The 223,714-nt window shown below is 66.9% G+C and carries 213 protein-coding genes, 4 tRNA genes and 1 pseudogene (1 of these 218 running past the window's edge); 95 read left to right on the plus strand and 123 right to left on the minus strand.

The genetic code is table 11. From position 1 onward, the window contains the following. Nucleotides 1–36 precede the first annotated feature (36 nt). The 3 genes from AC1GI4_RS08275 to AC1GI4_RS08285 are packed head-to-tail and all read right to left on the minus strand — an operon-like array spanning nucleotide 37 to nucleotide 3,673. On the minus strand, nucleotides 37–1,287 hold the full coding sequence (locus AC1GI4_RS08275) for an arsenic transporter (protein ID WP_479630377.1): 1,251 nt from the start codon (nucleotides 1,285–1,287) through the stop codon (nucleotides 37–39). After that, on the minus strand, nucleotides 1,284–2,390 hold the full coding sequence (locus AC1GI4_RS08280; protein ID WP_479629195.1) for a metallophosphoesterase family protein: 1,107 nt from the start codon (nucleotides 2,388–2,390) through the stop codon (nucleotides 1,284–1,286). The genes AC1GI4_RS08275 and AC1GI4_RS08280 overlap by 4 nt, the downstream gene beginning before the upstream one ends. Next, nucleotides 2,387–3,673, minus strand: a complete 1,287-nt coding sequence (locus tag AC1GI4_RS08285) for an MFS transporter (RefSeq protein ID WP_479629196.1) — start codon at nucleotides 3,671–3,673, stop codon at nucleotides 2,387–2,389. Before AC1GI4_RS08285 ends, AC1GI4_RS08280 begins: the two co-directional genes overlap by 4 nt. A gap of 270 nt (nucleotides 3,674–3,943) precedes the next feature. Here AC1GI4_RS08285 and AC1GI4_RS08290 point away from each other — a divergent pair, with 270 nt between their 5' ends. Together AC1GI4_RS08290 and AC1GI4_RS08295 are read left to right on the plus strand one after the other, a co-directional pair. Next, nucleotides 3,944–4,294, plus strand: coding sequence for a VOC family protein (locus AC1GI4_RS08290; protein WP_479629197.1), 351 nt, complete (start codon nucleotides 3,944–3,946; stop codon nucleotides 4,292–4,294). Between the two features lie 83 nt (nucleotides 4,295–4,377). Beyond that, the gene (locus AC1GI4_RS08295) at nucleotides 4,378–4,944 is read left to right on the plus strand and encodes a phosphoribosyltransferase (protein WP_479630378.1); all 567 of its coding nucleotides are present in this window, start codon (nucleotides 4,378–4,380) and stop codon (nucleotides 4,942–4,944) included. Nucleotides 4,945–4,995: 51 nt separating this feature from the next. On the opposite strand, the gene AC1GI4_RS08300 is transcribed toward AC1GI4_RS08295, so the two are convergent. Further along, on the minus strand, nucleotides 4,996–5,175 hold the full coding sequence (locus AC1GI4_RS08300; RefSeq protein WP_042490606.1) for a hypothetical protein: 180 nt from the start codon (nucleotides 5,173–5,175) through the stop codon (nucleotides 4,996–4,998). A gap of 179 nt (nucleotides 5,176–5,354) precedes the next feature. On the opposite strand from AC1GI4_RS08300, the gene AC1GI4_RS08305 reads away from it, so the two are divergent. After that, a complete protein-coding gene (locus tag AC1GI4_RS08305) occupies nucleotides 5,355–7,499 on the plus strand; it encodes a TonB-dependent receptor (protein WP_479629198.1) in 2,145 nt (714 codons plus the stop codon). Between the two features lie 134 nt (nucleotides 7,500–7,633). Here the strand turns inward: AC1GI4_RS08305 and AC1GI4_RS08310 are convergent, their stop codons facing one another. The 4 genes from AC1GI4_RS08310 to pncB all read right to left on the minus strand — a co-directional run bounded on the left by AC1GI4_RS08310 (nucleotide 7,634) and on the right by pncB (nucleotide 12,610). Then, nucleotides 7,634–9,397, minus strand: a complete 1,764-nt coding sequence (locus AC1GI4_RS08310) for an aspartyl protease family protein (RefSeq protein ID WP_479629199.1) — start codon at nucleotides 9,395–9,397, stop codon at nucleotides 7,634–7,636. Between the two features lie 117 nt (nucleotides 9,398–9,514). Next, nucleotides 9,515–10,609: a Gfo/Idh/MocA family protein gene (locus AC1GI4_RS08315; protein WP_479629200.1), complete on the minus strand. Its 1,095-nt coding sequence runs from the start codon at nucleotides 10,607–10,609 to the stop codon at nucleotides 9,515–9,517. Between the two features lie 94 nt (nucleotides 10,610–10,703). Beyond that, entirely contained in the window at nucleotides 10,704–11,210 is a 507-nt protein-coding gene (locus tag AC1GI4_RS08320; protein WP_479629201.1) for a hypothetical protein, read from the minus strand. A 95-nt stretch (nucleotides 11,211–11,305) separates the two neighbouring features. Next, the gene (gene pncB, locus AC1GI4_RS08325) at nucleotides 11,306–12,610 is read right to left on the minus strand and encodes a nicotinate phosphoribosyltransferase (protein ID WP_479629202.1); all 1,305 of its coding nucleotides are present in this window, start codon (nucleotides 12,608–12,610) and stop codon (nucleotides 11,306–11,308) included. Nucleotides 12,611–12,945: 335 nt separating this feature from the next. On the opposite strand from pncB, the gene AC1GI4_RS08330 reads away from it, so the two are divergent. Together AC1GI4_RS08330 and AC1GI4_RS08335 are read left to right on the plus strand one after the other, a co-directional pair. Further along, a complete protein-coding gene (locus tag AC1GI4_RS08330) occupies nucleotides 12,946–14,826 on the plus strand; it encodes a DUF3857 domain-containing protein (RefSeq protein WP_479630379.1) in 1,881 nt (626 codons plus the stop codon). Nucleotides 14,827–14,905: 79 nt separating this feature from the next. After that, nucleotides 14,906–15,496, plus strand: a complete 591-nt coding sequence (locus AC1GI4_RS08335) for an NADPH-dependent FMN reductase (protein WP_433909727.1) — start codon at nucleotides 14,906–14,908, stop codon at nucleotides 15,494–15,496. Between the two features lie 276 nt (nucleotides 15,497–15,772). Here the strand turns inward: AC1GI4_RS08335 and AC1GI4_RS08340 are convergent, their stop codons facing one another. Continuing rightward, nucleotides 15,773–16,159 (minus strand): VIT1/CCC1 transporter family protein, encoded by a 387-nt coding sequence (locus AC1GI4_RS08340; protein WP_479629203.1) that lies wholly within the window; start codon nucleotides 16,157–16,159, stop codon nucleotides 15,773–15,775. 264 nt (nucleotides 16,160–16,423) lie between these two features. Here AC1GI4_RS08340 and AC1GI4_RS08345 point away from each other — a divergent pair, with 264 nt between their 5' ends. The 9 genes and pseudogenes from AC1GI4_RS08345 (at nucleotide 16,424) to AC1GI4_RS08385 (ending at nucleotide 29,120) form a co-directional block, all read left to right on the plus strand. Beyond that, complete coding sequence (locus AC1GI4_RS08345; RefSeq protein ID WP_479629204.1) at nucleotides 16,424–16,843, plus strand: hypothetical protein; 420 nt, start codon at nucleotides 16,424–16,426, stop codon at nucleotides 16,841–16,843. A 32-nt stretch (nucleotides 16,844–16,875) separates the two neighbouring features. Continuing rightward, nucleotides 16,876–16,932: pseudogene (locus tag AC1GI4_RS08350) on the plus strand (hypothetical protein); the annotation flags it as partial. Between the two features lie 219 nt (nucleotides 16,933–17,151). Further along, complete coding sequence (locus AC1GI4_RS08355; protein WP_479629205.1) at nucleotides 17,152–19,422, plus strand: TonB-dependent receptor domain-containing protein; 2,271 nt, start codon at nucleotides 17,152–17,154, stop codon at nucleotides 19,420–19,422. A 142-nt stretch (nucleotides 19,423–19,564) separates the two neighbouring features. Continuing rightward, complete coding sequence (locus AC1GI4_RS08360) at nucleotides 19,565–22,009, plus strand: alpha/beta hydrolase family protein (protein WP_479629206.1); 2,445 nt, start codon at nucleotides 19,565–19,567, stop codon at nucleotides 22,007–22,009. A 75-nt stretch (nucleotides 22,010–22,084) separates the two neighbouring features. Then, nucleotides 22,085–22,873, plus strand: a complete 789-nt coding sequence (locus AC1GI4_RS08365; protein WP_479629207.1) for a DUF1206 domain-containing protein — start codon at nucleotides 22,085–22,087, stop codon at nucleotides 22,871–22,873. Between the two features lie 46 nt (nucleotides 22,874–22,919). Further along, on the plus strand, nucleotides 22,920–23,279 hold the full coding sequence (locus AC1GI4_RS08370; RefSeq protein WP_479629208.1) for a hypothetical protein: 360 nt from the start codon (nucleotides 22,920–22,922) through the stop codon (nucleotides 23,277–23,279). 691 nt (nucleotides 23,280–23,970) lie between these two features. Continuing rightward, nucleotides 23,971–26,829 (plus strand): TonB-dependent receptor, encoded by a 2,859-nt coding sequence (locus AC1GI4_RS08375; protein ID WP_479629209.1) that lies wholly within the window; start codon nucleotides 23,971–23,973, stop codon nucleotides 26,827–26,829. 69 nt (nucleotides 26,830–26,898) lie between these two features. After that, on the plus strand, nucleotides 26,899–27,615 hold the full coding sequence (locus AC1GI4_RS08380) for a DUF6445 family protein (protein WP_479629210.1): 717 nt from the start codon (nucleotides 26,899–26,901) through the stop codon (nucleotides 27,613–27,615). Beyond that, nucleotides 27,612–29,120 carry a tryptophan halogenase family protein gene (locus tag AC1GI4_RS08385; RefSeq protein WP_479629211.1) on the plus strand — a complete coding sequence of 503 codons (1,509 nt, stop codon included), beginning with the start codon at nucleotides 27,612–27,614 and terminating at the stop codon, nucleotides 29,118–29,120. The genes AC1GI4_RS08380 and AC1GI4_RS08385 overlap by 4 nt, the downstream gene beginning before the upstream one ends. A 24-nt stretch (nucleotides 29,121–29,144) precedes the next feature. On the opposite strand, the gene AC1GI4_RS08390 is transcribed toward AC1GI4_RS08385, so the two are convergent. Beyond that, the gene (locus AC1GI4_RS08390; protein WP_479629212.1) at nucleotides 29,145–29,696 is read right to left on the minus strand and encodes a hypothetical protein; all 552 of its coding nucleotides are present in this window, start codon (nucleotides 29,694–29,696) and stop codon (nucleotides 29,145–29,147) included. Between the two features lie 23 nt (nucleotides 29,697–29,719). Further along, nucleotides 29,720–31,105: a family 43 glycosylhydrolase gene (locus AC1GI4_RS08395; protein ID WP_479629213.1), complete on the minus strand. Its 1,386-nt coding sequence runs from the start codon at nucleotides 31,103–31,105 to the stop codon at nucleotides 29,720–29,722. Nucleotides 31,106–31,607: 502 nt separating this feature from the next. Here AC1GI4_RS08395 and AC1GI4_RS08400 point away from each other — a divergent pair. Further along, the gene (locus AC1GI4_RS08400) at nucleotides 31,608–35,189 is read left to right on the plus strand and encodes a family 43 glycosylhydrolase (RefSeq protein ID WP_479629214.1); all 3,582 of its coding nucleotides are present in this window, start codon (nucleotides 31,608–31,610) and stop codon (nucleotides 35,187–35,189) included. A 69-nt stretch (nucleotides 35,190–35,258) separates the two neighbouring features. After that, the gene (locus AC1GI4_RS08405; RefSeq protein ID WP_294275109.1) at nucleotides 35,259–35,570 is read left to right on the plus strand and encodes a hypothetical protein; all 312 of its coding nucleotides are present in this window, start codon (nucleotides 35,259–35,261) and stop codon (nucleotides 35,568–35,570) included. A gap of 86 nt (nucleotides 35,571–35,656) precedes the next feature. On the opposite strand, the gene AC1GI4_RS08410 is transcribed toward AC1GI4_RS08405, so the two are convergent. Together AC1GI4_RS08410 and AC1GI4_RS08415 are read right to left on the minus strand one after the other, a co-directional pair. After that, nucleotides 35,657–36,949 (minus strand): sigma-54-dependent transcriptional regulator, encoded by a 1,293-nt coding sequence (locus tag AC1GI4_RS08410; RefSeq protein WP_479629215.1) that lies wholly within the window; start codon nucleotides 36,947–36,949, stop codon nucleotides 35,657–35,659. Continuing rightward, nucleotides 36,946–38,712: a sensor histidine kinase gene (locus AC1GI4_RS08415; RefSeq protein ID WP_479629216.1), complete on the minus strand. Its 1,767-nt coding sequence runs from the start codon at nucleotides 38,710–38,712 to the stop codon at nucleotides 36,946–36,948. Before AC1GI4_RS08415 ends, AC1GI4_RS08410 begins: the two co-directional genes overlap by 4 nt. Before the next feature lie 408 nt (nucleotides 38,713–39,120). On the opposite strand from AC1GI4_RS08415, the gene AC1GI4_RS08420 reads away from it, so the two are divergent. Then, on the plus strand, nucleotides 39,121–40,425 hold the full coding sequence (locus AC1GI4_RS08420) for an MFS transporter (protein WP_479630380.1): 1,305 nt from the start codon (nucleotides 39,121–39,123) through the stop codon (nucleotides 40,423–40,425). A 180-nt stretch (nucleotides 40,426–40,605) separates the two neighbouring features. After that, a complete protein-coding gene (locus AC1GI4_RS08425) occupies nucleotides 40,606–42,027 on the plus strand; it encodes an NAD-dependent epimerase/dehydratase family protein (RefSeq protein ID WP_479629217.1) in 1,422 nt (473 codons plus the stop codon). Nucleotides 42,028–42,169: 142 nt separating this feature from the next. On the opposite strand, the gene AC1GI4_RS08430 is transcribed toward AC1GI4_RS08425, so the two are convergent. The 9 genes from AC1GI4_RS08430 to rhmD all read right to left on the minus strand — a co-directional run bounded on the left by AC1GI4_RS08430 (nucleotide 42,170) and on the right by rhmD (nucleotide 57,235). Then, nucleotides 42,170–44,593, minus strand: a complete 2,424-nt coding sequence (locus AC1GI4_RS08430; protein WP_479629218.1) for an alpha-L-rhamnosidase-related protein — start codon at nucleotides 44,591–44,593, stop codon at nucleotides 42,170–42,172. After that, complete coding sequence (locus AC1GI4_RS08435) at nucleotides 44,590–47,466, minus strand: glycosyl hydrolase (protein WP_479629219.1); 2,877 nt, start codon at nucleotides 47,464–47,466, stop codon at nucleotides 44,590–44,592. The genes AC1GI4_RS08430 and AC1GI4_RS08435 overlap by 4 nt, the downstream gene beginning before the upstream one ends. Nucleotides 47,467–47,523: 57 nt before the next feature. Next, a complete protein-coding gene (locus AC1GI4_RS08440; protein ID WP_479629220.1) occupies nucleotides 47,524–49,734 on the minus strand; it encodes a glycoside hydrolase family 3 C-terminal domain-containing protein in 2,211 nt (736 codons plus the stop codon). After that, entirely contained in the window at nucleotides 49,734–52,079 is a 2,346-nt protein-coding gene (locus AC1GI4_RS08445; protein ID WP_479629221.1) for a TonB-dependent receptor, read from the minus strand. Before AC1GI4_RS08445 ends, AC1GI4_RS08440 begins: the two co-directional genes overlap by 1 nt. 178 nt (nucleotides 52,080–52,257) lie before the next feature. Beyond that, the gene (locus AC1GI4_RS08450) at nucleotides 52,258–53,472 is read right to left on the minus strand and encodes a sugar MFS transporter (RefSeq protein WP_479629222.1); all 1,215 of its coding nucleotides are present in this window, start codon (nucleotides 53,470–53,472) and stop codon (nucleotides 52,258–52,260) included. Further along, nucleotides 53,469–54,392, minus strand: a complete 924-nt coding sequence (locus tag AC1GI4_RS08455; RefSeq protein WP_479629223.1) for an amidohydrolase family protein — start codon at nucleotides 54,390–54,392, stop codon at nucleotides 53,469–53,471. The genes AC1GI4_RS08450 and AC1GI4_RS08455 overlap by 4 nt, the downstream gene beginning before the upstream one ends. A 46-nt stretch (nucleotides 54,393–54,438) precedes the next feature. Further along, on the minus strand, nucleotides 54,439–55,188 hold the full coding sequence (locus AC1GI4_RS08460) for an SDR family NAD(P)-dependent oxidoreductase (RefSeq protein WP_294275098.1): 750 nt from the start codon (nucleotides 55,186–55,188) through the stop codon (nucleotides 54,439–54,441). Continuing rightward, nucleotides 55,185–56,042, minus strand: coding sequence for a 2,4-didehydro-3-deoxy-L-rhamnonate hydrolase (locus AC1GI4_RS08465; RefSeq protein ID WP_479629224.1), 858 nt, complete (start codon nucleotides 56,040–56,042; stop codon nucleotides 55,185–55,187). Before AC1GI4_RS08465 ends, AC1GI4_RS08460 begins: the two co-directional genes overlap by 4 nt. Nucleotides 56,043–56,053: 11 nt before the next feature. Then, nucleotides 56,054–57,235, minus strand: a complete 1,182-nt coding sequence (gene rhmD / locus AC1GI4_RS08470; protein WP_294275096.1) for an L-rhamnonate dehydratase — start codon at nucleotides 57,233–57,235, stop codon at nucleotides 56,054–56,056. Nucleotides 57,236–57,331: 96 nt separating this feature from the next. Between rhmD and AC1GI4_RS08475 the strand changes: the two genes are divergently transcribed. The 5 genes from AC1GI4_RS08475 (at nucleotide 57,332) to AC1GI4_RS08495 (ending at nucleotide 61,133) form a co-directional block, all read left to right on the plus strand. Next, nucleotides 57,332–58,117 carry an IclR family transcriptional regulator gene (locus tag AC1GI4_RS08475; RefSeq protein WP_433909713.1) on the plus strand — a complete coding sequence of 262 codons (786 nt, stop codon included), beginning with the start codon at nucleotides 57,332–57,334 and terminating at the stop codon, nucleotides 58,115–58,117. Next, nucleotides 58,118–58,879, plus strand: coding sequence for an SDR family NAD(P)-dependent oxidoreductase (locus AC1GI4_RS08480; protein WP_479629225.1), 762 nt, complete (start codon nucleotides 58,118–58,120; stop codon nucleotides 58,877–58,879). Between the two features lie 31 nt (nucleotides 58,880–58,910). Next, nucleotides 58,911–60,056, plus strand: coding sequence for an FMN-dependent L-lactate dehydrogenase LldD (lldD, locus tag AC1GI4_RS08485; RefSeq protein WP_479629226.1), 1,146 nt, complete (start codon nucleotides 58,911–58,913; stop codon nucleotides 60,054–60,056). 41 nt (nucleotides 60,057–60,097) lie between these two features. Continuing rightward, a complete protein-coding gene (locus tag AC1GI4_RS08490) occupies nucleotides 60,098–60,745 on the plus strand; it encodes a TetR/AcrR family transcriptional regulator (RefSeq protein WP_479629227.1) in 648 nt (215 codons plus the stop codon). A 64-nt stretch (nucleotides 60,746–60,809) separates the two neighbouring features. Continuing rightward, complete coding sequence (locus AC1GI4_RS08495) at nucleotides 60,810–61,133, plus strand: hypothetical protein (RefSeq protein WP_294275091.1); 324 nt, start codon at nucleotides 60,810–60,812, stop codon at nucleotides 61,131–61,133. 947 nt (nucleotides 61,134–62,080) lie between these two features. Here the strand turns inward: AC1GI4_RS08495 and AC1GI4_RS08500 are convergent. Then, nucleotides 62,081–62,170 (minus strand) — tRNA-Ser (locus AC1GI4_RS08500). A gap of 165 nt (nucleotides 62,171–62,335) precedes the next feature. On the opposite strand from AC1GI4_RS08500, the gene AC1GI4_RS08505 reads away from it, so the two are divergent. Continuing rightward, entirely contained in the window at nucleotides 62,336–63,088 is a 753-nt protein-coding gene (locus tag AC1GI4_RS08505) for a DUF1134 domain-containing protein (RefSeq protein ID WP_433909710.1), read from the plus strand. 149 nt (nucleotides 63,089–63,237) lie between these two features. Here the strand turns inward: AC1GI4_RS08505 and AC1GI4_RS08510 are convergent, their stop codons facing one another. Both AC1GI4_RS08510 and AC1GI4_RS08515 read right to left on the minus strand, forming a co-directional pair. Next, nucleotides 63,238–63,639, minus strand: a complete 402-nt coding sequence (locus AC1GI4_RS08510) for a hypothetical protein (protein ID WP_479629228.1) — start codon at nucleotides 63,637–63,639, stop codon at nucleotides 63,238–63,240. Beyond that, nucleotides 63,636–64,955 carry a dihydroorotase gene (locus tag AC1GI4_RS08515; protein WP_479629229.1) on the minus strand — a complete coding sequence of 440 codons (1,320 nt, stop codon included), beginning with the start codon at nucleotides 64,953–64,955 and terminating at the stop codon, nucleotides 63,636–63,638. Before AC1GI4_RS08515 ends, AC1GI4_RS08510 begins: the two co-directional genes overlap by 4 nt. A 47-nt stretch (nucleotides 64,956–65,002) precedes the next feature. Here AC1GI4_RS08515 and ygfZ point away from each other — a divergent pair, with 47 nt between their 5' ends. Next, the gene (gene ygfZ / locus AC1GI4_RS08520; RefSeq protein WP_479629230.1) at nucleotides 65,003–65,764 is read left to right on the plus strand and encodes a CAF17-like 4Fe-4S cluster assembly/insertion protein YgfZ; all 762 of its coding nucleotides are present in this window, start codon (nucleotides 65,003–65,005) and stop codon (nucleotides 65,762–65,764) included. Nucleotides 65,765–65,777: 13 nt separating this feature from the next. Here the strand turns inward: ygfZ and AC1GI4_RS08525 are convergent, their stop codons facing one another. The 19 genes from AC1GI4_RS08525 to AC1GI4_RS08615 form a co-directional block, all read right to left on the minus strand. After that, nucleotides 65,778–66,299, minus strand: a complete 522-nt coding sequence (locus AC1GI4_RS08525) for a PilZ domain-containing protein (RefSeq protein ID WP_294275393.1) — start codon at nucleotides 66,297–66,299, stop codon at nucleotides 65,778–65,780. A 390-nt stretch (nucleotides 66,300–66,689) separates the two neighbouring features. After that, nucleotides 66,690–67,817, minus strand: a complete 1,128-nt coding sequence (locus AC1GI4_RS08530) for an OmpA family protein (protein WP_479629231.1) — start codon at nucleotides 67,815–67,817, stop codon at nucleotides 66,690–66,692. A 116-nt stretch (nucleotides 67,818–67,933) separates the two neighbouring features. Next, a complete protein-coding gene (locus AC1GI4_RS08535; protein ID WP_294274541.1) occupies nucleotides 67,934–68,437 on the minus strand; it encodes a DUF2793 domain-containing protein in 504 nt (167 codons plus the stop codon). Continuing rightward, on the minus strand, nucleotides 68,434–70,563 hold the full coding sequence (locus AC1GI4_RS08540; protein ID WP_479629232.1) for a phage tail protein: 2,130 nt from the start codon (nucleotides 70,561–70,563) through the stop codon (nucleotides 68,434–68,436). The genes AC1GI4_RS08535 and AC1GI4_RS08540 overlap by 4 nt, the downstream gene beginning before the upstream one ends. After that, nucleotides 70,563–70,931 carry a peptidoglycan endopeptidase gene (locus tag AC1GI4_RS08545; RefSeq protein ID WP_479629233.1) on the minus strand — a complete coding sequence of 123 codons (369 nt, stop codon included), beginning with the start codon at nucleotides 70,929–70,931 and terminating at the stop codon, nucleotides 70,563–70,565. The genes AC1GI4_RS08540 and AC1GI4_RS08545 overlap by 1 nt, the downstream gene beginning before the upstream one ends. Continuing rightward, entirely contained in the window at nucleotides 70,928–71,734 is an 807-nt protein-coding gene (locus AC1GI4_RS08550) for a DUF2163 domain-containing protein (RefSeq protein ID WP_479629234.1), read from the minus strand. The genes AC1GI4_RS08545 and AC1GI4_RS08550 overlap by 4 nt, the downstream gene beginning before the upstream one ends. Further along, nucleotides 71,731–74,004: a DUF2460 domain-containing protein gene (locus tag AC1GI4_RS08555; RefSeq protein WP_479629235.1), complete on the minus strand. Its 2,274-nt coding sequence runs from the start codon at nucleotides 74,002–74,004 to the stop codon at nucleotides 71,731–71,733. Before AC1GI4_RS08555 ends, AC1GI4_RS08550 begins: the two co-directional genes overlap by 4 nt. Before the next feature lie 157 nt (nucleotides 74,005–74,161). Next, a complete protein-coding gene (locus AC1GI4_RS08560; protein ID WP_479629236.1) occupies nucleotides 74,162–74,698 on the minus strand; it encodes a tail tape measure protein in 537 nt (178 codons plus the stop codon). Further along, entirely contained in the window at nucleotides 74,691–74,888 is a 198-nt protein-coding gene (locus AC1GI4_RS08565) for a phage tail assembly chaperone (RefSeq protein ID WP_479629237.1), read from the minus strand. The genes AC1GI4_RS08560 and AC1GI4_RS08565 overlap by 8 nt, the downstream gene beginning before the upstream one ends. Then, entirely contained in the window at nucleotides 74,885–75,193 is a 309-nt protein-coding gene (locus AC1GI4_RS08570) for a gene transfer agent family protein (RefSeq protein WP_479629238.1), read from the minus strand. Before AC1GI4_RS08570 ends, AC1GI4_RS08565 begins: the two co-directional genes overlap by 4 nt. Next, on the minus strand, nucleotides 75,190–75,597 hold the full coding sequence (locus AC1GI4_RS08575; protein ID WP_294274557.1) for a phage major tail protein, TP901-1 family: 408 nt from the start codon (nucleotides 75,595–75,597) through the stop codon (nucleotides 75,190–75,192). Before AC1GI4_RS08575 ends, AC1GI4_RS08570 begins: the two co-directional genes overlap by 4 nt. Before the next feature lie 11 nt (nucleotides 75,598–75,608). Beyond that, on the minus strand, nucleotides 75,609–75,998 hold the full coding sequence (gp17, locus tag AC1GI4_RS08580) for a tail completion protein gp17 (RefSeq protein WP_479629239.1): 390 nt from the start codon (nucleotides 75,996–75,998) through the stop codon (nucleotides 75,609–75,611). Next, nucleotides 75,995–76,489 (minus strand): head-tail connector protein, encoded by a 495-nt coding sequence (locus AC1GI4_RS08585; RefSeq protein WP_479629240.1) that lies wholly within the window; start codon nucleotides 76,487–76,489, stop codon nucleotides 75,995–75,997. The genes gp17 and AC1GI4_RS08585 overlap by 4 nt, the downstream gene beginning before the upstream one ends. Nucleotides 76,490–76,684: 195 nt before the next feature. Beyond that, entirely contained in the window at nucleotides 76,685–77,680 is a 996-nt protein-coding gene (locus tag AC1GI4_RS08590) for a phage major capsid protein (RefSeq protein WP_479629241.1), read from the minus strand. A gap of 1 nt (nucleotide 77,681) precedes the next feature. Beyond that, a complete protein-coding gene (locus AC1GI4_RS08595; RefSeq protein WP_479629242.1) occupies nucleotides 77,682–78,062 on the minus strand; it encodes an HK97 family phage prohead protease in 381 nt (126 codons plus the stop codon). Next, the gene (locus tag AC1GI4_RS08600; protein WP_294274566.1) at nucleotides 78,059–78,379 is read right to left on the minus strand and encodes a DUF6127 family protein; all 321 of its coding nucleotides are present in this window, start codon (nucleotides 78,377–78,379) and stop codon (nucleotides 78,059–78,061) included. Before AC1GI4_RS08600 ends, AC1GI4_RS08595 begins: the two co-directional genes overlap by 4 nt. After that, complete coding sequence (locus AC1GI4_RS08605) at nucleotides 78,376–79,479, minus strand: phage portal protein (protein WP_479629243.1); 1,104 nt, start codon at nucleotides 79,477–79,479, stop codon at nucleotides 78,376–78,378. Before AC1GI4_RS08605 ends, AC1GI4_RS08600 begins: the two co-directional genes overlap by 4 nt. 167 nt (nucleotides 79,480–79,646) lie before the next feature. After that, the gene (locus tag AC1GI4_RS08610; protein ID WP_479629244.1) at nucleotides 79,647–80,957 is read right to left on the minus strand and encodes a DNA-packaging protein; all 1,311 of its coding nucleotides are present in this window, start codon (nucleotides 80,955–80,957) and stop codon (nucleotides 79,647–79,649) included. Further along, nucleotides 80,957–81,430: a hypothetical protein gene (locus tag AC1GI4_RS08615; RefSeq protein WP_294274573.1), complete on the minus strand. Its 474-nt coding sequence runs from the start codon at nucleotides 81,428–81,430 to the stop codon at nucleotides 80,957–80,959. The genes AC1GI4_RS08610 and AC1GI4_RS08615 overlap by 1 nt, the downstream gene beginning before the upstream one ends. Nucleotides 81,431–81,619: 189 nt before the next feature. On the opposite strand from AC1GI4_RS08615, the gene AC1GI4_RS08620 reads away from it, so the two are divergent. Further along, nucleotides 81,620–81,695: transfer RNA gene (locus tag AC1GI4_RS08620), tRNA-Val, on the plus strand. A 450-nt stretch (nucleotides 81,696–82,145) separates the two neighbouring features. Here the strand turns inward: AC1GI4_RS08620 and AC1GI4_RS08625 are convergent. The 16 genes from AC1GI4_RS08625 to AC1GI4_RS08700 form a co-directional block, all read right to left on the minus strand. Further along, on the minus strand, nucleotides 82,146–84,011 hold the full coding sequence (locus tag AC1GI4_RS08625; protein WP_479630381.1) for a glycoside hydrolase family 127 protein: 1,866 nt from the start codon (nucleotides 84,009–84,011) through the stop codon (nucleotides 82,146–82,148). A gap of 218 nt (nucleotides 84,012–84,229) precedes the next feature. After that, a complete protein-coding gene (locus AC1GI4_RS08630; RefSeq protein WP_479629245.1) occupies nucleotides 84,230–84,748 on the minus strand; it encodes an FUSC family protein in 519 nt (172 codons plus the stop codon). Next, entirely contained in the window at nucleotides 84,745–86,469 is a 1,725-nt protein-coding gene (gene poxB / locus AC1GI4_RS08635; RefSeq protein WP_479629246.1) for a ubiquinone-dependent pyruvate dehydrogenase, read from the minus strand. Before poxB ends, AC1GI4_RS08630 begins: the two co-directional genes overlap by 4 nt. A 134-nt stretch (nucleotides 86,470–86,603) precedes the next feature. Beyond that, complete coding sequence (locus AC1GI4_RS08640) at nucleotides 86,604–88,346, minus strand: hypothetical protein (RefSeq protein WP_479629247.1); 1,743 nt, start codon at nucleotides 88,344–88,346, stop codon at nucleotides 86,604–86,606. A 13-nt stretch (nucleotides 88,347–88,359) separates the two neighbouring features. Further along, nucleotides 88,360–89,433 carry a protein-glutamate methylesterase/protein-glutamine glutaminase gene (locus AC1GI4_RS08645; protein WP_433909685.1) on the minus strand — a complete coding sequence of 358 codons (1,074 nt, stop codon included), beginning with the start codon at nucleotides 89,431–89,433 and terminating at the stop codon, nucleotides 88,360–88,362. Between the two features lie 5 nt (nucleotides 89,434–89,438). Then, on the minus strand, nucleotides 89,439–90,293 hold the full coding sequence (locus AC1GI4_RS08650) for a CheR family methyltransferase (protein WP_294275048.1): 855 nt from the start codon (nucleotides 90,291–90,293) through the stop codon (nucleotides 89,439–89,441). 70 nt (nucleotides 90,294–90,363) lie between these two features. Further along, nucleotides 90,364–90,852, minus strand: coding sequence for a chemotaxis protein CheW (locus AC1GI4_RS08655; protein WP_479629248.1), 489 nt, complete (start codon nucleotides 90,850–90,852; stop codon nucleotides 90,364–90,366). Further along, entirely contained in the window at nucleotides 90,849–92,525 is a 1,677-nt protein-coding gene (locus AC1GI4_RS08660; RefSeq protein WP_479629249.1) for a methyl-accepting chemotaxis protein, read from the minus strand. The genes AC1GI4_RS08655 and AC1GI4_RS08660 overlap by 4 nt, the downstream gene beginning before the upstream one ends. 168 nt (nucleotides 92,526–92,693) lie before the next feature. Further along, nucleotides 92,694–94,613 (minus strand): methyl-accepting chemotaxis protein, encoded by a 1,920-nt coding sequence (locus AC1GI4_RS08665; protein WP_479629250.1) that lies wholly within the window; start codon nucleotides 94,611–94,613, stop codon nucleotides 92,694–92,696. Between the two features lie 36 nt (nucleotides 94,614–94,649). Next, nucleotides 94,650–95,135, minus strand: a complete 486-nt coding sequence (locus AC1GI4_RS08670; protein WP_479629251.1) for a chemotaxis protein CheW — start codon at nucleotides 95,133–95,135, stop codon at nucleotides 94,650–94,652. Next, nucleotides 95,132–96,931, minus strand: a complete 1,800-nt coding sequence (locus AC1GI4_RS08675; RefSeq protein WP_294275043.1) for a methyl-accepting chemotaxis protein — start codon at nucleotides 96,929–96,931, stop codon at nucleotides 95,132–95,134. The genes AC1GI4_RS08670 and AC1GI4_RS08675 overlap by 4 nt, the downstream gene beginning before the upstream one ends. A 288-nt stretch (nucleotides 96,932–97,219) precedes the next feature. Further along, a complete protein-coding gene (locus AC1GI4_RS08680) occupies nucleotides 97,220–97,723 on the minus strand; it encodes a chemotaxis protein CheW (RefSeq protein ID WP_294275042.1) in 504 nt (167 codons plus the stop codon). A 4-nt stretch (nucleotides 97,724–97,727) separates the two neighbouring features. Beyond that, entirely contained in the window at nucleotides 97,728–99,695 is a 1,968-nt protein-coding gene (locus tag AC1GI4_RS08685) for a chemotaxis protein CheA (RefSeq protein WP_433909679.1), read from the minus strand. Continuing rightward, the gene (locus tag AC1GI4_RS08690) at nucleotides 99,692–100,060 is read right to left on the minus strand and encodes a response regulator (protein WP_433909678.1); all 369 of its coding nucleotides are present in this window, start codon (nucleotides 100,058–100,060) and stop codon (nucleotides 99,692–99,694) included. Before AC1GI4_RS08690 ends, AC1GI4_RS08685 begins: the two co-directional genes overlap by 4 nt. Next, nucleotides 100,057–100,368 (minus strand): STAS domain-containing protein, encoded by a 312-nt coding sequence (locus AC1GI4_RS08695; protein ID WP_479629252.1) that lies wholly within the window; start codon nucleotides 100,366–100,368, stop codon nucleotides 100,057–100,059. The genes AC1GI4_RS08690 and AC1GI4_RS08695 overlap by 4 nt, the downstream gene beginning before the upstream one ends. Before the next feature lie 411 nt (nucleotides 100,369–100,779). Beyond that, entirely contained in the window at nucleotides 100,780–101,598 is an 819-nt protein-coding gene (locus AC1GI4_RS08700; protein WP_294269471.1) for an arylamine N-acetyltransferase family protein, read from the minus strand. A 104-nt stretch (nucleotides 101,599–101,702) separates the two neighbouring features. On the opposite strand from AC1GI4_RS08700, the gene AC1GI4_RS08705 reads away from it, so the two are divergent. Next, nucleotides 101,703–102,638: an L-threonylcarbamoyladenylate synthase gene (locus tag AC1GI4_RS08705; RefSeq protein ID WP_479629253.1), complete on the plus strand. Its 936-nt coding sequence runs from the start codon at nucleotides 101,703–101,705 to the stop codon at nucleotides 102,636–102,638. Nucleotides 102,639–102,870: 232 nt separating this feature from the next. Here AC1GI4_RS08705 and msrA read toward each other — a convergent pair whose 3' ends face one another. Then, a complete protein-coding gene (gene msrA, locus AC1GI4_RS08710) occupies nucleotides 102,871–103,410 on the minus strand; it encodes a peptide-methionine (S)-S-oxide reductase MsrA (protein WP_294269479.1) in 540 nt (179 codons plus the stop codon). 80 nt (nucleotides 103,411–103,490) lie between these two features. On the opposite strand from msrA, the gene galE reads away from it, so the two are divergent. Both galE and AC1GI4_RS08720 read left to right on the plus strand, forming a co-directional pair. Further along, the gene (gene galE, locus AC1GI4_RS08715; RefSeq protein WP_479629254.1) at nucleotides 103,491–104,495 is read left to right on the plus strand and encodes a UDP-glucose 4-epimerase GalE; all 1,005 of its coding nucleotides are present in this window, start codon (nucleotides 103,491–103,493) and stop codon (nucleotides 104,493–104,495) included. 4 nt (nucleotides 104,496–104,499) lie between these two features. Further along, nucleotides 104,500–105,339, plus strand: a complete 840-nt coding sequence (locus tag AC1GI4_RS08720) for an HpcH/HpaI aldolase/citrate lyase family protein (RefSeq protein ID WP_479629255.1) — start codon at nucleotides 104,500–104,502, stop codon at nucleotides 105,337–105,339. On the opposite strand, the gene AC1GI4_RS08725 is transcribed toward AC1GI4_RS08720, so the two are convergent. Then, the gene (locus tag AC1GI4_RS08725) at nucleotides 105,316–106,047 is read right to left on the minus strand and encodes a phosphatase PAP2 family protein (RefSeq protein ID WP_479629256.1); all 732 of its coding nucleotides are present in this window, start codon (nucleotides 106,045–106,047) and stop codon (nucleotides 105,316–105,318) included. The genes AC1GI4_RS08720 and AC1GI4_RS08725 overlap by 24 nt on opposite strands. A gap of 242 nt (nucleotides 106,048–106,289) precedes the next feature. Here AC1GI4_RS08725 and AC1GI4_RS08730 point away from each other — a divergent pair, with 242 nt between their 5' ends. Further along, entirely contained in the window at nucleotides 106,290–106,415 is a 126-nt protein-coding gene (locus tag AC1GI4_RS08730) for a hypothetical protein (RefSeq protein ID WP_294269493.1), read from the plus strand. A gap of 53 nt (nucleotides 106,416–106,468) precedes the next feature. On the opposite strand, the gene AC1GI4_RS08735 is transcribed toward AC1GI4_RS08730, so the two are convergent. After that, nucleotides 106,469–107,551, minus strand: coding sequence for a glycosyltransferase family 2 protein (locus tag AC1GI4_RS08735; protein ID WP_433909672.1), 1,083 nt, complete (start codon nucleotides 107,549–107,551; stop codon nucleotides 106,469–106,471). Further along, entirely contained in the window at nucleotides 107,548–110,034 is a 2,487-nt protein-coding gene (locus AC1GI4_RS08740) for a DegT/DnrJ/EryC1/StrS family aminotransferase (RefSeq protein WP_479629257.1), read from the minus strand. The genes AC1GI4_RS08735 and AC1GI4_RS08740 overlap by 4 nt, the downstream gene beginning before the upstream one ends. Before the next feature lie 73 nt (nucleotides 110,035–110,107). Between AC1GI4_RS08740 and AC1GI4_RS08745 the strand changes: the two genes are divergently transcribed. Then, a complete protein-coding gene (locus AC1GI4_RS08745; RefSeq protein WP_479629258.1) occupies nucleotides 110,108–110,665 on the plus strand; it encodes a DUF2721 domain-containing protein in 558 nt (185 codons plus the stop codon). 17 nt (nucleotides 110,666–110,682) lie between these two features. On the opposite strand, the gene AC1GI4_RS08750 is transcribed toward AC1GI4_RS08745, so the two are convergent. Continuing rightward, a tRNA-Lys gene (locus AC1GI4_RS08750) sits at nucleotides 110,683–110,758 on the minus strand. A 20-nt stretch (nucleotides 110,759–110,778) separates the two neighbouring features. After that, nucleotides 110,779–111,255, minus strand: coding sequence for a 2-amino-4-hydroxy-6-hydroxymethyldihydropteridine diphosphokinase (gene folK, locus AC1GI4_RS08755; RefSeq protein ID WP_479629259.1), 477 nt, complete (start codon nucleotides 111,253–111,255; stop codon nucleotides 110,779–110,781). Nucleotides 111,256–111,277: 22 nt separating this feature from the next. Here folK and AC1GI4_RS08760 point away from each other — a divergent pair, with 22 nt between their 5' ends. Then, on the plus strand, nucleotides 111,278–111,952 hold the full coding sequence (locus AC1GI4_RS08760) for a uracil-DNA glycosylase (RefSeq protein ID WP_479629260.1): 675 nt from the start codon (nucleotides 111,278–111,280) through the stop codon (nucleotides 111,950–111,952). Between the two features lie 188 nt (nucleotides 111,953–112,140). On the opposite strand, the gene aguB is transcribed toward AC1GI4_RS08760, so the two are convergent. From aguB to AC1GI4_RS08785, 5 genes are all read right to left on the minus strand, one after another. Next, nucleotides 112,141–112,989 (minus strand): N-carbamoylputrescine amidase, encoded by an 849-nt coding sequence (gene aguB, locus AC1GI4_RS08765; protein ID WP_479629261.1) that lies wholly within the window; start codon nucleotides 112,987–112,989, stop codon nucleotides 112,141–112,143. A 33-nt stretch (nucleotides 112,990–113,022) separates the two neighbouring features. Continuing rightward, on the minus strand, nucleotides 113,023–114,063 hold the full coding sequence (locus AC1GI4_RS08770) for a hypothetical protein (protein ID WP_479629262.1): 1,041 nt from the start codon (nucleotides 114,061–114,063) through the stop codon (nucleotides 113,023–113,025). Nucleotides 114,064–114,086: 23 nt separating this feature from the next. Beyond that, nucleotides 114,087–114,539 carry a hypothetical protein gene (locus AC1GI4_RS08775; RefSeq protein ID WP_294269512.1) on the minus strand — a complete coding sequence of 151 codons (453 nt, stop codon included), beginning with the start codon at nucleotides 114,537–114,539 and terminating at the stop codon, nucleotides 114,087–114,089. Between the two features lie 116 nt (nucleotides 114,540–114,655). Beyond that, nucleotides 114,656–115,630 carry an agmatine deiminase family protein gene (locus tag AC1GI4_RS08780; protein WP_479630382.1) on the minus strand — a complete coding sequence of 325 codons (975 nt, stop codon included), beginning with the start codon at nucleotides 115,628–115,630 and terminating at the stop codon, nucleotides 114,656–114,658. An 11-nt stretch (nucleotides 115,631–115,641) separates the two neighbouring features. Continuing rightward, nucleotides 115,642–117,273 carry a M28 family peptidase gene (locus tag AC1GI4_RS08785; protein WP_479629263.1) on the minus strand — a complete coding sequence of 544 codons (1,632 nt, stop codon included), beginning with the start codon at nucleotides 117,271–117,273 and terminating at the stop codon, nucleotides 115,642–115,644. On the opposite strand from AC1GI4_RS08785, the gene AC1GI4_RS08790 reads away from it, so the two are divergent. Continuing rightward, nucleotides 117,272–117,508, plus strand: coding sequence for a hypothetical protein (locus AC1GI4_RS08790; RefSeq protein WP_479629264.1), 237 nt, complete (start codon nucleotides 117,272–117,274; stop codon nucleotides 117,506–117,508). The two genes, AC1GI4_RS08785 and AC1GI4_RS08790, sit on opposite strands and share 2 nt — an antisense overlap. Nucleotides 117,509–117,616: 108 nt before the next feature. After that, the gene (locus AC1GI4_RS08795; RefSeq protein ID WP_294269521.1) at nucleotides 117,617–117,994 is read left to right on the plus strand and encodes a lysozyme inhibitor LprI family protein; all 378 of its coding nucleotides are present in this window, start codon (nucleotides 117,617–117,619) and stop codon (nucleotides 117,992–117,994) included. A gap of 39 nt (nucleotides 117,995–118,033) precedes the next feature. On the opposite strand, the gene AC1GI4_RS08800 is transcribed toward AC1GI4_RS08795, so the two are convergent. The 3 genes from AC1GI4_RS08800 to AC1GI4_RS08810 form a co-directional block, all read right to left on the minus strand. Beyond that, nucleotides 118,034–118,402, minus strand: coding sequence for a hypothetical protein (locus tag AC1GI4_RS08800; RefSeq protein WP_294269525.1), 369 nt, complete (start codon nucleotides 118,400–118,402; stop codon nucleotides 118,034–118,036). 125 nt (nucleotides 118,403–118,527) lie between these two features. After that, on the minus strand, nucleotides 118,528–119,142 hold the full coding sequence (rpsD, locus tag AC1GI4_RS08805) for a 30S ribosomal protein S4 (protein ID WP_042490485.1): 615 nt from the start codon (nucleotides 119,140–119,142) through the stop codon (nucleotides 118,528–118,530). A 160-nt stretch (nucleotides 119,143–119,302) separates the two neighbouring features. Next, nucleotides 119,303–119,527, minus strand: coding sequence for a hypothetical protein (locus AC1GI4_RS08810; RefSeq protein ID WP_479629265.1), 225 nt, complete (start codon nucleotides 119,525–119,527; stop codon nucleotides 119,303–119,305). A gap of 105 nt (nucleotides 119,528–119,632) precedes the next feature. Between AC1GI4_RS08810 and AC1GI4_RS08815 the strand changes: the two genes are divergently transcribed. Continuing rightward, nucleotides 119,633–119,941 carry a chorismate mutase gene (locus tag AC1GI4_RS08815; protein ID WP_479629266.1) on the plus strand — a complete coding sequence of 103 codons (309 nt, stop codon included), beginning with the start codon at nucleotides 119,633–119,635 and terminating at the stop codon, nucleotides 119,939–119,941. 149 nt (nucleotides 119,942–120,090) lie between these two features. Here AC1GI4_RS08815 and AC1GI4_RS08820 read toward each other — a convergent pair whose 3' ends face one another. From AC1GI4_RS08820 to rpiB, 6 genes are all read right to left on the minus strand, one after another. Continuing rightward, the gene (locus AC1GI4_RS08820) at nucleotides 120,091–120,816 is read right to left on the minus strand and encodes an RNA methyltransferase (protein ID WP_479629267.1); all 726 of its coding nucleotides are present in this window, start codon (nucleotides 120,814–120,816) and stop codon (nucleotides 120,091–120,093) included. 2 nt (nucleotides 120,817–120,818) lie between these two features. Further along, nucleotides 120,819–121,139, minus strand: coding sequence for a GIY-YIG nuclease family protein (locus AC1GI4_RS08825; protein WP_479629268.1), 321 nt, complete (start codon nucleotides 121,137–121,139; stop codon nucleotides 120,819–120,821). 150 nt (nucleotides 121,140–121,289) lie between these two features. Next, a complete protein-coding gene (gene nrdR, locus AC1GI4_RS08830) occupies nucleotides 121,290–121,757 on the minus strand; it encodes a transcriptional regulator NrdR (protein ID WP_479629269.1) in 468 nt (155 codons plus the stop codon). Continuing rightward, nucleotides 121,758–121,949 (minus strand): hypothetical protein, encoded by a 192-nt coding sequence (locus AC1GI4_RS08835; protein ID WP_479629270.1) that lies wholly within the window; start codon nucleotides 121,947–121,949, stop codon nucleotides 121,758–121,760. Nucleotides 121,950–121,961: 12 nt separating this feature from the next. Then, nucleotides 121,962–123,257, minus strand: a complete 1,296-nt coding sequence (gene glyA / locus AC1GI4_RS08840; RefSeq protein WP_294269541.1) for a serine hydroxymethyltransferase — start codon at nucleotides 123,255–123,257, stop codon at nucleotides 121,962–121,964. Between the two features lie 21 nt (nucleotides 123,258–123,278). Further along, a complete protein-coding gene (gene rpiB, locus AC1GI4_RS08845; protein WP_479629271.1) occupies nucleotides 123,279–123,722 on the minus strand; it encodes a ribose 5-phosphate isomerase B in 444 nt (147 codons plus the stop codon). A 116-nt stretch (nucleotides 123,723–123,838) separates the two neighbouring features. Between rpiB and AC1GI4_RS08850 the strand changes: the two genes are divergently transcribed. Both AC1GI4_RS08850 and AC1GI4_RS08855 read left to right on the plus strand, forming a co-directional pair. Further along, a complete protein-coding gene (locus AC1GI4_RS08850) occupies nucleotides 123,839–124,285 on the plus strand; it encodes a hypothetical protein (RefSeq protein WP_479629272.1) in 447 nt (148 codons plus the stop codon). A gap of 44 nt (nucleotides 124,286–124,329) precedes the next feature. Further along, entirely contained in the window at nucleotides 124,330–124,878 is a 549-nt protein-coding gene (locus tag AC1GI4_RS08855; protein WP_479629273.1) for a Uma2 family endonuclease, read from the plus strand. A gap of 314 nt (nucleotides 124,879–125,192) precedes the next feature. Here the strand turns inward: AC1GI4_RS08855 and hemA are convergent, their stop codons facing one another. Continuing rightward, nucleotides 125,193–126,434: a 5-aminolevulinate synthase gene (gene hemA / locus AC1GI4_RS08860; protein ID WP_479629274.1), complete on the minus strand. Its 1,242-nt coding sequence runs from the start codon at nucleotides 126,432–126,434 to the stop codon at nucleotides 125,193–125,195. Nucleotides 126,435–126,669: 235 nt separating this feature from the next. Next, nucleotides 126,670–127,467: a glutamate racemase gene (gene murI / locus AC1GI4_RS08865; RefSeq protein ID WP_479629275.1), complete on the minus strand. Its 798-nt coding sequence runs from the start codon at nucleotides 127,465–127,467 to the stop codon at nucleotides 126,670–126,672. 102 nt (nucleotides 127,468–127,569) lie between these two features. Here murI and plsY point away from each other — a divergent pair, with 102 nt between their 5' ends. The 3 genes from plsY (at nucleotide 127,570) to topA (ending at nucleotide 132,050) form a co-directional block, all read left to right on the plus strand. Further along, nucleotides 127,570–128,175 (plus strand): glycerol-3-phosphate 1-O-acyltransferase PlsY, encoded by a 606-nt coding sequence (gene plsY / locus AC1GI4_RS08870; protein WP_479629276.1) that lies wholly within the window; start codon nucleotides 127,570–127,572, stop codon nucleotides 128,173–128,175. Continuing rightward, the gene (dprA, locus tag AC1GI4_RS08875) at nucleotides 128,168–129,247 is read left to right on the plus strand and encodes a DNA-processing protein DprA (protein ID WP_479629277.1); all 1,080 of its coding nucleotides are present in this window, start codon (nucleotides 128,168–128,170) and stop codon (nucleotides 129,245–129,247) included. The genes plsY and dprA overlap by 8 nt, the downstream gene beginning before the upstream one ends. 190 nt (nucleotides 129,248–129,437) lie before the next feature. Then, nucleotides 129,438–132,050, plus strand: a complete 2,613-nt coding sequence (topA, locus tag AC1GI4_RS08880) for a type I DNA topoisomerase (protein WP_479629278.1) — start codon at nucleotides 129,438–129,440, stop codon at nucleotides 132,048–132,050. A 161-nt stretch (nucleotides 132,051–132,211) separates the two neighbouring features. Here the strand turns inward: topA and AC1GI4_RS08885 are convergent, their stop codons facing one another. The 3 genes from AC1GI4_RS08885 to panC all read right to left on the minus strand — a co-directional run bounded on the left by AC1GI4_RS08885 (nucleotide 132,212) and on the right by panC (nucleotide 133,748). Further along, nucleotides 132,212–132,505: a hypothetical protein gene (locus tag AC1GI4_RS08885; RefSeq protein WP_294270971.1), complete on the minus strand. Its 294-nt coding sequence runs from the start codon at nucleotides 132,503–132,505 to the stop codon at nucleotides 132,212–132,214. Between the two features lie 17 nt (nucleotides 132,506–132,522). After that, nucleotides 132,523–132,828: a hypothetical protein gene (locus AC1GI4_RS08890; protein ID WP_433909649.1), complete on the minus strand. Its 306-nt coding sequence runs from the start codon at nucleotides 132,826–132,828 to the stop codon at nucleotides 132,523–132,525. 74 nt (nucleotides 132,829–132,902) lie between these two features. Beyond that, nucleotides 132,903–133,748, minus strand: coding sequence for a pantoate--beta-alanine ligase (gene panC / locus AC1GI4_RS08895; RefSeq protein WP_479629279.1), 846 nt, complete (start codon nucleotides 133,746–133,748; stop codon nucleotides 132,903–132,905). Between the two features lie 75 nt (nucleotides 133,749–133,823). On the opposite strand from panC, the gene AC1GI4_RS08900 reads away from it, so the two are divergent. The 3 genes from AC1GI4_RS08900 to pgmG are packed head-to-tail and all read left to right on the plus strand — an operon-like array spanning nucleotide 133,824 to nucleotide 136,285. Then, the gene (locus AC1GI4_RS08900) at nucleotides 133,824–134,639 is read left to right on the plus strand and encodes a division plane positioning ATPase MipZ (protein ID WP_294270965.1); all 816 of its coding nucleotides are present in this window, start codon (nucleotides 133,824–133,826) and stop codon (nucleotides 134,637–134,639) included. 10 nt (nucleotides 134,640–134,649) lie between these two features. After that, the gene (locus AC1GI4_RS08905) at nucleotides 134,650–134,919 is read left to right on the plus strand and encodes a J domain-containing protein (protein ID WP_433909647.1); all 270 of its coding nucleotides are present in this window, start codon (nucleotides 134,650–134,652) and stop codon (nucleotides 134,917–134,919) included. Then, the gene (gene pgmG / locus AC1GI4_RS08910; protein ID WP_479629280.1) at nucleotides 134,879–136,285 is read left to right on the plus strand and encodes a phosphoglucomutase/phosphomannomutase PgmG; all 1,407 of its coding nucleotides are present in this window, start codon (nucleotides 134,879–134,881) and stop codon (nucleotides 136,283–136,285) included. Before AC1GI4_RS08905 ends, pgmG begins: the two co-directional genes overlap by 41 nt. 137 nt (nucleotides 136,286–136,422) lie before the next feature. Here pgmG and AC1GI4_RS08915 read toward each other — a convergent pair whose 3' ends face one another. Together AC1GI4_RS08915 and AC1GI4_RS08920 are read right to left on the minus strand one after the other, a co-directional pair. Next, a complete protein-coding gene (locus tag AC1GI4_RS08915) occupies nucleotides 136,423–137,529 on the minus strand; it encodes a M14 family metallopeptidase (RefSeq protein ID WP_479629281.1) in 1,107 nt (368 codons plus the stop codon). Between the two features lie 4 nt (nucleotides 137,530–137,533). Further along, nucleotides 137,534–138,151: a DUF4136 domain-containing protein gene (locus tag AC1GI4_RS08920; protein WP_294270955.1), complete on the minus strand. Its 618-nt coding sequence runs from the start codon at nucleotides 138,149–138,151 to the stop codon at nucleotides 137,534–137,536. A gap of 186 nt (nucleotides 138,152–138,337) precedes the next feature. Here AC1GI4_RS08920 and ykgO point away from each other — a divergent pair, with 186 nt between their 5' ends. Continuing rightward, a complete protein-coding gene (ykgO, locus tag AC1GI4_RS08925) occupies nucleotides 138,338–138,463 on the plus strand; it encodes a type B 50S ribosomal protein L36 (RefSeq protein WP_003046794.1) in 126 nt (41 codons plus the stop codon). 9 nt (nucleotides 138,464–138,472) lie between these two features. Further along, a complete protein-coding gene (locus AC1GI4_RS08930) occupies nucleotides 138,473–139,132 on the plus strand; it encodes an HAD family hydrolase (protein ID WP_479629282.1) in 660 nt (219 codons plus the stop codon). Nucleotides 139,133–139,225: 93 nt separating this feature from the next. On the opposite strand, the gene AC1GI4_RS08935 is transcribed toward AC1GI4_RS08930, so the two are convergent. After that, the gene (locus tag AC1GI4_RS08935; protein WP_479629283.1) at nucleotides 139,226–139,828 is read right to left on the minus strand and encodes a L,D-transpeptidase family protein; all 603 of its coding nucleotides are present in this window, start codon (nucleotides 139,826–139,828) and stop codon (nucleotides 139,226–139,228) included. Between the two features lie 197 nt (nucleotides 139,829–140,025). Here AC1GI4_RS08935 and AC1GI4_RS08940 point away from each other — a divergent pair, with 197 nt between their 5' ends. The 13 genes from AC1GI4_RS08940 to AC1GI4_RS09000 all read left to right on the plus strand — a co-directional run bounded on the left by AC1GI4_RS08940 (nucleotide 140,026) and on the right by AC1GI4_RS09000 (nucleotide 150,219). Next, a complete protein-coding gene (locus tag AC1GI4_RS08940) occupies nucleotides 140,026–140,739 on the plus strand; it encodes a murein L,D-transpeptidase catalytic domain family protein (protein ID WP_479629284.1) in 714 nt (237 codons plus the stop codon). Nucleotides 140,740–140,841: 102 nt separating this feature from the next. Continuing rightward, the gene (locus AC1GI4_RS08945) at nucleotides 140,842–141,918 is read left to right on the plus strand and encodes an ISAs1 family transposase (protein WP_479629285.1); all 1,077 of its coding nucleotides are present in this window, start codon (nucleotides 140,842–140,844) and stop codon (nucleotides 141,916–141,918) included. A 166-nt stretch (nucleotides 141,919–142,084) separates the two neighbouring features. Continuing rightward, nucleotides 142,085–142,747 (plus strand): ATP phosphoribosyltransferase, encoded by a 663-nt coding sequence (hisG, locus tag AC1GI4_RS08950; RefSeq protein ID WP_294270943.1) that lies wholly within the window; start codon nucleotides 142,085–142,087, stop codon nucleotides 142,745–142,747. Next, nucleotides 142,744–144,039, plus strand: coding sequence for a histidinol dehydrogenase (gene hisD / locus AC1GI4_RS08955; protein WP_479629286.1), 1,296 nt, complete (start codon nucleotides 142,744–142,746; stop codon nucleotides 144,037–144,039). Before hisG ends, hisD begins: the two co-directional genes overlap by 4 nt. Continuing rightward, entirely contained in the window at nucleotides 144,036–144,452 is a 417-nt protein-coding gene (aac(6'), locus tag AC1GI4_RS08960; protein ID WP_294270939.1) for an aminoglycoside 6'-N-acetyltransferase, read from the plus strand. The genes hisD and aac(6') overlap by 4 nt, the downstream gene beginning before the upstream one ends. A 164-nt stretch (nucleotides 144,453–144,616) precedes the next feature. After that, nucleotides 144,617–145,072 carry a transcription antitermination factor NusB gene (nusB, locus tag AC1GI4_RS08965; protein WP_294270937.1) on the plus strand — a complete coding sequence of 152 codons (456 nt, stop codon included), beginning with the start codon at nucleotides 144,617–144,619 and terminating at the stop codon, nucleotides 145,070–145,072. 15 nt (nucleotides 145,073–145,087) lie between these two features. Continuing rightward, nucleotides 145,088–145,993 (plus strand): thiamine-phosphate kinase, encoded by a 906-nt coding sequence (gene thiL / locus AC1GI4_RS08970; protein ID WP_479629287.1) that lies wholly within the window; start codon nucleotides 145,088–145,090, stop codon nucleotides 145,991–145,993. Nucleotides 145,994–146,075: 82 nt separating this feature from the next. Further along, nucleotides 146,076–148,055, plus strand: coding sequence for an alpha/beta hydrolase family protein (locus AC1GI4_RS08975; protein ID WP_479629288.1), 1,980 nt, complete (start codon nucleotides 146,076–146,078; stop codon nucleotides 148,053–148,055). A 147-nt stretch (nucleotides 148,056–148,202) separates the two neighbouring features. Next, nucleotides 148,203–148,421 carry a translation initiation factor IF-1 gene (infA, locus tag AC1GI4_RS08980; RefSeq protein WP_007403889.1) on the plus strand — a complete coding sequence of 73 codons (219 nt, stop codon included), beginning with the start codon at nucleotides 148,203–148,205 and terminating at the stop codon, nucleotides 148,419–148,421. A gap of 14 nt (nucleotides 148,422–148,435) precedes the next feature. Beyond that, nucleotides 148,436–149,005 (plus strand): Maf family protein, encoded by a 570-nt coding sequence (locus tag AC1GI4_RS08985; RefSeq protein WP_479630383.1) that lies wholly within the window; start codon nucleotides 148,436–148,438, stop codon nucleotides 149,003–149,005. After that, nucleotides 148,998–149,948, plus strand: a complete 951-nt coding sequence (locus tag AC1GI4_RS08990) for a ribonuclease (RefSeq protein WP_479629289.1) — start codon at nucleotides 148,998–149,000, stop codon at nucleotides 149,946–149,948. Before AC1GI4_RS08985 ends, AC1GI4_RS08990 begins: the two co-directional genes overlap by 8 nt. Beyond that, nucleotides 149,945–150,112 carry a DNA gyrase inhibitor YacG gene (locus AC1GI4_RS08995; RefSeq protein WP_076709552.1) on the plus strand — a complete coding sequence of 56 codons (168 nt, stop codon included), beginning with the start codon at nucleotides 149,945–149,947 and terminating at the stop codon, nucleotides 150,110–150,112. The genes AC1GI4_RS08990 and AC1GI4_RS08995 overlap by 4 nt, the downstream gene beginning before the upstream one ends. Nucleotides 150,113–150,143: 31 nt before the next feature. Then, nucleotides 150,144–150,219: transfer RNA gene (locus AC1GI4_RS09000), tRNA-Phe, on the plus strand. A gap of 345 nt (nucleotides 150,220–150,564) precedes the next feature. Here AC1GI4_RS09000 and AC1GI4_RS09005 read toward each other — a convergent pair. From AC1GI4_RS09005 to AC1GI4_RS09020, 4 genes are read right to left on the minus strand one after another with little or no spacing between them, the layout of a single operon-like run. Then, nucleotides 150,565–151,464: a pirin family protein gene (locus AC1GI4_RS09005; RefSeq protein ID WP_479629290.1), complete on the minus strand. Its 900-nt coding sequence runs from the start codon at nucleotides 151,462–151,464 to the stop codon at nucleotides 150,565–150,567. After that, the gene (locus tag AC1GI4_RS09010) at nucleotides 151,457–151,903 is read right to left on the minus strand and encodes an NUDIX hydrolase (protein ID WP_479629291.1); all 447 of its coding nucleotides are present in this window, start codon (nucleotides 151,901–151,903) and stop codon (nucleotides 151,457–151,459) included. Before AC1GI4_RS09010 ends, AC1GI4_RS09005 begins: the two co-directional genes overlap by 8 nt. Then, nucleotides 151,900–152,592 carry a glutathione S-transferase gene (locus AC1GI4_RS09015; protein WP_479629292.1) on the minus strand — a complete coding sequence of 231 codons (693 nt, stop codon included), beginning with the start codon at nucleotides 152,590–152,592 and terminating at the stop codon, nucleotides 151,900–151,902. The genes AC1GI4_RS09010 and AC1GI4_RS09015 overlap by 4 nt, the downstream gene beginning before the upstream one ends. A 4-nt stretch (nucleotides 152,593–152,596) precedes the next feature. Next, nucleotides 152,597–152,881, minus strand: a complete 285-nt coding sequence (locus AC1GI4_RS09020; RefSeq protein ID WP_479629293.1) for a BolA family protein — start codon at nucleotides 152,879–152,881, stop codon at nucleotides 152,597–152,599. Between the two features lie 103 nt (nucleotides 152,882–152,984). Between AC1GI4_RS09020 and AC1GI4_RS09025 the strand changes: the two genes are divergently transcribed. Then, nucleotides 152,985–153,536: a J domain-containing protein gene (locus AC1GI4_RS09025; RefSeq protein WP_479629294.1), complete on the plus strand. Its 552-nt coding sequence runs from the start codon at nucleotides 152,985–152,987 to the stop codon at nucleotides 153,534–153,536. A gap of 123 nt (nucleotides 153,537–153,659) precedes the next feature. Here the strand turns inward: AC1GI4_RS09025 and AC1GI4_RS09030 are convergent, their stop codons facing one another. Next, entirely contained in the window at nucleotides 153,660–154,424 is a 765-nt protein-coding gene (locus AC1GI4_RS09030) for a VOC family protein (protein WP_479629295.1), read from the minus strand. Between the two features lie 203 nt (nucleotides 154,425–154,627). Here AC1GI4_RS09030 and cobS point away from each other — a divergent pair, with 203 nt between their 5' ends. The 4 genes from cobS (at nucleotide 154,628) to AC1GI4_RS09050 (ending at nucleotide 159,140) form a co-directional block, all read left to right on the plus strand. Then, complete coding sequence (cobS, locus tag AC1GI4_RS09035; RefSeq protein WP_479629296.1) at nucleotides 154,628–155,632, plus strand: cobaltochelatase subunit CobS; 1,005 nt, start codon at nucleotides 154,628–154,630, stop codon at nucleotides 155,630–155,632. 5 nt (nucleotides 155,633–155,637) lie between these two features. Continuing rightward, nucleotides 155,638–157,461 carry a cobaltochelatase subunit CobT gene (gene cobT, locus AC1GI4_RS09040; RefSeq protein WP_479629297.1) on the plus strand — a complete coding sequence of 608 codons (1,824 nt, stop codon included), beginning with the start codon at nucleotides 155,638–155,640 and terminating at the stop codon, nucleotides 157,459–157,461. Continuing rightward, nucleotides 157,458–157,703, plus strand: coding sequence for a ribbon-helix-helix domain-containing protein (locus AC1GI4_RS09045; protein ID WP_433909629.1), 246 nt, complete (start codon nucleotides 157,458–157,460; stop codon nucleotides 157,701–157,703). Before cobT ends, AC1GI4_RS09045 begins: the two co-directional genes overlap by 4 nt. 420 nt (nucleotides 157,704–158,123) lie before the next feature. Then, nucleotides 158,124–159,140 (plus strand): PepSY-associated TM helix domain-containing protein, encoded by a 1,017-nt coding sequence (locus tag AC1GI4_RS09050; protein WP_479629298.1) that lies wholly within the window; start codon nucleotides 158,124–158,126, stop codon nucleotides 159,138–159,140. Here AC1GI4_RS09050 and AC1GI4_RS09055 read toward each other — a convergent pair. Both AC1GI4_RS09055 and AC1GI4_RS09060 read right to left on the minus strand, forming a co-directional pair. Further along, nucleotides 159,121–159,477 (minus strand): GntR family transcriptional regulator, encoded by a 357-nt coding sequence (locus AC1GI4_RS09055; protein WP_294269939.1) that lies wholly within the window; start codon nucleotides 159,475–159,477, stop codon nucleotides 159,121–159,123. The genes AC1GI4_RS09050 and AC1GI4_RS09055 overlap by 20 nt on opposite strands. 83 nt (nucleotides 159,478–159,560) lie before the next feature. Beyond that, nucleotides 159,561–160,151, minus strand: coding sequence for a nitroreductase family protein (locus AC1GI4_RS09060; RefSeq protein ID WP_479629299.1), 591 nt, complete (start codon nucleotides 160,149–160,151; stop codon nucleotides 159,561–159,563). Nucleotides 160,152–160,278: 127 nt separating this feature from the next. On the opposite strand from AC1GI4_RS09060, the gene AC1GI4_RS09065 reads away from it, so the two are divergent. Then, nucleotides 160,279–161,865 carry a peptide MFS transporter gene (locus tag AC1GI4_RS09065; protein ID WP_479629300.1) on the plus strand — a complete coding sequence of 529 codons (1,587 nt, stop codon included), beginning with the start codon at nucleotides 160,279–160,281 and terminating at the stop codon, nucleotides 161,863–161,865. Nucleotides 161,866–162,022: 157 nt separating this feature from the next. Here the strand turns inward: AC1GI4_RS09065 and AC1GI4_RS09070 are convergent, their stop codons facing one another. Together AC1GI4_RS09070 and AC1GI4_RS09075 are read right to left on the minus strand one after the other, a co-directional pair. Continuing rightward, nucleotides 162,023–163,015: an aldo/keto reductase gene (locus AC1GI4_RS09070; RefSeq protein WP_479629301.1), complete on the minus strand. Its 993-nt coding sequence runs from the start codon at nucleotides 163,013–163,015 to the stop codon at nucleotides 162,023–162,025. After that, complete coding sequence (locus AC1GI4_RS09075; RefSeq protein ID WP_479629302.1) at nucleotides 163,012–164,256, minus strand: dicarboxylate/amino acid:cation symporter; 1,245 nt, start codon at nucleotides 164,254–164,256, stop codon at nucleotides 163,012–163,014. Before AC1GI4_RS09075 ends, AC1GI4_RS09070 begins: the two co-directional genes overlap by 4 nt. Before the next feature lie 102 nt (nucleotides 164,257–164,358). Between AC1GI4_RS09075 and glmM the strand changes: the two genes are divergently transcribed. The 5 genes from glmM (at nucleotide 164,359) to AC1GI4_RS09100 (ending at nucleotide 168,518) form a co-directional block, all read left to right on the plus strand. Continuing rightward, the gene (gene glmM, locus AC1GI4_RS09080) at nucleotides 164,359–165,699 is read left to right on the plus strand and encodes a phosphoglucosamine mutase (RefSeq protein WP_433909622.1); all 1,341 of its coding nucleotides are present in this window, start codon (nucleotides 164,359–164,361) and stop codon (nucleotides 165,697–165,699) included. Further along, nucleotides 165,699–165,923, plus strand: a complete 225-nt coding sequence (locus AC1GI4_RS09085; RefSeq protein ID WP_294274831.1) for a DUF1272 domain-containing protein — start codon at nucleotides 165,699–165,701, stop codon at nucleotides 165,921–165,923. The genes glmM and AC1GI4_RS09085 overlap by 1 nt, the downstream gene beginning before the upstream one ends. Nucleotides 165,924–165,980: 57 nt before the next feature. Next, nucleotides 165,981–166,667, plus strand: coding sequence for a 2,3-diphosphoglycerate-dependent phosphoglycerate mutase (gpmA, locus tag AC1GI4_RS09090; protein WP_058731958.1), 687 nt, complete (start codon nucleotides 165,981–165,983; stop codon nucleotides 166,665–166,667). A 330-nt stretch (nucleotides 166,668–166,997) separates the two neighbouring features. Beyond that, entirely contained in the window at nucleotides 166,998–167,456 is a 459-nt protein-coding gene (gene purE / locus AC1GI4_RS09095) for a 5-(carboxyamino)imidazole ribonucleotide mutase (protein WP_433909620.1), read from the plus strand. A gap of 6 nt (nucleotides 167,457–167,462) precedes the next feature. After that, entirely contained in the window at nucleotides 167,463–168,518 is a 1,056-nt protein-coding gene (locus AC1GI4_RS09100; RefSeq protein ID WP_479629303.1) for a 5-(carboxyamino)imidazole ribonucleotide synthase, read from the plus strand. Nucleotides 168,519–168,525: 7 nt separating this feature from the next. Here the strand turns inward: AC1GI4_RS09100 and AC1GI4_RS09105 are convergent, their stop codons facing one another. The 4 genes from AC1GI4_RS09105 to AC1GI4_RS09120 form a co-directional block, all read right to left on the minus strand. Next, complete coding sequence (locus AC1GI4_RS09105) at nucleotides 168,526–169,329, minus strand: energy transducer TonB (protein WP_479629304.1); 804 nt, start codon at nucleotides 169,327–169,329, stop codon at nucleotides 168,526–168,528. A gap of 46 nt (nucleotides 169,330–169,375) precedes the next feature. Next, nucleotides 169,376–171,181, minus strand: a complete 1,806-nt coding sequence (locus tag AC1GI4_RS09110) for a DUF885 domain-containing protein (protein ID WP_479629305.1) — start codon at nucleotides 171,179–171,181, stop codon at nucleotides 169,376–169,378. Between the two features lie 192 nt (nucleotides 171,182–171,373). Continuing rightward, nucleotides 171,374–171,673, minus strand: coding sequence for a hypothetical protein (locus tag AC1GI4_RS09115; RefSeq protein WP_058716715.1), 300 nt, complete (start codon nucleotides 171,671–171,673; stop codon nucleotides 171,374–171,376). 12 nt (nucleotides 171,674–171,685) lie between these two features. Beyond that, complete coding sequence (locus AC1GI4_RS09120) at nucleotides 171,686–174,538, minus strand: M16 family metallopeptidase (protein ID WP_479629306.1); 2,853 nt, start codon at nucleotides 174,536–174,538, stop codon at nucleotides 171,686–171,688. Between the two features lie 212 nt (nucleotides 174,539–174,750). Between AC1GI4_RS09120 and clpB the strand changes: the two genes are divergently transcribed. Further along, a complete protein-coding gene (gene clpB / locus AC1GI4_RS09125; RefSeq protein WP_479629307.1) occupies nucleotides 174,751–177,330 on the plus strand; it encodes an ATP-dependent chaperone ClpB in 2,580 nt (859 codons plus the stop codon). Between the two features lie 183 nt (nucleotides 177,331–177,513). Here clpB and AC1GI4_RS09130 read toward each other — a convergent pair whose 3' ends face one another. Together AC1GI4_RS09130 and AC1GI4_RS09135 are read right to left on the minus strand one after the other, a co-directional pair. Then, nucleotides 177,514–180,585, minus strand: a complete 3,072-nt coding sequence (locus AC1GI4_RS09130; RefSeq protein ID WP_294274815.1) for a TonB-dependent receptor domain-containing protein — start codon at nucleotides 180,583–180,585, stop codon at nucleotides 177,514–177,516. A gap of 433 nt (nucleotides 180,586–181,018) precedes the next feature. Further along, on the minus strand, nucleotides 181,019–184,009 hold the full coding sequence (locus AC1GI4_RS09135; RefSeq protein ID WP_294274813.1) for a TonB-dependent receptor domain-containing protein: 2,991 nt from the start codon (nucleotides 184,007–184,009) through the stop codon (nucleotides 181,019–181,021). A 289-nt stretch (nucleotides 184,010–184,298) separates the two neighbouring features. On the opposite strand from AC1GI4_RS09135, the gene AC1GI4_RS09140 reads away from it, so the two are divergent. Beyond that, nucleotides 184,299–184,544 (plus strand): hypothetical protein, encoded by a 246-nt coding sequence (locus tag AC1GI4_RS09140; RefSeq protein ID WP_479629308.1) that lies wholly within the window; start codon nucleotides 184,299–184,301, stop codon nucleotides 184,542–184,544. A gap of 38 nt (nucleotides 184,545–184,582) precedes the next feature. Next, complete coding sequence (locus AC1GI4_RS09145) at nucleotides 184,583–185,074, plus strand: hypothetical protein (protein ID WP_479629309.1); 492 nt, start codon at nucleotides 184,583–184,585, stop codon at nucleotides 185,072–185,074. 10 nt (nucleotides 185,075–185,084) lie between these two features. Here AC1GI4_RS09145 and AC1GI4_RS09150 read toward each other — a convergent pair whose 3' ends face one another. From AC1GI4_RS09150 to xseA, 3 genes are read right to left on the minus strand one after another with little or no spacing between them, the layout of a single operon-like run. Further along, nucleotides 185,085–185,966 (minus strand): peptidoglycan DD-metalloendopeptidase family protein, encoded by an 882-nt coding sequence (locus AC1GI4_RS09150; RefSeq protein ID WP_479629310.1) that lies wholly within the window; start codon nucleotides 185,964–185,966, stop codon nucleotides 185,085–185,087. Continuing rightward, on the minus strand, nucleotides 185,963–186,163 hold the full coding sequence (locus tag AC1GI4_RS09155) for a DUF2093 domain-containing protein (protein WP_294274837.1): 201 nt from the start codon (nucleotides 186,161–186,163) through the stop codon (nucleotides 185,963–185,965). Before AC1GI4_RS09155 ends, AC1GI4_RS09150 begins: the two co-directional genes overlap by 4 nt. A 16-nt stretch (nucleotides 186,164–186,179) precedes the next feature. Continuing rightward, the gene (gene xseA / locus AC1GI4_RS09160; RefSeq protein WP_479629311.1) at nucleotides 186,180–187,616 is read right to left on the minus strand and encodes an exodeoxyribonuclease VII large subunit; all 1,437 of its coding nucleotides are present in this window, start codon (nucleotides 187,614–187,616) and stop codon (nucleotides 186,180–186,182) included. Here xseA and purD point away from each other — a divergent pair. From purD to AC1GI4_RS09180, 4 genes are all read left to right on the plus strand, one after another. Further along, entirely contained in the window at nucleotides 187,615–188,892 is a 1,278-nt protein-coding gene (purD, locus tag AC1GI4_RS09165) for a phosphoribosylamine--glycine ligase (protein WP_479629312.1), read from the plus strand. The two genes, xseA and purD, sit on opposite strands and share 2 nt — an antisense overlap. Nucleotides 188,893–188,948: 56 nt before the next feature. After that, nucleotides 188,949–189,668 (plus strand): hypothetical protein, encoded by a 720-nt coding sequence (locus AC1GI4_RS09170; RefSeq protein WP_479629313.1) that lies wholly within the window; start codon nucleotides 188,949–188,951, stop codon nucleotides 189,666–189,668. Between the two features lie 34 nt (nucleotides 189,669–189,702). Further along, a complete protein-coding gene (locus AC1GI4_RS09175; RefSeq protein WP_479630384.1) occupies nucleotides 189,703–190,263 on the plus strand; it encodes a hydrolase in 561 nt (186 codons plus the stop codon). Between the two features lie 214 nt (nucleotides 190,264–190,477). After that, a complete protein-coding gene (locus AC1GI4_RS09180) occupies nucleotides 190,478–190,927 on the plus strand; it encodes a hypothetical protein (protein ID WP_479629314.1) in 450 nt (149 codons plus the stop codon). Here AC1GI4_RS09180 and AC1GI4_RS09185 read toward each other — a convergent pair. Beyond that, nucleotides 190,888–191,838: a hypothetical protein gene (locus AC1GI4_RS09185; RefSeq protein WP_479629315.1), complete on the minus strand. Its 951-nt coding sequence runs from the start codon at nucleotides 191,836–191,838 to the stop codon at nucleotides 190,888–190,890. The genes AC1GI4_RS09180 and AC1GI4_RS09185 overlap by 40 nt on opposite strands. A 102-nt stretch (nucleotides 191,839–191,940) precedes the next feature. Here AC1GI4_RS09185 and AC1GI4_RS09190 point away from each other — a divergent pair, with 102 nt between their 5' ends. Next, nucleotides 191,941–192,306: a hypothetical protein gene (locus tag AC1GI4_RS09190; protein WP_479629316.1), complete on the plus strand. Its 366-nt coding sequence runs from the start codon at nucleotides 191,941–191,943 to the stop codon at nucleotides 192,304–192,306. Here the strand turns inward: AC1GI4_RS09190 and AC1GI4_RS09195 are convergent. Continuing rightward, on the minus strand, nucleotides 192,293–193,594 hold the full coding sequence (locus AC1GI4_RS09195) for a hemolysin family protein (RefSeq protein WP_294274792.1): 1,302 nt from the start codon (nucleotides 193,592–193,594) through the stop codon (nucleotides 192,293–192,295). The genes AC1GI4_RS09190 and AC1GI4_RS09195 overlap by 14 nt on opposite strands. Nucleotides 193,595–193,738: 144 nt before the next feature. Here AC1GI4_RS09195 and AC1GI4_RS09200 point away from each other — a divergent pair, with 144 nt between their 5' ends. Together AC1GI4_RS09200 and AC1GI4_RS09205 are read left to right on the plus strand one after the other, a co-directional pair. Beyond that, on the plus strand, nucleotides 193,739–194,416 hold the full coding sequence (locus AC1GI4_RS09200) for a YiaD family glycine zipper/OmpA-like lipoprotein (RefSeq protein WP_294279775.1): 678 nt from the start codon (nucleotides 193,739–193,741) through the stop codon (nucleotides 194,414–194,416). A 151-nt stretch (nucleotides 194,417–194,567) separates the two neighbouring features. Then, a complete protein-coding gene (locus AC1GI4_RS09205) occupies nucleotides 194,568–194,774 on the plus strand; it encodes a hypothetical protein (RefSeq protein ID WP_479629317.1) in 207 nt (68 codons plus the stop codon). A gap of 7 nt (nucleotides 194,775–194,781) precedes the next feature. Here AC1GI4_RS09205 and AC1GI4_RS09210 read toward each other — a convergent pair whose 3' ends face one another. After that, nucleotides 194,782–195,210, minus strand: a complete 429-nt coding sequence (locus tag AC1GI4_RS09210; RefSeq protein ID WP_294274833.1) for a nucleoside deaminase — start codon at nucleotides 195,208–195,210, stop codon at nucleotides 194,782–194,784. Between the two features lie 72 nt (nucleotides 195,211–195,282). Further along, a complete protein-coding gene (locus AC1GI4_RS09215) occupies nucleotides 195,283–195,495 on the minus strand; it encodes a hypothetical protein (RefSeq protein ID WP_479629318.1) in 213 nt (70 codons plus the stop codon). A gap of 184 nt (nucleotides 195,496–195,679) precedes the next feature. On the opposite strand from AC1GI4_RS09215, the gene rpmB reads away from it, so the two are divergent. Next, nucleotides 195,680–195,988, plus strand: a complete 309-nt coding sequence (rpmB, locus tag AC1GI4_RS09220; protein ID WP_042487226.1) for a 50S ribosomal protein L28 — start codon at nucleotides 195,680–195,682, stop codon at nucleotides 195,986–195,988. Nucleotides 195,989–196,162: 174 nt separating this feature from the next. On the opposite strand, the gene AC1GI4_RS09225 is transcribed toward rpmB, so the two are convergent. Then, a complete protein-coding gene (locus AC1GI4_RS09225; protein ID WP_479629319.1) occupies nucleotides 196,163–197,173 on the minus strand; it encodes an esterase-like activity of phytase family protein in 1,011 nt (336 codons plus the stop codon). A 178-nt stretch (nucleotides 197,174–197,351) separates the two neighbouring features. On the opposite strand from AC1GI4_RS09225, the gene AC1GI4_RS09230 reads away from it, so the two are divergent. Further along, nucleotides 197,352–197,690 carry a glycine zipper 2TM domain-containing protein gene (locus AC1GI4_RS09230; RefSeq protein WP_433909599.1) on the plus strand — a complete coding sequence of 113 codons (339 nt, stop codon included), beginning with the start codon at nucleotides 197,352–197,354 and terminating at the stop codon, nucleotides 197,688–197,690. Nucleotides 197,691–198,007: 317 nt separating this feature from the next. Here AC1GI4_RS09230 and phbB read toward each other — a convergent pair whose 3' ends face one another. The 3 genes from phbB to AC1GI4_RS09245 all read right to left on the minus strand — a co-directional run bounded on the left by phbB (nucleotide 198,008) and on the right by AC1GI4_RS09245 (nucleotide 202,041). Beyond that, nucleotides 198,008–198,730, minus strand: a complete 723-nt coding sequence (gene phbB / locus AC1GI4_RS09235) for an acetoacetyl-CoA reductase (protein WP_058751053.1) — start codon at nucleotides 198,728–198,730, stop codon at nucleotides 198,008–198,010. Nucleotides 198,731–198,814: 84 nt separating this feature from the next. Further along, entirely contained in the window at nucleotides 198,815–199,828 is a 1,014-nt protein-coding gene (gene hemH / locus AC1GI4_RS09240; protein ID WP_479629320.1) for a ferrochelatase, read from the minus strand. Beyond that, nucleotides 199,828–202,041: a xanthine dehydrogenase family protein molybdopterin-binding subunit gene (locus AC1GI4_RS09245; RefSeq protein ID WP_479629321.1), complete on the minus strand. Its 2,214-nt coding sequence runs from the start codon at nucleotides 202,039–202,041 to the stop codon at nucleotides 199,828–199,830. Before AC1GI4_RS09245 ends, hemH begins: the two co-directional genes overlap by 1 nt. A gap of 491 nt (nucleotides 202,042–202,532) precedes the next feature. Between AC1GI4_RS09245 and lgt the strand changes: the two genes are divergently transcribed. The 5 genes from lgt to AC1GI4_RS09270 all read left to right on the plus strand — a co-directional run bounded on the left by lgt (nucleotide 202,533) and on the right by AC1GI4_RS09270 (nucleotide 207,241). Next, the gene (lgt, locus tag AC1GI4_RS09250; protein WP_294269452.1) at nucleotides 202,533–203,402 is read left to right on the plus strand and encodes a prolipoprotein diacylglyceryl transferase; all 870 of its coding nucleotides are present in this window, start codon (nucleotides 202,533–202,535) and stop codon (nucleotides 203,400–203,402) included. Between the two features lie 40 nt (nucleotides 203,403–203,442). Then, complete coding sequence (locus AC1GI4_RS09255; RefSeq protein ID WP_479629322.1) at nucleotides 203,443–204,525, plus strand: class I SAM-dependent methyltransferase; 1,083 nt, start codon at nucleotides 203,443–203,445, stop codon at nucleotides 204,523–204,525. Then, a complete protein-coding gene (locus AC1GI4_RS09260; RefSeq protein ID WP_479629323.1) occupies nucleotides 204,522–205,031 on the plus strand; it encodes an N-acetyltransferase family protein in 510 nt (169 codons plus the stop codon). The genes AC1GI4_RS09255 and AC1GI4_RS09260 overlap by 4 nt, the downstream gene beginning before the upstream one ends. Beyond that, on the plus strand, nucleotides 205,028–205,795 hold the full coding sequence (pgeF, locus tag AC1GI4_RS09265; RefSeq protein ID WP_479629324.1) for a peptidoglycan editing factor PgeF: 768 nt from the start codon (nucleotides 205,028–205,030) through the stop codon (nucleotides 205,793–205,795). The genes AC1GI4_RS09260 and pgeF overlap by 4 nt, the downstream gene beginning before the upstream one ends. A 114-nt stretch (nucleotides 205,796–205,909) precedes the next feature. After that, entirely contained in the window at nucleotides 205,910–207,241 is a 1,332-nt protein-coding gene (locus AC1GI4_RS09270) for a cystathionine gamma-synthase family protein (RefSeq protein ID WP_479629325.1), read from the plus strand. A 5-nt stretch (nucleotides 207,242–207,246) separates the two neighbouring features. Here the strand turns inward: AC1GI4_RS09270 and AC1GI4_RS09275 are convergent, their stop codons facing one another. Continuing rightward, a complete protein-coding gene (locus tag AC1GI4_RS09275) occupies nucleotides 207,247–207,819 on the minus strand; it encodes a TetR/AcrR family transcriptional regulator (RefSeq protein WP_479629326.1) in 573 nt (190 codons plus the stop codon). A 2-nt stretch (nucleotides 207,820–207,821) separates the two neighbouring features. After that, nucleotides 207,822–208,283 (minus strand): nuclear transport factor 2 family protein, encoded by a 462-nt coding sequence (locus AC1GI4_RS09280; protein WP_479629327.1) that lies wholly within the window; start codon nucleotides 208,281–208,283, stop codon nucleotides 207,822–207,824. Nucleotides 208,284–208,535: 252 nt separating this feature from the next. Between AC1GI4_RS09280 and AC1GI4_RS09285 the strand changes: the two genes are divergently transcribed. Beyond that, nucleotides 208,536–209,726, plus strand: coding sequence for a GGDEF domain-containing protein (locus tag AC1GI4_RS09285; RefSeq protein WP_479629328.1), 1,191 nt, complete (start codon nucleotides 208,536–208,538; stop codon nucleotides 209,724–209,726). Nucleotides 209,727–210,106: 380 nt separating this feature from the next. On the opposite strand, the gene AC1GI4_RS09290 is transcribed toward AC1GI4_RS09285, so the two are convergent. Beyond that, nucleotides 210,107–210,958, minus strand: coding sequence for a cold-shock protein (locus AC1GI4_RS09290; RefSeq protein WP_294275251.1), 852 nt, complete (start codon nucleotides 210,956–210,958; stop codon nucleotides 210,107–210,109). Nucleotides 210,959–211,282: 324 nt separating this feature from the next. Between AC1GI4_RS09290 and AC1GI4_RS09295 the strand changes: the two genes are divergently transcribed. From AC1GI4_RS09295 to AC1GI4_RS09330, 8 genes are all read left to right on the plus strand, one after another. Continuing rightward, nucleotides 211,283–211,903, plus strand: a complete 621-nt coding sequence (locus AC1GI4_RS09295) for a ribonuclease D (protein ID WP_433909589.1) — start codon at nucleotides 211,283–211,285, stop codon at nucleotides 211,901–211,903. A 38-nt stretch (nucleotides 211,904–211,941) separates the two neighbouring features. After that, complete coding sequence (lptC, locus tag AC1GI4_RS09300; RefSeq protein ID WP_294275249.1) at nucleotides 211,942–212,568, plus strand: LPS export ABC transporter periplasmic protein LptC; 627 nt, start codon at nucleotides 211,942–211,944, stop codon at nucleotides 212,566–212,568. A gap of 18 nt (nucleotides 212,569–212,586) precedes the next feature. Continuing rightward, nucleotides 212,587–213,129 (plus strand): LptA/OstA family protein, encoded by a 543-nt coding sequence (locus tag AC1GI4_RS09305; protein ID WP_479629329.1) that lies wholly within the window; start codon nucleotides 212,587–212,589, stop codon nucleotides 213,127–213,129. A gap of 61 nt (nucleotides 213,130–213,190) precedes the next feature. Then, complete coding sequence (lptB, locus tag AC1GI4_RS09310; RefSeq protein ID WP_479629330.1) at nucleotides 213,191–213,991, plus strand: LPS export ABC transporter ATP-binding protein; 801 nt, start codon at nucleotides 213,191–213,193, stop codon at nucleotides 213,989–213,991. A 171-nt stretch (nucleotides 213,992–214,162) separates the two neighbouring features. Beyond that, on the plus strand, nucleotides 214,163–215,644 hold the full coding sequence (gene rpoN, locus AC1GI4_RS09315) for an RNA polymerase factor sigma-54 (RefSeq protein ID WP_479629331.1): 1,482 nt from the start codon (nucleotides 214,163–214,165) through the stop codon (nucleotides 215,642–215,644). Between the two features lie 71 nt (nucleotides 215,645–215,715). Continuing rightward, nucleotides 215,716–216,084 carry a hypothetical protein gene (locus AC1GI4_RS09320; RefSeq protein WP_479629332.1) on the plus strand — a complete coding sequence of 123 codons (369 nt, stop codon included), beginning with the start codon at nucleotides 215,716–215,718 and terminating at the stop codon, nucleotides 216,082–216,084. Nucleotides 216,085–216,841: 757 nt separating this feature from the next. Next, complete coding sequence (locus AC1GI4_RS09325; protein ID WP_294275244.1) at nucleotides 216,842–217,330, plus strand: Ros/MucR family transcriptional regulator; 489 nt, start codon at nucleotides 216,842–216,844, stop codon at nucleotides 217,328–217,330. A gap of 248 nt (nucleotides 217,331–217,578) precedes the next feature. Then, on the plus strand, nucleotides 217,579–218,604 hold the full coding sequence (locus AC1GI4_RS09330; RefSeq protein ID WP_479629333.1) for an Abi family protein: 1,026 nt from the start codon (nucleotides 217,579–217,581) through the stop codon (nucleotides 218,602–218,604). Nucleotides 218,605–218,639: 35 nt separating this feature from the next. Here the strand turns inward: AC1GI4_RS09330 and AC1GI4_RS09335 are convergent, their stop codons facing one another. From AC1GI4_RS09335 to AC1GI4_RS09360, 6 genes are all read right to left on the minus strand, one after another. After that, on the minus strand, nucleotides 218,640–219,530 hold the full coding sequence (locus AC1GI4_RS09335) for a flagellar motor protein MotB (protein WP_294275242.1): 891 nt from the start codon (nucleotides 219,528–219,530) through the stop codon (nucleotides 218,640–218,642). A 3-nt stretch (nucleotides 219,531–219,533) separates the two neighbouring features. Continuing rightward, entirely contained in the window at nucleotides 219,534–220,397 is an 864-nt protein-coding gene (gene motA / locus AC1GI4_RS09340) for a flagellar motor stator protein MotA (RefSeq protein WP_219018840.1), read from the minus strand. A gap of 101 nt (nucleotides 220,398–220,498) precedes the next feature. Further along, nucleotides 220,499–221,392: a flagellar hook-associated protein FlgL gene (gene flgL / locus AC1GI4_RS09345; protein WP_294275241.1), complete on the minus strand. Its 894-nt coding sequence runs from the start codon at nucleotides 221,390–221,392 to the stop codon at nucleotides 220,499–220,501. Nucleotides 221,393–221,397: 5 nt separating this feature from the next. Further along, nucleotides 221,398–222,741, minus strand: coding sequence for a flagellar hook-associated protein FlgK (gene flgK, locus AC1GI4_RS09350; RefSeq protein ID WP_294275240.1), 1,344 nt, complete (start codon nucleotides 222,739–222,741; stop codon nucleotides 221,398–221,400). Between the two features lie 15 nt (nucleotides 222,742–222,756). After that, complete coding sequence (locus tag AC1GI4_RS09355; RefSeq protein WP_433909583.1) at nucleotides 222,757–223,086, minus strand: rod-binding protein; 330 nt, start codon at nucleotides 223,084–223,086, stop codon at nucleotides 222,757–222,759. After that, a protein-coding gene (locus AC1GI4_RS09360; protein ID WP_433909582.1) for a flagellar basal body P-ring protein FlgI crosses the window boundary here: on the minus strand, nucleotides 223,083–223,714 show its 3' portion. Its footprint extends 466 nt past the window's final position; only the last 632 of its 1,098 coding nucleotides appear in the window; its start codon lies beyond the right edge, outside the window; its stop codon occupies nucleotides 223,083–223,085. Before AC1GI4_RS09360 ends, AC1GI4_RS09355 begins: the two co-directional genes overlap by 4 nt.

Consider the following 223,714-nt stretch of genomic DNA (forward strand, 5'->3'; position numbering starts at 1 on the left):
ACTTCGACTTCGCTCAGTGCGAACGGAGTTTGGGGCTCACCCGATCAGCAACCGAATCCCCAAGGCCGCCAGCAAGGCCAGCGGCATCGCCACCGCGCCGACTTTCAGAAAGGCGAGGAAGCTCACATCCTCGCCCTCGCGCCGGATCGCCTGAAGCCACAATATCGTCGCGAGCGAGCCCGTCACCGACAGGTTCGGGCCCAGGTCGACGCCGATCAGCAGCGCATCGGTGACGATCTGCGGCGGATGCGCCTGGGCGATGGCGCTGCTGGCGACGAGGCCGGCGGGCAGGTTGTTCATCGCGTTGCTGACGAACGCCAGCACCGTGCCCGACACCGCCGCCGCCCGCGTCGGATCGGTCAGCATGTCGCGAAGCCCCTGCGCGACCCAGGCGATCACGCCCGTCCGGTCGAGCGCCTCGACCAGCACGAACAGCCCGGCGACCAGCGGCAGCACGCCCCAGCTGACCGACTTGGCCAGCGTCAGCGGGGAGCGTCCCGCCAGCAGCGACACGATCACTGCCGTCGCGATCCCTGCCAATGCGGTGGGCAGGCCAAGCTCGACATCCAGCGCCGATACGACGAGCAGCAGCAGCGCGGTCAGCCCGATTCCCGCCATGGCCAGCTTGCCGCCGGTCGACAGCGGGTCGCGCGTCACATCGCTTTCGCAGTCCCCCGCGATCCTTGCCCGCTGGGTGAAGCGCAGTGCGGCGAAGGTGACGAGGATCGACGCCAGCGAGGGCAGCGCGAACGCCGCCATCCATGCGCCCAACGGCGGCATGTGTCCGCCATAGAGGACGAGGTTTGCCGGATTGGAGATAGGCAGCACGAAGCTGGCCGCATTGGCGATCAGCGCACAGGCGAACAGCAAAGGCAACGGATCGGCCTTGGCCTTCTTCGCCGCGACGAACACGGCGGGCGTCAGCACTACGGCGGTCGCGTCGTTGGACATGAAGGTCGTGACGACCACGCCCGTCGCATAGACGAGCGCGAACAGCTTCGCCCGCGACCGCCCCGCCATGTTGACGGCGGTCGCGGCGATCCAGTCGAATGCGCCATGTTCGCGCGCGGTTTCGCTGAGCAGCATCATGCCGATCAGGAAGAGATAGACATCGGTGCCCTTGGCGACCGCCTGCCCCGCCTCACCGAGCGGCATCAAACCGAGCACGATCAGCAACACCGCGCCCGCCACTGCCCAGATCCATTCGGGCCAGCGCATCGGCCGCGCGATCACGCCCGCCGTCGACAGCCCCGCAATCGCCCAGGTGGCTCCATAGGCCAGGCTCACCATCCGCACCCATTCTTGTTCGGCCCGAGCCGGGCCCCGTCGATCCCGGCGATAGGCCAGGCGCCGATCGCGTGGCAATCCTCGCCGGGGGCGACGGGCAGGCGACGCTTCGGGATCGAATGCCCGTCGCGGACCAGGCAATCGATCCGGTCATGGCCCTCGCCGCAGCGAACCTCGATCGCGGTCAGCCCGGCGTCGAGCTGCACGGTCGCGCGCCACAGCCCGTCGTCGCCAAGCGCCATCGGCGTGTCGGTGCCGCCCACCCGCGCCACGGGCTGTCCTTCCGCGCCGAACAGCCGCGCCACGACCTCGACCGCGCCGGGCCGGGGCACCTGATGCGGATCGGTCGGGCGGGTGATGAGCCGGACATCGCCCGGCGATACGACCTGGACATGCGGCCAAGCGGCATCCAGCCGCCGGAAGCGCCAGCTGACCACCCGGTCCTGCACGCAGACGATGGTGAAGCCCGGCGCGCCGCCATCCTCTTCGATCTGCGCGGTGGAGCGGGTTGCGCCGTAAAGTACGCGGCCATCGTTCAGCAGCTCGTTATAATGGGTATGGCCGGTGTCGACGAACGCGACCTCGCCGTCGATGAACTGGCGCGCGATCGTGTCGCCGTCCGCCGCCAGATCGCCGGGATAGGCGTGCATGAAGACCAGAGGCACCTGTCCCTCCGCCTTGGCCCGCGTCAATTCCTCGGCCAGCCGGTTGCGATGATGCATGGTCAGCCGGAAGTCGGGCCCGCCCGCCCCCGCCGACACGATGTCGAGGAACAGGCAGCGATGCCCGGCGATCACCTCCGTCTCGCGCCGGTTGCCCTTCGGGATGGCAGCCTCGTACCTGGCGAGGTCGCCCGGCTCGAAATCATGGTCGCCGGGAATGATCCGCCAGGGCAGCGACAGCGGCACGAGGGCGTCCGTCATCCGGGCATATTGCTCGGGCGTGCCGTGATTGGCGTTGTCGCCGGGCACGAAGACGAAGTCCGCCTCGCCCATGTGGCGGTTCACCTGTGCGACGATGGTCGCCAGCCGGTCGAGGCCCTGCCAGTCATCGGCCTCGTCGAGATGCAGGTCGCCGATATGGACCCAGGCGATGCCGCTCATGCCTGCGCCTCCTCGGGCTTGGCGCCACCGGAACACGCGGGGCGCAACGTCCCCGCAAAGCCGATCCACAGCCCCAGGCTCGCCACCGCGAAGCCGCCGAGAATGTAGAAGGCGATGTGATAGCCCAGTTCCTGCGCCAGCCAGCCGCCGATGGCAGGCGACAGCGACGCGCCGACGCCCTGGATCGTCATCACCGCACCCTGCCCGACATTCACCCGGCCCGTGCCATTCAGCAGGCACGCGACGAGGCCGGGGACCGCGACGCTCTGCAACCCCGCACCAATGCCGTCGAGCGCCTGGACCGGCCACACGCCCCAATGCTCGATGAAGCTTCCCGCCAGGAAGCCGCGCAAAGGCAGCGCGGCAAAGGAGATCAGCAGCACCAGCCAGTAGCCGCGCCCAGCGGCGACCTTCATCGCCACAAGACTGGCGATAATCATCACCGCCTGCGCCACCATGACGGTGGTCGCGGTGAACATCGCCGCATCGCCCTTGCCGGCACCCACCACCGCCATGCCGTAGAGCGGCAGCATCGCGCCGTTGCCCAGATGGAAACAGGCCAGCGCGCCCGCCAGGATCAGCATCGGCTTGTTCGAAAACAACGCCTTGAACCCCTCGGCCTGACCGCCCTCCTGATCGTCGCCGTCTTCATCCTCCAGCCCGCGCGCGGCGCGGTGGTCGATCGCGCGTTCGGGGATCGACAGGACCGAGATGATCGCCAGCACGCCGAAGGCGGCGGCGAGGAAGAAGATGGCGGCCATGCCGAACTTCCAGCCGAGAAAGCCGGAAAGCCCCGCGCCGACCATATTGCCCGCATGGTTCCACGCCTGGTTGCGGCCGTTCTGCGCGTTGAAGCCCTTTTGCCGGACGACGCCCAGCGTCATGCCGGTTACCGCCGGGCCGATCGCCGCGCCCGCAATGGCCGTCGCCACCTGGCTGACGCCGACGACGATCCCGGATTGCGACCAGAGGATCAGGAAGGACGCCAGCACCGTGCAGATGCCGGTGATGACGACGACCCAGCGCTTCTTGTCGGTATGGTCGATGAACGCGCCCGCCGGCACCGTCATCACCATGCCCGCCACGCCGCCCAGCGTCATGACCGAGCCGATCGGCCCGGTCTGCCACCCGCGTTGTTGCAGGAACACGCCCAGGAACGGGCCGATGCCCGCCTGCATGTCGGCCATGAAGAAGTTGAGTGCCTGTAACCAACGTGTCGCGCGGCGGCGGTCGCCATCGGACGCGCGGGAAGATCGGGATTCGGGCAATGCCGCCGTGGCCATGATAGGGTCTCCGCGAGATGCGGGGGGCCAACCCAGCAATGGTTTGAAATATCCGCGCATCGTATGATTTATGTTTGGCCGCTCGCCGACCTTCCGGCCATCCCTTTGCAACAAAAGGACAAACGCGTTCCTACCCCACAAGAACATTGATGCGAACATGACGTCAACTTCATGAAACGACGTCGGAACTTTTTCACCGCAGGGGAGAATTGGGGCTCGCCACGCCTGGTCCGGACAAGGCATCCTGCCTGCCACCATGGAGGGACAATCATGAGCCGTCATTGCGTCGCCATCGTCCCCGCCGACGATTTGGACGCCAGCACCGCCTTCTACCGCCTGCTCGGCTTCGAGGTTGCGACCGATTTCGGCGGCTATCGCATCCTGGAGGACGGGCGCGGCTGGCATCTCCACCTCAACCACATGCCCGGCTGGCCCAAGCAGGTGGAGGACAATCCGTTCGGCCTCTACCTCTATGTCGAGGATGTCGACGCAGTGGCCGATCGGGTACGCGACCGCATCATCGAACGGGGCGCGCCGCACGCCAAGCCCTGGGGCACCTATGAGTTCGCGGTCAGCGATCCGACGGGCGTGCTGGTGCGGATCGGGCGGATCATCGCATGACGCGGTTGCCCTGGCGGCCCGACGACGCCAGATAGCGCGTCTATCCAAACGCTTCCGGCTTCGCGCCGCGCGCCGCAACGATGATGGACCATTCCCCCGTGACCACCAAGATCTACCTGTCCGCCGACCGCCTGCTGGAGGATTCCTTCCGCCTGGCCAATCTGGTGTTCGACTCCGGGTTTCGCCCGACCCACATCGTCGGCATCTGGCGCGGCGGTGCGCCGGTCGGCATCGCGGTGCAGGAACTGCTCGAATATCGCGGGGTGCAGAGCGATCATATCGCGATCCGCACCGCCTCCTATACCGGCATCGACCAGCAGGAGCCGCAGGTGCGCATCTATGGCCTGGGCCATCTGGTCGACGTGCTCAACCCCGAGGATCGCCTGCTGCTGATCGACGATGTCTTCGATTCCGGGCGTTCGATCCGTGCCCTGCTGAAGGAACTGAAGCAGCGGTGCCGGAACAACATCCCGGACGAGGTGAAGGTCGCCACCATCTATTACAAGCCGTCGCGCAACGTGACCGACCTCAAGCCCGACTTCTTCGTCCATGAGACGAATGACTGGCTGATCTTCCCGCACGAGATCAACGGCCTGACCGAAGAGGAAATCCGCGCGCACAAGCACGGGGCCGATATCATCCTGCGCTGACGATCGACGCACCGGCCGGGCGCGCATGTCACGCGCCCGCCACCCCGAACCTCAATGCAGCTTGGCGATCGACAGCCCGTCTTCCTTCGCGCGCGCCTTCACCGACTCCTCGCTGCGGGTCAGCGCCTTGGCAATGGCCTTCAGCGCCATGCCCTTCTTGGCCAGCGTGTGGAGCTTTTGGATCTCGTCCTGGCGCCAGGGCTGGCGGTGTCTTTCGAAGCGTTCGGCCATTTCCGTATCTTAGCCGCTCGGATGGCCACTGGCCATCGTCTTCCCGCCCCGTCGCCCCGATGGAGGGCAGATGAGGCTCTGCTTACAAATGAGTCACAAAGGTCGTGACCGCTTGCCATTCCTCCGGTGGGCGGCAATTCCACGCGCATCAAGAGACTATGTATCATGGGAGTCTGCTTATGCGTGTCTGTGCCCTTTTGTGCTGCGTGGCCTCGTCCGCTCTTGCCGTTCCGGCCGTGGCGCAGGTCAGAGGGGTGCCGACGCCCAGTGCCGACCCATCGACCGCCGATAGCAGCAGCGGCGCGTCGTCCGACATCGTCGTGACCGCCAAGCGACTCGACACGGCCCGCGCGCATATCCAGCCAAGCCTGGGCGCCTCCAATTATGAAATCACGAGCGACACGATCAAGGCGTTGCCCGGCGGTGAGAACCAGCAGTTCAACCAGATCCTGCTCCAGGCGCCCGGCATCGTGCAGGACGGCTTCGGCCAGTTCCACGTTCGCGACGACCATAACGGCCTGCAGTACCGCATCAACGGCACCATCCTGCCCGAAGGTCTGGCGGTGTTCGGCCAGACCCTGTCGCCGCGCCTGGTCGACAAGGTCAACATCCTGACCGGCGCGCTGCCCGCCCAGTACGGCCTGCGCACGGCGGGCGTTATCGACATCACGACCAAGAGCGGGCTGTTCGACAATGGCGGCACCGCGTCGATCTATGGCGGCAGCCACAACACCATCCAGCCCAGCCTGACCTATGGCGGCTCTTCGGGGAGCACCAACTACTTCGTGTCGGGCGATTACCGGCACAGCGGCCTTGGCATCGAGAGCGTCGACGGCCGCTCCAACCCCGTGCACGACGATACCGACCAGTATCAGGGCTTTGCCTATGTCGACCATATCCTGGACGACCAGAACCGCGTGTCCTTCGTCGGCGGCTATTCCAACCAGTGGTTCCAGATCCCCAACCCCGTCGGCCAGCAGCCGAGCGCCGGGTGGAGTGTCGGCGGCCAGACCACCTTCCCCAGCGAGAAGCTGAACGAAACGCAGTTGGAAAAGACTGGCTTCGGCCAGCTCGCCTTCCTCCACGATGCCGAACCGCTGACGGTGCAGGCCTCGCTCTTCGCGCGCTATTCGTCGCTGCGCTATCGCCCCGATATCCTGGGCGAGCTGCTCTATAACGGGCAGGCGCAGCAGGCCTATAAGCAGGACTTCGCGATCGGCGGGCAGGTCGATGCCGTCTATCATGTCGGCGATGCGCACACGCTGCGCGGCGGCCTGCTGGTGACGCGCGACCGTTCGACCAGCGCGACCACGACCAATGTCTTCCCCGTCGACGCCAACGGTGCCCAGACGGGCGAGCCGCTCGCGATTGTCGACAACAGCGGGAAGACCGCGACCAGCTTCAGCGCCTATCTTCAGGACGAATGGAAGCTGCTGCCCAAGCTGACGCTCAACTATGGCGCGCGCTATGACCTGTATAATGGCTATCGGCGGGAGGGGCAGCTGTCGCCGCGCGTCAACCTGGTCTGGCAGCCGGATGACATCTACACGCTGCACGCGGGCTATTCGCGCTACTTCGTGCCGCCGCCCTTCGAGCTGGTCGGCAATACCAGCATCGCCAAGTTCGTCGGGACCAGCGCCTATCCCGCCGTTACCGTCAACGACGTGCCCTATGCCGAGCGGCAGGATTATTTCGATGTCGGCTTCCAGGCCAAACTCAGCCGCTACTTCACCTATGGCATCGACGCCTATTACCGCATCTCGAAGAACCTGATCGACGAAGGGCAGTTCGGCGCGCCGATCATCCTCACCCCGTTCAACTACCGCCAGGGCCGCATCGGCGGGATCGAGGCGAATATGAGCTACCAGCGTGGCCCGTTGCTCGCCTATGCCAATTTCGCCGCCGCCAAGGCCAAGGGGCGCGATATCCTGTCCAGCCAGTTCAGCTTCGGCCAGGACGATCTCGACTATATTGCGCGGCATTACATCTATCTGGATCACGACCAGACGTTCACCGGGTCGGCGGGCGTGTCCTATGCCTTTCATGGCGGCACGAAGCTGGGCGGCAGCATGATCTATGGCTCGGGGCTTCGTCGCGACGACGACGTCAATTCGATTCCCAACGGCGCCAAGCTGGCCCCCTATGCGCAGTTCAACCTGACCGCGAGCCAGCATCTGGCCGGGCCGAACCTGGACATCCGGTTCGACGTCATCAACGCGCTCGACCACAAGTACGAAATCCGCGACGGGACCGGCGTGGGTGTCGGCGCCCCGCAATACGGCCCGCGTCGCGGCTTCTTCGTCGGCGTGTCAAAGGCGTTTTGATATTTCAACTTCCTCCCCTGCAAGGGGAGGGGGACCGCCGCGAAGCGGTGGTGGAGGGGTGTCACCGCCAATGGTGACACCCCTCCGTCAGTCCTGCGGACTGCCACCTCCCCTTGCAGGGGAGGAAACGGACATCAGCCGATCGCGTATTTCTTGATCCGCTCGGACATGCGCTTGTCCAGCCCCACCGCCAGCGCCCGGTCGCGGGCGGCCTCGGTGGTCATGCCCAGATGCGTCTCGGCGAGCGAGCGCCCGTATAGCGCCCAGGGCCGCTTCGGATCGATCGCCAGCGCCGCGTCGAAATCGGCGAGCGCGGCCCGGTCGTCCTTCTGGCGGAGATGGATGAAGGCCCGGCTGTCGAGGAAGCTCGCATTGCCGGGGATTGCGCGGACGGCGGCGTTGCAGTCGCCCAGCGCCTTGTCGAGATCCTTGTTGGCCAGCATCCGCGACCAGCATCGGCCGTTCTGCGCGGTGCTGCGATGCGAATCCTCGCGGTGCGCGGCCATCCACAGATCATATTGGGTGATCGCCGCGTCGAAGGCATCCGCCCCCGAATACAGCTGCGCCATCTGCATCCGCGCATCGTCCTCGCGCGCCAACTGGCCGTTCAGCAGGTCGAGGTCGGCGATCGTCCCCGCCGGATTGCCCGCCCGCAACCGCAGCTCGGCGCGGATCATCCGCGCCCGGCTATCGCTGGCATCGAGGTTCAACGTGGTGTTCAGGTCGTCGATCGCCAGCACCGGGCGACGCTGTTGCAGATAGGCGAGCGCGCGCTGGCGGGGAAAGCGCGGGTCCTTCGGCGCCAGCGCCATTGCCTTGGTGAAATCGTCGATCGCGCGCGGCAGGTCATGCTGGGTCACGAACATCGCCCCGCGACGGCCATAGCCCTCGGCATCGGTCGGCGTGGTCGTCATGTCACCATTCTGCGCGACGACCGCCGCCGCACCCGGATCGATATGCGCGACCGCATCGAACAGCCGCCCGCCGGTATAGGTGAAATACAGCCGTCGCTGCGCATTGGACACATAGACGCGGTGCGACACGAAAAAGTCCGCGCCCAGCAGCATATCGGTGTCGATCGGTCCCAGATCGGCGATGTGGAGGCGGACATTGTGCAGTTCCTCATTGCCGATCTTCAACAGCTTGAACCGGGCGATCCAGTCGCGCACGGCATGGCTGCCCACGCCATAGCCCGCCCCCGCCGACTCCACGCCCGGATCACCCGGATGGACGCCCGCCCGGGCCGCCGCGCGCAACGAGACGACGGTGCGCGCCGCCCCGGTGTCGAAGGTCGCGTTCAGCTTCGCGCCGTCCAGCTCGACCGTCCCGACCGTATGGTGATGCCCCGCCTCGATCGATTCGATCGGCAGCTCGAAGAACGGCTTCCCCTCGGTCCAATAGGCCATCGCCGTCTTGCCGCAGTTGCTCGGGCGGAACAGTCGGACCATGCCGCCGGGCAGGTCATATTCGACATCGCCCAGTTCCAGCACATTCTGGCCGAGCAAGCCGGTCTGCCCCACCTCGCTGCCGCTGACGATGAACTGGACGCGGGGGATGTCGACGCCCGCCAGGGTGAAATGCCGAACCGTCGTCGCGCTCGCGTCCGAACTGCCGCCGATGCCGTTGACGTGGAAGCCGAACGGCAGGGCCTCTTGCGGCAGGCCGAACTCCCGTGCCCGCGCGGGCGGGATCGTGCTGTAAAAGGCGCCGCTGTCCAGGACGAACGGCGCAGGCTTGCCGTTGATCTGCGTCTCGACCACCGGGCGCAGGCCCTGCATCGTGACCGGAATCGCGGCGATCAGCCCGACCTTGCAGCCCTCCGCCATCGCCGGGCTCGCCGCCGCCCCGGCCAGCAGCATCGCGATCGCGATCCGCCCGGCCCCTGCCCCCTTCACCATGCCACCATCCCCATGCCAGCTTCAGGGGGCGAGCATATCAGCGCCGCACACGGGCCAAGATGACGTGCGCCTGAAATCCCTGAAATGCGAAGGGCTTCGACGACGTAAGACGGGACGTCAGGCCAAGGTGATCCGCCGCCCCTCGCGCGCGGAGCGATAGATCGCCTCGATCACCCGCATATCGGCCAGCCCCTCCTCGCCGGGCACCAGCGGATCAGTGCCGTTCGCGATGCATTCGGCGAAATGGTCGAGCTGTCCGGCGTGCTGGCCCTTGCCTACCGGGACCTGCTGCGCCTCGGTTCGGCCGTTGCGGCGGACCCACATCTTCTGCCCCTCATAGGAGGTGGCAGGTTCCAGTTCGATCCAGCCATCGGTGCCCGACACGCGGTACATATTGTGGTTGGAGCTATAGCTCGACACGCAGGTCGCCTCGATCCCCGACGGAAAGCGCAGCAGGAAGCTGATCCGGTCCTCGACGGTGCGGAAGCGCGGGTCGCGGCGGTCGGTGGATTCGATCGCGCTGACCTCGACCGGCTCCTCGCCGGTCAGATAGCGGGTGGCGTTCAGGCTGTAGATGCCGATGTCCATCAGCGACCCGCCGCCCGACAGCGTGCGGTCGAGCCGCCACTGATTGGGCTGTGCGTTGAAGCCATGGTCGGCGGTGATGATCCGCGTCGGCCCGACAAAACCTTTGCGCGCCAGGTCGATCGCCAGCCGGTTGTGCGGTTCGAACCGGGATCGATATCCGATCATCAGCTTGCGCCCCGCCGCCCGGCACGCCGCAATCATCGTGCGGCATTCCGCGACCGATACCGCCATCGGCTTTTCGCACATGACATGCTTGCCCGCCTTGGCCGCGCGCACGGTATATTGGGCGTGCATCGCATTGGGCAGGATCACATAGACGATATCGACGTCCGGATTGTCGCGGATGCGGTCGAAATCGGCGTAGGAATAGCGGTGACTCTCGGGCACGCCGTACTTCTCGCCGAAGCGGGCCAGCTTCTCGGGCGTACCGCTGACCAGTGCGGCGAGGCGCGACTGGTCGCACTCGGCGAATTTCGACATGATGAGCTCGGCATAGCGGCCCAGCCCGACGATCGCGTAACCGGCCTTGCGCCCGCGCGGTGCGGCGCAGGCTCCGCTCCCCGCCGCCAGCGCGAGCCCGGCCCCCAGCCCTGCGATGATGGTCCGACGATCGGTGTCGTGCATGATCCTCTCCCGTGTTCGCCAGGCATATCTGCCTGTTCGATCAACCGCTTATCACGAACGACGGCCGCCAAGCCAGGCACGGACACCGCAAAGGTCAGTCGGCGACTTTCTGCGCCTCGACGATCCGGGCGTCGCTGCCCAGCGTGTAGAGATAGGCTCGCCGCTGCTCGGTGCCGGGGCGATAGCGTTTGAGCATCCGCGCCTGATCGCGGGTCAAGGCGAAGCGGACATAGCCCGCCTGTCGAAGGCACTGATCCACTTCGCCTTGCAGCGTGGCCTGCAGGGCATCGACCTGCTTGTCGGGATTGTACATCCGGCGAAGCAGCACCTGCCTTTCGCTTTGCGTGAAGATATCGTCGGTCGGGACGGTCGGGGGCGTGTTGACTTCGCGGTCCAACACCTGCGCGCCGCGCACATAGCGCTTGGTTTCGTCATCTCCGGCCACGTCGCGCCTGGCGGCCTGCAACATGCAGGCCCGGCTGCCGCCGTCGAACGCCTCGCGCGAGGCGCCGGGCTTGCCCCAGCTATAGGTGTCGACAGCCCCGGCATGGGCGGACGTCGCGGCACATAACAGGGCAAGCACAAGACCGATCTTCGGCATGACCTCTCCTCGGGTTCTTTCTACCGAGGCTATCGGAAAAGGCGGGTTACGTCATGCCCCTCTGTTTCCCTGCCCTCGCAGGGGAGGAACAGGGATCACACACTCACCGCCTTGGCCCGACGTCCGTCCTGGCCGAAGATGCGCAGATAACGCGCGATCTCTGCCGGATCGCCGGTCGCCTTGGCCGGATTGTCGGAGAGCTTGACCGCCGGATGCCCGTCCGCGCTGATGACCTTGGCGACCAGCGAGATCGGCTCCAGCCCCGCCGCGCCCGCCGGATCGCAGTCGCGAAAGTCGTTGGTCAGGTTGGTGCCCCAGCCGAAGCTCATCCGCACCCGGCCGTGAAAATGGCGATAGGTCGCCTCGATGCTGTCGACATCCATCCCGTCGGAAAAGATCAGCAGCTTGGCGCGCGGATCGCGGCCATGCGCCTGCCACCAGGCGATGATCTGCTCGCCCCCCTCGACCGGCGGCATGGAGTCGGGGCGAAAGCCGGTCCAGTCGGCCAGCCAGTCGGGCGCGTTGCGCAGGAAGGCGGTGGTCCCGAACGCATCGGGCAGCGCGATCCGCAGATTGCCGTCATAGAGCGCCTGCCACTCCTCCAGCACGCGGTAGGGTGCGGCCGCCACGCCCGCATCGTCGGGGGCGAGTGCCGCCATCACCATCGGCAATTCATGCGCGTTGGTGCCGATCGCCTCCAGGTCGTTGTCCATCGCCAGCAGCACGTTGGAGGAACCGATGAAGCGGTCCCCCAGCCCTTCCTTCAGCGCCTCGACACACCAGCGCTGCCACAGGAAACCGTGCCGCCGCCGCGTGCCGAAGTCCGAAATCACGAGGTCGGGCAGTTCGCGCAACCGCTCAACCTTGTTCCACAGCTTGGCCTTGGCGCGGGCATAGAGGATGTCGAGCTCGAAGCGCCCCTTGCCCTTCAGCGCGGCGCGCGAGCGCAGTTCGTTGACGATGGCGAGCGCGGGGATTTCCCACATCGTCGTCTCGGCCCAGGGGCCGTCGAAATGCAGCTCGAACTGCCCGTCAACGGTGCGCAGTTCGTAATCGGGCAGCTGGAAGCGGGCGAGCCAGTCGAGAAACTCGGGGCTGAACATCCGCTGCTTGCCGTAGAAGCTGTTGCCTGCCAGCCAGATCAGCTCCTTCTTGCCGAACTTCAGCGTGCGCGCATGGTCGAGCTGTTCGCGCAGCTCGGCCTCGTCGATCACCTCGGCCAGCCGGATATGGGTGCTGCGGTTGATGAGCGAGAAGGTCGCCGTCACATCCGGATGAAGCCGCCCGATCATCTGCAACATCAGCAGCTTGTAGAAATCGGTATCCAGCAGGCTGCGCACGACCGGGTCGAGCCGCCAGCCGTGATTATAGACGCGGGTGGCGATGTCGGTGACGGGCATGGATACTCCCTGGGCCGTGGACGGCAGGCGATGCACCATCACCCGCGCAGGGGCAAGCGCAGCCCGCTTTGCACCGCCGCTCCTTTTTGCCACTATGGCCGCCTTCCGGGGCGGAAGGGGGGAGGATCATGACGGTGCGTGGAGTGATGGCATTCGCCTTGATATCGGCGCTCGCCGCCGGGGGTGTCGAGGCGCAGACGGGGCGCACGCAGGCCGCAAAGCCGACGGGCCAGGCCGCGGGGGCGGAGCGCGGCCCGACAACCGGGCCGACGCCCGCCTGGGTCACGCGCTCGGCACCGCTGGCGGTGCCCGACAATGTCGGCGGGCCGGTCTTCATGCGGCGTCAGGACGTCGTGGCGCACATCACCGACCAGGGGCAGGCCCAATATATGGGCTATCAGGTCAGGATCCTGCAATCCAACGCGCTTCAGATCGGCAACATCGCCATCGCCTGGGACCCGGCGGCGGGGCCACCGATCGTGCACGGCATCCACGTCCTGCGCGACGGCCAGACGATCGACGTGATGAAGGCCGCCTCGTTCGAGGTGCTTCGCCGCGAGGACAAGCTAGAGGAGGCGATGCTCGACGGCACGCTGACCGCCGTCCTGCGGGTGCCCGATCTGCGCGTGGGCGACGAGCTGGACGTCGAATGGACCAGCTTTTCCAAGGACCCGACGATGGGCGGCAAGGCATCCGGGCTGCTGGTGCTGGCCGCCAGCCCGGCGCCGGGGCGCTATCATCTGGGGCTAAACTGGGATGCCGGGCACAAGCCGCAGCTGAAGGTCAGCCCGGACATGGTGCCTGCGCTCAAGCCCCAGCCCAATGGCGTGGCTTTCGACTTCGACAATCCCGCGACGCTCACCCCGCCCAAGGACGCGCCGCCGCGTTACCAGTGGCAGCGGGTCGCCGAATATAGCGATTTCGGCGACTGGCCCTCGGTATCCCGCCACTTCGCCCCGCTTTATGCCAAGGCGTCGATGCTGCCCCCGACTTCCCCGCTGCGCCAGGAAGCGGCGCGGATCGCTGCCGCCCATGCCAAGCCGCTCGACCGCGCCGCCGCCGCGCTGAAGCTGGTCCAGCAGGACATACGTTACATCTATGTCGGGCTGAACGGCGGCAACCTGACCCCCGCCTCCGCCGACGAGACGTGGCAGCGCCGCTATGGCGACTGCAAGGGCAAGACCGCGCTGCTCCTCGCCTTGCTGCACGAATTGGGGATCGAGGCGGAGCCGGTTCTCGTCAATTCCAACGGCGCCGATGACGGGTTCGACCAGCGGCTGGCGGGGCCGCAGCTGTTCGACCATGTGCTGGTCCGTGCGCATATCGACGGCGCGACCTATTGGCTGGACGGGACGATGCCCGCCGTGGTGCCGCCCGCCGCGCGGCCGGTCTTTCCGGTGCAATGGGTGCTGCCGCTGACGGCAAGGGGTGACACGCTGGAGCGGCTGGACCGGCAGCTTGCCAGCGCCCCCGACGATACGACGCTCTACGACATCGACGCGCGCGCCGGGTTCGACAAGCCCGCCAAGATCACCACCACGACGATCGTACGCGGCGTGACCGGGCTCCAGCAGCAGATGCAGTTCTCGGCGGTGACGCCGGGACAGATGCTCGACGCCTTCCGCCAGCAGATGACCGGCGATTTCTGGCAGACGATCGAGAGCGTCCAGTGGCGCTACGACCAGAAGGCGCAGGCAAGCATCCTGACGATCGCGGGCACCGGCACCGTCGACTGGGACAAGGATGACGATGGCGGCCGATCCTTCGCGCTGCCCGGCGGCGGCTTCAGCCCGCCCGAACGCCGCCTGCGCAGCGCAGACCAGCGGCGCGACGTGCCCTTTTATTCCAAGCCCGAATATAGCTGCTTCGCCACGACCGTCCGCCTGCCCGCGGGGACCGCGCCCGGGCAATGGTCGTCCAAGCCGAGTTTCGACACGATGATGTTCGGCCGCCATTACCACCGCGCCTGGGAAATGCGCGACGGCACCATCCGCATGGTCCGGGGGTCCCGCGTCGAACAGCCCGAGATCGATGCCGCCGCCGCCGAGCGCGACAATGGCCGCATCGGGGCGTTCGACAACAGCATGGCCTATATCTTCTACGCGCCCAAGGGAAAGAAGCCCGGTGTCGGCCGGGGCGAGACGGTGCCCGCGACCGACGGGCATGACTGGATCGCCGATCCCTCGCCCTGCATGCCCGCCACCGGCGGCGCATGATCGAGCGGCGACGCGACCGGGTTCGGATCGCCCCCGCGCGCTTCGCGTTGACCGGAGACCAGCTGAAGGAGTGGATGCGATGGCCGACCGGATATTGATCTTCTACGGCTCGTACCGATCCGATCGGCAGGGAATCCGGCTGGCCGACTATCTGGTGCGGTCCTTTCGCGACCGGGGTGCCGAACCCGAACTGATCGATGCCAAGGCGGTCGGGCTGCCCATGCTAGACCGGATGTACAAGGAGTACCCCGCCGGGGAAGCGCCCGAGGCGATGGAGGCGCTGGCCGCCAAGATTCGCACCGCCGACGCTTTCGTCTTCGTGACCGGCGAATATAATTGGGGCCAGCAGCCGGGGCTGAAGAACCTGACCGACCATTTCCTGGAGGAATGGTATTGGCGCCCCGCCGCCATCGCCAGTTACTCGGCCGGGCGGCTGGCGGGAGCGCATGCCAGCGTCGCCTGGCACGGGACGCTTAGCGAAATGGGCATGGTCGTGGTGTCGAGCACGCTGACCGTCGGCGGCATCGGCCGGACGCTCGATGCCGAGGGACGCCCGACCGGCGATGACGGCGCGGCCCTGTCGCGCAGCTTCCCGCGCTTCGCCGACGACCTCGCCTGGTGGACCCAGGCCGCACGCGAGCAGCGCGCGCGGGTTGCCCCGCCCTATTAGGGCCAATTGCCATTCAGGCGGAATGCCACACATTCCTCCCCTGCAAGGGGAGGGGGACCATCCGAAGAATGGTGGAGGGGTGTTGCCGCTGCTGAGGAAGGTCCAGCCTCTCCGACCGGGACACCCCTCCGTCAGGCCTTCGGCCTGCCACCTCCCCTTGCAGGGGGAGGAATGACGTGAATGGCGATCCGACCGAGACCGTGATGACGTTGCGTTGAGCCAAGGCGAGCCCCTCCCCTTCAGGGGAGGGGTGAGTTCATCTCATGTCATCATGCTCTATACGACGGTGCCGGTCAGCGTTCCGATCAACGCCGTCACGCCCATCGCCAGCGCGCCCAGCAGGACGACGCGCATCATTCCGCGCCCGACCAGGGCTCCACCCGCCCGTGCACCGAGCGCCCCAAGTACCGCCAGCAGCACCAGCGCGGTCGCAGGCGTCAGATACAGCACCCAGGCGCGCGGCGACAGCGCGCCGCCGACCAGCTTCGCGATCCCCGCCACCAAAACCGCCCCCGCCGGCGCACCCGGCGCCGCCGCCACCCCGACGATCGGGCTGGAAACCGAGATGATGCCGTCATTGGCCCCCAGCACGGCGGCACGCAGCCAGCCGGTGCGATGGACCAGATGCTGCTCGCCCATGGCGTGATTGGTGATCAGGCTCATGGCGCGTCCTCCCGCGCGATGAATGGCTGGCGTGGTTACTCGATCCGGGCACGGCGTTTGGCAAGCCACCGGAGCGGGGGCCGAACAACCTGATTCAGGGCCGGGTCTGCCCCATGCGTCACCGCCCGGCACATGGAGAAATTGTGACCAAAAGGACACGCTACATGACCTTTCTTCCTGTCCGGATGATGACACTGTTGCCATCTCCGCTTCAAAAGCATTTTGGTCCGCGCAGAATCCAAAGATCTTCAGGGAGTTAACGTGATGCGGATGTCCTTCGCCCATGGCGTGGCCGCAATGGCCATTGCGGTTTCCAGCCTTTCCGGCGCGGCTCAGGCGCAGGAAGCGGCCCCGGCGTCGACGCAGACCGACAGCAATCTGCCAGGCCAGGACGCGACGCCCGGCTCGGTTCAGGACAGCAGCAATGCCGGACAGACGAGCGACGTGGTCGTCACCGGCTCGCGCATTCGCCGCCAGGATTTCTCCACGCCCAGCCCGATCGTAACACTCGATTCCAAGACTTTCGAGGCGCAAGGCACGACCAACGTCACCGACTTCCTTCGCGCCTACCCCGCGCTGGTCGGTTCGGGCGGGTCGGCCAACAACTCGGGCGATCGCGCCGGGATCGGCGAGACCGGCCTGAACACGCTCGACCTGCGCAATCTGGGGCGCAGCGTACGCTGACCCTGGTCGACGGACGTCGTCACGTCGCGGGCATTCCGGGCGAACAGTCGGTCGACATCAACACCATTCCGACCGACCTGATCGAAGGCGTCGACATCCTGACCGGCGGCGCATCGGCGATCTACGGCGCGGACGGCGTTTCCGGCGTCGTCAACTTCCGCCTGCGGCAGAATTTTGACGGGCTGACCGTTCGTGGCCAGGCCGGGATTTCGGATCGCGGGGACTCTGGCCAGCGCCTGATCGCGGTTACCGGCGGGCGGAATTTCTCCGACGGCCGTGGCAATGTCGCGCTCGCCTATCAATATTCCATGGACGACCGGCTGCAGGCCAAGCAGCGTCCGCAATTTGGACAGTATAACTTCCCGGTCTTCACCCGGAATCCCAATGGAACCGTGCCCGCTCGCATCCCGATCACCGATGCCCGCTATTATGGCACTTCGCCGGAGGGCGCGGTCGACGTCGATGGCGACGGCGTGCCCGATTTCACCGGAACCGGCGCGGTGTACAACAATGGCGTGGCCTATCCCGGCGGCTATGCCGTGGGCGGCTCGAGCACGCCCGTGTCACGCTATCTGAACGACCTGCAGCCACGGATCGAACGGCATATCGCCGATTTCATCGGTCACTACGACGTCAGCGATACCATTACCCTGTTCGGTGAAGCCAAATATGCGACCACCCGGTCGTTCTCGCTTGCCCAGCCGACGTTCGACTACAACCTGCTGATCCAGGCCGACAATCCCTACCTGCCCGCCAATATCCGGTCGGCGATCGACCCGACGATCGGCGGCGCCCTGGTCAGCCGCGACAATTTCGATCTCGGCATGAACGGCAACGGTCAGCGCGGTGAGAACATCAAGCGCGATACCTATCGCACCGTCATCGGCCTGCGCGGCGACCTGGAAGACAAGACGCATTATGAAGTGTCCTATGTCTTTGGGCGTACCGATGTGCGCAGCCGGTACACGAACGACATCTACTCGGATCGGTTCTTCGCCGCGCTGGACGCCGTACGGGATCCGGCGACCGGGCAGATCACCTGCCGGGCCAATCTCGATCCCAACTGGGCACCGAACCAGCCCTATTCGAGCGGGCGCAATGTGCTGCCGCGCACGACGTTCCAGCCGGGTCAGTGCCGTCCGATCAACATTCTGGGCGAAGGTCTGTCCGATCCGTCGGGTATCGCCTTCATCCTGGCGCCGACCACGGATCGGTCGAGCGTCGAGCAGCACGTCGTATCCGCTTCGGTCAGCGGCGATTTCGCAAAGTTCTTCGAGCTTCCCGGCGGCCCGCTGGCCTATGCCTTCGGCGCCGAATACCGCAAGGAGATCAGCCGCTTCACGCCCGATCCCCTCGAACAGCAGGGCCTGACCTTCACCAATGCGCTCAGCCCGACGCGCGGATCGTTCGACGTGAAGGAAGTCTTTGCGGAATTGAACGCCCCGATCGCCAAGAATATGCGTTTCGCGCATAATCTGGAGGTTGGCGCCGCCATCCGCGTTTCGGATTATTCGACGATCGGCCGCGCAACGACGTGGAAGGTCGATGGCATGTACGCCCCGATCCGCGACATCACCTTCCGTGGGACCTATTCGGTCGCAATCCGCGCGCCCAATATCGGCGAACTGTTCGGCGGCCGGTCGCAGACCTTCTCGTTCTTCACCGAAGATCCCTGCATTCCGGCCAACACGGGCAACGGTACGCAGTATCGCGCCGCCAACTGCCGCACGCTGCTGCAAAATCTGGGCGCGGATCCGGCGACCTATAACGACAATCGCTCGATCAACATCTCCGGTACGGCGGGCGGCAATCCCCTGCTCCGTCAGGAGGAGGCCAACACCTGGACGGCGGGCCTGGTTCTCTCGCCGCGCTTCCTGCCGGGTCTGACGCTGTCGGCCGACTGGTATGATATCCGGCTGAAGAACGCGATCAACACCGTCTCGCCGATCCAGCTTGCCCAATTGTGCGTCGACTCCCCGACGCTCAACAACCAGTTCTGCGGCGCCATCACGCGTCAGAACGGCCCCGGTAGCGGCGTCGTGCAGGCGGGCAATGTCATCGGCTTCAACGTGGCGCCCCAGAATGTCGCCTCGTTCCAGACCGCGGGCCTGGACTTCAACCTGAACTGGCGCCTGCCGACCGCCAATCTGGGTCTGTTCAATCTGCAGGTGAACGGCAACTATCTCGACAAACTGCTGTTCATCGGCGTGCCGGGCGCGCCCGCGACCAACTATCGCGGCACCATCGCTTCCGTCGCTCCGAAGTATCAGGTGACCTCGAACCTGTCCTGGACCAAAGGCATGCTGACGCTGAACTATGGCCTGCAATGGTTCGACAAGACGCTGCGCTACACCCGCGAAACTTCGGGCAGCAATCCCGATTTCGTCGCGGCGGAATATTATTTCATCAAGCCGCGCTGGGTCCACAACATCTACGCCAGCGTCGATGCGACCGACCATTTCCAATTCTATGGCGGTGTGAGCAACCTGTTCGATCAGATGCCCGACATCGGCCAGACCATCCAGCCGACGACGGCCGTGGGCCGCTTCCTGTTCGTCGGGGCACGGGTCAAGATGTAAGAACGCCTCGGATCGGGTCCCGTCGTCAGCGACGGGGCCCGTTTTCTTTTCCAGGCTTCCTTCTGCCCATCCTCGCCGAAAGGGCTGGCAGGTCCTTCCCGCCCGTGGCACACAATCAGGCCTTCATTATAAGGGGTTATGAATGCGCACTGGTGTCTGCCTGATCGCTCTCCTGCTGGCCACCACTGCGACGGCGCAGACGCCCGGCGCCACCTATCACCGCGCGCCCGATGCTATTGCCAAGGCGCTGGAGAACCCACCCACCCCGGCCGTCGCCGTCAGTCCCGACCATCGCACGCTTGCGATCCTGGGGCGGGAGAATCTGCCGACGATCGCCAATCTGTCGAAGCCGATCCTGCGGCTGGGCGGGTATCGCATCGATCCCGCGACCAACGGCCAGGCCGAGGTGCGTGTCCAGTGGCTGAACGCGCTGAGCTTCAAGGACATGGCCAGCGGTCGGACGATCGCGGTGCCGCTGCCCGCCGGTACGCGCTTCGCCTCGCCCGACTGGTCGCCCGACGGCAGCCGCCTCGCCTTTTACGTGCAGGATGCGGATGGCCTGTCGCTCTGGATCGCCGAGCGCGACGGCCGGGCGCGCGCGGTCGCCCATGGACTGAACGGCACGTTCGGCACGCCGTTCGCCTGGATGCCCGACAGCCGGTCGCTGGTCGCCTATACTGTGCCCGCCGGTCGTGGTGCGCCACCCGCCGCCGCGACGACGCCGACCGGCCCGATCGTGCAGGAAAGCAGCGGTCGCACCTCCGCCGCGCGCACCTACGAAGATCTGCTCGGCGACGCGCATGACGAGGCGCTGTTCGACCATTATTTCACCGGCCAACTGGTCCGCATCGGCCTTGACGGCACCGCGCGGCCCATCGGCACGCCGGGCCTCATCAGCGATTTCAGCGTCTCGCCCGATGGCCGTTACCTGCTGACCGAGCGATTGAAGCGCCCCTATTCCTATCTGCTGCCCGCGCGCTTCTTCCCGACCGAGATCGCGGTGGCGACGATCGACGGACAGCCGGTCAAGACATTGGTCGACCGCCCGCTCGCCGACGACCTGCCGGTCGATTTCGACGCGACCGTGAAGGGCCCGCGCGAGGCGGAGTGGCGGTCGGACGCGCCCGCGACATTGGTCTGGGCCGAGGCGTTGGACGGGGGCAACCCGCGTGCCAAAATTGCCTTTCACGACAAGGTGATGATGCAGGCGGCGCCCTTCGATGCCGCGCCGGTCGAACTGGCGCAGACCCCGGCACGCTATGCGACGACGATGTGGGGGGATGACGGTTTTGCCATGGTCGTCGACCGCGAATGGCGCAGCCGCACCGAACACCGACTGGCGGTGGCGCCGTCGCGGCCGGGGCAGACGCGGATGCTGCTGACCCGCAATTACCAGGACCAATATGGCGATCCCGGCCGCCCGATCCTGGAGGAGAATGCGGCGGGCAAGCCGGTGATGCGATTCACGCCCGCGCATGACGGCGTCTTCGTCACCGGCGAGGGCGCGACCAAGGCGGGGGCCTTCCCCTTCCTCGCCACCATGACGCTGGATGGCGGCGCGACGACCCGGCTGTGGACCGCCAAGGCACCCTATTACGAGCCGGTCGTCGCGATGCTCGACGACAAGGGCCAGCGTATTCTGACCCGACGCGAGAGCGCCACGCTCGCCCCCAATTACGTCATCCGCAGCGTCATGGGCGGCAGCGCCAAGGCGATCACCGCCTTTGCCGACCCCGCCCCTGTCTTTGCGGGCGTCACCCAGCGTACGATCACCTATAGCCGCGCGGACGGCGTGCCGCTGTCGGGTACGCTCTATCTGCCTGCCGGATACGACGCGAAGCGGGACGGGCCGCTGCCGACCCTGCTCTGGGCCTATCCGGCGGAATATACCGATGCCAAGGTCGCCGGGCAGACGGTCGACCAGGGCAATCGCTTCGTGCGGCCGCGCGGCATCAGCCACCTGTTCCTGCTGACCCAGGGCTATGCGATCCTCGACAATCCGGCGATGCCGATCATCGGCGAGGGCGGCGCGGAGGCCAACGACACGTACGTCAAACAGCTGCGCGAGGATGCGCAGGCGGCGGTCGATGCGGTGGTGAAGCTGGGCGTCGCAGACCGCACGCGCATGGCGGTCGGCGGGCATAGTTACGGCGCGTTCATGACCGCCAATCTGCTGGCCCATACCGACCTGTTCCGCGCGGGCATCGCGCGGTCGGGGGCGTATAACCGCACGCTGACCCCGTTCGGCTTCCAGGCCGAGCAACGCACCTATTGGCAGGCGACGCCGACCTATACCGAGATGAGCCCCTTCACCTATGCCGATCGGATCAAGGCGCCGATCCTGCTGATCCATGGCGGTGCCGACGACAATAGCGGCACCTTCCCGATCCAGTCCGAGCGGATGTACGCCGCGCTGAAGGGCAATGGCGCGACCGTCCGCTATGTCGTCCTGCCCAACGAGCCGCACGGCTATCGCGCGCTGGAGTCGACCGAGGAGACGCTATGGCAGATGACCGACTGGCTGGACCGCTATGTCAAACCGAACAAGTCCGCCTCCGCCACGGCGAACACGGATCGCGCTGACTGACCGGCCGCCGCCATGCCGTTCCAAAGGGGGAACGGCATGGCTTGAGCCTTGTTTTCCCTTGCGAAAGGGGACGATATGAATGCCAGCGCACGCCTGACGAGCTTGACCCGGATCGGCTTCGCGACGCGCGGGCTGCTGTACATCGTCATCGCCATGCTCATCGTTCGAACGGGCCGAGCGGAAGACCCCAGCGGGGCGATCGAATATTTCGGCCGGGGCGGCGGGCAGATATTGCTGGCGATCATCGCCGTCGGATTGACCGCCTATGGCCTGTGGCGGCTGGCCGATGCGGCGCTGGATATCGAGCGGCACGGGTCCGACCGCAAAGCCGTGTTCGAGCGGATCGGTGCGGGCGTCAGCGGCGCCATCCACCTCCTGCTCGCATGGCAGTCGGTCCAGCTGATGCGCGGCGCGGCCTTGTCGGGCGACGGCACCCGAGAGGGCGCGCAGACGGCGATGCGGCTGCCCGGCGGCTGGGCCCTGGTCCTGGTGGGGGCGGCGGTGCTGCTCGTGCTCGGCGTCGTCCAGCTCGCCAAGGCAGCCAAGGGCTCGTTCCTGCGCTACCTCGACCCCGCGTTGGCGAGACAGGACTGGGTGCAATGGAGCGGGCGTATCGGCTATGCGGCGCGCGGACTCGTTTTCCTCATCAGCGGCTATCTTCTGGCCAAGGCCGGGATCCACGAGCATGCCAGCGAGGCGGGCGGCATGGCACGGGTGCTGTCCTGGCTGACCGACCCGTTCGATGTCATCGTCGGCGTCGGCCTGCTGGCCTTCGGGCTCTTCAGCCTGGTCGAGGCGCGGTACCGCCAGCTTCATGACGTGCCGGTCGATGCGGCCATCCAGCGCGCGACCCGCTGGCGTTAGCGCCGGGCTATTGACCTGCAGGCCCCCCGGCCCAAAGAGCCGATGGATGAACGATGTGGCAGCATGGGATGGTGGCCTGGTCCGGACGTGGCTGGACCGGCGATTGGCGGCGGCAAGGCTCGACCAGGCCGCGGCCGACAGGCGCGGCTATGGGGCGGAAGGCGACTATGACGCGGCGGCGGCGGAAGAATGGGTCTGCCGCGCCTTGCAGGTCGGGGGCCATGCCGATGACGCCGCCGCCTTTGCCGCACAGATCAAGACGCTGCTGGGTCAGGAGGAATACCGGGCCACCGGAATCCATGACGATCGCCGTTACGACCGCAACGTCCGCGCGCACCTGCGCAAGATCGCGAAGATGACGAAGGCGAATGAGGGATTTGCGAACACGCTGCGCTACCGGGCGTAATCGCTGACCCGGTGATCGCCGATGACGCGCAACGAACGTTTGCTGGCGTGGCAAGCGCGTGGATCTTCATGGTCATAGCGCTCCCGGCCTTTGCCAAGGCGGAAATCTGGCCTGCCCGATCATGCATGCAAGGTCCCCTTTCCGATGCGCAGGCACGATGCCATGTGGCGCTCCTGCCGGTAGGTCGCGGGATCTTCGACCGAGCGTGAAACGATACCGATGCGCGACATGAGCGAGGACGGCATGTCCGTCCCGCCATCGCCCACCAAAATGATCGATGCGCCCGTCGCATACTTTTGTCTGACCTAATCGCGAATCGGCCTTCAGCAACACAAACTGTCGGATTGGAAACTCGGCTAGTTCAGGCCTGATATCTGCTATTTGGTGATGCCTGAGGCCCTTTCGAGCAGCGGGCGACCCGCTCTCACTAATAAACCTTCAAAATGGCAAATGAGATCAGCCTGTTTCTGATAGGGGAAAACCTCTGCCTGACGTCAGAAACCGCCCTATGGACTGACAATCGAAGCGCCCTACAAAGTCCATTTTTGGAGATAATTGAACAAATCCATGACCTTGCCTGCCGAACGGCATCATCGCGGCGCCCATGCAATTTCATTTGTCAGTCAACTAAATTTATGCCACCTAAGCGTCGAGCCGCATCATAGCGGACGTACATGGAGGGGGATGATATATGCGAGATGTTGCATCGCGCCGTCTGTTCGGCGCATCCTTGATCGCGATCGCCGCGGTCGGTTTGAGCGGCACGGCCACTGCGCAGGTCGCCGCGCCACCACCACAACAGGGTGCCGATGTACAGGTCGAAAAAGGCCGCGACCCCAACGCCCCGACCGGCTCGTTGAACGTCACCCAGGTCGCACAGCAGCAGGGCGTCTCCGAACAGGATATCGTGGTGACGGGCGTGCGTGAATCACTGCGCTCCGCCCAGGCGTTGAAGCGCAATGCCAATCAGATCATTGATTCGGTGCAGGCGCAGGATATCGGCAAGCTGCCCGATGCCAACACGACCGAAGCGCTGCAGCGCATCACCGGCGTCCAGATCCAGCGCCGTTACGGCGAAGGCGCGACCGACTTCGACCACCGCACCTCGCCCGCCATCACGGTGCGCGGCCTGACGCAGGTGCAGAACTTCCTCGACGGCCGCGCCATCTATTCGGCGTCGGGCGGCCGCGCCTTCGACCTGGAGGGCATTCCGCCCGAACTGCTCGCAGGGATCGACGTCTACAAGAATGCGCCCGCCAGCATCATCGAGGGCGGTGTCGGTGCCGCGGTCAATCTGCGCACGCGCCTGCCGTTCGATCAGCCGGGCCAGACGATCAGCGGCACCGTACGCGGCAACTATTACGACCGTGTCGACAAGTTCGGCTATTCGGCCTCAGGCCTGTACAGCAATCGTTTCGACACCGGCATCGGCGAGGTCGGCATTCTCGTCAACGCGGTCTACTCGACCGCGCAGTATCGCCAGGACGGCATCCTCGCCAATCCGCAACAGCCGATCCCGGCGGGATCGATTGCCGGTGCGCCCGCCAATGCCAAGGCGCCCATGGGCCTGCAGGTCTATGACGATCTGGGCGATCGCAAGCGCCTGGGCGTCGCGGCGGCGATCCAGTGGCAGGCCGCCGACAATCTTCGCGTCACCGGCCAGTATCAGCTGGCCAAATACTGGTTCAATCGTCGCGGCGCCTATTACTACACGGTCAATGGGGGCACCCAGTCCGACCCGCTGCCGGGTGCGCCGTTCACCTTCAACAGCGAAGGCTATGCGACCTCGGGTTCGCTGCAGCGGCAGAATTTCGAGACCGGCCGCTTCGACCAGCAACTGTGGAGCCAGAGCCAGAATTTTACGCTGGGCGTGGACTGGCAGGCGACACCGCGCGCCAAGGTGCATTTTGATGCGCAGTATCTCAAGAGCTATTACAATGCCGATCGCAACGGCAACGTCCTGACGTTGTTCACGGCGGCCGGGCAGAACACGCCGACGGGGTCGCCGCATCCCTCGATCATCGACTTCGACCTGCGCGGCAAGCGTCCGCAATGGGATGTGCGCGACAAGGCGCTGCTGACCAACCCGGCCAACTATGCGACCTCGTTCATCGCCGATGCGTTGCAGCGCAACGACGCCGATACGCTCGCGCTGGCCTATGACATCGAATATGATCTGGAGGGCGGGGTCCTGAAGAAGCTGCGCGGCGGTGCGCGCTATTCGGGCAATACGATCGACCTGCGCGGAACCTGGAACGGCGTCTGCCTCTATGCCACCGGCCCCGATCCGACCTGCTCGGCGAAGGACGGCACGCCGCTGATCCCATTGACCCGCAATCCGCAGCTGTCCATGCCCGCGCCGTCGCCGCACTTCTTCGACGGGCGCAGCGTGACCGGCGGCCTTCTCTATCCGGCCTTCCCAGGCGGCACCAGCGCCGCGACCGGCAATGTCTGGGCGCAGACCAAGGCGCTCTATGCGCTGTTCGGCGCGAAGACCAAGGACGCCTTCACCCCGGGCGACCTCAACGCGCAGACCGAGAAGACCTATACGGCCTGGGGCGCGGTCGATTACGAGTTCGCGGCGGGCGATGTCCGCTTCGACGGCAACCTGGGCGTGCGGCTGGTCAAGACCGACGTGACCTCGTTCGGCACGCAGTTCAATTCGAACGGCACGACGTCGCCGCTATCGATCAAGAACAGTTACACCCGCGCCTTGCCGAGCGTGAACCTGCGCGCCCAGATCACCGATCAGTTCCAGATGCGCTTCGCCTATTCCAAGGGGCTGGCGCGGCCGAACTTCGACCAGTTGTCGACCAACCTGACGCTGAACAATCCGAATCAGGTCAACCCGATCACGGGACGGCCGAGCGCCAGCTCGGGCAATCCGCGCCTACGGCCTATCGCCTCGGACAATTTCGACCTGACTGCGGAATGGTATTTCGCCCCGGCGGGTTCGCTGACCGGCGGCCTGTTCTACAAGAAGGTCAACGGGTTCCTGGCAAGCGGCACGTTGGTCCAGACCTTCCAGGGTCGCGCCTATGACGTCAGCACGGTGCTGAACTCGGGCAACGGCACGGTCAAGGGCGCCGAAATCGGCTATCAGCAGTTCTTCGACTTCCTGCCGGGCCTGCTCAGCGGCTTTGGCCTGCAGGCGAACTACACCTATGTCGACTCGAACGTCACCAACCCGTTCGCCGTCGCCGGTTCCGGCCAGACCCAGCTGCCGCTGGAGAAGCTGTCGAAGCACAACTACAATCTGATCGGATTGTACGAAAAGGGACCGCTGACCGCGCGGCTCGCCTATAACTGGCGGTCGAGCTATCTTGACCAGACGTTCGGCGCGGGCACCAACCAGCCGCAATATGCCAAACCCTATGCGTCGCTCGATGCGTCGATCAGCGTCAACGTGAACAGCCACATCGCGGTCTCCGCCGATGCGGTGAACCTGACCAACCGGATGAACGTCACGTATATCGGCACTCAGGGTCAGCCGCTGCAATATCAGCTGAACGATCGTCGCTTCGGCCTTTCGCTCCGCGCAACCTATTGATCCCCGCCTGCCGGCATGGTCTGACTATCGGATCATGCCGGCATTTTTTCGTCAGGGGTAGGAACGATCATGGCAACCGCGCCCGCGCTGGAATTTGCGGCCGATGCCGTCCCGACCGTCCGCCATATCGGCCATGAAGGCGAGCCGGTGGTGATCCTCGATCGCGCGACCGGATGGCTCGACCAATTGCGCGATTTCGCCGCGACGCGCTCCGAATTCGCCCCCGCCGCCACGATGGGCAGCGGCTATCCCGGCCTGCTCGGCCCCGCTCCGCTCGCCTATATCGATGCGATGGTGCGACGCGTCCTGCCCTTGATCGCGACCCACTTCACGGGCGCCGCCGTTCGCCCCGCCCGCGCACGCGGCAATTTCTCGCTGGTCACCACCGATCCCGCCCTGCTCAGCGAGGATCAACGCGTGCCGCACGTCGACACCGCCGACCGGCTGCAATTCGCCACCGTCCATTTCCTGTCGCCGGACAATGACGACGGCACCGCCTTTTTCCGCCACCGTGCCACCGGCTTCGAGACACTGGATGCCGCGCGCCTGCCCCGGTATCACGCCGCGCGCGAAAGCGACCCGCCACCGTCGCCGGGCTATTGCACCGATGGCGATGCCGCGTTCGAGGTGATCGACGCCGTTGCCGCCCGGCCCGACCGGCTGATCCTGTACCGGGCGAACCTGCTGCATTCAGGACGGATCACCCGCCTGCCCGCCCAGGCCGACGGCCCCAGGACGGGGCGGCTGACCGGCAATCTCTTCCTGCAATGCAGGCTCGCGGCATGAGTGACGACTCGCCTATCGGCCGGATCGCGATCATCGGCGGGGGCACCGCCGGTTGGATGGCCGCCGCCGCGCTCGCCCGCGTGCTGGGGCCGCATGGCCCGGCGATCACCCTGGTCGAGTCCGAAGAGATCGGCACCGTCGGCGTCGGCGAGGCGACCATCCCGCCGATCCAGGCCTTCAACGCGCTGCTCGGCATCGACGAGGATGATTTCGTCCGCGCCACGCAAGGCACGTTCAAGCTGGGAATCGAGTTCGTCGACTGGCTGCGCCCCGCCCATCGCTATTTCCATCCCTTCGGCGTCTACGGCATCGACAAGGGGGCCGTCCCGTTCGAGGCGATGTGGCAGCGGCTGCAGCTGGCGGGTGAAGCGCTCCCGCTCGAGGCCTATTCGATCTGCGCGGCCGCCGCGCGTACCGGCCGGTTCATGCGGCCCCAGCCGGGCAACACGCCGCTCGCGCATATCGGCTATGCCTTTCACTTCGACGCGGGGCTCTATGCCCGCTTCCTGCGCGGCCATGCCGAAGCCGCTGGCGTCCGCCGCGAGGAAGGCCGCGTCGTGTCGGTCGAACGCGGGGGCCCTCGCGACTTTATCGAGGCGGTGGTGCTGGCCGATGGCCGCCGGATCGCCGCCGACCTGTTCATCGACTGCTCGGGCTTTCGCGGCCTGCTGATCGAGGGTGCGATGGGGGCTGGGTTCGAGGATTGGGGGCATTGGCTACCCAACGACCGCGCGGTCGCGGTGCCCACCGCCAATGTCGGGCCGCCGACGCCCTTCACCCGCTCGACTGCGCATGGCGCGGGGTGGCAATGGCGAATCCCGCTTCAGCATCGCACCGGCAACGGCCTGGTCTATGCCAGCCGCCATCTGTCCGACGACGAAGCCGTCGCGACGCTGCTCAGCCATGTCGACGGGGCGCCGCTCGCCGATCCTCGCCCCTTGCGCTTCCGCACCGGACGGCGCGACCACTTCTGGATCGGGAATTGCGTCGCGCTGGGGCTGGCCGGGGGGTTCCTGGAACCGCTGGAGTCGACCAGCATCCACCTGATCCAGGCGGGGATCGCGCGGCTTCTGGAGATGCTGCCCACCCGGGCGTTCGAGCCTGCGGACACGCGCCGCTACAACCGGCTGATGGCCGCCGAGTTCGACAGCGTCCGTGACTTCCTGATCCTGCATTTCCACGCCACCCAGCGGCGCGACACCGCCTATTGGCGCGAACTGGCGAGCATGGCGATTCCCGACACGCTGGCCGAACGGCTGGCGATCCATGCGCGGACGGGGCGCGTCTATCGCGAGGCGGACGAGTTGTTCACCAAAACCAGCTGGCTGGCGGTGATGGACGGACAGGGACTGGTCGCCAGCGGCCATGATCCGCTGGCGCAAGCCATGCCGCTGGACGAGATCCGCGCGCGCCTCGGCCGGATCGCGACAGTGACGCAGGCGGCGACCGGACACATGCCAACCCATGCCGACTTCATCGCGCGCCATTGTTCCGCCCGGCGTTGATCCGGGCGGAACAGTCGGACGGCATCAGGCCTCGCGGTTGACGTAGAAAACGAAGTCCGTCTGCCCGTCATGACCGGCGACGACCTCCTCGCCCCCCGAATAGCCGATCGCGGCAAAGGCCTGCTGCACCGCAGGTGCACGGAATGCGGCGCGTGCCGCTTCGGGATCGCCGTTCGCCGTGCCCGACAGCTCGCACAGCGTGATGGTGCAGGCGACCTTCACCTCGCCCAGGACGCGACCGGCGAAATGGCCGCTGAACGCGGTGCGCACCCGTTCCTCTATGGCGTCGCCGCGCACGTCGCGGGGCTGCTGCTGCATCAGCTCGGCGACATGCCGGGTATCGGAGTCGCTGCGCGCCAGGGCCTGCGCGACATAGGGCTTGCGCGCGGCGGTGGTGACCGGCGGGGCGGCGGGAGCCGCCACCGGGGCGTGGGCAACGACGACGGGTGCGGAGGCGGCAGGCGTCGCTCCACCGACCACCGCGATCGTCGTCGGACGGGACGTCGGCGCAGGCCCATGGGTCCGCCACAGACCCCCGGCCAGCGCCGCCAAGCCGATCGCGGTCGCCCCCAGCACCAGGGGCCAGCGCCGAGCCCGCCTCACGATACGAAGGACCAGCGCTCGTTGATCGCCCCGCTGCACGGCCAGGTAATCAGGTTGCCGCCACGATCCCGCGAATCCCCCGACACGTTCAGGCAACGCCCACTGGCGCGATTGACGATCGCCGTACCGGACACGGACCACTCCGCCCGCGTGCCGATGTTGCAGGTCGTCTGCACGACATCGCTGCCATTGGTGCCCTCCGCCAGGCACAGTCCGCTCTGCTGGAAGACATATTGGGTATAGTTGCCGGACGGGCGCCGCTCGACCTTGGCATTGGACGCGCCATCGCAATCCCACTGGATGATCCCGGCCTCGTAATCGCGCGACTGGTTGGCGACATTGGCGCACAGCCCGCTCGAGGCGACCTTCATCATCGCCAGTGTCGTGCCGCTATAGCCGTTGCCGATCGCGCCGGTGCTGGCGTTGATCGTGATCTGCGACGAGGTCGGCATGTCGACCGAGGTCGCGCTGGGGAAGGTCAGCGGCAGCCAGACATAGGTGGAGTCATTCGGCTGCTGCCCGGTCGCCGGTCCCCAGCGATCGCCGAGATAGAGGTATGAGGTTCCACCACTGCCCTGCACCGGCTGCACATAGGTGGACTGCGAATTATAGGTGCGCGGATCACCGAAGCCCTGCGGCGCGGTCCACGGCCCGGCCATGCTCGACGCGGTCTGGTACGCGGCCTGGTTCGGGTTCCAGCCGGTCGCGGCCGAGGTGATGAGGAAATACACGCCGTTGCGCTTGAAGACGGCAGGCGCTTCGCGGTGATAGCCCTGCAGCACGGTCACCAGCGAGTCGATGCCGGTATAGCTGCTGTTGAGCTTGTAGATGTTCAGGTCGTAATTGCTGGCGGCGGCCGAAATCAGATAGGCATTGCCATCGGTATCGACGAACAGGGTCATGTCGCGCGATTCGTAATTCAGCGGCCGAAACTCACCGACATAGGTGTAATTGCCGTCGACCGTGTCCGATGTCGCGACGACGACCCGCGCCTCGCCATAATCCTGGCCGTTTTCCTTGTGCGCCCACAGCACGTATTTCCTGGTGGCGGCGTTATAGATGACCTTGGGCCGTTCGATGTTCGAGGTGTTCAGGCTGGTCGCCGAATTGCGCGTCAGGATGTCGCGGCGAAATTCCCAGCTCTTCAAATCGGTCGAGCGATACATCGACACCGCCTTGAACAGCCAGCCATCGCGATTTTCGCCCAGCAGATAATAATAGCTGCCGACCTTGATGATGCCCGCGCCATGCGCCTGGATCGCATCGCCGGTCGTGGTGGTGAACGGGGACCCGTTATTGACAGCGACATTCTGGCCGATGGAGGCCGAACCCATCAACGCGCAAGCCGCCAGTCCCGCACGGACGACATGAAATCTGCCCATCGCTCAACTCCTCTCCGAGTGTTGCGGTGCGACCTTGTCCACCTGCCGTCATCCGCCAGCCGCATCCTGACAACAAATCACTTGCCCGACAATTGGATTCACCATTGGAAGATAATGGGATTTGATAAGAATAATATTCCTGTATTTTACGTATATAATCTCTATCTCTGTGCAGCCGGACCTCTTTGATGGTCAAATGAGGTTGGACAAATAGCGCTAACAGAGTCGAACTATGATCGACGGAAGAGCCCTTGCTTATTGTGCCATGACGCAACCGAACCGCTCGCAACATCATCGGGGCATCAGCAGCGACAATGTCCCTCCGCCGTCGCCAAAATAGAGTGCCTTAGGCCTGTCACGAGAAGAGTCTCGGCACAGATGCAATACAGTGCTTGCACCAAATCAAATGTCCGACATAATGGCGGTAATAGGTGACGGCTGGCCCTGATAACGTGGTCGCTGGGGGAGAGTGCGGATGAACAAGATATGGCGTCCCGTGAGCATGATCGTCCTCACGGCGTCCGGCCTGGCGTTGACGGCGGCCGCGCCCGCGAATGACGCGATCGTGGACGTCGTCGTCCAAGCAATCCGTCACGATCCCGCCTTTGCCGCGCCGATCCTCGGCAATATCACGCTACCCGGTGACGCATCGGCCCTGAACGGGCTGTCCGGCAATGCGAAGACCGCCGACGCACGGATCACATGGCATTCCTCCGACCCGGCGATGATCTCCGACACCGATCGAGGGCGCGGCCCCGACGCGGTGCTGAAAGGGGCCGTCAACCGCGGTGCAGCCGATCGGCGCGTTCGCCTGACCGCCACGGTCTCGCTTCCCGGACACCGTCCTGTCGCCGTACCCATCGACGTCACCGTGAAGGCCGCACCGGCAGCGCCCGCCCCGCCCTCCGCCTATATGTTCGTCTATTTCACCGGCAACACGATCGACGGCGAAAAGCTGCGCTTTGCGGTGTCGGACGGCAACAACGCGCTGCAGTGGAAGACGCTGAACGATGCGCAACCGATCCTAGAATCCCACGAGGGTACCCAGGGGCTCCGCGATCCCTTCATCATGCGCTCCGCCGAGGGGGATCGTTTCTTCCTGCTCGCCACCGATCTTTCGACCGGACGCACCGGCTGGGGTGGGTCGACCAGCCAGGGCAGCCGGTATCTCGAAGTCTGGGAATCGACCGACCTGATCCACTGGGGCAAGCAGCGGCACGTCCTCGTCAATCTGCCCAACGCCGGAATGACCTGGGCGCCCGAGGCCAGCTATGATCCCTCGATCGGCGCCTATGTCGTCTATTGGACGTCGACCTTGTACAAGGATGCCGAGCATAAGGTCGAAGATGGCGACGGGCCGCAAATCCTGCGCGCGACCACGCGCGACTTCCGGACCTTTTCCGCCCCGGTGCCCTGGTTCAAGGCCGCCGACGTACCCGGCGCCGTCAAGGCCAAGGGCATGATCGATGCCACGGTGTTGCAGGACGGCGACCGATATTATCGTTTCACCAAGGTCAGCGACGCCGATGGCTGCCCGTCGAGCGACATCCTGGCCCAGGTTTCTCCGTCGCTCCGTGCCGATGGTGCGTCCGGGGCCTGGAAGATCATCGATCGCTGCATCGGTCGTCGCAGCGGCACGCCCGAGGTGGAGGGTCCCACCGCCTTTCGCGCCAATCCCGGCGACACCAGCGGCTTTCGCTATTTCCTGTGGGTCGATGATTATGGCGGCGTCGGTTACATCCCGCTCGCCACCCATTCGCTTCAGGGCAAGATCAACTGGACCTATCCGCGCCGGTTCCACCTGCCCGTATCGCCCCGGCATGGCACGGTCCTGCCCATTACGGCGGGCGAGCGCGACGCGCTGGTGGCGCAGTGGAACCGCCCCGATCCCCATGCGGCCACCATCGCCGACCGCTGGATCGTTGCCCCGGTCCTGGCATCGGGCACGCACTTGCCGGTCCCGACGGGTTACACCGCCACCTGGCTGGCCGATGGACGGGTCGTACCCGACGGCATCCTGACCAATGCCGTCGCCAAGTCCCGCGTCGTCCGCCTCGAAGGCAGGCTGACCCGGCCGGATGGCACCACCCTGACCAAGTCGTTCACCGTCACGCTGCTCGGTGCATCCGCCCGCCGGATCGAAGCCTATGCCCGGGTGCCGACGACGGCCCGGGATGCCAACCAATCGACCGTCGCGCGAAGCGTACATCTGGGCCTGACGGATGCGGACGGCCGGATGGCTCCCCTCAATGACGATTACGGCGTCGCCTTCGCGCGGGGCGACTATGTCGGGCTCGACCGGGTCGCGCTTCGGGGCGTCGCCCAACCCTCCCTCTTCTACTTTGCCGATGGCGGGATCGGCGTCATCGCGGCCCGTATCGACATGGATGGGCGTCCGGTCCCGGGCGGCCCCGCCGCGATCATATTCCGCCGCGATCCCCGATCCTCCGACTTCGTCGAGCTTGGCACGCTGGACCTGGGCACCGCGGACCAGGGCATGACCCGGCCACGCGCCATCTGGGACACGTCCACCCGGCGCTACATCGTGGCCTGGGATGACCTTTCGGGCCGTCCACACTGGACGACCGTGGCAGACCTGGCGCGTCAGGATTGGCAGGAGACGCGCTTTTATCCCGAAACGGGCGGTCGAAGGCCCCGGATCGCCACGACCGGCAATGTCGGCAATGTCCGAGACGGCGACGTGACGATGACGGCGATCGACACCTTGCCGATCGACGATGCCACCGCGACCGCCCTGACCCATCGCTTTGGCCGTATCGTCAACACGACGGCCACCGTCGCCCCGCAAAGCATCCGCGCGGGACAGATCCGCGCGCTCGATACCGCGCAGGCGACCCTGGGATATTCGGACGGCTCCACCGCGACGCGGGCGGTCGACTGGGACGCCGACGACCTCGCGCGATTGAACCGGCCGGGCCGCTATCTGGTCCACGGGACGATCCGCCAGCGGCGCTATCCGGCGATTTTCGCGTATAACCGGGCCGATCCCGACATCTATCGGTGGGAGCATAAGGGCAAGGTCCGCTATCTTTTCGTCGCCACCGACGACACCGACAACGACAATGTCGGTTCGGTCCATCTGCCGCTTCGGATCGCGAACAGCGTCGCGGACCTCGCCGATGATCAGGGCGGCCGCGCGCGCGAAGTGGACCTGCTCAACCGCCGGACCCGCCATGACCGAACGGCAGAAGGTCGGGTGATCGCGGGGTGTTACTGGGCACCGGAAATCCACGAGATCGGCGGCAAATTGTCGATCCTCTTTGCCCCCTGCTTCAATGCGAAGGACGACCAGTCCAGCGAGGGCGGCGCATGGTCGACGGTCCAGTCGCACATCATCCAGTTGCGCGACGGCGGCGATCCGGCAAATCCCGCCGACTGGTCCAAACCGGCCGCGATCCTGAAAGCCGATGGCCGCGCGCTCGGGCGAGCGGATATGCCCTCCAACATCAGCCTCGACATGTCGTATTTCGAGCTGGGCGGCCAAGGCTATTACACCTGGTCGCAACGCTATCTTCCGACGTCAGGCCCTCTGGGCGACCCGCTGACATGGATCGCCAAGGTCGATCCCGCCCGGCCGACACGGCTCGCCGGTCCCCCGTCCCCGATCATCGCCCCCGAAAGCTCGGTCGAAGAGAATCTGGCCGAAGGCGCCTTCGCGCTTGCCCATGACGGGCGGATCACGCTCGTCTATTCCAGTTCCGGGGTCAGCCCGACCTATGTCGTCAACGGAATTTCCGCGCCCCTCGATGCGGATCTGACGCGTATCGACTCCTGGCGCAAATGGTCTGCCCCGTTGCAGAAGAGCGTGGCGATGCCGAGCGGCGAAAAGGACTATCGTCGGTACGAACAGGGGCCGGGACACGGCGCCTTCACTTCGGACGAGGATGGCGTCCCCCTCTATGTCTACCATAGCTGGGGCGACGGCGTCGGTGGAAATGGGCGAGACGCGCGCATACGCCGTGTCCACTGGGCGGCGGACGGTCGCCCCTTACTGGACATGAAGCCGGAGGAGGAAGTCGCCCCCGCCAACCGCCGGGTCACGATGGCCGTAACCGTTCTCTGATTCATCCAGTCCTTGTTAAACGTACGATACCGTGCGATAGATTTGACAGGATCGACCGGAGGATATCGCATGCGTACATTACTGACGGCAGTCGCCCTGATGGCCCTCTCCGCCAGCGGCCATGCGCAAACCGCGAATGGGGCAAAGCCGAAACATTATAGCAGTTCGTCGACCACGATCGGCACGCTGCTCGATGATCCGGCCGCCAAGGCGCTGCTCGATCGGTATATCCCAGGTATGAGCTCGGATTACCGGATCCGATTGGCGCGCGGCATGACGTTGAAGACCGTTCAGAAATATTCTCGCGACACCATCACCGACAAGGTTCTGGCCAATCTCGACACGGCATTCGCCAGGATTCCCGCCAGAACGCCTCGGTAATTGCGGGCTGTCGCGACCGGACGGGCCGGGATTTCGCTGACCTTGCGAAATGAAAATCCGGAAGCTGGGGGCCGGGCCGACCGAAATCAGTTTGCCCGACGATGCTCGCTGGCATCCAGGCCGTATCGCTGGAGCCGGTCGTAAAGGCTGCGTTTCGACATGCCCAATGCGTCCGCCGCCATCGCGACATCGCCAGCGGCCTTTTGCAAGGCCTCCGAAATGACGGCGGCTTCGAACCTGGCAACCCGGTCGGCCAGCGGCAGGCCGGCATCGTCCCCGCCGGTGTCGGGCAAGGCCAGGACGGTCTGAACCGCGAAGTTGCGCAGCGCCCGGACATTGCCTCGCCAGGGATCGCTCATCAACCTGGCCTCGACCGTTGCGGTCAGCGGCGGGACCGGCCGATGAAACCGCTCCGCCGCGTCTTGCAGAAAATAGCTGAACAGCAACGGCACGTCGGCGCGGCGTTCGCGAAGCGGGGGAATGCGGACGCGGACGGTTTCCAGACGATAGAGGAGATCCTCGCGGAAGCGTCCGTCTGCCACCGCCTGGGACAGGTCGCCCTTGGCCGCCGCGACGATGCGCAGGTCGACGCTGCGCGGCGATCCGCCGCCGATGGGGGGAAGTTCCCGCTCCTCGATCACGCGCAACAGCTTGCCCTGTACCGCGCTCGACATGCTGTCGATCTCGTCGAGGAACAGCGTGCCGCGATTGGCGTCGTCGATCCGGCCACCCTGCAAACGCCCGCCGAACAACGCCTCGTCGGCGAGCTGGTCGGGCAGCGCGGCACAGTCGATCGCGACGAACTCGCGGCCCCGCCGTTTGCTCCAGCGATGCAGCATCCGCGCGACCAGTTCCTTGCCGGTGCCGGTCTCTCCCTCGATCAGGACATCGACCTCGACCTGGGCCAGTTGGCGCACCGCGTCACGCAGGGCGGACATGGCGGGCGTCGTGCCGAGCAGCGGGAAGTCCTCCTCGGCCGCGGGCAGCGCCGCGCGCAACCGCCGGTTTTCCAGCACCAGCCGGCGCGTCTCCAGCGCGCGGCGGACGCTGGCGACCAGATGGTCGGTCGCAAAGGGCTTGGCGATGAAGTCGAACGCCCCCCGCCCCATCGCGGCCACCGCCATCGCGATGTCGCCATGCCCGGTCATCAGCAGGACGGGCAGTTCGGGATCACCGGCATGGACCGCATCGAACACCGCATGGCCGTCCATGCCGGGCATCCGGATATCGGTGACGACGATCCCTTCATAATCCGCACCGATCTGGTCCAGCGCGATCCGCGCATCGGCATGGGGCTCCACCGCGATACCGGCGATGGCGAAGGTATCGGCGATGGCGTCGCGCAGGTCGTCATCGTCGTCGATCAGCAGGACCTTCACGGCGTCACCTCCCTTGCCCGCGCGACCGTCACCCGGAAGGCCGCGCCCCCCAGCGGCGAGGGTACGACCGATACCGTCCCGTCAAACGCCTTGATGATGTCGCGCACGATGCCCAGTCCCAGGCCCAGCCCCTCTGGCTTGCCGGTGACGAAAGGCTCGAAAATCTGGTCGACGATCGCCGGATCGATACCGGGGCCGTTATCGGCGACGGTCAGGGCGACCCGGTCGCCTTCGGCCGCGATGGTCAGGGCGACCTGCGGGGCGTCACGGCCCGCCACGGCATCGAGCGCATTCTGCAGCAGGTTGACCAGCACCTGCTCCAGCCGCACCCGTCCGGCGATCACGCTCGGCTGCCCGGCGGCTGGCCAGTCCAGTGCCACTCCGGCGGCGCGGAACTGGTCGCCGATCAACAGGCGCGTACCCGCGATCACCGCATCCAGCGGCACGGGTTCGACCGTGCCGGTGCCGCGCCGCGCGAAGCGCCGCATCTCCTGGGTGATCGCGCCGATCTTCGCGGTCAGTCCGATCGCGGTGTCGAGATTGGCGGCGACCCGGTCGAGCCTGCCGCCCGCCAGATGCGCGCGGGCATTTTCCGACAGGGTGCGGATGGTCGCCACCGGCTGATTGATCTCATGCGCAAGCCCCGCGGTGATCGAGCCCAGCGACCCCAGCCGATTGGCCTGTGCCAGCTCCTCGCGGGCGGCGCGGAAGCGCAGGTCGCTTCGCGTCCGCTCGGCGATCTCGGCACGCAGTTCGGCGGTTCGCGTCGCGACGGCGGCCTCGAGCCGGGCACGCTCGCGGGCGGCATCGGCGGCGCGGGTGCGCCGCCAGAGCAGGAAGGCGGCGATCAGCCCGCCGACCAGCGCGGCAATCAGCCCGATCAGCCGCGCGAGATTGGCCGCTTCGCGCAGGGCCGTGGCGACCGGCACGAGATGGACCAGCCGCCAGCCGGGCACCGGCATCGCCGCCGATCCCTGGATGGCGCGCACCCCGCTCGGCATGACCGCAGAACCGTCGCTCGACAGCGCGTAGCGGCTGCGCCCCAGCGGAGCGTCGCCGAACTGGGCGGCGCTCGCGATCGCTGCACGCTCGGCAGCGGTCAGGGGGCGCGTCGTGCGAAAACGCTCGTCCGGATCGGTCGCGAACAGGATGATGCCGCGCCCGTCCATGACCAGGGTCTGGCCGGGATCGGTACGCCAGATGCCGACCAGCTTGTCGAATTCGACCTTTACGACGATCGCGCCGTCGGGCCGGGCGGCGGACCCGATCCGCCGGGCGAGGAACAGGCCGGGGCGGCCGCTGACATTGCCGACCGCATAATATTCCGATGCCCCCTGCTGCAGGGCGCGCACGAAATAGGGGCGGAAGCGGTAATTGCGCCCGACAAAGCTTTCCCCGGTGGCGGCATTGGAGGCGGACACGGTCTCGCCCGCCCGGTCGATCAGATAGATGACGGGCGCGCCGGTTCGCTCGGCCAGGAGGCGCAGCTTGCCGTCCATGCGCCGCCGCGCGGCGGGATCGCCCTGGCGCAGCGCCTCGCCCAGATCATTATACTCCCCCAGCACCACCGGCAACAGCCGGAACTGCGCCAGATCGCTGGCGAACAGACGCACCTGCTGGGTGGCGACACGCCGCGCCTCGTCGCGCAGATCTTCGCGCGCCGCACGCTCCAGCCAGACCGAGGCCGCCAGCCAGGCCATCAGGCCCATCGCAATGGAAAACACCCCGGCCAGAATCAGCGGGAAGAGGCGGCGGGTGGGCATGTTTGCAGGATGCTGCAATTCGCCGTTCAATGCCATGCGGAATTTCGCACAGGGCGGCCGGACCCGCACCGGAGAATCCATACAACCCTTTATAACATAATGATTTTCATATATTTCAAGCGCCCGATTTACGCTGGCCCGGCCTACGCGCATCCTGTCACGGCACCGAAAAGATCGGGCGTGAGAGGATAGCGTGGCACGTTCCCCGGATCATGGCGGCAGGTTTTCGGCCCTTGGCATTGCCACCGGCGGCACAGCGCCAGTCCGTCCCACCCTCTCCACCCCTGACGCATGTCCGATAGCCGGGGCGGCATCCAGCCGCACCGGCCTTCCGACCCTTCAAGGCGATTTCCAATTCCGAACATGACAACGAAGCATGATGGGAGAGACGACATGACGACGAAGCCCATGACACCCCCTCGGACGGCCGCCATGCCGCCCAGCACCAATGCCCGGCTCAAATCGATCATCGGCGGATCGACCGGCAATCTGGTCGAATGGTTCGACTGGTATGTCTATGCCGCGTTCACGCTCTATTTCGCGCCGCATTTCTTCCCCAGCGACAACCAGACCGCGCAGTTGCTGAGCGCCGCGGCCGTGTTCGCGGTCGGCTTCGTCATGCGGCCGATCGGCGCCTGGGTGATGGGCGTCTATTCCGACCGTCATGGCCGCAAGGCGGGCCTGACCCTGTCGGTGACGCTGATGTGCCTGGGCTCGCTCATCATCGCGCTGACCCCCGGCTATGCCACGATCGGCGTGATGGCGCCCGCGCTGCTGGTCATCGCGCGCCTGATGCAGGGCCTGTCGGTGGGCGGCGAATATGGTGCCAGCGCGACCTATCTGTCCGAGATGGCGGGCAAGGACCGGCGTGGCTTCTTCTCGTCCTTCCAATATGTCACGCTGATCTCGGGCCAGTTGCTCGCGATCCTGCTGCTACTGCTGCTCCAAAGCGTCATGGACAAGCCCGCGCTGGAGGAATGGGGCTGGCGTATTCCGTTCGCAGTCGGCGCGGTCCTGGCCGTCGTCGTGTTCCGCCTGCGTCGCGGCCTGGCCGAGACCGAGAGCTTCAAGAACGCCAAGGCGACGGATGCGCCCAAGTCGGGCTTCCTGGCCCTGCTGCGCCATCATCCGAAGGAAACCGCGCTGGTCATGCTGCTGACCGCCGGGGGTACGCTCGCCTTCTACGCCTATTCGATCTACATGCAGAAGTTCCTGGTCAACACCTCGGGCTTCAGCAAGGAAGCCGCGACCCAGATCAATGCGGTCACGCTGTTCGTCTTCATGCTGCTCCAGCCGGTGGCCGGTGCGCTGAGCGACAAGATCGGGCGCAAGCCGCTGATGATCGCCTTCGGCATCTCGGGCGTGCTGTTCACCTATCCGATCTTCACCGCACTCCAGCATACCAAGGATATGTTCACCGCCGGGCTGCTGGTGATGGCCGCGCTCATCATCGTGACGGGCTATACCTCGATCAACGCGGTCGTGAAGGCCGAGATGTTCCCCGCCCATATCCGGGCGCTGGGCGTCGCGCTGCCTTACGCGCTGGCCAACACCATCTTCGGCGGCACCGCCGAGTTCGTCGCGCTGAAGTTCAAGGCCGCCGGATGGGAGCAGGGCTTCTACTGGTACGTCACCGCGATGATCGGCATCTCGCTGATCGTGTACCTGCGGATGCGCGACACCCGCCGGGACAGCCTGATCGCCGAGGACTGACCCGCAAGCGCCATCGTTTCGGGAAATGGTCCGGTTCAAGAGCGCATAGCGACCGGGAAGACCATTTCGGATCATCGAAACGACGGCGCGTATGCCAATCCGTCGGGATGACGATGCCCGATTGCCTCCCTGCGGATAAATTAGTACGCATTCGTTCGATTACAAATCGGATGGGGCGGCATGATGACTTCTGGGCGCAAAATCGTATTCCTGACCGGCGCGACCGGCAATATGGGGCGGGAGGCGATCCGGCGGCTTCATGCCCGCAACGACGTGACGGTTCGCGCCCTTGTCCGACCGCAGGAAAAGGATCACCCCGTCGTGCGCGCCATGGTGGCGCGGGGAACCGCGTCGATCGTCTGGGGCGACCTTACCGACTATGCCTCGATCGAGGAGGGAGTGCGGGGTGCGGACATGGTCCTGCATATCGGCGGCCTGGTCTCTCCCCTCGCCGACAATATGCCGCGGGACGTGGTGACGAAGGTCAATGTCGGCGGCGCGCGCAACATCGTCGATGCGATCGTCGCCACCGGCGGGGCCGAACGGGTCCGCCTGGTCTATATCGGCACCGTCGCCCAGACCGGCAGCCGCAACGCGCCGATCCATTGGGGCCGCACCGGCGATCCGATCAAGATCAGCGCCTATGACCATTATGCCGTCACCAAGACCCAGGCCGAGGCGATCGTCGCGCAGAGCGGCATCCGCCACTGGGTCTCGCTGCGCCAGAGCGGCATGGCGCATTACGACATGTGGCGGATGTTCGACCCGATCATGTTCCACAATCCGGTCAACGGCGTGTTCGAATGGTCGACCGCCAACGACAGCGGCCGATTGATGGCGGCGGTGTGCGACGATGCAGTGCCCGACCATTTCTGGCGCGGTTTCTACAATATCGGCGGGGGCGCGGGTTCGCGGGTGGTGAACCATGAATTCATGGCCGCCACGATGCCGCAATATCGCGCCGTCCTGCGCCCGCACTGGTTCGCGACGCGCAATTTCCACGGGCAATGGTATGCCGACTCCGACCGGCTGGAGGCGCTGGTGCCGTTTCGCGAACAGTCGATCGACGATTTCCATGTCGAGGCACGCCGCCGCATGCCCGCGATCGTGCGGCTGGTCCCACGCCTTGCCCCCTCGCTGGTGCGGCGGCGGATCGAAGGACTGGCCAGGGGGCCGGGCGGATCGCTGCGCTGGTTCGCGGAGAACGACACCGCCAAGATCGACGCCTATTTCGGATCGCGCGCCGCCTGGGAGGCGTTGCCGCGCGACTGGGACGCGATGCCGCTGGCCCAGCCCTCGCGCGAGCCGATCCTGCTCGATCATGGCTATGACGAGAGCAAATCCGCCGACCAGTGGCGCGCCGACGACCTGCGCCAGGCCGCGGCGTTTCGCGGCGGCCATTGTCACGCGACGGGCGAGGTCGCGCCGGATCGCGCGGTGGAATGGGACTGCGCGGCCGGGCATCGCTTCACGATGACCCCGAACCTGTACCTGCGCGGGGGCCATTGGTGCCCCACCTGCATGATCGACCAGAGCAGCTATGCTGCCGAAGCCGATCGCAATCCGTTCTTCGCCCAGGTCTGGAACGAGGAGCGTTCCTAAAGAAATGACTTGAGATGCCCCCCCCTTCAGGGGAGGGGCCGGGGGTGGGGCGCTGCCGCAAGCCGGGGGTTTAAGGCGAGGCCCCACCCCAACCCCTCCCCTGCAAGGGGAGGGGCTCGATCAATAATCGATCCGCCAGCGCTCAGCGGAGCGGCAGGCGCAGCCGCGTCGTGGTGCGGGTCAGCGGATAACGCTGGCCCGCCCATTCGAAGACCCCCGGCAGGCTCGCCGGGCGCGTGATGTCCGCCGACAGGCGTCCCCCCGCAATCCGATAGCGCACCGTCACCGGCCCCGCCGGGGTCGCCGCCGTGGCATCGACCTGCTTCAGCGTCCCCAGCGCCGGAGCCACCCGAACCGAGGCATAGCCCGGCGCGCCCGGCCCGATCCCCGCCACGATGCCGAGCAGGTCGGCGCTCGGATGCGCGCTCCAGGCATGGCTGTCCGAGCGCGTATCGCCGCGTTCCTCGGGCCAGGTCGTGTAGTTCAGCTTGAGCAGGTCGCGCCAGGTGTCGAGCAGCGCCAGATAGCGGTCGCCCTGCCCGGCATGGACGAACGCCTGCGCCAGATACCAGGCGAAATAATAGCTGGTGGTGAACATGCCCTCGGGCGCGTCGATCCCCTTGCCGGGTGCGACGATGCGGTCGAGGATGCCGCGCGCCTCTTGCGGGGTGGCGACATCGTACAGGATCGCTAGCGCGTTCATGTGCTGGCTGAAGGCATTGCCATCGGGATTGTCGGCGAACAGCCCGCGTCCCGCGACCCAGCAGCGCTGGCGGATCGCCGCCTTCACCCGATCCGCGAGTGCGGCATCATCGGCGGCATGGGCGGCATCGCCCGCCACCGCCTCAATCTGCGCGCCCTGCTGCAACGCGCCCAGCCACGTCACGCTCATCAGGCAGCTTTCGCCATTCGCGTCATAGGACGGAAAGCGCGTGCGGTCGGTCGCGGGCTGGCCGACCCAGTCGATGAAGTTCCACTGCGGATTCTTGCCCAGCAGGCCGTCCGGCTTCTGCCACGGCTTGTACCAGTCGAGCACGCGGCGCATGCGCGCGACGTTGCGGCGCAGGACGTTCGTGTCGGGCTGGTGCATCCGCCAGTCGTCGAGCATGCCCACCCACAGCAGCGAGAAGGGCGCGATGACGTTGGGCACCCGCTGGGGATAGGCGCCGTCCATCAGGCCGTTTTCCACGTCCGAGCTGGCGAAGATGTCGATCGCCTGTTCGGCGAGGCGCGGGTCGCCGCCGACCGCATAGGAGATCAGCGCCTGCAACCGGGTGTCGCCCGCATATTGCAGCTGCTCCCAATAGGCGGTGTCCATATAGGTTTCGTGCGCGTCGATCCGCGCGGTGCGCCAGCCGATGTCGAAGATCGGCTTGAGCGTCGGATCGTCGGCCGTAAAGCGCCCGACCTGCTGGAACGGATAACCGGTCTCGAACGCGCGCATCCCCTTCAGGACCAGGGGCTGGTCCTTCGTCTCGACCGCGATCTCCGCGAACCGCCATGTCCGCCACCACAGCGACTGGAAGGTCCTGGCGTTGCCATCGGGCAGGAAGGTGTCGTGAATGCCGAACACCTGGCGATCGCCGATCAGCGCGCGGTCGCCCTTCTTGCGATTGGCGTCGTACAGCGCCTCGGACCAGGTGACGGTGACCTTCGCCCCCGCCCCGCTGCTCACGTCGAGCTGGGGATAGGCCGACACCATGGCGTCGCGCTGGATCAGCAGGCGGACCTTGCTGTTGGCCGGGACGGTGACGGCGCGGGTCGGGAATGCCTCGCCCCCCGCCAGATCGGTACGGACGACCTTGCCCGGTATGGTCGGCGCATAGGTCTGCGGCGGCAGGCGATCGGCGACCAGCGTGCGCTGCGCCGCGTCGGGCGCGGCGACCGCATCCTGCCATCCCTCACCCCGCTCGGTCGCGCCGGTCCAGTCGAAATCGGCCTTGGCGGCGTCGATCGTCTCGGGTTGTCCCGCGACATAATACCAGCCGCCCTTGATGATCTGTCGCCAACCATTCTCGAAGCCGTGCCCGGTATCACGGCGGACCCGCCAACCCGGACGGTCGGTCGCGATCGCGCTGGCCGCGCCCTCGCCGACCAGGCGGAACCCGGTCGCGACCGATTGCTGGAACGACGGCGCGGTCTGGGTGAACAGTGCCGCACCCTCGGCGTTGCGGCGTTGCTGAGGCGTCGGGTCGGGCGGGAGCTTCAGCGGCTTCACGCCGTTCCACACCACCGCTGCGATCACGTTACGGCCGCGCGTCAGATAGGGCGCAAGGTCGATCGCTTCTTCCCGCCAATGCGCGACGTCACCCGTCGACGGCCCCGCCGCGACCCGGCGGCCGTTGACATAGAGGATGAACCGATTGTCGGCGGTCACGCGTACCGGATAGCGCGATGGCTTGGCCGACAGGTCTATCGTACGGCGGAAATGCAGCACTACGGGGTTGGCCGTCGCGGGGGTATCCGCCTGCGTGATCCAGCCATTGGCGTTCGACTGCGCGGTCGCCGGATGCGCGATGCAAAGGGTCGAGGCCACCAGTGCCAACGACAGGGATTTGCGGATCATCGTTCGATCTCCAGGGTGACGGGGCCGACCAGCCCGGCGGGCACCGGCTTCAGATTCTTGTACCCGCCCGCATTGGGGTCGATCATCGCGTTCTGCGGCGTATTCGCCACCGTGATCGCTAGGTCGTTGTCGCCCGCGCGGACGGCCTTGGTGACATCGATGCGGAACGGCGCGGTGATGGCGGGCGGCAGGGTGCAGCCGTTGACGGTGACAATGGCCATGTCGTGGACCGCGCCCAGGTCGAGCATGACGCGCTGCCCCGGCTTGAGCCAGCCCGCCTCGACCCGAATCGTGCGGCGATATGTGCCCGTCCCGGCAAAATGCGCCAGTTGCGGCATCGCCCGCCAGTCGCCGAGCGAGACGGTGCCCAGCGACGCGCTATAGGGTTCGCGCCCGCTATGCCCCGACGCCGACAGCGCCCAGCCATCGGCGGGCAATGGCTGCCGCTCAAGCACGGACGGTGCGGCGACGGCCTGGGGACGCGTCGCCGGATCGCTGACCAGCAGCGCGCTCGCCCCCGCCGCCAGCGGCAGGGTGATCCGCGTGCCGCCCTGCACCCCCCGCGCGTCGACCGGCGTCACGCTGCCGTCCATCGCGTTCCAGCGGGCGACGCCGCCCGTCACCGGCAACACCATTCCCGCATCACGCGGCGCATCGGCCAGGTTGTGGACGAAGGTGACCAGCCGCTTGCCGACCTTGCGCTGGACATAGACCAGGCCGGACGGATCGCCGCCGGTCCATTGCAGGTTCGCCGGGATCGCCAGCGTGCGCAGCGTCGGTACGACGTCGCCCGCCGCCACGACCCGCGCGCCAGCGGCACGCGCCACCGCGATCGCCTTCACCACGCGCGCGTCACGCGCTGCGGCATCGTGCAGCCCCTCATCGCGTGACGGCGCCTTGTCCGTGAAGATCACGGGCAATCCGGCCTTGGCGAAACCGGCGATCCGTTCCGCGGTCTCGGCGCGAATACCGTCGAGCGGCGGCAAGACCAGCGCCGGGTAGCGCGCGCCGCCCTTCGACACGAGCATGCGGCCCTCGACACGGGCGCCCTCGATGGAATCGGGATTGATCCGGTCGAAGTCATAGCCGCCGCCGAGGAACGCCTTTTCCGCCTGCTGCTTGCCCGCACCCGCATCCTCGATGCCGACATAATAGCCGGTCTGGCCATAGAAATAGGCGACCGGCACGACCGGCGTGCCCTGCTGCAACACGGCCTGCGTCCGGGCGAGATAGCGGGCCAGCGTCGGCACGCCGCTCCAAATCGGATTGCTCTGGGTGAACATCGTGCTGAAGCCGAGCCCGAACGGGCTGGGCTGGAAGGCATGCCAGCCCGGCCATTTCGGATCGGACAGGCGATAGTCATGGCCATGCAGGATCAGGCTGTTGACCCCGCCCGCAAAGATCAGGTCGGCGCGGCGACGCAGTTCGTCGGGCGTCACGTCATAGGGGCGGTCCTTCCAGACCAGACTTTCCGCCGACACGATCGGATGGCCGTACAGATCGGCTCCGGAGCGGGCGAAGCGCATGAAATAGGGGTCGCCGTCGTGGACGAGGTCCTCGGTCTCCGGGATGTCGACGATGCCATAACCGCGCACGATGTCGATCGCGCCGCCATGTGCCTGGAACTTGGCCTTCAGCCCGTGCGCGTGGTTCCACGCGACGAAGGGCTTGAGGAAACCGTCGAACATCAGATCGGAGACGGTGCGGCGATAATCGGCACGGACGCGGTCGGCGGTCGTGTCCTTCGCGTCGAAATAGGGCGGCGACCAATGCTCGCCCCAGGCCTGCATCCAGCCCGGTTGCAGCGTGAAGGGCAGATAGGGCGTCAGGTCATAGCCGCGCCGCTTGCGAAATTCTTCCAGAAAGGTCCGCCCCCAGGGCAGGTCCTGCATCAGCTCCAGGCTGTCGACAAAGGTCGAGCGGATGCCGACCGGATTCTTGCCCAGCGGATCGCCGACCCGCGCGGCGTGCGCGGCAAAGGCATTCGGGTCCATGTGATCGAGGATCAGTTGCGGCCCCTGCCCCGCCGACCCCAGCACGCCCACATTCGAGGCATAGCGCTTGAACACGAACACCTGCCAGGTGCCGGGCGGCGGGGTCCAATCGAGCGTGCCGTCCGCCTTCAGCCTGTCGGTGAGGACCAGCGTATCGCCGGTGGCCAGCGTGCCCGGCTTCACCACATCCTCCCAGGGATAGAGAACGAACCCGGCGGTCGGCCCGGCGGGCTTCAGGTCGGGCGCGGTGCCGCGCATCGCCACCACCGCGACGATCCCCGCCTGCGCGTCCATCCGCGCGGGCCAGTCGGCGACCTTGGGGTCCTTCACCCGTGGATCGAACATCGACAGCGCGCCCAGCCGCTTGGTCCGCGCGGGGATCGCGACCTTGACCGGGCCGGTGCCGCCGCCCGTCACCTGGGTGCGCGCCATGGTCAGTTCGACGAACGCCTTTTCCGGCGTGATCGCAAAGCCGCCCCCCGACGGCCAGGCGGAACCCAGCGTATAGTCGAGGTCCATCCCCCGCGCCTTGGCCGCCGCCGCCGCGACGCGGACATGCGCGAAGAAGGGCAGCTCGGCATAATCGTTGACGTGCGCCTTTTCCTCGGGCGACAGGTTCGCGAAATTGGGGCCGAGCGCCTGGATCTCGGCGCCTGCGAACCCCGCCTCGTCGAGCAGCGCGATCTCACGCTGCAGCTCGGCATCGGTCACCGCGCCGCCCGGCCACCACCAGCGGAAGCGCGGGCGCGCCTCCTTGGGCGGCGTCGCGAACCGCTGTTCCAGCGACGCTTCGCCTTCGCGGGCCATGGCTGGCACCGCCGCTCCGGACAGGGCGCTGGTCGCGATCAGCGCGACCAGCAGGGTGTGACGAAGCGGCATGAGTGCCATCCTTTCCAATATGCGGGCCGACCGATTGCGCGCTGGTCGGCCTGTAATTCAGGGTTTCAGCGTCATCCGGGACAGCTTGACCGTCCCCTTCAGCACCGGATCGGTCGCCGACCGCGCTACCTCTATGCCGACGGTCTCGGCGGGCACGACCCAGCGTTGGGCGCGCGTATCGAAGTCGCCGATCACGCGGGGATCGACCGTCACCGACACGGTCTGCGTCTCGCCCGGCTTCAGGAAGGGCTTGCCCCAACCCACCAGCCGCTTCGCCTTGCCCGGACGGGTCAGATAGACCTGGGGCACGTCCGCCCCCGCCCGCTGGCCGCTGTTGGTGACGGTGAAGCGGATCGTCGGACGCTGTCCGCCCGTCACCTTCAGCCCGCCATAGCGGAAGCTGGTATAGCTGAGCCCGTAGCCAAAGGCGTAGAGCGGCTGCGCATTCCGCCTGGCGAACCAGCGATAGCCGGCATCCGCGCCTTCCGGGAAATGCACCTCGAACGGTTTGGCGCTGGCCATCAGGCCATAGGTCGCACGCGTGGCCGCGTCAGCGGGCCCGGCATCGCCACCGGGCAGGACCGGGTTAGGCAGTTGATCGAGGCTGGCGGGGAAGGTGACGGGCAGGCGACCCGACGGGTTGACCGCGCCGGTCAGCACCCGTGTGATCGCCTCGCCGCCGCGCTGTCCGGGGAACCAGGCCGCGACCACGGCGGCCACGTCCTTCTGCCACGGCATCGCGACCGGATTGCCGGTTTCCAGCACGACGATCGTCTTCGGATTGGCCTTGGCCACCGCCGCGATCAGCGCGTCGCCATTGCCGTCGAGCGACAGGTCCTTCTGGTCGGCCGCCTCGGTCGACCACTTCTCGCCGAACACGATCGCCACGTCCGCCGCCCGTGCCGCTTCCGCCGCCGCGACCGGATCGTTGCCGTCGACAAAGGTGATCTGCGCATCGGGGCGCGCGGCCTTCAAGGCGGCGAGCGGCGCGGTGCCGCCATAGCTGCGCTTGGCAAAGGACGCCACGCCCGCCCCGACCTGTCGCTCCTCCAGCGTGAAGCCGCCGACCGGCCGGACCTGGCTGGACCCGCCACCCGACAGGACGCCGATATCGGCATGACCGCCGATCACCGCGATCCGCCGTGCATTCGCCGTCAGCGGCAGCGCGCCGCCTTCGTTGCGGAGCAGGACGATGCCCTCCTCCGCCGCGCGCCGGGCGACCAGGCCGTGCGCCTCATAGTCGATCGGGGCCCCGGCGGTGACCGGGTGGTCGACGATGCCGCTGGCATACATGCTGCGCAGGATACGCAGCGCGGCGGTATCGACCGCCTTTTGCGGGATGCGGCCCTCTTCGACCGCCTTGACCATCAGCGTCGAGAACCACGGCTTGCCGTCGATCTGCTCCCCCGATTGCTGATCGAGGCCGTGAACGATCGCCTCGCTGGAATGCACCGCCCCCCAGTCCGACATGACGAAGCCGGGAAAGCCCCAGTCGCGGCGCAGCACATCGTTCAGCAGGAAGGCGTTCTGGCAGGCGAAATCGCCGTTTACGCGATTATAGGCGCACATCACCGAATGCGGGCGCCCCTTTTCCATGCCGATCTGAAACGCGAGCAGGTCGCTTTCGCGCATCGTCGCTTCGTCCATCACCACCGAATGGACGTTGCGCCCCGTCTCCAGGTCGTTGACCGCGAAATGCTTGATCGTGCCGATGATGTCGTTCGACTGCACCCCGGCGATCTGCGCGCCGACCAGCGTGCCCGCCAGCAGCGGGTCCTCGCCCAGATATTCGAAGTTCCGCCCGGCGCGCGGGTCGCGGACCAGGTTCACGCCGCCGACGAGCATCGTGTTGAAGCCCTTGGCGCGCGCCTCGCTGCCGATCATCGCGCCGCCTTCGCGCAGCAGCTCGGGGTTCCAGCTCGCCGCCTGCGCCATGCCCGAGGGCATCGCGGTCGCGACATCGCCCTCGCGCAGGTCGTTGAGGTTGGACACGCCCAGGCTGGCGTCCGTCTCGGTCAGGTTGGGAATGCCCAGGCGCGGCACCCCCATGATGATCCCCGCCCCGATCGGCACGCCTGCGGGCCGCTTGGCCACCGGCAACAGCGAAGGCATCGGCCCGTGGAGAAGGCCGATCTTCTCCTCGGGCGTCATCTGCGCCAGCGTACGCGCCGCCCGTTGGTCGGGATTGCCCGCATCCTGTGCGGCGGCAGGCATCGCAGCGCCCGCCAGCAGGAGGGCGACGCCCGCGACAGCCTGCCGCCGCATCATCAGAACCCCACCCGGAAGTTGAGGCCGAATTCGCGCGGCCTAACCGCGGTGCCCACCGAATAGCCGGTCGGGAAGGCGCTATAGTCGACCTGGGTCGATCCGCGCGTCGTCAGCACCGCGACATTCGCCAGATTCTTGGCGAAGACCGAGAATTCATAGGCGTCGTTGGGCCCGCGCACGCCCAGGAAGACGCTGTTGTTCAACAGGTCGCCATATTTGACGTTGATGAACGGGTCCTCGCGCTTGGGGACGTAATTGGCCAGGCCGCGAACGAACAGCTCGCGATTGCCGCTGACCGGCACGCGATATTCGGCGTTGACGCTGACACCCCAGGGCGCCTGGTCGCTCAGGCGGCCGTTGAGGCGGCAGAAGGCGACGTTCTGACCGACCGGCACGCGCTGCGCGCCGTTCGAGTCGGGGATGCCGTCGCCGTTGAAGTCGTTGCACGGCGCCTGCGCGTTCTTGAACTTGGCATCGTTGTAGGTCGCGCTCAGCCCCAGTTGCAGCTGCGTCCCGATCCGGGTCGACAGCGTTCCCTCGACACCGCGGATACGCGCGTCGCCGTTGAAGGTGAACGCCGCATTGTTGTCGACCACGCCGTCCTTGTTGGTCGACACCGCCAGATAGGAGTTGGTGTAGGCCAGGTAGTTCTTGAAGTCCTGCTGATAGACCGCCAGCGTGAACTGCACCTTGCGGTCGGCGAATGCGCCCTTCAGTCCGATCTCGTAATTGTTCGAGGTTTCGGCCTTGGTCACCAGCAGGCTTTCGTCCAGCTTGGCCGTCGTGGTGTTCAGGCTGCCCGGACGATAGGAGCGGCCATAGGTGGCATAGGCGGTCAGGTCGCGGCTGAACTCATGCCGGAAGCTGGCGCCGCCGGTCAGCTGGCGGAAGGTGCGGTCGCGGTTCGCGGGGCTGACGCCCGAGCTGACGATCGGATTCGGGCCGAGCAACGCGCCGCTCAGCGTCTGGACGAAGTCGGTGCGGACCTTCGTTTCCTGCCAGCGCAGACCGACCTGGATCTGATCCTGGCCCGTGATCTGGAAACGATGGTCGGTGAACAGCGCATAGGTATCGACCTTGCTCGGCACCACGACACCGACGTCGAGCTTGGGCACGAACTGCGCGGGCGTGCCCGGCGGCACGAACTGGAACAGATACTGGTCCTGTCCGACATTCGTGTTCGACGTGCTGTGCTCGTAATAGCCGCCGAACAGGAAATTCCAGAAGCGATTGCCCTGTGACGTCAGGCGCAGCTCCTGCGAGATCTGCTCGCTGTTCGTCTGGAACGACTGGTTCTGCGAAAAATTCGGGATGCTGCCGCCATAGGCGATGTCGTTGACGCGCCCCTGGTCGATATTCTGGTAGCCGCCGATATAGTTCAGCGCGACGCCGCCGAGATCGAGCCCGGCCGCCAGGCTGACGATATGGCCCTTGTAATTGTAGCGCCCCGGCTTCGTCACCAGCGCGGAACGATCGCCGGGCGTCAGGATCGGGTTCGTCGTCTGCCCCGGCAGCGTGAACAGCATCGGGCTGGTGAGCGTCCGGTTGTTCAGATACTGGTAGGTCAGGTCGAAATGCAGCTGCGAGGTCGGCTGGAAGGCGACGCTCAGGCGACCGCTCTCGGTCTTGTCGCTGTCACGGTCGCCGGTGCGCAGATTGCGCACGCCGATGCCGATGTTCCGGTCGAACAGCCCCGCGGCGCGGACGGCGAGCACGCCGGGAATCAACGGTACGCTGACCGCGCCCTGCGAATTGATCCCGGCCTGCGTCGTCAGCGTCTGCTGGAAATAGCCGTCGACCTCGTTCAGGTCGGCGCGGCGGGTCGCGATCGTGATCGCGCCCGACGGCGACGTACGCCCGCGCAGCGTGCCCTGCGGCCCGCGCAGCACCTCGATCTGGCCGACGTCATACAGCGCGCGGAAGGCGCTGCTCGCGTCGAGCGGGGTCTCGTTGAAATAGATGTCGACGGTCGGCGACGTGCCCGAATTGGGGTCGAACCCGACGCCGCGCAGGGTCACCGAGTTGGTCGTCGGGTCCTTGGCGGTCAGGCTGAGGCCCGGCGCCAACTGGTCGATTTCGGCGAAGCTGCGCAGGTTGAGCTTCTGGATGGTGTCGCCCTGCACGACGTCGACCGACTTGGGCACGTCCTGCAGGCGCTCGGCGCGCTTGTTGGCGGTGACGATGATGTCGCCGACGGCCTGTTCGCTCAATGCGGGATCGGCGGTCGTCGACGGCTCGACCGGCGTTTGCCCGGTGGTCGCACCGGATTGCGCCAGCGCCGGTGCCGCAAAGGCGGCGACCAGGACGATGGCCGACGTGGAAGCACAAAAGCGACGAAGCTTCATCATCCCCTCCTCATTTCGTTTCATTTTATGAGATGCGATCCTAAGCGGTGGACCGCCCCTGTCAACGAAATAGATCGAGTGCGTACGATTAAGGCTTAGGAATTTGAAAAGTGATGCCGAAATGCCACGCGGACCAAGGCGGCGGGCGACCAGCGGCCGCCTGCCGCCTGGCCTGGTCTCATCGGATGCGCGCGCCTCGCCAGCCGTAGAGCGCGACGATCGCGAAGGCGACGGCGGGCAGCAGGAAGGCCGCAGGGGTGCCGAAGCGTTCGCCGATCAGCCCCATCGGATAGGGCAGCAGCACGCCGCCGCCGATCGCCATCACCATGAACGAAGCGCCCCGCTTGGCCGCGCTGCCCAGGTCGCGCACGCCCAGCGCGAAGATCGTCGGGAACATGGTCGACATGAAGAAGAACACACCGACCATCGCCACCAGCGACACCTTGTCGATGCCCGCCGCGACGATCAGCGTCAGCACGACATTGATCGCGCCGAACGTCGTCAGCAGCGTGCGCGGGCTGATCCGGGCCAGCAGCGCGGTCGAGGCGAACCGGCCCAGCATGTACGTGACCAACGCCAGCGACAGCAGATAGGCGGCCGAACGGGGCGTCAGGCCGTTCCAGGTCGTGATCGCCACGTTGATGAACAGCGCGCCGATCCCAACCTGCGCGCCGATATAGATGGCCTGGGTCAGCACGCCGTAGATGAAGTGCGGCCGTCGCAGCGTCGCCTTCGTGCCGGGTGCGTTATGCGCCTCCTCGGCGATCTCGGGCAGCGTCACGCGCGACACGAACAGCGCAAAGACGATGATCGCCGCGCCGATGACCGCGTAGATCAGCCGGACATTGTCATGCCCCCCGCTGGCCGAGCCGCTTTCGGCAAAGAACAGGGTGCCGCCGATCAGCGGGCCGATAAAGGTGCCCAGGCCGTTGAACGACTGCGCCAGGTTCAAGCGCCGCGATGCGCCCTCGGCGGGCCCGAGCACGTTGACATAGCTGTCCGCCGCCGTCTCCAGGCAGGCGAGGCCCGAGGCGAGGACGAACATCGATCCGACGAACGGCGCGAACTGCCCGATCGCGGCCGCCGGAATGAACAGCAGCGCCCCCGCCGCCGTCACCGCCAGCCCGATCAGGATTCCTGCCTTGTACCCCAGCCGCTGGAGCAGCAGCCCGGCAGGCAGGCTGACGACCAGATAGGCGCCGAAATAGGCGATCTGCAGCCAGGTCGACTCGGCGGTGCCGACGTGCAGCGTGTCCTGGAAATGCTTGTTGAGGACGTCGAGCAGGCCATAGGCCAGCCCCCAGATGAAGAAGAGGCTGATGGCGAGGGCGAGCGCGGTGCGCAGCACGCGCGGCGACACATCCTCGGCGCGGACGATTTGGGGAGGCTTCATTGCACGTCTCCAAGGATGGCGGGGTCGATATGATAGAGGCGGCAGGCATTGCCGCCCCAGACGGCGCGGCGCTCCGCCGGGGTGAGGTCGCCGATCGCCTCGGCCAGGGCGCCCATCACGGCGTCGAAGCGGCCGAACAGCCGGTCGGTGGGAAAGTCGCTGGCGGCCATAACGCGGGTCACGCCGAACATTTCGATAGTCTCGGTGACGAACCGGCGCACCAGCGCGGCGTCCCAGTCGCGGCGGATGAAGCCGACGCCCGACAGCTTGACCGACACCTGCGGCAACCGCGCCAGCGCCGCCATGCCGCGGCGCCAGTCGGCGAGCCCTTCGGGATCGGTCAGCACCGGCATGCCGAGATGGTTGACCATGACCGGCACGTCGGGATGGCGCTGCGCGATCCGCGCGACGGCGATCATCTGCGCCGGATAGCATTGCAGGTCGAAGGACAGGCCATGGTCGGCCAGTCGCGCGAACCCGGCCGCCCAGCGATCGGTGCGCGTCAGGTCGACCGCGGTATAGCTGCGTTGCGGATCGGGATGCCAGTTGACGATATGGCGAATGCCGCGCACCCGCCCGTGTTCGGCATGACGCGCCAGCAGCCCGTCGACATGGGGGTCGGACAGGTCGGCAAAGGCGATGATGGCGTCGGGCAGGCCCGTCCCGGCCGCCAGCCCCTCCAGCCACCGCGTCTCGGCCAGCGCGTCGTCGGGATCGGCCCCGGCATCGACATGCACCGCGCCGACGACCTTCCACCCCGCCGCCTCGGCCCGGTAGTCGCCGGGCAGATAGGTGCGTGCGATGCGCTCGACCGACCCGTTGGGGCCGTCATCGGCGAAGGGCGGTTGGAGCCAGGGGTAACGGAGATGCGCCAGATCCCAGAAATGGACATGGGCATCGACGAACGGAACGTCGTGCATGATCCTCTCCTTCCGCCGCCCGGTATTCCGGGTCGCGCGGCCATGTTCAGAAGGTGGTGCGACCACCCGACGTGTCGAAGGTCGCCGCCGTGGTGAAGCTGCACTCCTCGCTGGCCATGAAGCAGACCATCGCCGCCGATTCCTCGACCAGGCCCAGGCGGCCCATCGGGATCTTCGAGCGCATATAATCGACCTGGCTTTGCGGCAGCTGCTCCAGGATCGGGCTCTCGAAGGTCGCGGGCGTCAGCGCATTGGCGATCACGCCCTTGCCCGCCAGCTCCTTGCCCAGCGACTTGGTGAAGCCGATCACCGCCGCCTTCGACGCCGAATAGGCGCTGGCATTGGGATTGCCCTCCTTGCCCGCGACGGAGGCGACGTTGACGATCCGGCCATAGCCCTGTTCGAGCATCAGCGGCACGACCGTCCGGTTGCAATAGAACAGGCCGTCGACATTGACGCTCATGACGTTCAGCCAGCTTTGCACCGGATATTCATGGACGGGCGCAGTCGCCCCCGTGATCCCGGCCGAGCAGACCAGAATGTCCACCTGGCCCAGCGCGTCCTTGCTGGCTGCGAACGCGGCCTCGACCTCGCCCAGCTCCGCGACGTTCAGCGCCACGACATGGCTTGCGCCGACTTCGCTTCGGGCGCGTTCCAGCGCCTCGGCATTCAGGTCCCACAGAGCGACCTTGCCCCCCTCGGCGACGATCCGCCGCGCGACCTCCTTGCCCAGCCCGGAGGCGCCGCCGGTAATGATCGCGGCGCGACCGGCGAACCGTCCCGCATAGGCGCTCATGCCGATGCTCCGGTGCGCGGGTGCCGCCACGCGACGACCGACTGCGACTGGGTGCCCAGCTTCTCGATCGACAGCGCCATCGTGTCGCCCGCCTTCAGATAGATGGCCTCGGGCTTCTTGCCCTCGCCGACGCCCGGCGGGGTGCCGGTGATGAGCAGATCGCCGGGCTCCAGCGTGATATATTCGCTGACATAGGCGATCAGCTCGTCGACCGGGAAGATCATCGTCTTCGTGTTGCCGGTCTGCATACGTTCGCCATTGACGTCGAGCGACATGTCCAAGTCCTGCGGGTCGCCTACTTCATCGGGCGTCACCAGCCAGGGGCCGGTCGGGCAGAAGGTGTCATGCCCCTTCCCCTTCGACCATTGCGTGCCGCGCTGCTTCTGGTTGAACCGCTCCGACACGTCGTTGACCAGCACATAGCCCGCGACATGATCCAGCGCCTCGGCGCGGTCGACATAGCGGCAGGTCTTGCCGATGACGACGCCCAGCTCGACTTCCCAGTCGCCATGCGTCGAGCCCTTGGGCAGCATCACGTCGTCGTTCGGGCCGGACAGGCTCGACAGCGCCTTCATGAACATCATCGGCTCGGTCGGGATCGGCAGGTTCGATTCGATCGCGTGGTCACGATAGTTGAGGCCGATCGCGACGATCTTGCCGATCCCCTTCAGCGGCACACCGTAACGCGGTGCCCCCTCCACCACCGGCAGCGCGGCGGCATCGGCGGCCAGCGCCTGCGGCAGCGTTTCGATCGTCAGGTCGGCCACCACGCCGGACAGGTCGCGGATCGCGCCGTCGGCGTCGACGATGCCGGGTTTCTCCTGGCCGGGCTGGCCAAAGCGACAGAGCTTCATGGGTCGGGTCCTCAGTGGGTATAGGGGCGGTGAAGGGGCACGTCGGCGTTCAGCTCGACACCGAAACCGGGCTTGTCGAGCGCGCTCGCCCGGATGCGACCGGCCTGCGGCACCGGCTCGCCCAGCAGCTGCGGCGCGAACATCGGCACGATCTCGGTCGGGCCGGGGTGCATCATCAGGAATTCGGCGAACGGCGAATTGTGGCGCGTCACGACGAAGTGATAGCTGTAGACGCTGGAGCCGTGCGGCACGACCATCTTGCCCTGCGCATCGGCCAACGCGCTGATCTTGAGGAGTTCGGTGACGCCGCCGCACCAGCCCACATCGGGCTGGATGATGTCGCAGCAGTCCATCTCCATCAGCATGCGGAAGCCCCAGCGGGTCGCCTCATGCTCGCCAGTCGTCACCAGCATGCCCTTGGGCACGTTGCGCTTCAGCTGCTGATAGCCCCAGTAATCGTCGGGGCTGATCGCCTCCTCGATCCATTTCAGGCCGTGTTCGTGCGCGGCGATGGCAAGACGGGTCGCATAGTCGACGTCGAGCGCCATCCAGCAATCCCACATCAGCCAGAAATCGGGGCCGACCTTCGCCCGCATGTCGGCCAGTTCGGCGATATTCTTCTTGAGACCCTCGATCCCCTCGGCGGGGCCATGATGCAGCGGCATCTTGCCGCCGATGAAGCCCAGCTCCTTGGCAATATCGGGCCGCGCGCCAGTGGCGTAGAATTGCAGTTCGTCGCGCACCGCGCCGCCGAGCAGATGGTACACCGGCTCCTGCCGCAGCTTGCCCAGCAGGTCCCACAGCGCCAGGTCGACGCCCGAGATCGCGTTGATGACCAGCCCCTTGCGCCCGTAATATTGGGTCGAGAAGTACATCTGGTCCCAGATCTTCTCGTATTCGGTCGGGCTGCGCCCCTCGAGGAAGCGCGCCAAATGCTTCTCGACGATGTAGCAGGCGGGCTCGCCGCCGGTCGTGACCGCGAAGCCGATCGTGCCGTCCTCCGCCTCGATCTCGACGACCAGCGTACCCAGCACGTTGATGCCGAAGCTCTGCCGCGACTGGCGATATTCCGGGTAACGGCTCATCGGCGTCGCGATATGGTCGTCGATCCAGTGGCCCGCGCCCTGGTCGTGGTAATCGGCACCGGCACCCCGCGCGACGAAGGCGCGAACATGCTTGATCTTCGGCAGCATCAGACCTCTCCTCTCGTTGCCCGCTTATGCATATTCGTACGTTCACGTTCAATATCTATTTTCATATAGTGGGAAGCCGTGTAAATGGATGGGACGATGGAGAGAGAGACCAAAACCAATACGGGCGTCGGCGGCAGCCAGACCCTGATGCGCGGTCTGGACGTGATCGAGGCGGTGGCGGCGGGCGCGATCACGCTCCAGCAGCTGTCCGACACGCTGGAGCTGACGCGCAGCACCACCCACCGGCTGGCGGCCTCGCTGGTCGAGCGCGGCTATCTCGGCTTCACGCCGCGCAGCGGCTATCGCCTGGGGCCCAAGCTGCTCGAACTCGGCCATCTGGCGCAGGAGCAGGCCGATATCGTCCAGGTGGCGCGCCCCCATCTAGAGGAACTGGCGCAGTCGACCGAGGACACCGTCCATCTCGGCATCCTGGACGGCGATCTGGCGCTGTATCTCGACAAGATGCCGGGCCGGCGCCGAATCACCATCTCCAGCCGGGTCGGCGATCGCCAGCCGCTATCCTCGACCGGGCTCGGCAAGGCGCTGATGCTCGATCATCCCCCCGCCTATTGGGACGAGCGGTTCGCGGCGGACCATGCCGATCGCGCGCCGCATGTCGACCACGCCGTCTGGCGGGAGCGGATGGACGGCTACGTCGCCGCCGGACGCGCGTTCGATCTGGAGGAGAATGAGGACCAGATACGCTGCGTCGCCGCACCGATCCGCGATGCGCGCGGACGGATCGTCGGCGCGATCAGCGTATCGAGCGCGGCCCAGTATATGAGCGATGGCCGCCTTCACGACCTGTCGGAGAGCGTCATCGCGACCGCGCGCGCCATCAGCCGGGATCTCGGCTGCACGAACACCAAGAAGGAGGGATAGATGCTGCTGGAAGGCAAGAAAGTTCTGGTGACGGGCGCCTCGGCCGGGATCGGTCGCGCGGCGGCGATCGGCGCGGCGCGCCACGGGGCGGACGTCGCGATCAACTATGCAGGCAACGACGCCGCGGCGGCCGAGGTGGTCCGCGAGATCGAGGCGCTGGGTCGCCGCGCCCTGGCGATCAAGGGCGACGTCGCCGAACACGCTACTGCGGGTGCCTTCGTGTCGCAGGCGGCCGATACGCTCGGCGGGCTCGACGTGTTCGTCAGTAATGCGGGCATCTGCCCGTTCCATGCCTTTCTCGACATGCCGCCCGAAACCTTCGAGCGGACGATGCGGGTCAATTTGCACGGCGCCTATTACATGGTGCAGGCCGCGGCCAATCGCATGGTCGAACAGGGGCGCGGCGGCGCGATCGTCGCGGTATCCTCGATCTCCGCGCTGGTCGGCGGCGAGTTCCAGACGCATTACACGCCGACCAAGGCGGGTGTGCATTCGCTGATGCAATCGACCGCGATCGCGCTCGGCCGCCACGGCATCCGCTGCAATTCGGTGCTGCCCGGCACGATCCTGACCGATATCAACAAGGACGACCTGGCCGACCTCGACAAGCGGGACCGCATGGCCGCGCGCATTCCGCTCGGCCGCCTCGGCGAGCCCGACGATCTGGCCGGGCCGATCGTCTTCCTGGCATCGGACATGGCCCGTTATGTCACCGGCGCGGCGTTGCTGGTCGACGGCGGTGCCTTCGTAAACCTGCAGTGATCGACCACCCCGGTTTCGGAAAGATGTTGCCATGAGAAAGGCCGCCTCCGCGCTCGACTATCGCGAGCTTGCCCGCCGCCGCCTGCCGCCGTTCCTGTTCGAATATATCGACGGCGGCAGCTATGCCGAGGTGACGCTAAAGCGCAACGTCGCCGACCTCGAGGCAATCGCGCTGCGCCAGCGGATCCTGACCGACGTCTCGACGCTGGACCTGACGACCGAGCTGTTCGGCCGGACGCTCGCCATGCCGGTCGCGCTCGCGCCGGTGGGGCTGGCGGGGATGAACGCCAGGCGGGGCGAGGTGCAGGCGGCGCGCGCGGCGGAGGCGGCGGGCATCCCCTTCTGCCTGTCGACCGTGTCCGCCTGTCCCCTGCCCGAGGTCAGCCGGGCCGTCAGCGACCCGCTGTGGTTCCAGCTCTACATGATCCGCGACCGCGGCTTCATGCGCGACCTGATGGCGCAGGCGCGGGCGTCGGGCTGCTCCACATTGGTCTTCACGGTCGACATGCCGGTGCCCGGATCGCGTTATCGCGACTATCATTCCGGGCTGGCGGGTGCGTCGGGCGTGATGGGCGGGCTGCGCCGCATGTGGCAGGGCGTCACCCATCCCCGCTGGGCCTGGGACGTCGGTATCCATGGCCGCCCCCACCAGCTGGGCAATGTCGCCCCCGTGCTCGGCAAGAATACCGGGCTGGAGGACTTCTTCGCCTGGATGCGCAACAATTTTGACCCGACCGTCAGCTGGCGCGACCTGGACTTCATCCGCGAGAGCTGGGACGGCCCGCTGGTCATCAAGGGCATATTGGACGTGGAGGATGCGCGCGCCGCCGCCGATCTGGGCGCGGACGGCATCGTCGTGTCGAACCATGGCGGCCGCCAGCTGGACGGCGTCCCCTCGACCGCGCGGGCCCTGCCGGTGATCGCGCAGGCGGTGGGCGAGCGACTGACCGTCCTGGCGGACGGCGGCGTGCGTTCCGGGCTGGACGTGGTCCGCATGCTGGCGCTGGGCGCGCGCGGCGTGCTCCTCGGCCGGGCCTGGGTCTATGCGCTGGGCGGCGGCGGCGAGGCGGGGGTTCGCCACATGCTGAAGCTGGTCGAGGCGGAGATGCGCGTCGCCATGGCCCTGACCGGCAAGACGCGGATCGCCGATATCGATCGAAGCGCGCTCGTGGCCTGACCGCGCTTTATACGCCGCGTCGGATGCCCTAAGCAGCCCCCATGCCCAAGTCAGCCGCGCAGACCTTTGCCCCCCGCCGCGGGCGTCCCACCGCCAAGCAGACCGCCGCCATCGAAAAGGCGATCGTGGACTGCGCGCGCGAGATGTTCATCGAGAACGGCTATGACGCGACGGCCATGGAAACCGTCGCGCTCAAGCTCGGCATCTCCAAGGGGACGCTCTACACCCGGTATCCGTCGAAGGAGGCGCTGCTGACCGCCGTCGTCAAGGACAGCGTCGAGCGCTGGTCCGCCGAGGCCGCCGAGCATGACCACGAGCTGACCGACGACATCGCCCAGCGCCTGCGCCACCATGGCCACATCATTGCGGGAAGCCTGCACAACAGCGAGGTACAGGCCTTTCAGCGGTTGCTGCTGGCCAACGGAAATCGCTTCCCGGAACTGGGCAGCGCGATGCACCGGCATGGCACCCAGTTGATCGTGGACCTCATCGCCCGCGACATGACCGAAGCGGGGGAGCGCGACGGCGTGGCCCCCAAGCGCCCGGCGGAGACGGCGCTGACCTTCGTGTCCGCCATCACCGGCTGGCATCTGCAACAGGCGAGCTTCCGGGCCGTCAGTCGCGAAGAAACGGAAGCGTTCGCCGAGCACCTCGTCGCGCTGTTCATGGAAGGCCGCTCGGCATGGTAGCTTGAAATACGTACGCAACCGTGCGATATTGCTCGCGTTACGTTCGGTATGGAGAGGATATAGCATGCGTACACTTCTTACGGCCTTCGCCGTCATCGCCTGTGCCGCAGGCGCCCAGGCGCAGACCGCAGCCCCCGCCGCGACCACGGCCAAGGCGGCGCATTACAGCACGTCGTCAACCGAAATCGGCACCCTGCTCGACGATCCGGCGGCCAAGGCGCTGATCGAAAAGAATATCCCCGGCATGACCACCAACGACCAGATCGACATGGCGCGCGGTATGACCCTGAAGGACATCCAGCAATATTCGCCTGACACGATCACCGACAAGGTGCTGGCCAACCTCGACGCCGAGTTCGCCAAGATCCCGGCCAAGGGCGCCAAGTAAGCCTTTGACCTAAGGCCGATCGACATTCAGGCAGAATATGACACATTCCTCCCCTGCAAGGGGAGGAATGACGTGGATGTCGATCCGGCCTGTTCGGCTGCATAGTCCCGATACGCCCCGGCAAACTGCGCCCATGCTTCGGCACGCCTGGCCGACAGGCGGCCGAACAAATCCGCGATACCGCCGCCGCCTCCCCGATCGACAACGTGCCGCCCAGGTCGATCGCCGCAATATTGCTGGCCAACCGGGTGGTATATTGGCGGATCGCGTTCGCGTTGACCGTTCCACTGGGCAAAGCCCGGACAAAGACACTCCGCCGACTGGCGCGCGCCTCGCGAAGCTGGGCGAAGGCCAGCCGGGTGTCGGTCGACCGTGCGAGGAAGGTTTGCGGCCTCGGCGGCTGCCGAAAGACGTCCACCGGAGCCGCAAACGTTCCTGGCAAAGCGATGTCGGGCGCGAAAAGCGTTACCGTCGGCGCAAAGTCCGATGCCAATAGTGCCGCCACCAGAACAACCCGTCGCTTATATCGTGATGATATTGCGTTGAACCGGGGCGAGCCCCTCCCCTTCACGCGAGGGGAGTAAGTACGTCTTATGTCATCATATTCTAATGACCATCCGCTCCCTCGCCTCTTCGTCGGGGCTGCATGATGCGCTTCGCCGAGCCTCCGCAAACAGACGCACGATGACGTTCGATCAACGGCGTTGGAGATTACCGCTGCCTCAGGGGAATGTCGCGCTATCGAGCGGCACCCAGCGGACGCTCGACACGGGCAAAACGCGCCAAGATGGGCTCAATGTTGTGCGACCGGATCGAATGACCGTGTGCGTCGGATGCAACTGAAAGCGTCGGTCCCCGAGCTAGCCGCAACACGCATACTTCGTCAGCAACCGGGCTCAGTCGCAGAGACCCAAATCACAAATGAGCATGAATTTGGGCGCAAAATATGGCGGAGACGGAGGGATTCGAACCCTCGGTACGGTTTCCCGTACGACGCTTTAGCAAAGCGTTGGTTTCAGCCACTCACCCACGTCTCCGGCTGCGGCGAAGTGCGGCTATAGCGGGGCCGGTGGAGGCAATCAACCGGGTCTTGGCGGGATTTTGTCAGGAAAATCGACTAGTCCGCTTTTCGTCATTCATTGCGCCGCAAGCTGCGGACTGGTTAACGTGGCCAATCGGTTCGCCGGGGGAGTTGGAAAGTCATGCGTATCGTCTGTATCGGTCTGTCCCTGCTGGGCGGCCTTGCCATGGTCGCCGCCGCGCCCATCGCGGCGCAGGTCCGCACGATCGACCCCAATCAGGGGATCGACAGCGACCTCGGCACCCAGCCCTCACGGCCCGCGCCCCGGCAGAGCGCGCCGCCGCAGGACTATAGCCCGCCCGTACAGTCGACCCCGCCCGCGCAGCAACCGCCCGTCACGACCACGCCCGCCACGCCCGATTCGCGCGCGACGCAGACCACCCAGGCCGCCGACACCTTCGAGCGTGACGACCTGATGGCGGCCGGCGAAGGCGTATTCGGCAAGGGGGCTGAGGGTCTGGCGGGTATCATTGAACGCATCCTGCGCGAGCAGGGCCGCCCCAATGCCTATATCGCCGGGCGCGAGGCGTCGGGCGCGTTCGTCGTCGGCCTGCGCTATGGCTCGGGCGTGATGACCCACAAGGTCGAGGGGCAGATGCCGGTCTATTGGACCGGGCCGTCGCTGGGCTTCGATATCGGCGGCGATGCGAACAAGGTGTTCGTGCTGGTCTATAATCTCTACGACACCGAGGAGCTGTTCCACCGCTTCCCCGCCGCCGAGGGGCGACTCTATTTCGTCGGTGGGTTCGCCGCGACCTATTTGCGGCGCGGCAATGTCGTGCTGATCCCGGTGCGGCTGGGCGTCGGTTGGCGCGCGGGCGTCAACGTTGGGTATATGAACTTCACGCATAAGGCGCGGTGGTTGCCGTTCTGATGGGGATTAAGGGCCGGGGTTTCCCTTGGCCCCCAACTCTCATTCCCTTCGCCTTCGACTTCGCTCAGGCTGAACGGAGGTCAGGATAGAGAGGCGGGGCCTTTACAACAGCCGTTCAGGCTGAGCGAAGTCGAAGCCCACGCCTCGCCCTATCTCCGCACGAGCAACTGATATGGCTCGCTAAGAGCGATCACCGGCACATCCCAAGGGTGTGCGGCGAGCAGGGTGTCCGTGAGAGCGGAAACATCCGCCTCCGCATCATAAATCGCGGTCAGGATGACGGTCGGCGACCAACTCGGCTGCCCGACCGCGCCCAGCGTCGGCACTGCGCCCTCGCCCGGCCGAAACCCCTCATAGCCGAGCGCGAGTTCGACCACTTCGCGATACCGCCCAAAATCGCCGAGCGGCGGGGTGCGCAGGATCGCCAGCAGCGCGGCGGCGGTGGGGTCGTCTTCCACTGCCGCAGCCTGCCCTGCGATCATCGCCGCGAGCGTGGCGGGAGCGACCGGGCAATAGACCCGGATGTCCCGCACCCACCGGCTTTCGCTCATCCGAAGTCGACCGCCTCGAAGCGGATCGGCCGGCCGGTCGGCGCATCGGCGAGCTGGTCTTCCCACATCGCCACCTGCCCTCGCACGATGGTGCCGATCGGCTTTCCAGTCAGTTCCATGCCGGTAAAGGGCGACCAGCCGCACTTGGACTGGAGCCACTGGTCCTTGATCGTCCAGCGCTTCTTCAGGTCGACGATGGTGAAATCGGCGTCATAGCCCGCCGCGATCCGCCCCTTGCCGACGATGCCGAAGATGCGCTGCGCGCCGGCACTTGTCAGTTCGATCACGCGCTGGAGCGACAGGCGGCCATTCGCCGCATGGTCGAGCAGCAGCGGCAGCAGCGTCTGTACGCCCGGCATCCCGCTGGGGCTGCCCGGATAGGGCTTGGCCTTTTCCTCCAGCGTGTGCGGCGCATGGTCCGAGCCGATGACGTCGGGCACGCCCTGGTTCAGCCAGTGCCACAGGCCGTCGCGATGCGCGCCCGACCGGATGGGCGGGTTCATCTGCGCCAGCGTGCCGAGGCGCGGATAGGCTTCCTCGCCCGCCAGCGTCAGATGCTGTGGCGTGACCTCGCAGGTCGCGATGTCCTTGTGCTGCGCGATATATTCCAGCTCGGCGGGCGTGGTGACATGCAGGATGTGGATACGGCGGTTCGCCTCGCGCGCCAGGCGCAGGATGCGGCGGGTGGCGAGCAGCGCGCTTTCATCGTCGCGCCAGACCGGGTGCGAGGCCGGATCGCCCTCGATCCGCTCGTCCGCGCGCGCATTCATCCGGTCCTCGTCCTCGGCATGGATGGCGACGCGGCGATGGCCCGAGGCGAGCACCTCGGCCAGCCGCGCATCCTCCGATACCAGCAGGTCGCCGGTCGAGGCGCCCATGAAGATCTTCACGCCCGCCGTCCCCGGCATCCGCTCCAGCTCGGCCAGGTCGCGGGCATTGTGGTTGGTCGCGCCGACATAGAAGGCGTGGTCGCAGAACATGGTCTTGGCGCGGGTCAGCTTGTCGGTGATCGCGTCGGCCGAATCGGTGTTCGGCTTGGTGTTGGGCATCTCGAAGACGGCGGTCACGCCGCCCATCACCGCCGCGCGGCTGCCGCTGGCCAGGTCTTCCTTGTGCATCAGGCCGGGCTCGCGGAAGTGCACCTGGCTGTCGATCACGCCGGGCAGGATGTCGAGCCCGGTGCAGTCGATCACCCGCCCCGCATCGCCGCGCGCGCCGATTTCCACGATCCGGCCGTCGCGCACCCCGACATCGGCGCGAACGGGGCCGCCGGGGGTGTGGACGGTGCCGCCGGAGAGAAGCAGATCGAAGGTCATGGCAAACGGGCCTTTCGCATAGGGTCGCGCCTTCCTACCTTGCGGCCATGACCGATGCCACCCCGACGTCCGCCTCCACCGTCACGACCGCAACCACGCTGGCCGATCGTCGCCTGATCCGGGTCGCGGGCGAGGATGCGCGGGGGTTCCTCCAGGGGCTGGTGACGCAGGATGTCGTGGGACTGACGCCGGATGCCCCGCGCTGGGCCGCGCTGTTGACGCCGCAGGGAAAGGCGCTGTTTGACTTCTTTCTCTGGGCCGAGGGCGATGCGGTGCTGGTCGATGCGGAAGCGCCGCAGGCCGAGGCGCTGGCCCGGCGGCTGGCCATGTACCGCCTGCGCCGGGCCATCACGATCGAGCCCGTCGAGGGATTGGCCGTTCACTGGAGCCCGGATGCCGAGGGACGCCCCAGGGATCCGCGCCTGCCCGAACTCGGCCATCGCTGGCTGGCCCCGGCGGGTGACGCGGCCAGCGGGTGGACCGCGCACCGCCTGTCGCTGGGCGTGACCGAGGGCGTGGCCGAGTTGGGATCGGGCGAGACGCTCTGGCTGGAGTGCAATGCCCGCGAACTGAACGGCGTCAGCTTCACCAAGGGCTGCTATGTCGGCCAGGAAAATACCGCGCGGATGCACCACCGCTCCAAGGTCAACCGGCGGCTGGTCGTGGCACCGCTAGGCGAGGCGGGTGACCGGACCCGCGCAACCTATCCCGAACTGGGTCTGATGGTCGAACATCGCCGGGTGGAATCGTTGGGTGATGCAATCCGTCCCGATTGGCTGACGGCGGCGTTGCTGGCGGATCAGGACTGAGCGCCTGAGCGGGTTAGTGTGACAGGGCCTGGGTAAGCCTGGCGGTCGGCGCGGCGAGGACATGGCCGACCTGGGTTGCGATCGTGGCCGCGGCAACCAGTCCGAAAATGCCGAGCGCACCGAACTGCATCGCCTGCGACAGCGAGCGGCTGCGCTCCATGCGACGGGCGGCATCGATCTCCCCCGCCATGCTCTGGCGTGATACGCGTCGCTCCTCGACGCGACCTGCGCCCGCTGGGCGGGTCTCCAGACGGGGTTCGTTGACCATCGCCTCCGCGCTGATGACGTCCTGCGTCCTAACCCCCGAGAAGCGATCGCGCCGCCATACGACACGTCCGATCACCACCTGGCTGCCGCGCCGCAGGTCGAGATACTCGCCCGGTGCGAGCGGATCGTCGCAGGCGATCATCATGCCGCGGGACGAGATATTGTGGATGCACGCATCGCCCCAGCCTCGGACGGACTTGATGCGACAGGGGATCAGAACCTGTCGGCGCGCTTCGCGGTTTTTGTAGCCCGGCCCCGACCGCCCCATGGCAGTTCCCTTGCTGCTTTCCTGTTGGAATGATCAGCCCATAAAGCGCAGAGACAAAGAAAGGATGAATCGCCTTTCATGGGTGCTCGAAAGCGATCCGTTGCCGGGTAAGCGACTGAGGACCGATCGCCGTTCAGGCTGAATGCCTCACATTCCTCCCCCTGCAAATGGACGAATGATGTGAATGTCGATCCGGCCTTGGTGTCGATGATCCCGAAAGGCGCCTTGAGGGCGCGTTTGCGCCGCCCGCCTTGAGCTCCGCCTGGCCCGCCCCTGCGGCAGGGAGCCGTAAAACCGGCGAAAGAATCCGACCCCGCCGGATACCATAAAAAAAGGAGGCCGGCTTTCGCCGACCTCCCTCTTTCGCAATCAGCCTTGGCTGAGCGTGGCTTACTGGCCAGCGCCCGGACCGTAGGTGATTTCCACGCGACGGTTCTGGACCTCGCGGACGCCGTCGGCGGTCTGAACGCGCAGCTTGTCGCGCTGTTCGCCGAATGCTTCCGTCGCGATCGAGCCATCGGGGATCGAGTGCGAGGTCATGTACGCCTTCACCGCGTCGGCACGACGCTGCGACAGACCCATGTTGTACTTCGGCGTACCCGACGTGTCGGTGAAGCCTGCAACCATCACGCGGGCATTGCCGCAGCTCTGGTACTGGGTGATCGCGTTGTCGAGGATCGACGCTGCTTCCGGAGTGATGTCCGACTTGTTCCACTCGAAGAACACGATGAACGGACCCGGCGAGCACGGCACGGCCTCGGGAGCCGGCGGCGGGGGCGGCGGGGGAGGAGGCGGCGGGGGCGGCGGGGGCGGCGGCGGAGGCGGCGGAGCAGCCGGCTCACCGAAGTTGTACGCCACGCCACCCAGGATCGAGTGCGAACGGAAACGACCGTCGAAGGTGTTGTTCGCAACGTCGACCAGCTTGACGTTCTCGGCGTTGAAGAAGCGATACTTCAACGTCGCGTCGATGTGGTCGGTCAGCGGCGCACGGATGCCCGCCAGAGCCTGCCACGCGAACACGGTGTCCGAGTCGTTCAGGAAGTCAGCGCGGTTGTTGAGGGCATAGTTCGCCTTGACGCGAGCAACACCGACACCGCCGCCGACGAAGCCCTGGATGCCATCATCGGCACCGAAGTCGAGCAAGCCGTTCAGCATGAAGCTGAGCGCCGAGGTCGAGCCGCCAGCATAGCTGTAGCTGCCAGCCGGAACCGTGCCAGCACCGATGCCGGTGTTGGTCAGCGTGGTCGAGCTGAAGCCGTCAACCGTTGCGCGACGGTAGCCGACTTCGGTTTCCAGACGGAAACCACCGAAGTCATAACCCATCACGCCGTCAACGTCGTAACCATAGTCATGGTCGACGGTGGCGGTGCCAGTGCGCGTGCCGGTGATATCATAGTTGATATCTTCGACGATCATCCCGCCGCCTTCGATGCCGACGTACCACGACTTGTCGCGGGCGAGGGCAGGCGAAGCCAGAGCGGTGGAGGCGAGTGCCAGAACAATGGCAAGCTTCCGCATCATAGTCCCCTTTCTTGGTTGTCACTACGGACAGCGCAAACCCACTATCGGAGCGTTGGTTTCCACGCAAGCGAACAAAAGCCCGCGACTGTGGCATTAAAGGCACAGAATTTGGCTCAGCCGGATGCCACCAAGCCATGGTCCCGCAACGCCGAAATGACCGCATTCAGGACCAAACGCGCTTCGGAATCAACGACTTGCCCACCGGCCGGTTGTGCAATCGCCGGTCGTTGCGCGCCAACAACTTTTTTTCCTTCGATGATCAGCGAGCGTCCCACGATCCGGCCGAGCCGCCACTGACTTCCGTCCCAGTCGCAGCGACAATCATCCGCCCGACTCCACACCGTCAATCCTATCCGGGGAACCAGGAACCGCCAGCCCCCCTCGGTCCAGCCTGCCAGCATTCCGGCACGTCCCGTCCAGTCGCCGACGGGCTGATCGCCGACGATCCACGCCTGGCCGGTCAGCGGACTGGGCGGCGGGGCATTCGGCCCGACCGCCTCGACACAGGGGTGGACGATCAGATCGAGCAGGCTCAGCGCCTCGTTATGGGTCATCTCCTTTTGCGCCTGGCCTGCCGCGAGCAACGGCAATGTCCAGCGCGGCGTGTCGTCCATCATGATGCTATCTCCCCGATGATTCCAGCCAGGGGTGCCGACGCGCCCCATGTCCCGATCTGCCGGATGGTCACCCGCGTGCCATCGGCGACCGCCCCGCTCCACCGGGGTGAGGTGAGTTCCTCCACCCGGTCGCCGATGGCGATACGATAGCGCTCGACCTCCTCGCCCAGCGGCGCATCGACCCGGTCCAGCCAGCGCCAGCCGATCCGGCTCCGCCGGGTCCAGCCGATGGTCACGCGCCCGTCGGCTGCCCGGCGGCATCGCCACCCGACCGGCGACGGCGGCAGGACCGACAGGCCCGTGACGTCGGCCGTTGCCGGAACGCCCTCCGATGCATCCGCCAGACCATGCGCCAGGAAGCGGACGGGGCGGCCCAGCATCGCGATCGGCACATCCACCGTCCGCACCGATCCGGGTAGGATCAGGACAAAGGGCGCGCCGGGCACGGCCCGCCCGATCATCGCCTCGGTCCCGCGAAGCCCGCGCCGCAGGTCGCTCAACCGCCAATGTCGATCACCCAGGGGCAGCGCCCGGGCGAACTGGAGCAGTTCGCCATCAACCCAGGCCAGATTGGCACCCGCATCCAGCGCAGCGTCGTCGGCGTCGGCCAGATCCTCGGCGAGGCGTATGTCGAATGTCCCCCGCCGATCGATTAGGCCATGGCCGCCGCCGGGCGTCACCGCGCTCACCACCCCGATGATGCCGGGCAGCGCCGTGGGGCCGAGCGCGGTCCAACTCGCGCCGTCGTCCAGGCTATAGGCCAGCTCCGCCTGTCGCCAACCGGGACCGCCCGCCGCCACGACCGACAGGCGCGGGGCGGAGAGCAGTTCGTCGGTCAGCGGCGGCGCCTCGAACGCGATCAGCCGCGTCGCGCCGACCGCCCGATCCGCCGCCCGCGCGATCCGGCCGGGCGAGGCGGGCAGGATCGGCCCGCCCAGTCCCAGCGGCGCGCAGGTCAGCCGAACCGCCATCGCCTCCCATGCGGCCTCCGTCACGCGCCAGCGTCCCGCCTCGCCATCGATCCGCACGATGGTGCCGGGTGTGATCGCCAATGCATCCGGGCCAAGCGTCACGATACGCCGCACCCGCTCGACCGCGTAAGCCGCCAGCCGATCCTGCGCGAGCGTCCGCGCGGTCGCGGCGTCGAGCGCGGCGGCCAGTTCCAGCCGGTCATCACGCACGCCGCCGGGGCGACGCGCGCGCTGTACCCCGATCTGATAGTCGCGTGCCGGGTCGTAATGCGCGACCGTGACGCTGGCGGGCACCACGGCCTCGCCCGCGATGTCGCGTGCGCCGCGACGGCCCGGCCCGTCGGCACCCATGCCCTCGTCACGGATGACCTGTGCGGTGCCGCCGCCCGGCCCGACCAGCCGCACGCCGGGACCATCGGCGACCCATTGCCCCCGGCTCATCCCGGCAAGCATCTCCAGTACCGCGCGAACGCTGCCGCCACTCGCGGCAAAGCCTGCCACGGCCATGCCTGCATCTCCGGGCCGCACCAGAGGCGACAGCGCCCGCGCGATCGCGTCGCAGGAAACGGGACCGGAATCGGCCTCCACCTCGAAGGTCAGTTGCGGGATGCGGTTGCCGAACTCGGCCAGTGCCAGCCCCTCGAACACCGCATAGGCGATGCCCCGAAAGGCCGACGCCCGCGCACCCTCGATCGAGGCGACCAGCGGGTCGACCGGCTGGTCCTCGGTCCCCGGATAGAGGCGAAAGCCGGTCGCGACCTTGAAGTCCCCCGCGCTTCCGCGCAGCAAACGGCCATCGGCCCAGATTCGCCCGACACGCCGGATCGTGCGCCCCGACAGCGCAACCGCGAAGTTGGCGGAATAGCTGTAGCTTTCCGTACCCGCCCGCCCCTTGCCGCCGCCGGTCAGCCCCCGTGCCTCGATCAGATCGGTCGCCCAGATCACCGGCCCGGCGACGCGCATCGTGCCGAAGACGGCAGGGATTTGCGTGCCATAGGTCGAGGTCTGCACCGACAGTTCGGCCAGGCGCGGCCCCTGCCTTCGCGGCGAGCCCAGCACCGCATGATCGACCCGGTTACCGATCAGCGCGCCGATCGCGCCGCCCACCGGCCCCAGCAGCGCACGCCCCACCGTGCCCAAGACCAAGGTCGCCATTACCCCTCCCCCTTCCAATATCCCAGCACCGGCCAGGGCGGCACACCGGGCCGCCAGGCGACGCGGCGAAGCCCCGCATCGGCATGGACGATCCCGTCGCTCACCCGGATCGCCAGATGCAGCTGCCCCGGCCCGGCCTGCATCAGCAGCACCGCGCCCGGTACGTCCCCACCGCGCTCGAAAACGCGATCGAGCAGCGCCGCCACCCGCCCCTCATCGCCGCTGCGCCAGCCATAGCCGGTCGGCGCCCCCCGGCCGGTCGCCAGCGCGACCAGCCCGACGCAGTCCAGCCCGTGCATCGCATCGCGCCCGTGCAGCCGGAACCGCACCCCGACCAGCGCCCGCGCGGCCGCCTCGACCCGGCTCATGCGCCGGGGTAGCGGGTGAGCAGGTCGATGCCTGGCAGGAACGGCTCGCCACGGAAATTCACGACATTGCCGAAGCGCGACAGGCAGGTTTCGAGCCGCTTGTCGCACCCCTCGACCAGCTCGATCAGCGCGCCTGCTGCGACCGCAAAGGCAGGGGCGGCGGACAGCCACAGTCGATTCCCCTCCGATCGCGCCACCATGGCCTCCAGTCCGGCATTGTCGCCGCCGAACCAGATCAGCCGTCCCTGGCCATAGGCGTTGGCGACCGGCTCCACGGCGTCGAGCGTCAGCGCGACCTCGCCGTCCCAGGCCGTCACCCGCGCGAACCGCCGCCGCCCCGCCATCGCCACGCGGCACCGCCGGTCGCCCAGCGCGGCGCGGCAATCGGGCGAGGTTTCCTCCGCCACCGGCCGGTCGAGCGATGCCGCCACGCCGCGCAATTCGGCGGTGAAGCCGCCCTCGCCCAGCTGCACCGCGCCGATCGTCCCCTGCCCCAGCGGCACGGGTGCCGCCTCGCTGGTCCAGTCGACCGCGATCGCCGCGACGCTCGCGCCGTCCCAGCGTCCGCTCAGCAGATCGCGCTCGCCGATCGCCGCGCTGGTTAGCGCGCCGGACGCCTCCATCAGATCGGGGTCGAGACCATCGCCGCGCAGGATCGCGCTGGGCGTCAGGCCGGGCGCCGTGCGGTAGCGAAGCCCCTCGATCCACAGATCATGGTCGTGGCCCGTCAGCCCGATCGTCACCCCGTCGCGCCGCTCGATCCGCCAGCACAACACCCATGTCGTCAGCGTGTCGGCGCTCATGCCTCGCGCACCTCGACCAGCGGGACCGACGCCGCCGCGCCCGCCCGGAATCCGGCCAGCGTCGCGCTCAGCCGATCCTCGGCAAAGCGGACGGGCACGTCGAAGGTAAAGCTGGCGGCGATCGCCGCACCCTTGGCGGGCGCGGTGTCGAAGAGCAGCCACCCACCCGGCTCCAGCGCGAAGCCGGTGACGGCGAGGCCCGCGACCTTCACGGAGACACTCCCCGCCACCGGCCGGGTAATACGGCGCGACTGGTCGCCATATTGGCGGATCAGCGCGAACCGACGCGTGGCACCGTCGCCCTTCCCGATCGCCTCCTCGGTGCCGATGCTGTCGAAGGGATCGCGCAGACGGAAACCCCGCGCCGGTCCCATCCGCGCCCGGAAAAAGCCGAGCAACGCCGCGATGTCCTCGGCCGAGCGGATGCCGGGCCCGACATCATAGGTCGTCCGCGCCTCCGCCCAGGCGGCGTTGCGCGCCTCGCGGCCGCCCGCGCTGGTCAGGATCGCGGTCGAGAAGCCGGGCGTCACCTCCGCCTCGCGGCCCAGCGCCAGCGGGAACAGCACATCGTCGAAAGCCTGCACCTCGTCCTCCTCCCCTTCCCAGCAGGTAAATCCGTCACGCATCACCTGCGGCATCGCCCACAGGAAGACGTTCGCGACCCCGCGCGCCCGCGCCACCCCCGCGGCCTCGGCGATCCAGCCCCACTGCGCGCGCAGGTCAGCGCGCAGCACGAAGCCCGACAGGTAATGCTGGCGTGCAGGCGGATAGCCGAGCCGTGCCTCGGCCAGCGCGACGCCCTGGCGGGTCGATACGGTGTCGCCCGCCGTCACCCAGTCATAATCCTCCAGCTGCAGCACATCGAAGGCCGGGCTCGCCCAGCCGACCGGCATGTTGGCGCGCTTGGCCTCGGGCGCCTGGCGGTCGAGCACGGTCGGCAGATAGGTGAGCAAGTGCGTGACGCAGCCCGGCGCCACTGCCTTCGCCGCCGCGCACAGCGCCGCCGTCGAGGCCGCCAGACACGCCCCCGCGCGGTCGAGCGTGTCGCGCTGTTCCTGGCTCTTCGCACCCGCGATGCTCGCCATCGGTACCGGCGCGAAGGCGGCCACCGCCGCCGCATCGTACAGGCACGGCGCACCGTCCGATGGGCGCACCCACCACCAGGGCTCGCCGACCTGGAATTGCGGCGACAGCCCCGCCGCCTGCGCGATCGCCAGAAACGCGCGCGCCACCGCCTGGAGATAGGCCATCGCGCCGGAATGCGCCGGACTGAGCAGCGTCGATGGCGGCTCCCAGCCGGTCAGCGCGGGCGCACCATCGGCCGAACGCTGTTTCCAGTCGCCCCAGCAATGCGCGTCGAACAGCTCATAGGACAGCGACCAGATCAGGTCGTAGCCCAGCGCCATCGCCTCGCGGGCGAATCCCCGATGCCACGCCGCACATGCCACGTTCAGCGCGCCGCCGACCAGGCTGGCGTAAAGACCGTCCCCGCTACGTTCGAGCCGGAAATAATGGCTCATCCCGACATAATGGACGATGCTGCCGCGATAGCCGAGATGCAGCATGTTGCGCAGCAAACGCTGCGGCGTCAGGTGATAGCTGTCGTCATAGCCGCTGGCGATTCGGAACCCCTGTTCGGGTAGCACGGCCGCGCCGACTCCGATCACCGCGCCCGGCCCGTCACAGGCGATGCCGGTCAGCTCGACCCAGCCCTCCTGCGGCCGGGCCAGGAATCGGGCGCCCGCATCATAATCGGGCGCGACCAGCGAGACGAACATGCGGTCGACATCCCCGGCCCAGACGGGATCGCGATCATCGGGAAACCGGAACCCGCCCCCGAGGGTCGCGAAATCGATCACGACCTCCGCGTCCTCGGGCGTTCCGGTCGCATAGTTCCACAGCCGGACATACCAGGCACGGGCCTTGCCGCTCTCGTCGCGCCCCTCGATCGTCAGCGTCGGCCCATGCCGCGCGTCGAGCGGCTTGATCCCGCCCGAGCGCCAGCGGAACCGCAACCGGCAGTCGCGATAGTCGCGCACCGTGTCGTAGCGCAGCAGGGGATGGTCGTGCCGGTCGGCCGATTCCCAGATCAGCCCCGCCAGATCATCGGCGCGATAGAAGACCGTATCGACGCGCATCGCATCCGGAGCGGTCGTAACCACCGCCGCCATCATCGGGCGCGGGAAATCGACCGTCCAGTAGCGCGGGTCGAAGCGCGACAGCGTGTCGCTCCGCTGGTCGCGACGTTGGTCGTGCAGACACCATTGCATCGTTCATCCCCCAAATCCGGCCCCTCCACCACCGGGCTGACGCCCGGCGATCCCCCTCCCCAAGCCAAGCTTGGGGAGGAATGGGGTGTCAAAATCCTCCCCATCTCCGATGGGGAGGGGGACCGCGCCCGAAAGGCGTGGTGGAGGGGCAAAGCCCTCAGTCCTCCGCCAGCGCCGCGCGCACCGCTCTTGCCACCTGTCGGCTAGAGCGTTGCAGCACGCCCGCCGCCTCGCCCGCCCCGGCGTTGATCGTGATCGCCACCCGCACGTCGCGCGGGAGCCCGCCGGGGCGAAGCGGCTCGACCCGGCCGCTGCTGGTCGGCACAAAGACCTCCGGCCCGCGCTCGCCGACCAGATAGGGGCGGTCGGGCGATACCGGGCCGCCGGTCGCCCGTCCCGGCAGGCCCGAGGCCAGTCCGCCCAGCAAACCCAGCAACCCACCATCGCCGATGGCCCCCACCCCTTGCCGAAGCGCCACGCGCGCGATCTGGTCGAGGACCGACAAGGCGCTCGCCTTCAGCTCCTCGAACCCGAACCGGCCTGTCCGCGTCGCCCGCAGCAAGGCGCCCTCGACCGTTCGCGCGCCCAGCTCGGCCGCATCGCCCAGGCCGCGCGACAGTTCGGCCCGCATGGCCCCCATGTCCGCCAGGAATCCCCGCATATCGACACGGGGTACGAAGTCCTGCTCATCCATCCGGATACATCTCCCGCAAGCGGGCGAGCGTGGCGGGCGAGGGTGGATCGTCCCCCTCGGCCCCGCCCGTCATCGCCGCCACGATTCCCCGAAGCTCGGCCGGGGTGGCGCGCCAGAAACGGTCGGGCGACCAGCCCAGCACCGCGCCCGCCATCCCCGCCAGCCGCGCCGCCGCCTCGGCAAAGGTCATCGCCCGCCCAATATCTGGCGCAGCAATTGGCGCAGCACGGGCGCCAGCGCCGCCAGTCCCAGATCGACCAGCGCCTCGCCCAGCTGCTCGCGGCTCAGCCCCTCGGGCACCTCGCGCAGGCAATGCCAGATCAACGCCGCCGCCTCGCCCAGCGAGAGTTTGCCCTCCCCCGCCCGCTCGACCAGCTCGAACAACGGGCCCAGCTCGCCCTCCGCCGCGACCAGCGCCTGGAAGCTCGGCCGCACGACCAGTTCGCTGCCGCCGATCCGGACACTCGCCTCGCCGCGCATCGGATTCGCGCTCATGCCGACACCACCGGACCGGAGCTTTCCAGCGCCAGCGTGTAGGTCCGCTCGCCGCCGAAATCGCCGGAGTAATCCAGCCGCGTAACCAGGAACCGCCCGGTCATCGATCCGCCGCTCTCGAAGCTCAACCGATAGGTTTCGATCGTGCCCGCCAGCGCATGCCCCCGCATCCGCGCTTCGGCCGCCGAGCCGGTGAAGACGCCAGCGCCCGCGACACTGACGTGCCGTACGCCCGCGCCAGACAGCAATTCACGCCAGCCGCCCGAGTCCTTGTTCGTCACCACCACCGTCTCGCCATTGATCGACAGCTGCGTCGTACGCAGGCCCGCCATCGTGGCGAAGGCGGGCGGTTCGGCCCCGTCGCCGATCTTGAGCAGAAAGGCGCTTCCCTTTTCGATTGCCATGTCCCGTCCCCCTATTGTCCCGCGCGCCACAGTCGGGCGCGCCATTCGACGCTCGCGGTCCAGCGCGCGCCCGTCTTCGTCATGCGGGTCGCGATCACGCTCAGCCCCGCCACCCGCCAGCCGTCCGTCAGCACCTCCGCCAGCCCGATCGCCTCCACCGCCTGGACACAGGCGCGCAAACGCCGGGGCTGTTCCCCCTCATCGGTCAGGGTCAGCGCGACGCGCAGTTCGCGCCCCTCGATTCCCGCCGCGCTCCAGTCGCTGTCGCCCGGCTCGCCCAGCACGGCTTGCGGGACGCTCGCCCGCACCGGCACCGCGTCGAAGAGCGCCACCCCCAACGGCGTCAGCACGGGGCGGAGCGCGGTCATCAACCCGGCGCGCAGCGCCTCGCGGGCGGTCATGGCTGCCTCGGGCGATCGAGCCGCATCCGCCGGTACGGCCGCCAGAGCGCGGCGACGGCGGCGGGCGGCACGGCGGCGGCATCGCGATTGTCGAACAGATGCGCGCCCATGATCGCCACGCCATGCGCGATCTCGGGCGGCAGGCTGTCCCAACCCTCTGCCAGGCCTGCGCGATAGCGCACCGTTGCGGCCTCGCGCGTGCGGACCCAGCCGCGCCCGTCCCGGTCGATCGCGTTTTCGCCGCCGGACAGGATCGCCACGACCGGCACCGCCCCCAGCGCCTGCCACGCCACCGATCCCGGCAGCGCCTCCTCGACGATCCGCCGAACCAGCATCTGTCCGCTAAAGGACTCGGCCAGCCCCAGCGCGACGCCCGCGACCCGTTCGACCAGTGCCGCCTCGTTGCCCTCCTCCAGCCGGAGCAGCGCGCGCACCGCGCCCGCCGCCGCCGTGACGGTCGCGGGCGGCAAGGGCTCCTTCGTCCCGCTCATCATGTAAACTCCTTCATCGATACAAACTGCGACAGGTCCGACACACGGGCGTCACAGTTGGCGCGCAGAGAGTGGGACAGCCGCTGCCCGCCTCCCCCTGGGCACCGGCCATGCCGACCCCGCGCCCCCCGGCCGGTTCGGCATCCTCCCTGAACTACGGGGCAGCCCCCGGCGGCTGCCCCGATTTTTCCAGGCTCAGCCGGTCGCGAATTTCATCAGCTTGATCGCCTCGGAGTCGCTGACGCAGCCGCCGACGCGCCGCGTGGCGTAGAAGGTGACGAACGGCTTGTTGCTGTACGGATCGCGCAGGATCGCGGTCTCGGCGCGCTCGGTGATGAGATAGCCCGCCTGGAAATTGCCGAAGGCGATGGCGCACGCATTTTCCACGACGTCCGGCATATCCTCCGCCTCGACCACCGGATAGCCGAGCAGGGTCGCGGGCTGCCCCGCCGCAAGCCCCGGTGCCCAGAGGAACTGGCCGTCCGACGTTTTCAGCTTGCGGATACGCGCCGCGGTGGCCGCATTCATCACGAAACACGCCCCCTGTCGGTAGGGCGCACGGAGCAGCTGGACCAGCTCGATCAGCCGGTCCTCACCGCCGTTCAGGAAAGCCCCCGACGCGCCGCTCGGGATATATTGAAGCGTGCCGAAGGGGCGCACCCCGTCCTTGGCGGTCGAGATCGCATTGGTCAGGAACCCCTTGGGCCGGTTGACGCCCGATCCGTTGACGAAGGCCTGACCCTCCGCGCGGCCGAACTCGGTCGCGATTTCGCTGGCCAGCCAGTCTTCGACGTCGAACGCCGCATCGTCCAGCGTCGCCTGGCTGGCCGACGGATTGGCGTACAGCTCGCCCATCGGCGGCGCGAGTTCGACGAAGCTGGGCGTCGCCGTCTCGGGCCGCGCCGCCGTCTCGCTCGCCCAGCCCGAGGGCGTGCCGCCGGTGGTCACCAGCTTGCGATAGCCCGCCGAGCCGACCGTCACGACATTGGCGATGCCGCGAATCGGCGAGACGTTGCGCAGCACCGCGCCGATCGCTGCGTCGATCTCGCGCGGGACGGCAAAGCCGCCGCTGTCGCCGGTGGTGCCGGTAAAGGCCTTCAGCTCGACGGTGGCGCCGCTGCGCACATAGCCGTCGAACGCGCCGCTCGCCTTGCGCGCGCCGTCCAGCACAGGTCGTTCGATCACGTCCATATCAATCCCCCTTGGTTGAAATCTGCATCACACGGGCGAGCGGCTGCATCGGCACCGTCACCAGGCTGATCTCGATCAGCTCGGCCGACAGGATGGCGCGGACCCCGCCCTGATGGACGACGCGCGTTCGATACCCGACCGACAGCCCCGCCACCGCGCCCGAGCGGACCAGCGCGGCGAGCGCCGGGTCATCGACGACCCCCTCGATCGCCAGCCCGCTATCGTCCTCGGCCAATGCGGTGATGCGGCCCATCGGCGTTCCCCGGTGCTGCCAGAGCAGCGGCACCTCGCCCGCGCCCGCAAAGGCGCCGCGCCGCATGACGTCGCCCGCCCGGTCCATCCGGTCCCAGATTGCGGCATAGCCGGTGAAGGAGAGGCTCATTTCAGCCAGTCCTCCATCCCCAGCCGCATCGCGATTCCCGCCAGCAGCAGCGCGCCGAGCAGCCGCGTCAGCCAGCCGACCGCGCTTTTCCACACCGACGACTTGGCCTCGCGCCACGCGGTCAGCAGTTCACGCAATTCGGCGACATCGCCCGCCGCCTCCGGGTCGGTCAGGCCCAATCGGGTCAGCGCCCGCGTCGCGCCCAGTTCGCCCGCTTCCTCGGCCACCGCACGCAGCGTGACGAGGTCCGCACCGCTGTCCGCCGCCTGCGCCAGCAGCCGCGCCAGAACGTTGGTGTCGATTCGGGGGCCGCTCATGACAGACCGACCATCTGGCGCTTTTCCGCCGAATCGAGAAAGTCGGCGCTCGCCGCCATGGCCCAAAGCATCTGGCGCTCCTCGGCCAGGGCGGTGACGCGGTTGATATCGACCGACAGGCTCGCCCCCTCGAACCAGCCCGCCAGACCTTGCCCCAGCCCGCTCAGGATCGCGCCCGCCAGCGGCAGGATCGCCTGCCGCCACAACGCACGGTTCGCCTCGCGATAATTGGCATAGGTGTTGTCGCCGGGCAGGCCGAGCAGCATCGGCGGCACGCCAAAGGCCAGCGCGATCTCGCGCGCCGCCGACGCCTTGGCCGCGATGAAGTCGAGTTCGGCGGGCGTCAGGCTCATCGCCTGCCATTTCAGCCCGCCCTCCAGCAGCAGCGGACGCCCGGCATTGCCGCTCCCCGCAAAGCCCTCCATCTCGGCGCGCAATCGCTCGAACTGGTCCGGGGTCAGCGTCGATCCGTCGCCCGGATCATAGACCAAAGCCCCCGAAGGCCGCGCCGCATTGTCGAGCAGCGCGCGGTTCCAGGCGGCCGCCGCATTGTGGATCGCGATCGCCCCTGCCGCCGCGCCCAGACAGCCGAGACCATAATGATCGTCGAGCGGGTGGCAGCTTTTCAGATGCACCACCGATGGCTTTACCGGATCGACCGGCAAGGTCGTGACGCGACCGCCTGCGCGGTACAGGTAGGCGGCGGGCCAGCCGCTCGCGTCCAGCTCCATCGTGACCCGCTCGGGGCGCAGCGCGAACAGCTCGGCCACGTCGCCCTCGGCATCGCGCAGGATTTGCACATAGGCGTTGCCGTGCAGCAGCATGTGCGTCGCCACCGTCTCCAGCAGCGCCTGCCCCTCGCTGCGCGCCGCGACCAGCGCGACCAGTTCGGAATGCGAGGCGCTGAGCGGTGCGTCGGCGAGGCCCCCTGCCACCATGCGCACCGCGCGCTGCGCCACCGGATTGCGCAAATACCCTTCGCGCACCTGCGTTTCATAAGAGGGCGTGGCCCCCGTCAGCGGCACCCCCGACCGCGCCAAACCCAATCCGAGCAAAGGACGCGCCGCCCCCCGCCCGGCCTTGCGACCGAACATCCTCATGATTCTGCTCCTCGAAAATCATTCCTCCCCTGCAAGGGGAGGGGGACCAGCGAAGCTGGTGGAGGGGTGTCACCGCCCGCGAGGGCAGCCCGACCTCTCCGACCGCGACACCCCTCCGTCAGGCCTGCGGCCTGCCACCTCCCCTTGCAGGGGAGGAAAAGGTGCCTTCACAAATTCCGTATCCCCGGGGCTCCACGCCCCGACAGCACCAGCTCGGTCAGCGCCCAGACCAGCGCGTCTGCCCGATCCGGCGAGCGGCCGGGTCCGTCATAGGCCCCCGCCACCCCCAGCCCACACAGCTCGTCCTCCAGCGCCGGAAACCCCCGCGAATGCCAGACCCGGCCTTGCGCATAGAGGAACGACACCGGCTCCGCCCGCGCCGCCTTTCCGATCGAGGCATAGACCAGATGCACCGGCAGGGTCGGGTCGGCGAGCCGCAGCACGCTTTCCACCATATCGCCGCCCTGGTTGCGCTCGGCCACCACCCGGTCGGCCCGGTTTCGCCGGGCACAGCCCGCCACCCGCGCCGCCCAGCCCTCGGGCGACAGCCCCGCCTCGCTCGCATCCTCCAGCACATAGCCATGGCCGTCGCGCCCCAGCCCGACCGCAACGATCCCGCAGGCATCGCCGCTGCTGGTCGCGGGCGGATCGACGCCCACCACCACCCGGTCGAGCGCGGGCACCGTCTTGGCCCGTTGCCGGTCGAGCAGCGCGCGGGTCCACAGGGCCCCCTCGCGGTCGTCGACCATCTCGCCGTCCAACTCCTGCCGCCCGAGCCGCGTGTCGCCATATTGGGCGATCATCGCCTCCTGGAAACTGTCGGGCAGATGCGCATTGTCGCTGGTCCGCCCGATCGTCTCGACGCAATCGGGCAGCGCCATGACCTTGCGCATCAGCGGCGTCGCGCGCGGCGTGGTCGTGACCAGCACGCGCGGCCGCTCGCCCAGCCGGAGCGTCATCATCAGATTGTCCCATCCGGCCTCCCCCTTCCACTTGCCCAATTCGTCGCACCAGGCGGCGTGATGCTGCGGCCCGCGCAACGCCTCGGGCGCGGCCGCCGAATAGGCGAAGCCGATCGCACCGGAGGCGAAATGCACCTGCCCCAGGCTGCCGATCCATTTCGGCGTCTCGCCCTTGCGCGCCACCGCCAGCAACCCGCTTTCGCCGCGCACCATCACCCGCTCGACGTCGCGCAGCGTCGCCCCCATCAGCGCGATCCGCGCGCCCGGATTGTCGCGAGCAAGACTACTGACCCACTCCGCCCCCGCGCGCGTCTTGCCGAAACCACGCCCCGCGCGGATCAGCCAGACCCGCCAGTCGCCCGGCGGTGCCACCTGCCCGTCATGCGCCCATAATTCCCATCGCTCGACCAGTTCGCGCTTCTGTGCCGGGGTCAGCGCCGCCAGCGCCCGTTCGCGCGCGCCCGGCTCCAACATCGCCAGCGTGGCGAGCCGCGTTGCCGCATCCTGTCCCGCCATCACGCCATCCCCTTCAACCGCCGCCGCGCCAAGCCATCGAGCGCGCGTTCCAGCGCTGCATCGGTTTCCGCCGCGTCGGCCCGCGCCGCTTCGCCCGCGCCGTCACCGGCCCTGGCCAGCGCATCGCGACGGGCCAGCAGCTTCAGATAGAATTGCACTTCGGTGGCCGAGAGCGGCGGGGTGATGGAGAGGCCGGTGGTCCCCGCACCGGCCTCTCCCCCCTCCTGCTCCCCGGCCAACAGGGTGAGCATCCGGCGCAGCAGCCCTTCCTCGACCAGCGCGTGCGCCGCACCGATCGCCGCGTCCCAAGCCTGCCCAAAGGCCCGGTCGCGCTGCCGCAGAGCCCGTGCGGCCCGCAGCGTCTCTCCCACCGCGCGTGCCGCCGCCTCCGCATCGGCACTGACCGCCAGCGCCGCCAGGAATTGCCGTCGCCGCGCCAGCGTCCACGCTACGCCCTCCCCCGTTCCGGCCATCCCCACTCCCCCAAAGCATCGAAGCGCGAACCCGACCGCTCCCCCGGTCGCACCCGCCCCTCAATGTTCTTGTTATGTACCGATGGCGCGGGAGTTTGTATCCAACAAACGAACCAGATGGGTTGGAGGTACAAAAGCGGCTTGCCAGACGCGCAGCGCATCGGCATTAGGCGGGGCTTACCCGCAAGGGGGCGATTAGCTCAGTTGGTAGAGCGTCTCGTTTACACCGAGAATGTCGGCGGTTCGAGCCCGTCATCGCCCACCATTCCCGACATCATCATATAGCCCCACCCCGGCGAAGGCCGGGGTCCAGATGCTTTATACTTTGCGGCCGGTGGAGCCCCGATGCATCGGACGATTTTATTCGCGCGGAGGCGCGGAGGTGTCTCGTCCGTGGCAGCTCTCGCCCCTGATGATTTGAAATAGCCCCCCTCCCCTTCAGGGGAGGGGCCGGGGGTGGGGCGCTTCCGCAAGCGCGACGTTCGTGGAAAGGCCCCACCCCAACCCCTCCCCTGAAGGGGAGGGGCTCGCATTGACACGACGTAATGTCATTCTGCTCTGTGCCTCTCTCCACCGAGTGTTGATGGAGGCGTGCCGCCAATCGGACTGGCTCTCCGGGTCTCCGCGCCTCCGCGCGAACAAATCTTAATGTGCTATCGGCCGCGACGGCGTGGCAACTGGACCCCGGCCTTCGCCGGGGTGGTTGATCTGAGTTTTAGGCCAGCTTCCAGTATGTCGCGCAACGCTCATGCGCGATGCGGTGGTAAGGGACCAGTCGCACCGGCTGGCCGTCCGTCGCCGGGATGGTGAACTCCAGCGGCTTGCTGGTCGCGCTGATGGTCTTCGCCAGAGCATCGGGCCGCCCCGATAGCGTCGGGGCCTGGAAGGGCGTGTCATTATACTCGCCGTACTTGCGCTCGCTGACGATGATGTCCGCGCCCGGTGCCAGCCCCTCGCGGCCCAACGCGCCCGCCAGGACGAGCGGGCCATAGGTGAAGGCGACGATCTCGGGCGTGGCGGGGGCGCTCTCGACGCCCGGTTCCATGGCCAGGCGCCATTCGACGGTGTCGCCGGTCTTCCATGTCCGGGTCAGCTCGGCATAGCGGCCGGGCCTGTCGGAACGCTGCACTTCCGTGCCGTTGACCAGCAGGGTCGCGGTGCGGCTCCATTTCGGATGCCGCAGCTTCAGGGTCAGCTCGGTCGGCTGGCGCAGTTTCCAGCGGAACTGGGTGTTCGCCGCCTCGGGGAAGCGCGTCACCTGGGTCAGGACCGCGCCCTTGTCGGCCCAGGTCACGGTCGAGGGGATGAACAGGTTCACGTACAGCGCATGGTCGTCATGGAAGTAGATCGAGTCGCGATACTTCACATGATTTTCCATCCCCGTGCCGGTGCAGCACCAGAAGCTGTCCTCGGGGGTGTGGTACAGCTTCATGTAGCCGGGCCGCGCGCCCTGGAAATAGGTCGCCATGCCCGAATCCGGGTCCTGCGAGGCGAGGATGCCGTTGTAGAGCGTCCGCTCGTAATAATCGGCATATTCGGCTTGCGGGTCGCGCAGGAACAGCGCGCGGGTCAGCTTCAGCATATTGTGCTGGCAACAGGTCTCCGATCCCTTGGCGGAGAAAACGTGTTTGTCGAAATCGGCCATGGCGAAAAAATGCTCGCCATCGCCATGCCCGCCGGTCGCGAAGGCGCGGGTATGCGCGACCGTCCGCCAGAAAAAGGCGGCGGCGTTGTGATAGGCGTCATCGCCATTCGCCTCGTACACACGCTGGAAACCGATGATCTTCGGGATCTGGGTGTTGGCGTGCATCCCGTCGAGATAGTCGCGGCCACCCGCCAGTGGCTTCATCACCGCCTTTTGCGAGAATCGTTCGGCGAGGCGGCGGTAATCATCGTTGCCGGTCATGAAATACAGGTCGGCATAAACCTCGTTCATGCCGCCATATTCGGTCTCCAGCATCGTCTCGAACTCCGCGTCGGACAGCGGCTTGGTGGCGACGACGCCCCAGTCGGCCAGCCGGATCAGCACCGGCCGCGCCGCCTCGCTCCCCGCCAGTTCCACCGCATCGCGCAGGCCCGCATAGACCTTGTGCAGCGTGTACCAGGGCACGCCGGTGATCGGCTCGCCACGCAAATGCGCCGCGACCAGCGCGGGCCCCTTGGGAAAGGCGCAGACCAGGCCGGTGCCCGCCGCCTGCTGACATGCGGCCAGCTCGTTCGCGATATAGTCGATCCGCTGGCGATAGCGCTTGTCCTTGGTCGCGCGATACGCCAGCGCGCAGGCCGAGAGATAATGGCCCAGCGTATGGCCGTGGCAGTTGATCTCCTCCCACTGCGGCTCCGACTCCCAGCCGCCATAGACGGGCGCCTTGGGCTTCAGTCCGGCATTCCTGCGGAAATTGGCGAGCAGCCGGTCGGGCTGCAGGCGCATCAGATACGCCTCGGTCATCTTCTGAGCGTGGAGAAAGGGGCTGTCCGCCAGCGTGACGTCGGCCATGTCGAAGGGCTGGACCGCATGGGCGGGCATGGGCGCCATCGGCTTGGCGGCCGCCCCATTCTGCGCCCAGGCGGAGGCAGGCATCACCGCCCCCCATCCGGTCGCCAGGGCACCGATACTGGCCGTGGCAAGGACTTGGCGCCGCGACGGGGCGGGACAGCATGAAGGCACCGATCTTCTCCGACTATTCTATTTTCCCGCATGTTGCGCCAGACGCCCCAAATCCGCAAACGTTTTCGGGCGCAGCAGTCAAATTCATGTCCAAAGGGCGACGAAATAGCGCTTATTTGTCGGACAGACCGTCAGGAGATCCGGTGGAACAGCAGCCGCTCGAAACTCCAGTGCAGGGCGGCACCGATGGCGACACCCAGCAGCACCTCCTGCGCGCGGGCGAGCGCGGAAATCAGGATCGTTCCACCCGGCGGCACCGTCAGCAGGACGATGACCGAGGTCCACATGCACACCCGCAATTCGGTGCGGATGCGGGCGATGGCGGCGGTGATGCCGACCGCCACCGCCAGCATCGTGACCGCCCCGGCACCGGGCATGGCAAAGGCGACAAGCAGCGCCACCGCCACCCCGATCAGCGTCGCAACGATCCGCCAGCCGAGCGAGCGATGCGTGTCGCCCAGCCGGTCCTGCGACACGACCAGCGCCGACACGCTGGCCCAGACGGGATGGTCGAGGTGCAGCCGGTCGGCGATGCCGAGCGCCAGCACCGCCGCGCCGGTGCAGCGCGCGACGAAGGCGATGGTGCGAACCGTCTCCTCGCCTGAGACATGCGTCGTCACCCAGTCGCGCAAGGCGGGCGGCGGTGTCACCGGAACAGGTTGGCCCGCGCCAGCTCCAGCACCTCGTCGCCGCGCCCGCTCAGGACCGCGCGCGCGGCATAGAGGCTGAACCCCTTGACCTGCTCCGCCTGAATCTTGGGCGGCATGATGAGTTCCTGCGTCTCGGTCACGACATCGACGAGCGCGGGGCCGTCATGCGCGAACGCCTCGCGCAGCGCCCCCTCCAGCGCGTCCGAACGGGTGACGCGCACGCCGAAATAGCCCATCTCGCGCGCGATCGCGCCGAAGTCCGGGTTCTGGAGCGAGACATTGTCATCGACATAGCCCGCCGCCTTCTGCTCCAGCGCGACGAAGCCCAGCGTCGAATTGTTGAAGACGACGATCTTGACCGGCAGCTTCATCTGCACGGCGGTCAGCATGTCGCCCATCAACATGGTCAGGCCACCATCGCCGGACAGCGACACCACCTGTCGCCCCGGACAGGCCCCCTGCACGCCCAGCGCCTGGGGCAGGGCATTCGCCATCGATCCGTGGTTGAACGACCCGATCAAGCGCCGCTTGCCGTTCATCGTCAGATAGCGCGCCGCCCAGACGGCAGGGGTGCCGACATCGGCGGTGAAGACCGCATCCTCATTCGCCAGTCGGTCGATGGTCCGCGCGACGAATTGCGGATGCAGCGGCTTGTCGCCGTCGCGCGGGGTGGCGAGGTCGTCCAGACCCTTGCGTGCATCGCGGTAATGCGCGCGCGCCTTGTCCAGGAAACGCCCGTCGCGCTCGCTGGCGATCAGCGGGATCAGGCCGCGCGCCACCTCGGCCACGTCACCGACCACGCCCAGGTCGAGCGGCACCCGCCGCCCCAGCGCGCTTGGGTCGCGGTCGACCTGCACGACCTTGGCCTTTTCGGGATAGAAGTTGCGATAGGGAAAGTCGGTGCCCAGCATCAGCAACGTGTCGCATTCCATCATCGCGTGATAGCCCGACGAAAAGCCGATCAGTCCGGTCATGCCGACATCATAGGGATTGTCGTATTCGATCCATTCCTTCCCCCGATACGCATGGACGATCGGCGCCTTCAGCGCCTCCGCCAGCGCCACCACCTCGTCATGCGCGCCCGCCGTGCCTGCGCCGCACAGCAGCGTCACCGCCTTCGACCCGTTGAGCAGGTCGGCGATCTTGCCCAGCTCCGCCTGAGGCGGGACGATGCGCGGGGTGGCGAGCGGCGGGAAGGCGACGTTCCGCGTCTCGGGTGCTGGCTTCAGCGCGACATCGCCGGGGATGACCAGCACCGCCACGCCGCGCTTGCCGATCGCGGTGCGGATCGCGCGGTGCAGCAGTTCGGGCATCTGCCGTGGGTCCTGCACCATCTCGCAGAAATGGCTGCATTCGCGGAACAGCTCGGTAGGATGCGTCTCCTGGAAATAATTGAGGCCGATCTCGCTCGACGGGATATGCGCCGCGATCGCCAGCACCGGCACATGGTTGCGGTGGCAGTCGAACAGCCCGTTGATGAGGTGGAGGTTGCCCGGGCCGCAACTGCCCGCACAAACCGCGAGTTCGCCCGTCGCCGCCGCTTCCGCCCCGGCCGCAAAGGCGCCCGCCTCCTCGTTGCGGACATGCATCCACCGGATCGCGCCCGACTTGCGGAGCGAGTCGTTGAACGCGTTCAGGCTGTCGCCCGTCACGCCCCAGATCCGCTCCACGCCCGCCTCGACCAGCGTGCGGTTCAAAAGATCGGCGATCGTCTCGGCCATGGTTCGTCTTTCCCTTGCTGTTGTCGGGGCCGGTGCCCGTCATGCTGCAAGAGCGAAACGAACCGGGGTGCGAATGGCTTCGCACCCCGGTCGTGAACTTTGTGCAAGACGCCTGACGCATCGTGCAATCGTGATCAGAACAGCCCGTCGTCGTCATCGTCGAACGTCACCGCCGCCGCCACGGTCGCCACCGGCTCCATGCCGGGCAGCAGATACGCCGCATGGATCAGGCGTTCGGACGCCATGGTATAGAGCTTCGCCGCCCAGGGCAGCCATTCGGCCAGCACGGCCTCGTCCGCTGCGGTCAGCTCGGTGCCTTCCGGCGTTTCGGGGGCGACGTGATCGGCGTAAAGGATCAGCCCTTGCGCAACTCCGCACAGCGTTTCGGCAAAGTCACGCTGCTCGCTCAGATCCCCGGCGCTGGCCTGGAGCGAGGCGACGATCCGCTCGGCATCGCCACCGCCCTTGACCATGGCGCCCGCCGAGCTTTCGCAGGCGCGTCGGACGACCGACAACGCTTCCTGAAGGGCGCCGCGCGCGTCGCCCTTCTGGCCCTCCGACTGGTCCTGGACCAGATCGATTCCACCCAGCACGCCGATCAGCGAGCCGACCGCGATGCTCAGCTGGTCCAGGCTGCTGGCGCAGGGAGCGACTTCCTTGGCGATCACCGCCACCGCGCGGCCCAGCGTGCCATGGCGACGGCACAGCAGCTGGGTGTTGGTCGAGATATCCTGGACGTTCACAGCGATATGGCGGATTCGGCCCAACCCTTCGGTCAGATCCTCCAGCGTGCGGCTGACGAAGCCGGTCAGCTCCGCCAGATGGCCATCGGCGTCGCACAGCTGGTCGGTGACATTGCCCAGCGTCGAGATGCCATGTTCCAGCCGGAACAGCAGCTGCCCATCGCCGCCGCCCTGCGCCCCCAGCAGCTCGCGCAGATGATCCGCCAGCGGAGCCAGTCGTTCCAGCGAGGTGACGATCGAGGCGATCTCGCGTCCGAACTCATCGGCCATCGCGTTCAACTGCGCGGCGACCAGCCGGGCCATGTGCGCCTTCGCACCGTCGGGCACGCCGCCGTTCGCGTCGTCGGTCGCGACCCGGCGGAGCATGGCGATGGCATGTTCGGCGCGCTGGCGCACGCTGTCGCCGATCTGGATCGCGCCCAGGATGCGCGCAACCTCCCCCTGCACGGTGCGGACGATGCCGCCGACCTCCTCGGTCATGCGCATCACCGCTTCGATATGATCCTGCAGCGCATTGGCGTTGGCGGTCAGCTCGGCGGGTACGGCGGCCCCGGCGCGATCGCATTCGGTCGCGAGCAGGCGGTCGGCCTGCTGTACGTCGCCGACCACGCGGCCGAACTGGTCGAGCTGCCGCTCGATCTGGCGCAGCTCCTGGCGGCCTGTGGTCAGCTTCTCGTCCATGCCGACGACGAAGTTGAAGAACGCCGCCTCGCCCGACGAGGCGATCTTGATGTTCATCCCATAGATGCCGAGCAGCTTCAGGATGGTGCTGACCTCGTTCAGCAGGCCGCGCAGCTCGCGGGTGCGGCCGGTCAGCGTCTCGACCTCTATCGCGCGCCGCTTCTGGATGATCGGCAGGGTGATGAGGCGATAGGCGACGTCGCGCAGCCGGGACACGGCCACGCCGGCGGTGTCGTGCGAAAGGTCCTGGCGGATGCTAGACAGTCCCTGCGCCATGCCGTCGATCGTGCCGATCGCGGTGGCCAGCGTCTCGCCGGTTTCGCGAAACGCATCCTCCAGGCCACCCATCCGGCCTTGCACCTGATCCGCAAGCAGCGCGAAAGAGGTGGCCGGAGCCAGCGCACCGCCCGACAGAGGGGCGGCGTTGTCGGTATCGATCCGTGCCACAAACATCCGTAATTCCTTCTTAGCGTGCCGTGGCGTGGAGCAGTTCGCGTGCGACGCTGCCCAGCGGGATGATCTTGTCATGGGCGCCGCGCGCGATCGCTTCCTTGGGCATGCCGAACACGACCGAGGTCGCCTCGTCCTGCGCAAAGGTCCGCGCACCCGCCTGCTTCATCTCCAGGAGGCCGCGCGCGCCGTCATCGCCCATGCCGGTCAGGATGATGCCGACCGCATTGGCGCCGGCGTTGCGCGCCGCCGAGCGGAACAGCACGTCGACCGAGGGCCGATGGCGCGACACCAGCGGCCCCTCGCGCACCGACACGACATAGCGCGCGCCCTGCCGTTCCAGCATGGTGTGGCGCAGGCCGCCCGGCGCGATCAGCACGCGGCCGCGCATCACCGTGTCACCGTCCTCGGCCTCCTTCACGTCGACCTGGCACAGCCCGTCGAGACGCTTGGCGAAGGCGCGGGTGAAACTTTCCGGCATGTGCTGGACGATGACGATGCCCGGCGAATTGGCGGGCAGCGCCTCCAGCACCTCGCGCAGCGCCTCGGTCCCGCCGGTCGATGCGCCGATGCACACCACCATCTCGGTCGTGCGGCTCATCGCGCGGCCGGTCGGCGGCGGCAGCACGGCGTCGGCGGTCAGTTTTTGGGCGGGCGACAGCTTGGCCTGGGCACGCCGCGCGCCCAGCCGCGCCTTGGCCGCGCCCTTCACAGTCTCGCGGATCATCATGTGCGCTTCGTTCAGGTGATCGGCGACGCCGACGCGCGGCTTCAGGATGACGTCGACCGCCCCCGCCTCCAGCGCCTGGAGCAGCGTTTCCGAGCCTTCCTCGACCAGCGACGAGCACATCACCACCGGCAAGGGGCGCTGCGCCATCAGCTTGCGCAGGAAGGTGATGCCGTCCATGCGCGGCATCTCGACGTCCAGGGTGATGACGTCGGGCACCTCCTCCTGAATGTAGCGCGCGGCGGCAAAGGGATCGGCGGCGGCGGCGATCACCTGGATTTCCGGATCGGCGGACAGGATCGCGGTCATCGCCTGGCGGACGCTGGCGCTGTCGTCGATCACCAGGACACGGACTTTCTTCATCGCCGTCAGATCCGTTGGAACACGGTGTTGGACACCGTCTTCAGGGGAAGGTCGAAACCCGTGATCGATTCGGAATGACCCAGGAACAGCCAGCCGCCGGGGCGCAGGCAGTCGGCCAGACGGCGCACCACCTTTTCCTGGGTCGGCTTGTCGAAATAGATCAGGACGTTGCGGCAGAAGATGATGTCCATCGGATCGCCCACCGGATAGCGCTCGTCCATCAGGTTCATCTGGGCAAAGCCGATCGACGAACGCAGCGCAGGTACGATGCGCATCTCGTCGCGTTTAGGGTCGCTGGCGCTCATCACATAGCGTTTGCGTAAAACCGTCGGCACGGGATCGAGCAGCGCCGCCGGATAGATACCCCGACGCGCGGTGCGCAGCACTTCGCTGTCCAGATCGGTCGCCAGGATGCCGTAGTCGGGCCCGCCCTTATCGGCGGCGAAGGCGTCGAGCAGCATCGCCAGCGTATAGGGCTCCGCCCCCGTCGAGCAGGCCGCGCTCCACACCCGCACCCGGCGCTGCCCCTGGTCGCGCAGATGCGGCATCACCGTGCCCATCAGATAGTCGAAATGCTTGGGCTCGCGAAAGAAGTCGGTCTTGTTGGTGGTGACCGCGTTCAACAGATGCTCGCGCTCGCCCTCCAGATGATCGGCCTGGAACACCCAGGCGCAATAGTCGCCCAGACTGCTCAGCCCAGTGGCGCGCACGCGGCGGCGCAGGCGGCCCTCGATCATCGTCATCTTGGCGGGCGGCAGGCGGATGCCGCACTCCTTGTACACATAGGCGGAGATACGGTCGAAATCGCGACGCTGGAGCGCGTCGGGCGATGACGATACCGCACGGGCGAGATTGCTCAAAAGAACGGCTCCTGTCGAAATCGAAGAAAGGGGTCCGGCCGCCGCACCGGGCGGCCGGACAGGAATGGAATCACGCCGCCATGCCGAGATCGGCCAGCGCGACCTCGGCGCCGTCGGCGCCGAACAGCCGCGTCGGATCGAGCAGCGCGACAAAGCCGCTCCCTCGTCGAAGGATTGCCTCGATCTGGTCCGACCGCCAGCGACCGCCCAGATCGGGCGCACCCTCGACCGAACCCGCCGGGAAGGTCGCCACGTCGAGCACCCGGTCGACGACCATGCCCAGCGACAAGGGCTTGGCCCCGGCTCCGGCGACATCGACGACCAGCACGCGCGTGGTCAGCGTCGGCTCGACCGGGCTCAGGCCCAGCCGGACGCGCAGGTCGACCATCGGCACGGAGTCCCCCCGCACATCGGTCAGCCCCAGGAACCAGTCGGGTGCGTGCGGCACCCGATAGGCGTTCCGGTGGTCCAGGATCTCGCGGACGGTGGTGACGGGGAGGGCGAATTCCTCCTCCCCAAGACCGAAGACGACGACCTGGATATCGTTCGCGCCGCTCATGCCGCGCGTCCGAAAGCGGCGTCTTCGCTATCCGGGCCGCCGGTGCTCAGGTCGAGCGCGAAACCGCGCACGCGGGCTTGCTGGTCGGCGACCGAGCCGGAGCGCGGAGCCGTCGTTCTGGACGTGACGGCGTTCCGGGGTGCGGCGGCGCGGCGCGCGGCAGGACGGACCTGATGACCATGCCCCTCGACCCGGAAGTACGCGATGCTCTCCTGAAGCTCCTCGGCCTGGCTGGCGAGTTCTTCGGAGGTCGACGAGATCTGCTCGGACGCCGAGGCGTTCTGCTGCGTGACCTTGTCGAGCTGCTGGATCGCCTCGTTGATCTGGACCGCGCCGATGTCCTGCTCGCGGCAGGCGGCGCTGATCTCGGCGACCAGTTCGGCGGTGCGACGGATGTCGGGCACCAGCCTGGTCAGCATCTCGCCCGCCTGGGTCGCGGCACCGACGGTGTCCGACGACATGCCGCTGATCTCCGCCGCCGCCGTCTGGCTGCGCTCGGCGAGCTTGCGCACTTCGGCGGCGACGACCGCGAAGCCGCGACCATGTTCACCCGCACGCGCCGCTTCCACCGCCGCATTCAACGCGAGCAGGTCGGTCTGGCGCGCGATTTCCTGCACGATGCCGATCTTCTCCGCGATGGTGCGCATCGCGATCACGGCCTTCTCGACGGCCACGCCGCTCTGCTCGGCCGCCTGCGACGACTGGCGCGCGATCTTTTCGGTCTGGGCCGCATTGTCGGCATTCTGTTTGATGTTGGCCGCCATCTGCTCCATCGAGGCGGACGCTTCCTCGGCCGCGGCGGCCTGCTCGGTCGCGCCTTGGCTCACCTGTTCCGACGAGGACGACAGCTGCTGGCTGCCCGCCGCGACATTCTGCGCCGCCTGGGCGGTCTGGCCGATCGTCTCGCGCAGGCGGATGGTCATCCGGTTGACGGTATCCACCAAGTCCTTGATCTCGTCATTGCTGGCAACGTGCACCTCGTTGCTCAGATCGCCATCGGCGACGGCGGACACCGCTTCATCGACCTTGCGCAGCCCCTTGGATACGATCAACGCGATCCACAGCGCGCCCGCGACCGCGATCAACAACGCCACGACCGCCGTGGTCATCAGCGTGGTACGGGCCGCGGCATAGACGGTGGCCGCTTCGGCCTTGGCCTTGACCATCTGGCCCTGGGTGATCTCGGCCAGCTTGTTCAGCGTTTCGGTCAGGCGTACCGCTGCGGCGCGGCCTTCGGTCATCGAGATGACGGCGGCCTCGGCATTCTTGTTCTGCATGGCCAGAGCGCGTGCACGATCGCTGATCGCCTTATAGGCGCGCCATTCCTCCAAAGCCTTGGTCCAGACCGGCCGCCCCTGTTCGGTTGCGATCTTGAGACCGCCATTCAGGCTTTCCAGAATCTTGGCGTCATATTGGACGAAGCTGCTGTCGAAGTTGCGCGTTTGCACGAGATCTTCCGTCAGCATCATGTTCTTTTCGGCGCGGATGGCGCGCCCGATATCACCATCGGCCGTCAGCGACAGCTTGATGCGCTGCGCCGGTCCATCGATGATATCGGCGATCATCACGTTCAACGCGTTGACCCTCGACACGCCAACGCCGACGACGATGGCCAGAAGCAACAAGACTATCGCAAATGTACCGGCCAGCTTGGCCTTGATCGTAACCCGCATATACCCACCCCATTACCTAAAGACATTTCAGGGCGTTTTGTCCTCACCCCTCGGAACCGGGCACATCATAGGCCGATAGTCATGAATTATTGGTTCAGACCCGCAATATCGGCCTCTCAATAACGGCCTGCGGAGCGCCCCCCGGCACTCCGCAGCGCCGCCGCATCGTCAGGCCGCGTGGCCGAACTCCGCATCTTCGCCGTCCGGGCCGCCCTCGCTCAGGTCGAGCGCGAAGCCGTGGACGCGCGCCTGCTGATGCGCGACCGAACCGGCCCGCACAGGCGCCTTGCGCCCTTTGGCGACGGCCTGCCGGGTCGCGGGCTTGCGAACCGCCGGCTTGGGCGTGGCGGCCTGGACGTGCTCGGCAATCTGGAAGAAGGCGATGCTGTCCTGCAGATCTTCCGCCCGTCCGGCCAGCTCGGCCGACGTGCTGGAAATCTGATCGGAGGCAGAGGCGTTCTGCTGCGTCACCTTATCGAGCTGCTGGATCGCCTCGTTGATCTGCACCGCGCCGATATCCTGTTCGCGGCAGGCGGCGCTGATCTCGGCGACCAGTTCGGCGGTGCGACGGATGTCGGGCACCAGCCTGGTCAGCATCTCGCCCGCCTGGGTCGCGGCGGACACGGTGTCCGACGACATGCCACTGATCTCGGCCGCCGCCGTCTGGCTGCGTTCGGCGAGCTTGCGGACTTCGGCCGCCACCACGGCAAAGCCGCGCCCATGCTCCCCGGCCCGCGCCGCCTCGACCGCGGCGTTCAGCGCCAGCAGGTCCGTCTGCCGCGCGATTTCCTGCACGATGCCGATCTTCTCCGCGATGGTGCGCATCGCGACCACGGCCTTCTGCACCGCCTGACCGCTCTGCTCGGCATCCAGCGAGGATTGGCGCGCGATCTTTTCAGTCTGGGTCGCGTTGTCGGCATTCTGTTTGATGTTGGCGGCCATCTCCTCCATCGAAGCCGAGGCCTCCTCGGCGGCGGCGGCTTGTTCGGTCGCGCCTTCCGACACCTGTTCGGAGGCCGATGACAGCTGCTGGCTGCCGCTGGCGACCTGATCCGCCGCGCCTGCGACATTGCTGGCGAACTGGGTGAGGTTGTCGACCAGGTTGTTGATCGCATCCTTCATGCGACGGTGGTCGCCCTCGCACTCGATCTCGACCCGTTCGAGCAGCGACCCGGTGCTGACCAGATTGAGGACGCGGTTGCCCTCGCCGATCGGCAGCAGGATCGCGTCGAGCATGCCGTTGATCCCACTGACCAGCCCGGCAAAGTCGCCGGGGAAGCGCGTCGCATCGCCGCGCTCGCTGAGCTTGCCCGCGGTCGAGGCCGCGATCAGGCGCTGGATCTCGCCGATGATCGCCTGGAAATTGGCGCGCAGCAATTCGATCGTATCGTTGATAAACGCCTTCTTGCCCGGCAGCTGCTGCATCGGCGCATCGAAATTGCCTTCGCCGAACTGGCGGATACAGGCCATCGCCATCTTCTTGGCGGCGATGTGGTTGGCGACCATTTCGTTCAGGCGACGGGCCATGACGCCGAAATCGCCCTGGAACTTCTCGACGGGCACGAACACGTCGATATCGCCGCGATCATGCTCGGCCGACATGGTGTTCATCTCGGCGATCAGGCCCTTCAGGTTGCCGCGAAGCTGCTCGATCGTGTCGTTGATGAAGGCCTTCTTGCCCGGCAGCGCGGCCATCGGCGCCTCGAAATCGCCCTGCGCCAGCGAATGGATGCAGGCCATGGCCTGTTTCTTGACGGCGATATGGCTGGCGACCAGTTCGTTGACGGTGCGCGCCGCGACGGCGAGATCGCCGGGAAATTCGTCGACGGGCAGTATCGCGTCGATATCACCCCGGTCATGCTCCCCCGCGACATGCGCCAGCCGGCGGTTGAAGGACGCGACGGGCATGGCCGCGGTCTCCAGCAGGTCGTTGACCGCGACCAGCATATCGCGCGCCTTGCCGGTCGCCCCCGCCAGGTCGGCGCGCTCATTCACCCGCCCCTGAGAAAAGGCCCGTTGCAGGCGACCGATTTCCGCCGTCGCGACATCGACGTGCGACGTATCTTTCAGCGAAGCGTGGAAACGCATGACGATCTCCTCTCCTGTTATTTGTCGAAAGCCGGATCAGGCCGCGATGGCGGCCGCACGGGTGACGTCCAGGTCCGCTGCGCCGAACAGGCGCACCGGGTCGAGCAAGGCGACGAAGCCGCTCCCTCGCCGCAGAATCGCCTCGATCTGGTCCGACCGCCAGCGTCCGCCCAGATCGGGGGCACCCTCGACCGAGCCCGCCGGGAAGGTCGCCACGTCGAGCACCCGGTCGACGACCATGCCCAGCGACAAGGGCTTGCCCCCGGCTCCGGCGACATCGACGACCAGCACGCGCGTGGTCAGCGTCGGCTCGACCGGGCTCAGGCCCAGCCGGACGCGCAGGTCGACCATCGGCACCGAGTCTCCCCGCACATCGGTCAGTCCCAGGAACCAATCGGGTGCGTGCGGCACCCGATAGGCGTTGCGATGGTCCAGGATCTCGCGGACGCTGGTAACGGGGAGGGCGAATTCCTCCTCCCCGAGACCGAAGACGACGACCTGGATGTCCTGCGCGCCGCTCAAGCGGCGCGTCCGAACTCGGCGTCCTCGCCGTCCGGGCCACCATTGGTCAGGTCGAGCGCAAAGCCGCGCACGCGGGCTTGCTGGTCGGCGACCGAGCCGGAGCGCTGGGCCGAAGACTTGGCGGACTTGGCCGCCGGACGAGCGACCGGCTTGCGCACGGCGGGCTTGCCGCGACCGCGATTGCCAGCGGCATCGACCCGGAAGTACGCGATGCTCTCCTGAAGCTCTTCGGCTTGGCTGGCGAGTTCTTCGGAGGTCGACGAGATCTGCTCGGACGCCGAGGCGTTCTGCTGCGTGACCTTGTCGAGCTGCTGGATCGCCTCGTTGATCTGCACCGCGCCGATATCCTGTTCGCGGCAGGCCGCGCTGATCTCGGCGACCAGTTCGGCGGTGCGGCGGATGTCGGGCACCAGCCTGGTCAGCATCTCGCCCGCCTGGGTGGCGGCCGACACGGTGTCCGACGACATGCCGCTGATTTCGGACGCCGCCGACTGGCTGCGCTCGGCCAGCTTGCGGACTTCGGCGGCGACGACCGCGAAACCGCGACCATGCTCCCCCGCACGGGCCGCTTCCACCGCCGCGTTGAGGGCGAGCAAGTCGGTCTGGCGCGCGATTTCCTGCACGATGCCGATCTTCTCCGCGATGGTGCGCATCGCGATCACGGCCTTCTCGACGGCTGCGCCGCTCTGTTCGGCCGCCTGCGACGACTGGCGCGCGATCTTTTCGGTCTGGGTCGCATTGTCGGCATTCTGTTTGATGTTGGCGGCCATCTGCTCCATCGAGGCAGACGCTTCCTCGGCGGCGGCGGCCTGCTCGGTCGCGCCCTGGCTCACCTGTTCCGACGAGGACGACAGCTGCTGGCTACCCGACGCGACATTCTGCGCCGCCTGGGTGGCATCGCCGACGACGCCGCGCAGCCGATCGACCATCGAAACCAGCGAATGGCCCAGCACGTCCTTGTCCGACAGCGGCTGGTGATCGACGGTCAGGTCGCCGCCCGCGATCATATCGGCCAGTTGCGCGGTCTTGCGCAGGTTGGCGGTCATACGGTTCACCGAGTCGACCAGATCCTTGATCTCGTCGTTGCTCTTGACGTGCACGTCCTGTTCCAGGTCGCCGATACCGACCGCTTCGATCGCGATCGACGCGGTCTTCAGGCCACGCGACACGATGAAGGAAATCCACACGGCGCCGCTGATCGCGACCAGCAGAGCGATCACGCCACACGTCACCAGGATGTTGCGGCTTTCGCCGTATAGAGCGTTGGTCTGCTCGTCGGCTTCCTTCATCTTCGAGCGCTGGAAGTCGCTCAACTTGGCGATATTGTCCGCCAGACGGTTCATGAGCGGGGTCTGAACCGTGTTGGACAGCCTGGCCGCTTCCTCGTTCTGGTTCGCATACCCCATATCGCGGATGCGGTCGAACGTGGGCTTCAATTCGCTCCAGTCGGAACGAACCTTTTCCCACAGCGGCTTGCCGTCGACCGACGCGATGGCGGTGCCGTCGGCGATGGTCTTGCCGAGTTCGTTCTCACCGGCGATGACCTTGTCATAATAGACTTTCATCGTGGCCTGGTCGGTGTTGAGGGCCAGGGACTGCTGATCGGCCAGCGCCTGGCTCTGGATCGTATCGATCGACTGCGCCAACGACAGTCGGCGTACCGGCCCCGCGACCATCTCGCTGATGGCGTTGTTCAGCACGCTCATCTTGGCGATGCCCACGCCGATGACGACGGCCAGCAGGAGAGTCATGACCGCGAAGGTCACCCCCAATTTCATCTTGATCGTAGCTCGCATGGGTCCCCCCGTTTTACGGATTTGAAGTGATAGGAAATGCCGATGCACATCGGCGCGGTGTTGGATTGTGGTTCAGGTCGCACCGGGGCGTCATGCCGGAGCCAAATCGCAAGATGCTATCGGGGCGCTGCCCGGGCGGCATTCTCGCCGCCGGGGGCTGCACCGGGATGGTCTTGATGGATAACCCGACCCGGTGCCGCATGGTCTGATCCGCGTGCAGAGGCGTCGATACGCGGTTGTATCGCATGATGATGGCCTCAAAGGCGCTGGCGCAGACCGTGCGCCCGGTCAGTGAATGGTGGTGGTCTCGACGGCGTCGTCGGTCAGGCGGGCGAACAGCGCGGTCAGGTCCGGCAGGACCACCACATCGCCCTCGCGCCGCACCAGGCAGCGGACATTCTCACGCGGCCAGCGCATGCCGATCACGGGTACGTCTTCGGCGTCGCCCGCGTGCAGCACGGTGACTTCGTTGACCCGGTCGGCGGTCAGGCCGATCAGGAACGGGTCGCCGTTCACGTCCAGCTCGATCACGATGATCCGGCTGTCGGCGGTGTTGGCATGCGCCTCCATCCCGAACGAGCCGCGCAGATCGGCCAGCGGCACGATGCGGCCGCGAAAGTTGATGACCGAGGCAGCGAGCGGATCGGCGCCCGGCACCATCGTCACCGGCATCATGTCCAGGATTTCGCGGACGATGCCCGCCTCCAGCGCGAAGGTCTCGCCGCCCAGGCCGAAGGTCAGGACCTCCAGGCCGTTCTCGGGCGTCCAATGGGGTACTTTGTGATAGGGCATGGGCTTATCCAGCGGCCAGACGCCGCTCCTCCCTGGGCTGGCTCATCGCGATGAGCTGGGCGATGTCGAGGATCAGGGCGACCGAGCCGTCCCCCAATATGGTCGCGCCCGCAAAGGCCGCGACGTTGCGGTGAAGCGGCGACATGGCCTTGATGACAGTCTGGTGGTTGCCGACGATCTGGTCGACGACCAGGCCGACGCGCTCCGACCCCGTGCCGACCACGACGATCTTCTGATAGGTGTCGGGCTTGGTCCCGGTGGCGAACAGATCGCGCAACCGCAGGAAGGGCACCAGCCGTTCGCGCAGCGTGATGATGCTGCGCCCGCGCGAGCGCAGATCCTCCTCCAGCGACAGCTCCAGACATTCCTCGACCGCCGCGAGCGGGATGACATAGCGTCCCTCGCCCACCCGCACGAGCAGCCCCTCGATGATCGCCAGCGTCAGCGGGATGCGCAGCGTGATGGTCGAACCCTGGCCGGACACGCTCTTCACGTCGATCGAACCGCGCAGGCTTTCGATCGTGCGCTTGACCACGTCCATGCCGACGCCCCGGCCCGACAGGTTCGTGACCTGCGCCGCCGTGGAGAAGCCGGGATGAAAGATCAGGCCCAGCAGTTCGTCCTCGCTGACCACCTGGCCCGGCTGGATCAGGCCATTGGCCTCCGCCTTGGCACGGACCCGCTCGACATCGATGCCGCGACCGTCATCAGTGATGGTGATGAGGACTTCGCCGCCCGCCTGATGCGCACTCAACCGGATCACGCCGCTGGCCGACTTGCCCGCCGCGATGCGGTCCTCGGCCTTTTCCAGGCCATGGTCGCAGGAGTTGCGGATGATGTGGACCAGCGGGTCGAACAGTCGCTCGATGACGGTCTTGTCGACCTCGGTCGTCTCGCCCTCGGTCACCAGCTCGATCGCCTTGCCGGTCTCGTTGGCCAGATCGTGGATCAGGCGGCGGAAACGGCCGAACAGCGTCGAGACCGGCACCATGCGCAGGATCATCATCGTGTCGCGCATCTCGCCCGCCAGACGCTCGATTTCTTCCGAGACGGAACGCAGGCTCAGGTCATGGCCATGGCCCGCCAGCTGCGACAAGCGGCTCTGCGCGATCACGAGTTCGCCGACCCGGTCCATCAGTTCGTCGAGCCGCTCGGCGGGCACGCGGACATGCTCGCCCTGCGAGCGGCTGGCCGAAGCGCCGCGCGGGGTCGTGTCGTTGGCGGCCACCGGCGCGTCGGCGGCGACGGGCGCGTGATCGGGCGTCGCCGCCACCTCCGCCTCGGCCTCTTCGACCGCCAGCGGGGTGATGGTGATCTCCATATCGTCCATGACGAACAGGAACACGTCCTCGATCGCCTCGCGCGAGATGTCGCCGATCAGCGTGCAGTCCCAGCCGACCAGGCAATGCGCCGGGTTGAGATCATCGAGCGCGGGCACCTTGTCGAAGGTAGCCACGATCGTCGCCTCGCCCAGTTCGCGCAGCTCGTCGAGCAGCGCCAGCGGGCTGGTGCCGTTGGCCATCGCGTCGGCGGGCAGGCGGAAGGACAGGGTCCAGCCCTGCTTGCGCGGGGTCGGCGCAGGCACGGGGGCACCGCCGCCGGCCGCGGCATCGACCGCCGCCGCCAGCCGGTCCAGGATCGCCTGGCCCTGTGCCGCCGGGGCATCGCCGTCGACCAGCGCGCGCATGTGGTCCGCCGCCGACAGGATGACCGAGACCAGTTCCGGCGTCGCCCGGACATCGCCCTTGCGGACGCGATCGAACGCGCTTTCGCAGTGATGGGTGAAGGCCGCCAGCGCATCGAAGCCGAACATCGCGCCCGAGCCCTTCAGCGTGTGCAAGCCCCGGAACACGGCGTTGACGAGGTTCATGTCGTCCAGCCGGTGCTCCAGGTCGAGCAGGCCCTGTTCGACCTGTTCGAGAAGCTCCCCCGCCTCGATCCGAAAGGCGGCTGTCGGATCTTCCGCGCTCATCGCGCCAGCACCTTCTGGGCGACGCGGATCAGCTGTTCGGGTTGGAACGGCTTCACCAGCCATCCGGTCGCGCCCGCCGCCTTGGCCTGCGCCTTCATCGAGTCATCCGATTCGGTGGTCAGGAAGATGATGGGCACGCCCGCCTGCGCCGGCTGCTGGCGCAGCGCGCGGATCATCTCCAGCCCGTCCATATTGGGCATGTTGAGATCGGTGACGATCAGGTCGAACCGGGTCGCGGTCGCCTTGGCCAGACCTTCGGCACCATCGGCGGCTTCCGTCACCGTATAGCCCGCGCCGGTCAGGGCGATGCGGATCGCCATGCGCAGGCTCGCGCTATCGTCGACGGTCAGGATGGAAGCGGTCATTGGGCGGTGTCTCCGTGAAGCCAGAATTGGGTGTCGTCCGCCGAAGCGGGCAGGAAGGCGGCGCGGGCCAGCAGCGCGCGCAATGTCTCGCCAGCGGGGGCCGAAAGCGCGAAATCGCATCCCAGCACCGCCGCGCTGACGCGCGCCGACTGGACGAGCTGGATGACGCTCAGGTCCGGCGAGGCGGCACCGGACAGGTCCAGCCTGACGGTCGCATCGGGGGCGATGGCAGTCTTCAATTCCTCGGCCAAAGCGCCGATGGTCGGCAGGCACACGTCCTCGCCTGCCATCACCATGGTGATCGACATGATCTATCCTTCAGGTCAAAGGTGCGGACACGCAGGATCGTCCTGCGGCTCCGTCAACAGTTCACGAAATATCCGGCGTACCCGACCAGGGTACCAATCCCCCGGCCAAGGGGGCGGTTCGACCAAAACCCGATGGTTTCGGCACGACCAACGTATCGCTTGTCATCCATAACGCCCCCCCAGTTCATCGACTGGTCTAACGGGCAATGGTAAAATCCAGCTTAAATATGCACAGGCCGCGACAAATATGGCGGCCGTCACGGAACAACTATGTGACCGAACGTCACTCGGTCTTGATTTCTCGCTATTATTTGGCCGTCATCGCCCCGCGTGGCGCAGCTTTCCCACGCGGCGATGACGAAGATGGGAAGCCGGGGGCGAATCCCGTCGCTGCAAGCACTCGCTGTTCGGTTATTCCCCGAACAGCGTAATCGCTTCCTCGCCGGTCAGGTCGAGACCGAACATCAGGCTCAACCGCATCCGATAGACGCGAGGATCGGTGATCGTGCCTGCGGTCTCGTCCTCCCCCACCCGGCGACGATAATGCCGGTCGGTCAGCGACGCGAATCCGCGCGGCAGGATGATGCTGACGATCGTCGCCTGACGGAACCGGCTTTCCGGCGCGGTCGAGGTCCAGTGGTTGGCGAGCGCCAGGTCCGCGTCCCAGACATGGTCGGTGGCGAAGCTGTATTGCGGCTGCCACCCCTCGCCGGTCGCGCGGCCATCGGTCAGGCCGGGATGACCGTTGCGCAGCAGCATCCAGCCATGCTGCGGATCGCGGTCCAACCGGAAGAGCGCGCCGTCGGGTGCGGTCGCCTCGGCGCCTTCGACGAGCGGCATGGGCGGCGAATAACTGCCCCCGAAGCCCGCATCGGCGATCCAGTCCTGTCCATCGATATGGACCAGGCTGAGCGTGTGGGTGGTCGGCGGCACCTCCGTCGCGCCTAGCCAGACCCGCGCGAGCAAGGGCCGCGCGTGAAATCCGTGCGCCGCCAGCGCATCCAGGAACAGCCGGTTCTGTTCGAAGCAATAGCCGCCGCGCTTGGCCGTCACCAGCTTGGCGAAGACGCCCGCGCTGTCGATCGCGATCGGGCGGCCCAGCCGGACATCGATATTCTCGAACGGAATGGCCTGGCGATGTGCCCATTGCAGCCGCCCCAGCCCTTCGGCATCGACGGTCACGCGTGAGGGCAGAGCGATACGGGCGAGATAGGAATCGAGAACGAACATGCGTGCGTCCTTTAAAGGGCGGGGCTGCAATTGTCGAAGGGGGGCGGCCGCGTCGTCCGCCCCCTTCTGTACCCGCGCGGACGGGGATATAGGCGGGAGCGACCATGACCTTCCCTCCTGACGACCCGACCCTGCCCTTCGGCCCCGATGCGATCCGCGCCGCCGCGTCCGTGATCCTGGACGGCGGCATCGTCGCGGTGCCGACCGAGACGGTCTATGGCCTGGCCGCCGACGCGACCGACGCAAAGGGCGTGGCGCGCATCTATGCGGCCAAGGGGCGGCCTTCGTTCAACCCGCTGATCGTCCATGTCCCCGATCTGGCCGCCGCGCAGGCGCTGGCCGATTTCGACGAGGACGCGCTGGCGTTGGCGCATGCCTTCTGGCCGGGGCCGCTGACGCTGGTGCGCCCGCTGAAAAAAGGGGCGGGCATCGCGTCGCTGGTCACGGCGGGACTGGATACGGTCGCGATCCGCGTACCGCGCCACCGCGCGATGCAGGCGCTGCTGACGCAAGGCGGTCGCCCGCTCGCCGCGCCGTCGGCCAATGCCAGCGGCGGCATCAGCCCGACCCGCGCCGCCCATGTCCGCGCCAGCCTGGGCCCCGGCGTGCCGGTCATCGACGACGGTGCGACCGAGGCGGGCCTGGAATCGACCATCGTTGCGGGCCGCACCATCCTGCGCCCCGGCCCGGTGACGGCGGCGATGCTGGCGCAGGTGCTGGGCGATGTAGAGCAGGGGTCCGAGGCCCCCGCCATCGTCACCGCGCCGGGGCAGCTGGCCAGCCATTACGCGCCGCGCAAACCCCTGCGGCTGAACGTGCGCCAAGCCGCGGCGGACGAATGGTTGATCGGGTTCGGGGCTGTGTGTGGGCAGGACAGCCTGTCGGAACGCGGCGATTCGGTCGAGGCGGCGGCACGGCTGTTCGACGCGCTCCACCGTGCCGATGCGAGCGATTGTGCCAGGCTGGCGGTGGCGCCGATTCCCGCCGACGGGATCGGAGAGGCGATCAACGACCGGCTGCGGCGGGCCGCGACGCGATAGGGCGGAGCTGGCACTGCAAATTCGCTCGGTGCAGCCGGGACTTACATCCCGCCCTCCGTTCCGCCTGAGCGAAGTCGAAGGCTAAGGGATTCCCGATGTCCGGAGGGTCCTTTGGCAGAAGCCGGGGCGTGGCCTTCGACTACGCTCAGGCGGAACGGAAGGTAGGATTGGAACATGCCCTCCGTTCACGCTGAGCGAAGTCGAAGCGCACGCCCCGCCGCCCCCCAATCCCTTACGCCGTCACCGCCTTCGATCGCGCGGCGAAGCTCTTGCGCAGCTTCTGCAGCTTGGGCGGGATCACCGCCATGCAATAGGGGTTCGACCGGCCAGACGTTTCCCAATAATCCTGATGGTAATCCTCCGCCGGATACCACTCGGCCATCGGCTCGATCGTCGTCACGACCGGCTTGTCCAGCCCGGCCTGGGCGCGCTCGATCGCCGCCTTCATCGCGGCTTCCTGCGTCTCGTCGGCCGGGAACATGGCCGAGCGATATTGCGTGCCGACGTCGTTGCCCTGGCGGTTGAGCTGCGTCGGGTCGTGCGTCGCGAAATAGATGTCGAGCAGATCGCCCAGTTCCAGCTGCTGGGGATCGAAGCCGATGCGAATCGCCTCGGCATGCCCGGTATCGCCGCCGCACACCTGCTTATAGGTCGGGTTGGGCACGGTGCCGCCGATATAGCCGCTTTCGACCGACTCGACCCCGATCACGTCCTTGAACACCGCCTCGGTGCACCAGAAGCAGCCCCCGGCCAGCGTCACATATTCGGTCACTCGGAATCTCCTTGTCGTCTTGTATGCCTAGATAGGAAGCGGCTAGGCCACGGCAATCCGGGGACTGGGGACAAAAGACGATGGCGACGATCGACGGCAAGGTGATGGTGACCGGCGGGGCCGGTTATATCGGCAGCCATGCCGTACTGGCGCTGCTGGATGCGGGGCATGAGGTCGTCGTGCTCGACAACCTCGTCACCGGCTTCGACTGGGCGGTCGATCCGCGCGCCTCGCTGGTCGTCGCCAATGTTGCCGACGACGACGCGGTGCGTGCCGCGATCCGCGAGCACCGCGTCCGCGCGATCATGCATTTTGCGGGCTCGATCATCGTGCCCGAGTCGGTCACCGACCCGCTCAAATATTATCGCAACAACACCGCCGCCAGCCGCTCGCTGATGGAAAGCGCGGTGGCCGAGGGCGTCGCTCACTTCATCTTCTCGTCGACCGCCGCGACCTATGGCACGCCCGAGCGGGTGCCGATCAAGGAAAGCGATCCCAAGGCGCCGATCAATCCGTACGGCATGTCCAAGCTGATGACCGAGATCATGCTGAAGGACGTCGCCGCCGCGCATCCGATCAACTACTGCGCGCTGCGCTACTTCAACGTCGCGGGGGCCGATCCGCAGGGCCGCTCGGGCCAGTCGACGGTCGGTGCGACCCACCTCATCAAGATCGCGGTCGAGGCGGCGATCGGCAAGCGTGAGGGCGTAGGCGTCTATGGCACCGATTTCGCCACCCGGGACGGGACCGGCGTGCGTGATTACATCCACGTCTCCGACCTCGCCGCCGCGCATGTCGCCGCGCTCGAACTGCTCGTCGAGCGGCCGGGCGAGAGCCACACGCTCAACTGCGGCTATGGCCGTGGCTTCTCGGTGCTGGAGGTGCTGGACGCCGTCGACCGGGTGACCAATTTGAAGATCGAGCGCCGGATGGAGGGGCGCCGTGCGGGCGATCCGGCCGAGCTGGTCGCCGACAATGGCGCGATCCTGGCCACTCTGCCCTGGCGGCCCGAGCGGGACGATCTGGAAGGGATCGTGCGCGACGCCCTGGCGTGGGAACGCAAGCTGGCGGAAATGGGGCGCTGATCGGATGCGGCTGCGTTCGCTCCTCTTCGTACCGGGCGACCGGCCCGATCGGATGGCCAAGGCTCTGGGGTCCGGCGCGGACGCGCTGATCCTCGACCTGGAGGATGCGGTCGCCCCCGATGCCAAGCCCCGCGCGCGTGAAGAGGTGGCGTGGTTCCTGGCCCAGCCGCGTCAGCCCGGCGTGCGGCTGCTCGTCCGCATCAATCCGGTCGATGGCCCGCTCGCGGCGGACGATCTGGCCGCGATCCTGCCCGCGCGACCCGACGGCATCGTCCTACCCAAGGCCGAGGGGCTCGTCAGCCTGCACGCGCTGGCAGCGCGCGGGGTGGCGCATATCCCGATCCTGCCGATCGCCACCGAGACGCCGATGGCGCTGTTCCGGCTGCACGAATATGCCGGATCGCCGCTGCCGCTCGCCGGGCTGACCTGGGGCGCGGAGGACCTGCCCGCCGCGATCGGTGCCGTCACCTCGCGCGAAGCGGACGGCAGCTATACCGCCCCCTATCAACTCGCCCGCTCGCTGACCCTGTTCGGCGCCCATGCCGCGGGAATCGCCGCAATCGAGACCGTGTATCCCGACTTTCGCGATCTGGACGGGCTGGCCGCCTATGCCGCGCGGGGCAATCGGGACGGCTTTACCGGCATGATGGCGATCCACCCGGCCCAGGTGCCGGTCATCAACGCCGCCTTCACCCCCTCGGCGGAGGATCTGGCGCGGGCGCAGGCGATCGTCGACCTGTTCCTGGCCCATCCGGGCGCAGGCGCACTGCAGCTGGACGGCAAGATGGTCGACGCGCCGCACCTGAAGGCGGCACAGGCCCTACTGGCGCGCGCCGCCCCATGACCGGCGGGCGGCCGCCGTCGCCCACCACCAGCCCAGCGCCCAGAGCGTCCCGAAGCACCAACCCGCCGCCACGTCGGACGGCCAGTGCACGCCCAGATAGACCCGGCTGACCCCGATCGTCCCGACCAGCAGCACGGCGATCGCGACGATGGCATGGCGCACCCGGCGATGCCCGGTCAGCTGCGTCGCGAGCGCGGCCAGCGTCAGATAGACCATCGCGCTGCCCGCCGCATGGCCGCTCGGGAAGCTGGCATTGTGGACATCGACCCAGTGCGGCACCAGATCGGGTCGCGGGCGCGCGACCATCAGCTTCACCCAGGTCACGACCGCGCCGCCGCTGATCCCCGACGCCACCGTCGCCAGCGCCAGCAGCCACCAGCCGCGCGCGAGCAACAGGATCGCCGCGCCCGCCACCATCAGGACCAGTACCGGCACGCTGCCCAGTGCGGTGAAATCCACCGCCGCCGCGCGCAGCCCCTGAGACTGGGCATGGGTGCGCAGCCCGGTCAGAATGGCGCGGTCCCAGGCAAAGGGCCAGTGATCCACCGCCAGCCCCAGCAGAAGGAGCAGCGCGAGCGCCAGGGCCCCCGCCGCCACACCGCGCAGCGCCATCGGCATGGCCGACAGATGCGATGGCGCAGCAGGAAGCGAATCACCCGCATCGCCAGCCGCCGAATCAGTAGCGGAAAGGGGGGCTCGATCGGTCATGAGATGAATGCCGCCATGGCCCGCCTTTGCGGCGAACGGGCCCGAAGGGCAATGCGGATCGGCGATCGAGGCAGCGCCTGCCCGTCAGCGGAGCTTCGCCAACCCCTTGATCCAACAACAGGTATCGGGTCCCCTCTCGGATCGATCACACTTATTCGAAAAACGGGTTTGTCTGCCGACCTGTTTTGTTTCATAAATGAGGCACGCCGACGCAAAAGATCGGCGGGAGAGGACTGCCCACCATGGAAGAGCATATCATTTCGCCGATCGATCGCCTGATGATTCTGACCGTCGGTGCGGTGTCGAGCTGGCTGGCCGTCGGTGGCGTCGCACTGGGCGCATCGAAGCTGATCAAATATCTGTTCTGACATAGAAATGGCTTGATCCCCGGCGTCCCAGGCAGCCGGGGATTGGACAGCGATCAGGGCTGGGCCGGTACACCGCCCTCCCTTCGGTACATACGCCGCACCAGCCCGATCGCACGCCAGCGCAGGATATCCTCGACACCGGCATAGCCCAGCCCGAGATGCGGCGGCCGCGATGCCAGCACATCCCCCAGCGTGACCCGGCCGCTGCGAAGCGCCACGCGCGCCAATTGCCGCCAGCGCCGCGCGGTTTCCCAACGGATCAGCTTCAGGCTCTGCACATCGGGGCCGTGACGCTCGACAAAGGCGCCCTGCAAGCGCGCGATCGCCTGCCCCAGACGACGCAGCGTCGCGCCGTCAGGGATCGGCACACCGCCCATATTATGCTCGGCCAGCAGTCGCGCCACCTCGTCCGCATCGTCGCCGAGCAGCGGTGCATGCGCCTCGGCCAGCACCCGCGCCGCGCTGGCGCGCATCATCGTCGTGAACCGCTTGGAAACGCCGCCGTCATGCTGGCGATAGATGACCAGCGGCTCGTCCAGCCGCGCGATACGCCCGAACGCGACGATGCGGTGATACAGGTCGAAATCCTCGGCATAGAGGATTTCCGGCCGGGTGAACGGGTCGAGCCGTCGCGCGGCATCGGCGCGGACCATCACCGTCGACCAGGCCAGCGGGTTTTCGATCCAGCTCAGCCAGGCGATCAGATCGGGCGTGGTGTGCGGCGCATAGTTCATGGGCAGCACCCGGCCGCCCAACAGCTGCTCGGTTTGCGTGCCGACCAGCGCGACATCGGGGTTCGCGTCCAGATAGGCGACCTGCCGTGCCAGCCGTTCGGGGCGGCACAGATCGTCTTGGTCCAACCCGGCCAGATAGCGCCCCCGCGCCTCGGCAAAGCCCCGGTTGCGCGTGTTCACCGGGCCGCCATTGACTGCATTCTCGATCAGGCGAACGCGCGGGTCGGGCCAGTTCCGCACCAGATCGCGCGTATCGTCCGACGAGCAATCATCGACGACCAGCGCTTCCCACGCCGTCAACGTCTGTTCGCCAAGACTCGCCAGCGTCTCGCCGATCAGGCTCGCGCCATTATAGGCCGGGATGACGACGCTGACGATCGGAGCGGCGACGGGATCGTTCATGCCGCCACGCTCGCATGTCCGGCGACATCCCGCCCCAGCAACTGATCCACGATCATCTGCCCGACATCATTCTGCCAGAGCCACAGGCCGTTGGCCTGCCCCCGGAAACTCTTCTCGCCCCCCAGCGCGCCCCAGGGAAGGAAACCCGCGGACAGACCGATGCCATAGGCGCCCGGCACCGGCCGATCCCGGTCGTCGAGGATTCGGCAATGCCGGTCGACCATCGGCCGCCCCGCCTCATGCGCGAGTGCGATCGGCTGGCCATCCCTGTCGAACAGCGGCAGGGCGCGCGGTCGATAGCCGAGCGCGCCGATCACCAGATCGGCCTCGGCGATGAGCGTGCGCGCCTCGGGATCGTCTTCCCCCGCGATCCGATACAGGCTCAGGCGCGGATCGGGCGTCCGCCCGCCCAGCCCCAGCATCCGCATCACCAGTTCGCGCGATTCCAGCCGAAGCCCGGCGAGACGCAATACGAAACCGCTGACCGGGCAGATGTCGTCGGGGGCGAAGTCCGTGAAGCCCTCCGCCTCGGCCGCCTCGATCGAGGGGAAAAACGGCTTGGGCGGCGTCCGCACCATCAAGGTGATTGCGCCCGTCCCCCAAGGCAGGTCATGGCATTTCAGCAGTTGCACCGCCGATGCCAGCGCACTGGTCGAGCCGCCGACGATGACCACCCTCGGCGCACGCCGTTCGGCCAGCCGCGCCGCCACCGCCTCGACCCCGCCACGGCGCAGCAGGGCGTCGGATCGGATCAGGCGATCCCCCGCCAGCGCGCCCAGCCTTGCCCCGGCGACCATCTTGTCGGCCATCTGCGCATCGGTCTGATAGCCGCCGGTGGCGACGACCAGGCTGCGCGACGTCACGTCATGCCGTCCGTTCGGGCCGGACAAGGTCGTGCGCCAATGGCCGTCCGGCGTGCGCCGTGCGCTCACTGCCTCGGTCGCGGTCAGCACATCGCCGCCATGCGCGGTCACGATCTCCCGCAACCGCGCAGCGGTCGCCGCCAGCAACGGCGCGGTCTCGGCCAGCGGCGCCCCCAGCGCGCCGCAATGCGCGGCCATCATCCGTCCCGCCGGATGCGTCTCCAGCGCGGCGAGTTGGGGATAGGGATTGCCCCGCACCGCCGACAGGAAGGTCTCCGCCGTGGTGTCGGATCGGATCGCATAGTCGCCCAGCGCGCCGGGCCCAAGGCGGGGCGACCGCTCGACCAGCATCAGCCCCTCCCCCACCAGCCTTTCGAGCAGCCCCTTCTTGCTGGCCGCCGTCAGCACGGCGGTGCCAGCCGGTCCGCCGCCGATGATGAGACAGCCGCGAGCGGTGTCGCCGCGCATCTGCGCCACGTCGGACATTCCCGCGACCCGCGCGACGGCGCTGCGCAGCCGTCCGGCGACGATCGCCGCATCACCCGGCCGCATCGCATCGGTGATCGGCAGGCTGAGCATTCGGGCGGACACGTCATCGGCCACCGGCGTCGCCTCGATCAGCGCGGTGTCGCGGAACAGAGCCTGTTCGCCCAGATGCGGGCTGAAATACTGGCCCGCCCCCACACCGTCCGCCGCCAGGGCGCCGATAACGGCCGCGCGGTGCGGCGCGAGCTCGGCGGGAAGCAGCACGGGCATGAACTGAGTCGCCTGCCGCTTCGCCGTCATGGGCTGGAACGTCCATCCGGTCAGCGCGTCGCGATATTCGCGGTCCAGCGCGGCGCGCGCGTCACAGATCGAATCGAGCTCGGCCAGCTTGCCGCGCGCCATCAGCCCCAGCACCTCGGGCATCTTGGCGTTGATGCCCGGCAGAGTCGCATGGCGCCCGCTTTCGAACCCGAAATTCACCATCGCGCGCAACCGTTCGATGCGATCCGCGTCGCCGCTGTAGATCAGGCCGCCCTCGCCGACCGAAAAGGTCTTGGTCGCGTGCATCGAATAGACCAGCGCGAACGGCGCCCCCGCGCCGAAACCCCGCCCGGCTTCGTCCAGCGTGCCCAGCGATGCCGCCGCATCGATGACGATCCCGACCCCGTAACGCTGCGCCAGCCAGGCATAGCGGTCCAGATCGATGACCGTGCCGAAGGTCGCATAGGGCACGACGACACCGATCCGCTCGCCATGCCGGGCCAGCATCCGCTCTTCCTCGGCCGGATCGGCGGTCCAGTCGCGCGGATCGATATCGACGATCAACGGAGTCAGCCCCGCCCACAGCGCCGCCTGCGCGGTCGCGGCAAAGGTCATGGCGGGCATCAATGCCAGCGTGCCCGGCCGGGGATAAAGTCCCGCCGCCTGCCGCATCGCGATCATCAGGCCCAGCGTCGCATTGCCGACCGCCAGCGCCGCCCCGCGCCCGTCGAACAGCTGCGCCACCATCTCCCGCTCCAGCGCGCGCACTTCGGGACCATTGTTGCTGAACTGGCCGGAGGCCTCGATCCGCTTCAGCCCCTCCAATTGCTCGGACAGGCGGGGTGGTCGCGGCACGATGAGCGGAAATTCCATCTGTCATCGTTCCCCTGTCACATGCCCCGATCCCTTCTATATCCTGCTCATCAATATGTTAGCACAAGGATAATTGGTCCGGCGCGATGCCGCCGCCATCCCAATTCGGGAGTGGCCGATCGCGACCATCGCCGTCACGCGCCGTCACGCGCCGTCGTCGGGGAACAATGTCGATCCTCGTTCGATCGACGATCTTCGGATGAAGCGAGCCCTGATGACCGATCCCCTGAACGCCGCCGCCCGCGTCATCCAGCTGGCGCTGACGCCGATCTTCCTGCTGACCGCGGTCGGATCGCTGCTCAACGTCTTCGCCACGCGGCTGGGGCGAATCAGCGACCGGATCCAGGGATTGAAGCGGGATGGCCGGACGAACGGCTATGAAATGCGCCGCCTGCGCCTGCGCTCGAAGATCCTCGACATCGCCGTCACCCTGACCGCGGCGGCAGGCGCGATGACCTGTTGCGCGGCGATTACCCTGTTCCTGGGCACGCTGCGCGATTCCCGTCATGCGGGGGTGCTGTTTTTCTTTTTCGGCGGCGGCCTGATCTGCGCGGTGGCGGGACTGGCGTGTTTCGTCGGGGAAATCACCATCGCCGGACGCGCCCTGCGCGACGATCATGGCGAAGGCTGATCGAAATATCATCCCGGTGGTGGGTCCGCCGGGACTCGAACCCGGGACCTCTCGATTAAAAGTCGCTTGCTCTACCAACTGAGCTACGGACCCTCCATCGGGGTGGAAGCGACCTAGGGGCGCGGACGCCTGCGGTCAACACCATGTCGCATGTGGCGTACAAACCGCCCGTCACGCGGATCGCGCCAGTCGCCTGCGATCGTGGCCAGCGGGTGCAGCACGAAGTCGCGCGTTGCATAAGCGCTATGCGGCACGATCAGGCCCGGCGAGCGCCACCGCCCCCCCGACCACAATATGATGTCCAGGTCGATCACACGCGCGCCCCAGCGCTGCCCCCGGCGCCGCCCGAAATCGCGCTCGATGGCTTTCAGCATGGACAGCATGGCGGGCGGATTGAGCGGGCTTTCGACCAGCGCGGCGGCATTGGCGAAGGCGCGAATCGACGGGCCGATGGGCGCGGTGGTCAGGATCGGCGACACGGCATAAACGCCCGGCAAAGCCGCCAGCGCCGCGCGGATTTCGTCACGCGGGCCGCCATGCCGCCCCGGACGGTTGGAACCCAGTGCAATGGCATAGCTTGTCGTCGTCATGCCCTGCGACTACCCGAGCGCGATGCCCGACGCATCCTTTCCTGTCATCCCGGCGCCTCTCGCCCCGATCCAGCCACCGCGCGACTGCCCGCTCTGTCCCCGCCTGGTCGAGCTTCGCCAGACGGTCGCCGCCGAATATCCCAATTGGTGGAATGCCCCCGTCCCGCCGTTCGGCGATGGCGAGGCCTGGCTAGCGGTCGTCGGCCTCGCCCCCGGCAAGCATGGCGCGCACCGCACCGGCCGCCCCTTTACCGGCGATGGCGCGGGGCCGCTTCTCTATGGCACGCTCGCCAAATTCGGTCTGGCCGAGGGCGCGTTCGCCGCCAAGGTCGATGACGGCCTGACACTCAAAGGCGCCGTCATCCTGAACGCCGTCAAATGCCTGCCGCCCGAGAACAAGCCGACGCCGGACGAGATTCGTACGTGCCGGACCTTCCTGGAACAGGAGCTGGCGGCGCTGCCTCGGCTCTCGGTGGTCATCGCCCTCGGCGAGATCGCGCACCGATCGGTCGTCAAGGCGCTGGGCGGCCGCCTGCCCAAGGCGCGATTCGCGCATCTGGCCGAACATCGCCTGCCCGGCGGCGGGCCGGTGATCCTCGATAGCTACCACTGCTCGCGCTACAACCAGAATACCGGGCGACTGACGCCCGAGATGTTCGAGGCCGTGTTCGCGCGCGCAATGGCGTTGCGCGGCTGAAGTAGGATGCCGTCAGCTTAATCCCCCCTCCCCTTCAGGGGAGGGGCCGGGGGTGGGGCGCTTCCGCAAACGCTGTGCCTGTGGTGAGGCCCCACCCCAATCCCTCCCCTGAAGGGGAGGGGCTCGACGATGGTCGACACTATGCCATCCTGATCCTCATTCCTCCCCTTACAGGAGAGGAAAGAGGATCAAATATCCTGGACCAGCCGCCCGTACAGTTCCGGCCGCCGGTCGCGGAAAAAGCCAAAGGCGGCGCGGTGGCGCTTCACCCGGTCGATGTCGAGGGTGGCGACGATCACGCCCTCTTCCTCGCGACCCAGCTCGGCCAGGATGTCGCCGCGCTCGTCGCAGATGAAGCTGGTGCCGTAGAAGGTCTGGCCATGCTCGCAGCCGACGCGGTTGGCGGCGACGATCGGGACGACGTTGGACACGGCATGGCCGACCATCGCACGACGCCACAGCCGCGCGGTGTCGAGGCTGTCGTCATGCGGCTCGCTGCCGATCGCGGTTGGATAGAACAGGATTTCCGCGCCCATCAGCATCATCGCGCGCGCCGTCTCGGGATACCATTGGTCCCAGCAGATGCCGACGCCCAGCTTGGTCGCCGGGCCGTCCCACACCTTGAACCCGGTATTGCCGGGGCGGAAATAGAATTTCTCCTCATAGCCCGGGCCGTCCGGGATATGGCTCTTGCGATAGACGCCCGCGACCTTGCCGTCCGGGTCGATCATCGCCAGCGAGTTGTAGTGGTGCGGCCCGTCCGCCTCGAAGAAGCTGGTCGGGATATGAACCTTCAGCTCGGCGGCCAATTCCTGCATCGCCAGCACCGCCTTGTGCTCATCCGTCGGCTTGGCGTTGGCGAACAGCCCCTCATCCTCGACGCGGCAAAAATATTCGCCCTCGAACAGCTCGGGCGGCAGGATCACCTGCGCACCTTGGCGTGCCGCCTCACGGACGAGGCGCGACACCTCGGCGATGTTGCGGTCGATATCGGCGGTAAAGGCCAGTTGCAGCGCGGCGACGGTGATCTGGGTCATGGCCCTGCCCTTTAATGGCTCCGCACACGGGCGTCACCCCGCTTCCGCATCCAGCCGGGCCCGCAAAGCATCGAGAAACGGCCCCGGCTCGTCCAGCCGCAACGCCACCGCCCGCACCGGATCGCGCCGCCACCGCAACGAAGGCGGCAAGGGCTCGGACAAGCGGATCAGCATGTTGGGCCAGGCGAGCAGCGCAATGTTCCAGCTATCGGGCGCACGCACCGTCTCGCCATCGGGATTGGCCGTCACCGCCGCGATCGCCGCATACGGAATGGTGCGGTCGACCAACAGCCCGGCCCTCAGCCGCACCCCCGCCGGGGTGAGCAAGACCGGCGACAGGCGCAACGACTTGATGAGGCCGATCAGGTATAGCAGCGACACGTCGCTGATGACGAACATCACCAATGCTGTTGTCCGGCTCCAATGCGCGACCAGCAGATGCGTGACGGTGATCTCGATGCAGGAAATGACCAGCAGCGCGATCATCATCGGTTGTAGATGACGGTGATAGGCAAAACCCCGCGTCCCTGCGGGGATGTCGGGCGCGGCGCGCCAGCGGAACAGCGCGAGGTGGAGCAACCGGGCCTCCGCCAGCGCCAGTCGCACCAGTGGCCGGGGCAATATTTCCTCCAGCAGGGCGGGCCAGCGATCCGGATCGGCCGGGTTCCACGTATGAAGCCGCGCCGCCACCCGCCATAATCCCCATCCGCCATGCATCGCGATCGCGACGGCCGGAACCATCATCGCCCAGGGCATGGAGAACAACCCCGCCCGGATCGGCGGCGGCGACAGGCTGAGCACCGCCATGCCCGCGGATGCCATCGCGGCGATCCCTGCCCGCCAGCCCGGCCGCCGCGTTCGGCTCAACAACCCTAAAATCATCGCGTCCGAGGCGATCCAGAGGAACAACAGCGCCGCCGCACGGGGATGGGCCTGCGCTATCGGCAAACGAAGCAAGGCCGCCGCACCGACGATGGCCAGGACGGGTGCAATGGCGGGAAGGATCGGACGAGCGAACACGTCGGCGGATCGGACGGCGGTCATGGCGACTCCCCTGATCGGTAGTGCCGCCATGCTATCCCCTGCCGCCCTGCGCGTCACCCCGTCATGCGCGGGGCCGGGGTGGGATCGAGCAGGATGTGGCGCAGGACGACCGGATAGAAGCTCTTCATCTTCAGGTCGCACAGCGCCATCAGCCGCTGGTTGAGCGTGCGCGTTACCCCGACATATTCGGTCCACCGCTCCTCGATGGCGCGCGCGGTCCAGGTGCCGATATGTTGGGAATAGGTCAGGCGCAGCTCGCGCGTCTCGACCACGATCGCCTCGCATCCGGGAATGCTGGCCATCAGCCGCCGTTCGCGCAGCGGGGTCAGCAGCAGCTCGTCCTCGCTCTTCAGATGCTTGGTGATGACCTGCGCGATCCGGGTGCGGGCCGGGCCCAGCAGCGGCGCGGCCTCGACATAGCGCAGGTCGAACAGGGCCATGAGATCGCCGACGGCGCGCGCTATGTCCTCGTGTTGCGCACGGAGCAGATTGATGGTGACTTGCACGATGTGGGGCTCCGATCCCGGATGGGTGAATATACCACCCTAGCCAACCCACGGTTTATGCACGGTAAATATAAAGGCCCGCGCTTCGACGAAGAAGCACGGGCCAGTGAGGAATATCAGCCGATCGTCGGGATCTGCTGCGAGATGCAGTGGAAGCTGCCGCCGCCGGTCACGATCGCGTCGGCGCGCAGGCCCACGACCTGGCGGTCGGGGAAGATCGCCTGGATCGCGGCGACCCCGGCCTCGTCATTGTCGCTGCCATAGAGCGGCACGACGACGGCGGCATTGCCGATATAGAAGTTCATATAGCTGGCGGGGACGACCTCGTCGTCGCGCAGCACGCGGCCCGGCGACGGGATGCCGACGACCTCCAGCCCGGCGGCCTGCGCGTCGCGCTTGGCGGCGGCGTAGACCTGCCAATTGGGGTCGTTCTCGGCGGCTTCGGGAATGGCGACGCGGTTGGGCCCGACGAAGCGCGCCAGATTGTCGACATGGCCATCGGTATGGTCGTTGAGCAGGCCGTTGCCCAGCCACACGATCCGGGTCAGCCCCAGGTCATGGGCCAGCCGCTCGGCAATCGCGCCCTCGGTCAGGTCGGGATTGCGGTTGGGGTTGAGCAGGCACTGGCGCGTCGTCACGACCAGCCCGGTGCCGTCCCCGTCGATCGCACCGCCCTCCAGCACCCATTCGCAGCGGGTGGCGGAAAGCGCGCGATCCTCGGCCAGACGCGCGCCGACCGTGTCGTCGCCGGGCAGATCATATTTGCCGCCCCAGCCGTTGAACTCGAACAGCCGTGCCGAGCCGTCGCCGGTGATGATCGGGCCGGTATCGCGCAGCCAGATATCGCCAAAGGGCTGGACGATCACATCCGCCATATCGCCCGCCATCTGGCGTGCGGCATCGGCCGCCTCGCCGTCTGCGGCAACCAGGATCACCCGCTCGCCCCGGCCATCGGCATGGACGGCGCGGGCAAAGGCCAGCACCTCCTCGCGCGCAGGGTCGAGATCCTCTTCCCACAGCTCCGGGTGGCTGGGAAAGCCGATCCAAACGGCGTCATGCGGGGCCCATTCGGGCGGCGGGGGCGTGGTCACGGTGGGCGTGGTCACTGGACGTTCTTCCTGCTTTGATCGCGAATGCCGCGAAATTCGGCGGTGGGATACCAGTTGGGCCACAGGCCCGGCCGGTCGGCGAGCGTCCTGCCCAATTGATAATAGACCGTCAAATCCTCGACCGCGCCCGACCAGTCCCAGTTGGCGTCATATTCGTCCGCCGGCTTGTGATAGCGGTGCGCGACATAATCGTCGCTGGCGGCCTTGCCCGCCGCCTTGCCGCCGACGACCTTGTCCTCGCCCGATCCACCGTCGAGCATCGGCACGCCCAGCTTGGCGAACGAGAAATGGTCGGAGCGGTAATAGCCGCCACGTTCGGGATTGGCCTCCTCGCCGATATAGCGCCCTTGCGCCTTCACGAAGGGGACGACCAGGTCCTCAATCTCGGACTTGCCCTTGCCGACCAGCACGAAGTCCTTCGACCGGCCCGAGATATTCAGCCCGTCCATGTTCACGCCCCCCACGGTGCGGGCAAGCGGGAAGACGGGGTGCTGCGCATAATAGCCCGAGCCGAGCAGCCCGCTTTCCTCCGCCGTCACCGCCAGGAACGCGATCGAGCGTTTGGCCGGTCCCGCCTTCACTTGTGCCTCGGCCAGCGCGACCAGCCCCGCCACGCCGGTCGCATTGTCGAGCGCGCCGTTGCAGATATCGTCGCCGTCCACCGCGTCGCAGCGGCCAAGATGGTCCCAATGCGCCGAATAGAGGACGTAATCGCCCGGCTCGGTCGTGCCCGGCAGGACGCCGATCACGTTCTTCGACGCCTGCCGCCGGATCGTGTTGGTGAAGCCGCCCGACAGGGTCAGGCCGAGCGGCACCGCCTTGAACCCCTTTTGCTGCGCCGCCCTGGTCAGCGTGGCGAGGTCCCTGCCCGACGCCTTCAGGATAGTCTGCGCCACCGATTCCTGCAGCCAGCCGATGACCTGGCTCTGGTCCTGATGGTCGCCCGGCTCGTCCAGCTCCAGCTGCGGCCCGGTCCAGGAGGATTGCACGACCGCCCAGGGGTAGGCGGCGGGTTCGGTCTGGTGAACGATCAACGCCGCGGCGGCACCATGCTTGGCGGCATTCTCGAACTTGTAGGGCCAGCGGCCATACCAGGTCATCGCCCGCCCCTCGAACGGTCCCTCGCGCCCCATGGTCTGCCAGTCGGCGTCGTTGACCAGGATCACCACTGTCTTGCCGCGCACATCGACCCCGGCATAATCGTCCCAGCCCTTTTCGGGCGCGGTGATGCCGTATCCGACAAAGACCAGCTCGCTGTCCTTCAGGTCGATGCGCGGGGTCACGCGATAGGTGCCAACGACCATGTCGGTGCGATAGGCGAGCGGGATCGGTGCTCCCTTGCCCTTGATGGTGAAGGGCTGGACGTCGGTGGCGGTGATCTCGACCATCGGCACGTCCTGGGTCCAGCTGCCCTTGTTGCCGGGCTTCAGACCCGCTTTCTCGAAGCGGTCGATGATATAGGCGACCGTCTTGTCCTCGGCCGGGGTGGTCGGCGCACGGCCTTCATAGGCGTCGGAGGACAGGGTCTGGGTCACGGTCTTCAGCGTATCGACCGAGATGGTGGGCCTGTCCTGCGCGATGGCAGTGCCGGACAGGAGGAGGGACAACAGGACCAGACGACGCATGACGGACATTCCCCTTATGTTTGGGGATGTTGTGCCCGGTGGACGCGGGCGGGGCAAGCTTGCCAAGCATCCCGTGGCCGGTCAGATTGCGATCATGAAGACGCTGTCACCTTTTGCCATGCTGGTCCTGTTCGGCTTTATCGGCCTGCTGAGCCACAAGTTCGGCCTCTGGTTCCCGCTGGGCATGGTGGCGGCGATCATCGTCGCGATCGTGCAGAAAAAACGCGCCGGATAGGCCAGCCGTCCCGCCCCATTCGATCGATACCGAAACCGTCACGACGACAGATGGTTATGCGCCTGGATCGGCTGATGAGAATGTCGGGCCGCACAAGAGGAGGGAAACATGAAATGGATTGCCGTCATGACCGCGATGATGGTCATCGGATCGGGCGCCCCCATCCTGGCGCAGGAATCGCCGAACCTGTCGCCCGCCTATATCAGCTGCATGAGCCGCGCCGGCAGCAACATCGTGCAGACCGGCGTCTGTACCCAGCGCGAGGCGGCGGTGCAGGATGACCGCCTGAACAAGGCCTATCAGCAGGTCATGCGCCAACTGGCCTCGCGCCCGGCGGTCAAGACCGCCCTGCGCGACCAGCAGCGCCGCTGGATTCGGGAACGGGACTATAGCTGCAAGATCAATGGCGACACGATCGATACCGGCTGCATCGTGACCAAGACCGCGCTGCGCGCGGATCAGCTGGAGCGACAGGTCCGCTTCTGATCGCGCACCCGTCGCGCCTCGTCCCTGGGCGCCTGTGCGTCAGTCGCCCAGGGAATAGACGGACTCGAACTTGCCGTCCTTCAGGCCGCCGATCACCCATGCCGAGGGTTTGCCGCTGGCGAAGGCGACGGTGTATTTCTCATAACGCTGCCCGTTCGCGTCCTGCGCGGTGTCGAAGGTGATCGACTGGATCGCACCAGCCGCCTTGATCGCGGGCGCCATCTTCGGAAGCTGCTGGCGGCAGGCCTTGAGCAGTTCCTCGCCCATCAGCGCCTCGGGACAGGTGCCGCCCGCAACGGCGGTCAGCATGGTGCGCAGCTGGCCGGAATATCGACCCTGTTCGGCGGTCTGGGCGGTGGCGGCCGTCATGCTCACCAGCGCCGCGACGGCGATCAATCCCAAGCGCATCGATACCCCTCCCTTTTCAACAGGCGGAAGTATGCGCGGCCTGCCGCCCTTCGACAAGCGCGGCGCAAACAAAAAGGGCGGCCCCATCGGGACCGCCCTTTCCGAAATTCGGTAAGACCCGAAACTTAGCGCGAATAGAATTCGACGACCAGGTTCGGTTCCATCTTCACCGGATAGGGCACCTCGTCCAGGGTCGGGATGCGGGTCAGCGCAACCTTGGTGTTGCCGTCGGCGGTGACGTAGTCGGGCACTTCACGCTCGGCGAGCTGCTGTGCTTCCATGACCAGCGCCATTTCGGTCGCCTTCGAACCCAGCGAGATCTCGTCGCCGACGAAGCAGCGACGCGACGCGATGTTGCACTTCACGCCGTTGACGCGGATGTGGCCGTGGCTGACCAGCTGGCGCGCTGCGAAGATCGTCGGCGCGAACTTGGCGCGGTACACGATCATGTCCAGGCGCTGCTCGAGCAGGCCGATCAGGTTCTGCGAGGTGTCGCCCTTCATGCGGGCGGCTTCCTGGTAGCAGGCCTTGAACTGCTTCTCGGTCACGTCGCCATAATAGCCCTTCAGCTTCTGCTTGGCGCGCAGCTGCAGACCGAAGTCCGACATCTTGCCCTTGCGACGCTGACCGTGCTGGCCGGGGCCGTATTCACGCTTGTTGACCGGGCTCTTGGGACGACCCCAGATGTTCTCGCCCATCCGGCGATCGAGCTTGTACTTTGCGCTTTGACGCTTCGACATGTGTAATCCTTGGCAATTACGAACGACGTTGGTCCCGGTATCGCACCATGCAAGCCTTTAAGGGGACAAGCGCAGGCCCACCGCTTCACCGGGATGCGGGGGCAATTGCGAAGCGGCGCGCCTAGACGACGGGCAGCCGCGAGTCAAGCGAGGCGGACGATCAGCGACCGCTGGCGGTGTTCAGCTTGTTCGTCGCGTTTTCCACGTCGTTGCGCGCATTAGCGGCCATCTCGTCCCATTCCGCCTGGGTCTTGCAGATCCGCTTGCCCCCGAGCCGCGAGCCCGTGGTTTCCTGGACCCGGCAGATCTTCTTTTCCTTGACCGGCGCGGGCGCGGGTTCGGCCTGTTGCCCGGTCAGGGCCAGCAGCAGCAACGTGGTCAGCATCGTCCTATCTCCCAATGGGAACGCGGGTGCCATGCTATCCCGCGCCCGCCCCGATCGGCAAGCCGGGCTGGACAGCGGGAACGCCGCCCGGCAGAGCCATAATCCATGACCCAGATTCTCGCCGGACCCGATTGCACCACCATGGCGGAGGTCCGCGCGGGCGTGGACCAGCTCGACCGCGACCTGGTGGCGATGCTTGCGCGCCGCTTCGCCTATATGGACGCCGCCGCGCGGATCAAACCGACCCGAGACCGCGTGCGCGACGAGGATCGCAAGACCCAGGTGATCGACCAGGCCCGCGCCGAAGCCCGGCGGCTGGGCGTGCCGGAAGCGGTGGTGGCGGAGATGTGGGAAGTGCTGGTCGAAGGTTCGATCGCCTATGAACTGGCGGCGTTCGACCGGACACGGGGGTAAGTTCCCCCTACCCTTCACATCCCAACCTCCGCTCAGATCGAGCGAAGTCGAAGCCCACGCCGGAACCGCTACCGCAAGGGCATCCTGGCCAATGCCACCCTTGGCCTTCGACTATGCTCAGGCTGAACGGAGGGTGGGAATTTGCCCCCTTACCGCTGACGCGGCCGCGCCAGCGTCGACAACACGCCGCGCAGCGTCCGCACCTCCTGGCTCGACCAGCCGGGCTTGGTCAGCAAGGTGCGCAGCGTCCGCTTGCTGGCCGGCGTGCGGTCGGGCGGGAAGAAGAAGCCCGCATTCTCCAGCATGTCCTCCAACTGGCCGATCATCCCGTCCAATTCACCCTGCGGCGCGACCTCGGGCAGCTCGACCTCGGGCGGCTGGGCCAGTTCGACGCCCTTCGACCATTCATAGGCGATCAGGATCACCGCCTGCGCCAGGTTCAGGCTGCCGAATTCCGGGTTGATCGGCACGGTCACGATCTTGCGCGCGATGGCGACGTCGTCGGTTTCCAGCCCCGAGCGCTCCGGCCCGAAGAGGAAGGCCGCGCGACCAACGGTATCGGCATGGATTTCGCGCGCCGCCTCTTCCGGGGTCACGACCGGCTTGGTCACGCCGCGCTTGCGCACCGTGGTCGCATAGACCTGCGCGCAGTCGGCGACCGCGTCGGCGACGCTCTCATAAACCTTGGCCTGTTCCAGCACGATGTCCGCGCCCGATGCGGCGGGCCCCGCCTGCGGATTGGGCCAGCCGTCGCGCGGGATGACGAGCCGCATCTCGACCAGCCCGAAATTCAACATGGCGCGCGCGGCCTTGCCGATATTCTCGCCGAGCTGCGGGCGGACCAGGACGATGACGGGGGGCTGGGATTTGTTCACGGTCACACTCTCGTTCGCCCTGAGCGAAGTCGAAGGGCACGTTCGCCGCGCGGTATCGCGGCTTCTTTCAGGCTCGTCCAGTCCGATGCGATCAGGGCCTGTTTCTTGGTGCGGGACCAGCCTTTGATCTGGTGCTCGGCGGCGAGGGCTTCTTGGCGGGAGGGGAAGTCCTGGGACCAGGCGAGCGTCACAGGGCGGCGCGTGTGGGTGTAGCAGGGGAGTTCGCCGGATTGGTGCTGGGCGATGCGGTGTTCGAGGTTATCAGTGTGGCCGGTGTAGAAACTGCCGTCGGAGCAGCGGAGGATGTAGCAGTAGAAGGCCATTCCCTGAGGCTATCGCTTTCAAGGTTTGGGGCAAGGGATTCCCTTGGGCTTCGACTTCGTTCAGCCTGAACGGCTGTTTTGATGAAGTCGAATAATCCCCAATTTCCGTTCAGGCTGAGCGAAGTCGAAGCCCACGCCCCAAACCTCACCTCACTCCCCCTTGGGCGCCACCTCTTCCACCGTCCCCGCAAACGCCTCAAAGTCCCTGGCCTCGCCAAACTCGCGGTACACGCTGGCGAAGCGGATATAGGCCACCGAATCCAATCCCTTCAGCCCCTCCATCGCCATCTCGCCGATCCGCTTGGACGATACCTCGCCCTCGCCGCTCGTCTCCAGCTGGCGCTGGATGCCGGACACCAGCTTTTCCACCCTGACCGGGTCGATGGGGCGCTTGCGCGTCGCGATGGAAATGGAGCGGAGCAGCTTTTCGCGGTCGAACGGCTCGCGCCGGTCCTCGCTCTTGAGCACGAACAACTCGCGCAACTGGATACGCTCGAAGGTGGTGAAGCGCGCGCCGCAGCCTTCGCACTGGCGGCGACGACGGATGGCCGCCCCATCTTCGGTGGGGCGGCTATCCTTTACCTGACTGTCTTCATGGCCACAGAATGGGCAGCGCATTCAGATCTTCTTCTTGGCCTTGAAATAGGCATAGCCCGCACCCGCCGCCGCGCCGAAGATCGGGCCCACGAACGGAACCGGGATCGCGACGACGGCGCCGAGCGCACCCCATTTCGCCATGCTCTTGCCGAGGCCCGGCGTCGACTTGATGTCGCTCTGAACCTCGGAAATCTTCTCGTCGAACTTGGCCATGCGTTTACGTCCTTATCCCTGATAGATCGGAAAGCGTGCGCAAAGCTCACGCACACGGGCACGAACGTTCGCCTCGACCTCCGGGTCCCCATGTTCGCCCTTGGCCTTCAGACCGTCGAGCACGTCGGCGACCATGTGGCCGATCTGTTCGAACTCGGCGGGGCCGAAACCGCGCGTGGTCCCGGCGGGCGAGCCGACGCGGATGCCGCTGGTCTTCATCGGGGGCAGCGGGTCGTTGGGGATGCCGTTCTTGTTGCAGGTGATGCCCGCGCGCTCCAGCGCCTCGTCGGCGTCGCGGCCGGTGATGCCCAGCGGGGTCAGATCGACCAGCGCCAGATGCGTGTCGGTGCCGCCCGCGACCAGGTTCGCCCCGCGCGCCTTCAGCGTCGCGGCCAGCGTGCGGGCATTCTCGACGACCGCCGCGATATAGGTCTTGAACTCCGGCTGCAGCGCCTCGCCGAAGGCGACCGCCTTGGCGGCGATGACGTGCATCAGCGGGCCGCCCTGAAGCCCGGGGAAGACCGCCGAGTTGATCTTCTTCGCGATCGCTTCGTCGTTGGTCATAATCATGCCGCCGCGCGGACCGCGCAGCGTCTTGTGCGTGGTGGTGGTCACGACATGCGCATGGCCGAACGGGGTCGGGTGCAGGCCGCCCGCGACGATCCCGGCGAAATGCGCCATGTCGACCATGAAATAGGCACCGACTTCGTCCGCGATGGCGCGGAACTTGGCGAAGTCGATCGTGCGCGGATAGGCCGAGCCGCCCGCGATGATGATCTTAGGCTGGCTCTCGCGCGCGATCCGGGCGACCTCGTCATAGTCGATCAGGTGCGTCTCGGGATCGACGCCGTACTGGACCGCGTTGAACCACTTGCCCGACAGCGCGGCCTTCGCACCGTGCGTCAGGTGGCCACCGGCGTCGAGCGACAGGCCCATGATCGTGTCGCCGGGCTTGGCCAGCGCCAGCATCACCGCGCCGTTCGCCTGCGCGCCCGAATGCGGCTGGACGTTGACGAAGTTGCAGCCGAAAATCTGCTTGGCGCGGTCGATCGCCAGTTGCTCGACCTCGTCCGACGGCGCGCAGCCCTGGTAATAGCGCTTGCCCGGATAGCCCTCGGCATATTTGTTGGTGAAGACCGAGCCTTGCGCTTCCATCACCGCCTTGGAGACGATGTTCTCGCTGGCGATCAGCTCGATCTGGGTCTGCTCGCGCTCCAGCTCGTGCGCGACACCGGCGAAGACGGCGGGATCGGCATCGGCCAGGTTGCGGGTGAAGAAACCGGCGGGCTGGACGTCATTCATGCTCATGGGGGCGGTATCCTTGGGCGTTCAATTCTGGGCGGGGGCCGTGGACAGCATGTCGACACGACGCTGATGACGTCCGCCCTCGAACGGGGTGGACAGGAAGGCTTGGAGGCAGGCCTTGGCCATTTCCTCGCCGATGACGCGCGCGCCCATGGCGATGGCGTTGGCGTCATTATGCTGGCGGGCGAGCGCGGCCGAGAGCGGCTCGGACACCAGCGCGCAGCGGCAGGCGGGGTTGCGGTTGGCGGCGATCGAGATGCCGATGCCCGATCCGCACAACGCCACGCCGCGCTCGGCCTGGCCATCGGCCAGCGCCTCGCCGATCGCGCGGCCGAAATCGGGATAATCGACGCTGGCCGAACCGTCGGTCCCCAGGTCCAGCACCTCATGCCCCTGTTCGCGAAGCCAGTCCGCCAGCACGGTCTTCAGCGAGACGGCGGCATGATCGGATGCGATCGCGATGCGCATGGGACGGGCGCTCCTGACGAAGGGGATGGAATGCGTGCGCCTTTACGCGCGCGCAAGGCCGATGGCTACCCCTTCGCGAACGGAACGTGTGCCGGTGTTTAGGGGTTTTGCGCGCCATGAAGCGCATCCTGATCCTCGCCGCCCTCTCTGCCCTGACCGCCTGCTCGCGCGAGACGCCGGAGGAGGTGAAGAATGCCGCCGCCGCGACGAACACGCCCGAGGCAGCCGCCACGGCGGGCCCGGCCGGGGATGGCGCGACCTTCACCGGGCTGTCCAAGAAAAAGGGCCCCGATTATGTCGGCCGCTATGTCGGGGTCGAAGGCATGTTCCTGACCATCAAGCACGCCGCGACGCCGGGCCGTTACCGCATGGAGATGCAGTGGGACCTCGACCACAAGGGCGAGTTCCGGGGCGAGCAGGTCGGCGACACCATCGTCTTCGAACGGAATGGCGTGCGCGAAACGCTGCGGCCCACCAACGGCGATGCGACGGGATTGAAGTATCTGGCGGGCAAGACCGACTGCCTGACGGTGAAAACGGGCGAGGGCTATTGCAAGAAGTGAGGCGCGGCTAGGCGCGTTCGGTCCGCCATGATAGGATCGCGACCGTGAACCAGCTGGCCCGCCTTGCCCCCGACACCCGCGCGCGCTTCACGAGCGCCGAGTTCCTGCGCATGGTCGAGGCTGGCGCGTTCGAGGGCATGAAGGTCGAGCTGATCGACGGGGAACTGGAGCGGATGAACCCACCAATGGGGGGCCATGCCGCCGCGCAGGCCAGTGTCGTATTTCACCTTGCCCGAACGATGGGGGTGACCTTGGTCGTGGGTGAAACCGGCCTCGTTCTCGACGATGTGACCGTAGTCGCGTGCGATGCCGCACTGCTGCGCCATCCGATTGTGGAGAACCGCTTCCTGACACCGGACGACATTCTGCTGGTCGTCGAGATCGCACAGACGACGCAAAGCCGCGACATGGGCCTGAAGCGGATGCTCTATGCCCAGGCGGACATCCCGACCTATTGGGTGATCGACGGGGTGCGCCGCGTCGTCCATGTCTATGCCGATCCGGTGGAGGGCGACTATAGCAGCGTCCACACGGTGCGGTTTGGCGCACCGCTGGCCGTGCCGGGAAGCGACGCCGCGATCACGCTCGACTGAAATCCGGCCTTTAGAGCAAGATGACATGAGATGAACGCACCCCTCCCCTTCAGGGGAGGGGCCGGGGGTGGGGCGCTTCCGCAAGCTTGAGGCCTATGGCGAGGCCCCACCCCAACCCCTCCCCTGAAGGGGAGGGGCTTGCCTCGATTCAATGCAATGTCATCACGATCTAAAATTGCGACCGCCCCGGCGAAGGCCGGGGTCCAGTCACCCTATCGTTGGTGGGAATAAGGTCGCATCGCTCCGCGCACCACCCGCTTCGCCGCAACTGGGCCCCGGTCTTCGCCGGGGAAGAACGAAAAAGACTCAGCCCCTTACGCTGCCATCTTCAATTCCAGCCGTTCCCAGATCTCGACCAGCGCCGATACCAGTTCGCGCATCATCGCCTCGTCATGCGCGGGGCCGGGGGTGAAGCGCAGGCGTTCGGTGCCGCGCGGGACGGTCGGATAATTGATCGGCTGGACGTACACGCCATATTCGGCGAGCAGGATATCGCTGATCTTCTTGGCCTTGACCGGATCGCCGACCATCACCGGCACGATATGCGTCTCGCCCAGCATGACCGGCAAGTTCGCCTCGGTCATCATTGCCTTCAGCCTGGCGGCGGCCGCCTGCTGCCCCTCGCGCTCGACCGAGCTCTGCTTCAGGTGGCGCACGCTCGCCAGCACGCCCGCGACCAGCACCGGCGATAGCGAGGTGGTGAAGATGAACCCCGGCGCGTACGAGCGGATCACGTCGACGATCATCCGGTCGGCCGCGATATAGCCGCCCATCACGCCGAACGCCTTGCCCAGCGTCCCCTCGATCACGGTCAGTCGGTGTGCGACGCCGTCCCGCTCCGAAATGCCGCCGCCGCGCGCGCCGTACATGCCGACCGCGTGCACCTCGTCGAGATAGGTCAGCGCGTTATACTTATCCGCGAGGTCACAGATCGCGGCGATCGGGGCGACATCGCCCTCCATCGAATAGACGCTCTCGAATGCGATCAGCTTGGGCACCGCCGGATCGGCCTCGGCCAGCAATTCCTCCAGATGCGCCAGGTCGTTGTGGCGGAAGACCTGCTTCTCGCAACCTGAATTGCGGATGCCCGCGATCATCGAGGCGTGGTTGAGCTCGTCGGAAAAGATAACGCAGCCGGGCAGGATCTTCGCCAGCGTCGCCAGCGTCGCCTCGTTGGAGACATAGCCGCTGGTGAACAGCAGCGCCGCTTCCTTGCCGTGCAGGTCGGCGAGTTCGCCCTCCAGATCGACATGATAATGCGTGTTGCCGCCGATGTTGCGCGTGCCGCCCGAGCCCGCGCCGACGTCGTGCAGCGCTTCCTCCATCGCGGCGATGACCTTGGGGTGCTGGCCCATCGCCAGATAGTCGTTGGAGCACCAGACGGTGATCGGCTTGGGCCCGTTATGCCCGGCAAAGCACCGGGCGTTCGGGAACATGCCCTTGTTGCGCAGGATGTCGATGAAGACGCGGTAACGTCCCTCGGCGTGCAGGCGGTCGATCGCCTGGGTGAAGACGCGGGAATAATCCACGCGCGCGTCCGTGCCCTCGATGCTCATGGGAAGCGAATGTAGGACGAACGCGTGAATGAATCGAGTGGAGATCGGTGGTTACTGTGATCGATCATGGTGGACATATTGTCCCAAGGATCGAAGGGTTCCTGATGCGGGTGGTTCGCAGTACCCTCTCCAGCCCTCCGTTCAGGCTGGACGAAGTCGAAGCCCAAGAGGAAAGCCTCGCCGTCAGCGAATCTCGTGCACTTCGACTTCGCTCAGTGCGAACGGAGGTGGAGGCTTACAGCGCCTCGATCCGCGTGAAGCCGCGCGCCGCCAGTCCCGGCGTCAGCGCCCGCTCGCGCTCCCCGAGTCGCGTGAACACCGCCACACCCTCTCCGGCCGAGTCGGGCCAGGCCTGCCCCTCGGTCAGGAACGCGATCCGTCGGGCGATTCCCGGCCCGCCATCGACGAAGCGCACCGCATGCGGAGCCGCCGCCGCCAGCTCGGCCTCGACCAGCGGGAAATGGGTACAGGCGTTGACGATGACGTCGATCTCCGCGCCGCCCTCCTGCCCGAACAGCCCGTTCAGCACCGCCGCGAACGCCTCCCGTGACAGCGACTCGCCGCGCAGTTTCGCCTCGGCCAGCTCGACCAGCTCCGCCGAGCCGTGCCGGATCACCCGGCAATCGCCCGCGAACCGCGCGGCGAGATCGTCGACATAGGCCTGGCGCACCGTCGCGCGGGTGCCGAGCACGCCGATCGTGCGCGTCTCGCTCATCACGGCGGCGGGCTTGATCGCGGGCACCGTGCCGACCACGGGCAGGTCGAGCGCCGCGCGCACCGCGGGCAGCGCGATGGTCGAGGCGGTGTTGCACGCGATGACGATCAGGCGCGGATGATATCGCTCCGCCAGCCGCCCGAGCAACGCGGGCACGCGCCCGGCAATCTCCGCCTCGCTTTTCTCGCCATAGGGAAAGCCCGCACTGTCCGCGACATAGACGAAGGGCGCGGTCGGCAAGGCCGCGCGCGCAGGCCCCGCGATCGACAGTCCGCCGACGCCGGAATCGAAGAACAGGATGGGACGCGCATCGCTCATCCCCGCCTCATAAGCGGCGCGCGCGACCGAAACCAGAGCGCCGCCGATTGGACAGGCCCCCGCGCATGTTCTATGTCTGTCCCGGAGCACAGGGGAAGACTATTGCCGACCGAAATCATCTGGGGGCCGCCGACCTGGGCCTTGCTGATCGGCTATCTGCTGGGGTCGATTCCGTTCGGAATCATCCTGACGCGCGCCGCCGGGGCGGGCGATCTGCGCAGTATCGGGTCGGGCAATATCGGCGCGACCAACGTCCTGCGCACCGGCCGCAAGGGCCTGGCTGCCGCGACGCTGATCCTCGACATGCTGAAGGGCGTGGCCGCCGTGCTGATCGTCCGCCACTGGCTGCCCGGCGAGGAAGCGCTGGCGGCGGCGGCCGCCTTTGTCGGGCATTGCTTCCCGATCTGGCTGAAGTTTCGCGGCGGCAAGGGCGTCGCCACGCTGATGGGCGTGGTGGTCGCGCTCTACTGGCCGCTGGGCGTGGTCTATGCGGTGGTCTGGCTGGGCCTGCTGGCGACGCTGCGCATCTCGGCGGTGGCGGGCATGACGGCGGCGGTCAGCGCACCGCTGGCGGCGGCGGTGCTCGGCCGGTTCGACCTGGTCCTGCTGCTGATCGCGCTCGCCCTGATCGTCATCTGGAAGCACGGCTCGAATATCGAGCGGCTGCTGGCCGGCACCGAACCCCGTATCGGCAAGAAGCGTGACTGACGCGCGGTTCGCACAGCTCCGGCTGTTGCGGACGCATGGCATCGGCCCCGTCACCTGGCGCCAGCTGATGGCGCGTTTCGGCGAGGCGGAGGCGGCGCTCGACGCGCTGCCCGGCCTTGCCCGGCGCGGCGGCGGCGAGGCCCCCAAAGCCGCCGATCCCGCCACCATCGCCCGAGAGATCGAGACGGTCGCCCGACTCGGCGCGCGCCATGTGCTGCTGGGTGAGGCGGACTATCCCGCCCTTCTCGCCGAACTCGACACCGCGCCGCCCGCGCTGATCGTGCGCGGCGATATCGCGCTGGCCCGGCGCGGCGGGGTGGCGCTGGTCGGTGCGCGCAACGCCTCGGCCGCGTCGTGCCGCTTCGCGCGCGGACTGGCGCAGGACCTGGCGGCGCAGAACGTCCCCGTCGCCTCGGGGCTGGCGCGCGGCATCGACACGGCGGCGCATATCGGCGCGCTCGACGGCGGCACGATCGGCGTCATCGCCAGCGGCATCGACATCGCCTTCCCGCCCGAAAACGCCCGGTTGCAGGAAGAGGTGGCGACGCGCGGCCTGCTGATCGCCGAACAGCCGCCGGGCACCCAGCCGCTGGCCCGCCACTTCCCCTCGCGCAACCGGATCATCGCCGGGCTGGCGCAAGGCACAGTGGTGGTCGAGGCCGCCCCGCGATCCGGCTCGCTCATCACCGCGCGGTTGGCGGGCGAGGCAGGGCGCGAGGTCATGGCGGTGCCCGGCCACCCCGCCGATCCGCGCGCGCAAGGGTGCAATATGCTAATCCGCGAAGGCGCGGTGCTGATCCAGTCGGCGGCGGACATTCTCGAACAGATCCGCCCCATAGACCCGCGCATGGTCCGCGCGCCGGAGGCGCATTATACACCCCCGCCGCCGCACGAAGCGAACGAGGCCGACCGCGCGCGCGTGACCAACCTGCTCGGCCCGGTGGCGGTGAGCGTGGACGAACTCATCCGCCAGAGCGGCCGCCCGCCCGCCATCGTCCAGACGATCCTGCTGGAGTTGGAACTCGCCGGACGGCTGGAGCGGCATGCCGGTGGCCGGGTGGCATTGGGGTGAGGTTTCCGCATGGCCTTCGACTTCGCTCAGGCCGAACGGGTGGTGGTATATGCGGCCGCGCCCCAACCTCCGTTCAGCCTGAGCGAAGTCGAAGGCCACGCCCCTCCGCCCCCGATCCAACCCCGCTTGACCTCCCCCCGCCCCCTCCCCATCCTCGCGTACACACGTAAGGGACGTAGTTTTACCACTCATGCAGCTTGTCATCGTCGAATCGCCCGCCAAGGCGAAGACCATCGAGAAATATCTGGGTTCGGACTACCGGGTCCTGGCGAGCTATGGTCACGTCCGCGACCTGCCGCCCAAGGACGGCTCGGTCGACCCGGACCAGAATTTCGCGATGGAGTGGGAAAACTATGCGGACAAGGCGCGCCAGCTGAAGGCAATCGCCGATGAGGCCAAGAAGGCCGACCGTCTGATCCTGGCCACCGACCCTGATCGCGAGGGTGAGGCGATTTCGTGGCATGTTCAGGAGGTTCTGAAGAACCGCAAGGCGCTGCCCGACAAGGTCGAGCGGGTGACGTTCAACGCGATCACCAAGCCCGCCATCCTGCATGCGATGCAGAATCCGCGTGAGCTGGATACCGACCTGATCGACGCCTACCGGGCGCGACGGGCGCTCGACTATCTGGTCGGCTTCACCCTGTCGCCGGTGCTGTGGCGCAAGCTGCCCGGTGCCAAGTCGGCGGGGCGCGTCCAGTCGGTGGCGCTGCGCCTGATCGTCGGGCGCGAGCGTGAGATCGAGGCGTTCCGGCCGCAGGAATATTGGTCGGTGACGGCCGATATGGAGCAGGACGGCACGCCCTTCGTCGCGCGTCTGGTCCAGTGGGAGGGCAAGAAGCTCGACCGCCTGTCGATCGGCAATGAAGGTGACGCGACCCGCGCCAAGGCCGATGTCGAGGCGGGCCGCTTCCAGGTCCAGTCGGTCGAGACCAAGCCCGCGACGCGCAACCCGCCGCCGCCCTTCACCACCTCGACCCTGCAACAGGAGGCCGCGCGCAAGCTGGGCTTCTCGGCGGATCACACGATGCGGATCGCGCAGCAGCTCTATGAGGACGGTGCGATCACCTACATGCGTACCGATGGCGTCCAGATGGACGGCTCGGCCATCTCGGCGGCGCGCAAGGCCGTGGCCGAGCGCTATGACGCCTCCTATGTCCCCGACAAGCCGCGCATGTACCAGTCCAAGGCGAAGAACGCCCAGGAAGCCCACGAGGCGATCCGCCCGACCGATTTCAGCCGCGACCGCGCAGGGTCGGGCGACCATGGTCGCCTCTACGACCTGATCTGGAAGCGCGCGCTGGCATCGCAAATGGCCTCGGCCCGGATGGAGCGGACGACCATCGACATGGCCGACGGCACCGGCCGCCATGTCCTGCGGGCCACGGGCCAGGTCGTGCTCTTCCCCGGCTATCTGGCGCTCTATGAGGAAGGCCAGGACGACAGCCAGGACGAAGAGGCCCGCCGCCTTCCCCGCCTGCGCGAAGGCGATGCGCCTGCCAAGAAGGAGGTCAAGGCCGAGCAGCATTTCACCCAGCCGCCGCCGCGCTTCTCCGAAGCGTCGCTGGTCAAGCGGATGGAGGAACTCGGCATCGGGCGTCCGTCCACCTATGCCTCGATCATCAAGACGCTGAAGGACCGCGCATACGTCCGCGTCGAGAAGAACCGCTTCTTCGCCGAGGAGAGCGGACGGCTGGTGACGGCGTTCCTCGAACGCTTCTTCGAGAAATATGTAGGCTATGACTATACCGCCGAGCTGGAAGAGGAGCTGGACGACGTGTCCGGCGGCCGGGCCCAGTGGCAGGCCGTGCTCGACGCCTTCTGGCGCGACTTCAAGCCGCGCACGTCCGAAGTCATGGAGCAGCAGCCCTCGGCCATTACCGCCGAACTGGACCAGTTCCTGGCACCCTATCTGTTCCCCGAAAAGGCGGACGGGTCGGACCCGCGCCTCTGCCCGAATTGCGGCGAGGGCAAGCTGGCGCTGCGCGGCGGCCGGTTCGGTGCGTTCATCGCCTGCTCCAACTACCCGGAGTGCAAATATACCCGCCGCTTCGCGCAGGGTGGCGAAGGCGCGGGTGAGGACAGCGGCCCGGAAACGCTTGGTCAGGATCCCGAAACCGGCCTGCCCGTCGAGCGCAAGTCGGGGCGGTTCGGCCCCTATATCCAGCTGGGCGAGGGCAAGGACGCCAAGCGCGCTTCGATCCCCAAGGATGTCGATCTCGACCTGGAATGGGCGCTCAAACTGCTCAGCCTGCCGCGCACCATCGGCAACCACCCGGAAACGGGCGAGCCGATCACCGCGTCGATCGGGCGTTACGGCCCCTATCTGGCGCATGCGGGCAAATATGCGCGGCTGACCTCGACCGCCGATGTGTTCGAAACGGGCATGAACGCCGCCGTGGTCAAGCTGGCCGAGGCGGCGGCGGGTGGCGGGCGCGCCGCGCGCGGCACCGCGTCGCGCGAACCGCTCAAGATACTGGGCAAGCATCCGCGCACCGAGGCGGAGATCAAGCTGATGGAGGGGCGCTATGGCCCCTATGTCACCGATGGTGAGACCAATGCGACCATCCCCAAGACGGTCGACAAGGACCAGCTGACGCTGGAAGAAGCCGCGCAGTTGATCGACGCGCGGGCGGCGGCCGCTCCGGCGCGCAAGAAACCGGCGAAGAAGGCGGCGGCGAAAAAGGCGCCTGCCAAGAAGGCGGCGGACAAGACGACGACGGAAAAGAAGGCACCGGCCAAAAAGGCTCCGGCCAAGAAAGCCCCTGCCAAGAAAGCTGTGGCGAAGACGACGAGCGAAGCCTGAGTCGAACCTGATCCCGTGAGCTGATCCCGGCCCGCCCCGTTCGGGCGGATCAGCGCGCGGTGGTCGGCGAGTTCAGGCCGTATGCACCATCAATTATTGGCTCAACATGGAGTGGGTCGACACATTGAAGGCGTCCCAGCCTCCGAGCGATATCGCCTTGCTCAGGATTTGGTCTGCTCCACCAACGGCAGGAGCTTGTCGAAACCTCGACGGACGAGCAGGCTGGCTGCCAATCCAATGATCCCGGCCAGCGATCGGCCATGGGGATTATTGGCCACCATCCAGTGCGGCAAGCTGGCATAGCGTTCGAGCATGATCGTCACGGACAGGCTGACAGCTATCACAAACCCAAGGTGAACGACGAGACGCCCAAAGCTGATCGTCACCGTGCAGTTATTCCCACCCTTTTCCGCCACGCTCTTACACCATCCATCGTCACGACCACCCATGGTCATGCCATGTTAGCGTGATGTCAGGCGGCGCGCATCTGTACCATGTTGCCGTGGAGGAACGCGCGGGCCTGGCGCTGGGCTTCGGCGATCTCTCGCGCGGTCATGTCGCTGGCCACTTCGGCGCGTGCGATCTGCGCGGGCAGGAAGCCCGCCACCGCCGCCAGGTTGAACCACTTATGCGCCTCGATCAGGTCCAGCCGCTTGCCGGCGGACCCGGTCGAATAGGCGATCCCCAGATCGTACATCGTCGCACCGTCGTCGGTCGCCACGTGGTCGGCGAACCGGCTTTCCATCAGGAATTGTGCGGATTTGCTACTGTTGGCCATATCCTGCCCCTCTGTTCGAACGCCACTGCGTCCGAGCATGGTTCTATGGCCATAACGGTCACAAATTGGTTAACTCATGACGGGTCGATGACGGCGATATTATCGATCAGTCTGGTCGATCCCATACGGGCAGCGGCAACCAGACGCCGCGGATGATCGTCGATGCAATCGAGTGAAAGGGTTACCGCATCGACCAGTTCGACATAATCGACCTCAAATCCAGCGGCGGCCAGCGTGGCGCGGGCATCGGCCAAAACGGTCGCTGTCTCCTCGCCCCGCCCGATGGCGCGCGCAGCAACGCCCAGCGCACGCGGCAGGGCGACGGCCTTGGCCCGCTGTTCCTCGTCCAGATAGATGTTGCGCGACGACAGGGCCAGGCCGTCATCGTCACGCTGCGTCGGCACGCCGACCACGTCGATGGGAAAGTCGAGGTCGGCGACCATGCGGCGGATCACCGCCAGCTGCTGGAAATCCTTCTCGCCGAAATAGGCGGCATCGGGGCCGACCTGGTTGAAGAGCTTGGCGACGACCGTGGCGACTCCGTCGAAATGGCCGGGACGCGATGCGCCCTCCAGCCCTTCGCTGACGCCGTCGACGCGGATCGAGGTCGCATGACCCTCCGGGTACATCACCTCGACGCCGGGCATCCACAACAGGTCGCAACCCGCCTCGGTCAGCATGCGGATGTCGGACTGCTCGCGCCGGGGATAGCGGCCCAGATCCTCGCCCGCGCCGAACTGCTTCGGGTTCACGAAGATCGAGGCCACGACCTTGGTGCCCGGCCGCTTCGCCGCTTCGACGAGCGCGATATGCCCGGCATGGAGCGCGCCCATGGTCGGCACTAGCGCCACGCGCGCATCTTCGGCACGCAAAGCGGCGAGCGCCTCGACCAAGGCTTCGCGATCCCGAATGACTTGCACTGATTTTACCCCTCGTTCCCCAGGCCCAGGGCTTCTATGTAGGGAGGCAACGGGGATCAATAAGGAAGCGACGAGTTGCCGGAACGGCTATCTTCAACGCACGTCATTGTCTTTGCCAATGAAAAAGGCGGCACTGGTAAATCGACGACGGCGGTTCATGTGGCGATCGCGCTGGCCGCGAAGGGCGCGCGCGTGGCGTGTCTCGATCTGGACCATCGCCAGCGGACGGTGGGCCGCTATCTCGACAATCGCGCCGAGACGATCAAGCGCACCGGGCACAAGCTGCCCATGCCGGTCCATGCGACGCATACCAGCCAGACCGAGGAAGGGTTCGAGGAACTCTGGTTCGGCCTGTCGCAGGATGCCGACTTCCTGATCGTCGACACGCCGGGTCGCGACGATCATTTCGCGCGGACGGCGGCGGCGCTGTCCAACACGCTGGTCACGCCGATGAACGACAGCTTCGTCGACTTCGACCTGATCGGCCAGGTCGACCCGGAAACGTTCCAGGTCACGCGCCCGAGCTTCTATTCGGAACTGATCTGGGACGCACGCAAGCAGCGCGCGCGCGCCGACGGCACCACCATCGACTGGGTCGTGCTGCGCAACAGATTGCAGCATATCGAGGCGCGTAACATGCGTCGCGTGTCCGATGCGCTGGTCGATCTGTCGCGCCGCGTCGGCTTTCGCGTGATCCCGGGCCTGGGCGAGCGCGTGATCTATCGCGAGATGTTCCCCAACGGCCTGACCATGATCGACGCCAAGGAATTCGGCGCGATGGGCCTGGGCCATGTCGCCGCGCGCCAGGAACTGCGCGAGATGATGGCCGCGCTGCAACTGCCCGAGGCGGGAGCGGAATTGAGCGCCAAAGAGGCAGACGCCGCCGCATGATGGGGGCCGCATGAAATGGCTGATCGCGCTGGCGGTCATCTGGCTGGTGTGGCGCTATCTGCCGCGCCCGACCCGGCCCAAACCCGCGCCCCGCCTGCCGCGTGACGAGGCGGACGCGCTGGCGATCCTCGACCTGCCGCCGGGCGCGGATGTCGAGGCGATCCGCCAGGCGCATCGCCGCCTGATCGGGCAGGTCCATCCCGATCGCGGCGGCTCGGCTGACCTGACGCGGCGGGTGAATGCCGCGCGCGACCTGTTGCTGGCGCGCCGAGATGGGTGAGCGGGTCGCCGTGATCCACCCCGACGCCTGCCGCGAATATGACGTGCGCGGCACCGTGCCCGAGACGCTGGACGAGGGCGCGGCCTATGCGGTCGGGCGCGGTTTCGCCACGCGGGTGCGGCGCGCGGGCGGCACCCGCGTTGTCGTCGGGCGCGACGGACGGCTAAGCTCGCCCATGCTGGAGGCCGCGCTGGTCGAGGGGCTGACCGACAGCGGCGTCGACGTCATTCGCATCGGCCTGGGCCCCACGCCGATGGTCTATTTCGCCGAAGCGACTTTAGGGGTGGACGGCGCCGTACAGGTAACGGGCAGCCACAATCCCCGCGACGACAATGGCTTCAAGATGGTGCTGCGCCATCGCCCCTTTTTCGGCGAGGATGTGCAGGACCTGGCGCGGATGGCGACGGCGCGCGACTGGACCAAAGGTGCGGGAACGGTCGAGGATCGCGATATCCTCGACGCCTATGTCGACCGGCTGCTGGCCGGTTATGCGGGTGGCGCATACCGGATCGGCTGGGACTGCGGCAGCGGCGCATCCGGCCCGGTCATCGAAAAGCTGGTCCAGCGCCTGCCGGGTGAGCATCATACGCTGTTCACCGATGTGGACGGTCATTTCCCGCATCATCACCCCGATCCGACGGTCGAGGCGAACCTAGAGGCGCTGAAGGCGCTGGTCGCCGCGAAGCAGCTCGATTTCGGATTCGCTTTCGATGGCGATGGTGATCGGATCGGCGCGATCGACGGACAGGGCCGGGTCATCTGGGGCGACCAGATTCTGATGCTGCTGGCGGGCCCCGCCCTTGCCGAACATCCCGGCGCGCCGATCGTCGCGGACGTGAAGGCCAGCCAGACTCTGTTCGACCATATCGAGGCCTTGGGCGGTCAGCCGGTCATGTGGAAGACCGGACACAGCCTGATGAAGACCAAGATGATCGAGACAGGCGCGCCGCTGGGTGGCGAGATGTCGGGCCATCTCTTCTTCGCGGGCGAATGGTACGGCTTCGACGATGCGCATTATGCCGCGATCCGCTTGATTCGCAGCGTCTTTCTGGCGGGCCGCTCGATGACCGAGTTGCGCGGGGCGATGCCCGCGATGGTCGATATTCCCGAAACAAGGATCGCGGTTCCGGAGGCGGAGAAGTTCGCGATCGTCGACCGGGTGGCCGCCGCACTGGCCCGCGACGGGGCGGAGGTCAACGACACCGACGGCGTCCGGGTGCGGACGACGGAGGGCTGGTGGCTGCTGCGCGCGTCCAACACCCAGGCCGCGCTGACCGTGCGCGCCGAAGCCGGAGATAGCGCCGGTCTGGAGCGGGTTTTGGCGGAGATGGACGGCTATCTGGCGACGGAGGGCGTGCGCCGGTAATTTGGCGAGGCTGGGGGCGTGGCCTTCGACTTCGCTCAGGCTGAACGTGGTGCAGGGCATTGGGCTTTATCCCAACCTCCGTTCAGCCTGAGCGAAGTCGAAGGCCAAGGGACTCCCTATCCGGGAGTCCCCCAGGATCAAATCTCTCCGATCATCCCGGCCAGCACCTCAAGGCACGACACGCCCAGCTTGGCCGAACGCTCGCCCGACCAGCCATGGACACGATCCGGGTTGGGCGCGTGATCCTTAAACGGCATTTCCAGCGTCACCGACACCGCACCGAACCGCTCGGCAAGCTGGTTGGTCGACATGGCGAGGTTCGCATTGCCCGCGCTCGACTTCTCATAACCCATCTGGGTCTGGAAATCGGGCGTGTGCGCGGCCAGGCGACGACCGAATTCATAGAATTTGGCGCCATGCTCCTCGGTCCAGCTGGGGATGCCCTCGAACCCGGCGATGAAGTTCGCGGGAATCGCCTCGTCGCCATGCGCGTCGATCGCGAAGTCGACGCCAGTCTGGTCCATGCGGTTGCGCACGCACAGCACTTCGGGGCTGCGCTCGGGCGTCGGCTCGTGCCATTCGCGGTTCAGGTTCACCCCCGCCGCATTGGTGCGCAGATGCCCGCGCCGCGTGCCGTCCGGGTTCATGTTGGGCACGACATGGACCGTCGCGGCCGCCAGCAGCGACTCGGCCGCCGGGCTGGTCAGCCAGTCGAGCGCACCCTCCATCCACCATTCGGCCATCGACTCGCCGGGATGCTGGCGGGCATAGAGCCATACCTGCTTGGGCCCCGTGCCGAGCCGGAAATAGTCGATCGGCTGGCCGTCCAGCGACTGCCCGATCTCCTCGTGATGCACGCCCCGCGCCGCGATCCGCGCGACCAGATCGCTGTGCCGCTCCATCGTATAGGGCTCGAAATAGGCGAACCAGGCAAGGTCCGACTCGCCCGTCCACTGCCATTCCAGCACGCCGTCGGCGTAACGGGTCGGCGTCATCCGCCAATCCTGCCGGTCGGTCGAGGCGCGGACATGATAGTTGGACCAGCCATCCGGAAAAGCCGAATCCGCCCCGTTCAGGATGCGGAAGGTCAGCGTCCGCCCCTTCGCGCCGCCGACGCGAAAGTAGAACCACTGATAGAAGTCCGAATCCTTGTCCTTGACGATCTCCAGGTCGACTCGGTCGCCCTCGATGCCGATGACTCGGATATTGCCGCCGTCGAACGACGCGTTGATGGTCAGCGTCATCGCCTTACTTCACCTCGATCGTACGGCCCGATTCGCCGGGGAATTTGGTGAACAGCGCATCGGCGAGCTTGGTGGCCTGCGCCTTGGCGTCCAGCTTGGCCAGCGCCTGAACCGGCGCGATGTTGCGCGCACTGCCTTCCCAGATGGGCGACTGGTCGACGCGGCGCTTGATCTGGACCGACAGCTCCGTGCCGATGATCTCCTGCGGCTGGCTCTTGCCGATCGGGAAGCTCAGCCCCCCGCCCAGCCCGACGCCGCCGCCACGCCCGCCGGAGAAGCTGCCGCCACCCAGGCCGATCGAGAAGGGCGAGGGACGCGGCGGCCCAAGCCGGTTGGCGCGGGTGAAGGACACGGTGGCGATATAGTCGGGCTGCGCATCGCCCTGCGCCAGCGAATAGCCGTTGCGCAGCAGCGCGGTCTCGACCGCCGCGGCATAGGTCTTGAACTCGATGCTGGCCGGGCCGGTGTTCGACAGCGGCTCGACCCGGATGGTCCCGCGCGCGATCGGCTCGCCCAGGTGATAGCGGATCACCTCGGTCGGGGGCAGGCGCCCGCCCGTGGTGGAACAGGCGGCCAGCGTTCCGGCGGCGGCCGCGAGGATCAGGAGCGAGCGGGCTTTCATGCGTTGCAGACCTTGAGAGATGTTACGGATGGGCAACGCATGACATATGAGGGATGATCCGGCGGCGGAAGGGGGCGTGTCGTTCCTGACCCGGATGTCATGCCCGAACCTTGACTTGGCCGCCCGTTGCCACTAGGCGGCGACGCTTTCCAGATCACCCTCCAGTTCAAAAGAAGCGAATCGATCATGAAGATCCGCAATTCCCTGAAGTCGCTCAAGGATCGCCACCGGGACAACCGCGTGATCCGCCGTCGCGGCCGCACCTATGTCATCAACAAGACCAACCGTCGTTTCAAGGCGCGCCAGGGCTAATCAGCCCTGATGCCGATCGAATCGACCGTGGTGGGCGATGCGCCCACGACGCGTGCCGATCGGCCGACCGCCGTCATCTTCGACGTCGGTCGCGTTCTTTACGACTGGGATCCCCGGATCCTGTATCGGCGCCTGATCGCAGACGATCGGGCGCTCGATGCATTTGTGCGTGATGTCGTCACGACCGAGTGGCATTTCCAGCATGATGCGGGCCGTGACTTCGCCGACACCTCGGCGGAGCTGATCGCGCTGTACCCGCAGCATCGCGAGCTGATCGCCGCCTGGGGTCCGCGTTTCAGCGAAAGCATCGGCGATCCGATTGCCGGGATGCACGAACTCGTCGCCGAACTGGATGCGGCGGGCGTGCCCCTGTTCGCGATCACGAACTTCAGCCACGAATTCTGGCCGCCCTTCCGCGCGCGCGAATCGGCGCTGTTCGATCGCTTCCGCGACATCGTGGTGTCGGGTGACGAAAAGCTGGTGAAGCCCGACCCCGCCATCTACCGCCTCGCGCTCGCCCGATTCGGGCTGGAGCCAGGCGAGGCGGTGTTCATCGACGACAATCGCGCGAACATCGATGCAGCGGCGGCGCTGGGGATTCACGCGCTGCACTTTACCGATGAACCGGCGTTGCGGCCGCAGCTTCGGGCGCTGGGGTTGGCGGCTTAAGCCTTCGCGCGGCCTTCGACTTCGCTCAGGCTGAACGGAGCGCCGTACTGAACCCCGTTCACGCTGAGCGCAGTCGAAGCGCACGGGAATCGCTCACCGCGACAGCGACGCCAACTGCGCCTGATTGGCCTGGCTCGCCTCGGTTTCCAGCATCATCGGATCGAGATGATCGCCGACCATCTGGTCGGTGACGATCACGTTCGTCCCCACCGATGTCACCGAAAACAGCTTCTTGGCGAACGCGGTGGGCAGGCGGATGCAGCCATGCGAATCGGGGAAGCCGGGATTGTTACCCGCGTGGAGCGCCACGCCATCCCAGGTCAGCCGCTGCATGAACGGCATAGGCGCCGAGTTGTACAGGTTGCTGCGATGCATCTCGCGCTTCTGGAGGATCGGGAAGACGCCGACGGGCGTGTCCTTGCCATCCTTGCCGGTCGACACCGACGCCGCCGCGATCATCGTGTCGCCACGATAGACATAGGCCCGCTGCATCGGCAGGCTGACCACCACCGTGACGGGCTGCGTGACCGGATCGATGGCGGTCATCTGCGGATCGGCCCAGACGAATCGGTTGGGGGCAAGCGCGGCGGCGGCCTGCGCCACCGCGATCGTGCCGGGTCCGTCCTCGGCCCATGCCGGTGCTGCCAAACCCAGCGTCGTCGCGCCCAACAGGGCGGCAAAAGCGAGAGCCTTCATATCCCTTTTCCTTGGCGAGTTCACAAAATATTAAACCCGTCAAGCGACTATTTGTGCCAAGCGAAAATTTTTGCGGTGAGACGGAACTTACGCTGAGTCGATGGAACCAAGCGATCAACGGATAGGGGGCCGGGCAGAAAAATGGCCCATCCCCTGCTATATAGGTCTCGCGGGATTTCTGGGGTTGAAGGACCAAAATGCACGATAATCTGGACGCGGCGCCGGGTCGGCGCGCGCTGTTGAAGAACGCGCTGGTGCTGGCCGGGGCACTGGCGGTTCCGGGGGCTGTGAGCGCTCGGGAAAGGCTGACGGCGGGCGATCTGCGCCCGATGCGCCAGCCGCCGATCCCGAGCCGTCCGACCGTTCCGGCGGTGCCGCAGGCGATCCTGGCCTCGTCGCGGGTCGTCCGCCCGGCGCTGCTGCGTCAGGCGATGGCCTCGCTGCAGAAGCATGGTTCGCAGGTGCGGCAGCGCGACCGGATGGCGATCGTCGATTTCGCGGTCGGCTCGTCCGAACCGCGCCTCCACCTGGTCGACCTCATTAGCGGCAAGAGCACCTCGCTGCTCGTCTCGCACGGCAGCGGGTCGGACCCGTCGCACAGCGGCTATGTCCAGCGCTTTTCCAACGCGTTCAATTCGAACGCCAGCAGCGAGGGCGCTTTCCTGACCGACAATTACTATGTCGGAAAGCATGGCCGGTCGCAGCGTCTGGTCGGGCTGGACCCCACCAACGACAATGCGCTGGGCCGCGCGATCGTGATCCACTCGGCATGGTACGCCAACCGCGACATGATCAAGACGCACGGCATGCTGGGTCGCAGCCAGGGCTGCTTCGCGGTCGGCGAGAATGAACTGGACCGGGTGTTCGCCAATCTCGGCCCCGGCCGCATGATCTACGCCGCGAAGGTGTGATTGGGTTAATTCCTCCCCTGCAAGGCAGGGGGATCGCATATGGGTTGCGGCGTGGCTTGATACCGATTCTGAAGATTCCCGGCATGGTTCGGGAGGTAAAGAATGGATCGTGTGGTCGAGTATTTCGGGGCGGTGGCGGATCCGCGGGCGGGCAACGCGCGCCATGATTTCCTGGAGGTGATCTTCGTGGCGCTGGCTGCGTCGTTATGCGGGGCGGAGGACTGTACTGAGATGGCGCTGTTTGCGCGCGCCAAGCTCGAGGTGCTGCGACAGGTGGTGAAGCTGGACCACGGGGCGCCGAGCCACGACACGTTCAGTCGGGTTTTCCGGATGATCGCACGCGAGCCCTTCGAGGCGGCGTTCGCGGCGTTCATGAAGGCGTTCGGCGGGGCGCTGCAGGGCGTGGTGGCGATCGACGGGAAGGCCTTGCGGGGGGCCTATGCGCGCGGCCGCCGGGCGATGCCGCTGCACCTGGTCAACATCTGGGCGGCCGAGACCCGGCTGGTCATCGGTCAGCGGCTGGCACCGGGCCGCAACGAGGTGCTCGGCGCCCAGCAGGCGCTCGCGCTGCTCCGTCTGGACGGCTGCATCGTCACCGCCGACGCGCTCCACTGCCGCCCCGACACGGCCCGTGCTATCCTCGCTACCGGGGCCGACTATGCGCTGGCCCTCAAGGCCAACCAGCCGACCCTGCTCGCCCGCGCCCAGGCACTCGTTCGGGATGCCGACCCGGCCACCGGCGCCCACCAGCCCCCCGCCATCGCCCACGACCGGCGAGAAAGTCGCAGCGCCATCGTCCTGCCTGCCGACGATCTCGACTTTCCCGGCGTTGCCGCCGTCGCCATGATCGAGAGCCACCGCCAGCCCACTGGCCAGCACGAAACCCACGCCGTGCGCTGGTTCCTCCTGTCCACCGTCCTTAGCCCCCAGCGCATGCTCGATGTCGCTCGCGCCCACTGGACCATCGAGAACCAGCTCCACTGGGTCCTCGATGTCGACTTCGGCGAGGATGCCGCAAGGGCCCGCAAGGATCATGCCCCGCAGAACCTCGCCATCCTGCGCAAACTCGCCCTCAATATCCTTAGACAGCACCCTGACAAAGGATCCATCAAGGGCAAGATCAAGCGCGCAGGGTGGAACAATGCTTTCCTACTCTCGCTACTCGCTCATATGCGATAGCCCTGCCCTTCAGGGGAGGGGGACCGCCGCGAAGCGGTGGTGGAGGGGTGTCACCGCCGATGGTGACACCCCTCCGTCAGTTCTGCGAACTGCCACCTCCCCTTGCAGGGGAGGAAGGGAAACGACATTGCGATCCCTGTTGGCGGGGGTTAAGCCCCCGATCCTCATGGTCCAGCCGCTCATCATCGCCGTCCCCAAGGGACGTATCCTGGCCGAGGCGCTGCCGCTGCTCGCCGCCGCCGGCATCCGGCCCGAAGCCGCCTTCACCGACAAGAACAGCCGCGCGCTGCGCTTCGCCACCGATGTCCCCGGCATCGAGCTGATCCGCGTCCGCGCCTTCGACGTCGCCACCTTCGTCGCCCACGGCGCAGCGCAGCTGGGCATCGTCGGCTCCGACGTGCTCTCCGAGTTCGGCTATTCCGAGCTTTACGCGCCCGTCGACCTGAAGATCGGCCATTGCCGCATCTCGGTCGCCGAACCTGCCGCAATGGCGGAAAGCGACGATCCGCGCGGGTGGAGCCATGTCCGCGTTGCGACCAAATATCCGCATATCACCAGCCGCCACTTCGCGGCGCGCGGGGTGCAGGCCGAGTGCGTCAAGCTGAACGGCGCGATGGAACTGGCCCCCACGCTGGGCCTGGCGCCGCGCATCGTCGACCTGGTGTCGTCGGGCCGCACGCTCAAGGAAAATGGGCTGGTCGAGGTCGAGGTGATCGAGGAGGTCACCTCGCGCCTGGTCGTCAACCGCGCCGCGATGAAGACGCGTGCGCAGGTCGTGCCGCTGGTCGAGGCGTTCCGTCGCGCGGTGGCCGAAAGGGAAGCGGCATGATCCGGCTGAACACCCAAGACGCGGGCTTCGCCGCCGCCTTCGACGAACTGGTCGATGCCCGGCGCGAAAGCGATGCCGATGTCGCGCGCGACGTGCAGGTGATCCTTCGCGCGGTTCGCGACGATGGCGAGGCGGCGGTGGCGGCCTTCACCAGGCAGTTCGACGGACATGACCTCACCGAGACCGGCTGGCGGATCGAACCGGCGGATTGCCGCGCAGCCTATGAGGCGCTGGAGCCCGAACTGCGCGCCGCGCTCGACCTCGCCGCCGCGCGCATCCGTGCCTATCACGAAAAGCAGAAGCCGACCGACACCGACTATGTCGATGCGCAGGGCGTCCGGCTGGGCGCGCGTTGGACGGCGGTGGATGCGGCCGGAATCTATGTCCCCGGCGGGCGCGCGGCCTATCCCTCCTCGCTGCTGATGAACGCGATTCCCGCCAAGGTGGCAGGCGTCGAGCGGCTGGTGATGGTCACGCCGACCCCCAAGGGCGAGATCAACCATCTGGTCCTTGCCGCCGCGCATCTGGCGGGCGTGGACGAGGTGTGGCGCATTGGCGGGGCGCAGGCCGTGGGCGCGCTGGCCTATGGTGCCGGTCGCATCCAGCGGGTCGATGTCGTGACCGGCCCGGGCAATGCCTGGGTCGCGGAGGCCAAGCGGCAGGTGTACGGCATGGTCGGCATCGACATGGTGGCGGGCCCGTCCGAGATCGTCGTCGTCGCGGACGGCAAGAACGATCCGGACTGGATCGCCGCCGACCTGCTGAGCCAGGCCGAGCATGACACCGTCACCCAGTCGATCCTGTTCACCGACGATGCCGGTTTCGCGGAACGGGTGGCCGAGGCCGTCGACCGGCAGATTCCCGAACTGGCGACCGCCAGCGTCGCACGCACCGCCTGGGACGCGAACGGCGCGATCATCGTGGTCGATTCGCTGGAAGCCGCCATGCCGCTGGTCGACCGGCTCGCGCCCGAGCATCTCGAACTCGCGGTCGACGATCCGCAGGCGCTGTTCGACCGTCTGCGCCATGCCGGGTCGGTGTTCCTGGGCCGTCACACGCCCGAGGCGATCGGCGATTATGTCGCCGGGCCGAACCACGTCCTGCCGACCGGCCGCCGCGCGCGCTTTGCCAGCGGGCTGTCGGTGCTCGACTTCATGAAGCGCACCAGCTTCCTGGGGCTGACCGAGACGGCACTGAACGAACTCGGCCCCGCGACGGTCGCGCTGGCCCATGCCGAGGGGCTTCCGGCCCATGCCAAGTCGGTGGCGCTGCGGTTGCGGCTCAACCGATGATCGTCACGCCCGCCGCGCCGGAGCATCGGGAACGATGGCTGGCGTTGCGGGCGGCGCTTTGGGGGGATGAGGCGGGCGATCCGGCGGATAGGCCGGAGGGCGACGGCCATTTCGTCGCGCTGGTGGATGGCCGGGTCGTCGGTTTTGCCGAAGCGGCGATTCGCCACGATTACGTCAATGGATGCGACACGTCTCCGGTCGCGTTTCTGGAAGGGCTGTTCGTCGATCCGGAATATCGGAATCGCGGTGCCGCGCGGGCCTTGGTCGCGGCGGTCGCGGATTGGGGCCGGGCGCAGGGCTGTTCGGAGTTCGCCTCCGATGCCGAGATCGACAATGTCGATTCGCATGCGATGCACCGCGCGCTGGGGTTCGATGAGACCGAGCGGGTGGTGTATTTTCGTCGGGATTTGTGACGTCCGTTATCCCTTGGCCTTCGACTTCGCTCAGGCTGAACGGGATTTGGTATCAAGCCTAGTTTCCCAACAGACGTTCAGCCTGAGCGTCGTCGAAGGCCACGTCCCACCCCTCTCACCCAAAATACGTGACGAATTGGCGACAGCCCGGTAAAGGCCCGCCAATGACTCGTCCCAACGCCCGTACCCAGGCGCGCGCCGCCGCGCGCCTTGCCGCCGTTCAGGCGCTTTACCAGCATGACATGGAACAGACCCCGCTGGCCGCGCTGCTCCACGAATTCCACAACCACCGCATCGGCGCGACCATCGAGGATGTCGAATATGCCGATGCCGACATCGATTTCTTCGACGACATCGTGAAGGGCGTCCAGGCGCGCCTGGGCGAGATCGACGTGATGATCGAGGGCAAGCTGGCCAAGGGCTGGACGCTCAACCGCCTCGACAAGCCGATGAAGGCGATCCTGCGCGCCGGGACCTATGAGCTGATCGCGCGCCATGACGTGCCGGTCGGCGCGGTCATCAGCGAATATGTCGATGTCGCCCACGCTTTCTACGAAAAGCGCGAATCGGGCTTCGTCAACGGCCTGCTCGACGCGATCGCCAAGGTCGCGCGGGCGTAACGCCCGACCGCCCCGATGACCGAGGCGGAGTTCATCGCCGCGTTGCGCCGGATGCCGCTGCACCCCGGTGCACGGCATCTGGTCGACGACAGCGCGGTGATCGATGCCGGGCCGCTGGTCGTCACCACCGACACGCTGGTCGAGGGCGTGCATTTCTTGTCCGACGATCCGCCCGGCGATGTCGCGTGGAAGCTGGTCGCGACCAACCTGTCCGACCTTGCCGCCAAGGGTGCCTTGGTCGAGGGGGTGCTGCTCAACTATCCACTGGGCGAATCGGCCTGGGACCACGCCTTTCTCGACGGGCTGGCGGCGGTGCTGACCCGCTTCGATGCGCGCCTGATCGGTGGCGATACCGTATCGACGCGCGGCCCCCGCACCCTGACCCTGACCGCATTCGGCCGCGATGCCCCCGCCCCTTCACGCGATGGGGCAAAGGCGGGCGACGGCCTGTGGGTCACGGGCGTGATCGGCGATGCGGGCCTGGGCCTGAAGATCGCGCAAGCAGGCCATGGCCCCGTCGCCCTGCGCGATGCGTATCGCCGCCCCATGCCGCGGCTGACCGAGGGGCGCGCACTGGGGCCGGTGGTCCATGCGATGATGGACGTGTCGGACGGCCTGCTGATCGACGCCGCCCGCATGGCGCGGGCGAGCGGGCTGGCGGTGACGGTCGCGCTGGACAGGATTCCGCTGTCCACCGAAGCACAAGGATTCGGCGGCCAGGACCGGCCCGCCCGGCTGGCCGCCGCGACCGCCGGGGACGATTACGAGCTGCTCTTCGCGCTGCCCCCCGCTGGCGTGCCGCCGGTCGCCGCGACGTGCATCGGCTGTTTCGCTGCAGGCGACGGCGTGACGCTGACCGACGCTGGCGAGCCGATCCCGTTGCCGCCGCGCTGGGGTTACGAACACCAGCCTGAGGGCTGAATTCACTTTTCTCCCGCTTCCACGCTGCTAATCTGCATCAGTTCGGCCACTGGGGAGTGTCGCCGACGGGGGGGAGCAGGACATGGGTGGGACGAGAAGGCTGGGCGCGTCGATGGCGGCGCTCGCCCTGATGAGTTTGACGGGTATGAGCCAGGAGGCCGCCAGGACGCCCGCTGCTCCACCCGCCGCCCCGGCAGCGGCGGCTCCCGCAAATCTCGGGCCGCAGCCGGTCGAGGCCTTTGCCGCCTTGCCCGAATTCGAAGGCCCTGCCCTGTCGCCCGACGGCACCCGGATCGCGGGCAAGCGCGCGCTCAACGGCAAGCAATATCTGATGGTCGCGCCGCTCCTGAAGGATCACGGCAAGCCCGCGCTGGCGGTGCTCAGCGACAAGGTCGACGTCAACTGGTGGCGCTGGGTCAATGACGAGTGGCTGATCGTCGGGCTGGGCAGCCAGGATACGATCCAGGGCGAGGATTATTACGTCACCCGGCTGATCGGCGTGCGCGCCGACATGCAGAAGATGGTGAAGATCGACTGGGAGAATTCAGGCTTCCGCGCCGACGAGGTGCTGTGGACCGCGCAGGACGGCACGCCGCGCATCCTGTTTGCCAAGCAGACCGGCATCTATTCGATGACCGACGTCTATCCGTCGGTGTACGAAGCGGACGTCTCGACCGGGCGGGTCAAGCGGATCGCGACCGGGCAGACCGATGTGTGGGACTGGTATGCCGATGGCCAGGGCCAGCTGCGCATGGGGGTGCGCTACAGCGACGAGACGCGCAAGAAAAGCATCCTCTACCGCCAGTCCAATGCCGAGCCGTTTCGCACCATCGCGCGCGCCGATGGCCGCAAGGACGAATCGGTGCTGATCCCCAGCATATTCCGCACCGACGGGACCGCGCTGGCGATCGACGACAGCGACGGCTATGACGCGCTGTACGAGGTTTCGCTGCCCGACCTGAAGCTGGGCCGCAAGCTCAGCACCGTCACCGGCTATGACATTGACGGCATCATCAGGAACCCGGCGGGCAACGACATCTCGGCGATCCGCTATACCGACCAATATTACCACGATGCCTGGACCGACCCGCGCATCAAGGAATTGCAGGAGGCGGTCGACAAGTCGGTCGCGCCGCGCCGGGCCGAGATCGTGTCGTGGAACACCGCCCGCACCCGCTTCCTGATTACGGTCGGCAGCCCCTCTTCGGCGGGGGCGCTCTATTATTGGGATACGGACTATGGGAACATGCAGTTCCTGTCCTGGACCAATCCCAAGCTGAAGGGGCAGAAGCTGTCGCCGGTTCGCACCCTGCGCTATCCCGCGCGCGACGGGACCGTGATCGAGGCGGTCCTGACCATGCCGCGCGGAAAAGGCGACCGGAACCTGCCGCTGATCGTCATGCCGCATGGCGGCCCCTTCGCGCGCGACGCCGAAAGCTGGGACTGGTGGAGCCAGTACCTCGCGGAGCTGGGCTATGCGGTGATCCAGCCCAATTACCGCGGATCGTCAGGCTATGGCACCGCCTTTGCCAAGAAGGGCGAGGGCGAATGGGGCCTAAAGATGCAGGACGATTTGGACGATGCGGTCGCCTGGACGGCCAAGCAGGGCATCGCCGACCCCAAGCGCGTCTGCATGGTCGGGGCCTCCTATGGCGGCTATGCCGCGATGCGCGCGGCCCAGCGCAACAGTGCGCTCTATCGCTGCGCGGTGTCCTATGCGGGCGTATCTGATCTGGCGGCGATGAAACGGTACGACTCGCAATTCCTGTTCAGCAAGACGCGCGCCGACTGGCTGCAGAAACAGGCCCCCGACTATCACGCCGTATCCCCCCGTTTCGGCGCGGCCGACATGGCGATCCCGCTGTTGATCGTCCACGGCAAGGCGGACAAGCGCGTGCCGGTCAACCAGTCGCGGATGATGGCAGCAGCGCTGAAGGCGGCGGGCAAGCCGGTGAATTACATTGAACAGCCGCTGGCCGACCACCACTTCACCCGCGCCGAGGACCGCCTGGAATTCCTGAAGGCGATGGCGGCGTTCCTGGAGAAACATAACCCGGCGTAACGATCCTCCCCGGCACGGGGAGGATTGCAAAGCCCCATCCCCACCCCATATCCGGGGCTGATTCGGCGTGCCTTTCCTTTTGGGCCCATTGCGGCTATGGCGGCGCCTCTTCGACATACCCTATAACACGACGAACCGAGGTATTTTTTGGCCAAGGAAGAACTGCTCGAGATGCGCGGCCGCGTGGTGGAACTCCTCCCCAACGCGATGTTCCGCGTCCAGCTCGAGAACGATCACGAGATCCTGGGGCACACGGCGGGCAAGATGCGCAAGAACCGCATCCGCGTGCTGGTCGGCGACGAAGTGCTCGTCGAGCTGACGCCGTACGACCTGACCAAGGGCCGGATCACCTACCGCTTCAAGTGAGCGACCGGCCCCACATGCCGATCGTCCTTGCATCCTCCTCCCCGCGCCGCCGCGATCTGCTGGCGCGGCTGGGAGTCGTGCCCGACCGTATCGCCTCGCCCGATATCGACGAAGCCCCCCGCCCCGCCGAGCTGCCTCGCATGTATGCGCTGCGGCTGGCGGTGGAAAAGGCGCATGCGGTTGACCGTGCGCAAGGCGAGATCGTTGTCGCGGGCGACACCACCATCGCGCTCGGACGCCGCATCCTGCCCCCCGCCGAGACGGAGGATGTGCAGCGCAAGCTGCTGCGCCTGATGTCCGGGCGGCGGCACCATGCGCTGTCCGCCGTCTGCGTCATCGATGCGACAGGCAAGGCTCGCACCCGACTGTCCGACACCATCGTCGCGTTCAAGCCGCTCTCCGAAGACGAGATCGACGCGTACATCGCGTGCGGCGAAGGGCTGGGCAAGGCGGGCGGCTATGCCATCCAGGGTCGTGCCGAGGCGTTCGTCCGCTTCCTGCAAGGGTCGCATTCGGGCGTCATCGGCCTGCCCCTGTTCGAGACCCGCGCCCTGTTGAAAGCCGCCGGGCTGCCGCTTGTCTGAATGGCTTTATGAGGCCGGGATCGGCGAGGCGCGTGCCGCGCTGGTCGAGGATGGGCGGATCGTCCAGGCCGCGATCGAGCTGACCGGCACGCTGACCGTCGGCACGGTGGCCGAGGGGCGGCTGGTCGAGCTGCTGCCCGGTCGGCAGGGGCGGGTGACGCTGGCGCAGGGCGGCGACGTGCTGCTGGCGCCGGTGCCCAAGGGGATGACGCAAGGATCGGCGCTGACCGTCATCGTCACGCGCGAAGCGATCCCCGAACGCGGCCGATCCAAGCTGCCCAAGGCGCAGGTCGCCCCCGAAGATGCCGTCCCCGCCCCCGGCCCCGATCTGCGCGCGCGAATCGCCGCGACCGGCCTGCCGGTGCGCGACCTCCTGGCCCATCAGCCCGACGATCTGGAAGCGGCGGGCTGGTCCGAACTGCTCGACGAGGCGGTGACGGGCGAGATCGGCTTTGGCGCTGGTGTGCTCCGCATGACGCCGACCCCGGCAATGACCTTGTTCGACGTCGACGGATCGCCCCCGCACGAGCCGCTGTCGATCGCCGCCGCCCGCGCGGTGGCCGACGCGATCCTGCGCCACGGTATCGGCGGGTCGATCGGCATCGATTTCCCCACGCTGGAGGGCAAGGGGCCGCGCCAGGCGGTGGCCGAGGCACTGGACGCCGCGCTCCCCCTCCCCTTCGAGCGGACGGCGGTCAACGGGTTCGGCTTTCTCCAGATCGTTCGCCCGCGCCCGCGTGCCTCGATCCCCGAGCGGCTGGGCATCGACCCGATCGGCGCCCGCGCCCGCGCGCTGCTGCGCCAATGGGAGCGAGAGCCGCCGGGCCCCGCCCCCGTGCACCGGCTCTCCGGCACCCTCTATGATCGATTGATGGCGAATCCCGACTGGCGCGACGAACTCGCCCGCCGCACGGGCCGCCCGCTGCAACTGGAACGCGCATGACCACCTGCCCCATCTGCGACAAGCCCACCGCCGCCGAGCATGCCCCGTTCTGCTCGCGCGGGTGCAAGGACCGCGACCTGCTGCAATGGCTGGGCGAAGGTTATCGCATCCCGGTCAAAGAAAATGACGAAGAGGGGCTGGACAGCGGCGAAAGCCACCCGTAAAGGCACGCCTCCAATCGCAATCGCGGTGTGGGCCCAAGTAGCTCAGTTGGTAGAGCATGCGACTGAAAATCGCAGTGTCGGTGGTTCGATCCCGCCCTTGGGCACCATTTTCCTGACATTGATGGTGTTTTTGCGGTTCGCTGTTCGGCGGGCTGTTTTTGCGTGGCTGATGTTTGGGCGTGGCCTTCGACGTCGCTCAGGCTGAACGGATCGTGGAAGTAGGCCCTACACACCAACCTTCGTTCAGCCTGAGCGAAGTCGAAGGCCACGCCCCACTTACTCCCCTCCCGCAAGCGGGAGGGGCTGGGGGAGGGCAAGGTGCCTCGCAGAGAGAATGGCTTGTGGCCATCGCCCCTCCCCAACCCAGTTTCCGGTAAACGATGCCCCGCATCGTTTAGGTCATGCTGGGAGCATGACCGATCTGAAACTCCCTGCCGGGAGAGGGGCTTCAATCACGGATAACTCACCGTCTTCGGAATCTCCGGAATCTCGATCCGCTCCAGATCGTCCCCCGGCACCGCCGGAAACTTCCGGGCGCGCCACGCGCGCTTGGCTTCCTCGATCCGCTCGCGCCGCGAGGACACGAAATTCCACCACACATGCCGCGGCGTCGTGAACGCATCGCCCCCGCACAGCATCACCCGCCCGCCGCTCTCCGACCGGAGGGTCGCCGCGATGCCCGGCTTCAGGATGTAGAGCCGCTGCGGCTCCAGCGTCATACCCTCCAGGCTCGCCTCACCCAGCGCGCAATAGACGGCGCGCTCCTCGGCCGACGGATCGATCGGGATACTCCCGCCCGGCTCCAGTGCGATGTCGGCATAGATGGTGCCCGCATAGGTGGTCGTCGGCGCACGCTCGCCCCACAATTCCCCCATGATGACCCGCGCGGTCGCCCCCTGCCCCTGGATCTCCGGCAGCGCATCGGCGGGGATATGCTCGAAAGCGGGATCGATTTCCTCCACCGCCTCGGGCATCGCCAGCCAGGTCTGGATGCCCGACAGCACCGGCCCCTGCGGCCGCACCTCGCCGGGTGAGCGTTCGGAATGGACGATGCCGCTGCCTGCGGTCATCAGATTCACCGCCCCCGGTTCGATCACCAGATCGCTGCCCAGCGAATCGCGGTGGCCGATCGCACCATCGAACAGATAGGTGACGGTCGACAGGTTGATATGCGGATGCGGCCGCACGTCGATCCCCGAACCGGGCAACAGCTGCGCCGGGCCCATCTGGTCGAAGAAGATGAAGGGGCCGACCATCGTCCGCTCCTTGTTGGGCAGCGTCCGGTGCACCTTGAACCCGCCCAGATCGTGGCTGGAGGGTTGCAGCGTGCGCAGCAGGAAATCGTCAAACATGGGTCGGCTCCGTGGCGTCGAGCAATGCGATCAGATCGGTCGGGAAATAGGGTTCGTCGTGCGCCGCCAGCTCCTGCCGGGTGAACCAGCGCCAGCTTTGCATCACCCGCTGTTCAAGGACGGTATGGCCTGCGGCCGTCACGTCATGCGCATCGACATCGACGCGGAAATAGCGCTCGTCCGCCTCGACCTCGACGCCCTCGATGGTGCGGAACTCGACCTGCCGCCGTGCGACCTGCGGCCCGCAATCGCGGTCCAGCCCGGTTTCCTCCAGCAACTCGCGGTGAGCGGCATCCTCATAGCTCTCCCCCGGATCGACCGCGCCACCCGGCGTGCACCAGAAGGGCGGGCGGTCATCGGGGGTGAAGCGGAACATCAGCGTCCGGCCCGCCCCATCGACCAGCAGGATGCGCGCGGCGGGACGGGGTATACGGGTCATTCGGCGTCAAGCTCCGGATAATGGCGGAAGATTCCGTCCTCATTGAACGCCTGTCGCCGGTCGCTGTCCAGATAGGCGGCGATGCCAGGCAAGGCCTTCACACGGTTGTGCAGCGCGATCAGCGCGGGATAATTGCCCTCGACCGCCGCCATCCGCCTGGGAAATATATAGCGCAAGCCAGCGATCAGCTGAAACAACGAGGTGTCGACCGGCGACCAGCGCTGGCCCGCCACCCAGTCGCGGCCCTCCAGCACATCCTCGAAATAGCCGAGGAATTTGGGGATGCGTTCCTCGCGGAACTGCGCGGCGGCGCGGGCGGCCTCGGGCTTCTGCTCGTGATAATAGGCGCCAGTCGCGACCGGGTGATGGACGTTGTGCACCTCCGCCACCATGTCGCTGATCGTCAGTTGTAGCTGGTTCAGCCAGACGCGCTCGCTCACCGGCGCCAGGTCATGCCGTTCGGTCAGCCAGTGGAGGATGTTGGCAACCTGCGCGATCGCCTGTCCCTCGGCGCGCAAATAGGGCGGTGCGAAGGGCGGGCGGCTACCTTTGCGCATATCGGCGAGCAGCGCCTCGGCCCCCTCCTCCACGCCCCGGTCGCGATAAGGCAGACCCGCAGCCTCCAGCACCAGCCGGACGAACTCGCCGCGGCCCGGCAGGCCGGGCCAGTACCACAGGTCATAGGGCATGAGCTTATTCTCCGGGCGCCTTCGCGCTGATCGCCAGCGCGTGGATACGCTCCGACAACAGATCGGCGAGCGCGTGGTTCACCATGCGCTGGCGCGCGACGCGCGACTGGCCTGCGAAAACGGGTGCCTCGACGATAACGCGGAAATGGCTCTCGCCGGTGCCGTCGTCACCCAGATGGCCGCGATGCATCGCGCTTTCGTTGATGACGTCGAGGTGCGTGGGCGACAGCGCCTGGGTCAGGCGCGCGGTGATCTGGTCGGCGATCGGGGCGGTGGTGATATCGGTCATGGCCCCTATATAGACGGTTTTTCGGGACAAGCGGATAGCCGTGGCGCGTCGGTCGAGCAGCGAAACACCCAAGGACAAACCAAGCCCCCGTTTCCACGGCCGGGTGGAAAATACGGGCCGCGCCTGCGATCATGCCGGGTGCGCCGAAGCGGGCGAGTTCCGCGCGCCCCCGGCCGAGGGCTCGCGCAGCGGCGACGGGCCGGGCCAGTTCCGCTGGTTCTGCCTGGAGCATGTCCGCGCGTTCAACAGCCGCTATAATTTCTTCGACGGGATGAGCGCGGACGAGATCCACCGCGCCCAGCGCCCCTATGCGGGCTGGGAGCGCGAGACGCGCGCCTTTGCGCAAGGCGGGACCGATCCGGGGCCGCGCTGGGCCGACTTCTCCGACCCGCTCGACGCCATCGCGGCCCGCTATCGCCGCGAAGCCGCGCCGGAACGCAGCGACGGCAAGCCGCTGTCGGGACAGGACCGCGAGAGCCTGAAGGTGTTGGGCCTGGAGGCCAATGCCGATCGCGGTGCGCTCCGGCGGCGCTACAGCGAGCTGGTGCGGCGTTATCACCCCGACCGCAATGGCGGCGACCGGAGCCATGAAGGGCGGCTGCAAAAGGTCATCGCGGCCTATCAGCAACTCCGCCAGGCACCGGCGTTTGCGTAACCCCTATTCCTCCCCTGCAAGGGGAGGTGGCAGTCCGCAGGACTGACGGAGTGATGTCTCCATCAGCGGGGACACCCCTCCACCAGCTTCGCTGGTCCCCCTCCCCTTGCAGGGGAGGAATTTTTATCTGCGCGGCCCGACCAGTCCGAATCGCGCCCCCCGCGGATCGCGCGCGGACAGCGAATATTCCCCGCCGGGAATCTCCATCGGCCCGAATTCGATCGTACCACCCGCATCGGCCACCCGCGCCGCCGCCGCGTCGATGTCGTCCACCGCGAAATAGAAATGCCAGCCCGGCTCACCCCCCGGCGGCACGCCCATCAGCGCGCCCAGCACCACCGGCCCGTCCGCCAGAAAGCGATATTCGCCCAGCTCGCCCATCGGCATGCCCCCCTGATGGCTCCAGCCGAAATGCCGTCCGAAAAAGGCCAGCGCACGGTCGGGGTCGCTCGCGATCCGCTCGTTCCAGACGACATGGCCGACAGCGGGGCCGGTGCCATGCTCGATAAAGGCATGCGACGGCTGCGGGGCCTGCGACGCCATGATGTAGAAGGGCGCGCCCAGCGGATCGGTGACCAGCGCCATGCGCCCCACCCCGTCCATCGTCCAGGCGGGCATCAGCACCTGTCCGCCATCCTCGACGATGGTCGCCAGCGATTCGTCGACATCGACGACGGGCAGATAGCCGAGCCAAACCGGCTTGCCCGGCGCGCCCTCGGGGCGCTGCATCAGGCCGCCGATCGCCTCGCCCTCGGGCGTGGCGAAGATGCGATAGTCGATCCCGGTCATGCCGCTGTCGCCCACCTGCCAGCCGATCACGGCGGCGTAAAAGGCCTGCGCGGCCCGCGCATCGTCGGTCAGCAGTTCGTACCAGATGAAATTCGCCATACCCCACCCCTCATCACGCTTTTCCCCGACAGCGGGCGGTGTTGTCGCCTCTGCCTGTCGACTCGCGAAGGGCAGAATGACGGTGATGCGCCGCGCGCGCAATCGCTCCGCCGGGGCGCCCGCCCGGCATCTTCATGCGATCACCGGCATTGAGTAGGGAGCCGCCATTGGCCTAAGGCGTTAAGCGACGAGACGAGGGCCTGATGACCAACATCCCGAATACGCTTCCCGACAGCCGCGATACGACGATTCTCGATGCGCCCGACAAGATGGTGTCGGTGCGCGACCTGTTCGGCATCGACACCGATATGGAGGTGCCCGCCTTCTCCGAGGCCGATGAACGCGTCCCCGATCTCGATCCTGCCTATGTGTTCGATCCCGACACCACGCTGGCGATCCTGGCCGGTTTCGCGCACAATCGCCGCGTGATGGTGCAGGGCTATCACGGCACCGGCAAGTCGAGCCATATCGAGCAGGTCGCCGCGCGGCTGAACTGGCCGTGCATCCGCATCAACCTGGATGCGCATATCAGCCGCATCGACCTGATCGGCCGCGACGCGATCGTCCTGAAGGACGGGCAGCAGGTGACCGAGTTCCGCGAGGGCCTGCTCCCCTGGGCGCTCCAGACGCCGACCGCGCTCGTCTTCGACGAATATGATGCGGGCCGCCCCGACGTGATGTTCGTGATCCAGCGCGTGCTGGAGACCGAAGGCAAGCTGACCCTGCTCGACCAGAACCGGGTGATCCGCCCCAACCCATGGTTCCGCCTGTTTGCGACCGCCAACACAGTCGGCCTGGGCGACACCAGCGGGCTCTATCACGGGACGCAGCAGATCAACCAGGGCCAGATGGACCGCTGGAACATCGTGGTCACGCTCAACTACCTGCCCGCCGCCACCGAGGCGCAGATCGTGCTCGCGAAGTCGGGCGAATATGACAAGCCCGACGGCAAGCAGCTGGTCGAGAACATGGTCCGCGTCGCCGACATGACCCGCAAGGGCTTCATCAACGGCGACATCTCGACCGTGATGAGCCCGCGCACGGTCATCACCTGGGCGCAGAACACGCTGATCTTCGGCGATCCGGGCTTTGCCTTCCGCCTGTCGTTCCTCAACAAGTGCGACGAGAACGAACGCGCGTTGGTGGCGGAATATTATCAGCGCGTCTTCGGCAAGGACCTGCCCGAAAGCGTCGTCGGCCGGGCCTGATCCTCTTGGCGAACGAAACCCCTCTCGATCGGTTCAAGGCGGTCCTCGGCGGCACGGCGCGCACCATCGCGCAGGAGCCGGAGGTCGAACTCGCCTACACCGCCGACGCGCCGACCGCATCGGGCAAGCATATCCGCGTGCCGATGCCCGGCCGCGCGCTGCCGCCCGAACAGGTGGCCGAAGCGCGCGGCTTCGCCGATGCCTTTGCGCTGCGGTTGAAGCTGCACGATACCGCGCTGCACGCCAAGGCCGCCCCGGTCGAGGCGGTGGCGCGTGCGGTCTATGACGCGGTCGAGACGGCGCGGATCGAGGCGCTGGGCGCGCGCGGCTATGCCGGGATCGGCGACAACCTCGCTCATGCGCTCGACGTACGGTTGCGCTCCGACCCGATGACGCGGGCGCGCAACCGCGACGAGGTGCCGCTGTCGACCGCGCTGGGGCTGTTGCTGCGCGAGCGGATGACGGGGCGGCCTTCGCCGGCCGAAACCGCTCCCGCCTTGGCGCTGGTCCGCGACTGGCTGGAGGGGGCGACCGATCTCGACGCGCTGGCGGGCGCGATGGACGATCAGAAGGCGTTCCAGTCGCTGACCGCCAAGATGCTCGCCGACCTCGAACTCGCCGAGCCCCCCGCCGAGCCCGAACAGGCCGATGAAGGCGGCAATGAGGAAGAGGGCGAGGACGAACAGCAGCAGGACGAGAGCGAAGAGGATAACGACGAACAGGGCCAAGGCGAAGGCGAGGTCGAGGCGCGCGCTGAGAAGCGCGACTCCGACAGCGAGGACGGCGAATCGCAGGAGCAGAGCGAGGATTCGCTCGACGATCTCGATGGTGAACCCGGCGAGGACGGCGATGAGGGCAGTCAGCCGACGCGGCCCAACCGCCCGCTGAACGATCTGGCGTCGCAATTCGACTATAAGCCCTGGACCACCCAATATGACGAGGTGATCGCCGCCGGAGAGCTGTGCGACGCCGACGAGCTGGCGCGTCTACGCGGCTATCTCGATCAGCAGCTGGCGCATCTGCAATCGGCGGTGTCGAAGCTCGCCAACCGGCTGCAACGCCGGTTGATGGCGCAGCAGTCGCGGTCTTGGGACTTCGACCAGGAAGAGGGTATTCTCGACGCCGCGCGCCTGGCTCGCGTGGTGGTCAATCCCGGCCAGTCGCTGTCCTACAAGATCGAGCGCGACACCGATTTCCGCGATACGGTCGTCACTCTGCTGATCGACAATTCGGGGTCGATGCGCGGGCGGCCGATCGGCATCGCCGCCATCTCCGCCGATATTCTGGCACGCACGCTGGAGCGGTGCGGGGTGAAGACCGAGATACTCGGCTTCACCACCCGCGCGTGGAAGGGCGGGCAGAGTCGCGAGACATGGCTGGCGGCGGGGCGCCCGCCGCAGCCGGGGCGGCTGAACGACATCCGCCACATCGTCTACAAACAGGCCGACGAGCCGTGGCGGCGCGCCCGCAACAATCTCGGCCTGATGATGCGCGAGGGGCTGCTCAAGGAGAATATCGACGGCGAGGCGCTGATGTGGGCGCACAGCCGGTTGATCGCGCGGCCCGAGGAGCGGCGCATTCTGATGGTCATCTCCGACGGCGCGCCGGTCGACGACTCCACCTTGTCGGTCAATTCGGGCAGCTATCTGGAGCGGCATCTGCGCCAGGTCATCGGCTGGATCGAGAGCAAGAGCCCGGTCGAGCTGATCGCGATCGGCATCGGCCATGACGTGACGCGTTACTATGCGCGCGCGGTGACGATCATGGACGCCGAACAGCTGGGCGGGACGATCATCGAGCAGCTGGCCGCCCTGTTCGACACCGAATGAGCCGCATCGCGGCCCCGGCGCACGGGTTCATCGGTCCGGTGAAGCGATCGATCACCATCGCCGGGCATGCGACCTCGATCAGCCTGGAGCCGGTGTTCTGGACCGCGTTGGAGGAGGCGGCGCTGGCACACGGCCTGCCGCTGTCGGCGCTGGTCGCGGAGATCGACGCGCTGCGGATCGTCGCGGACGATCCGCCGAACCTGGCGAGCGCGATCCGATCGTGGTTGTTTCTGCGGCGGTAATGACGTTTGCGTGGAAGGGGCGGTCCCTCCTTTTCGCGTCCTCCGCGCCTCTGCGTAAACTAGACCGTGATGACATGAGATGAACTCACCCCTCCCCTTCAGGGGGGGGGCCGGGAGTGGGGCGCCTCCGCAAGCGTGCAGCCCGTGGCGAGGCCCCACCCCAACCCCTCCCCTGAAGGGGAGGGGCTCTCCTTGTTTAACGCAACGTCATCTCGGTCTAGGCCCTCCTCGCGTCCCTCCTCCGTTCAGCCTGAGCGAAGTCGAAGGCCACGGGATAACCTCCGTCCCTGGGGCGAGCGCGGGGCGTGGGCTTCGACTCCGCTCAGCCCGAAGGGCGGGTGGGGATGGGATCGCAGGGCCCTGCCCAATTGACGCCGCCTGTCGCCTCCGGCAGGGCGCGCCGTCTGTTTCGGGGTTTGTGTGGCCGGAATCACCTTTCGCGATACGGGAATGCGGGTCCATCGCTGGCTGGGGCTGGCGGTCGGACTGATCGCGCTTGCCCTGGCCGTATCCGGCACGATCCTGGCCAGCGCGCCGGTGCTGGAGCGGATCGCCGCCCCCGCCCGCTTCCGGGTGAGCGGCGAGCAGCGGCTGGCCCCCGCCCGCTATGTCGACGCCGCCTATCGCCGCCTGCGTCCCGGCGAACGGATCGCCGCGCTGTCGTTGGAACAGGGTTCGTCGCCCGTCATCGTAACACTCGACCGAATCGGCGACCGGGCGCAGCGGCTGTTGTTCCTCGACCCGCCGACCGGACGGGTTCTCGCCAGTGCCTGGCGGGACGGCGGCGTCATCGGCGCGGCGCGAAATCTGCATGACGGACTGTTCCTGTCGGGCTTTGGTCGGTGGATCATCGGGCTGGGCGGGGTTGGGCTGATGCTGGCCAGCCTGACCGGCCTCTGGGCATGGCTCGCGCGCGAACGGCCAAAGAAGTCCACCAGGCGGAAACGCACCGACAGCGGGTGGGCGGCAGCACACCGCAGCATAGGGCTATGGTCGGCGATCCCGGTGATGGCGTCGGCCGCAACCGGCCTGGCGCTGGTCGCGGTGCCGGGCGCGACAACGACCCCCGCCGCACCGCCGGTCGCCCGCGCGGCCCTGCCCGTCGACCGGGTGGTCGCCAGCGCCAGCGGCTGGACACACGGCACGCTGCGCACGATCGAATGGCCGACCGAGCGCATGCCGGACTGGACACTCTATTTCGAGGGCGGCGAACCAAGCGTCATCAAGGTGGCCGACGACAGCGCCAAGGCGCTGGCCGCACCCGCGCGTACGGCACCGATAATGCTGTCCTGGGTCCGCCGAATCCATGGCGGACAGGGCATGCCATGGATCTGGCGGCCGCTGGCCGTGCTGACCGGCTTGCTGGCCGCCTGGGTCGCCATGTCCGGGCTGATCGCCTGGGCGACCCGCCCGAAGGTCAGACGCGCTCGGCGCTGAGCAGGTCGGCGGGGTCGAGGCCCAGCAGCTCGATATGGTCGCGGATGCGCGGCCATTGCACCGCCAGGAAGCTCTGCCGCTCCGCCGCGCGCAGCCGGTCGGCGGCGCCCGGCATCACGAACATGCCGACCCCGCGCCGCACCTCGACATAGCCGTCGTCCTGAAAGCTCTGATAGGCCTTGGCGACGGTCAGCGGGTTCGCACCCTGCTCGGCAGCCAGCGCCCGCACCGAGGGGAGCTGGTCACCCGTGCGATAGGTGCCGTTGAGAATGCCCGCCGCGATCGTCCCGCGCAGGCGGATGTAAACCGGGCTGTCGTCGCCGCTGAGAGCTGTCATGCCGAGTTAATACAGCATGGGAGAAACGATGTCGAGGCCCGAACCCGATAACGTTTGCAATATCGCCGCATGTGAAACCCGCCTCATCCGTGCCAGGTCGAGACGATCCGCTCCATGTCGGGCCTCGGCCGCTCGTCGAGCGGACGGCCGGGCGTGCCGATGAAGACGAAGCCGACGATCCGCTCCGGCGCGGCCCCGAACGCATCGCGCACCGCGTCGGAAAAGGCGGGCCAGCCGGTCAGCCAACCCCCGGCATAGCCCATCGCATGGACGGCGTGGACCAGGTTCATGCACGCCGCGCCCGCCGACAATTCCTGTTCCCAAAGCGGAATATGGCTTTCGGTGCGGGGGCTGGACAGAACCACGACCAGATCGGGGGCCTGATGCGCGAACTGTTCCAGCGCGGCGATCTCGGTCGCGCCCGCCTGCGGCCGTTCGGCACGATAGGCGGTGGTGATGACCTCGGCCAGCCTGGCCCGCGCCGCCGTGGGCACGATCACGAAGCGCCATGGGGCCAGCTTGCCATGGTCGGGCGTACGCGCCGCGATCGCCAGCATCTGCGCCAGTTCGGCCGCATCGGGGCCGGGCGCGATCAGGTCGCGCGGCTTGCCCGAGCGGCGGGTCGCCAGCAGCGAAAACGGGGTCGAGCGGTCGTTGAAGGTCATGTCCGTCATAGCTTCGATCCTTACGTCGTCGCGCACGATATTTACAGTCGCGGCTTTGGCGTTAGGTTACCGAACCATTACGCCCCTTGCTTGCCCCGTGCACGCAGGGGGCGATCCCGATGGAGTGAACGCCGGCATGGCGACTGCGTATGAGGCCGCCGCGCGCGGCAAAACGGTTCTGGGCCATCCCCGAGGCCTGTTCCTGTTGTTCTTCACCGAGATGTGGGAGCGTTTTTCCTATTACGGAATGCGCGCCATCCTGGTCTTCTATCTGACCAAGCATTTCCTGTTCACCGACGAACCGGCCTTCGGCATCTACGCCGCCTATACCTCGCTGGTCTATGTGACGCCCGTCATCGGCGGCTATCTGGCCGACCGCTATCTGGGGGCCAGACGGGCGGTGCTGGCAGGCGGGCTGTTCATCGCCTTCGGCCATATCCTGATCGCGGTGATGGAAGGACCGCAGGGCGCGACGGGGGCCTATCTCGAGGGATTCTACCTCGCGCTCGCCTCGATCGTGGTCGGCACCGGGTTCCTGAAAGCCAATATCTCGGTGCTGGTGGGACAGCTTTATGCGCGTGACGACATGCGCCGCGATCCCGCTTTCTCGATCTTCTACATGGGCATCAATGCGGGCGGCGCACTGGGGCCGATCGTGTGCGGCGTGCTGGGCGAGACGGTGGGCTGGGCTTACGGCTTCGGCGCGGCGGGCGTCGGCATGGTGCTCGGCCTGATCGCCTTTATCGCCCTGAAGCGTGAACTGCACGGCGCGGGCGAAGCGCCCTCGCTGCCTGCACTGCGGGCGCCGGTCGTGGCGGGTCTGTCGCGCGAATGGCTGATCTATCTGGGCGCGATCGTCGCCACGCTGGCGGTGTGGCAGCTGATCCAGCATCAGGATGCGGTCGGCACGCTGCTGGTCGTGTTCGCCGCCGCCACCGTGATCTTCATCCTGTGGCGCGCGGTGTTCCAGCTGCCCAAGGTGGACCGCGACCGTATCTTCGCCGCGCTGTTCCTGATCGCGCTGTGCCCGCTGTTCTGGGCGCTGTTCGAGCAGGCGGGATCGTCGCTGAACCTCTATACCGATCGCTCGGTCGACCGCACGCTCTTGGGCTGGACCATCCCGGCCTCGGCCTTCCAGTCGGTCAATTCGATCTTCATCATCCTGCTCGCGCCGCTGTTCGCCGCGCTGTGGACGATCCTGGGCAAGCGCGGATGGGAGCCGAGCGCGCCGTTCAAGTTCGGCATCGGCCTGGTCGGCGTGGGCGCGGGCTTCATGGTGCTGGTCGCGGGCGCGGCGGCCTATGCGGGCATGCCGACGCCGGTGATCTTCGTGATCCTCGTCTATCTGATCCACACCATGGCCGAGCTGTGCTTCTCGCCCGTCGGTCTGGCGGCGATGACGCGGCTGTCGCTGCCCAACATGACCGGGTTGATGATGGGAACCTGGTTCCTGGCGACGGCGGCGGGCAATTTCATCGCGGGCCTCATCGCGCAGGCAACCGGCGGCGAGGGCGCGGGGCCGGACAAGGTGCTCGACGTCTATACGCGGATCGGCTGGTTCTCGATCGGGATCGGCGTGGTCGTGCTGGTCGTCTCGCCCCTGATCGCCAAGCTGATGCATCTCGACCTGCTGAAGGCCGACGCGGCGCTGGCCGGAGACAAGGAACTGGCCGAACCGGCAGCAGCAGGTGTCGATACGCGGCTGGAGCAGAAGCCACTTTGATCCCGGCGGGGCGGTCGGGTCGCTTGGCCCACCGCCCTACCCCATCCCAACTCCCGTTCAGGCTGAGCGAAGTCGAAGCCCACGCCCCAGACCATCGCCGGGCGGCGCCCCTAGCACTTCGACTTCGCTCAGTGCGAACGGAAGGTGGGTTTTGGCCTCAGAGCCGCGTCATCGCCATCGCGCGCTCGCCATAGCGCGGCCCGGCCGTGCCGCCGCGTGGGGAGGCCGCATCGAGCCTGGCCAGTTCCTCCGCCGACAGCACCAGCTCCGCCGCCTTCATCGAATCCTCCAGCGTCGCGCGCCGCTTGGAACCGGGGATCGGAACGATGTCCTCGCCCTGCGCCAGCAGCCACGCCAGCGCCACCTGTGCGGCACTGGCGTCATGCGCGACGGCGATTTCCTTCACCACCTCGACCACCTTCATGTTGCGGTCGAAATTCTCCTCCGAATAGCGCGGGTCGTTGCGCCGATAATCCCCCTCGGGCAGATCCTCGCGCCGGGTGATCTGCCCGGTCAGGAAGCCGCGTCCCAGCGGACTGTACGGCACGAAGCCGATACCCAGTTCGCGCACCACGGGCAGGATGTCCGCCTCGACATCGCGTTCCCACAGCGAATATTCGGATTGGACCGCCGCGATCGGATGGACGGCGGCGGCGCGGCGGATCGTCTCGGCGCTGGCCTCCGACAGGCCCAGCCGCCGGACCTTACCCTGCTCGACCAGTCGGCCCATCGCGCCGACCGTCTCCTCGATCGGGACATTGGGGTCGACGCGGTGCTGGTAGAACAGGTCGATCGTCTCGACGCCCAGCCGCTTGAGCGAGCCCTCGCAGGCCCGCTGGACGTTCGCCGGGGTCGAATCCACGCCGGTCATGCCGTTCTCGTCATAGCGAAAGCCGAACTTGGTCGCGATCACCACCGCGTCGCGCTTGCCGCGAATGGCGCGGCCGACCAGTTCCTCGTTGACCAACGGGCCATAAATTTCGGCGGTGTCGAACAGCGTCATACCCAGCTCGATCGCGCGGTGGATGGTGGCGATGCTCTCCGCCTCGTTCGCCTCGCCATACATATTCTTGCCGACACCGGCCATCGGCATGCAGCCCAGGCCCAGCGCGGAAACCTCGAACTCGGGGCCTAACGTACGATATTTCATGGAATGTCCTCATCGATCGTACCGCTCAGGCGGGAAACAGTCGCGGTGGCGGCAAGGTCCATGCTGACATTGCCCAGCGTGCGGAAGATGTCAGGAATCGTCTCCACCGCGATGAGCAGCCCGAGCGGCGCGGCGGGTACCCCCAGCGCGACGCAGACTGGCGCGATCGAGGCGAAGAAGGTGATCTGCGACGGCAAGCTCGCCGAGCCCAGCGAACACAGGATCGCGACCACCACGGCAGCGGCGACCGAGGGCAAGCCGGGCACGATGCCGAACCAGTCGGCGATGTAGAGCGCCACCGCCACGTTCATCGCGGGCTGCGTTCCCCGGAACATCGCGACCGCCATCGGCAGGACGAGCCCGGCGGTCGCAGGCGCGATGCGCAACGTCTTCGTCCCCTCGATCATCGCGGGCAGGCTGGCGAGCGAGCTTTGGGTTGAAATCGCCACCGCCTGCGCCGGGGCCAGCGCGCGGGCAAAGCGGGGCAGCGGCACCCGCGCCGCCAGACCCGCGACGCCGTAGGCCATCAGCATGACGATGACACCGACGCTGGCGATGATCGTGATATAATGCGCCAGCGCCCCGAACGCCCCGCCCCCCGCCGTCGCGCCGACGACGAAGGCCAGTGCGAAGACGCCGAGCGGCGCCAGCCACAGCACCCATCCGATCAGGACCAGCATCGCGTCGCGGATCGCGGTGAAGAAGCGCAGCAGCAGCGCCCGCCCCTCGCTCTCGATCCGGGTGATCGCAAAGGCGAAGGCCAGGGTGAACAGGATCAGCGACAGCAACGCATTGTTGGTCGCGGCGGCAAAGATGTTGGTCGGCACGATGCCGGTGACGAACTCGGCGATCGGCGGCGGCGGCGCGACCGGCTCGGCATGACCGAGAGCCGCCTTCAGCGCGGCCGCCGCCTCGCGCGGGATAGGCAGCAGGTGCAGCAGGCCGGGCGTGACCAGCGCCGCCATGGTCGCGGTCAGCGTGACCAGCACCAGGAAGGTCACGATCGCCCGCCCGGCGATCCGTCCCGCCTGCGCCGCCTGCGCGGTCGAGGCGACGCCGGTAATCAGCAGCGTGACGACCAGCGGAATGACCGTCATCTGCAACCCGTTCAGCCACAAGGTCCCGACCGGCCGCGCCACGAACACCGCGCCCGCCGCCGCCGCAGGGGCCAGCGCCGCCGCCCCCACGCCGATCAGCAGACCGGCGGCAAGGCAAATAAGGATCAGGGTCGCGCGCGACATGGAGCTTTTCCCGCGTGTTTTGAGCTTTGGCAAAGGTCGCGCTAAAGGATGCGCGCAACCCGATTATTCCACATCCTCTTAATCCGGCAGGGACTTGGCCGCATGGCAAGAAAATATTTCGGCACTGATGGCATTCGCGGCGCGACCAACGGCCCGGTCATGACGGCCGAAATGGCGATGAAGGTCGGCATGGCCGCCGGTGCCTATTTCCTACGCGGCGATCATCGCCACCGCGTCGTCATCGGCAAGGACACGCGCCTGTCGGGCTATATGCTCGAATCGGCGCTGGTCGCGGGTTTCACTAGCGTCGGCATGGATGTCGTCATGCTCGGGCCGCTGCCGACACCCGCAGTCGCGATGCTGACCCATTCGATGCGCGCCGACATCGGCGTGATGATCTCGGCCAGCCACAACCCGTTCGCCGACAACGGCATCAAGCTGTTCGGCCCCGACGGCTACAAGCTGTCCGACGAGGCCGAGGAATCGATCGAGGACCTGCTCGAGCAGAAGGTGCCGCTCGTCCCCTCGGGCAAGATCGGCCGCGCGCGCCGGGTCGATGACGCTGCCGGGCGCTATATCCACTTCGCCAAGTCGACCTTCCCGCAGGCGCTTCGCCTCGACGGCCTGCGCGTCGTGATCGACTGCGCCAACGGCGCGGCGTACAAGGTCGCGCCCGCCGCCCTGTGGGAACTGGGCGCGGACGTGGTCGCGATCGGCGTCACGCCCAACGGCACCAACATCAATGACGGCGTCGGCTCGACCGCGCCGCAGACGCTGGCCGAGACGGTGGTCGCCAGCGGCGCGGATATCGGCATCGCGCTGGACGGCGATGCCGACCGGCTCATCATCGTCGACGAGCATGGCCAGGTCGTCGACGGCGACCAGCTGATGGCGATGATCGCGACCAGCTATGCGCGCGAAGGGCGGCTGGCGGGCGGCGGCCTGGTCGCCACCGTCATGTCGAACCTGGGTCTGGAGCGCCACCTCGCCGCACAGGGACTGGGCCTGGTCCGCACCAAGGTCGGCGACCGCCATGTGCTGGAGGCGATGCGTACGCGCGGCTATAATGTCGGCGGCGAGCAGTCGGGGCATATCATCCTGTCCGACTATGCGCGCACTGGTGACGGTCTGGTCGCCGCGCTCCAGGTGCTGGCCGAGCTGAAGCGCGCGGGCGCGCCCGCCAGCGAGGTCCTCCACCGCTTCGATCCGCTGCCGCAGCTGCTCAAGAATGTCCGCTTCGCGGGCGGCAAGCCGCTGGAGCATGAGAAGGTGCAGGGCGTCATCGCCGCCGCCGAGGCCGAGCTGGCCGGGCGCGGCCGCCTGGTCATCCGTCCATCTGGCACCGAGCCGGTCATCCGCGTGATGGCCGAGGGCGAGGACAAGCGTCAGGTGGAGACGCTGGTCGACCGCATCTGCGACGTGGTGCGCGAGGTGGCCGCCTGATGCTGGAGATGCGCCCCGATTGCGAGCGCTGCGGCGCGGACCTGCCCGCGTCCCAGGGCGGCGCGTTCATCTGTTCGCTGGAGACCACTTTCTGCGCGGAATGCGCCGACGAGCTGGACGAGACCTGCCCCGATTGCGGCGGCGAACTGCTCGACCGGCCGACGCGCATGGGCCGTGTGCTGAAGGCCAATCCCGCCTCCATCCAAGCCCGCTTCCGCGGCTGACCTCGACCCAGACCGCCCGTGTCTTTATGCGGGCGTCATCACATACAAGGAGTTTCCATGCCCCAGCTCGTCCTGATCCGCCACGGCCAGTCCGCCTGGAACCTGGAAAATCGCTTCACCGGCTGGTGGGACGTCGACGTGACCGCGCAAGGCGCCGCCGAGGCACGCGCGGCGGGCGCGATGATGGCGGAGAAGGGCCTCGACTTCGACCTGACCTTCACCAGCCTGCAGACCCGCGCGATCAAGACGCTGAACCTGGCGCTGGAGACGATGGGCCGCCTCTGGCTGCCGACCGAGAAGCATTGGCGGCTGAACGAGCGTCATTATGGCGGCCTCACCGGCCTGGACAAGGCGGAGACGGCGGCCAAGCATGGCGACGAGCAGGTGAAGATCTGGCGCCGCAGCTTCGACGTGCCCCCGCCCCCGGCCGAGGCGGGCGGCGAGTTCGATGTGTCGAACGACATCCGCTACAAGGGCATCGACGTGCCGCAGACCGAAAGCCTGAAGGACACGATCGCGCGCGTCCTGCCCTATTGGGACGAACGCATCGCGCCCGCGCTGCGCGACGGCAACCGGGTACTGATCTCGGCCCATGGCAACTCGCTGCGCGCGCTGGTCAAGCATCTGTCGAACATCCCGGACGACGAGATCACGGGGCTGGAAATCCCGACCGCGCAGCCGATCGTCTACGAGCTGGCCGACGACCTGACCCCGACCGATCGCTACTATCTGTCGGAGCGGTAAACTCACTCCTCCCCGGTACGGGGAGGTGGCAGGCCACAGGCCTGACGGAGGGGGTTCTCCACAAGGGACATCCCGCGCGGCACGCCCCCTCCACCATGCTGCGCATGGTCCCCCTCCCCATGCTGGGGAGGATAATCTTCCCCAACCGCCGTTCAGGCTGAGCGAAGTCGAAGCCCACGCACCGCCCCCGCCAAAGATTCGCGCAAATTCGCCCGAATGCATACGGAAACTTGCCCCCCTCGCCCCGTCCCGCTAGTCAGCCGCTTCCCCCGGCACCGGGGCCACAGGGGCTAAGGCGGAACAGCGGATATGATGTCGGTCGGGATCATCATGGGGTCCACTTCGGACTGGGAAACCATGCGGCACGCCGCCGAGACGCTCGAGGCGCTGGGCGTGACCCACGAAACCCGCGTCGTCTCCGCGCATCGCACGCCGCAGCGGCTGTACGACTATGCGACCACCGCCGCCGATCGCGGGATCAAGGTCATCATCGCGGGTGCGGGCGGTGCCGCGCATCTGCCGGGCATGGCGGCCTCGATGACCCATCTGCCCGTGCTGGGGGTGCCGGTCGAATCCAAGGCGCTGAAAGGCATGGATAGCCTGCTCTCGATCGTCCAGATGCCCGGCGGCATCCCCGTCGGCACACTGGCCATCGGCAAGGCGGGCGCGATCAACGCAGGCCTGCTCGCCGCCTCGATCCTGTCGCTGTCAGACGAAGACCTCGCCGAGCGACTGAAGGCGTGGCGCCAGCGCCAGACCGACAGCGTCGCCAACGATCCACAAGGGTAAAGCCAGATGTTGAAGCCGGGCGCGACGATCGGGATTTTGGGCGGCGGCCAGCTGGGCCGGATGCTGGCGGTGGCCGCCGCGCAGCTCGGCTATCGCACCCATGTGCTGGCCCCCGATGAGGAAAGCGTCGCGGCGCAGACCGCGTCCTCGCTGACCCGTGCCGACTATCACAACAAGGTCGTGCTGGCCGATTTCGTCGCCGCCTGCGACGTCGTGACCTACGAGTTCGAGAATGTCGACGTCACGCCGGTCGAATGGCTGGCCGAGCGGTTGCCCGTCCATCCCTCGCCTGCCGCGCTCCGCGTCGCGCAGGACCGGATCGCCGAGAAGAGCTTCGTCGAAAAGGTCGGCGGCCGCCCCGCCCCCTGGGCCGAGGTGAACTGCGCCGCCGACCTGACCGCCGCGCTGGAGCGGATCGGCTGCCCCGCCATCCTGAAGACCACGCGCTTCGGCTATGACGGCAAGGGCCAGGTGCTGATCCGCGACGTGGCCGAGGCGCCCGCCGCCTTCGAGGCGATCGGGGGCCCGGCGGTGCTGGAGGGGTTCATCCATTTCAGCCACGAATTCTCGATCCTGATCGCGCGTGGGGAAGACGGGAAGACCGTGCGCTACGACCCGCCGCACAATGTCCACCGCGACGCGATCCTGCGCACCTCGACGCTCCCGGCGCCGCCCGAGATCGCGGCCCAGGCCGACGAGGCGACCGCCCTCGCCATCCGCATCGCCGAGGAGCTGGGCTATGTCGGCGTACTCGCCTGCGAGTTCTTCGCAACCGACAACGGCCCCGTGTTCAACGAGATGGCCCCGCGCGTCCACAATTCGGGCCACTGGACGATCGAAGGCGCCGAGACCTCGCAATTCGAAAACCATATCCGCGCGATCTGCGGCCTGCCGCTGGGCGACACGACGCTGACCGGCACGCGGGTGGAGATGGAAAACCTGATCGGCGACGACGCCTGGGAAGGTGCGCTGACCGAGAGGGGTACGCACCTGCACCTCTACGGCAAGGGCGAATCGCGGCCGGGGCGCAAGATGGGGCATATCACGCGGGTGGTGCGCTGAGCGACGTCTATTTCTTGAGGGTAAAGGTCACGGGCACCAGCACGCGTGCCTGATAGACGTCATCCCCCTTCATGACCGGGCGAATGCGGAATTTGCGGTAGAGACCCAACGCCGCTGGACCGAAGCCCCGTCCCCGGGGCCGCTCGGCCGCGATCGAACAGCTCTTGGGTTCACCAGGCGTCGGGACGAAGCAGATCAGCACCGCGATGCCACTGAGTCCGTTGGCGCGCGCCATGCGGGGAAAGGCCTCGTCGATCATCTCCTGGGGTGGCTTTTCGATCCATTCGGCCAGCATGATGCGGCGCCCGCCCTCGCCCGGTCCATCACCGTCACCGCGACCATTGCCCGTCCCCTGCCCCTCGCCGCCGGTGCCACGTCCGCTGGCGATGCCGACGCCCCGACCGTCCGACGCCGCCGTACCGACGCGCAGCGGCAGATCAGCGCTGATCTCCGCGGTCGGTGCGGGAAGATTGACCCGGTCGAACCGCATCGGAGTCGCGGCGGCGGGAGCCGCCTGTTCGGCGGCCGGTGCCCGCATCGATCGGGGCGATCCGCCCCCTTCGGTCGGGCGGATAACGCGGCTCTCGCGCCGAACCGGCTCGGGCGCGATCGACGGCGGCGGAGCAGGCAACGGTTCGGGCGGGCGAGGCAGGTCGAACAGCGTCAGCGCCGGTCGCTCCGCCTCGTTGGCCACGGGATGCGGTGCGCCCCAGAGCAGCAGGGCAAGAATCGCGGCATGCACCCCCGCCGTCGCGGCGATCGCCGTACGCCGCCGTCCCCTGTCCTGCCGGACCCGAAGGTTGCCCTGCATCGCGATGTTCTCCCGCGAAGGAAGATCACCGCCATGGCGATTCAGGTCAAGCCCGCGCCCACTCCTCCCCGATCCGGCGCAGCACGTCGAGCGGCACGCGGCCGTGGCGCAGGACGGCGGTGTGGAACGCCTTCAGGTCGAACGCCGCGCGCTTTTGTTTCTTCGCCAGGTCGCGAATGTCGACGAACACCGAATGGCCCAGCTTGTAGCTCGCCGCCTGGCCCGGATTGACGCAGTAGCGTTCCACCTCGCGCGTGGCGAAGCCCTCCGCCTCGCCCTCGGCTTCGACAAAGTGGCGGATCGCCTGTTCGCGGGTCCAGCGCAGATGGTGGAGCCCCGTATCGACGACGCAGCGATTGGCGCGGAACAGCAGGAATTTCAGATAGCCGAGCTGCCCCAGCGGATCGTCGTCATACATGCCGATCTCGTCCGCCAGCTGCTCGGCGTACAGCGCCCAGCCCTCGCCATAGCCCGAAAAGCCGTTGATCTTGCGGATCAGCGGCAGGCGGGTGTTGGACAGCGCGAGGCCGCCCTCCATCTGATGCCCCGGCAGGCCTTCGTGATAAACGGTCGTCGCCAGACAGAATTTGGGCCAGTCGGCGCTGTCCTTCAGGTTGAAATAGACCAGGCCTGGCCGCGAACCGTCGATCGCGGGTCCTTGTGCAAAGGCCGCCGCGGCCCCCGCCTCGGTCTGCGGCGGTACGCGCCGCACCTCGAAGCCATAGGGCGGAATACGCTCGAACACCTGCGGCAGGCGGGTGCGGATCGCATCGAGCCGGGCGTTGCAATAGGCGATGGCGGCGCGCTTGCCCTCATCGGTGTTGGGATAGAGCTGATCCGGGTTCTTGTAGAGCGCGGCCATGCGCTCACCCACCGTGCCCTTGGTATAGCCCTGCTTCTTCAGCAGCGCGTCGAGCCGCGCAGACAGCATCGCCGCCTGATCGCGGCCGAATCGGTGCACCTCGTCGGGCGAGAAGCTGGTCGTCGTATTGGCCTTCAGCGCGACCGGGTAATAGGCCGCCCCCTCGCGCAGTTTCCAGACGCCCGCGTCATGCGTCGCCTTGGCCCGCAAGCCCCTGGCATAAGCGATCTGGCGGTCGAGCGCGGGCAGTATCTCGGCGTCGTAGAGCTTGGCGGCCTGCGCCGCATAGCGCTCGCCCAGCCCCTTGTCCGCCGTCCGGCGCGCCAGCGACTGGACGACCAGCGCCTGGTCGGCTGGCTCGCGCGTCTTGCCCATCTGTTCGAGCGCCAGGTCGAGGATGAAGTCGGGCGGCACCACGCCCTGCCCCGCATCATGGCGCATCCGGTCGGTCTGCGCGTCGATCTGGCGGGCAAAGGCGCGCATCCGCATCAGATACGCATCGGCGTCCCCCGCGCTCGCGATCTTGTGCTTGGTATCGAGAAAGTCGGGGACCGACTGATACGCCCCCGACAGCTGCGACACGACATAGGGGCTGGGGCCATAGGAATAGCCGCCGAAGTCGAACGCCTGCACGGCTTGCGCGGAACGGCGGGTGTAGAGGATCGATTCGAGGTCGATCCGCTCCTCGGGCAACAGGGTGGCGGGATCGATCGCCTGCAACCGGCTAAGATCGGCTTTGGTCGCGGCTTTCGCCGCCGCGAGTCCCGCAGGCGACTGGTCGGAGAGCTGGCTGCGCAGATCGGCATTGGCGCCGGTATCGAGGCCGAGACTGGTCGCACCTTCCGGGCTGCGGCGCAGCTGTTCCTGGACCAGCGTATCGAACAAGGCGGTCAGCCGGGTGGACGCGGTGTTCTGGGCGACGACGCCCTCGCTGCCCGCCACCACGGCGAGTGCGGCCGAGCCGCCCAGGAAATGCCGCCGGTCTATCATGCCTGTCCCCTTTTTCTGGTTTCGGGGGGCAGCGTAACGGGATTTGGCGGGAATTGAACTGGTTATGTGGTTGGCGTTTCGGCGTGGGCTTCGACTTCAGCGCAATGCGTCAAAGTCGAAGCCCACGCCCCCCAAAGAAAAGGGCGGCCCGTCCTCCGACGCACCGCCCTTCCCCAACTCAGGACGCGGATGTCACCCCGCGCGGGTGCCCGACAGCGGGAAGCTGCCGAACGCGCCCGCGCCGACCGATCCCGTCAGCGTGTCGCCATCGGCGGTCGCTTCGCAGTCCAGCGTCATCGGCATCGGCGAGCTAATCGACATCTTCCAGCTGATCGTGTTGCCGGACACGTCGCCCTCGATGTCCATCGCGCCCATCTGGCCGCCGCCCGAGCCGGTGAAGCGATCGCCCTCGGTCGTGACCGTCAGCGTCATCTCCTGATCGCCCAGCGGCGACTTCACGATGCAGTTCCAGGTCCCGTCGATATCGGCCATTGATACTCTCCCTTATTGCGCCGCCGGAGCGGGTGCGACGACCGCCGACGGTTCGATGACCTCGACGGGCAGGCCCAGCGTGTCGAGCTGCGGCTTGACCGTCTTGGCATCGCCGACCACCACCCAGACGAAGCTCTTGGGGTTCAACGCCCCCTCGATCGACTTGTTCAGCTCGGGCAGCGTCATCGCCTGATAACGCCGGGTGATCGTCGCATAGTAATTGTCGGGACGATGCAGCAGGTCGTTGGTCTGCATCGCCGACAAGACCGCACTCGAGGTTTCGAAATTGCCCGACAGCGATCGGATCGCGCCGGTGATCGCCCGGTCGAACTCGGTCTGGTCCATCGGCTTGGTGGTCAGGAATTCGGTCACGTCCGCCCGCAGCGCGTCGATCGACGGCCCGGTCTTGTCCGCCTGGACGGGCGCCGACATGACATAGGGTGCGGCGAATTCCGACACCTGGAAACGACCATTGACGCCGTAGGACCAGTGCTTGTTCTCGCGGATGTCGGTGTTGATCCGGCTGAGGAAGCTGCCGCCCAGCGCGTCGTTGGCGGTGTTGACCAGCAACAGGTCGTCGGTGCCCTTCAGCGGCGTCGGGGCGCCCGCCAGGATCATCGACTGGGGGCTGTCCGGCCGGTTGACCAGCACGATCTTCGGCGCCGAAGGCTGGCCCGCGGTGAAGTTCTTCACGCCCGCAGCGCCGCTGCCCTTCCAGTCGCCGAACACCCGGTCGAGCGCGGCCTTCACCTCTGCCAGCGGACGATCCGAGGTGACGAAGATCTTCGCCTTGTCGGGCCGCAGCCATGCCTGCTGGAACGCGACGAGCTGCTCGCGGGTCATCGCCGCGACCGCCGCCGGATCACCCGCCCCTTGCGCCTTGGCATAGGGGCTGGTCGGCCCATAGACGAGCGGCGGCAGGACGCGGCCCGCCAGCCCCTGCGGGCTCGTCAGTTCCTGCTTGATGCCCGCCAGCGTCTGCGCCTTCACCCGCGCCAGTTCGGGATCGGGGAAGGCCGGGTTGCGCAGGATATCGGCATAGAGGTCGAGCGCGGGGGCCAGGTTGATGCTGGGCACGTCCAGGCCGACGACGGTGCGGTCGTTCGACGCGCTCGACCCGATCGTCGCGCCCAGCCGCTCCTGCTCCTCGGCGATGGCGATGGTGTTGCGATGGGTCGTGCCCTCGTCGAGCATCGACTGGACCATGCGCTGCGTGCCCAGCTTGCCGGGGACGTCGGCGGCAATACCGGCATCGAACGAGGTCGCGATCTGCGTGACCGGCACGGCGGTACGCTGCGCGTAGATCAGCTCGATACCATTGGCCAGGCGGCTGCGCTGGACGGCGGGGAAGCTCAGCGGCTTGACCTGTCCGACATCGGGCAGGGCCCCGCGCGTGCCCTTGGGCGCCTGTTCGGGCGCGGCTGGCACATCGGCGCGCGGCGGCACCTTGGCCTCTTCATAGGCATCGCGCGCCCCCGGCACGACGGTCAGCGTATAGGCCGGGCGCGACAGCCACTTGTCCGCCGCCGCCTTGACGGTGGCGGGCGTCTGCGCGGCGATCCCTTCCAGCTGCTTCTTATATTTGCCGGGATCGTTGGAATAGAGCGCCCCCTCGGCCAGCGCGACCGCCTTGCCGCCGAAGCCGCCGACCGATTCCAGCCCCTGGACACGGCCCGAGACGAAGCGGGTCACGGCACGCTGCACCTCGTCGGCGGTCGGGCCGTTCTTCAGGAAGTCGGCGAGGATTTCGTCCATCCGCTTGTTGACCAGCGCCGGGTCGACGCCGGGACGCACGATCGCCATCATGTTGAACATGCCGACCTGTGCGAAGGGCCGGTCGCTCGCCGACACCTGCACCGCCAGCTTTTCCTGCTTCACCAGGATATTGTCGAGCCGCGACGAGGCGAGCCCGCCCAGGATCGAACCGGCCACGACCAGCGAGGCGGTTTCGGGATCGTTCAGCCCCGGCACCGCCCAGTTGCGGCTGATCATGACGGCGGCGACGCGGTCCTTCATCACCTCGTTGACGGGCGCGGGCAGCGTCGGGATGGTGACGGTCGGCAGGACGCTCTTGGGACCCGGCTTGATCGCGCCGAAATACTTCTCGACCAGTGGCTTGGCGGTGGCGACGTCGATGTCACCGGCCAGCACCAGCACGGCGTTGTTCGGGCCGTAATGCTCCCGGAACCAGTCCTTCACCGTCCCCAGCGAGGCCTGGTCGAGGTCGGCCATCGAACCGATGGTGGAGTGGGCGTAGGGATGCCCCTCGGGGAACAGGCCGCTCAGGACCTTGTACTGGGTCAGGCCGTAGGGCTGGTTGTCTCCCTGGCGCTTCTCGTTCTGGACGACGCCGCGCTGCTCGTCGAGCACGCTTTGCGTCACCGCGCCGAGCAGATAGCCCATGCGATCCGATTCCAGGAACAATGCGCGGTCGAGCGCGGCGGTCGGCACCGTCTCGAAATAATTGGTCCGGTCGAAATAGGTGGTGCCGTTATAGTCGGTCGCGCCTACCGACTTGAGCGGTGCGAAGAAGTCGCCCGGCGCATTTTCCGATCCGTTGAACATCAGATGCTCGAAGAGGTGCGCAAAGCCCGTCTTGCCTTTGGGCTCATGCTTCGATCCGACGTCATACCAGACGCTGACCGCGACGACGGGCGCCTTGCGGTCGGTGTGGACGACGACGCGAAGGCCGTTCTTCAGAGTGAAGGTCTGATAGGGGATGTCGACCGCCTTCACCAACGAGGCGACGGGTGCGGCCTTGGTGGTCGGGACGGCCTTCGCCGCCGCCTGGGCCAGCACGGCCTGCCCCGGCACGACGAACGCAAGGGCGGCGGCGCCGGTCAGCGCCACGGATTTGATACGCATTGCTTTGAGTCTCCCCACTCGGTGTATGGTACGAGCATAGCGGGCGCGCCGGGGACCGCAATCCGCCGTTTTGACGGAATTTTTGGCGTTCGTGACGGCACCCTTTCGCAATCGAAACGGCCTTCCCATGTTGTTCGCAACGGAAACTCCGCCCACCCCTTGTGTTGCTAAATTGCAACACCATCTGACCTGGAAAGCGACAGGAACCCCAGATGAACCTCGAAAAATTCACCGACCGTGCGAAAGGCTTTCTGCAAGCCGCGCAAACCGTGGCGATCCGCAACAGCCATCAGCGTATTGCCCCCGAACATCTCCTGAAGGCCTTGATCGAGGACGATCAGGGCATGGCGTCCGGCCTGATCCAGGCGGCGGGCGGCGACGCCAAGCGCGTCGAGCGCGAGACCGACGCGGCACTGGCCAAAATCCCGGCGGTCTCCGGCTCGGGCGCGCAAAGCTCGCCCGGCCTCGACAATGATCTGGTCCGCGTGCTCGACCAGGCCGAACAGGTCGCACAAAAGGCGGGCGACAGCTTCGTCACCGTCGAGCGACTGCTGCTGGCGCTCGCGCTGGCCTCGACCAATGCGGCGGGCAAGGCACTGGCGGCGGGCGGCGTCAATCCGCAGAGCCTGAACGGCGCGATCGAACAGCTGCGCCAGGGCCGCACCGCCGACACGGCGGGGGCGGAGGACCGTTACGACGCGCTCAAGAAGTTCGCCCGCGACCTGACCCAGGTGGCACGCGACGGCAAGCTCGACCCCGTCATCGGCCGCGACGAGGAAATCCGCCGCACCATCCAGATCCTGGCGCGCCGGACCAAGAACAACCCCGCGCTGATCGGCGAACCCGGCGTCGGCAAGACCGCGATCGCCGAAGGCCTCGCGCTGCGCATCGCCAATGGCGACGTGCCGGATACGCTGAAGGACCGCAAGCTGATGGCGCTCGACATGGGCGCGCTGATCGCAGGCGCGAAATATCGCGGCGAGTTCGAGGAGCGACTGAAGGGCGTGCTCGACGAGGTGAAGGCCGCCGAGGGCGACATCATCCTGTTCATCGACGAGATGCACACGCTGATCGGGGCGGGCAAGGGCGACGGGGCGATGGACGCCTCCAACCTGCTAAAGCCCGCTCTGGCGCGCGGTGAGCTGCACTGCGTCGGCGCGACCACGCTCGACGAGTACCGCAAATATGTCGAGAAGGACCCCGCGCTCCAGCGGCGGTTCCAGCCCGTCTTTGTCGGCGAGCCCACGGTCGAGGACACCATCTCGATCCTGCGCGGCCTGAAGGAGAAGTACGAACTCCATCACGGCGTCCGTATCACCGACGGTGCGCTGGTGGCGGCGGCGACGCTGTCGAACCGCTACATCACCGACCGCTTCCTCCCCGACAAGGCGATCGACCTGATGGACGAGGCCGCCAGCCGCATCCGCATGGAGGTGGAGTCCAAGCCCGAGGAGATCGAGACGCTCGACCGCCGCATCCTGCGCCTGAAGATCGAGCGAGAAGGGCTGCGCCGCGAGAGTGACGCCGCCAGCATCGACCGGCTCGGCCATCTGGAGGAGGAACTCGCCAATCTGGAGGAACAGTCGCACGCGCTGACCCAGCGCTGGCAGGCCGAGAAGGACAAGATCGCGGGCGAGGCGAAGTTGAAGGAACAGCTCGACCAGGCGCGGATCGAACTCGACCAGGCGCAGCGTTCGGGCGACCTCGCGAAAGCCGGTGAACTCTCCTATGGCCGCATCCCGCAGCTGGAGAAGCAGCTTGCCGAGGCGCAGTCCGCGACCGAGGGTGCGATGCTGCGCGAGGAAGTGACCGCCGACGATATTGCGGGCGTGGTCAGCCGCTGGACCGGCGTGCCGGTCGACCGGATGATGCAGGGCGAGCGCGAGAAGCTGCTGCGCATGGAGGAGGTGATCGGCAAGCGCGTCATCGGACAGGAGGATGCGGTTCGCGCCGTCTCCACCGCCGTCCGCCGCGCGCGCGCCGGGCTACAGGACCCCAACCGGCCGCTGGGCAGCTTCCTATTCCTCGGCCCCACGGGCGTCGGCAAGACCGAGCTGACCAAGGCGCTGGCCGAATTCCTGTTCGACGACGCATCCGCGATGGTGCGCCTCGACATGAGCGAATTCATGGAGAAGCATAGCGTCGCCCGGCTGATCGGCGCCCCTCCCGGCTATGTCGGCTATGAGGAAGGCGGCGTGCTGACCGAGGCAGTGCGCAGGCGCCCCTATCAGGTCGTGCTGTTCGACGAGGTGGAAAAGGCACATGGCGACGTGTTCAACGTGCTGCTCCAGGTGCTGGACGATGGTCGCCTGACCGATGGCCAGGGGCGCACGGTCGACTTCTCGAACACGCTCATCATCCTGACCTCGAACCTGGGCAGCCAGTATCTGGCGAATGTCGAGGATGGGCAGAGCGTAGAGAGCGTCGAGCCGCAGGTGATGGAAATCGTGCGCGGCCATTTCCGCCCCGAATTCCTCAACCGGCTGGACGAGATCATCCTGTTCCACCGGCTGGGCCAGAGCCACATGGGCCCGATCGTCGACATCCAGGTCGGCCGCGTCGCCAAGCTGCTGGCCGATCGCAAGATCGCGCTGCACCTGACCGACGCCGCCCGCGAATGGCTGGGCCGGGTGGGCTATGACCCCGTCTACGGCGCAAGGCCCCTGCGCCGCGCGGTGCAACGCCACCTCCAGGACCCGCTGGCCGAGGAAATCCTGCGCGGGAATGTGAAGGACGGCGCGACCGTCACCGTCGACGAAGGCGACGGGAAGCTGGCGTTGTCGGTGGCCTGACCCTGTGCGAGGCCGGGAAACCATCCCGACCTCGCACGCTCAGGCCGGAACCGGCCCGCGCCGCAACCAGCCGGTGATCGCGTAACGGCGGTAGGGCGCGGCGCGGGTCACCACCAAAGAAAAAGGGGCGGCTCCCGAAGGAACCGCCCCTGCAAGGGGGATCCGCCGAAGCGAACCCTGGGGTTAGAAGTTGAACTTTGCGCCAGCGCGGAACTGGCGGCCGAAGATGCCGTCGCCACCCTGCACCGCGTTGTACAGATACGCGCCATAGGTGACCGGATCGACCGGGGGCAGGCGGTTGAAGACGTTGAGTACGTTCACGTAGAATGTGAACTTGTCGTTGACCTTGAACGACGCGTTCGCATCTGCGGTAATGTAGCTCTTCACGCGGCAGCCGAAATAAGCCGGAGCCTGGCCGCAATCCTTGTACGCGTCGCCCTGGTCCATGGCCGACAGGTCATAGCCCGAGGTGTAGTTGACCGTACCCGTCAGCGCGAAGTCGCCAAAGTCGAAGGTATTGACCCAGTTGCCCTTCCACTCGAACGTGCCCGAACCGGCCGTCAGGTTGAAGTTGCCCAGCGTGTCTACATAGGTCTGGCGCTTACCGTCCACCGTCGTGCTCAGCTCCAGGATCAGGCTGGCGTTCAGGTTGGTGTTCCAGCGGAACGAACCGAAATCGTAGAAGCCGTTGATACCGAAATCGATACCTTCGGACTTGATCGTCTGGGCATTGATCAGCTGCGAACGGACGAAGGCGATCTTCGGCGTGGCGTTCGGGTTGTTCACGTCGACCGCATCCGGGATGACCGTGAAGCCGCCGGGGATCGCGGTGCCCGCATAATAGGCTGCAATCGCAGGCGACAGATCGGGCGTGGTGATCGCCCCGGTCTTGCGGATGTTATAATAGTCGACGGTCAGCGACAGGCCGCGCACCGGATCGACCTTGATACCGGCGGTGAAGCTGCGCGACTTTTCAGGCGCCAGATCCTGCGATGCCAGCGTCGTCTGGCCGATCGAGTAGTTGGAGATATAGCCCGAACAGTTGGTCGGCGTCTTCTGCGAACAGATCTGACCCGCGCCCGGATTGATGCTGTACTGGCGCAGGAAGGCATCGGGAATGCTGCTCAACGACTGGGTCACGTAACCCGTGGTGGGCAGCGCGTTCGCCTCACCGAAGGACGGGATGCGGAAGCCGCGCGAATAGGTGCCACGTAGCGTCACCTGGCGGATTGGCTTGAAGATCGCACCGAACTTCGGCGAGAAGGCGCTCTGACCGCTCGAATAATGGTCATAGCGGCCCGAGGCGTTCAGCGTCAGCTGATCCACCACCGGCGCGTTGACCTCGTAAAAGGCCGACGAGACGGTACGGTTACCCTTGGTACCGAACGCGTTCAGGCGGAAATAACGCTGAGTCGGGCCATTCTCGTCCGAATTGGCGCTGGGCGCATCGATCGCTTCGTAGAAGATCGAGCCGCCGACCGCGACGCGCAGATCGCCACCCGGCAGCGCCATGATCGCTTTGCCCAGCGTGAACTGGGCCTGGAGCAGGTCCGAGCTGTCGTTGGTGATGTTGGTCGGCGTCAGATAGTTCAGCGTCGCCTGGCTGTTGAGACCCGGGTTGACGAAGTTGTAGCTACCGTCCTTGATCACATCGAGCAGGTGCTGGATGTAGACATAGCCGTTCTGCTCGAGGCGCAGATCGGTGTGCATCGCGGTCGCGTCGAAACGGTAGTCGACATCGTTCAGGATCGTGCCGTTGATCCCGAAGGCGGCGCGATAGACGCGGCTGCGGGTCTGGGTCGATTCGAAACTGTTGGGTAGCGTGCCGACCAGACGGGCGACCTGCCCTGCGGCGGCGAATGGGTTGTTCGGGTTCAGAGTGCCGTTGGTCGCGTTGCAGGCGCCGACCGTCGAGCGCGGGCAGACATAGACCGGCAGCGCCAAGATCGCCGAATTCGGGTCGATCGCCGAGGTCGGATTCTGCGACGTCGAATATTGCGGGAACAGGATACCGGCGGGCGCATTGGCGCGGATCACCGTCGGGGTGCCGGTATAGCTGGTCGTTGCCTGCTGGAAGTTGACCTGCAGATAGGCTTCCGACGTGTCACCGATCTTGGCGGTGAAGCGCGCCGAACCGCCGACACGTTCGATGTCCGGCGTAATGTTGCCGTACAGGCGCTGGCTGTCGACCTGGCAGACGGTGCCCGGTGCAGTGGCGTTGGCGGGCAGCGCCAGTTCGGCCGCGGTCGGATTGTACGGATTGCCGGTGAGGCAGCCCGCCGCCGGGTTCAGCAGCTGATAGCGGCCGAGCGCGGTCGTGTTGGTCGCATCGGCAGGCCGCACATAGAAGTTCGGCGTGTTGATCGCGAAGCCGTTGGTATACTGGTTGTTCGCATCCAGGCCGTTGGCGATGTTGTTTGGGCCGCAGACCAGGCTGCCGGTGCGGTTGGAGCAAATGCCGCGCTCGTCGCTGGTGTTGTAGGGCGCGGGCAGCTGGCTCGCGCGGACGCCTTCCGAGCGATAATAGAAGCCGCTGACATAGGCGTTGTAGCCCTGCTCATCGAGGTCGCCGGTGCCCGCGGTCAGCGAGACGCGCTGATTGGCATTGTAGCCGCGCTGCGAGATGCCTGCCTCGGCGCGGCCCATCACACCCTTGACCGAACGCTTGGTGATGATGTTGACCACACCGGCGATCGCGTCCGCGCCATAGCTCGACGAGGCGCCGTCGCGCAGCACTTCGACGCGGTCGACGATGTCGTCGGGGATGGTGTTCAGGTCGACGAAGTTACGCGTGCCGTCATCCGACAGCGGGTAATAGGCGGCGCGCAGGCCGTCGAACAACACCAGCGTCGAGTTGGTCGACAGGCCGCGTAGCGACACAGACGAGGCGCCGCTGGCAAAGGCGCCATTGGCGGTGAACGAGTTGGTCAGCGCCGGGCCGTTATTCGATGCCAGCGCCTGAATGCCCGCCTGCACCGTGTTGATGCCGCGCGCGTCGAGATTTTCGGCGGTGATCGTCGAGACTGGCGAAACGCCGGTATCGGCACCGCGAATGATCGAGCCGGTGACGACGATATCACCCCCGGTGCCCGCATCCGCCTGTTCGGCGCCCTGCGCCACCTGGGCATTGGCTTCGGCATTCTGATTGGCGGCAGGCACACTCTGCGCCAGCGCGGGCGCGCTCAACAGCATCGACAGCGGCGCAACGGTGGCCAACAGGCTCAACTTGCGCGGCCCCATCCACGAATAGGTCATGGTCTACACCCCTTTTCTCATCCGGCGTCCGATTTCGGCTCGCCAGTCTACCCAACTTCATGAAACGGAATTTCCATTCCGTAACCGAATGTTGCTTGATTGGTACGGAGCAGTGCCGTTGTAAAGATGGGAAAAATGCAACAGGTAACCACGCGTTACATCATGACGGATACGACATGCACCCTTACGCAATGCCATGATATCGATTGCAGGACGTGTCGGATACGGCGCCATTGATACATTTTGCGACAATATTTTTGACATAAGTTTGGAAGAAAATTGAAACAGCAAAGCCAGATCGAAATCGGGTGGTGGGAAGGGTTTGTCCGCTGCCTCATGCAGCCGAAACACGAGGATCGCGTGCTCTCAGCGACGCACAAAAAAAGGGCAGTGGCCGAAGCCACCGCCCTCCTGAGGCAGTCCTGTTATAAAATCAGAACGTAACGCGCGCCGTGACCGAGAACAGACGACCCAGCGGATCGTAGGTCGACGGATAGGTGTTGCCGCTGTTGAAGCTGGTCGAACCGATCGACGAGCCCACGAACGGCGGCTTGCGATCGAACACGTTACGCACTGCGAACAGCAGCGAGAAACGATCGGTTGCCTGGAAGCGCGTGGTCAGGTCGAAATAGTGATAGGCCTTGATCCGCTGGTAAGCAGCCACAGGGCCGCCGCCCGACGCGATATCGTCAGCCAGCGCCAGAGGCTCATACTTGGCAGGGGCCAGGTAACGCCACAGGACCGACAGATCGACCTTGTCGATGGTCAACGTGGTGCGCTGATTGAACGAGAACTCCGGCTGGATCGAGCCGCAGTTCACCGAATAATAGCTGGTGCATTCGCGGTAGATCGAGGTCGGCGTCGCCTGATACTTCGAACGGCTGGTCCAGTTGCCAATGAAATTCAGGGTCAGCTTGCCGAAGCCCAGATTGTGGCGATAGTTCGCCGCCAGATCGATACCGTCGGTCAGCAACTGCCCGATATTGGCCAGCGGCACCGGCAGGCCGAGCGTATCCGCCGCGCTACCGTCGAGGCCGCCGGTCAGCGGGTTACGACGGATGCCCGTGCAGGCCGCGCTGGTCGCGCTCGCCGCAGTCAGATTGCCGAAGCAGCCGTTGATCACGTCACCTACGGTCGGCGCGCCGATCGCATTGTCGACCTTGATGTTGTAATAGTCGACCGTCAGCGAGAAACCCGACAGGAAGGTCGGCTGGATCACCGCCCCGACCGTGAAGGTGCTAGCCTTTTCGACGCCCAGATTGGGATTGCCGCCGCCCGTGGTGTTGATCTGCCCCGACGAACCGTTGAGGATGTTGCCGATGGTCGATGCCGGAGCGCCCTGCGCCAGGCAGACCGCGCGCAGATTGGCGTTGGTGGTCGGCGCCGCACCGGCGCAAGGGTCGACCGCCAGGTTGTCGAGCCCGGTCACGACCGGCGAGAAGAGCTCGCCGATATTGGGCGCGCGAACCGCGCGGTTGTACAGCGCGCGCAGCTTGAACGAAGCCACCGGCTCCCAGCTGCCGCCGACCTTCCAGGTCCAGTTGCCGCCCGAGCGCGAATAGTCCGAATAACGGGCACCCGCTTCGAGGTTCAGACTGCGGAAGAAGGGCTTGTCCTCGACGACCGGGACGTTGAGTTCGACGAACCCTTCCTTCACGTCGTAACGACCGCTGGCATCCGGGCTCGCCGCACCGTTGCCGAGCACTTCGCCAGGCGTCTGGGTGGCGGCATCCGACGTCGTGCGGGCGGTATATTTGCGATACTCGCCACCGAACGCGATGCTGATCGGAGTTTCAGCAAACGGGCTCGACACGCCGAAGTCACCCGAGATGACGCCGCGCAAGGTGCCGAGCGTCGTCAGGACCGAACTGCTGGTGTTCACGCCGAGCAGGAAGCCCAGCTGGTCCGAGGTGATGCTGCCAGCCGGGCCGAACAGGTTGATCGGAACGCAGTTATTAGCAGTATTGATGCAGTTCGTGGTGCTGGTCGCAAGCGCCGCCTGACGGAGGCGCGACAGCAGGCCGTTGCCCGACTGGCGCTGAACGTTCTCGCTCTCGCCATAGGCGCCGAACACGTCGTAGTTGAAGTTGCCGACCAGTGCGCCGCGGACACCTGCGCGGATGTTGAACAACTGGGTCGTGTATTCGCTGATACGCGGCCCGGCCTCCACGAAGCGACGCGATGCCGAGGTATTAAAGGTACGATAATTCGGATCGGTGGTGCTGGTGGCACCGTAATAGCTGTTGCACTGCGCCTGAGTCGGCGCCTGACGGCCTGCCGTGTTGGGATCGGCATCGACGGCGTTCAGACAGAAGGTGTCGCGTACACCACCCGAGAGATACGGGTTGCTGATCGGAATGGTCAGCGTGTTGCCGAACGTTCCCGACGGCGCGATGATGGTCGAAACCGTGTTCTTCGAGAACATCGCCTGGCTGTAGAATTCCAGGTGATCGGACACTTCATACTTCGTTGAACCGAAGATGTTGAAGCGGCGGAACGGCGTCTGATAGATGTTGTACGGGTTGAAGTTGAACCGCGAATAAATCGGAACCAGGGCCGTGCCGGTGCTGTTCAGCTGACGCGTACCCGCGCCAGTCGAGAAGACACCCGGGACGGTCGTACCCGAGCCGCCTGCCGCGCCGGTGTAGGAATCGATCGACTGCACGCCGAAATCGCGATCACCCTGGTAGACAGGGTCGGTTTCCTGATAGCCGAGGCTCAGCACCGCGTTGCCGCGGCCGTCATCCATGTTGGCACCAACGGTCAGTTCGGCGCGATAGCTGTGGCCGTCGCCCTTGCCCGTGATCTGGTCGGTCAGCGAAGCGTCGACGCCCGAAAAGTCGCTGCGCGTGATGAAGTTGATGACGCCTGCAACCGCGTCCGCGCCGTAGGTGGTCGACGAACCGCCGGTCAGCACGTCGGTGCGCTCGATCAGCGCCAGCGGAATGTTGTTGAGGTCGGTCGCGCCGCCCAGGCCTGCGGGCGCGATACGTGCGCCGTCGAGCAGAATCAGGTTGCGGTTGGTGCCAAGGCCGCGCAGGTTGGCGAAGGACGCACCGCCGTTACCGTTGTTCACCTGCGAACCGATCGAGGGAACCGCGCCCGGCAGTTCGCGCAGGATCTGCTCCGCGACGTTGACTTGGCGGAGCTGGATTTCCTCCTGGCTGACGACAGTCACCGGGCTGGTCGCGATGATGTTCGGATTGCGGATCAGAGTCCCGGTGACGACGACGTCACCGCCCTGCGTCGTGGGGCTGGTGGACTCGTTGGTCTGGACACCGGGCTCCTGCGCGGCGGTTGGCGCGGCGACCGGCGCATTGCCAGCCTGATCCGTCGTCTGCGCGAAAGCGGGAACAGCGCCGAAAATGGCACTTCCGGCCAGCAAGCTGGACGCCAGCAACTGGCCTCGCATGAACTGCTTCATATCTAACCCCTTTTGTCGCCCGTTTGACCGGGCCGATCATTAGCGCAGGTTAACCCTGCTGCTGGGGGCAGCCTAACCGGCTGGCAAAACCTTATACAATCGTTCTTTGAAAGATTATGACCTTTTTGCTGCGTTGTAGCATAAGTGCAACAGGAGGGTGGTGAGTGGCCGTTAGCAGGGCCCAAATCGCCGATCAGGTAATAAAAGAAGCATATTGCCTATGTCGTGTTCCGGGCGGATATCTTCGTGCGGGGGCGTACCGAACGTCCTTCGCAACGGGAGATGCACGATGACGCTTGGTCTAGTTCTGGCATTGGCGGCGCAAAGTTCGACCGCAGCCACGCCCGCAAAACCCCCTGTAGATCCGACCACAGCCGACAAGCAGATTTGTCGCCGTATCGTCGAGACGGGGTCGTTCGTGAAAGCCAAAAAGCTGTGCATGACACGCGAGGAATGGGCCCGTCAGCGCGAGGCAAGCCGCGATCTTGCCCAACGGGCCGTGTCGGATGGCTCCGGTCGAGCAGGCGGGAATTGATCAACATGCGAAACGGATTGATGGCATTTGCTGGAACGATGTCGATCCTGGCCGCCATCCCTGCCGGTGCACAGGATGGCGTCGCCGTCCGCCAAGTCGATGAATTGTCCCAGTGCAAGGCCATCGCCCAGGATGGCGCGCGCTTGGCCTGTTATGACCGCGCCGCTGCAACCATTCTGGCCTCGCGCGCATCCGGCGAACTTATGGTGATGGACCGCAAGACCGTCATCGCCCGCAAACAGTCCCGGTTCGGCCTTGCCACGTCGACAAGCGATATGTTCGGTGGTGGCAAGGACGACGACACCACCCAGGTTCGCCAGATCGATACCAAGATCGCGTCGGTAAAGGCGGCCAACAGCTATGGCCGGTGGAACCTAGAATTGGCCAATGGCTCTGTCTGGCAGACGATCGATGCACTGACCTTTCCCCCCGACCCCGGCGACAAGATCGTCCTGAAGGAAGCGCCGCTCAGCGGCTATCGCGCTTCGATAGCGGGCGGACGCTCGATGCTGGTCAAGCGCATCCGCTGACCTGACCGGGTCACGGCATCGGCCCCGTCACCAAAAGCGGGTCGAGCTTGCGCCCGCGCCATTGCAGGCTCCAGTGGAGATGCGGGCCGGTCGCGCGGCCGGTGGCTCCGACTGCGCCGATCGGCTGGCCCTGGCGGACATGATCGCCGGGGCGGACGTCGATGCGCGACAGGTGGAGGAAGGCGCTGTTCAATCCCTGGCCGTGGTCCAGCATCAGCAGATGCCCCTCCAGCGTGAAGGGCTGCTGCGCCGCCAGGATCACGACGCCGTCGGCGGGGGCGCGGACGATCGTGCCGGTGGGGACCGCGACGTCGGTGCCTGAGTGATAGCTGCCCGGCTCGCCGCGATAGATGCGCTGCGCCCCGAACAGGCCCGAGATGCGCCCCGTCACCGGCCATGCCAGCGTCTGGCGCCAGCCCTCGGCATCGGTCACTGCCAGGCGGGCGGCGCGGATCTGGGCCAGTTCTGGGGGGCGAAGCCGCTGGAATTCGGGATCGGGGACGGGATATTTGGGCAGCGTGTTCAGCCGCTCGATCCGCCAGTCCCGCGGCGCGATGGTCAATGGCTGGCGCACCTGGCGCCCATCGGACAGTGTGGCGACCAATTCGGCCGATGGTCCTGCGTCACGGTCGAACCCGGCGAGGAATGCGCCGTCGGGGGCCAGCGACACGGCTTGGCCGTCGAGCGTCACCGACACCGCGCCGGTCGGCGCCTGCCCCCGGATCAGACCGCCCTGGCTGAGCTGTCCGGTCCAGCGGAACGGGGTCAGGGCAATGGCGACGGGGGTCGAAGCGGGGCGCGGCGCCAGGGTAGCAGCGGGTGCCGCCATCGGCTCGGCCGGTGCCACGCATCCGGCCAGCAGCAACGCGAATGCCCCGCCCCAAGCCCTCATTGCGGGCCGAGCACCTTGGCGGTCGCCTCGGCATCGGCATAGGCCTCCTGCCGCGCCGCGCTCCAGTACTTCAGGTCTTCCAGCGCGATGCGCCGTCCGGTCACCGCGCAGACGACATGATCGCCCGGCGACAGGACGCGAAAGCCATTGGCCATATAATGGAGCTTCGCGGGGCGATCGGTGTTCGACATGAGCATCTGGGTCACTTTCGGGTCAAAGGAGCGTCGGCTGATCCGGCCCGACCTGTTTCGACTGGGCCTGGTCGACCTTGGGCTCCCGCTTGGGCTTTTCATAGGTTTTGGGGGCGGGGCGCTCAACCCCGGCCTGATCGACGGCGACGTCGACCGTGCCGTCGCGGAAACGCAGGGTCAGCGTGTCGGCCGCCCTGGCCGCCTCGGCCGAAGACAGCGTCTCGCCGCCGGGCCGCGCGGTGATCCGGGCATAGCCGCGCTCCAGGATACGATCGGGGTTGAGCGACTGAACCAGCCGCCAGGTCGAAGCCAGTCGGTCGCGGCCCCGCTCCACCTGCCGCTCCAGGATGGCAGGACGCAGCGCCGCGCCCGCCCGGTCCAACCCACCACGCGCCAGCGTCACCCGCCGCTCCAGCCCGCGATCCAGCCGCGCGCCCGCCTCGTCCGCCCGCTGGCGCTGCGGCCCCAGCAACTGGTCGCGCTTGGGAAGCAGCCGCGCCATCGCCTCCAGCCGCTCGCGGCCCCGCTCGACATAGCGACGCGCGCAGCGTTCGGCGCGCTGACCATGCGCGGCGACGGTCAGGCGGATATCGGCCAGCACCGGCACCGCAATCTCCGCCGCCGCCGTGGGGGTCGGCGCGCGCAGGTCGGCAGCATAGTCGCACAAAGTCGTGTCCGTCTCATGCCCGACCGCCGAGATGATCGGGATCGAGCAGTCCGAGACCGCGCGGACGACGGCTTCTTCGTTGAACGACCACAAATCCTCGATCGAACCGCCGCCCCGCGCGACGATCACCAGGTCGGGGCGCGGCACCGGGCCGCCGGGCTGGATCGCATCGAAGCCCCGGATCGCGGCGGCAACCTCGTCCGCCGAGCCTGTACCCTGCACCTTGACCGGCCAGACGATGACATGGGTCGGACAGCGATCCTCCAGCCGGTGGAGAATGTCGCGGATGACCGCCCCCGTGGGCGAGGTGACGACGCCGATGACCGGCGGCATGAAGGGAAGCGGCTTTTTCCGTTCGCGGGCGAACAGCCCCTCGCCCGCCAGCTTTGCCTTCAGCTTCTCGAACAGCGCCATCAGCGCGCCCGCGCCCGCCAACTCCATCCGCTCGACGACGATCTGGTATTTGGAACGGCCGGGGAAGGTGGTCAGGCGGCCGGTCGCGATCACCTCCACCCCGTCCTGCGGCTGGAAGGGCAGCGTGTTGGCCGCGCCCTTCCACATCACCGCGTCGATGACCGCATTCTCGTCCTTCAGGCTCATATAGACATGGCCCGAGGTCGCGCGCTTATAGCCGGAAATCTCGCCGCGCAGGCGGACATGGCCGAATTCGCCCTCCACCATCCGCTTCAACTTCAGGCTGAGTTCGCCGACCGACAATGCGAGTGCGTTGTCGCCGGCGATCTCCTCGGCTACCAGCCTCGCACTTTCGTCATAGGGATAAGGATCGGGCATGAACGTCCTGCTGCTGGGATCGGGTGGCCGCGAACACGCGCTGGCGTGGAAGCTGGCACAGTCGAACGGGTTAGATACGCTCTACGCCGCGCCCGGCAACCCCGGTATCGCCAGCCATGCGACCTGCGTGCCCCTGAACGCGACCGATCACGCCGCCGTGGTAGCGTTCGTGCAGGAGCATGGCGTGGGCCTGGTGGTGGTCGGCCCCGAAGCACCGCTGGTCGACGGCCTGGCCGATTCGCTCCGCGCCGAGGGCATCCCCGTATTCGGGCCGAGCAAGGCCGCCGCGCAGTTGGAAGGCTCGAAGGGCTTTACCAAGGATCTCTGCCGCCGCGCCGACATCCCGACCGCCGGTTATGTCCGGGTGAACACGCTGGCGGAGGCGCAGGCCGCGCTCGCGACGACCTTCGGCCTGCCGGTCGTCATCAAGGCCGATGGCCTGGCGGCGGGCAAGGGCGTGACCGTCGCCTTCACCAAGGCCGAGGCCGAGGGCGCGATCACCGACCTGTTCTCGGTCCCCGGTGCCGAAGTCGTCATCGAGGAATTTCTGGAGGGTGAGGAGGCCAGCCTCTTCGTCCTGACCGATGGCGAGGCGCTCCTCCCCTTCGGCTCGGCGCAGGACCATAAGCGCGTCGGCGACGGCGATACCGGCCCCAACACCGGCGGCATGGGCGCGTACAGCCCCGCGCGCGTCCTGACGCCCGAGCTGGAGCAACAAGCGATCGACCGGATCGTGCGGCCGACCGTCGACACGTTGCGCACCGAGGGGACGCCCTTTTCGGGCGTGCTCTATGCCGGGCTGATGCTGACCGAGCAGGGGCCGAAGCTGATCGAGTACAACGCCCGCTTCGGCGATCCCGAGTGCCAGGTGCTGATGCTGCGCTTCCAGGGCGATCTGCTGGCGGTGATGCTGGCAGTGGCCGAGGGGCGACTGGCCGAACTGCCCGCGCCCGCCTTCTCGGACGATCCCGCGCTGACCGTCGTGATGGCGGCGGCGGGCTATCCCGGCACGCCCAGGGCGGGCGGCGCGATCGAGGCGATCGACGCGGCAGAGGCGACCGGCGCGGTGGTGTTCCAGGCGGGCACGAAGATGGACGGCGATCAACTGGTCGCCAGCGGCGGCCGCGTGCTCGCCGTGACCGCCAGCGCCGCGACGGTGGGCGAGGCACAAACCGCCGCCTACCGCGCGGTCGATGCGATCCGCTTCCCCGGCGGCTTTTGCCGCCGCGACATCGGCTGGCGCGAGGTTGCGCGCGAAGCGGGAACCGAGGCTTGATCCCAGCGATTGGGGCGACGCTCGCCCTTGAGGCAATGGGTGGATAGGGTAACACCATGAACGATACGACCGCAGCACCGGCGACCAGCCTCATTCCCGATGGCGTGGCGGCGATCACGACCATTCATTTCGTCCTGCTCGCCATCGTCGCGCTGGCGGCGATCGCGATGATCGTGGTGGGCATGCGCCTGAAGCACCGCCGCAAAGAGGCCGCCCGCCGGGTGGAGGAAAATGCGCAGGAAGCCGGGCTGGCCGTGCGCCAGCCCGACCGCAAGCCGATCAGCGAAGCCTCGCTGACCGAGCCCAAGGCGAGCCCGGCGCCCGCACCTACGCCTGCACCCGCCCCGACTCCGGCCCCGACGCCTGCGTCTGCCCCTGCGCCCGTCGCGACCCCGGTCATGCCGACGCCGAGCGCGCCCGAAGAGCCTGTCTTCGCGGACGAGCCGCTGAACGACGAGCCGGTCGCCGCCGCTGCACCGATGACCGCCAGCCCGGCCGCCGAAGCCGCGACCGCCCCCACCGAACCGTCTCGGCCCGAGGATCAGCCGATCACGCTGCTCAAGGGCCTGGGCCCCAAGCTGACCCAGGCGCTGGCCCAGCACGGCATCACCACGGTCGGCGACATGGCGGGCTTGAGCGAGGCGCAGGCCCAGGCGCTCGACGCCCAGCTCGGGGCATTTTCGGGCCGCATGGCGCGCGACCGCTGGCTGGAACAGGCGCGGCTGCTGGCGGCGGGCGACCGGGTGGGATTTGAGGCGGTGTTCGGCAGGCTCTGACGGAACGCGCCGAGCGTCCGCCGGTTGAGGCATGATGCCGTCGCTCGATCCCCGCACCACCGCCCTGATCCTCATCGACCTGCAAAAGGGCATCGTTCCCCATGCGGGCGGCCCCCGCTCGGGTGAGGAGGTGGTGGCGACCGCCAGGACGCTCGCCGACCGTTTCCGCGCGGCGGGCGCGCCCGTGGTCCTCGTCCATGTCGGTTTCACGCCCGCGACGATGCCCAGCCAGAATGTCGACCGCCCAAGCCTGCCCGCCGGAGGCACGCCGCCCGAATTCAGCGAGTTCTTGCCCGACCTGCGCCAGCCGGACGATATCGTCGTCCTGAAGCATCATTGGGGCGCATTCACCGGCACCGACCTGGACCTGCAATTGCGCAGGCGCGGCGTGCGCACCGTGGTGATCGCGGGCATCTCGACGAACATGGGCGTCGAATCTACGGCACGTTCGGCCTGGGAACTGTCCTATGACGTGGTCATCGCCGAAGATGCCTGCGCATCACGCTCCGCCGAACTCCACGCCTTTGCCATCGAGAACATCCTGCCGCAGATCGCGCGGGTGATGGCGTCCGGGGATATCGAACTCGCCGCTTGAGCCCGGCCGCCGTTGCGCCTTAGATCGTGATGACATTGCATTGAATCGAGGCAAGCCCCTCCCCTTCGGGGGAGGGGTTGGGGTGGGGCCTCGCCACAGACCTCACGCTTGCGGAAGCGCCCCACCCCCGGCCCCTCCCCTGAAGGGGAGGGGTGAGTTCATCTCATGTTATCTTGCTCTAGCCTCGTCCTGTTGAAGGCGGGGCCGTGGCGGCATGGAATTTCTGTTCGAAATCCTGATTCAATATGGCGGCGAGCTGCTGATCCAGCTTTTGATCGAAACCGCCGCCGAGATCGGCGTCCATGGCCTGAGCAAGAGCCTGGGCGAGACATTCCAGAGGCCGAAGAACCCGCTGCTCGCGACATTCGGCTTTGCCCTGTGGGGCCTGATCGCAGGCGGGTTGAGCCTTTGGCTGTTTCCCCATTCCCCGATCACTGACCCGCAATGGCGCCGGATAAATTTGGCTGTGACGCCGATCCTGGCGGGCGGGGCCATGGCCGTGATCGGCAGCCTGCGCCGCCGCCGAGGGCTCCGCCTCGTGCGGCTGGACCGATTCGGCTATGCCTTATGTCTTCGCGCTGGTCATGGCGCTGGTGCGGTTCCGCTGGGCGGGGTAAACCGACGTCAGGGTTTGGACGGCGGCGCTACTGGCGCCTTTGCCTGATCGCTGAGCGCCTCCCGCCGCTTCTCCTGTTCGGCCAGCGGCGGCACCCGCAGCGCCTGACGCAGCGCGTCCGACACCAGCGTCAGATCATAGGGCTCCTGCGTCGCTGGGCCGCCACGCGGAATGCTGTATTGCGTGCCCAGCACCTGGGGCTTGCCGATCGACTGGAGATAACGGTCGAGCGTCGCGGATGCGATCCACACCGCCTTGGCCTTGCCGCGTGCCGCCGCGATCAGCGCCAAGAGATGCGCCATCAGATAATCGTTCGGCTTGTCGCCATGCTGGAACAGGAAGGCAGCGTGGTAGAAATCATCGCCGCTGTGCAACGCTCCGGCATCGAGCAGTTCCTGCGTCCGCGCCTTTCGCTTCTCATCGGCAGGGCCGACCACCGACCAGTCGATATTCGGCTGCCGCCGATCGTCCTGATCCGCCTTGAAGATCGCCGACATCTCGGCGTTGGTCGAATACTCCACCTTTTGCTGATAGGCGCGCTTCGCCGTCCAGGGCCCCAGTATACCCTTGCCCGGTACGGCACGGTCGAGAAGGAAGGGCTCGAACCCGACCCCCTGATACATGGCCGAGACATGCCCATCGGCCAGACAGTGCAGACGAAAGATATCCGGGGTCGCGCCGGGACGGGGATCGTCGAAAGTCAGTTCCAGATCGTCGCTCACCGGCTGCACCTTGATCGCCGTGCGGCGGATGACCGGCCCGGTGACGTTCGTGAAGCTTTCCTTGTCAAAGTCAAAATCTTGCGGCCGATCCCATGTCGCCTCCAACCCCTTGGGCGAAGCATGGACGCCGAACTGGAAAAGGGCGGCATCCCCGGTCTTCAATATCCAGTCGCCATCTGCGCACGGCACGGCAGAAACGGACAGGGCGGCGACCAGAAAAGGCAGGATCATCGGCATGACCACAGCCTGTCAGCATTCCGATGCATCGACAATGGCAAATATAATGCCCCGCACTGATCCGCATTGCCGCTGGTTTGACCGGCTGATAGCCTTTCGATCATGATGTTCTGGTCGACTGCCACCCTACCCGCAACCTTGGTGTTGGCCGGGATGGCTTTACCTGCCGCACCCTCCGGCAAAAAAGTCGAAGCATCTCTGCCGATTACGATGGCGTATGCGCCGCCCGACATCTGTACGATAAAGATTTCGGATCAGCTCTTCACGCTACCCAAGGATGATGCCGCCGCGACGACGGCGTTGCGGGAAGCCCGTCGGACCTGGACTTCGGTGTCGATCGGCAGCGAGGCCGACATTCCCTATCGCTGTACCGCTCGGGTCATCTACGTCGTCAACCAGGCCGATTTTCAGCAGATCGACTTCGTGGCACTGCCGCCCCCGAAGCCGAAGACCCTCAAGCCTCGCTGACCAGCAGCTTGTCGATCCGCCGTCCGTCGAGGTCCACCACCTCGAAGCGCCAGCCCTGTTCGACGAAGCTCTCGCCCTCCCCCGGCAGGTGGCGGAACACGGCGAGCGCGAGGCCCGCCACGGTCGCGTAATCGCGGTCGTCGGGCAGGTCGATGCCCAGCCGGTCGGCCAGCGCATCCGCCGCCATGGTGCCCGCCACCAGCAGCGATCCGTCGTCGCGCTCGACCACCGAAGGGGCGTCGCCCGGATCGGCGTCGGAGGCGAATTCGCCCGCGATCGCGGCCAGCAGGTCCGACGGGGTCACGATCCCTTCGAAATGGCCATATTCGTCATGGATCAGCGCCATCGGCACCTCGGCCTGGCGCAGCGCCAGCAGCACGTCCATCGCGTCGATCCGGTCGATCACGACGGGGGCCTTGCGCATCAGATGCTTGAGATCGAGCGGCTCGCCCCGGAACAGCGCCATGGCGATGTCGCGCGCCTGCACCACGCCGACCACCGCGTCGATCGAGCCTTCGCCCACCGGCAGGCGGGTGCGCGGGCTCTCCAGCAGCTTGGCGCGGATCGCCTCGTCGTCCAGCGTGCAGTCGAGCCAGTCGATCTCGGTGCGCGGCGTCATCACCTCGCGCACCGGCCGGTCGGCCAGGCGGACGACGCCCGAGATGATCGAGCGTTCATGCTCCTCGATCACGCCCGACTTGGACGCCTCGGCCACGATCAGGTGGAGCTCCTCGGCGGTCACCTGATCCTCGTTATCGCGGTTCAGGCCCAGCAGCTTGAAGATCACGCCGCTGGTCGAATCGAGCACCCAGACGATCGGCGCCGTGCCCACCGCCAGCCAGCGCATGGGCAGCGCGACAAAGGCCGCGATCGGCTCGGGCTTGCGCAGCGCGAACTGCTTGGGCACCAGTTCGCCCAGGATCAGCGAGGCATAGGTGGTCAGGCCGATGACCAGCGCGAAGCCGAGGGTCGCGGCGGTCGAGGGTGCGACGCCCAGCGCCTCCAGCCTTGCCGCGGTCGGCGTGCCCAGGCTGGCACCCGAATAGGCACCCGCGATGATGCCGGTCAGGGTGATGCCGATCTGGACGGTCGACAGGAACTTGCCCGGATCGGCGGCCAGCGTCAGCGCCGCCTGTGCGCCCTTTCGTCCGCCACGCGCCATCGCCTCCAGCCGAGCACGGCGCGACGACACGATCGCCAGCTCGCTCATGGCAAAGACGCCGTTCAACGCGACAAGCGCGAGGATGATGAGGACGTCGATCCACGGGAAGGGGGGCAGCGGTGCCATCGTTGTGAAGTGCTCATAGCGGGGCGGAAGGGCCTTCGACAACTCCCGTCGTCATGTTCCGTTCAGTTCGGCTACGGAACAAGGCCTTCCGACGCAGCGTTCCGGGGGACGAGACGCTGTCAGAAACTAACAAGGATCAGATTGATGCGACTTCCCGCCAAGCTCCTCACCGCCGCCGCGCTGTCGGCCCTGGTCGCCACCTCGGCCTGCACCACCGACCCGGAAACCGGCCAGCAGCGCCTGTCCAAGGCCGCGATCGGCGGCATCGGCGGCGCGGTCGGCGGCTATCTGCTGGGCGATCTGGTCGGTGGCCGTCGCGACCGCACCGAAAAGATCCTGGGTGCGGGCATCGGCGGCTTGGCTGGCGCGGGCATCGGCGCGTACATGGACAAGCAGGAGCGCGACCTTCGCGCGCGCACCGCAGGCACCGACGTGCAGGTGGTCCGCCAGGGTGACGACCTGCTGCTGAACCTGCCCTCGGGCATCACCTTCGCCTACAACTCGTCGCAGGTGCAGCCGCAGTTCCGCCAGACGCTGGACCAGGTCGCCGACATCCTGTCGCAGTATAAGCAGACCTATATCGACGTGTACGGCCACACTGATTCGACCGGCAGCGATGCGTACAACCAGCGCCTGTCCGAACAGCGCGCGGTGTCGGTCGCCGACTATCTGGCATCGCGAGGGGTTCAGCCCGCCCGCATCGGCACGCGCGGCTTCGGCAAGTCGCAGCCCATCGCCTCGAACGACACCGAGGAAGGCCGCGCCGCCAACCGCCGCGTCGAGATCAAGATCGTGCCGATCCGCGAGGGCGACCTGCGCTGATCGCTTAGCGATTCGCGAATATGGGAAAGGGGCTCGGGCGGGATACCGTCCGGGCCCCTTTCACGTCATCCTGCCGTCATGCGCCCGTCATGGCCGGCCCGCTTTACTGGTCCATGGAGAAACCCCCTTCAGCCCAAGGCAAGCGATCGGCATGGAACAAGGACCGGACAAGAACGCTCGTGTTCCCTTGCGGATCACGGCCCCGCTGACCGGGATACTCGTCTTCGTCTCGCTCCTGATATTAGATGCGTGGAACATCGCGCCCCATTCGTCGCTCCGCGCGGCCATCGTCGGTGGTGCAAGCAGTCTTGTGGTCACGGCGCTGGTGCGCCTCTTCTACAAGCGAAGGGGCCCCTGAAGCCGCCCTATCGTCGGGCCGCGAAGAAGTCCCGGAGCAGGTCTGCCGCCTCGGCATCGCCGATCCCCGCATAAATCTCCAGTCGGTGGTGACAGGTCGGCTGGCTGAAGAATCGTGGGCCATGTTCGACCGCGCCGCCCTTGGGGTCACTGGCGGCGTAATAGAGCCGGGCGATTCGAGCATGGGCGATCGCGCCCGCACACATGGCGCAGGGCTCCAGCGTGACCCACAGGTCGCAATCCTCCAGTCGGTCACGCCCCAGCACCATGGCCGCGGCCCGAATCGCCTGGATTTCGGCATGAGCCGTGGGGTCATGCAGGCGGCGGGGTGCGTTGGCCCCGGTCGCGATGATCGTGCCGCTCCGCACCACCACGGCCCCCACCGGCACCTCACCCGCCAGCCCCGCCTGGGCAGCGGCGTCGAGCGCGGCGCGCATCGGGGCGGGGAGCGGAAACATCGCCCCTCCCTGCCTCTTGCCCGCTATCCGGGCAAGAGCGCGTAAAAGGGCTTATTGGGCGTTGTCGGTGGGCTTTTCCACGCGCACGGTCGGCACCTCGACCGTCTTCTGGGTGGTGCCGACCGACACCTTGGGCCCTTCGGCACGGAAGCTCGGTGCCTGGACGACGGCCGGGCGGGTCTGATCGATGCTGATCCACCCCATCGCCATGGCACCCGCGGCCAACAGGAGGACGATGCCCAACAGGACGAGAAAAGCGCGCATGACCCTGGCTCCCAAAGGTTCGTTGGCGTAACAACGCAGCCGACGAAGCGCAGTTGCACGCGCGATTTGCTGGCACCGCACCGGCGAATTGCAGGGGCGATTGCGGGGAATCGGTTGACGCCACCCCCCGGACGGGGTATCGGCGCGGCCTTTCCGGGCACTGCCTGAAACCAGGATAACGATCATGTCGCGCATTTGCGAGCTGACCGGCAAGGGCCGGCAGGTGGGTAACAACGTTTCCCACGCCAACAACAAGACCAAGCGTACGTTCCTGCCGAACCTGCAGAACGTCACGCTGATGTCGGATTCGCTCGAGAAGAGCGTCCGTCTTCGCGTTTCGACCCACGGCCTGCGCTCGGTCGAGCACAATGGCGGCCTGGACAACTGGCTGGTCAAGACCTCGGACGATCAGCTGAGCTTGCGCGTGCGTCGCCTGAAGCGCGACGTTGTCAAGAAGCTGGCCGCCGCCAAGACCGAAGCCGCCGCCGCTTAATCAGCGACGTCGGTCGACGGGTTGAAGCCCGCCGCTCCCTGGAGCGGCGGGTTTTCGTCGTTGTTGGGGATTCCCTTGGCCTTCGACTTCGCTCAGGCTGAACGGGGGTCAGCGTATGTTGCCTAGTCCCTCGCTCCGTTCAGCCTGAGCGAAGTCGAAGGCCACGCTGCGCCCTCAGCGAATCACCGCGCGGTCCAACCGGAATTTGAGCAGATAGCTTTTCTGCAGGAACAGCTGGTTGTCATCCGACGCCAGCCACAGGATCGTCGCCCCGGCCTCCTGCGTCACCGCCACCCCTTCGAAATTGTCGTGGATCAGCGGCGAATCGAGTTCCGCGATCAATTGCCCCCGCGCCACGCGTCCGGGTGTGATCTGGGCGGCAGGAACCAGGATAACCCGATTCGAAAATCGAAAGGGCAGCCGGAAACGCCGTTCGACCACGACCAGCGAGCCATCGGGCAGCGCGGCGGCATCGGCGACGTCATATTTCGGCGACACCCGATAGGCGAAGCGACGGGCATGGCCTTTCAGGGGATCGCCCGGGAAGATCAGCGCCTGGCGGCTGTTGCGGCGCGATTCCTCGCCGCCGCGCCAGGATTTGCGCCGGACCTTCGCCTCTTCGGAAATGGTGACGAATCGTCCGTCGGGCATACGCGCCAGCGACTCGGCCCCGCCGTTTTGGGGCCATCTCCGCATGTCCTTCGGCACGACATACCCCTCGGCACGTGTAAAGCCCGGTGCATAGCGCCAGATCTGGTTATACCCCTCGAACCCGACCCAGAGCTGCCCCGTCTTCGGGTCCACCGCCAGCGATTCGCTGTCGCGATCGCGCTTCTCCCATCCCGTGCCGGGGCCTGAAGGCAGGTTGGAGAATTGCAGGTCGTGCGGCGTCCAGTCCGCCCCCATGCGAAAGCGCACGATGTTGCCGCCGTCGCTCAGCAGCAGGAAACGGTCCCCTGCCACCGCCAGCGAGGAGTAGCCGCCAAAGGCGGGCAACCGGCTCGTCAGCACGATACCGCCCAGATAGGTCAATGCGCCGAGCCTGCGTCGCGACGGATCGCGCGGATCGAGATCGACGCGGTGCACGTCCATCTGCGGCCTGCCCTCGAACAGCGGCAGGCGCTGCTCGCCCGACCACCCCGGTACCAGGGCTAAGATCAACAGGCAGGACAACAGGATACGCATGGCGCCTCATAGGCGCTGCGGCGCAGCACGACAGCCCCTCGTCCGGCGCCGCCGTCCCGCTTTTGCATGAACGGCGGATAACGGCGGCATTCAGGAAGCGCTCAACGCGAATCGGCCAGAAGCGGTGCAACGACGACGGACGGGACCGTCGATCGACACGAGTTTCGGGAGTGAGACCATGATGAAGACCCTGACCCTGGCGGCGACCGCAATGGCGATGATCGGCGGCGCCGTGCTGCCCGCGACCGCTGCGGATGCGCACCGCTATCGCCGGGCGCCTCATTCCGATCGCTATTATCGCGGCTACAACGACGGCGCGCGCGCCGAGTATCAGGCGAGCAAGTGCCGCCGCTCGGGCACGACCGGCACCATCGTCGGCGCGGTGGCGGGTGGCCTGTTGGGCCGGACCATCGACACCCAGGGCGACCGCACGCTGGGCACGCTGATCGGCGGTGCGGGCGGCGCGCTGGCGGGCCGTGCGATCGAGCGGTCGGGCCGTCCCGGCTACTGCCGCTAAACAGTTAGGGCGGGCGGAGCCTGTATCTGCCCCACCCGCCCCAGTTTTCTCGCGTAGCGTATCGAGGACGGAACGCCGATCTCCCCACTGGAGGTCGGCGTTCTTGCTTATCTCCCATCCCCCCACGAGACGATTTCGCAACATCCGTTCAGCCTGAGCGAAGTCGAAGGCCAAGGGACAGGATTTCACCAAGAGGCGAACGCTTGGCGTGCGCTTCGACTTCGGCGCATTGCGCCGAAGTTCATCCTGAGCGGCTGGCTTGCCAGCCAGCCAGCCGAAGGGCTCAGCGCAAACGGCTTGTGGGGATGGCCTCCGCCTCAATACATGTGCTGGCCGCCATTGATCGACAGGGTCGAGCCGGTGACGAAGCCCGCCTCGTCCGAGCAGAGGAAGGCGACGCCGCGCGCGATCTCATGCGCCTGGCCCAGGCGGCCGACCGGGATCTTGGCGACGATCTTCTCCAGCACGTCGGCGGGGACGGCGGCGACCATGTCGGTGTCGATATAGCCCGGTGCGATCGCGTTGACGGTCACGCCGACGCGCGCGCCTTCCTGCGCCAGCGCCTTGGTGAAGCCATGGATGCCCGACTTGGCGGCGGCATAATTGACCTGGCCATATTGCCCAGCCTGGCCGTTGATCGAGCCGATATTGACGATCCGGCCCCACTTACGCTCGCGCATGCCGGGGAACACCGCCTTGGCCATGTTGAAGCAACCGCCCAAATTGGTGTCCATGACCTCCTTCCACATCTGGTAGGTCATCTTCAGCAGCGTGCCGTCGCGAGTGATGCCCGCATTGTTGACGACGATGTCGACGGGGCCGAGTTCTTCGGCGACCTGTGCGACGCCTGCCTGGACCGCGTCATAGTCGGCGACGTCCCACTTATAGGCCTTGATCCCGGTGCGCTCCGAGAACTCGCGCGCGCGCTCGTCATTGCCCGCATAATTGGCGGCGACGGTGATGCCCGCCTCCTTCAGCGCCAGGCTGATCGCCTCGCCGATACCGCGCGTACCACCCGTCACAATCGCGACCCGTGCCATTCAACCTCTCCCAAATGAGATTGTGGCTTAAAAGGGGCATGCGCCGTCCGCAATGGCGAACACCGGGCGAAACGTAATATTACGCTACGGCAGCCAGCCCTGAAGCTCGCGTTCGATCAATCCGCGCAGCATCGCGACACCGACATCACTGTCGTTAAGGCACGGGAGATAGGCGAAATGGGTGCCGCCGGCGCCTTCGAAACTTTCGCGCCCGCGAATCGCCAGTTCCTCCAGCGTCTCGATACAGTCGGCCGAAAAGCCCGGTGCCAGGATCGCGACCTTGTGGATGCCACGCCCCGGCAGCGATTCGAGGACCGTGTCGGTGGCGGGCTCCAGCCATTTGGCGCGGCCGAATCGCGACTGGAACGCAACCAGCAACTCGCGCCCCGCCAGCGTGTCCTTCATCGCCTCGGCGAGCAGCCGCGCGGTCTTGCGGCAATGGCAGTGATAGGGATCGCCCAGCTCCAGCGTCCGTTGCGGCATCCCGTGGAAGCTGGCGACCACCGCGTCGGGCTCGAAATCCAGCGCCGCGAGCTGCGCCTCCAGCTGGGTCTTCAGCGCATCGATATAGAGCGCATCGTCATAATAAGGCGGCAGGGTGCGGATCGCGGGTTGCCAGCGCAGCGTCGCCAGATGCGCGAAGGCGCGGTCATTGGCGGTGGCCGTCGTCGCCGCGCAATATTGCGGATAGAGCGGTGCGAGCAGGATGCGCTCGCACCCCGCGTCCTTCATCGCCTTCACCTGGTCGGCGATGGCGGGGCGGCCATAGCGCATCGCCCAGTCGACCATCACGCCCGGCCCGAACGCGTCCTTCAACGCCACCGCCTGCGCGCGCGTGATCGCGGCCAGCGGCGACCCGTCGTCGCGCCACACCAGCGAATAGGCATGGGCCGACTTTTTGGGCCGGGTGTTCAGTATGATCCCGCGCAGGATCGGTTGCCACAACAGGGCCGGAATCTCGATGACCCGGCGATCCGACAGGAACTCGCGCAGATAGCGCTTCACCGATTTCGGATCGGGCGCATCGGGCGTGCCCAGATTCATGAGCAGCACACCGATCTTCGGGCGCGGGACGGGCGGATGATCGGGCGGCAGCATCAGGCGGACAACTCCATCGGCAGGCTTCGTATCCGTGGCAAGCCCGGCAGGGTGGCGAGCGCATTGGCGATGGCGGGCGCGACCGGCGGCACGGCCAGTTCGCCCACACCGCCGGGGGCTTCATCGGACGTGATAATTTCGACGGTGATGTCCGGCGTATCGGCGAGGCGCGGCAGGTTCAGCGCGCCCAGCCGCGACGGCACGGCCCAGCCCCGGTCGAACCCGACCGCCCCGCCCCGCAACGCCGCGAGGCCGAAGATCAGCCCGCCCTCGACCTGCTGGCGCACGATATCGGGGTTCATCACCCGGCCGCAGTCGATCGCGGCGACCAGCCGGTCGATCACCGGGCGGCCATTCTCATCGCGATGCGTCTCGGCCATCACCGCGACATAGCTGCCGCGAAAGCCATGCGCGGCGACACCCTGCCCGCTGCCTGCCGCGCCACCCTCCCAGCCGCCAAGCGAGGCGGCGGTCGACAGGCACCGTGCCAGCCGGGGCTCCTGCCCCAGCATCGCGATCCGCCACGCCAGCGGATCGGCCCCCGCGGCCCGTGCGCATTCGTCGATGAAGGATTCGGTGATGAAGCAGTTCGCGACATGCGCGCCGCCGCGCACATGGCCGGTTTCGATCGGCAGCGTCGCGTCATGATGATGCACGGCCAGCGCCGGGATCGCATAGGGTGGCACCGCCCCGCCCATCGCATAGGCATCACCCCGCCCCTCACCCCGCATCCCCCAGCGGACCAGCCCGGCGGGCATCACCCGCTCGGCCAGCGCCGCGCCGGTCGAGGGCGTCGCGATCCGCCCGCGCCAGCCGACCAGCTTGCCCTGCGCCAGCCGCGCGGTCATCCGGGCCATGGCGGGCGCGCGCCAGGCGTCGCGGCGCAGATCCTCGGTGCGCGACCATTGAACGTTGACCGGCCGCTTCAGCTTGGCGGCAATCATTGCCGCCTGCGCCACCGCGTCCTGCTCCAGTCCCAGGCCGAAGCCGCCGCCGATCGGCATGGCATGGACGACCACCCGGTCCTCAGGGATCGCAGCCGCCCGCGCCGCGGCGGTTCGCGTGGTTTCGGGCGCAAGGGTCGGCACCCACAATTCCAGCCCGCCATCCGCCCATGCCGCCACCGCCGCGCGTGGCTCGATCCCGGCGTGGACGCCGGTGCCGATCCGGTAGCGCGCCTCGATCAGCCCCGGCCCCTCCAGCCCCGCCGCGACATCGCCGTGCGTCAGGACGGTGCGGCCTTCCGCCTTGAGCGCTTCCTCTAGCCCTTGCACGATGGCCTGCGACGTCGGCACCGCCCCGTCGCTGATTGCGCGAGGGGCGGCCGCGTCGAGAGCCTTCTGCGCGATCCACCAGCTGCTGGCGGCCACCGCGATCCAGTCCTCGCCCTCGATCACCTCGACGACGCCCGGCACCTTCATCGCCGCCGCGCGGTCGATACGGATGGCACGAGTATGGCCCAGCGGCGCGTGGCGAAGCGCGACATGCACCATGTCGGGCAGACGGATGTCGGCGGTGAAATTGGCCGAGCCATCGACCTTGGCGGGCGAATCGAGCCGGGGCACATCCTTGCCCGCCAGTTTCCCCGCGCCGCCGCTGCCCAGCGGCAGGGGATGCGGCACCGTCTCGCCTGCCGCCGCCTCGGCCAGTTCGGCGAAGCGCAGCCGCTGGTCGCCATGGACTATGAAGCCGTCCCTCGCCTCGCAGTCGCTCCAGTCCACGTCCCAGCGGCGGGCGGCGGCCTGCGCCATCAGCGCACGGGCGGTCGCGGCGGCGGCGCGGGCGGGGCCCTCGAACATGCGTAAGCTGCTGGACCCAGCGGTCAGCATCACCTGGTCGCGCCGCAGCCATTCGTCGCGCACCCCCTCGGGCAGGCGGCCGAACGCGTCCTCGAACAGCGAATCGACCCCGATCGGATTGGCGTAGAGCGGGCTGATGGGCGCAGGCTCGACGGCGACGGTGCGCCAGTCGGCACCCAGCTCATCGGCGGCGACCTGGGCCAGCGTGGTCGCGATACCCTGGCCATGCTCGGCCTGCGGCACCGCGACGGTGACGATGCCGTCGCGCCCGATCTTCAGCCACGCCCCGAACGCCTGCTCGCCCGGCTCGACCGTCAGGTTGGGCGGATAGGCACGCGGCCACAGCCCCCAGGCGACGACCACCCCGGCCCCCACGCCCCCGCCGACCAGGATGTTGCGCCTGCTTAACTCCATCGCGGCCGAGCCTTACCGGACAGGGACGGGCAGGCAAGCGCGGGGTTTCGCTGTCTCAAAGCGAGGATGTCGATCGTTCGCGCGAAGACGCGAAGCCTCGAAGATTTTTGCGCGCAGAGGCGCAGAGGACGCAGAGGGGGATCGGTGGCAAGGCATCCCGCCGTCTCGATCGGCAGACCTTGCCGCTCACAAACTATGGACAGGCCTTGCGGCCGGACCAAACACCTCTGCGCCCTCCGCGCCTCTGCGCGAACTCAAAATCTTCGCGACTTCGCGGCTTCGCGTGAACCCTATTCCCAGCGGTCGCAGCGTGGCCTTCGACTGCGCTCAGGCTGAACGGCTTTTAGGATCAAGGCCCTATTACTACCTCCGTTCAGCCTGAGCGCAGTCGAAGGCCACGCCCTAACACGGCACCGAACCCATGGTCTTGGTGTTGTCCCACGACCGCTCTATGAAGCGGGCCAGAAAGGGAAACGCTTTTGATCCTCTCCATGCTTGCGGCCGCGGGCGGCCATATCCGGTTCGAGGATCTGGGGTTGCACCCGGACGTCTTCTCGATCGGCTTCTTCACGCTGCGCTGGTACAGCCTGGCCTATATCACCGGCATCCTGTTCGGGTGGTGGTATCTGGGCAAGATGCTCGACCGGCCGGGTGCGCCGATGTCGCGGACCCATGCCGACGATCTGGTCTTCTATGCGACGCTCGGCATCATCCTGGGTGGACGGATCGGCTATGTGATCTTCTACGCGCCCGAGATGTTCCTGCACCCGCTTCGCATCCTGCGCCTGTGGGACGGCGGCATGAGCTTTCACGGCGGCGCGATCGGCGTCGGCCTCGGCGTCATCCTGTTCGCGCGCAAGCACAAGCTCAGCTGGCTGCGCATCCTGGACTATCTGGTCTGCACCGCGCCGGTCGGGCTCTTCCTGGGTCGCCTCGCCAATTTCGTGAACGGCGAGCTGTGGGGCAAGCCATCGGACGTCCCCTGGGCGATCATCTTCCCGCGCACCGTGCCCTTCGGCCTGCCCGATCCGGCGCGCCATCCCAGCCAGCTGTACGAGGCGGGGCTGGAGGGTCTGGTCCTGTTCGCGGTCATGAGCTTCGCCTTCTGGCGCACCAAGGCGCGTTACGATCCGGGCAAGCTGTCGGGCCTGTTCCTGCTCGGCTACGGCATTGCGCGCTTCATCGTCGAATTCTTCCGCGAGCCCGACCAGCAGCTGCGTGCCTTCGCGCAGGCGACCGGACTGCACATGGGCCAGTGGCTGTGCGTGCCGATGATCCTGGGCGGCCTCTATTTGATGAACTCGGCCAAGGCGCGCCGCGTCCGGGTCGAGCCGATCGCGGGCCCCGACAGCGTTTCCTGATCCCCTTGCCGCGGCGGGATCGGGGCGGCAGAGCGGGTTCATGACCAACCCGCTGATCCCCCCCGCCGATCACAAGCCCGAGCCCGAGGCCGCGCTGCCCGAACGGCTCGCCCGCGCCATCGCGCTGGCCGGGCCGATCCCGGTGGCGCAGTTCATGGCCGCCGCCAATGCGCAGTATTACGGCACCCGCGATCCGCTGGGCGCAGGCGGCGACTTCACCACCAGTCCCGAGATCAGCCAGATGTTCGGCGAGCTGGTCGGCCTGTGGTGCGCCGATTTGTGGGACCGGGCGGGGCGGCCCGAAGTGTATTGGGTCGAGCTGGGGCCGGGGCGCGGCACGCTGGCGGCCGACGCCCGGCGCGCCATGGCCAAGGCGGGGTTCTCTTCATCGATCCATTTCGTCGAGACCAGTACGACGTTGCGCGCTGCCCAGGCCGAGCGGGTGGCCGATGCGACATGGCACGACTCGGTCGAGACGCTGCCGACCGACCGACCGCTGATCGTCGTCGCCAACGAGTTCTTCGACGCGCTGCCGATCCGCCAGCTCGTTCGGCGTGGGCAAGGTTGGCACGAGCGGCTGGTCGCGGCACAGGACCTGCTGTTCCTGCCGATCGCAGGCCCGCCGGTGCCGAATGAGATTATTCCCGAACCGCTGCGCGAGGCGGAAGCCGGATCGGTGATCGAGGTTTCCCCCGCCAGTGTCGCCGTCATGCGCAGCCTGTCCGCCCGGATCGCCGCACAGGGCGGTGCGGCGCTGATCGTCGATTATGGCTATGAAGGCCCTGCCATCGCCGACACGCTCCAGGCGGTGCGCGGCCATGCGTTCGCCAATCCCTTCGACCGGCCTGGCGAACAGGATCTGAGCGCGCATGTCGATTTCACCACGCTGGCCGCCGCCGCGCAAAGCACCGGCCTCGCCGCCTTCGGGCCGGTGACGCAGCGCGACCTGCTCGGCGCGCTCGGCATCGACCAGCGCACCGCAAGCCTTGCCCGCGCGCATCCCGACCGTGCCGACGCGCTGCTCGCCGATCGCAATCGGCTGATGCAGGATATGGGCACGCTGTTCCGCGCGCTGGCGGTGGCGCGGCCCGACTGGCCGGTACCGGCGGGATATGGCGAATGATCGTCTATCGCGACGCCGCACCCGCTGACGGCGAACAGCTGGCCGCGATGGCACGCGCGGCCTTCACCGATACCTTCGGCCATCTCTATCCGGCGACGGACCTGAACGCCTTTCTCGACGACGCCTTCGGCCCGGAAGGCCTGCCTGCCCAGATCGGCCATCCCGATTTCACGATCCGGCTGGCCATCGAGGGGGATGCGATCATCGGCTTCGCCAAGATCGGGCCCGTGGGCTTTCCGGGTGAGTGGCCCCAAGATGCGGTCGAACTCTATCAGCTCTATGTCGCATCCAGCCATCTGGGCGCGGGCGTCGGCCCCGCGCTGATGGACTGGACCATCGCCACCGCCCGGGCGCGCGGGGCGAGCGAACTCATCCTGTCGGTCTATGTCGACAATCACAGGGCCAAGGCCTTTTATACCCGCTACGGCTTTGTCGATATCGGCCGCTACGACTTTCCCGTCGGCGACACGATCGACGAAGACCGGATCATGAGGCTGTCGCTATGACCATCGAGGCACTTCGCACCCCCCTGCTCGGGGAAATTCCGCATGGCTTTCTCGGGCGTCGCGGCGGTGTGTCGGGGGGCATCCATGGCGGCCTGAATGTCGGGCTGGGGTCGCAGGACGACGCCGATTCGGTGGCCGAGAATCGCCGCCGCGCGCGCGACGCGGTGCTGCCCGGGGCGCGGCTCGTCACCTGCTACCAGATCCATTCGGCCGAGGCGGTGACGGTGCTGACCCCGCCCGAGGACGATGTCCGTCCGCATGGCGATGCGCTGGTCACCGACCGGCCGGGGCTGCTGCTCGGTATCCTGACCGCCGATTGCGCGCCGGTGCTGTTCGCCGACGTCGAGGCGGGCGTCGTCGGCGCCGCCCATGCCGGGTGGAAGGGTGCGCTGGGCGGGATCACCGACGCGACTCTGCTCGCGATGGAAGCGCTGGGCGCGCGGCGCGATCGGACCGCCGCCGCCATCGGCCCGTGCATCGCCCGCGCCAGCTATGAGGTCGACGCCGCTTTCCTGCGCCGCTTTGCCGAAGCCGAGCCGGATAACGAGCGCTTCTTCGCCGACGGCACCCGCGCGGATCACTACCAGTTCGACCTGGAGGCCTATGTCGCCCATCGCCTGGCCACGGCAGGCGTCTCGCGCGTCGCGGCGCTGGGGGAGGACACCTATGCGCAAGGTGACCGCTTCTTCAGCTTCCGCCGCGCGACGCACCGCCACGAACCCTCTTATGGTCGCCAGATTTCGCTGATCGGCATCCCGTCGTAAAATTCCCACTTATTTAGAGGGTATTTTGCGACACGCCCTCGCCAAAGCTGTTTGCCGCGTTATCCTAAGGACATGGCCGCCGACAGAGCGGCAATTGTCCTCAAGGAGACCGACATGCCGACCGAATCCGATCTGACCGGCGTCCCGCCCCAAGATCCTGCCAGGGCCGAGCGCAAGAGCGACGCGACGACGATCGGCGATCGCAAGCTGAAGCCGTCCACGCTGATGATGGGCCATGGCTTCGACCCCGTGCTTTCCGAAGGCTCGCTCAAGCCGCCGATCTTCCTGACCTCGACCTTCGTCTTCCCCAATGCGGCGGCGGGCAAGCGGCATTTCGAGGGCGTCACCGGCAAGCGCCCCGGCGGCGCGGACGGGCTGGTCTATTCGCGGTTCAACGGGCCGAACCAGGAAATCCTGGAGGATCGCCTGGCCATCTGGGACGAGGCGGAGGACGCGCTGACCTTCTCGAGCGGCATGGCGGCGATCGCCACCCTGTTCCTGTCGATGGTCCAGCCGGGCGACGTCATCGTCCATTCCGGGCCGCTCTATGCCGCGACCGAGACGCTGATCGGCCGCATTCTGGGCCGGTTCGGCGTGCAATGGCTCGACTTCCCCGCAGGTGCCACGCGCGAGGAGATCGACGCGGTACTGACCAAGGCGGCGGCACTGGGCCGCGTGCCGCTGATCTATCTCGAAAGCCCCGCCAACCCGACCAACGCGCTGGTCGATATCGAGGCGGTGGCCGCCTCGCGCGATGCGGTCTTTGCCGAGCACGCGGAAAAGCCGCCCATCGCGATCGACAACACCTTTCTGGGCCCGCTCTGGCAGCGCCCGCTTCGCCACGGTGCCGACATGGCCGTCTATTCGCTGACGAAATATGCAGGCGGCCATTCGGATCTGGTCGCGGGCGGCGTGCTGGGGTCGAAGGCGCACATCGCCACCATCCGATCGATGCGCAACACCATCGGCACCATCTGCGACCCCAACACCGCCTGGATGCTGCTCCGGTCGCTGGAGACGCTGGAACTGCGCATGAGCCGGGCGGGTGAGAATGCGGCCAAGGTCTGCGCCTTCCTGCGGGACCATCCCAAGGTCGAACGGGTCGGCTATCTCGGTTTCCTCGAGGGCACGCCGGGGATGGAGCGGCAGGCCGACATCTATCGCCGCCACTGCACCGGCGGGGGATCGACATTCTCGCTTTACCTCAAGGGCGGCGAGGCCGAGTCCTTCCGTTTCCTGGACGCGCTCCGCATCGCCAAGCTGGCGGTCAGCCTGGGCGGCACCGAGACCCTGGCCAGCCACCCGGCGGCGATGACGCACCTCTCGGTTCCCGACGAGCGCAAGGCGGCGCTCGGCATCACCGACAATCTGGTGCGCATCTCGATCGGGGTCGAGGATGCCGACGACCTGATCGCCGATTGCGAACAGGCGCTGGCGGCGATCTGAGCCGTTCAGGCGGCGGCGAGCGCGGTGTAGAGCCGCGCCGTCAGCCGCCCCAGCGTGGCGCGGAACAGCGAAGGATCGTTGAGCGCGCGCGCCAGCACCACCGCGCCCTGGATACCGCTGACCACATCCTGCGCCAGCGTGGCGGCATGATCCTCCGCCACGCCGCCACGCACCAGCAGCGTCTGGAGCGCGGCGATCCAGCGCCGGAAATAGGCCGCGATCGGCTCGGCAAAGGGATCGCGCGTCGCGCCCAGCCCCCAGGCGCCGATCAGGCAGGCGCGCTGGCCGGATGCAAAATAGCGGTCGACCTCGACCATCATCGCATCGATGCCCGAGCGCGGGTCCTCGGCCTGCTCCAGCGGCGTGAAGATCGCGGCATCGAACCAGCCCGCGACATCGGCCAGCACGGCGGCGGCCATCTCCTGCTTGCCGCCGGGAAAGAAGTGATACAGGCTTCCCCGTCCAAGCCCGGTCGCGGTGCCGATCAGCGACAGGCTGGCGCCCGCATAGCCATATTCCCGGAACACCTCGGCCAGCCCGGGCAGCGCGTCACCGCGCTCGGCGATCATCCGCGCCATGGTTACAGCCCCAATTCGCTCAAGCCGGGATGGTCCGCCGGGCGCGTCCCCAGCGGCCAGCGAAACAAGCGATCCTCCTCGGCGATCGCCAGATCGTTGATCGACGCGATCCGCCGCCGCATCCGCCCGTCATCGGCAAAGTCCCAATTCTCATTGCCATAGGACCGGAACCACCGGCCGTCCGCGTCATGCCATTCGTAAGCGAAGCGCACCGCGATCCGACTGCCGTCATGCGCCCAGAGTTCCTTGATAAGGCGATACTTCTGCTCGCGCTCCCATTTGGCGCGCAGGAAGGCGACGATCGCGTCGTGCCCGGCGAGGAACTGGTCGCGATTCCGCCAGGGACAGTCGGGCGTATAGGCCAGCGCGACCCGCTGGGGATCGCGGCTGTTCCAGGCGTCCTCCGCGGCACGAACCTTTTGCACGGCGGTTGCCATGGTGAAGGGTGGCAGGGGTGGGCGCATCGTCTTCGCTTTCCTTGACCGGGTCGGCTTCATTGTAACGATCGGTACAGCCTGGTTCCGTAATCGGCAAGCGATATCACCCTACGATGCCGGGCGTTGGCGTTACCAAGGCAGTTGCGATTTCCACATGATTACAATGGCCTGACAGATTCGCAAATTCTCCGTCAGAAACAAAAATGTTTACGGTTATCGGGTAAGAGCCGGAGCAACCGGAGCGGGCATTTGTTGAACAAATTCATTCTCGACACGGCAATGAAGAGGCACAACATCTCTCTCAAATTGCCCTATGAACTTGAAAAGCAATATGATCTTTATCTAGCTCCGACGCTTCGGCGACAGCTCGTCTTCGCCTTGTCGGCGATGCTCGTGCTGACGGTTGCCGGTTTCGTCGCGGATGCGCATGACGGCATTCTGGACAATACCCTCCTCCTCAGGATTTTGCTGCATGTTCCGGCATTGCTGCTATGCCTGCGCCTCGTGCAGCGGTCACAGCTGCCCCCCGAACGTTTGTGGATCGTCGGCGTCGCGTCCTTTACCCTGACGCTGGCCGTTCTGATCACGTTCGCCGCGATCAGCCCGATCGCGTCGGGCAATCGGTTCGTGATGACGGCCGGATTGACGATGATCGCGACCAATTTTGTCCTGCCGATCAAGTTCCGAGTCGCGATCCCAATGTCGTTCGTGAACATCGCGCTCTACTTCGGCATCCTGCTCATTCTGGGCGGGTCGACGCGGCTGTTAGAATATCACGATATCCTCGGCTTCTACAGCGCCGCCACCCTGATCACGACCGTTGTCACCTATTATCGCGAGCGGGTGCAGAAAGAGGCGTTCCTGCTCCACCTGAACAAGGACCGGCAAACCGAGGAACTGGCGGCGCGGGTCGATGAGCTGACCCAGATTTCCTATCGCGACCCGCTGACGGGCGCGGGCAACCGGCGTAGCTTCGACATGCGGCTCGACGCGCTCTGGCGGACGGCGACGCTGCACGGCGAACCGATCGCGCTCATCATGATCGATGTGGATCATTTCAAGCCGTTCAACGACGCGGTCGGCCATGCGGCAGGCGACGAATGCCTAAAGGCCGTGGCCAAGGCGATTGCCGCGGGGGCGGGATGCCCGATCGAGCTGGTGTCGCGTTACGGCGGCGAGGAGTTTGCGCTCGTACTCCACTCGACCAGCGGCGCCATCGCCGAGTCGATCCGCGCGAGCGTCGAGGCACTCCAGCTGCCGCATCCCGGCCTGCCCCCCGGCCATGTCGTGACGGTCAGTGTTGGAAAGGCCTTTGCCCAGCCCGGCCGTACCGTCTCTCGTCAGGACGATCTGATCCGCGCGGCGGACGATGCGCTTTATACCGCCAAGCGCCTGGGCCGAAATCGCGTGGCGGTCGCGAACAAGGGACCGACACCGCTGCCTACGCGGCGCGCACGCTACGGCACATAGACGGAGCGGAATGCCGGTATCAGGATTGCGCGCAATGCTGGCCGGATCGCGGGGCGCTTGGCCTATGCAGCAAAACCCCGATCCAGATATCTCCTCGCCAAGCGTCGAACCTCCCACAGGGGAAGCCGCACATTGAAGCCGTGAGGCCGCGGCCTTCTGGCATTGCCGGACACTGGCGTTGAGGGCGCTACGGGGCACATCGCCGCTTTTCGCACATGCAAGCGAGGCCCGATAACACCTATCCCCGCTCGACGGTCACGACATATTCCACTGGTCGCCCCGGTCTCGTGCGGGCCCACAAAACGAAAAGGCCCGGCGTCGCATCGCTGCGACGCCGGGCCCTGACGCCCGAAAAGGGAGGCTTATTCAGCCGAGGGGGATCAGCCCTCGTTCTGCAGGTTGACCGCTGCGTACTTGCCGCGACGATCGACCTCGATCTCGAACTGCAGGCGATCGCCCTCGTTCAGCGAGCCCATGCCGGCGCGCTCGACGGCCGAGATGTGCACGAACGCGTCGGGCTGTCCGTCGTCGCGCTGAATGAAGCCGAAGCCCTTCATCGCGTTGAAGAACTTGACCGTGCCGGTCGCCTTCTCGCCGGTCAGCTGACGCTGCGGAGCGCCGCCGAAACCACCGGCCGCACCGCCGCGGGGACCGCGATCACGGTCGCCGCCGAAGCCGCCTTCGCGCGGTTCGCGGGGAGCGCGGTCCTGAACCGGCATCGGCTCGCCTTCGATCTTCAGTTCGGTGGCCGAGATGCGGCCGCCGCGATCGACGAGGGTGAAGCCGAGCGGCTGGCCCTCGGCCAGGCCGGTCAGGCCCGCCTGCTCGACGGCCGAGATGTGAACGAACACGTCTTCGCCGCCGTCATCGCGCACGACGAAGCCGAAGCCCTTCTGCGCGTTGAAGAACTTGACGACGCCCGTGCCTTCGCCAACGACCTGGGGGGGCATACCGCCGCCGCCACGACCGCCGCCGAAGCCGCCACCGCCGCCGCCACGGAAACCGCCGCCGCCGCCACCGCCGAAGCGATCACCGCCGCCGAAGCCGCCACGGTCGCCACCGCCGCCGAAGCGATCGCCGCCACCGAAACCGCCGCCGAAGCCGCCGCCACCGAAGCGATCACCGCCACCGAAGCCGCCGCCGAAGCCGCCTTCATCGCCGCCGCCGAAATTGTCCCGCTTGTCGCGGCCACGCGAGCCGCGATTGCCCCGGCTACCTCTATCGAAACTCATAAGCCCTGTTCGTCTTCCCGGTTCGCCCGCAAATCCTGTCCTCAAGAACCGTGCGCCGGACGAAGAGCGCGGATCTTTTGGCGCCAAACCTTTTGCGCCTAGTGGGGATGCATAACGCAGAAGGACAGCCATCGCGAACGAAATCGTGCGAACCCGTCTCGCTTTGGCGCGAACGAGGCAGATTACGTCGGAATTGTGGCCGAAACTCCACAACATCTTCCCCCGAATCGGCGAATCACCTTGCCGCCTACGCCCGAGTCTTTTCTCATGGGGGCCGCCCGATCCCGGTTGAGGCTTTTCCCCGCCGCCGCTAGGGCAGGCATCATGACCGTTCACCTGCACGAAGAAGACATTCCCGCCGATCTGTTCGCCCCCGGCGCGTCGATCGCCGTCGATACCGAGACGATGGGCCTCATCACCCCGCGCGACCGGCTGTGCGTCGTCCAGCTGTCGGACGGCGGCCAGGACGAACATCTGGTCCGCTTCGCGCCCGACAGCGACTATGCCGCGCCAAACCTGCGCGCGCTGCTCGCCGATCCGGCCCGGCTGAAGCTCTATCATTTCGGTCGGTTCGATATCGCCGCGATCCGCCATTATCTGGGCGTGGTCGCCGCCCCCGTCTATTGCACCAAGATCGCCTCGCGGCTGATCCGGACCTATACCGACCGCCACGGTTTGAAGGAGCTGGTCCGCGAACTGCTCGGCGTCGAGCTGTCCAAGGCGCAGCAGTCGTCGGACTGGGGCGCGCCCGAGCTGTCCGACGCGCAGCGCGAATATGCGGCCTCGGACGTGCGCTACCTTCACCGCATGAAGGTCGAACTCGACAAAAGGCTGGAACGCGAAGGCCGCATGGAACTGGCGCAGGCCTGTTTCGATTTCCTGCCTGCGCGCGCCGAGCTGGATCTGGCGGGCTGGCCCGAGGTGGATATCTTCGCCCACGCCTGAACCATTGACGCCTGATCCGGGCACGATAGGGAGCCATCATGTCCGAGATCGCCGACCGCGTCCGCACCCAGCGCCAGCTCTGGGCCGCGCCGGGCAGCCGCCACGACCGATTCGTGACGGTTGCGCGCTGGCTGTTGCCCAGCGCGATCGGCGTGCTGACCGCGTTCCTCGTGATGGCGCCGATCTATTCGTCCAGCGAAGTGTCCTTCGTGCTCGACAAGAAGAAGGTCGAGGTCGCCAGGGAACGGATGAAGATCCAGGCGGCGCAGTATCGCGGCGTCGACGACAAGGGGCAGCCCTTCGTGCTCGACGCGGGCTCGGCGATCCAGCGCAGCTCGGCCGAGCCGGTGGTCCAGCTCAACAAGCTGGCCGCCTCGATCCGCCTGTCGGACGGCCCCGCCACGGTCAGCGCCAATTCGGGCCGCTATGACATGAGCACCGAACAGGTGAAGCTGGACGGGCCGCTCGATTTCAAATCGGCGGGCGGATACGACCTGCGCACCCATGATGCGACCATCGACCTGCAACAGCGCACGCTGGTGTCGGGGGGCGCAGTAACCGGCCAGGTGCCGCAGGGCCAGTTCAGCGCGAACAGGATGCGCGCGGACCTGGAAAATCGCACCGTGCGGCTGGAAGGCAACGCCCGCTTGCGCATCGTCCCGTAAAGCCCGAAATAGCCGCCTATGCACAAGCTCTTCGCCGCTGCGGCTCCGGCCCTTCTCGTCCTGGCAGTATCCGCGGCCGCGCAGGTCAAGCACAACAGCCGCGCACCCGTCGATTTCGGCGCCGACGTCATCGAATTGCAGGACAAGCAGAATCGCGCCGTCCTGTCGGGCAATGTCTCGCTGCGCCAGGCGGAGATGACGCTGACCGCGGCGCGGATGACCGTCTTCTATACCGGCCAGGTGCTGGGCGGTAAGCCGCAGGTGTCGCGCTTCGACGCGTCGGGCAATGTCGTCGTCAAGCGGCCCGACCAGACCGCGCGCAGCAACTTCGCCGTTTATGATCTCAATCGCCGTGTCATCACCATGCTGGGCAACGTCACCCTGACCCAGGGCGGCAATACGGTGAACGGCGGGCGCCTGACGCTGAACCTCGATACCGGCCGCGCGGTGATCGACGGATCGTCGGTGGCGGGCGGCGCCTCGTCGGGCAATGGCGGCACCGTCAGCCGCGCGCCGTCGGGCCGGGTCACGGGCACCTTCTCGGTCCCCGATCGCAACTGAGGCGTGACGCGGGTGCCTGCCCCGCGCTAACGTGCCGCCAGCTAAGGAAAGAAACGGGCCGATGGACATGGAAACCCCGATTCGCGAGGCCAATGAGCACGCGGGCCATCGCAACGCCCTCGTGTCCGAGCCGCCGGTCGCCAACGGCCTGCAGGTCGTGTCGATCGCCAAGAGCTATGACAAGCGCGTCGTCCTGACCGACGTATCGGTGTCGGTCGGGCGCGGCGAGGTGATCGGGCTGCTCGGCCCCAACGGCGCGGGCAAGACCACCTGCTTCTATTCGGTCATGGGGTTGGTGAAGCCCGATTCGGGCCGCATCATGCTGGACGGCGAGGATATCACCGGCCTGCCCATGTATCGCCGCGCGATTCTGGGGCTAGGCTATCTGCCGCAGGAAACCTCGATCTTTCGTGGGCTGTCGATCGAGAAGAATATTCTGACGGTGCTCGAACTGGCTGAGCCCGATCCGGCCGAGCGCGCGCGCAAGCTCGATAAGCTGCTGGAGGAATTCGGCCTAACCCGCCTGCGCGCCGCACCCGCCATGGCGCTGTCGGGCGGCGAGCGTCGCCGCGCCGAGATCGCGCGCGCGTTGGCCGCCGATCCCTCGATCATGCTGCTCGACGAGCCCTTCGCGGGCATCGACCCGATCTCGATCGCCGATATCCGCGACCTGGTGAAGGACCTGAAGCGGCGCGATATCGGCGTGCTCATTACCGATCACAACGTCCGCGAGACGCTGGACATCGTCGACCGCGCCTACATCATCTATGACGGGCGCGTGCTGTTCAGCGGATCGCCCGAGGAACTGGTCGCCGACGCCAATGTCCGACGCCTGTATCTGGGCGAGGGCTTTTCGCTCTGATCGTATGAGGGGCGACATTCCTTCTATTCCTCCCCTGCGAGGGGAGGTGGCAGGGCGAAGCCCTGACGGAGGGGTGTCCCGGCTTGAGAGTGAGCGGACCCTCGCGACCGGGGACACCCCTCCCCCATGCTTCGCATGGTCCCCCTCCCCTTACAGGGGAGGAATTTCGGGATGAGCCTCGCCCCGCGTCTCGACATCCGCCAGTCGCAATCGCTGGTGATGACGCCGCAGCTCCAACAGGCGATCAAGCTGCTGACGCTGTCGAATCTGGAGGTCGAGGCGTTCATCGCCGAGGAGGTGGAAAAGAACCCCCTGCTCGACGCCAGCGCGGTGCGCGAGGTGGCCACCCCCGAACGCCCCGAGCGCGAGGCGCCGGCCGGGGCCGACGAACTGGTCGCTGGGACGGCACCCAGCGAAGACCGGGGCCTCGACCTGGATTACGCAACCGAGAGCCACCAGCAGGACAGCGTCGCCGATGGCGGCACGGGGCCAGATGGCGGCCTGTCGCTGAACGGGGCGGGCAGCGGGGGTTCAAGCGACGCCGACGGGCTCGACTGGGATTCGCTGGCCGACGATGCCCCCAATCTGGCCGAGCATCTGGAGGCGCAAGTCGCGCTGATCCTGTCGGGCACCGACCTGACCATCGCCGCGCATATCATCGACCAGCTGGACGAGGCGGGATATCTGACCGTCCCGCTGGACGAGATCGCCGGGCGACTGGGCATACCTCTCCCCCGCGTCGAATCGGTGCTGAAGGTCGTGCAGAGCCTCGACCCCACCGGCGTCGGCGCGCGCGACTTGGCCGAATGCCTGGCGCTGCAAGCCAAGGAGGTCGATCGCTATGACCCGTGCATGGCGAAACTGATCGCCAATCTCGACCTGCTGGCGCGCGGCGAACTGGTTCGGTTGAAGCGCATCTGCGGTGTCGATGACGAGGATATGACGGACATGATCCGCGAGCTGCGCGGCTATGATCCCAAGCCCGGCTGTCGCTATGGCGGCGAGCCGTGCCAGGCGGTGGTGCCCGACCTGTTCGTCACCCGGACCAAGAATGGCTGGGGCATCGAGCTGAACACCGCGACTCTGCCCCGCGTGCTGGTCAATCGCCGCTATTATCAGGAATTGCGCCACGGCCCGCAGGACAAGGGGTCCAAGGCGTGGCTCGCCGACTGTCTGGCGAGCGCCAACTGGCTGATGAAGGCGCTCGACCAGCGGCAGCGCACGATCATCCGCGTCGCGACCGAGATCGTGAAGCAGCAGGAGGCCTTCTTCCTCCACGGCGTCGCGCATCTGAAGCCGCTGACCCTGGCGCGTGTCGCCGAGGCGATCGGCATGCACGAATCGACCGTCAGCCGCGTGACCAGCAACAAATATCTCAGCTGCGCGCGCGGGCTCTTCGAGCTGAAATTCTTCTTCACCAGCGGCATCGCGGCGGCGGACGGCGGCGATGCCGTATCGGCCGAGGCGGTGAAGAGCGCGATTCGGACGCTGATCGCCAATGAAGGCGCCAAGATCCTGTCGGACGATACGCTGGTCGAACTGCTCCAGGCCAAGGGCTTCGACATCGCGCGGCGTACGGTCGCCAAATATCGCGAGTCGCTGGGCATCGGCAGTTCGGTCCAGCGTCGCCGCGCCCGTGCGCTGGCGGGGTGACATCGCGTGACGCTTGAACACCCAGGCTGGTGTATTACATCAGGCACACACAAGATGGCGGGGCCAGGGCAATGGGCAAGAAGAAGCACAAGAAAAAGCAGAAAAAGGCCAAGCTGGACGAACAGACCGCATCGCCTGGTCCTTCGCCCCTGCACCGGATGGGTCAGGCGCTGCTCGACCAGGCACGCAGCCCCGCGGGGCGGCAATTACTGGCGACGGGGCTGATCGTCGCGGCCTCGGCCTTGGCGCGTGAAACCGCCAAGCGGCCGGGTGATGCCGCCGCATCCCCCCCCGAACCGACCGAGCCGGCGACGTCCCAGCCGTCGCAGGAAGGCGGCACCACGAAGTCGGGCATGTCCGAGGTCGTCGCCTTTGCAGGCATGGCGCTGTCGGCGCTGGACCAGTTCATGCATCGTCCGTCGTCCGACAACAAAGGTTGAACCAGCTATTCGGGGCGGCAGGAGTTTGAGGACTCTCCGCCCCTTACAGGCATTGTGATTACATTCGGCCCTTGGCCTTCGACTTCGCTCAGGCTGAACGGCTTTGGGTATCCAGCCCCTTTCCGCGCTCCGTTCGGCCTGAGCGAAGTCGAAGGCCAAGGGCATCCTCAACAAAGATGGAAGAAGCCGCCAAACAAGTATGGTAAAACGGGGGGAGCGACCCGGTCGCTCAACCCCCGGCACCGACGCGCGATGCCGGTTTTCCCGGCGGCTTCCACTCCTGCTTATCACTATCGTTGAAGCCCGGCGATGGGATAGCCTAGGCCGATGCCCGGCGGAAGCAAGACAAAAAAAGGGCCGGTCGTGAGACCAGCCCGTGAAAGTTTTTAGGAGAGGATGCCTAAAAGGCCCGCTCCCTATGCTGCGGATGCCCGATTAACACAAATGCAACCTCATCAATTTTGGTTGCATATTTTGCATTCACGCTGCGAGGGGCCATCGTACCGGACAAATCGAATAAAAGCCCGCCAGCCATGGATTTCGGCCGAAATCTGCAGAAAAACGTCCGGATGACGCTTCTTTACCAGCATTCCGATCCGATCTTTCCGATATATTTCATGCCTGATCGATCCGATCCCTCAACATCGGCCAAATATCAAATCAGTCATACGCTCATTAAATTTGGTCCAATGCTGGCTCCGAAGGTTGACGCCGTGTGATTGACCGTTAGGTCACACGGAAACAACAGGAGCGTATCATGGCCGACGACCCTATCGATGTGAATGCCGTAGAACTGGCAACGGAATTGACCATTGCGTGGTTGGGCAATCCCAATACCCGCACCTCGTCGGAAGAGGTTCCGGCGTTTCTCCACAAGATGCACGAGACCGTGTCTTCGCTCCTGGGCAGCGCGCCGCAGGCGACCGATGTCGAGGCACCGACTGAATATGTTCCGGCCGTGTCGGTTCGCAAGTCGCTGGCGTCGAAGGATCACATCGTCTCGATGATCGACGGCAAGCCTTACAAGACGCTGCGTCGTCATCTGGCCACCCATGGCCTGACCCCGGAAGAATATCGCGAGCGTTACGGCCTGAAGCCGGACTATCCGATGGTCGCCGAGAGCTATTCGGAAAGCCGTCGCGCGATGGCCAAGAAGATCGGCCTGGGTCGCAAGCCCGGCCCGCGCAACGCCGCCGCCCCCACCGCGCGCAAGCCGCGCAAGGGCGAGGCCGCCGACGCCGAATAAGCGACGCGCGATCAAATGATCGCAAGGCCCGCCCGACGCCCTCGCTCTTCTCCCGGAGCAAGGGCGTCGGGCGGGTTTCCTTTTGGGAGCAGCCTGGGTTGCGGCCAAGCTGTTCAAAACGGTAAGGGGCTCGGCAAGCACGACATAGCCCGTTTCCGAAAGTTGAATGACACCGTTAGGAATAACGAGCGATTTTTTTCAACCCTGGGTTGAATTTCGCCCCTCCTTCGTCTATATCGCTATGCAACATGGCCGTCCCCGCTGTTGCCTCTGGCATCAAGGGACGGCCTTCTTCATATAGGGGGCCGATGCTTCCCCCCTATACCAAACCCCATCTCAGCTTTGGCGATCAGCTTGCGCTCCTGTGCGAGCGAGGTTTGGATGTTACCGATGCTGCCAAGGCAGAACATCACCTTCAGCGTATAGGCTATGGGCGTCTTGCCCCCTATTGGGAGCCTTTCCAGCAGCGCATTCCCAACCCAGCCGACGCCACGCGAACGATACGGCTTGATGCGTTCCAGGCCGGTGCCGAGTTTCGCCACGCCGTCGACCTGTACCTGTTCGACAAGCGGCTCCGCCTGCTCTTTCTCGACGTCATCGAGCGGATCGAAGTCGCCTTGCGCGTCGACCTTGCCCATGCCCTGGGACGGCGCGACCCATGGGCGCATCGCTCCCCCGCCCATCTGGACACCCATCGGGCGAACGAGGCCATGACCGGCCAGCCCGGGACGCGCCACCAGAGCTGGTTGGCCAAGGTCGATCAATCCGCCGCCCGATCGCGCGAAGCCTGGGTGGTGGAGTTCCGCGCGACATATTGTTCGCCGCTACCGATCTGGATGGCGGTCGAAACCTGGGATTTCGGCACCTTGTCCTGGCTTCTCGAAATGGCCCATCCGCAGGATCGCGCCGCCATTGCCCGGCGCTACGCAGTATTGCCCAACGTCTTGGTCAGCTGGATCAGGACGCTGGCGCTGATCCGCAATATCTCTGCGCATCACGCCCGGTTGTGGAATGCCGGTATCGTCCATCAGCCCAAGGTGCCGCAGGGTCCGGAAACCGCCGCCGTGCATCATATCGGCGGAGATGTCGCACGGCGAAACCGGGTCTACGGCGCGACGGTCATTGCCTATTATCTTGCCCGGCGAATCGCGCCCGGAACATCCTGGGGTTCACGCATGAAAGAGCATTGGCTGGACTTTCCCGTCATGCCCCATGCCAACCTCGCTCAGGCGGGCTTTCTGCCGGGGTGGGAACGGGAAGCGATCTGGGCCTGACCCGGAGCCTCGGGTCGAAGCCCCCGCCCCCGCGATTACTGCCCGAACACACCCTTGCGATAGAGCAGCGTGATCGCCACGCGGCGGTTGCGTGGGTCGGAGGGGTTGTTCGCGATCATCGGTTCGCGGTCGGCCACGCCCTCGATCCGCTCGAACCGCGATTCGGGCAGGCCACCGGCAGCCAGGCGGCGGCGGGTCGCCTCGGCGCGGCTGGACGAGAGTAGCCAGTTGTTCATCGCGCGCGGGTCGCCATAGGGCACGCTGTCGGTGTGGCCGCGGATCATGATCGTGTTGGGCACGTCGGCGACCGTCCTGGCGATGGTCCCGATCAGCTCGGACGCCGCCGGGGTCAGGTTGGTCGTGCCGGTCGCGAACATCGAATAATCGGCATTGTCGACCAGATCGATGCGCAGGCCGTCATCGGTGGGGATGAACCGCACCTGCTGCGCCAGCTTGCGAAGCTCCGGCGTGACCTGCATCTTCTTCAGAAGCTCGCGCTTGATCGCGTCGAACGTCTTCTGGTCCTGCGCCTTGCCGTTGGGATTGCGCAGCGAGCCCTTGTCGCCGGTCCCGGCCCTGTCGCCGCCGCCCTCGGACGCCTTCGGCACGATCAGCTGGATACGCCCGCTGATCCCGCTCTGCTGGCGGCCCGCACCGGGCCCGCCGTTCAGCACGCCGCCGCCGATGCCCGTCGACTTGGTATCGATCAGCGTCGGCGCGAAATAATCGGCGATGCCCTTGCGCTGCTTTTCGGTGGTGGCGCCCAGCAGCCAGAGCAGCAGGAAGAACGCCATCATCGCCGTCACGAAGTCGGCATAGGCGACCTTCCACGCGCCGCCATGATGCCCGCCATGACCATCGGCGATGATCTTCTTGACGATGACGATCTTGGGCGGCTCGTTCTTGCCGTGCGGAGCGCGGGCCATGACTTACTTGCCCCGCAGGCCGTCGAACACCTCGGCGAAGCCGGGCTGGTCCTTGTGCGCGATCCCCGAACGGGCGGCTTCGATGACCAGCGGCTGCGGATGGCCGTGGAGCGAGGCGATGATGATCTGCTTGACGACGTGATAGATGGCGGCGTCGGCATCGATCACCTGCTTCAGGCGGCCCGCGAACGGGTTCACGATACCATAGGCCAGAAGCACGCCCATGAAGGTGCCAACCAGCGCCGAGCCGATCATGCCGCCCAGCACGCTCGGCGGCTTGTCGATCGAGCCCATGGTCTTCACGATGCCGAGCACCGCCGCGACGATACCCAGCGCGGGCAGCGAGTCGGCCAGACTCTGGAGCGTACCCTGCGGCCCTTCGACCTCGTGGTGGTGGGTCTTGATCGCGTTGTCCATGACCTCTTCGACCGCATGCACGTCGAGCGTGCCGGACGAGACGACGACCAGGCGCAGCGTGTCGGCGATCAGGTTGACGAGCGTGTGGTCGGCGACGAGCCGGGGATATTCGGCGAAGACCGAGGAGGACTTGGGGTCCTCGACATGCGGCTCCAGCGCGATCGGGCCTTCGGTGCGCAGCATCTTCATCAGCTTCGAGACGAGGAAGATGACGTCGAGATAGTCCTGCTTCTTGTATTTCGGGCCCTTGAAGATCTTGCCCATCGCGCCGCCCAGCGCCTTCAACTCCTTGCCGGAATTGCCGATGACGAGCGCACCGACGGCGGCGCCGCCGATGATGAGCATTTCGTGCGGGATCGCCTCGAACACGGGGCCGAGCTTGCCGCCGGTGATGGCGAAGCCGCCGAACACCATGCCGAGCAGGATGACTAGGCCGATGGCAGGAAACATGGTGAACCGATACTCCCGAAGACCGGCCGCGGTGCCCGTCAGATCACCGCCCTAGACCGTCAAGGTCAAAATACAGTTACCGGGCCCGCGCCCGGACGCGATCATTTCAGATAATCGAACAGCGACAGGCTGGTCAGCTTGCTGAAGCTGGCCTGGGTGGCCTGAAGCACGGTCATCGTCTGTTGCAGCTGCGTAATGGTCGAAACCGGATCGGCATCCTCGATGCTGGAGCGCAGCTGCGCCCGATCCGTGCTGGCGGCCTGTTGCAGACCCTGTTGCAACTCGACCCGCGCCTCGCGCGCGCCGACCGAGGCCTGTACGGTCGCGACATTGTCATTGGCCGCCTTCAGCTTGTCCATCGCGTCCCTGATCGTCGCGGTGGCGTCCCCGCCCGATTTCAGCGCAGTGACGAGCGTGTTGAGGACGTTCAGCGTGTCGTCGTTCGCGCCCGCCCGGAACACGCGGTCGGCGCCAACCGAGACGTCGACGCTCTGGCCGTCGGCGATGGGGATCTCCGACACATTGGCCTGCGAATAGGCATAACGGCCATTGACCATCGTCACCGCATCGGTCCCCGCCGCCGCGCCGAACAGCGGCAGGCCGCGCGAGTCCCTGGCATTGGCAAGGCCGAGCAGGGCGTCGCGGATCGATGCGATCTGGTCGCCCACGCTCGACCGATTGGCGGCCGTCAGGGTGCCGTTGGCCGCCTGGGTGGTCAGCTCCAGCGCCTTCTGCACCTGGTTGCCGATCTGGCCGAGCGTCGTGTCGGCCTGTTGCAGCAACGAGCCCGCCAGCGTCAGATTGGTCTTGTAGACCGCATCGTCGGCGTCGCGGCGGTTGAACTCGGCGACCTGGGCGGCGGCGGCGGCGTCGTCCGACGGGTTGGTCAGCTTCTTGCCGGTCGAAATCTGGACCTGCAACGCATTCGCCTTGCCGGTCAGCTCGGTCATCCGCCGCGAGGCGGTGTCGTAGAAGACGTTGGTGGAAATCTGCATGACCGTTACCGCAGCTCGAGAATGGATTGGAAGGTTTCGCGGGCCGCCTGGATGACTCGGCTGGTCGCGGAATAGGCCTGCTGAAACCGCATCAGCGTCACCGCTTCGGCATCAAGCGTGACACCCGAGGCGGCCGACAACGTGGCCTTGGCCCCGTCGCTGATCGCGGTCTGCGCGTCGGCGACGGTCTGGCGCTGCTTCAGCGTGGTGGCGTTATCGGTGACGATCTGGGTCAGCTTGTTCTCGAAGCCCGCCGATCCGCGCACGGTTTCCAGCGCGGCCAGATTGTCGGCGTTGCGCGAACCCTGCCCCCCGCGTGCCGCCGCGATCTTCGATCCGTCGGTCATCACCAGGCTCATCTGCGCGGTACCGGCCGTCAGGCCGAACATCGCCGTGCCGGTCGCGCCGTTCAGGTCCTGGCCACCGGCCTGGAGGCCGTTGACCGTCTCGACGAAGCTCTTGGCCACCTGGTTGAAGGCGCCGCGTGTCGCGTTGATCCGCTCGGCGCCGTCCAGCATCCCCGCCATCGCACCGCCGCCGGGCACGAAGTCGCTGATTTGGCCCTGCAGGGCGACATGGAAGGACACGCCGCCATCGGCGCCGCGCTGATAGGTGACGGACCCGGTCGAATCGGTTCCCGCCAGGATCGGCCCCGCCCGGTCGCCGAGTCGCACCGTCGCGCGGCCGAGTTCGTCGGTCGTGCTGGTGATGTCGGACAGCGCGCTCATCTGGGTCAGGATCTGGTCACGCTGGTCGGTCAGCTGCGCCGAAGCCGCGGTGCCCGGCTGCGTGCGGCCCAGCCCTTCGTTGACGCGGACCAGCGAGGTGGCGAGCGAGGACAGATCGTGTGCGGCCTGCCGTGCCTGCCCGTCGAAATCGGCGTTGATCTGGTCGAAGGCCGAGTCGGTCGCGCTGAACGCCGTCGCGGTGGATCGCGCGGTTTCCAGCATCGTGGCGCGCAGCGCGGGCGAGGTCGGCTCGGCGGCCAGAGTGCGCGCGGCGGTGAAGAAGGCGGTCAGGCGCGTCTGGACCTGATCGCCGGTCATCGCGCCCTCGATCCGGTTCAGCCAGGTCACGCCCGTCGTGGTGCGCGACAGGTCGGCGGTGGCCGCACGAACCGCGGCGCTGGCATAGACGTCGGTGGCGCGCGCAATGCCCAGCACCATGACGCCCGAGCCCGCCGAGACCTTGTTCGCCGCGAGACCGGCGGCGGGCGAGATCTCCTGCATCGTGACCGTCCGGCGCGAATAGCCGTCCGTTCCGACATTGGCGATATTCTCACCAACGGCGGTCAGCGCGGTCTGATATGCGCGGACGCCCGAAGCGCCGATAGAGAGCAGGTCGCTCATGGTTACTGCGGTACGTTATGTCTGGTTAACGACAGGTTGAGATTTCGCCAGGAATGCGGTCACGGCCTTGCCGATGCCCAGCGGAGCCTGGGTCGCCATGGTCTGGGCAACCTGTTGATCCTGCATGTCCCGGAACGTGTCGAGCGCCTTGGAGTCGAACATCGTCTCGCTCAGCTTGGTCTGGCGCATCGCCTTCAGCATCATGCCGGTGAAGATCGCCTCGAACTGGGTGCCCGCCTTGTCCAGATTGGCCCCGTTCGACAGGCGGCGGGTGTCGGTGGACACGGTGCCCGCGATGGCGGAGGCCGCCGAGGCGGGGGACGTGGGTGCGATGCTCTGGGTCACAGGACGATCAACTCCGCCTTGAGCGCGCCGGCTTCCTTCAGCGCTTCGAGAATGGCGACCAGGTCGGACGGGGCCGCGCCGATAGCGTTCACCGCCTTCACCACATCGGCCAGCTTGGGACCGGGGGCCAGGACGAACATCGGGCGACGCTCTTCCTCGACCGAGACGCCGGACTTCTGCGTCACCGCCGTCTGACCACCGCTCAGGGGGCCGGGCTGGCTGACGCGCTGGTTCTCGTCGATCTTCACGGTCAGCTTGCCATGGGTGACCGCCGCCGGGCCGACGCGAACCGCCGAATTGATGACGACGGTGCCGGTGCGGGCGTTGACGATGACCTTGGCGGGCGGCTCGGCCGAGGTGACGTTCAGATTCTCGATCTCGGACATCAGCGTGGCGCGGACATCGGCGCCCATCGGCGCGCGAACCGCGACCGACACGGCGTCCATCGCCTGCGCGGTGCCCAGGCCCAGCCGCGCATTGATCGCCTGGGCGACATTCTGCGCGGTGGTGAAGTCGGCGCGCGCCAGGTTGAAGGTCAGGCTGGGTGCGGTGTCGAAGCCGGTGGCGACCGCCCGTTCGACCGTCGCCCCTTCGGGGATACGACCTACCGAGGGAATGTTGACGACGA

This window comes from Sphingomonas sp. 77B (genome assembly GCF_056497825.1).

Excerpts from the sequence above, each read along its gene's own strand:
- AC1GI4_RS08280 (WP_479629195.1), bottom strand. The coding sequence starts at position 2,390 with ATGAGCGGCATCGCCTGGGTCCATATCGGCGACCTGCATCTCGACGAG.
- AC1GI4_RS08285 (WP_479629196.1), bottom strand. The coding sequence starts at position 3,673 with ATGGCCACGGCGGCATTGCCCGAATCCCGATCTTCCCGCGCGTCCGAT.
- AC1GI4_RS08290 (WP_479629197.1), top strand. The coding sequence starts at position 3,944 with ATGAGCCGTCATTGCGTCGCCATCGTCCCCGCCGACGATTTGGACGCC.
- AC1GI4_RS08295 (WP_479630378.1), top strand. The coding sequence starts at position 4,378 with ATGGACCATTCCCCCGTGACCACCAAGATCTACCTGTCCGCCGACCGC.
- AC1GI4_RS08300 (WP_042490606.1), bottom strand. The coding sequence starts at position 5,175 with ATGGCCGAACGCTTCGAAAGACACCGCCAGCCCTGGCGCCAGGACGAG.
- AC1GI4_RS08305 (WP_479629198.1), top strand. The coding sequence starts at position 5,355 with ATGCGTGTCTGTGCCCTTTTGTGCTGCGTGGCCTCGTCCGCTCTTGCC.
- AC1GI4_RS08310 (WP_479629199.1), bottom strand. The coding sequence starts at position 9,397 with ATGGTGAAGGGGGCAGGGGCCGGGCGGATCGCGATCGCGATGCTGCTG.
- AC1GI4_RS08315 (WP_479629200.1), bottom strand. The coding sequence starts at position 10,609 with ATGCACGACACCGATCGTCGGACCATCATCGCAGGGCTGGGGGCCGGG.
- AC1GI4_RS08320 (WP_479629201.1), bottom strand. The coding sequence starts at position 11,210 with ATGCCGAAGATCGGTCTTGTGCTTGCCCTGTTATGTGCCGCGACGTCC.
- pncB (WP_479629202.1), bottom strand. The coding sequence starts at position 12,610 with ATGCCCGTCACCGACATCGCCACCCGCGTCTATAATCACGGCTGGCGG.
- AC1GI4_RS08330 (WP_479630379.1), top strand. The coding sequence starts at position 12,946 with ATGCGGCGTCAGGACGTCGTGGCGCACATCACCGACCAGGGGCAGGCC.
- AC1GI4_RS08335 (WP_433909727.1), top strand. The coding sequence starts at position 14,906 with ATGGCCGACCGGATATTGATCTTCTACGGCTCGTACCGATCCGATCGG.
- AC1GI4_RS08340 (WP_479629203.1), bottom strand. The coding sequence starts at position 16,159 with ATGAGCCTGATCACCAATCACGCCATGGGCGAGCAGCATCTGGTCCAT.
- AC1GI4_RS08345 (WP_479629204.1), top strand. The coding sequence starts at position 16,424 with ATGCGGATGTCCTTCGCCCATGGCGTGGCCGCAATGGCCATTGCGGTT.
- AC1GI4_RS08355 (WP_479629205.1), top strand. The coding sequence starts at position 17,152 with ATGGACGACCGGCTGCAGGCCAAGCAGCGTCCGCAATTTGGACAGTAT.
- AC1GI4_RS08360 (WP_479629206.1), top strand. The coding sequence starts at position 19,565 with ATGCGCACTGGTGTCTGCCTGATCGCTCTCCTGCTGGCCACCACTGCG.
- AC1GI4_RS08365 (WP_479629207.1), top strand. The coding sequence starts at position 22,085 with ATGAATGCCAGCGCACGCCTGACGAGCTTGACCCGGATCGGCTTCGCG.
- AC1GI4_RS08370 (WP_479629208.1), top strand. The coding sequence starts at position 22,920 with ATGAACGATGTGGCAGCATGGGATGGTGGCCTGGTCCGGACGTGGCTG.
- AC1GI4_RS08375 (WP_479629209.1), top strand. The coding sequence starts at position 23,971 with ATGCGAGATGTTGCATCGCGCCGTCTGTTCGGCGCATCCTTGATCGCG.
- AC1GI4_RS08380 (WP_479629210.1), top strand. The coding sequence starts at position 26,899 with ATGGCAACCGCGCCCGCGCTGGAATTTGCGGCCGATGCCGTCCCGACC.
- AC1GI4_RS08385 (WP_479629211.1), top strand. The coding sequence starts at position 27,612 with ATGAGTGACGACTCGCCTATCGGCCGGATCGCGATCATCGGCGGGGGC.
- AC1GI4_RS08395 (WP_479629213.1), bottom strand. The coding sequence starts at position 31,105 with ATGGGCAGATTTCATGTCGTCCGTGCGGGACTGGCGGCTTGCGCGTTG.
- AC1GI4_RS08400 (WP_479629214.1), top strand. The coding sequence starts at position 31,608 with ATGATCGTCCTCACGGCGTCCGGCCTGGCGTTGACGGCGGCCGCGCCC.
- AC1GI4_RS08405 (WP_294275109.1), top strand. The coding sequence starts at position 35,259 with ATGCGTACATTACTGACGGCAGTCGCCCTGATGGCCCTCTCCGCCAGC.
- AC1GI4_RS08415 (WP_479629216.1), bottom strand. The coding sequence starts at position 38,712 with ATGCCCACCCGCCGCCTCTTCCCGCTGATTCTGGCCGGGGTGTTTTCC.
- AC1GI4_RS08420 (WP_479630380.1), top strand. The coding sequence starts at position 39,121 with ATGACACCCCCTCGGACGGCCGCCATGCCGCCCAGCACCAATGCCCGG.
- AC1GI4_RS08425 (WP_479629217.1), top strand. The coding sequence starts at position 40,606 with ATGATGACTTCTGGGCGCAAAATCGTATTCCTGACCGGCGCGACCGGC.
- AC1GI4_RS08430 (WP_479629218.1), bottom strand. The coding sequence starts at position 44,593 with ATGATCCGCAAATCCCTGTCGTTGGCACTGGTGGCCTCGACCCTTTGC.
- AC1GI4_RS08435 (WP_479629219.1), bottom strand. The coding sequence starts at position 47,466 with ATGCCGCTTCGTCACACCCTGCTGGTCGCGCTGATCGCGACCAGCGCC.
- AC1GI4_RS08440 (WP_479629220.1), bottom strand. The coding sequence starts at position 49,734 with ATGATGCGGCGGCAGGCTGTCGCGGGCGTCGCCCTCCTGCTGGCGGGC.
- AC1GI4_RS08445 (WP_479629221.1), bottom strand. The coding sequence starts at position 52,079 with ATGAAGCTTCGTCGCTTTTGTGCTTCCACGTCGGCCATCGTCCTGGTC.
- AC1GI4_RS08450 (WP_479629222.1), bottom strand. The coding sequence starts at position 53,472 with ATGAAGCCTCCCCAAATCGTCCGCGCCGAGGATGTGTCGCCGCGCGTG.
- AC1GI4_RS08455 (WP_479629223.1), bottom strand. The coding sequence starts at position 54,392 with ATGCACGACGTTCCGTTCGTCGATGCCCATGTCCATTTCTGGGATCTG.
- AC1GI4_RS08460 (WP_294275098.1), bottom strand. The coding sequence starts at position 55,188 with ATGAGCGCCTATGCGGGACGGTTCGCCGGTCGCGCCGCGATCATTACC.
- AC1GI4_RS08465 (WP_479629224.1), bottom strand. The coding sequence starts at position 56,042 with ATGAAGCTCTGTCGCTTTGGCCAGCCCGGCCAGGAGAAACCCGGCATC.
- rhmD (WP_294275096.1), bottom strand. The coding sequence starts at position 57,235 with ATGCTGCCGAAGATCAAGCATGTTCGCGCCTTCGTCGCGCGGGGTGCC.
- AC1GI4_RS08475 (WP_433909713.1), top strand. The coding sequence starts at position 57,332 with ATGGAGAGAGAGACCAAAACCAATACGGGCGTCGGCGGCAGCCAGACC.
- AC1GI4_RS08480 (WP_479629225.1), top strand. The coding sequence starts at position 58,118 with ATGCTGCTGGAAGGCAAGAAAGTTCTGGTGACGGGCGCCTCGGCCGGG.
- lldD (WP_479629226.1), top strand. The coding sequence starts at position 58,911 with ATGAGAAAGGCCGCCTCCGCGCTCGACTATCGCGAGCTTGCCCGCCGC.
- AC1GI4_RS08490 (WP_479629227.1), top strand. The coding sequence starts at position 60,098 with ATGCCCAAGTCAGCCGCGCAGACCTTTGCCCCCCGCCGCGGGCGTCCC.
- AC1GI4_RS08495 (WP_294275091.1), top strand. The coding sequence starts at position 60,810 with ATGCGTACACTTCTTACGGCCTTCGCCGTCATCGCCTGTGCCGCAGGC.
- AC1GI4_RS08505 (WP_433909710.1), top strand. The coding sequence starts at position 62,336 with ATGCGTATCGTCTGTATCGGTCTGTCCCTGCTGGGCGGCCTTGCCATG.
- AC1GI4_RS08510 (WP_479629228.1), bottom strand. The coding sequence starts at position 63,639 with ATGAGCGAAAGCCGGTGGGTGCGGGACATCCGGGTCTATTGCCCGGTC.
- AC1GI4_RS08515 (WP_479629229.1), bottom strand. The coding sequence starts at position 64,955 with ATGACCTTCGATCTGCTTCTCTCCGGCGGCACCGTCCACACCCCCGGC.
- ygfZ (WP_479629230.1), top strand. The coding sequence starts at position 65,003 with ATGACCGATGCCACCCCGACGTCCGCCTCCACCGTCACGACCGCAACC.
- AC1GI4_RS08525 (WP_294275393.1), bottom strand. The coding sequence starts at position 66,299 with ATGGGGCGGTCGGGGCCGGGCTACAAAAACCGCGAAGCGCGCCGACAG.
- AC1GI4_RS08530 (WP_479629231.1), bottom strand. The coding sequence starts at position 67,817 with ATGCGGAAGCTTGCCATTGTTCTGGCACTCGCCTCCACCGCTCTGGCT.
- AC1GI4_RS08535 (WP_294274541.1), bottom strand. The coding sequence starts at position 68,437 with ATGATGGACGACACGCCGCGCTGGACATTGCCGTTGCTCGCGGCAGGC.
- AC1GI4_RS08540 (WP_479629232.1), bottom strand. The coding sequence starts at position 70,563 with ATGGCGACCTTGGTCTTGGGCACGGTGGGGCGTGCGCTGCTGGGGCCG.
- AC1GI4_RS08545 (WP_479629233.1), bottom strand. The coding sequence starts at position 70,931 with ATGAGCCGGGTCGAGGCGGCCGCGCGGGCGCTGGTCGGGGTGCGGTTC.
- AC1GI4_RS08550 (WP_479629234.1), bottom strand. The coding sequence starts at position 71,734 with ATGAGCGCCGACACGCTGACGACATGGGTGTTGTGCTGGCGGATCGAG.
- AC1GI4_RS08555 (WP_479629235.1), bottom strand. The coding sequence starts at position 74,004 with ATGCAATGGTGTCTGCACGACCAACGTCGCGACCAGCGGAGCGACACG.
- AC1GI4_RS08560 (WP_479629236.1), bottom strand. The coding sequence starts at position 74,698 with ATGGATGAGCAGGACTTCGTACCCCGTGTCGATATGCGGGGATTCCTG.
- AC1GI4_RS08565 (WP_479629237.1), bottom strand. The coding sequence starts at position 74,888 with ATGACCTTTGCCGAGGCGGCGGCGCGGCTGGCGGGGATGGCGGGCGCG.
- AC1GI4_RS08570 (WP_479629238.1), bottom strand. The coding sequence starts at position 75,193 with ATGAGCGCGAATCCGATGCGCGGCGAGGCGAGTGTCCGGATCGGCGGC.
- AC1GI4_RS08575 (WP_294274557.1), bottom strand. The coding sequence starts at position 75,597 with ATGGCAATCGAAAAGGGAAGCGCCTTTCTGCTCAAGATCGGCGACGGG.
- gp17 (WP_479629239.1), bottom strand. The coding sequence starts at position 75,998 with ATGACCGCCCGCGAGGCGCTGCGCGCCGGGTTGATGACCGCGCTCCGC.
- AC1GI4_RS08585 (WP_479629240.1), bottom strand. The coding sequence starts at position 76,489 with ATGAGCGGGACGAAGGAGCCCTTGCCGCCCGCGACCGTCACGGCGGCG.
- AC1GI4_RS08590 (WP_479629241.1), bottom strand. The coding sequence starts at position 77,680 with ATGGACGTGATCGAACGACCTGTGCTGGACGGCGCGCGCAAGGCGAGC.
- AC1GI4_RS08595 (WP_479629242.1), bottom strand. The coding sequence starts at position 78,062 with ATGAGCCTCTCCTTCACCGGCTATGCCGCAATCTGGGACCGGATGGAC.
- AC1GI4_RS08600 (WP_294274566.1), bottom strand. The coding sequence starts at position 78,379 with ATGAGCGGCCCCCGAATCGACACCAACGTTCTGGCGCGGCTGCTGGCG.
- AC1GI4_RS08605 (WP_479629243.1), bottom strand. The coding sequence starts at position 79,479 with ATGAGGATGTTCGGTCGCAAGGCCGGGCGGGGGGCGGCGCGTCCTTTG.
- AC1GI4_RS08610 (WP_479629244.1), bottom strand. The coding sequence starts at position 80,957 with ATGGCGGGACAGGATGCGGCAACGCGGCTCGCCACGCTGGCGATGTTG.
- AC1GI4_RS08615 (WP_294274573.1), bottom strand. The coding sequence starts at position 81,430 with ATGGCCGGAACGGGGGAGGGCGTAGCGTGGACGCTGGCGCGGCGACGG.
- AC1GI4_RS08625 (WP_479630381.1), bottom strand. The coding sequence starts at position 84,011 with ATGCCTGCCTCCGCCTGGGCGCAGAATGGGGCGGCCGCCAAGCCGATG.
- poxB (WP_479629246.1), bottom strand. The coding sequence starts at position 86,469 with ATGGCCGAGACGATCGCCGATCTTTTGAACCGCACGCTGGTCGAGGCG.
- AC1GI4_RS08640 (WP_479629247.1), bottom strand. The coding sequence starts at position 88,346 with ATGTTTGTGGCACGGATCGATACCGACAACGCCGCCCCTCTGTCGGGC.
- AC1GI4_RS08645 (WP_433909685.1), bottom strand. The coding sequence starts at position 89,433 with ATGAAGAAAGTCCGTGTCCTGGTGATCGACGACAGCGCCAGCGTCCGC.
- AC1GI4_RS08655 (WP_479629248.1), bottom strand. The coding sequence starts at position 90,852 with ATGAGCGGCGCGAACGATATCCAGGTCGTCGTCTTCGGTCTTGGGGAG.
- AC1GI4_RS08660 (WP_479629249.1), bottom strand. The coding sequence starts at position 92,525 with ATGCGGGTTACGATCAAGGCCAAGCTGGCCGGTACATTTGCGATAGTC.
- AC1GI4_RS08665 (WP_479629250.1), bottom strand. The coding sequence starts at position 94,613 with ATGCGTTTCCACGCTTCGCTGAAAGATACGTCGCACGTCGATGTCGCG.
- AC1GI4_RS08675 (WP_294275043.1), bottom strand. The coding sequence starts at position 96,931 with ATGCGAGCTACGATCAAGATGAAATTGGGGGTGACCTTCGCGGTCATG.
- AC1GI4_RS08680 (WP_294275042.1), bottom strand. The coding sequence starts at position 97,723 with ATGCCCTATCACAAAGTACCCCATTGGACGCCCGAGAACGGCCTGGAG.
- AC1GI4_RS08685 (WP_433909679.1), bottom strand. The coding sequence starts at position 99,695 with ATGAGCGCGGAAGATCCGACAGCCGCCTTTCGGATCGAGGCGGGGGAG.
- AC1GI4_RS08690 (WP_433909678.1), bottom strand. The coding sequence starts at position 100,060 with ATGACCGCTTCCATCCTGACCGTCGACGATAGCGCGAGCCTGCGCATG.
- AC1GI4_RS08695 (WP_479629252.1), bottom strand. The coding sequence starts at position 100,368 with ATGTCGATCACCATGGTGATGGCAGGCGAGGACGTGTGCCTGCCGACC.
- AC1GI4_RS08700 (WP_294269471.1), bottom strand. The coding sequence starts at position 101,598 with ATGTTCGTTCTCGATTCCTATCTCGCCCGTATCGCTCTGCCCTCACGC.
- AC1GI4_RS08705 (WP_479629253.1), top strand. The coding sequence starts at position 101,703 with ATGACCTTCCCTCCTGACGACCCGACCCTGCCCTTCGGCCCCGATGCG.
- galE (WP_479629254.1), top strand. The coding sequence starts at position 103,491 with ATGGCGACGATCGACGGCAAGGTGATGGTGACCGGCGGGGCCGGTTAT.
- AC1GI4_RS08720 (WP_479629255.1), top strand. The coding sequence starts at position 104,500 with ATGCGGCTGCGTTCGCTCCTCTTCGTACCGGGCGACCGGCCCGATCGG.
- AC1GI4_RS08725 (WP_479629256.1), bottom strand. The coding sequence starts at position 106,047 with ATGACCGATCGAGCCCCCCTTTCCGCTACTGATTCGGCGGCTGGCGAT.
- AC1GI4_RS08730 (WP_294269493.1), top strand. The coding sequence starts at position 106,290 with ATGGAAGAGCATATCATTTCGCCGATCGATCGCCTGATGATTCTGACC.
- AC1GI4_RS08735 (WP_433909672.1), bottom strand. The coding sequence starts at position 107,551 with ATGAACGATCCCGTCGCCGCTCCGATCGTCAGCGTCGTCATCCCGGCC.
- AC1GI4_RS08740 (WP_479629257.1), bottom strand. The coding sequence starts at position 110,034 with ATGGAATTTCCGCTCATCGTGCCGCGACCACCCCGCCTGTCCGAGCAA.
- folK (WP_479629259.1), bottom strand. The coding sequence starts at position 111,255 with ATGACGACGACAAGCTATGCCATTGCACTGGGTTCCAACCGTCCGGGG.
- AC1GI4_RS08760 (WP_479629260.1), top strand. The coding sequence starts at position 111,278 with ATGCCCGACGCATCCTTTCCTGTCATCCCGGCGCCTCTCGCCCCGATC.
- aguB (WP_479629261.1), bottom strand. The coding sequence starts at position 112,989 with ATGACCCAGATCACCGTCGCCGCGCTGCAACTGGCCTTTACCGCCGAT.
- AC1GI4_RS08770 (WP_479629262.1), bottom strand. The coding sequence starts at position 114,063 with ATGGCGGCACTACCGATCAGGGGAGTCGCCATGACCGCCGTCCGATCC.
- AC1GI4_RS08790 (WP_479629264.1), top strand. The coding sequence starts at position 117,272 with ATGACGGACATTCCCCTTATGTTTGGGGATGTTGTGCCCGGTGGACGC.
- AC1GI4_RS08785 (WP_479629263.1), bottom strand. The coding sequence starts at position 117,273 with ATGCGTCGTCTGGTCCTGTTGTCCCTCCTCCTGTCCGGCACTGCCATC.
- AC1GI4_RS08795 (WP_294269521.1), top strand. The coding sequence starts at position 117,617 with ATGAAATGGATTGCCGTCATGACCGCGATGATGGTCATCGGATCGGGC.
- AC1GI4_RS08800 (WP_294269525.1), bottom strand. The coding sequence starts at position 118,402 with ATGCGCTTGGGATTGATCGCCGTCGCGGCGCTGGTGAGCATGACGGCC.
- rpsD (WP_042490485.1), bottom strand. The coding sequence starts at position 119,142 with ATGTCGAAGCGTCAAAGCGCAAAGTACAAGCTCGATCGCCGGATGGGC.
- AC1GI4_RS08810 (WP_479629265.1), bottom strand. The coding sequence starts at position 119,527 with ATGCTGACCACGTTGCTGCTGCTGGCCCTGACCGGGCAACAGGCCGAA.
- AC1GI4_RS08815 (WP_479629266.1), top strand. The coding sequence starts at position 119,633 with ATGACCCAGATTCTCGCCGGACCCGATTGCACCACCATGGCGGAGGTC.
- AC1GI4_RS08825 (WP_479629268.1), bottom strand. The coding sequence starts at position 121,139 with ATGGCCTTCTACTGCTACATCCTCCGCTGCTCCGACGGCAGTTTCTAC.
- nrdR (WP_479629269.1), bottom strand. The coding sequence starts at position 121,757 with ATGCGCTGCCCATTCTGTGGCCATGAAGACAGTCAGGTAAAGGATAGC.
- AC1GI4_RS08835 (WP_479629270.1), bottom strand. The coding sequence starts at position 121,949 with ATGGCCAAGTTCGACGAGAAGATTTCCGAGGTTCAGAGCGACATCAAG.
- glyA (WP_294269541.1), bottom strand. The coding sequence starts at position 123,257 with ATGAGCATGAATGACGTCCAGCCCGCCGGTTTCTTCACCCGCAACCTG.
- rpiB (WP_479629271.1), bottom strand. The coding sequence starts at position 123,722 with ATGCGCATCGCGATCGCATCCGATCATGCCGCCGTCTCGCTGAAGACC.
- AC1GI4_RS08850 (WP_479629272.1), top strand. The coding sequence starts at position 123,839 with ATGAAGCGCATCCTGATCCTCGCCGCCCTCTCTGCCCTGACCGCCTGC.
- hemA (WP_479629274.1), bottom strand. The coding sequence starts at position 126,434 with ATGAGCATCGAGGGCACGGACGCGCGCGTGGATTATTCCCGCGTCTTC.
- murI (WP_479629275.1), bottom strand. The coding sequence starts at position 127,467 with ATGAGCGATGCGCGTCCCATCCTGTTCTTCGATTCCGGCGTCGGCGGA.
- topA (WP_479629278.1), top strand. The coding sequence starts at position 129,438 with ATGCAGCTTGTCATCGTCGAATCGCCCGCCAAGGCGAAGACCATCGAG.
- AC1GI4_RS08885 (WP_294270971.1), bottom strand. The coding sequence starts at position 132,505 with ATGACCATGGGTGGTCGTGACGATGGATGGTGTAAGAGCGTGGCGGAA.
- AC1GI4_RS08890 (WP_433909649.1), bottom strand. The coding sequence starts at position 132,828 with ATGGCCAACAGTAGCAAATCCGCACAATTCCTGATGGAAAGCCGGTTC.
- AC1GI4_RS08905 (WP_433909647.1), top strand. The coding sequence starts at position 134,650 with ATGAAATGGCTGATCGCGCTGGCGGTCATCTGGCTGGTGTGGCGCTAT.
- pgmG (WP_479629280.1), top strand. The coding sequence starts at position 134,879 with ATGCCGCGCGCGACCTGTTGCTGGCGCGCCGAGATGGGTGAGCGGGTC.
- AC1GI4_RS08915 (WP_479629281.1), bottom strand. The coding sequence starts at position 137,529 with ATGACGCTGACCATCAACGCGTCGTTCGACGGCGGCAATATCCGAGTC.
- AC1GI4_RS08920 (WP_294270955.1), bottom strand. The coding sequence starts at position 138,151 with ATGAAAGCCCGCTCGCTCCTGATCCTCGCGGCCGCCGCCGGAACGCTG.
- ykgO (WP_003046794.1), top strand. The coding sequence starts at position 138,338 with ATGAAGATCCGCAATTCCCTGAAGTCGCTCAAGGATCGCCACCGGGAC.
- AC1GI4_RS08930 (WP_479629282.1), top strand. The coding sequence starts at position 138,473 with ATGCCGATCGAATCGACCGTGGTGGGCGATGCGCCCACGACGCGTGCC.
- AC1GI4_RS08935 (WP_479629283.1), bottom strand. The coding sequence starts at position 139,828 with ATGAAGGCTCTCGCTTTTGCCGCCCTGTTGGGCGCGACGACGCTGGGT.
- AC1GI4_RS08940 (WP_479629284.1), top strand. The coding sequence starts at position 140,026 with ATGCACGATAATCTGGACGCGGCGCCGGGTCGGCGCGCGCTGTTGAAG.
- AC1GI4_RS08945 (WP_479629285.1), top strand. The coding sequence starts at position 140,842 with ATGGATCGTGTGGTCGAGTATTTCGGGGCGGTGGCGGATCCGCGGGCG.
- hisG (WP_294270943.1), top strand. The coding sequence starts at position 142,085 with ATGGTCCAGCCGCTCATCATCGCCGTCCCCAAGGGACGTATCCTGGCC.
- hisD (WP_479629286.1), top strand. The coding sequence starts at position 142,744 with ATGATCCGGCTGAACACCCAAGACGCGGGCTTCGCCGCCGCCTTCGAC.
- nusB (WP_294270937.1), top strand. The coding sequence starts at position 144,617 with ATGACTCGTCCCAACGCCCGTACCCAGGCGCGCGCCGCCGCGCGCCTT.
- thiL (WP_479629287.1), top strand. The coding sequence starts at position 145,088 with ATGACCGAGGCGGAGTTCATCGCCGCGTTGCGCCGGATGCCGCTGCAC.
- AC1GI4_RS08975 (WP_479629288.1), top strand. The coding sequence starts at position 146,076 with ATGGGTGGGACGAGAAGGCTGGGCGCGTCGATGGCGGCGCTCGCCCTG.
- AC1GI4_RS08985 (WP_479630383.1), top strand. The coding sequence starts at position 148,436 with ATGCCGATCGTCCTTGCATCCTCCTCCCCGCGCCGCCGCGATCTGCTG.
- AC1GI4_RS08995 (WP_076709552.1), top strand. The coding sequence starts at position 149,945 with ATGACCACCTGCCCCATCTGCGACAAGCCCACCGCCGCCGAGCATGCC.
- AC1GI4_RS09005 (WP_479629290.1), bottom strand. The coding sequence starts at position 151,464 with ATGTTTGACGATTTCCTGCTGCGCACGCTGCAACCCTCCAGCCACGAT.
- AC1GI4_RS09010 (WP_479629291.1), bottom strand. The coding sequence starts at position 151,903 with ATGACCCGTATACCCCGTCCCGCCGCGCGCATCCTGCTGGTCGATGGG.
- AC1GI4_RS09015 (WP_479629292.1), bottom strand. The coding sequence starts at position 152,592 with ATGCCCTATGACCTGTGGTACTGGCCCGGCCTGCCGGGCCGCGGCGAG.
- AC1GI4_RS09020 (WP_479629293.1), bottom strand. The coding sequence starts at position 152,881 with ATGACCGATATCACCACCGCCCCGATCGCCGACCAGATCACCGCGCGC.
- AC1GI4_RS09030 (WP_479629295.1), bottom strand. The coding sequence starts at position 154,424 with ATGGCGAATTTCATCTGGTACGAACTGCTGACCGACGATGCGCGGGCC.
- cobS (WP_479629296.1), top strand. The coding sequence starts at position 154,628 with ATGACCAACATCCCGAATACGCTTCCCGACAGCCGCGATACGACGATT.
- AC1GI4_RS09045 (WP_433909629.1), top strand. The coding sequence starts at position 157,458 with ATGAGCCGCATCGCGGCCCCGGCGCACGGGTTCATCGGTCCGGTGAAG.
- AC1GI4_RS09055 (WP_294269939.1), bottom strand. The coding sequence starts at position 159,477 with ATGACAGCTCTCAGCGGCGACGACAGCCCGGTTTACATCCGCCTGCGC.
- AC1GI4_RS09060 (WP_479629299.1), bottom strand. The coding sequence starts at position 160,151 with ATGACGGACATGACCTTCAACGACCGCTCGACCCCGTTTTCGCTGCTG.
- AC1GI4_RS09065 (WP_479629300.1), top strand. The coding sequence starts at position 160,279 with ATGGCGACTGCGTATGAGGCCGCCGCGCGCGGCAAAACGGTTCTGGGC.
- AC1GI4_RS09070 (WP_479629301.1), bottom strand. The coding sequence starts at position 163,015 with ATGAAATATCGTACGTTAGGCCCCGAGTTCGAGGTTTCCGCGCTGGGC.
- AC1GI4_RS09075 (WP_479629302.1), bottom strand. The coding sequence starts at position 164,256 with ATGTCGCGCGCGACCCTGATCCTTATTTGCCTTGCCGCCGGTCTGCTG.
- glmM (WP_433909622.1), top strand. The coding sequence starts at position 164,359 with ATGGCAAGAAAATATTTCGGCACTGATGGCATTCGCGGCGCGACCAAC.
- AC1GI4_RS09085 (WP_294274831.1), top strand. The coding sequence starts at position 165,699 with ATGCTGGAGATGCGCCCCGATTGCGAGCGCTGCGGCGCGGACCTGCCC.
- gpmA (WP_058731958.1), top strand. The coding sequence starts at position 165,981 with ATGCCCCAGCTCGTCCTGATCCGCCACGGCCAGTCCGCCTGGAACCTG.
- purE (WP_433909620.1), top strand. The coding sequence starts at position 166,998 with ATGGGGTCCACTTCGGACTGGGAAACCATGCGGCACGCCGCCGAGACG.
- AC1GI4_RS09100 (WP_479629303.1), top strand. The coding sequence starts at position 167,463 with ATGTTGAAGCCGGGCGCGACGATCGGGATTTTGGGCGGCGGCCAGCTG.
- AC1GI4_RS09105 (WP_479629304.1), bottom strand. The coding sequence starts at position 169,329 with ATGCAGGGCAACCTTCGGGTCCGGCAGGACAGGGGACGGCGGCGTACG.
- AC1GI4_RS09110 (WP_479629305.1), bottom strand. The coding sequence starts at position 171,181 with ATGATAGACCGGCGGCATTTCCTGGGCGGCTCGGCCGCACTCGCCGTG.
- AC1GI4_RS09115 (WP_058716715.1), bottom strand. The coding sequence starts at position 171,673 with ATGGCCGATATCGACGGGACCTGGAACTGCATCGTGAAGTCGCCGCTG.
- AC1GI4_RS09120 (WP_479629306.1), bottom strand. The coding sequence starts at position 174,538 with ATGCGTATCAAATCCGTGGCGCTGACCGGCGCCGCCGCCCTTGCGTTC.
- clpB (WP_479629307.1), top strand. The coding sequence starts at position 174,751 with ATGAACCTCGAAAAATTCACCGACCGTGCGAAAGGCTTTCTGCAAGCC.
- AC1GI4_RS09130 (WP_294274815.1), bottom strand. The coding sequence starts at position 180,585 with ATGACCTATTCGTGGATGGGGCCGCGCAAGTTGAGCCTGTTGGCCACC.
- AC1GI4_RS09135 (WP_294274813.1), bottom strand. The coding sequence starts at position 184,009 with ATGAAGCAGTTCATGCGAGGCCAGTTGCTGGCGTCCAGCTTGCTGGCC.
- AC1GI4_RS09140 (WP_479629308.1), top strand. The coding sequence starts at position 184,299 with ATGACGCTTGGTCTAGTTCTGGCATTGGCGGCGCAAAGTTCGACCGCA.
- AC1GI4_RS09145 (WP_479629309.1), top strand. The coding sequence starts at position 184,583 with ATGTCGATCCTGGCCGCCATCCCTGCCGGTGCACAGGATGGCGTCGCC.
- AC1GI4_RS09150 (WP_479629310.1), bottom strand. The coding sequence starts at position 185,966 with ATGAGGGCTTGGGGCGGGGCATTCGCGTTGCTGCTGGCCGGATGCGTG.
- AC1GI4_RS09155 (WP_294274837.1), bottom strand. The coding sequence starts at position 186,163 with ATGCTCATGTCGAACACCGATCGCCCCGCGAAGCTCCATTATATGGCC.
- purD (WP_479629312.1), top strand. The coding sequence starts at position 187,615 with ATGAACGTCCTGCTGCTGGGATCGGGTGGCCGCGAACACGCGCTGGCG.
- xseA (WP_479629311.1), bottom strand. The coding sequence starts at position 187,616 with ATGCCCGATCCTTATCCCTATGACGAAAGTGCGAGGCTGGTAGCCGAG.
- AC1GI4_RS09170 (WP_479629313.1), top strand. The coding sequence starts at position 188,949 with ATGAACGATACGACCGCAGCACCGGCGACCAGCCTCATTCCCGATGGC.
- AC1GI4_RS09175 (WP_479630384.1), top strand. The coding sequence starts at position 189,703 with ATGCCGTCGCTCGATCCCCGCACCACCGCCCTGATCCTCATCGACCTG.
- AC1GI4_RS09180 (WP_479629314.1), top strand. The coding sequence starts at position 190,478 with ATGGAATTTCTGTTCGAAATCCTGATTCAATATGGCGGCGAGCTGCTG.
- AC1GI4_RS09185 (WP_479629315.1), bottom strand. The coding sequence starts at position 191,838 with ATGCCGATGATCCTGCCTTTTCTGGTCGCCGCCCTGTCCGTTTCTGCC.
- AC1GI4_RS09190 (WP_479629316.1), top strand. The coding sequence starts at position 191,941 with ATGATGTTCTGGTCGACTGCCACCCTACCCGCAACCTTGGTGTTGGCC.
- AC1GI4_RS09195 (WP_294274792.1), bottom strand. The coding sequence starts at position 193,594 with ATGGCACCGCTGCCCCCCTTCCCGTGGATCGACGTCCTCATCATCCTC.
- AC1GI4_RS09200 (WP_294279775.1), top strand. The coding sequence starts at position 193,739 with ATGCGACTTCCCGCCAAGCTCCTCACCGCCGCCGCGCTGTCGGCCCTG.
- AC1GI4_RS09205 (WP_479629317.1), top strand. The coding sequence starts at position 194,568 with ATGGAACAAGGACCGGACAAGAACGCTCGTGTTCCCTTGCGGATCACG.
- AC1GI4_RS09210 (WP_294274833.1), bottom strand. The coding sequence starts at position 195,210 with ATGCGCGCCGCGCTCGACGCCGCTGCCCAGGCGGGGCTGGCGGGTGAG.
- AC1GI4_RS09215 (WP_479629318.1), bottom strand. The coding sequence starts at position 195,495 with ATGCGCGCTTTTCTCGTCCTGTTGGGCATCGTCCTCCTGTTGGCCGCG.
- rpmB (WP_042487226.1), top strand. The coding sequence starts at position 195,680 with ATGTCGCGCATTTGCGAGCTGACCGGCAAGGGCCGGCAGGTGGGTAAC.
- AC1GI4_RS09225 (WP_479629319.1), bottom strand. The coding sequence starts at position 197,173 with ATGCGTATCCTGTTGTCCTGCCTGTTGATCTTAGCCCTGGTACCGGGG.
- AC1GI4_RS09230 (WP_433909599.1), top strand. The coding sequence starts at position 197,352 with ATGATGAAGACCCTGACCCTGGCGGCGACCGCAATGGCGATGATCGGC.
- phbB (WP_058751053.1), bottom strand. The coding sequence starts at position 198,730 with ATGGCACGGGTCGCGATTGTGACGGGTGGTACGCGCGGTATCGGCGAG.
- hemH (WP_479629320.1), bottom strand. The coding sequence starts at position 199,828 with ATGCTGCCGCCCGATCATCCGCCCGTCCCGCGCCCGAAGATCGGTGTG.
- AC1GI4_RS09245 (WP_479629321.1), bottom strand. The coding sequence starts at position 202,041 with ATGGAGTTAAGCAGGCGCAACATCCTGGTCGGCGGGGGCGTGGGGGCC.
- lgt (WP_294269452.1), top strand. The coding sequence starts at position 202,533 with ATGCTTGCGGCCGCGGGCGGCCATATCCGGTTCGAGGATCTGGGGTTG.
- AC1GI4_RS09255 (WP_479629322.1), top strand. The coding sequence starts at position 203,443 with ATGACCAACCCGCTGATCCCCCCCGCCGATCACAAGCCCGAGCCCGAG.
- AC1GI4_RS09260 (WP_479629323.1), top strand. The coding sequence starts at position 204,522 with ATGATCGTCTATCGCGACGCCGCACCCGCTGACGGCGAACAGCTGGCC.
- pgeF (WP_479629324.1), top strand. The coding sequence starts at position 205,028 with ATGACCATCGAGGCACTTCGCACCCCCCTGCTCGGGGAAATTCCGCAT.
- AC1GI4_RS09270 (WP_479629325.1), top strand. The coding sequence starts at position 205,910 with ATGCCGACCGAATCCGATCTGACCGGCGTCCCGCCCCAAGATCCTGCC.
- AC1GI4_RS09275 (WP_479629326.1), bottom strand. The coding sequence starts at position 207,819 with ATGGCGCGGATGATCGCCGAGCGCGGTGACGCGCTGCCCGGGCTGGCC.
- AC1GI4_RS09280 (WP_479629327.1), bottom strand. The coding sequence starts at position 208,283 with ATGCGCCCACCCCTGCCACCCTTCACCATGGCAACCGCCGTGCAAAAG.
- AC1GI4_RS09285 (WP_479629328.1), top strand. The coding sequence starts at position 208,536 with ATGAAGAGGCACAACATCTCTCTCAAATTGCCCTATGAACTTGAAAAG.
- AC1GI4_RS09290 (WP_294275251.1), bottom strand. The coding sequence starts at position 210,958 with ATGAGTTTCGATAGAGGTAGCCGGGGCAATCGCGGCTCGCGTGGCCGC.
- AC1GI4_RS09295 (WP_433909589.1), top strand. The coding sequence starts at position 211,283 with ATGACCGTTCACCTGCACGAAGAAGACATTCCCGCCGATCTGTTCGCC.
- lptC (WP_294275249.1), top strand. The coding sequence starts at position 211,942 with ATGTCCGAGATCGCCGACCGCGTCCGCACCCAGCGCCAGCTCTGGGCC.
- AC1GI4_RS09305 (WP_479629329.1), top strand. The coding sequence starts at position 212,587 with ATGCACAAGCTCTTCGCCGCTGCGGCTCCGGCCCTTCTCGTCCTGGCA.
- lptB (WP_479629330.1), top strand. The coding sequence starts at position 213,191 with ATGGACATGGAAACCCCGATTCGCGAGGCCAATGAGCACGCGGGCCAT.
- rpoN (WP_479629331.1), top strand. The coding sequence starts at position 214,163 with ATGAGCCTCGCCCCGCGTCTCGACATCCGCCAGTCGCAATCGCTGGTG.
- AC1GI4_RS09320 (WP_479629332.1), top strand. The coding sequence starts at position 215,716 with ATGGGCAAGAAGAAGCACAAGAAAAAGCAGAAAAAGGCCAAGCTGGAC.
- AC1GI4_RS09325 (WP_294275244.1), top strand. The coding sequence starts at position 216,842 with ATGGCCGACGACCCTATCGATGTGAATGCCGTAGAACTGGCAACGGAA.
- AC1GI4_RS09330 (WP_479629333.1), top strand. The coding sequence starts at position 217,579 with ATGGCCGTCCCCGCTGTTGCCTCTGGCATCAAGGGACGGCCTTCTTCA.
- AC1GI4_RS09335 (WP_294275242.1), bottom strand. The coding sequence starts at position 219,530 with ATGGCCCGCGCTCCGCACGGCAAGAACGAGCCGCCCAAGATCGTCATC.
- motA (WP_219018840.1), bottom strand. The coding sequence starts at position 220,397 with ATGTTTCCTGCCATCGGCCTAGTCATCCTGCTCGGCATGGTGTTCGGC.
- flgL (WP_294275241.1), bottom strand. The coding sequence starts at position 221,392 with ATGCAGATTTCCACCAACGTCTTCTACGACACCGCCTCGCGGCGGATG.
- flgK (WP_294275240.1), bottom strand. The coding sequence starts at position 222,741 with ATGAGCGACCTGCTCTCTATCGGCGCTTCGGGCGTCCGCGCATATCAG.